This window comes from Staphylococcus sp. 11-B-312 (assembly GCF_016743055.1).
Lineage (GTDB): Bacteria > Bacillota > Bacilli > Staphylococcales > Staphylococcaceae > Staphylococcus > Staphylococcus ureilyticus.
The window spans coordinates 1-230,686 of record NZ_CP068241.1; the positions used below are offsets into that span (position 1 = coordinate 1).

The 230,686-nt window shown below is 32.6% G+C and carries 195 protein-coding genes, 2 tRNA genes, 14 pseudogenes, 2 riboswitches and 1 other annotated feature (1 of these 214 cut by a window edge); of the genes and pseudogenes, 133 read left to right on the forward strand and 78 right to left on the reverse strand.

Annotated features, from left to right (window positions below; translation table 11 throughout):
- The 7 genes and pseudogenes from dnaA to JG554_RS13145 form a co-directional block, all read left to right on the forward strand.
- Positions 1–1,368 carry a chromosomal replication initiator protein DnaA gene (gene dnaA, locus JG554_RS00005; protein ID WP_107360060.1) on the forward strand — a complete coding sequence of 456 codons (1,368 nt, stop codon included), beginning with the start codon at positions 1–3 and terminating at the stop codon, positions 1,366–1,368.
- Between the two features lie 241 nt (positions 1,369–1,609).
- The gene (gene dnaN / locus JG554_RS00010) at positions 1,610–2,740 is read left to right on the forward strand and encodes a DNA polymerase III subunit beta (RefSeq protein WP_046207173.1); all 1,131 of its coding nucleotides are present in this window, start codon (positions 1,610–1,612) and stop codon (positions 2,738–2,740) included.
- Positions 2,741–3,352: 612 nt separating this feature from the next.
- The gene (gene yaaA, locus JG554_RS00015) at positions 3,353–3,586 is read left to right on the forward strand and encodes a S4 domain-containing protein YaaA (RefSeq protein WP_174894798.1); all 234 of its coding nucleotides are present in this window, start codon (positions 3,353–3,355) and stop codon (positions 3,584–3,586) included.
- Positions 3,583–4,698, forward strand: a complete 1,116-nt coding sequence (gene recF, locus JG554_RS00020) for a DNA replication/repair protein RecF (protein ID WP_046207175.1) — start codon at positions 3,583–3,585, stop codon at positions 4,696–4,698. The genes yaaA and recF overlap by 4 nt, the downstream gene beginning before the upstream one ends.
- Before the next feature lie 12 nt (positions 4,699–4,710).
- The gene (gene gyrB / locus JG554_RS00025; protein ID WP_176745302.1) at positions 4,711–6,651 is read left to right on the forward strand and encodes a DNA topoisomerase (ATP-hydrolyzing) subunit B; all 1,941 of its coding nucleotides are present in this window, start codon (positions 4,711–4,713) and stop codon (positions 6,649–6,651) included.
- A gap of 35 nt (positions 6,652–6,686) precedes the next feature.
- Positions 6,687–9,374, forward strand: a complete 2,688-nt coding sequence (gyrA, locus tag JG554_RS00030; RefSeq protein WP_064209811.1) for a DNA gyrase subunit A — start codon at positions 6,687–6,689, stop codon at positions 9,372–9,374.
- Positions 9,375–9,687: 313 nt separating this feature from the next.
- Positions 9,688–9,851 (forward strand): annotated as a pseudogene (locus JG554_RS13145) (IS5/IS1182 family transposase); the annotation flags it as partial.
- 89 nt (positions 9,852–9,940) lie between these two features.
- Here the strand turns inward: JG554_RS13145 and JG554_RS00035 are convergent.
- Entirely contained in the window at positions 9,941–10,756 is an 816-nt protein-coding gene (locus JG554_RS00035; protein WP_371090911.1) for an NAD(P)H-hydrate dehydratase, read from the reverse strand.
- Positions 10,757–11,129: 373 nt separating this feature from the next.
- On the opposite strand from JG554_RS00035, the gene hutH reads away from it, so the two are divergent.
- The 10 genes from hutH to JG554_RS00085 all read left to right on the forward strand — a co-directional run bounded on the left by hutH (position 11,130) and on the right by JG554_RS00085 (position 23,643).
- Positions 11,130–12,632 (forward strand): histidine ammonia-lyase, encoded by a 1,503-nt coding sequence (hutH, locus tag JG554_RS00040; RefSeq protein WP_070038534.1) that lies wholly within the window; start codon positions 11,130–11,132, stop codon positions 12,630–12,632.
- 96 nt (positions 12,633–12,728) lie between these two features.
- Positions 12,729–12,919 (forward strand) — a binding site (T-box leader).
- Positions 12,920–12,984: 65 nt separating this feature from the next.
- A complete protein-coding gene (gene serS, locus JG554_RS00045) occupies positions 12,985–14,274 on the forward strand; it encodes a serine--tRNA ligase (RefSeq protein WP_070038537.1) in 1,290 nt (429 codons plus the stop codon).
- A gap of 450 nt (positions 14,275–14,724) precedes the next feature.
- Complete coding sequence (locus tag JG554_RS00050; protein WP_046207180.1) at positions 14,725–15,420, forward strand: AzlC family ABC transporter permease; 696 nt, start codon at positions 14,725–14,727, stop codon at positions 15,418–15,420.
- Positions 15,417–15,746 carry an AzlD domain-containing protein gene (locus JG554_RS00055; protein WP_046207181.1) on the forward strand — a complete coding sequence of 110 codons (330 nt, stop codon included), beginning with the start codon at positions 15,417–15,419 and terminating at the stop codon, positions 15,744–15,746. Before JG554_RS00050 ends, JG554_RS00055 begins: the two co-directional genes overlap by 4 nt.
- 127 nt (positions 15,747–15,873) lie before the next feature.
- A riboswitch (SAM riboswitch) is annotated at positions 15,874–15,974 on the forward strand.
- Between the two features lie 61 nt (positions 15,975–16,035).
- Positions 16,036–17,004, forward strand: coding sequence for a homoserine O-acetyltransferase MetX (gene metX / locus JG554_RS00060; protein WP_046207182.1), 969 nt, complete (start codon positions 16,036–16,038; stop codon positions 17,002–17,004).
- Positions 17,005–17,282: 278 nt separating this feature from the next.
- The gene (locus JG554_RS00065) at positions 17,283–18,209 is read left to right on the forward strand and encodes a DUF2232 domain-containing protein (protein ID WP_182478086.1); all 927 of its coding nucleotides are present in this window, start codon (positions 17,283–17,285) and stop codon (positions 18,207–18,209) included.
- Positions 18,210–18,223: 14 nt separating this feature from the next.
- Positions 18,224–20,191, forward strand: a complete 1,968-nt coding sequence (locus JG554_RS00070; RefSeq protein ID WP_046207184.1) for a DHH family phosphoesterase — start codon at positions 18,224–18,226, stop codon at positions 20,189–20,191.
- Entirely contained in the window at positions 20,188–20,634 is a 447-nt protein-coding gene (gene rplI / locus JG554_RS00075) for a 50S ribosomal protein L9 (protein WP_046207185.1), read from the forward strand. Before JG554_RS00070 ends, rplI begins: the two co-directional genes overlap by 4 nt.
- Positions 20,635–20,664: 30 nt before the next feature.
- Complete coding sequence (dnaB, locus tag JG554_RS00080; RefSeq protein ID WP_070038543.1) at positions 20,665–22,068, forward strand: replicative DNA helicase; 1,404 nt, start codon at positions 20,665–20,667, stop codon at positions 22,066–22,068.
- Between the two features lie 291 nt (positions 22,069–22,359).
- Positions 22,360–23,643: an adenylosuccinate synthase gene (locus JG554_RS00085; protein WP_070038546.1), complete on the forward strand. Its 1,284-nt coding sequence runs from the start codon at positions 22,360–22,362 to the stop codon at positions 23,641–23,643.
- A 111-nt stretch (positions 23,644–23,754) separates the two neighbouring features.
- Here JG554_RS00085 and JG554_RS00090 read toward each other — a convergent pair whose 3' ends face one another.
- Positions 23,755–24,975, reverse strand: coding sequence for a macrolide family glycosyltransferase (locus tag JG554_RS00090; protein ID WP_070038549.1), 1,221 nt, complete (start codon positions 24,973–24,975; stop codon positions 23,755–23,757).
- Between the two features lie 300 nt (positions 24,976–25,275).
- Between JG554_RS00090 and JG554_RS00095 the strand changes: the two genes are divergently transcribed.
- The 10 genes from JG554_RS00095 to JG554_RS00140 all read left to right on the forward strand — a co-directional run bounded on the left by JG554_RS00095 (position 25,276) and on the right by JG554_RS00140 (position 34,311).
- Positions 25,276–25,350, forward strand: a tRNA-Glu gene (locus JG554_RS00095).
- A gap of 6 nt (positions 25,351–25,356) precedes the next feature.
- Positions 25,357–25,429: transfer RNA gene (locus JG554_RS00100), tRNA-Asp, on the forward strand.
- Between the two features lie 561 nt (positions 25,430–25,990).
- On the forward strand, positions 25,991–26,692 hold the full coding sequence (gene yycF / locus JG554_RS00105; protein ID WP_019468531.1) for a response regulator YycF: 702 nt from the start codon (positions 25,991–25,993) through the stop codon (positions 26,690–26,692).
- Between the two features lie 13 nt (positions 26,693–26,705).
- Positions 26,706–28,538 carry a cell wall metabolism sensor histidine kinase WalK gene (gene walK / locus JG554_RS00110; protein ID WP_046207189.1) on the forward strand — a complete coding sequence of 611 codons (1,833 nt, stop codon included), beginning with the start codon at positions 26,706–26,708 and terminating at the stop codon, positions 28,536–28,538.
- Positions 28,528–29,868 (forward strand): YycH family regulatory protein, encoded by a 1,341-nt coding sequence (locus JG554_RS00115; protein WP_070038552.1) that lies wholly within the window; start codon positions 28,528–28,530, stop codon positions 29,866–29,868. The genes walK and JG554_RS00115 overlap by 11 nt, the downstream gene beginning before the upstream one ends.
- Entirely contained in the window at positions 29,869–30,651 is a 783-nt protein-coding gene (locus JG554_RS00120; protein ID WP_046207191.1) for a two-component system regulatory protein YycI, read from the forward strand.
- 425 nt (positions 30,652–31,076) lie between these two features.
- Positions 31,077–31,877, forward strand: coding sequence for an MBL fold metallo-hydrolase (locus JG554_RS00125; protein WP_107360062.1), 801 nt, complete (start codon positions 31,077–31,079; stop codon positions 31,875–31,877).
- A 741-nt stretch (positions 31,878–32,618) separates the two neighbouring features.
- Positions 32,619–33,098, forward strand: coding sequence for a 23S rRNA (pseudouridine(1915)-N(3))-methyltransferase RlmH (gene rlmH, locus JG554_RS00130; RefSeq protein WP_046207193.1), 480 nt, complete (start codon positions 32,619–32,621; stop codon positions 33,096–33,098).
- A 235-nt stretch (positions 33,099–33,333) separates the two neighbouring features.
- The gene (locus JG554_RS00135; RefSeq protein ID WP_037538729.1) at positions 33,334–33,951 is read left to right on the forward strand and encodes a CadD family cadmium resistance transporter; all 618 of its coding nucleotides are present in this window, start codon (positions 33,334–33,336) and stop codon (positions 33,949–33,951) included.
- Positions 33,952–33,969: 18 nt separating this feature from the next.
- Positions 33,970–34,311, forward strand: a complete 342-nt coding sequence (locus tag JG554_RS00140) for an ArsR/SmtB family transcription factor (protein ID WP_203265324.1) — start codon at positions 33,970–33,972, stop codon at positions 34,309–34,311.
- Positions 34,312–34,330: 19 nt separating this feature from the next.
- Here the strand turns inward: JG554_RS00140 and arsC (JG554_RS00145) are convergent, their stop codons facing one another.
- From arsC (JG554_RS00145) to arsR, 3 genes are read right to left on the reverse strand one after another with little or no spacing between them, the layout of a single operon-like run.
- A complete protein-coding gene (gene arsC, locus JG554_RS00145) occupies positions 34,331–34,732 on the reverse strand; it encodes an arsenate reductase (thioredoxin) (RefSeq protein WP_061854114.1) in 402 nt (133 codons plus the stop codon).
- Between the two features lie 17 nt (positions 34,733–34,749).
- Positions 34,750–36,042, reverse strand: coding sequence for an arsenite efflux transporter membrane subunit ArsB (gene arsB / locus JG554_RS00150; RefSeq protein ID WP_203265325.1), 1,293 nt, complete (start codon positions 36,040–36,042; stop codon positions 34,750–34,752).
- Positions 36,039–36,353 carry an As(III)-sensing metalloregulatory transcriptional repressor ArsR gene (arsR, locus tag JG554_RS00155; RefSeq protein ID WP_065865872.1) on the reverse strand — a complete coding sequence of 105 codons (315 nt, stop codon included), beginning with the start codon at positions 36,351–36,353 and terminating at the stop codon, positions 36,039–36,041. The genes arsB (JG554_RS00150) and arsR overlap by 4 nt, the downstream gene beginning before the upstream one ends.
- 204 nt (positions 36,354–36,557) lie before the next feature.
- Between arsR and JG554_RS00160 the strand changes: the two genes are divergently transcribed.
- The 4 genes from JG554_RS00160 (at position 36,558) to JG554_RS00175 (ending at position 38,236) form a co-directional block, all read left to right on the forward strand.
- The gene (locus tag JG554_RS00160) at positions 36,558–36,758 is read left to right on the forward strand and encodes a hypothetical protein (protein WP_002452584.1); all 201 of its coding nucleotides are present in this window, start codon (positions 36,558–36,560) and stop codon (positions 36,756–36,758) included.
- A 32-nt stretch (positions 36,759–36,790) separates the two neighbouring features.
- Complete coding sequence (locus JG554_RS00165; RefSeq protein ID WP_065865873.1) at positions 36,791–37,111, forward strand: ArsR/SmtB family transcription factor; 321 nt, start codon at positions 36,791–36,793, stop codon at positions 37,109–37,111.
- Positions 37,112–37,200: 89 nt separating this feature from the next.
- Positions 37,201–38,085: a permease gene (locus tag JG554_RS00170; RefSeq protein WP_065865874.1), complete on the forward strand. Its 885-nt coding sequence runs from the start codon at positions 37,201–37,203 to the stop codon at positions 38,083–38,085.
- 13 nt (positions 38,086–38,098) lie between these two features.
- Positions 38,099–38,236, forward strand: coding sequence for a hypothetical protein (locus tag JG554_RS00175; RefSeq protein ID WP_107529391.1), 138 nt, complete (start codon positions 38,099–38,101; stop codon positions 38,234–38,236).
- Positions 38,237–38,369: 133 nt separating this feature from the next.
- On the opposite strand, the gene JG554_RS00180 is transcribed toward JG554_RS00175, so the two are convergent.
- The 4 genes and pseudogenes from JG554_RS00180 to JG554_RS13155 form a co-directional block, all read right to left on the reverse strand.
- Positions 38,370–38,549 carry a hypothetical protein gene (locus JG554_RS00180; protein WP_203265405.1) on the reverse strand — a complete coding sequence of 60 codons (180 nt, stop codon included), beginning with the start codon at positions 38,547–38,549 and terminating at the stop codon, positions 38,370–38,372.
- Between the two features lie 56 nt (positions 38,550–38,605).
- A complete protein-coding gene (locus JG554_RS13150) occupies positions 38,606–38,818 on the reverse strand; it encodes a hypothetical protein (RefSeq protein WP_229347794.1) in 213 nt (70 codons plus the stop codon).
- Between the two features lie 24 nt (positions 38,819–38,842).
- On the reverse strand, positions 38,843–39,382 hold the full coding sequence (locus JG554_RS00185) for an HTH domain-containing protein (RefSeq protein ID WP_229347799.1): 540 nt from the start codon (positions 39,380–39,382) through the stop codon (positions 38,843–38,845).
- 169 nt (positions 39,383–39,551) lie between these two features.
- Positions 39,552–39,689 (reverse strand): annotated as a pseudogene (locus tag JG554_RS13155) (JAB domain-containing protein); the annotation flags it as partial.
- Positions 39,690–40,138: 449 nt separating this feature from the next.
- Here JG554_RS13155 and JG554_RS00195 point away from each other — a divergent pair.
- The 3 genes and pseudogenes from JG554_RS00195 (at position 40,139) to JG554_RS00205 (ending at position 42,556) form a co-directional block, all read left to right on the forward strand.
- Positions 40,139–40,282 (forward strand): hypothetical protein, encoded by a 144-nt coding sequence (locus tag JG554_RS00195; RefSeq protein WP_002360221.1) that lies wholly within the window; start codon positions 40,139–40,141, stop codon positions 40,280–40,282.
- Between the two features lie 253 nt (positions 40,283–40,535).
- Positions 40,536–41,962 (forward strand): annotated as a pseudogene (gene fexA / locus JG554_RS00200) (chloramphenicol/florfenicol efflux MFS transporter FexA).
- Between the two features lie 177 nt (positions 41,963–42,139).
- Positions 42,140–42,556, forward strand: a complete 417-nt coding sequence (locus JG554_RS00205) for an NAD(P)H-dependent oxidoreductase (protein ID WP_031883923.1) — start codon at positions 42,140–42,142, stop codon at positions 42,554–42,556.
- A 282-nt stretch (positions 42,557–42,838) separates the two neighbouring features.
- Here JG554_RS00205 and JG554_RS00210 read toward each other — a convergent pair whose 3' ends face one another.
- The 14 genes and pseudogenes from JG554_RS00210 to JG554_RS00275 form a co-directional block, all read right to left on the reverse strand.
- Positions 42,839–43,204, reverse strand: a complete 366-nt coding sequence (locus JG554_RS00210) for a DUF6262 family protein (protein WP_000619629.1) — start codon at positions 43,202–43,204, stop codon at positions 42,839–42,841.
- Position 43,205: 1 nt separating this feature from the next.
- Positions 43,206–45,118, reverse strand: a pseudogene (locus JG554_RS00215) (tyrosine-type recombinase/integrase).
- Positions 45,119–45,120: 2 nt separating this feature from the next.
- Positions 45,121–46,204: pseudogene (locus JG554_RS00220) on the reverse strand (tyrosine-type recombinase/integrase).
- A gap of 113 nt (positions 46,205–46,317) precedes the next feature.
- Positions 46,318–46,608: pseudogene (locus JG554_RS00225) on the reverse strand (JAB domain-containing protein).
- Positions 46,609–46,658: 50 nt separating this feature from the next.
- Entirely contained in the window at positions 46,659–47,165 is a 507-nt protein-coding gene (locus JG554_RS00230; protein WP_046207794.1) for a DUF1643 domain-containing protein, read from the reverse strand.
- A 15-nt stretch (positions 47,166–47,180) separates the two neighbouring features.
- Positions 47,181–47,492, reverse strand: coding sequence for a DUF960 family protein (locus tag JG554_RS00235; RefSeq protein ID WP_046207795.1), 312 nt, complete (start codon positions 47,490–47,492; stop codon positions 47,181–47,183).
- A gap of 95 nt (positions 47,493–47,587) precedes the next feature.
- Positions 47,588–47,926, reverse strand: a complete 339-nt coding sequence (locus tag JG554_RS00240) for an SAUGI family uracil-DNA glycosylase inhibitor (protein WP_046207796.1) — start codon at positions 47,924–47,926, stop codon at positions 47,588–47,590.
- A gap of 470 nt (positions 47,927–48,396) precedes the next feature.
- A complete protein-coding gene (gene ccrB, locus JG554_RS00245; RefSeq protein WP_046207797.1) occupies positions 48,397–50,022 on the reverse strand; it encodes a cassette chromosome recombinase CcrB in 1,626 nt (541 codons plus the stop codon).
- 33 nt (positions 50,023–50,055) lie between these two features.
- On the reverse strand, positions 50,056–51,393 hold the full coding sequence (gene ccrA / locus JG554_RS00250; protein ID WP_046207798.1) for a cassette chromosome recombinase CcrA: 1,338 nt from the start codon (positions 51,391–51,393) through the stop codon (positions 50,056–50,058).
- A 191-nt stretch (positions 51,394–51,584) separates the two neighbouring features.
- Entirely contained in the window at positions 51,585–51,860 is a 276-nt protein-coding gene (locus JG554_RS00255; protein ID WP_046207799.1) for a recombinase family protein, read from the reverse strand.
- 68 nt (positions 51,861–51,928) lie between these two features.
- On the reverse strand, positions 51,929–53,716 hold the full coding sequence (cch1, locus tag JG554_RS00260; protein WP_203265326.1) for a cassette chromosome replicative helicase: 1,788 nt from the start codon (positions 53,714–53,716) through the stop codon (positions 51,929–51,931).
- Positions 53,716–54,009: a cassette chromosome ssDNA-binding protein gene (gene ssb / locus JG554_RS00265; RefSeq protein WP_031863540.1), complete on the reverse strand. Its 294-nt coding sequence runs from the start codon at positions 54,007–54,009 to the stop codon at positions 53,716–53,718. The genes cch1 and ssb overlap by 1 nt, the downstream gene beginning before the upstream one ends.
- Positions 54,010–54,180: 171 nt before the next feature.
- Entirely contained in the window at positions 54,181–55,692 is a 1,512-nt protein-coding gene (locus JG554_RS00270) for a hypothetical protein (protein ID WP_046207801.1), read from the reverse strand.
- Positions 55,693–55,753: 61 nt separating this feature from the next.
- Positions 55,754–56,263 carry a Cthe_2314 family HEPN domain-containing protein gene (locus JG554_RS00275; protein WP_230623012.1) on the reverse strand — a complete coding sequence of 170 codons (510 nt, stop codon included), beginning with the start codon at positions 56,261–56,263 and terminating at the stop codon, positions 55,754–55,756.
- 269 nt (positions 56,264–56,532) lie between these two features.
- Here JG554_RS00275 and JG554_RS13160 point away from each other — a divergent pair.
- Positions 56,533–56,835, forward strand: a pseudogene (locus JG554_RS13160) (poly(glycerol-phosphate) alpha-glucosyltransferase); the annotation flags it as partial.
- Between the two features lie 128 nt (positions 56,836–56,963).
- Here JG554_RS13160 and JG554_RS00280 read toward each other — a convergent pair.
- The gene (locus tag JG554_RS00280) at positions 56,964–57,311 is read right to left on the reverse strand and encodes a MerR family transcriptional regulator (protein ID WP_046207802.1); all 348 of its coding nucleotides are present in this window, start codon (positions 57,309–57,311) and stop codon (positions 56,964–56,966) included.
- Between the two features lie 77 nt (positions 57,312–57,388).
- Between JG554_RS00280 and JG554_RS00285 the strand changes: the two genes are divergently transcribed.
- The 12 genes and pseudogenes from JG554_RS00285 (at position 57,389) to JG554_RS00340 (ending at position 68,857) form a co-directional block, all read left to right on the forward strand.
- On the forward strand, positions 57,389–58,072 hold the full coding sequence (locus JG554_RS00285) for a type 1 glutamine amidotransferase domain-containing protein (protein ID WP_046207803.1): 684 nt from the start codon (positions 57,389–57,391) through the stop codon (positions 58,070–58,072).
- Positions 58,073–58,093: 21 nt separating this feature from the next.
- Complete coding sequence (locus JG554_RS00290) at positions 58,094–58,759, forward strand: SDR family oxidoreductase (protein WP_046207804.1); 666 nt, start codon at positions 58,094–58,096, stop codon at positions 58,757–58,759.
- A 3-nt stretch (positions 58,760–58,762) separates the two neighbouring features.
- A complete protein-coding gene (locus tag JG554_RS00295) occupies positions 58,763–59,767 on the forward strand; it encodes an NADP-dependent oxidoreductase (RefSeq protein WP_002483586.1) in 1,005 nt (334 codons plus the stop codon).
- Between the two features lie 9 nt (positions 59,768–59,776).
- The gene (locus JG554_RS00300) at positions 59,777–60,142 is read left to right on the forward strand and encodes a DoxX family protein (protein ID WP_046207805.1); all 366 of its coding nucleotides are present in this window, start codon (positions 59,777–59,779) and stop codon (positions 60,140–60,142) included.
- A gap of 315 nt (positions 60,143–60,457) precedes the next feature.
- A pseudogene (gene isaB, locus JG554_RS00305) lies at positions 60,458–60,843 on the forward strand (immunodominant staphylococcal antigen IsaB family protein); the annotation flags it as partial.
- 445 nt (positions 60,844–61,288) lie between these two features.
- Positions 61,289–62,788: an NAD-dependent epimerase/dehydratase family protein gene (locus tag JG554_RS00310; RefSeq protein WP_002483583.1), complete on the forward strand. Its 1,500-nt coding sequence runs from the start codon at positions 61,289–61,291 to the stop codon at positions 62,786–62,788.
- 50 nt (positions 62,789–62,838) lie between these two features.
- A complete protein-coding gene (locus JG554_RS00315; RefSeq protein WP_203265327.1) occupies positions 62,839–63,339 on the forward strand; it encodes a TspO/MBR family protein in 501 nt (166 codons plus the stop codon).
- A gap of 4 nt (positions 63,340–63,343) precedes the next feature.
- Complete coding sequence (locus JG554_RS00320) at positions 63,344–63,817, forward strand: glycosyl-4,4'-diaponeurosporenoate acyltransferase CrtO family protein (RefSeq protein WP_046207820.1); 474 nt, start codon at positions 63,344–63,346, stop codon at positions 63,815–63,817.
- On the forward strand, positions 63,818–65,308 hold the full coding sequence (locus tag JG554_RS00325) for a phytoene desaturase family protein (protein WP_203265328.1): 1,491 nt from the start codon (positions 63,818–63,820) through the stop codon (positions 65,306–65,308).
- A gap of 66 nt (positions 65,309–65,374) precedes the next feature.
- A complete protein-coding gene (locus JG554_RS00330; RefSeq protein ID WP_231740046.1) occupies positions 65,375–66,418 on the forward strand; it encodes a glycosyltransferase family 2 protein in 1,044 nt (347 codons plus the stop codon).
- Between the two features lie 55 nt (positions 66,419–66,473).
- Positions 66,474–67,355, forward strand: coding sequence for a phytoene/squalene synthase family protein (locus JG554_RS00335; RefSeq protein WP_002510647.1), 882 nt, complete (start codon positions 66,474–66,476; stop codon positions 67,353–67,355).
- Entirely contained in the window at positions 67,352–68,857 is a 1,506-nt protein-coding gene (locus JG554_RS00340) for a phytoene desaturase family protein (RefSeq protein WP_046207809.1), read from the forward strand. The genes JG554_RS00335 and JG554_RS00340 overlap by 4 nt, the downstream gene beginning before the upstream one ends.
- A 175-nt stretch (positions 68,858–69,032) precedes the next feature.
- On the opposite strand, the gene JG554_RS00345 is transcribed toward JG554_RS00340, so the two are convergent.
- Complete coding sequence (locus JG554_RS00345) at positions 69,033–69,458, reverse strand: pyridoxamine 5'-phosphate oxidase family protein (protein WP_041080228.1); 426 nt, start codon at positions 69,456–69,458, stop codon at positions 69,033–69,035.
- Between the two features lie 183 nt (positions 69,459–69,641).
- Here JG554_RS00345 and JG554_RS00350 point away from each other — a divergent pair, with 183 nt between their 5' ends.
- The 4 genes from JG554_RS00350 (at position 69,642) to JG554_RS00365 (ending at position 74,748) form a co-directional block, all read left to right on the forward strand.
- Positions 69,642–71,015, forward strand: a complete 1,374-nt coding sequence (locus JG554_RS00350; protein ID WP_046207810.1) for a cryptochrome/photolyase family protein — start codon at positions 69,642–69,644, stop codon at positions 71,013–71,015.
- A gap of 21 nt (positions 71,016–71,036) precedes the next feature.
- Positions 71,037–71,477: an antibiotic biosynthesis monooxygenase family protein gene (locus JG554_RS00355; RefSeq protein WP_230623014.1), complete on the forward strand. Its 441-nt coding sequence runs from the start codon at positions 71,037–71,039 to the stop codon at positions 71,475–71,477.
- A 644-nt stretch (positions 71,478–72,121) separates the two neighbouring features.
- Positions 72,122–74,185 (forward strand): heavy metal translocating P-type ATPase, encoded by a 2,064-nt coding sequence (locus JG554_RS00360; protein WP_046207811.1) that lies wholly within the window; start codon positions 72,122–72,124, stop codon positions 74,183–74,185.
- A gap of 17 nt (positions 74,186–74,202) precedes the next feature.
- Positions 74,203–74,748 (forward strand): YdhK family protein, encoded by a 546-nt coding sequence (locus JG554_RS00365; protein ID WP_046207812.1) that lies wholly within the window; start codon positions 74,203–74,205, stop codon positions 74,746–74,748.
- Positions 74,749–75,302: 554 nt separating this feature from the next.
- Here the strand turns inward: JG554_RS00365 and JG554_RS00370 are convergent.
- Both JG554_RS00370 and cstR read right to left on the reverse strand, forming a co-directional pair.
- Positions 75,303–76,058, reverse strand: a complete 756-nt coding sequence (locus JG554_RS00370) for a sulfite exporter TauE/SafE family protein (protein ID WP_046207813.1) — start codon at positions 76,056–76,058, stop codon at positions 75,303–75,305.
- Positions 76,058–76,318 (reverse strand): persulfide-sensing transcriptional repressor CstR, encoded by a 261-nt coding sequence (cstR, locus tag JG554_RS00375; protein ID WP_031869238.1) that lies wholly within the window; start codon positions 76,316–76,318, stop codon positions 76,058–76,060. The genes JG554_RS00370 and cstR overlap by 1 nt, the downstream gene beginning before the upstream one ends.
- Positions 76,319–76,455: 137 nt before the next feature.
- Here cstR and cstA point away from each other — a divergent pair, with 137 nt between their 5' ends.
- Together cstA and cstB are read left to right on the forward strand one after the other, a co-directional pair.
- Positions 76,456–77,523 carry a persulfide response sulfurtransferase CstA gene (gene cstA, locus JG554_RS00380; protein WP_046207814.1) on the forward strand — a complete coding sequence of 356 codons (1,068 nt, stop codon included), beginning with the start codon at positions 76,456–76,458 and terminating at the stop codon, positions 77,521–77,523.
- Between the two features lie 28 nt (positions 77,524–77,551).
- Positions 77,552–78,886: a persulfide dioxygenase-sulfurtransferase CstB gene (gene cstB, locus JG554_RS00385; RefSeq protein WP_046207815.1), complete on the forward strand. Its 1,335-nt coding sequence runs from the start codon at positions 77,552–77,554 to the stop codon at positions 78,884–78,886.
- Positions 78,887–79,242: 356 nt separating this feature from the next.
- On the opposite strand, the gene chrA is transcribed toward cstB, so the two are convergent.
- The 4 genes and pseudogenes from chrA to JG554_RS00405 form a co-directional block, all read right to left on the reverse strand.
- Positions 79,243–80,406, reverse strand: a complete 1,164-nt coding sequence (gene chrA, locus JG554_RS00390) for a chromate efflux transporter (protein WP_046207816.1) — start codon at positions 80,404–80,406, stop codon at positions 79,243–79,245.
- Between the two features lie 36 nt (positions 80,407–80,442).
- Positions 80,443–80,835 (reverse strand): arsenate reductase (thioredoxin), encoded by a 393-nt coding sequence (arsC, locus tag JG554_RS00395; protein ID WP_046207817.1) that lies wholly within the window; start codon positions 80,833–80,835, stop codon positions 80,443–80,445.
- Positions 80,836–80,852: 17 nt separating this feature from the next.
- Positions 80,853–82,138: pseudogene (gene arsB, locus JG554_RS00400) on the reverse strand (arsenite efflux transporter membrane subunit ArsB).
- Positions 82,135–82,449 carry an ArsR/SmtB family transcription factor gene (locus JG554_RS00405; protein ID WP_046207818.1) on the reverse strand — a complete coding sequence of 105 codons (315 nt, stop codon included), beginning with the start codon at positions 82,447–82,449 and terminating at the stop codon, positions 82,135–82,137. Before JG554_RS00405 ends, arsB (JG554_RS00400) begins: the two are co-directional and overlap by 4 nt.
- A 378-nt stretch (positions 82,450–82,827) precedes the next feature.
- Between JG554_RS00405 and JG554_RS00410 the strand changes: the two genes are divergently transcribed.
- Positions 82,828–84,669, forward strand: a complete 1,842-nt coding sequence (locus JG554_RS00410; protein WP_238394777.1) for a DNA/RNA helicase domain-containing protein — start codon at positions 82,828–82,830, stop codon at positions 84,667–84,669.
- 563 nt (positions 84,670–85,232) lie between these two features.
- Here JG554_RS00410 and JG554_RS00415 read toward each other — a convergent pair.
- Complete coding sequence (locus JG554_RS00415) at positions 85,233–85,907, reverse strand: IS6 family transposase (protein ID WP_031920870.1); 675 nt, start codon at positions 85,905–85,907, stop codon at positions 85,233–85,235.
- 62 nt (positions 85,908–85,969) lie between these two features.
- On the opposite strand from JG554_RS00415, the gene JG554_RS00420 reads away from it, so the two are divergent.
- The 6 genes from JG554_RS00420 (at position 85,970) to JG554_RS00445 (ending at position 90,368) form a co-directional block, all read left to right on the forward strand.
- On the forward strand, positions 85,970–86,776 hold the full coding sequence (locus tag JG554_RS00420) for a nucleotidyltransferase domain-containing protein (RefSeq protein WP_225417023.1): 807 nt from the start codon (positions 85,970–85,972) through the stop codon (positions 86,774–86,776).
- Positions 86,757–87,491, forward strand: a complete 735-nt coding sequence (locus JG554_RS00425; protein WP_000662263.1) for a class I SAM-dependent methyltransferase — start codon at positions 86,757–86,759, stop codon at positions 87,489–87,491. Before JG554_RS00420 ends, JG554_RS00425 begins: the two co-directional genes overlap by 20 nt.
- Positions 87,492–87,523: 32 nt before the next feature.
- Complete coding sequence (locus JG554_RS00430) at positions 87,524–88,387, forward strand: aminoglycoside nucleotidyltransferase ANT(6)-Ia (RefSeq protein WP_002294505.1); 864 nt, start codon at positions 87,524–87,526, stop codon at positions 88,385–88,387.
- A 43-nt stretch (positions 88,388–88,430) separates the two neighbouring features.
- Positions 88,431–88,958, forward strand: coding sequence for a phosphoribosyltransferase family protein (locus tag JG554_RS00435; RefSeq protein ID WP_002294507.1), 528 nt, complete (start codon positions 88,431–88,433; stop codon positions 88,956–88,958).
- A 131-nt stretch (positions 88,959–89,089) separates the two neighbouring features.
- Positions 89,090–89,899, forward strand: coding sequence for an ANT(9) family aminoglycoside nucleotidyltransferase Spw (locus JG554_RS00440; protein WP_002294509.1), 810 nt, complete (start codon positions 89,090–89,092; stop codon positions 89,897–89,899).
- Positions 89,900–90,116: 217 nt separating this feature from the next.
- Positions 90,117–90,368, forward strand: coding sequence for a hypothetical protein (locus tag JG554_RS00445; protein ID WP_002294510.1), 252 nt, complete (start codon positions 90,117–90,119; stop codon positions 90,366–90,368).
- A gap of 50 nt (positions 90,369–90,418) precedes the next feature.
- Here the strand turns inward: JG554_RS00445 and JG554_RS00450 are convergent, their stop codons facing one another.
- Complete coding sequence (locus JG554_RS00450; protein WP_002325145.1) at positions 90,419–90,877, reverse strand: hypothetical protein; 459 nt, start codon at positions 90,875–90,877, stop codon at positions 90,419–90,421.
- 61 nt (positions 90,878–90,938) lie between these two features.
- Here JG554_RS00450 and JG554_RS00455 point away from each other — a divergent pair, with 61 nt between their 5' ends.
- The 3 genes from JG554_RS00455 to lnu(B) all read left to right on the forward strand — a co-directional run bounded on the left by JG554_RS00455 (position 90,939) and on the right by lnu(B) (position 94,307).
- Entirely contained in the window at positions 90,939–91,523 is a 585-nt protein-coding gene (locus JG554_RS00455; protein WP_002294511.1) for a recombinase zinc beta ribbon domain-containing protein, read from the forward strand.
- A gap of 442 nt (positions 91,524–91,965) precedes the next feature.
- A complete protein-coding gene (gene lsa(E) / locus JG554_RS00460; protein WP_002294513.1) occupies positions 91,966–93,450 on the forward strand; it encodes an ABC-F type ribosomal protection protein Lsa(E) in 1,485 nt (494 codons plus the stop codon).
- Between the two features lie 53 nt (positions 93,451–93,503).
- A complete protein-coding gene (lnu(B), locus tag JG554_RS00465; protein WP_002294514.1) occupies positions 93,504–94,307 on the forward strand; it encodes a lincosamide nucleotidyltransferase Lnu(B) in 804 nt (267 codons plus the stop codon).
- A gap of 308 nt (positions 94,308–94,615) precedes the next feature.
- On the opposite strand, the pseudogene JG554_RS00470 reads toward lnu(B), so the two are convergent.
- Positions 94,616–95,917: pseudogene (locus tag JG554_RS00470) on the reverse strand (ISL3 family transposase).
- A 417-nt stretch (positions 95,918–96,334) separates the two neighbouring features.
- Between JG554_RS00470 and JG554_RS00480 the strand changes: the two are divergent.
- Positions 96,335–96,559 (forward strand): helix-turn-helix domain-containing protein, encoded by a 225-nt coding sequence (locus tag JG554_RS00480; RefSeq protein WP_000205227.1) that lies wholly within the window; start codon positions 96,335–96,337, stop codon positions 96,557–96,559.
- 138 nt (positions 96,560–96,697) lie between these two features.
- On the opposite strand, the gene JG554_RS00485 is transcribed toward JG554_RS00480, so the two are convergent.
- From JG554_RS00485 to blaZ, 9 genes and pseudogenes are all read right to left on the reverse strand, one after another.
- Positions 96,698–97,372, reverse strand: coding sequence for an IS6 family transposase (locus JG554_RS00485; protein WP_031920870.1), 675 nt, complete (start codon positions 97,370–97,372; stop codon positions 96,698–96,700).
- A 32-nt stretch (positions 97,373–97,404) separates the two neighbouring features.
- Positions 97,405–97,623: pseudogene (locus JG554_RS00490) on the reverse strand (protein rep); the annotation flags it as partial.
- 244 nt (positions 97,624–97,867) lie between these two features.
- Entirely contained in the window at positions 97,868–99,130 is a 1,263-nt protein-coding gene (gene mobV, locus JG554_RS00495) for a MobV family relaxase (RefSeq protein WP_000119405.1), read from the reverse strand.
- Between the two features lie 563 nt (positions 99,131–99,693).
- On the reverse strand, positions 99,694–101,070 hold the full coding sequence (gene tet(L), locus JG554_RS00500) for a tetracycline efflux MFS transporter Tet(L) (RefSeq protein ID WP_203265330.1): 1,377 nt from the start codon (positions 101,068–101,070) through the stop codon (positions 99,694–99,696).
- Between the two features lie 33 nt (positions 101,071–101,103).
- Positions 101,104–101,166: a tetracycline resistance efflux system leader peptide gene (locus JG554_RS13320; RefSeq protein WP_012779615.1), complete on the reverse strand. Its 63-nt coding sequence runs from the start codon at positions 101,164–101,166 to the stop codon at positions 101,104–101,106.
- 210 nt (positions 101,167–101,376) lie between these two features.
- The gene (gene aadD1 / locus JG554_RS00510) at positions 101,377–102,138 is read right to left on the reverse strand and encodes an aminoglycoside O-nucleotidyltransferase ANT(4')-Ia (RefSeq protein WP_001014230.1); all 762 of its coding nucleotides are present in this window, start codon (positions 102,136–102,138) and stop codon (positions 101,377–101,379) included.
- A 168-nt stretch (positions 102,139–102,306) separates the two neighbouring features.
- Complete coding sequence (locus tag JG554_RS00515) at positions 102,307–103,116, reverse strand: protein rep (protein WP_203265331.1); 810 nt, start codon at positions 103,114–103,116, stop codon at positions 102,307–102,309.
- A gap of 46 nt (positions 103,117–103,162) precedes the next feature.
- Complete coding sequence (locus JG554_RS00520; RefSeq protein WP_031920870.1) at positions 103,163–103,837, reverse strand: IS6 family transposase; 675 nt, start codon at positions 103,835–103,837, stop codon at positions 103,163–103,165.
- 523 nt (positions 103,838–104,360) lie between these two features.
- Complete coding sequence (gene blaZ, locus JG554_RS00525) at positions 104,361–105,206, reverse strand: penicillin-hydrolyzing class A beta-lactamase BlaZ (protein WP_104681703.1); 846 nt, start codon at positions 105,204–105,206, stop codon at positions 104,361–104,363.
- A gap of 106 nt (positions 105,207–105,312) precedes the next feature.
- On the opposite strand from blaZ, the pseudogene blaR1 reads away from it, so the two are divergent.
- The 5 genes and pseudogenes from blaR1 (at position 105,313) to JG554_RS00550 (ending at position 110,515) form a co-directional block, all read left to right on the forward strand.
- Positions 105,313–107,068 (forward strand): annotated as a pseudogene (gene blaR1 / locus JG554_RS00530) (beta-lactam sensor/signal transducer BlaR1).
- A pseudogene (blaI, locus tag JG554_RS00535) lies at positions 107,058–107,436 on the forward strand (penicillinase repressor BlaI). Before blaR1 ends, blaI begins: the two co-directional pseudogenes overlap by 11 nt.
- A gap of 263 nt (positions 107,437–107,699) precedes the next feature.
- A complete protein-coding gene (locus JG554_RS00540) occupies positions 107,700–108,293 on the forward strand; it encodes a recombinase family protein (protein WP_044466683.1) in 594 nt (197 codons plus the stop codon).
- The gene (locus tag JG554_RS00545) at positions 108,265–109,707 is read left to right on the forward strand and encodes a Mu transposase C-terminal domain-containing protein (RefSeq protein WP_107508856.1); all 1,443 of its coding nucleotides are present in this window, start codon (positions 108,265–108,267) and stop codon (positions 109,705–109,707) included. Before JG554_RS00540 ends, JG554_RS00545 begins: the two co-directional genes overlap by 29 nt.
- On the forward strand, positions 109,700–110,515 hold the full coding sequence (locus JG554_RS00550) for an AAA family ATPase (RefSeq protein ID WP_000164962.1): 816 nt from the start codon (positions 109,700–109,702) through the stop codon (positions 110,513–110,515). The genes JG554_RS00545 and JG554_RS00550 overlap by 8 nt, the downstream gene beginning before the upstream one ends.
- A gap of 194 nt (positions 110,516–110,709) precedes the next feature.
- Here JG554_RS00550 and JG554_RS00555 read toward each other — a convergent pair whose 3' ends face one another.
- The 5 genes from JG554_RS00555 to JG554_RS00575 form a co-directional block, all read right to left on the reverse strand.
- Positions 110,710–111,732: a class I SAM-dependent methyltransferase gene (locus JG554_RS00555; protein ID WP_186821099.1), complete on the reverse strand. Its 1,023-nt coding sequence runs from the start codon at positions 111,730–111,732 to the stop codon at positions 110,710–110,712.
- Positions 111,725–113,020, reverse strand: a complete 1,296-nt coding sequence (locus JG554_RS00560) for a tetratricopeptide repeat protein (RefSeq protein WP_070038693.1) — start codon at positions 113,018–113,020, stop codon at positions 111,725–111,727. Before JG554_RS00560 ends, JG554_RS00555 begins: the two co-directional genes overlap by 8 nt.
- Complete coding sequence (locus tag JG554_RS00565; RefSeq protein WP_238394778.1) at positions 113,001–114,152, reverse strand: hypothetical protein; 1,152 nt, start codon at positions 114,150–114,152, stop codon at positions 113,001–113,003. Before JG554_RS00565 ends, JG554_RS00560 begins: the two co-directional genes overlap by 20 nt.
- Positions 114,115–115,368 (reverse strand): ATP-grasp domain-containing protein, encoded by a 1,254-nt coding sequence (locus JG554_RS00570; protein WP_070038699.1) that lies wholly within the window; start codon positions 115,366–115,368, stop codon positions 114,115–114,117. The genes JG554_RS00565 and JG554_RS00570 overlap by 38 nt, the downstream gene beginning before the upstream one ends.
- A gap of 482 nt (positions 115,369–115,850) precedes the next feature.
- Positions 115,851–116,216 (reverse strand): DUF4870 domain-containing protein, encoded by a 366-nt coding sequence (locus JG554_RS00575; protein WP_070038702.1) that lies wholly within the window; start codon positions 116,214–116,216, stop codon positions 115,851–115,853.
- Positions 116,217–116,472: 256 nt separating this feature from the next.
- Between JG554_RS00575 and JG554_RS00580 the strand changes: the two genes are divergently transcribed.
- Together JG554_RS00580 and JG554_RS00585 are read left to right on the forward strand one after the other, a co-directional pair.
- Positions 116,473–116,688, forward strand: a complete 216-nt coding sequence (locus JG554_RS00580; RefSeq protein WP_046207202.1) for a zinc ribbon domain-containing protein — start codon at positions 116,473–116,475, stop codon at positions 116,686–116,688.
- Positions 116,689–116,943: 255 nt separating this feature from the next.
- Positions 116,944–118,899, forward strand: a complete 1,956-nt coding sequence (locus JG554_RS00585; protein ID WP_070038705.1) for a metallophosphoesterase — start codon at positions 116,944–116,946, stop codon at positions 118,897–118,899.
- Between the two features lie 371 nt (positions 118,900–119,270).
- Here JG554_RS00585 and JG554_RS00590 read toward each other — a convergent pair whose 3' ends face one another.
- On the reverse strand, positions 119,271–120,203 hold the full coding sequence (locus tag JG554_RS00590; protein ID WP_070038707.1) for a ketopantoate reductase family protein: 933 nt from the start codon (positions 120,201–120,203) through the stop codon (positions 119,271–119,273).
- 555 nt (positions 120,204–120,758) lie between these two features.
- Between JG554_RS00590 and isaB (JG554_RS00595) the strand changes: the two genes are divergently transcribed.
- The 4 genes from isaB (JG554_RS00595) (at position 120,759) to JG554_RS00610 (ending at position 127,389) form a co-directional block, all read left to right on the forward strand.
- The gene (gene isaB, locus JG554_RS00595) at positions 120,759–121,355 is read left to right on the forward strand and encodes an immunodominant staphylococcal antigen IsaB family protein (RefSeq protein WP_070038710.1); all 597 of its coding nucleotides are present in this window, start codon (positions 120,759–120,761) and stop codon (positions 121,353–121,355) included.
- Positions 121,356–121,760: 405 nt separating this feature from the next.
- The gene (locus JG554_RS00600; RefSeq protein ID WP_203265332.1) at positions 121,761–122,189 is read left to right on the forward strand and encodes an Rrf2 family transcriptional regulator; all 429 of its coding nucleotides are present in this window, start codon (positions 121,761–121,763) and stop codon (positions 122,187–122,189) included.
- A 435-nt stretch (positions 122,190–122,624) separates the two neighbouring features.
- Positions 122,625–123,263 (forward strand): NAD(P)-dependent oxidoreductase, encoded by a 639-nt coding sequence (locus JG554_RS00605; protein WP_070038722.1) that lies wholly within the window; start codon positions 122,625–122,627, stop codon positions 123,261–123,263.
- Between the two features lie 610 nt (positions 123,264–123,873).
- On the forward strand, positions 123,874–127,389 hold the full coding sequence (locus JG554_RS00610) for a MucBP domain-containing protein (RefSeq protein WP_203265333.1): 3,516 nt from the start codon (positions 123,874–123,876) through the stop codon (positions 127,387–127,389).
- 373 nt (positions 127,390–127,762) lie between these two features.
- Here the strand turns inward: JG554_RS00610 and JG554_RS00615 are convergent, their stop codons facing one another.
- From JG554_RS00615 to JG554_RS00630, 4 genes are read right to left on the reverse strand one after another with little or no spacing between them, the layout of a single operon-like run.
- A complete protein-coding gene (locus JG554_RS00615) occupies positions 127,763–128,608 on the reverse strand; it encodes a ketose-bisphosphate aldolase (protein WP_203265334.1) in 846 nt (281 codons plus the stop codon).
- 14 nt (positions 128,609–128,622) lie between these two features.
- Complete coding sequence (locus tag JG554_RS00620; RefSeq protein WP_107360246.1) at positions 128,623–129,984, reverse strand: gluconate:H+ symporter; 1,362 nt, start codon at positions 129,982–129,984, stop codon at positions 128,623–128,625.
- A 19-nt stretch (positions 129,985–130,003) separates the two neighbouring features.
- The gene (locus JG554_RS00625; RefSeq protein ID WP_070038731.1) at positions 130,004–131,371 is read right to left on the reverse strand and encodes a four-carbon acid sugar kinase family protein; all 1,368 of its coding nucleotides are present in this window, start codon (positions 131,369–131,371) and stop codon (positions 130,004–130,006) included.
- Between the two features lie 11 nt (positions 131,372–131,382).
- A complete protein-coding gene (locus JG554_RS00630; RefSeq protein ID WP_070038735.1) occupies positions 131,383–132,258 on the reverse strand; it encodes an NAD(P)-binding domain-containing protein in 876 nt (291 codons plus the stop codon).
- A 113-nt stretch (positions 132,259–132,371) separates the two neighbouring features.
- Here JG554_RS00630 and JG554_RS00635 point away from each other — a divergent pair, with 113 nt between their 5' ends.
- Both JG554_RS00635 and JG554_RS00640 read left to right on the forward strand, forming a co-directional pair.
- The gene (locus JG554_RS00635) at positions 132,372–132,989 is read left to right on the forward strand and encodes a GntR family transcriptional regulator (RefSeq protein ID WP_070038738.1); all 618 of its coding nucleotides are present in this window, start codon (positions 132,372–132,374) and stop codon (positions 132,987–132,989) included.
- 79 nt (positions 132,990–133,068) lie between these two features.
- On the forward strand, positions 133,069–135,063 hold the full coding sequence (locus JG554_RS00640; protein ID WP_203265335.1) for a hypothetical protein: 1,995 nt from the start codon (positions 133,069–133,071) through the stop codon (positions 135,061–135,063).
- 162 nt (positions 135,064–135,225) lie between these two features.
- On the opposite strand, the gene JG554_RS00645 is transcribed toward JG554_RS00640, so the two are convergent.
- Positions 135,226–137,421 carry an amidase domain-containing protein gene (locus tag JG554_RS00645; RefSeq protein WP_070038744.1) on the reverse strand — a complete coding sequence of 732 codons (2,196 nt, stop codon included), beginning with the start codon at positions 137,419–137,421 and terminating at the stop codon, positions 135,226–135,228.
- Positions 137,422–137,638: 217 nt separating this feature from the next.
- Between JG554_RS00645 and JG554_RS00650 the strand changes: the two genes are divergently transcribed.
- A complete protein-coding gene (locus JG554_RS00650; protein ID WP_203265336.1) occupies positions 137,639–140,488 on the forward strand; it encodes a YhgE/Pip domain-containing protein in 2,850 nt (949 codons plus the stop codon).
- Positions 140,489–140,976: 488 nt separating this feature from the next.
- Here the strand turns inward: JG554_RS00650 and JG554_RS00655 are convergent, their stop codons facing one another.
- A complete protein-coding gene (locus JG554_RS00655; protein WP_203265337.1) occupies positions 140,977–142,578 on the reverse strand; it encodes a trypsin-like peptidase domain-containing protein in 1,602 nt (533 codons plus the stop codon).
- A gap of 295 nt (positions 142,579–142,873) precedes the next feature.
- On the opposite strand from JG554_RS00655, the gene JG554_RS00660 reads away from it, so the two are divergent.
- The 4 genes from JG554_RS00660 to tnpA all read left to right on the forward strand — a co-directional run bounded on the left by JG554_RS00660 (position 142,874) and on the right by tnpA (position 148,435).
- On the forward strand, positions 142,874–144,415 hold the full coding sequence (locus tag JG554_RS00660) for a poly-gamma-glutamate hydrolase family protein (RefSeq protein ID WP_238394779.1): 1,542 nt from the start codon (positions 142,874–142,876) through the stop codon (positions 144,413–144,415).
- Between the two features lie 381 nt (positions 144,416–144,796).
- Positions 144,797–145,864 (forward strand): acyltransferase family protein, encoded by a 1,068-nt coding sequence (locus tag JG554_RS00665; RefSeq protein WP_107360242.1) that lies wholly within the window; start codon positions 144,797–144,799, stop codon positions 145,862–145,864.
- A 15-nt stretch (positions 145,865–145,879) separates the two neighbouring features.
- Positions 145,880–147,754, forward strand: a complete 1,875-nt coding sequence (locus tag JG554_RS00670; protein ID WP_070038757.1) for a glycosyltransferase family 2 protein — start codon at positions 145,880–145,882, stop codon at positions 147,752–147,754.
- 195 nt (positions 147,755–147,949) lie between these two features.
- Positions 147,950–148,435, forward strand: a complete 486-nt coding sequence (tnpA, locus tag JG554_RS00675) for an IS200/IS605 family transposase (protein WP_182478095.1) — start codon at positions 147,950–147,952, stop codon at positions 148,433–148,435.
- Between the two features lie 431 nt (positions 148,436–148,866).
- On the opposite strand, the gene JG554_RS13270 is transcribed toward tnpA, so the two are convergent.
- Positions 148,867–151,059, reverse strand: coding sequence for an LPXTG cell wall anchor domain-containing protein (locus tag JG554_RS13270; protein WP_203265338.1), 2,193 nt, complete (start codon positions 151,057–151,059; stop codon positions 148,867–148,869).
- A gap of 439 nt (positions 151,060–151,498) precedes the next feature.
- Here JG554_RS13270 and JG554_RS00685 point away from each other — a divergent pair, with 439 nt between their 5' ends.
- The gene (locus tag JG554_RS00685; RefSeq protein WP_046206882.1) at positions 151,499–152,380 is read left to right on the forward strand and encodes a mechanosensitive ion channel family protein; all 882 of its coding nucleotides are present in this window, start codon (positions 151,499–151,501) and stop codon (positions 152,378–152,380) included.
- A 102-nt stretch (positions 152,381–152,482) separates the two neighbouring features.
- On the opposite strand, the gene JG554_RS00690 is transcribed toward JG554_RS00685, so the two are convergent.
- Positions 152,483–153,217, reverse strand: a complete 735-nt coding sequence (locus tag JG554_RS00690) for an NAD-dependent protein deacylase (RefSeq protein ID WP_070038761.1) — start codon at positions 153,215–153,217, stop codon at positions 152,483–152,485.
- A gap of 213 nt (positions 153,218–153,430) precedes the next feature.
- Between JG554_RS00690 and JG554_RS00695 the strand changes: the two genes are divergently transcribed.
- The 16 genes from JG554_RS00695 (at position 153,431) to JG554_RS00770 (ending at position 168,483) form a co-directional block, all read left to right on the forward strand.
- Positions 153,431–153,997 carry a PadR family transcriptional regulator gene (locus JG554_RS00695; RefSeq protein ID WP_052722081.1) on the forward strand — a complete coding sequence of 189 codons (567 nt, stop codon included), beginning with the start codon at positions 153,431–153,433 and terminating at the stop codon, positions 153,995–153,997.
- A 22-nt stretch (positions 153,998–154,019) separates the two neighbouring features.
- Positions 154,020–155,168, forward strand: coding sequence for an FAD-dependent oxidoreductase (locus JG554_RS00700; RefSeq protein ID WP_070038763.1), 1,149 nt, complete (start codon positions 154,020–154,022; stop codon positions 155,166–155,168).
- 218 nt (positions 155,169–155,386) lie between these two features.
- Positions 155,387–156,250 carry a MurR/RpiR family transcriptional regulator gene (locus JG554_RS00705; RefSeq protein WP_046206885.1) on the forward strand — a complete coding sequence of 288 codons (864 nt, stop codon included), beginning with the start codon at positions 155,387–155,389 and terminating at the stop codon, positions 156,248–156,250.
- Between the two features lie 14 nt (positions 156,251–156,264).
- Positions 156,265–156,564: a PTS sugar transporter subunit IIB gene (locus JG554_RS00710; protein ID WP_046206886.1), complete on the forward strand. Its 300-nt coding sequence runs from the start codon at positions 156,265–156,267 to the stop codon at positions 156,562–156,564.
- A 36-nt stretch (positions 156,565–156,600) separates the two neighbouring features.
- Complete coding sequence (locus JG554_RS00715; protein WP_070038765.1) at positions 156,601–157,896, forward strand: PTS sugar transporter subunit IIC; 1,296 nt, start codon at positions 156,601–156,603, stop codon at positions 157,894–157,896.
- Between the two features lie 18 nt (positions 157,897–157,914).
- Positions 157,915–158,235, forward strand: coding sequence for a PTS lactose/cellobiose transporter subunit IIA (locus JG554_RS00720; RefSeq protein WP_046206888.1), 321 nt, complete (start codon positions 157,915–157,917; stop codon positions 158,233–158,235).
- Between the two features lies 1 nt (position 158,236).
- Positions 158,237–158,524, forward strand: coding sequence for a hypothetical protein (locus tag JG554_RS00725; protein ID WP_080937846.1), 288 nt, complete (start codon positions 158,237–158,239; stop codon positions 158,522–158,524).
- Between the two features lie 6 nt (positions 158,525–158,530).
- Positions 158,531–159,619: a DUF871 domain-containing protein gene (locus tag JG554_RS00730; protein ID WP_070038767.1), complete on the forward strand. Its 1,089-nt coding sequence runs from the start codon at positions 158,531–158,533 to the stop codon at positions 159,617–159,619.
- A gap of 772 nt (positions 159,620–160,391) precedes the next feature.
- Positions 160,392–161,675 (forward strand): MFS transporter, encoded by a 1,284-nt coding sequence (locus JG554_RS00735; RefSeq protein ID WP_070038769.1) that lies wholly within the window; start codon positions 160,392–160,394, stop codon positions 161,673–161,675.
- Positions 161,676–161,716: 41 nt separating this feature from the next.
- A complete protein-coding gene (locus JG554_RS00740; protein ID WP_070038772.1) occupies positions 161,717–162,820 on the forward strand; it encodes a Gfo/Idh/MocA family protein in 1,104 nt (367 codons plus the stop codon).
- Between the two features lie 45 nt (positions 162,821–162,865).
- On the forward strand, positions 162,866–163,327 hold the full coding sequence (locus JG554_RS00745) for a NanQ anomerase/TabA/YiaL family protein (RefSeq protein ID WP_070038775.1): 462 nt from the start codon (positions 162,866–162,868) through the stop codon (positions 163,325–163,327).
- A 99-nt stretch (positions 163,328–163,426) separates the two neighbouring features.
- A complete protein-coding gene (locus JG554_RS00750) occupies positions 163,427–164,590 on the forward strand; it encodes a sialidase domain-containing protein (RefSeq protein ID WP_203265339.1) in 1,164 nt (387 codons plus the stop codon).
- Between the two features lie 71 nt (positions 164,591–164,661).
- A complete protein-coding gene (locus tag JG554_RS00755) occupies positions 164,662–165,444 on the forward strand; it encodes an exo-alpha-sialidase (protein ID WP_203265340.1) in 783 nt (260 codons plus the stop codon).
- A gap of 232 nt (positions 165,445–165,676) precedes the next feature.
- Positions 165,677–166,780 (forward strand): helix-turn-helix domain-containing protein, encoded by a 1,104-nt coding sequence (locus tag JG554_RS00760; protein ID WP_070038778.1) that lies wholly within the window; start codon positions 165,677–165,679, stop codon positions 166,778–166,780.
- Positions 166,780–167,586 (forward strand): membrane protein insertase YidC, encoded by an 807-nt coding sequence (gene yidC / locus JG554_RS00765; protein WP_238394794.1) that lies wholly within the window; start codon positions 166,780–166,782, stop codon positions 167,584–167,586. The genes JG554_RS00760 and yidC overlap by 1 nt, the downstream gene beginning before the upstream one ends.
- A 96-nt stretch (positions 167,587–167,682) precedes the next feature.
- Positions 167,683–168,483, forward strand: a complete 801-nt coding sequence (locus tag JG554_RS00770) for a hypothetical protein (protein WP_238394780.1) — start codon at positions 167,683–167,685, stop codon at positions 168,481–168,483.
- Between the two features lie 188 nt (positions 168,484–168,671).
- On the opposite strand, the gene JG554_RS00775 is transcribed toward JG554_RS00770, so the two are convergent.
- The 3 genes from JG554_RS00775 to JG554_RS00785 form a co-directional block, all read right to left on the reverse strand.
- Positions 168,672–168,770 carry a type I toxin-antitoxin system Fst family toxin gene (locus JG554_RS00775; RefSeq protein WP_338014907.1) on the reverse strand — a complete coding sequence of 33 codons (99 nt, stop codon included), beginning with the start codon at positions 168,768–168,770 and terminating at the stop codon, positions 168,672–168,674.
- Positions 168,771–169,071: 301 nt separating this feature from the next.
- Positions 169,072–169,437: a cupin domain-containing protein gene (locus JG554_RS00780; protein WP_070038787.1), complete on the reverse strand. Its 366-nt coding sequence runs from the start codon at positions 169,435–169,437 to the stop codon at positions 169,072–169,074.
- A gap of 14 nt (positions 169,438–169,451) precedes the next feature.
- Entirely contained in the window at positions 169,452–170,405 is a 954-nt protein-coding gene (locus JG554_RS00785) for an NAD(P)-dependent oxidoreductase (protein WP_070038790.1), read from the reverse strand.
- Between the two features lie 277 nt (positions 170,406–170,682).
- Here JG554_RS00785 and ahlS point away from each other — a divergent pair, with 277 nt between their 5' ends.
- Positions 170,683–171,531, forward strand: a complete 849-nt coding sequence (gene ahlS / locus JG554_RS00790) for an AhlS family quorum-quenching N-acyl homoserine lactonase (RefSeq protein WP_046206906.1) — start codon at positions 170,683–170,685, stop codon at positions 171,529–171,531.
- Between the two features lie 15 nt (positions 171,532–171,546).
- Positions 171,547–172,674: a zinc-dependent alcohol dehydrogenase family protein gene (locus tag JG554_RS00795; protein WP_070038793.1), complete on the forward strand. Its 1,128-nt coding sequence runs from the start codon at positions 171,547–171,549 to the stop codon at positions 172,672–172,674.
- Positions 172,675–172,770: 96 nt separating this feature from the next.
- Here the strand turns inward: JG554_RS00795 and JG554_RS00800 are convergent, their stop codons facing one another.
- Both JG554_RS00800 and JG554_RS00805 read right to left on the reverse strand, forming a co-directional pair.
- Positions 172,771–174,189: an anion permease gene (locus tag JG554_RS00800; RefSeq protein WP_046206908.1), complete on the reverse strand. Its 1,419-nt coding sequence runs from the start codon at positions 174,187–174,189 to the stop codon at positions 172,771–172,773.
- A 342-nt stretch (positions 174,190–174,531) separates the two neighbouring features.
- Positions 174,532–175,308: a 3-hydroxybutyrate dehydrogenase gene (locus JG554_RS00805; protein ID WP_070038796.1), complete on the reverse strand. Its 777-nt coding sequence runs from the start codon at positions 175,306–175,308 to the stop codon at positions 174,532–174,534.
- 201 nt (positions 175,309–175,509) lie between these two features.
- On the opposite strand from JG554_RS00805, the gene JG554_RS00810 reads away from it, so the two are divergent.
- From JG554_RS00810 to ptsG, 3 genes are all read left to right on the forward strand, one after another.
- The gene (locus tag JG554_RS00810) at positions 175,510–176,469 is read left to right on the forward strand and encodes a cation diffusion facilitator family transporter (RefSeq protein WP_070038800.1); all 960 of its coding nucleotides are present in this window, start codon (positions 175,510–175,512) and stop codon (positions 176,467–176,469) included.
- Between the two features lie 213 nt (positions 176,470–176,682).
- Complete coding sequence (gene glcT / locus JG554_RS00815; RefSeq protein WP_070038803.1) at positions 176,683–177,519, forward strand: glucose PTS transporter transcription antiterminator GlcT; 837 nt, start codon at positions 176,683–176,685, stop codon at positions 177,517–177,519.
- A 181-nt stretch (positions 177,520–177,700) separates the two neighbouring features.
- On the forward strand, positions 177,701–179,716 hold the full coding sequence (gene ptsG, locus JG554_RS00820; protein WP_070038806.1) for a glucose-specific PTS transporter subunit IIBC: 2,016 nt from the start codon (positions 177,701–177,703) through the stop codon (positions 179,714–179,716).
- An 85-nt stretch (positions 179,717–179,801) separates the two neighbouring features.
- Here the strand turns inward: ptsG and panC are convergent, their stop codons facing one another.
- Together panC and JG554_RS00830 are read right to left on the reverse strand one after the other, a co-directional pair.
- Positions 179,802–180,650 carry a pantoate--beta-alanine ligase gene (gene panC, locus JG554_RS00825; RefSeq protein WP_070038809.1) on the reverse strand — a complete coding sequence of 283 codons (849 nt, stop codon included), beginning with the start codon at positions 180,648–180,650 and terminating at the stop codon, positions 179,802–179,804.
- A pseudogene (locus JG554_RS00830) lies at positions 180,647–181,165 on the reverse strand (3-methyl-2-oxobutanoate hydroxymethyltransferase); the annotation flags it as partial. The gene panC and the pseudogene JG554_RS00830, both read right to left, overlap by 4 nt.
- A 155-nt stretch (positions 181,166–181,320) precedes the next feature.
- Here JG554_RS00830 and JG554_RS00835 point away from each other — a divergent pair.
- The 4 genes from JG554_RS00835 to JG554_RS00850 all read left to right on the forward strand — a co-directional run bounded on the left by JG554_RS00835 (position 181,321) and on the right by JG554_RS00850 (position 186,523).
- Positions 181,321–182,817, forward strand: coding sequence for a glycosyltransferase (locus JG554_RS00835; protein WP_107360146.1), 1,497 nt, complete (start codon positions 181,321–181,323; stop codon positions 182,815–182,817).
- Between the two features lie 301 nt (positions 182,818–183,118).
- Positions 183,119–183,799: a M15 family metallopeptidase gene (locus tag JG554_RS00840; RefSeq protein ID WP_070038815.1), complete on the forward strand. Its 681-nt coding sequence runs from the start codon at positions 183,119–183,121 to the stop codon at positions 183,797–183,799.
- A 60-nt stretch (positions 183,800–183,859) separates the two neighbouring features.
- Positions 183,860–185,059 (forward strand): penicillin-binding protein PBP4, encoded by a 1,200-nt coding sequence (gene pbp4, locus JG554_RS00845; protein WP_070038818.1) that lies wholly within the window; start codon positions 183,860–183,862, stop codon positions 185,057–185,059.
- A 192-nt stretch (positions 185,060–185,251) separates the two neighbouring features.
- Positions 185,252–186,523: an amidohydrolase family protein gene (locus JG554_RS00850; protein WP_046206918.1), complete on the forward strand. Its 1,272-nt coding sequence runs from the start codon at positions 185,252–185,254 to the stop codon at positions 186,521–186,523.
- 151 nt (positions 186,524–186,674) lie between these two features.
- On the opposite strand, the gene JG554_RS00855 is transcribed toward JG554_RS00850, so the two are convergent.
- The 3 genes from JG554_RS00855 to JG554_RS00865 form a co-directional block, all read right to left on the reverse strand.
- A complete protein-coding gene (locus JG554_RS00855; protein WP_203265341.1) occupies positions 186,675–189,131 on the reverse strand; it encodes a heavy metal translocating P-type ATPase in 2,457 nt (818 codons plus the stop codon).
- Positions 189,124–189,468: an ArsR/SmtB family transcription factor gene (locus tag JG554_RS00860; RefSeq protein ID WP_046206924.1), complete on the reverse strand. Its 345-nt coding sequence runs from the start codon at positions 189,466–189,468 to the stop codon at positions 189,124–189,126. The genes JG554_RS00855 and JG554_RS00860 overlap by 8 nt, the downstream gene beginning before the upstream one ends.
- A gap of 399 nt (positions 189,469–189,867) precedes the next feature.
- A complete protein-coding gene (locus JG554_RS00865; protein ID WP_064209913.1) occupies positions 189,868–190,485 on the reverse strand; it encodes a TetR/AcrR family transcriptional regulator in 618 nt (205 codons plus the stop codon).
- A gap of 160 nt (positions 190,486–190,645) precedes the next feature.
- Here JG554_RS00865 and JG554_RS00870 point away from each other — a divergent pair, with 160 nt between their 5' ends.
- Positions 190,646–191,935: a YhgE/Pip domain-containing protein gene (locus JG554_RS00870; protein ID WP_070038823.1), complete on the forward strand. Its 1,290-nt coding sequence runs from the start codon at positions 190,646–190,648 to the stop codon at positions 191,933–191,935.
- Positions 191,936–192,144: 209 nt separating this feature from the next.
- Here the strand turns inward: JG554_RS00870 and JG554_RS00875 are convergent, their stop codons facing one another.
- Entirely contained in the window at positions 192,145–192,975 is an 831-nt protein-coding gene (locus JG554_RS00875; RefSeq protein ID WP_046206927.1) for an AraC family transcriptional regulator, read from the reverse strand.
- A gap of 180 nt (positions 192,976–193,155) precedes the next feature.
- Here JG554_RS00875 and melB point away from each other — a divergent pair, with 180 nt between their 5' ends.
- The 3 genes from melB (at position 193,156) to JG554_RS00890 (ending at position 199,431) form a co-directional block, all read left to right on the forward strand.
- Positions 193,156–194,547: a melibiose:sodium transporter MelB gene (melB, locus tag JG554_RS00880; RefSeq protein WP_046206928.1), complete on the forward strand. Its 1,392-nt coding sequence runs from the start codon at positions 193,156–193,158 to the stop codon at positions 194,545–194,547.
- A 13-nt stretch (positions 194,548–194,560) separates the two neighbouring features.
- Positions 194,561–197,539, forward strand: coding sequence for a glycoside hydrolase family 2 TIM barrel-domain containing protein (locus JG554_RS00885; protein ID WP_070038825.1), 2,979 nt, complete (start codon positions 194,561–194,563; stop codon positions 197,537–197,539).
- A gap of 182 nt (positions 197,540–197,721) precedes the next feature.
- Positions 197,722–199,431 carry an ABC-ATPase domain-containing protein gene (locus JG554_RS00890; protein WP_046206930.1) on the forward strand — a complete coding sequence of 570 codons (1,710 nt, stop codon included), beginning with the start codon at positions 197,722–197,724 and terminating at the stop codon, positions 199,429–199,431.
- A 223-nt stretch (positions 199,432–199,654) separates the two neighbouring features.
- On the opposite strand, the gene JG554_RS00895 is transcribed toward JG554_RS00890, so the two are convergent.
- The 4 genes from JG554_RS00895 to lqo form a co-directional block, all read right to left on the reverse strand.
- Positions 199,655–199,864, reverse strand: a complete 210-nt coding sequence (locus tag JG554_RS00895; protein WP_046206931.1) for a helix-turn-helix domain-containing protein — start codon at positions 199,862–199,864, stop codon at positions 199,655–199,657.
- A 12-nt stretch (positions 199,865–199,876) separates the two neighbouring features.
- On the reverse strand, positions 199,877–200,521 hold the full coding sequence (locus tag JG554_RS00900) for a DUF2975 domain-containing protein (protein ID WP_064209908.1): 645 nt from the start codon (positions 200,519–200,521) through the stop codon (positions 199,877–199,879).
- A 325-nt stretch (positions 200,522–200,846) separates the two neighbouring features.
- Positions 200,847–200,948, reverse strand: coding sequence for an SE2200 family small protein (locus tag JG554_RS00905; protein ID WP_064499651.1), 102 nt, complete (start codon positions 200,946–200,948; stop codon positions 200,847–200,849).
- A gap of 227 nt (positions 200,949–201,175) precedes the next feature.
- Positions 201,176–202,666, reverse strand: coding sequence for an L-lactate dehydrogenase (quinone) (lqo, locus tag JG554_RS00910; protein ID WP_046206933.1), 1,491 nt, complete (start codon positions 202,664–202,666; stop codon positions 201,176–201,178).
- A 516-nt stretch (positions 202,667–203,182) separates the two neighbouring features.
- On the opposite strand from lqo, the gene fadH reads away from it, so the two are divergent.
- A complete protein-coding gene (fadH, locus tag JG554_RS00915) occupies positions 203,183–203,947 on the forward strand; it encodes a 2,4-dienoyl-CoA reductase (protein ID WP_046206934.1) in 765 nt (254 codons plus the stop codon).
- A gap of 131 nt (positions 203,948–204,078) precedes the next feature.
- Here fadH and JG554_RS00920 read toward each other — a convergent pair whose 3' ends face one another.
- On the reverse strand, positions 204,079–205,605 hold the full coding sequence (locus JG554_RS00920) for an SLC13 family permease (protein ID WP_070038827.1): 1,527 nt from the start codon (positions 205,603–205,605) through the stop codon (positions 204,079–204,081).
- 297 nt (positions 205,606–205,902) lie between these two features.
- On the opposite strand from JG554_RS00920, the gene JG554_RS00925 reads away from it, so the two are divergent.
- The gene (locus tag JG554_RS00925; RefSeq protein WP_070038830.1) at positions 205,903–206,409 is read left to right on the forward strand and encodes a YfiT family bacillithiol transferase; all 507 of its coding nucleotides are present in this window, start codon (positions 205,903–205,905) and stop codon (positions 206,407–206,409) included.
- Between the two features lie 385 nt (positions 206,410–206,794).
- Complete coding sequence (locus tag JG554_RS00930) at positions 206,795–207,457, forward strand: transglycosylase family protein (RefSeq protein WP_064209904.1); 663 nt, start codon at positions 206,795–206,797, stop codon at positions 207,455–207,457.
- 129 nt (positions 207,458–207,586) lie between these two features.
- Here the strand turns inward: JG554_RS00930 and JG554_RS00935 are convergent, their stop codons facing one another.
- A complete protein-coding gene (locus JG554_RS00935; RefSeq protein ID WP_064209903.1) occupies positions 207,587–208,255 on the reverse strand; it encodes an RluA family pseudouridine synthase in 669 nt (222 codons plus the stop codon).
- Between the two features lie 441 nt (positions 208,256–208,696).
- Between JG554_RS00935 and JG554_RS00940 the strand changes: the two genes are divergently transcribed.
- From JG554_RS00940 to JG554_RS00950, 3 genes are all read left to right on the forward strand, one after another.
- Positions 208,697–209,413 carry a transglycosylase family protein gene (locus tag JG554_RS00940; protein WP_064210030.1) on the forward strand — a complete coding sequence of 239 codons (717 nt, stop codon included), beginning with the start codon at positions 208,697–208,699 and terminating at the stop codon, positions 209,411–209,413.
- A 567-nt stretch (positions 209,414–209,980) separates the two neighbouring features.
- A complete protein-coding gene (locus JG554_RS00945; RefSeq protein ID WP_070038833.1) occupies positions 209,981–210,697 on the forward strand; it encodes a transglycosylase family protein in 717 nt (238 codons plus the stop codon).
- A 371-nt stretch (positions 210,698–211,068) separates the two neighbouring features.
- Positions 211,069–211,908 (forward strand): YitT family protein, encoded by an 840-nt coding sequence (locus JG554_RS00950; RefSeq protein WP_203265342.1) that lies wholly within the window; start codon positions 211,069–211,071, stop codon positions 211,906–211,908.
- A gap of 131 nt (positions 211,909–212,039) precedes the next feature.
- Here the strand turns inward: JG554_RS00950 and JG554_RS00955 are convergent, their stop codons facing one another.
- From JG554_RS00955 to JG554_RS00965, 3 genes are all read right to left on the reverse strand, one after another.
- Positions 212,040–212,957, reverse strand: coding sequence for an AEC family transporter (locus tag JG554_RS00955; protein ID WP_046206941.1), 918 nt, complete (start codon positions 212,955–212,957; stop codon positions 212,040–212,042).
- 661 nt (positions 212,958–213,618) lie between these two features.
- Positions 213,619–214,566 (reverse strand): oxygen-dependent tRNA uridine(34) hydroxylase TrhO, encoded by a 948-nt coding sequence (gene trhO / locus JG554_RS00960; protein ID WP_046206942.1) that lies wholly within the window; start codon positions 214,564–214,566, stop codon positions 213,619–213,621.
- A gap of 289 nt (positions 214,567–214,855) precedes the next feature.
- On the reverse strand, positions 214,856–215,074 hold the full coding sequence (locus JG554_RS00965) for a hypothetical protein (RefSeq protein WP_046206943.1): 219 nt from the start codon (positions 215,072–215,074) through the stop codon (positions 214,856–214,858).
- 135 nt (positions 215,075–215,209) lie between these two features.
- Between JG554_RS00965 and JG554_RS00970 the strand changes: the two genes are divergently transcribed.
- The 4 genes from JG554_RS00970 to JG554_RS00985 all read left to right on the forward strand — a co-directional run bounded on the left by JG554_RS00970 (position 215,210) and on the right by JG554_RS00985 (position 218,543).
- Positions 215,210–215,683, forward strand: a complete 474-nt coding sequence (locus tag JG554_RS00970; RefSeq protein ID WP_064209973.1) for a peptide-methionine (S)-S-oxide reductase — start codon at positions 215,210–215,212, stop codon at positions 215,681–215,683.
- A gap of 264 nt (positions 215,684–215,947) precedes the next feature.
- Complete coding sequence (locus JG554_RS00975; RefSeq protein ID WP_070038840.1) at positions 215,948–217,381, forward strand: YhgE/Pip domain-containing protein; 1,434 nt, start codon at positions 215,948–215,950, stop codon at positions 217,379–217,381.
- Positions 217,382–217,402: 21 nt separating this feature from the next.
- Positions 217,403–217,855 (forward strand): MarR family winged helix-turn-helix transcriptional regulator, encoded by a 453-nt coding sequence (locus JG554_RS00980; RefSeq protein ID WP_046206946.1) that lies wholly within the window; start codon positions 217,403–217,405, stop codon positions 217,853–217,855.
- A 121-nt stretch (positions 217,856–217,976) separates the two neighbouring features.
- The gene (locus JG554_RS00985) at positions 217,977–218,543 is read left to right on the forward strand and encodes a DUF4064 domain-containing protein (protein ID WP_046206947.1); all 567 of its coding nucleotides are present in this window, start codon (positions 217,977–217,979) and stop codon (positions 218,541–218,543) included.
- Positions 218,544–218,592: 49 nt separating this feature from the next.
- On the opposite strand, the gene JG554_RS00990 is transcribed toward JG554_RS00985, so the two are convergent.
- Entirely contained in the window at positions 218,593–219,414 is an 822-nt protein-coding gene (locus JG554_RS00990) for a helix-turn-helix domain-containing protein (RefSeq protein ID WP_203265343.1), read from the reverse strand.
- 633 nt (positions 219,415–220,047) lie between these two features.
- Here JG554_RS00990 and JG554_RS00995 point away from each other — a divergent pair.
- The 11 genes from JG554_RS00995 to JG554_RS01045 all read left to right on the forward strand — a co-directional run.
- Positions 220,048–220,218: a hypothetical protein gene (locus JG554_RS00995; protein ID WP_155390634.1), complete on the forward strand. Its 171-nt coding sequence runs from the start codon at positions 220,048–220,050 to the stop codon at positions 220,216–220,218.
- Positions 220,219–220,503: 285 nt separating this feature from the next.
- Positions 220,504–221,427, forward strand: a complete 924-nt coding sequence (locus tag JG554_RS01000) for an AEC family transporter (protein ID WP_046206948.1) — start codon at positions 220,504–220,506, stop codon at positions 221,425–221,427.
- 339 nt (positions 221,428–221,766) lie between these two features.
- On the forward strand, positions 221,767–223,254 hold the full coding sequence (gene xylB, locus JG554_RS01005) for a xylulokinase (protein ID WP_046206949.1): 1,488 nt from the start codon (positions 221,767–221,769) through the stop codon (positions 223,252–223,254).
- A gap of 155 nt (positions 223,255–223,409) precedes the next feature.
- Positions 223,410–223,522, forward strand: a riboswitch (TPP riboswitch).
- A 76-nt stretch (positions 223,523–223,598) separates the two neighbouring features.
- Entirely contained in the window at positions 223,599–224,192 is a 594-nt protein-coding gene (locus JG554_RS01010; RefSeq protein ID WP_081338782.1) for a thiamine phosphate synthase, read from the forward strand.
- Positions 224,193–224,231: 39 nt separating this feature from the next.
- On the forward strand, positions 224,232–224,432 hold the full coding sequence (gene thiS, locus JG554_RS01015) for a sulfur carrier protein ThiS (RefSeq protein WP_046206950.1): 201 nt from the start codon (positions 224,232–224,234) through the stop codon (positions 224,430–224,432).
- 1 nt (position 224,433) lies between these two features.
- Entirely contained in the window at positions 224,434–225,201 is a 768-nt protein-coding gene (locus JG554_RS01020; RefSeq protein ID WP_046206951.1) for a thiazole synthase, read from the forward strand.
- On the forward strand, positions 225,201–226,199 hold the full coding sequence (locus JG554_RS01025) for a HesA/MoeB/ThiF family protein (protein ID WP_070038894.1): 999 nt from the start codon (positions 225,201–225,203) through the stop codon (positions 226,197–226,199). The genes JG554_RS01020 and JG554_RS01025 overlap by 1 nt, the downstream gene beginning before the upstream one ends.
- Before the next feature lie 165 nt (positions 226,200–226,364).
- Complete coding sequence (gene nrdD, locus JG554_RS01030; RefSeq protein ID WP_070038842.1) at positions 226,365–228,215, forward strand: anaerobic ribonucleoside-triphosphate reductase; 1,851 nt, start codon at positions 226,365–226,367, stop codon at positions 228,213–228,215.
- Complete coding sequence (gene nrdG, locus JG554_RS01035; protein ID WP_046206953.1) at positions 228,212–228,745, forward strand: anaerobic ribonucleoside-triphosphate reductase activating protein; 534 nt, start codon at positions 228,212–228,214, stop codon at positions 228,743–228,745. Before nrdD ends, nrdG begins: the two co-directional genes overlap by 4 nt.
- 125 nt (positions 228,746–228,870) lie before the next feature.
- Positions 228,871–229,857, forward strand: a complete 987-nt coding sequence (locus JG554_RS01040) for a choloylglycine hydrolase family protein (protein WP_064209980.1) — start codon at positions 228,871–228,873, stop codon at positions 229,855–229,857.
- Positions 229,858–230,148: 291 nt separating this feature from the next.
- Positions 230,149–230,686 carry the 5' end (the start) of a GA-like domain-containing protein gene (locus JG554_RS01045; protein ID WP_203265344.1) on the forward strand. It continues 17,273 nt past the right edge of the window, so only the first 538 of its 17,811 coding nucleotides appear in the window; the start codon lies at positions 230,149–230,151; its stop codon lies off the right edge, out of view.

Sequence of the window (230,686 nt, forward strand, 5' to 3'; positions counted from 1 at the left end):
ATGTCAGAACAAGAAATTTGGGAAAACGTTTTAACTTTAGCTCAAGAAAAAGTCAGCTATCCTAGCTATCAAACTTTTTTGAAAGATACAAAACTTTATTCGTTGCAAAATGATGAAGCTATTGTAGTCATTGACGATCCCTTTGTAGCTAATTGGTTAAAGACACATTATGTTGAAATCGTACAATCTGCATTATATGAAGCTATTGGTCATAAAATTACGCCAGTATTTTACTCTGAAGATGAATTAGAAAGTTTAAAATCTGAAAAAAAGCAAGATGCTAATCAGAGTACTGATGAAAAAGAGATAGATCTTGATACAGTGGATGTAGCAAAAATGGGGGATGAACAATTCAATATCAATAATACATTTGAAACATTCGTCATCGGCCCCGGAAACAGATTCCCACATGCTGCAAGTTTAGCTGTAGCTGAAGCACCAGCCCAAGCATATAACCCATTATTTATATATGGTGGTGTGGGATTAGGTAAAACCCATCTAATGCATGCTATTGGCCATTATGTATTAGATAATAATCCAGATGCCAAAGTAATCTATACATCTAGTGAAAAATTTACTAATGAATTCATTAAATCTATCCGAGACAATAAAACTGAACGTTTTAGAGAAAAATATCGTAATATCGATGTGCTCTTAATAGATGATATACAATTTATTCAAAACAAAGAGCAAACTCAAGAAGAATTTTTCCACACATTTAATGATTTACATCAAGCGAATAAGCAAATTGTTATTTCTAGTGATAGACCACCTAAAGAAATTGCTAAATTAGAAGACAGATTACGTTCTCGCTTTGAATGGGGATTAATAGTAGACATTACTCCACCGGATTACGAAACAAGAATGGCAATTTTACAGAAAAAAATTGGTGAAGAAAATATAAATATTCCTACTGAAGCCCTGACGTATATCGCTAATCAAATACAATCTAATATACGTGAACTTGAAGGTGCACTTAATCGCGTATTAGCCTTTTCAAAATTACAAGGACAACCGATCACAACTGAATTAACAGCAGCTGCGCTAAAAGATATCATCCAAGCACCTAAATCTAAAAAAATTACTATACAAGATATCCAAAAAGTTGTTGGAGAATACTATAGTGTGAGAATAGAAGACTTTAGTGCCAAAAAGCGTACAAAATCAATTGCATATCCACGTCAGATTGCAATGTATTTATCACGTGAATTAACCGACTTCTCACTACCTAAAATCGGGGAAGAGTTTGGTGGACGTGATCATACTACTGTTATTCATGCACATGAAAAAATTGTGAAGGATATCAATAATGATCCGACATTTAAACAAGAAGTCGAAAATCTTGAAAAAGAAATTAGAAACCAATAAAACAATCTGTACTATAACAGATTAATGAATCAATTTAGAGGTATAACAAAATAACTTATTTTTTTAACTTTGTGGACAATGTGCAAAAGTAGTACACACTGTGCACAAGTTATCCACAGTCGTCAAACAATGACATGATTGTATTAATTTGAGTTATCCCCTAATCCACAAGCCCTACTACTATTACTACGGGTTTAAAACCTATATAATTATTATATAAACGACTGGAAGGAGTTTAAAAATGGAATTTACAATTAGAAGAGATTATTTTATAAATCAATTAAATGACACATTAAAAGCAATCTCCCCAAGAACTACATTACCGATACTAACGGGTATAAAAATTGAAGTTAAAAACAATGAAGTCATACTTACTGGTTCAGATTCAGAAATCTCAATAGAAATTACAATTCCTAAACAAGTAGATGGAGAAGATATTATTGAAGTTGCAGAAACTGGTTCAGTTGTACTCCCTGGTCGTTTCTTTGTAGATATTATTAAAAAACTACCAGGAAAAGAAGTTAAATTATCAACAAATGAACAATTCCAAACTTTAATAACTTCTGGACATTCAGAATTTAATTTAAGTGGTTTAGATCCAGATCAATATCCTTTATTACCACAAGTTTCACGTGATGATGCGATTCAATTATCTGTAAAAGTCCTTAAAAACGTGATAGCACAAACAAATTTCGCAGTGTCCACCTCAGAAACACGTCCAGTACTCACTGGTGTTAACTGGCTTATACAGGATAATGAATTAATATGCACAGCGACTGACTCACACCGCTTAGCTGTGCGAAAAGTAGCTTTAGAAGATGAATCTGAAAATAAAAATGTCATTATTCCAGGTAAAGCTTTAGCAGAATTAAATAAAATTATGTCAGATAGTGAAGAAGATATCGATATTTTCTTTGCTTCAAACCAAGTGCTATTTAAAGTCGGAAATATAAACTTTATATCACGTCTCTTAGAAGGTCACTATCCAGATACTTCACGTTTATTCCCAGAAAACTATGAAATTAAAATAGGCATCGATAACGGAGATTTCTATCATGCTATTGATCGTGCCTCTCTATTAGCACGTGAAGGTGGAAACAATGTTATTAAATTAAGTACAGGTAATGAATTAGTTGAATTATCCTCTACATCACCAGAAATCGGTACTGTAAAAGAAGAAGTAAAAGCGGATAACGTTGATGGTGGCAATTTAAAAATTTCATTCAACTCTAAGTATATGATGGATGCACTAAAAGCAATCGATAACGATGAAGTGGAAGTTGAGTTCTTTGGTACGATGAAACCATTTATTTTAAAACCAAAAGATGATGATTCAGTTACACAATTAATTTTACCAATCAGAACATATTAAACTTTTGTTTAAAGAGATAGAACCTGAGACAAATTGATGTCTCGGGTTTTTATAATATGGATATTTAAAGCATAGTGAGACAACTTAAGTAGAAAAGGTCAGAATTTTATCTTGTCTTAAACTCTGTCACATTTAAATCATTGTCTCACTCTTTTTTTTAGAAGTAATTTCATAAAATGAAACGTGTATATTGATAAAGATATATTAATAATAAATATTCAAAGATACGTACAAGCTACTTAGAGCTTAAATATAAGCAACTTAAACTTTTTAGACTTATGATACCTAAAATTAATAATTAAGCTGAGAAAGTCTTTAAAATTCAAAATCACAATATTAGCCATTCGCTTTATATAAAAATACTTTTATGAAGTATTGCGTAGTTAAAAACATTAATAAATAATTATTTAGTTAGAATATTTTTAAAAGAAATAGAATAATACGAATAAAAGTTTGTTATAATATATGAGTATTACATTGTTAAAAGTACCTTTATAAATAATTTTCAAAAATAGTAAAAATCATACATAAGAAAACGCTTTCCATCTGCATTTTGCATGAAATTTTTCTCGAAAAAAGGTATAATATATAGATGAGTTTAAAAGGAATGGAGTGATTGATTTGGTTGAAGAAGTAATTGTTGATGGAGACATTACTTTAGGGCAATTTCTAAAGACAGAAGGTATTATTGAATCTGGTGGTCAAGCGAAATGGTTCCTGCAAGATTTTGAAGTAATGATCAATGGTGAGCGCGAAATACGTCGTGGTAAAAAATTAAACCATCAAGATAACATCGTTATACCAGAAGTCGGTTCATTTTTGATTATACATCAAGGTGAAGAATGAAACTAAAGACACTCCAGCTAGACAATTATCGTAACTATGAGTCAATTACCCTAAATTGTCACCCTGAAGTCAATATATTGATTGGTGAAAATGCGCAAGGGAAGACTAATTTATTAGAATCTATTTATACATTAGCATTAGCTAAAAGTCACAGAACATCAAATGATAAAGAACTCATACGTTTTGATCGAGACTATGCTAAAATAGAGGGTGAACTCAGTTATAGATATGGAGAAATGCCTTTAACGATGTTTATAACTAAAAAGGGTAAACAGGTTAAAATCAATCACTTAGAACAAAGTAGGCTAACACAGTATATAGGCCACTTAAACGTTGTCTTGTTTGCACCTGAAGATTTAAACATTGTCAAAGGGGCACCTCAAATAAGACGTAGATTTATAGATATGGAACTTGGACAAATTTCAGCTGTTTACTTAAACGATTTGTCTCAATATCAAAGAATTTTAAAACAAAAGAATAATTATTTGAAGCAATTGCAATATGGTCAAAAGACTGATAGCACTATGCTTGACGTCTTAAACCAACAATTTGCAGCATATGCACTCAAAGTTACATTAAGACGTGAACATTTTATTAAAGAACTAGAATCATTAGCCAAACCTATTCATTCTGGTATTACGGATGAGAATGAAACACTGTCATTAAAGTACCTTCCTAGTATCAAATTAGATGCTGAAGAAAAAAGTGAGACGGAACGCTTAGAGGAAGTCTTAACTTTACTAGATGATAACAAAGAGCGTGAAAAAGATAGAGGTGTCTGTTTGTTTGGCCCTCACAGAGATGATTTAGGTTTCAACGTAAATGGTATGGATGCTCAAACTTACGGTTCGCAAGGACAGCAAAGAACGACGGCGTTATCAATCAAACTTGCAGAAATTGAACTGATGAATATTGAAGTAGGCGAGTACCCCATTTTATTGCTAGATGATGTGTTAAGTGAATTAGATGATTCACGTCAGTCTCATTTATTGAGCACAATTCAACATAAAGTACAAACATTTGTGACGACAACATCAGTTGATGGCATTGATCATGAAATTATGAAAAACGCTAAACTTTATCGCATTAATAATGGCGAAATTATAAAGTAACGGAAAGTGAAGGTGGAAGCATTGTCAGATGTGAACAACACGGAAGATTATGGTGCTGGTCAGATTCAGGTATTAGAAGGTCTAGAAGCGGTTCGTAAAAGACCAGGTATGTATATAGGCTCAACTTCAGAAAGAGGGCTGCATCACTTAGTTTGGGAAATTGTTGATAACAGTATTGACGAAGCACTTGCTGGTTATGCTGACCAAATCGAAGTTATTATTGAAGAAGATAATTGGATAAAAGTAACAGATAACGGCCGTGGTATCCCTGTTGGTATACAAGAGAAAATGGGACGTCCTGCCGTTGAGGTTATTCTAACTGTACTACATGCCGGTGGTAAATTCGGTGGAGGCGGTTATAAAGTCTCTGGTGGTCTCCATGGTGTGGGGTCTTCTGTTGTAAATGCTTTATCGGAAGATTTGGAAGTATATGTATATAAAGATGAAAATATATATCACCAAGCATACAAAAAAGGTATCCCTCAGTTTGATTTGAAAATCATTGGTAAAACCAATGAGAGTACTGGTTCTACTGGTACTGCGATTCGTTTTAAAGCTGATCCTGAGATATTCACTGAAACAACAACATACAATTATGAAGTATTGCAACAACGTATCAGAGAACTAGCATTTTTAAATAAAGGTATTTCAATTACTTTAAGAGATGAAAGAGAAGAAGAGGTTCGTGAAGATACGTATCACTATGAAGGTGGTATAAAATCTTACGTTGAAATGTTAAATGAAAATAAAGAACCTATTCATGAAGAACCGATTTATGTGCATCAATCCAAAGATGATATTGAAGTTGAAATAGCGCTTCAATACAATAAAGGTTATGCTACGAATCTTTTAACATACGCAAATAATATACACACTTATGAAGGTGGGACTCATGAAGAAGGCTTTAAACGAGCGCTCTCACGTGTGTTAAATAGCTATGGTCTTAACAGTAAAATTATGAAGGAAGATAAAGAAAGACTTTCAGGTGAAGATACACGTGAAGGTTTAACAGCTATTGTTTCAATCAAACATGGTGATCCACAATTCGAAGGACAAACTAAAACGAAATTAGGTAATTCCGAAGTACGTCAAGTTGTTGATCGTATATTCTCTGAGTTATTTGAACGCTTTTTATATGAAAATCCACAAGTAGGTCGAACAATCGTAGAAAAAGGAATTATGGCTTCACAAGCACGTCTTGCAGCTAAAAAAGCGCGTGAAGTGACACGTCGTAAATCCGCATTAGAAGTTTCTAGTTTACCAGGAAAACTGGCTGATTGTTCTAGTAAAGACCCTTCTCGTAGTGAAATTTTCATCGTCGAAGGTGACTCTGCCGGGGGGTCTACAAAATCTGGACGTGACTCAGAAACGCAAGCCATCTTACCTTTACGTGGTAAGATATTGAACGTTGAAAAAGCACGTTTAGATAGAATTTTAAATAATAATGAAATACGTTCTATGATTACTGCTTTTGGTACTGGTATTGGTGGAGAATTTGATTTAAGTAAGGCACGCTATCACAAGATTATCCTTATGACAGATGCCGATGTTGATGGTGCACATATTAGAACATTATTATTAACATTCTTCTATCGTTTTATGAGACCGTTAATTGAAGCGGGCTATGTTTATATTGCACAGCCACCATTATTCAAGTTGACACAAGGTAAACAGAAATACTATGTGTTTAACGAACGTGAACTAGAAAAACTTAAAGCTCAATTAGATCCAAGTCCAAAATGGTCTATTGCACGTTACAAAGGTCTTGGTGAAATGAATGCTGACCAATTATGGGAAACTACTATGAATCCTGAAAACAGAGCTATGTTACAAGTATCATTGGAGGATGCGATTGAAGCTGACCAAGTTTTTGAAATGTTAATGGGCGATGTTGTTGAGAACCGTAGACAGTTTATTGAAGATAATGCAGTCTATGCAAACTTAGATTTCTAAGACAATGAACTGAATTTTTGAAGGAGGATATCTTGATGGCTGAATTACCTGAATCAAGAATAAATGAACGAAATATAACGAATGAGATGCGTGAATCGTTCCTAGATTATGCGATGAGCGTTATCGTTTCACGTGCGCTACCAGATGTTAGAGATGGTTTAAAACCAGTACATCGACGTATATTATACGGCTTACACGAACAAGGCATGACACCTGATAAATCATATAAGAAATCTGCGCGTATTGTTGGGGACGTTATGGGTAAATATCACCCTCACGGTGACTCCTCGATTTACGAAGCTATGGTTAGAATGGCGCAGGACTTCAGCTATCGATATCCTTTAATTGATGGCCAAGGTAACTTTGGTTCTATGGATGGTGATGGAGCAGCGGCGATGCGTTATACAGAAGCGCGTATGTCTAAAATCACACTCGAAATGTTGAGAGATATTAACAAAGATACGATTGATTTTGTTGATAACTATGACGGCAATGAAAGAGAGCCGGCAGTCTTACCATCAAGATTTCCAAATTTACTCGTAAATGGTGCATCAGGTATCGCAGTAGGTATGGCTACTAATATACCGCCACATAACTTGACTGAAGTGATTAATGGTGTATTAAGTTTAAGTCATAATCCAGACATTACGATTTCAGAATTAATGGAAGATGTCCAAGGGCCAGACTTCCCTACAGCAGGGATTATTCTTGGTAGAAGTGGCATACGCCGTGCATTTGAAACTGGACGCGGTTCAGTTCAAATGAGAGCAAGAGCTGAAATTGAAGAACGTGGCGGCGGTCGTCAACGTATTGTTGTTACTGAGGTTCCGTACCAAGTAAATAAAGCACGCATGATTGAAAAAATTGCCGAATTGGCACGTGATAAAAAAATTGACGGCATTACAGATTTACGTGACGAAACAAGTTTACGTACTGGTGTACGTGTTGTGATTGATATACGTAAAGATGCCAACGCTAGTGTTGTATTAAATAACTTATATAAACAAACACCATTACAAACATCATTTGGTGTTAATATGATTGCTTTAGTTGATGGTAGACCGAGATTGATTAACCTCAAAGAAGCATTAGTTGAATATCTTGAACATCAAAAGATAGTCGTAAGAAGAAGAACGGAATACAACTTGAAAAAGGCACAAGACCGTGCACATATTTTAGAAGGATTAAGAATCGCATTAGACCACATTGATGAAATTATTCGTGTGATTCGTGAATCTGAAACAGATAAAGTTGCAATGGCAAGCTTGCAAGAACAATTTAAACTTACTGAACGACAAGCGCAAGCCATCCTTGATATGCGATTAAGACGTTTAACAGGATTAGAAAGAGATAAAATTGAATCTGAATATAATGAATTAATTGCATATATAGAAGAATTAAAAGCGATTCTTGCAGACGAAGAAAAACTATTACAACTTGTTCGTGATGAGTTAATTGATGTTCGTGAACGCTATGGAGACGAACGTAAAACAGAAATTCAAATGGGCGGTCTCGACCACATTGAAGACGAAGACCTAATACCAGAAGAACAAATCGTCATTACATTAAGTCACAATAACTATATTAAACGCCTACCCGTTTCAACATATAGAGCGCAACATCGTGGTGGTCGTGGTGTACAAGGTATGCAGACCTTAGAAGAAGATTTTGTAAGTCAACTTGTTACGTTGAGTACGCATGATCATGTCTTATTCTTCACGAATAAAGGTAGAGTGTATAAACTTAAAGGATATGAAGTGCCGGAACTCTCCCGTCAGTCTAAAGGTATACCAGTAGTCAATGCGATTGAACTAGATAATGATGAAACAATTAGTACAATGATCGCCGTCAAAGATTTAGAAAGCGAAGAAGATTACTTAGTATTTGCAACGTTAAATGGTATCGTTAAACGTTCAGCATTACGTAACTTCTCACATATTAACAAAAATGGTAAGATTGCGATTGGTTTCAAAGAAGATGACGAATTGATAGCTGTGCGTTTAACAGATGGTGAAGATGATATATTAATCGGTACAGCTCACGGTTCTTTAATCCGCTTTAATGAGTCGGCATTACGTCCTTTAGGTCGTACAGCTGCCGGTGTTAAAGGTATTACATTAAGAGAAGGCGACAAAGTCGTCGGATTAGATGTTACTAAAGCAGAAACAGATGATGAAATTCTAGTTGTGACTGAAAATGGTTACGGTAAGCGTACGCCAGTTAGCGAATATCGTTTATCTAACCGTGGTGGTAAAGGTATTAAGACTGCTACGATTACAGAACGTAACGGTCAAGTGGTATGTATCACATCCGTTGAAGGTAAAGAAGACTTGATGATTGTTACAAATGCCGGTGTAATTATCCGCATAGGCGTTGAAGATATTTCACAAAATGGACGTGCAGCTCAAGGTGTGAGATTGATTAAATTAAACGATGATCAATTTGTTTCTACTGTTGCTAAAGTAGATGAAGAAGAAAAAGAAGCTGAAGAAATTGAACTACAAGAAGCAGATAATGAACAAATTGAAGGCGCTACAAGTGACAATCAACAATCAGAATCTGTAGTATCAGATGAACTATCAGAAGGCATTGTGCATACCGAAGTTGAAGAAGATTCAGATGAAGATGGTCGTCAAGAAGTGAGAAAAGACTTTATGGACCGTATCAATGAAGATATTGATAATAGTGATAATGAAGAAACTGAAAACGAAGACGACGAATAATCTCAATTTTTAGCAGTAAACCAATAGCTGTATTCAAAATTAAAACATTTAAATACACAAGTGAGTTTGGGACATAAATCCCCATTCTCAAAATATAAGAGGGTCAATCCTTAATATGGATTGACCCTCTTTATATTTAAAGTCTGACGATTGACTGTACATGCTTGCCTAGGGCATGGTGCGAGCCTATAGTCTCTCACTCACAAGATTCCCTCGGGTGTCAGCACATTACAAAATCGGTACAATTTATATTTTGTTATTCCAAAAAGCCTTTACGTATAATTTAATCAGCACTATTAAATTAACGAGAGGCATATATAAAGATGATAACTTGACTCAACATATACTACCAATAGAAACTTAAGATCAGTATCCCACAAATGATATGTCACGATATGTGAATGAAATCGTTGAAACAATCCCTGAAAATGTATTCGATGCATTTAAACATCACGTAGTGCAACAACATATCACCCCAATAGAAATTGCCTTTTCATTTGTCTAAGCATTTTATGTCTCAGATACATTTTATTTTGGTTTTAAAAATTTTTATCACCGATGTTGATTTAACTTTCCAATGCTTTCATAGCATATGGAATTTCACTAATTAAATGGGAAGGTGGGACTACATACATTTTGTTTGATAGTTCTTCACCGATATAACTATGTGTATAAGTGGCACTCGTAACCGCTTCTTTCGTGTCGTCGAATTGACCTACAAAACTTGTAATCATACCAGCAAGTGTATCCCCCATGCCACCTGTTGCCATCGCAGGCGTGCCGATTGGCAGTTTGTAATCCTCATCTTTGAAATAGATTTCAGTGCCATGCATTTTTAATACAATTGTTGCCCCAATTCTATCAGCAGCTTCGCGATTACGTTCATATGTTTGTTCTTCTATTGCGATCCCACTTAAGCGTTCCCACTCTTTTTGATGTGGTGTGAAAATAACATTGCAAGTTGGAATATCTGGTTTTAATTTACTAAATATAGTAATAGCATCTCCATCCACTATAAGCGTTTGATGTGGTTGAATGTTTTGTAATAAGAACGTGATAGCATTATTTCCTTTGAAATCACATCCTAATCCAGGACCAATTAAGATACAATCTGTATTTTCAATCATTTTAGTGAGCATTTTAGTATCATTGATATCAATCACCATTGCTTCAGGACAACGTGAGTGTAGCGCTGCATGATTTGTTGGGTGTGTAGCTACTGTAATTAAGCCACTACCACTATAGACACAAGCGCGTGCAGCAAGCATGATTGCCCCACCTAGATTCGCATTTCCTCCAATTAAAAGAATTTTGCCATAATCACCTTTATGCGTTTCATCTTTACGTTTTGGAATGCTTACTGATGAAATTGTTTCCAACATTGAAACCCCCTTTAATTCTATTAGTTATTTCAACTTTTAATTTGTATATTTAATCATTATATTGTTGATTTGTAATTTTGTGCTTTCTGAGAAAAATTGTGTGTTTATAAGTATTATGAAAGCTTTTCTCTGTTGCTATTTTTAATTTATTTTTAAATACAATAGAAAATATTATACCTGGTTTGCATTTTAGTCAATAGGTAAAAGCATTAAGAATTTGTTTATTTTTAGAAATAATAAATTTGCCATCTTTATCTTAGTAAAATACTAATTTAATACCATGTTACGGATATGGATGAACCTATTGTTCTTAAAAATATGGAAGCGTATACTCTAATTAATTGAAAATCATTAGAAGTCAGGAGATGGGGAAATGACATTACAGCTTAATGGTGAAAATTTAACAATAAATGCAATTAAAGATTTTTTATATCAAAGTGATGATGTAAAAGTAACAGAGGATGCTTATGAACGTGTAAAACAGAGCCGTGTAACAGTAGAAAAGATTATAGATGATAAAGAAACAATTTATGGTATAACGACTGGATTTGGCTTATTCAGTGATGTACGTATTGATGAGGGAGAATACAATCAATTACAAGCCAATTTAATTCGTTCACATGCATGTGGTATCGGAAAACCTTTTTCACAAGATGTCGCGTTAGTGATGATGGTTTTACGTCTAAACACATTGTTAAAAGGTCATTCTGGTGTGACAATCGATTTAGTAGATCAAATCATATATTTTATTAACAACAGAATTATTCCAGTTATTCCACAACAAGGATCTCTTGGTGCATCGGGTGACTTAGCACCACTTTCACATTTAGCTTTGGCGTTGATTGGAGAAGGTAATGTCTATTATAAAGGTGAAGAAGAAGACAGTCGGTATGTCTTAAATTTATTAAATCGTGAACCTTTGAGCTTACAGGCTAAAGAAGGTCTAGCTTTAATTAATGGTACGCAAGCTATGACTGCACAAGGTGTAATTAATTATATAGAAGCGGAAGATATTGGTTACCAAGCAGAGTGGATTGCTGCATTAACACATCAAGCTTTAAATGGCATTACGGATGCATATCATGAAAAAGTGCATCACGCTCGAAATTTTCCAGAACAGATAGATGTTGCTTCACGCATGTTAGACTGGCTCGAAGGTTCTAAATTAACAACGACACAAGGAGAAATTCGCGTTCAAGATGCTTATACATTACGCTGTATTCCACAAATACACGGCGCAAGCTTCCAAGTGTTTAATTATGTAAAAGAAAAACTTGAATTTGAAATGAATGCGGCGAACGACAATCCATTAATATTTGATGAAGATGATGAAACATTGGTTATTTCTGGAGGGAATTTCCATGGCCAACCGATTGCATTTGCATTAGATTTCTTAAAGTTAGGGGTAAGTGAATTAGCTAATGTTTCGGAAAGACGTCTAGAGAGATTAGTAAATCCACAATTAAACAATGGTTTGCCAGCATTTTTAAGCCCTCAACCGGGTTTACAGAGTGGCGCGATGATTATGCAATATGCAGCTGCAAGTCTTGTTTCGGAAAATAAAACACTCGCACACCCTGCTAGTGTGGATTCTATTCCATCATCAGCTAATCAAGAAGACCATGTTTCTATGGGGACAATTGCTTCACGCCATGGCTACCAAATGATTGAAAATGCACGTCGTGTGTTAGCAATAGAAGCAATTATCGCACTTCAAGCGGTAGAATATAAAGATGTCGAAAAATTATCACCTAAAACTTATGAAAAATATCAAACTTTACGAAAAGTTGTACCATCTATCACTGAAGATCGCCAATTTCATAAAGATATAGAAGCTGTTTCACAGTATTTATTAGATCAAGCTTATACTAATTAAGTTGAGTGAATTTTTAATGAACATTCAGCGATTGCATATTCTTGGCCTTGAAAAGTAATAGGTTATTTGCTATATTGAAATCAAGTAAATAAAGCTATTGTTCGTAGGATAAGTAGTGTTGCACTTCTGGTTTCAGAGAGCTTGTGGTTAGTGAGAACAAGTAATCAGGGTCAATGTGAATCTACCTACTATATGAGAACAATCGGGTTTAACCGTTATTTTGGTGAAAGTGCAGTCTCTTTTGACTGTTAAATAGGGTGGCAACGCGTAAAGACCACGTCCCTTGTACAGGGATGTGGTCTTTTTTGTGTTCTATTCTTAAAAAATAGAAATTGAAAGGATGGAAAGTGACATGTTAGACATTAAACTATTTCGTAATGACCCAGAGTTTTTAAAAGACAAAGTTGCAAAACGTGGTATGGATACAAAAGTAGTAGATGATGTATTATCACTTGATGACAAACGCCGTGAATTAATTCGTAAAGCTGAGGAAATGAAAGCTGAACGTAACAAAGTAAGCGGTGAAATTGCTGAAAAAAAACGCAATAAAGAAAATGCAGATGATGTAATCGCAGAAATGAGAAAATTAGGTGATGACATCAAATTGTTAGACAATGATTTAAATGATGTGGATAAAGAATTAGAAGACTTATTATCTCGCATTCCAAATACAATTCATGATGATGTACCTGAAGGCGATTCTGATGAAGATAATGTCGAATTAAAGCGTTGGGGCACACCAAGGAAATTTGATTTTGATGAAAAAGCACATTGGGATCTAGTAGAGTCATTGCAAATGGCTAATTTTGAACGAGGCGCAAAAGTCGCAGGAGCAAGATTCGTGTTCTTAACTGGCGAAGGTGCACAGTTGGAAAGAGCATTAATGAATTATATGGTTACAAAACATACGACGCAACATGGTTACACAGAAATGATGGTACCACAATTAGTAAATGCTGATTCAATGTATGGTACTGGCCAATTACCAAAATTTGAAGAAGATTTATTCAAAATTGAAAAAGAAGGATTATATACAATTCCAACAGCAGAAGTACCATTAACAAATTATTATCGCAATGAAATTATTGGTCCGGATGTCTTACCTGCTAAATTTACTGCGCAATCAGCGTGTTATCGTAGTGAAGCGGGCTCAGCTGGTAGAGATACAAGAGGATTAATCCGATTACATCAATTCGATAAAGTAGAGATGGTACGTTTTGAAAAACCAGAAAATTCTTGGCAAGCGTTAGAGGAAATGACAGAACATGCAGAAGCAATTTTAGAAGAGTTAGGCTTACCGTATCGTAGAGTTATTTTATGTACAGGTGACATAGGCTTTGGCTCAAGCAAAACGTATGACTTAGAAGTATGGTTACCAAGCTATAATGAGTACAAAGAAATTAGCTCTTGTTCAAATATTACTGATTTCCAAGCACGTCGTTCTAATATTCGTTTTAAACGTGAGAAAGCAGCAAAACCAGAATTAGTGCACACATTGAATGGAAGTGGTTTAGCAGTAGGTCGTACATTTGCTGCAATCGTAGAAAACTATCAAAATGAAGATGGTTCAGTCACTATTCCAGATGCATTAGTACCATATATGGGTGGTAAAACAGTGATACACCCAGTTAAAGAAAAATAGAATTCGTTTAAATGAATTCATCAGCGATATTTGAGATAGTTTAAATATTAAACTTTCAAAATAGTGGTTACAAGTTAATACTGAAGTGCAAGTAGAGGTTGAGATAAATGAATGTCTCAACCTCTCATTTTATACGAATAATGAATTATAAGGCTTTTAATCTATTAAATGGCTTAATATTTTTAAAGTAAAGAAAGGGGAGGGAAGGTGTTAAATATCTCAGTTTTCAGTTTTTTAAATTTGTAAAATGACTTATTTTATTCAAATGATAAGGGGTGAGTCTAAAATAATAACACAATATTCTGAAATATAAAATGCCAATTTAATAATGTTTTTAGACGCCGGTAAGTCTTAGGCCATACATACCTCAGTCTAAAGATATTGAATATGTCTTTTGCTTTGTATTAAACTAGTTCTATTATTTTTATAAAATATTTGGGAGGTGGCATGATGACAACACATCTAACTTTTAAGCAAGGTGTAAAAGAATGTGTACCGACTTTGTTAGGTTATGCTGGTGTTGGTCTTTCCTTTGGTATTGTTGCAGTGGCTTCAGGTTTCAATTTAATTGAAATTATTTTATTATGTTTACTTATTTATGCAGGCGCAGCACAATTCATTATTTGTGCATTAGTCATTGCTGGAACTCCAATTTCTGCAATTGTCTTAACGACATTTATTGTGAATTCTAGGATGTTTTTATTAAGTATGACCTTAGCACCAAGTTATAAAGGATATGGGTTTTGGAATCGTATAGCCATGTCTTCTCTGATTACAGATGAAACATTTGGTGTCGCTATTACACCACATCTAAAAGGTGAAAAAATCAATGATCGTTGGCTACATGGATTAAATATCACTGCATATTTATTTTGGACATTTGCAAGTGTTGTTGGTGCTATTTTTGGTAAGTACATAACGAATCCCGATGCATTTGGGTTAGATTTTGCTATTACTGCAATGTTTATATTCCTAGCTGTTTCGCAATTCGATGCTATTAAGCAGTCACAAGTTAAAACATATTTAGTATTAATTGTTTGTGTAATTTTGTTAATGCTTATTTTAAGTTTCTTTATGCCTTCATACGTAGCAATCATCATAGCGTCGACAATTACTGCGGGATTAGGGGTGGTGATCGATAAATGACAACGACTTTACATATGTTATTAATTATTGTTTTATGCGGTGTGGTAACGTGGTTGACACGTATTATACCTTTTATATTAATTACAAAAATCAAACTATCTGAGACAGTCGTAAAGTGGCTTTCTTTCATTCCCATCACATTATTTACTGCATTGATTGTAGACGGCGTCCTAGAACAACATGAAGGCTCAATGGTTTATAGTGTTAATTTGCCGTTTTTAGTGACGATGCTTCCAACAATAATCATTGCCATTATTACACGGAGTTTAACGATTACGATTGTCAGTGGTATTTTAATAATGGCAATTTTAAGATGGATATTTTAAAGATATTATTGAAGTGACTCCCATTATCCGTTAAAATAGCAATAATTAGAAAATTTTGATAATTTTAATGAAATACTTGTTAAAATGGATATTTGATTTATGCACAGCTTTTTACAATTAAAATTAAATCTTATTTCGAGAAGCAGAGGGATTTGGCCCAATGAAGCTTCAGCAACCGACTTTAATAAGCACGGTGCTAATACCAACGATTCGCTCGAATAATAAGTATTGTAACTTCTTACTTATTATAAATAGGTGAGAAGTTTTTTTACTAAGTAGGAGGTAAATGATGACAAATTATACGGTTGATACATTAGAATTGGGACCATTTACAACTGAATCAGGTGAAACGATTTTAAATTTAAAATTACGTTATGAACATGTTGGATATGAAGGACAGCCACTTGTGCTTGTATGCCATGCACTGACTGGTAATCATTTGACCTATGGTACGGATGACAATCCTGGTTGGTGGAGAGAGATTATAGATGGGGGATACATGCCTATACATGATTATCAATTTTTAACATTTAACGTGATCGGTAGTCCGTATGGTTCCAGTTCGCCATTTACAGATGCTGATTTTCCTAAGCATTTAACATTGCGTGATATTGTCAATGCAATCGAATTAGGTATTCAAACATTAGGGTTTGATCGAATTAGTATTTTAATCGGTGGGTCTTTAGGAGGTATGCAAGCGCTGGAATTATTGTATAATCATAAATTTGAAGTAGATAAAGCAGTAATTTTAGCTGCGACTGATAAGACTTCCTCATATAGTCGTGCATTTAATGAAATTGCGAGACAGGCGATTCGATTAGATCATGGTGAAGGTATGAGCATAGCAAGGCAACTTGGTTTCTTAACGTATCGCTCCTCCAAAAGTTATGATAGACGATTTACACCTGATCAAGTTGTAAACTACCAGAAACATCAGGGGAACAAGTTTAAAAAGCATTTTGATCCATTGAGTTATTTAAGCCTGCTAGACGTCTTAGATAGCCACGATATAGATAGAGATCGTACTGATGTAGATGAAGTGTTTGGACGTCTGGATACTAAGGTTATGACTATGGGCTTTACGGATGATTTGTTATATCCAGACGATTTAGTATATGCCACAGGTGCGCGATTTAAATATCACAAGCATTGCTTTGTGCCAGATAATGTAGGACATGATGGTTTCTTATTGAACTTTAATGATTGGGCACCTAATTTATATCATTTTTTAAAAGTTTCTAAGTTCAAAAGAAAATAACGATATGATTTATTTTAGTTTATTTTGTATGATAAGACGTCTGGGATAGTTATTTTATCCTTTATGAAAGTTAAAATAACTGTTTTCCTATGATGTCTTCTTTTTTTATAGCGAGCAAAATATGAAATTTGAAGTTGGAATCAACGACGGAAATGCAATTTAAAAAGGCGTTCGTTTTCAGATATTGGCCCCGATATTGAACTTCTGACAAAAAGGATTGTCAATAATTGTATAAAAGTTTTAAAGAGGTTAAAATAATAAACATAGACAAAAATTGTATAGGAGTGGCGAATTTGTTTTCTAAAATACATACTAAAGCCACTATACTTAGTGTAATTACGTTAATTATAGTTGCTTTAGCTTTACATATATTACCGATACTTGGACTCGTGTTGAGTTTATTTGCAACAATTCCAGGTATTATTTTATGGCATAAATCTGTAGAATCTTTTGGCTTAACGGCAGTCATTACAGTTGTGCTAACTACGTTATTAGGTAATATATTCGTGTTAAGTATCATGATCCTCTTGTTCGTAGTAAGTTTTGTAGTGGGTCAATTATTAAAAGAACGAACATCAAAAGAACGTATACTATATATAACAACGACTTTTATTAGTATTATTGCATTAATTGCATTTATGGTGTTACAAGCATCAAAAAAAATATCGAGTGCTGCTTCATTAATCAAACCGATTAAAGAACAGATGTATCAAATAATTTCCAGCGCTTCAGTCAACGCAGATTATAAACAAATGTTTGAAGAGGCTTTCCGCCAATCAGCAGTACAACTACCAAGTTATATAATCATTGGCGTATTTCTACTTATATTAATCAATTTAATTATCACTTTTCCAATCTTGCGTAAATTCAAAATCGCTACACCCATATTCAAACCATTATATGCTTGGCAAATGAAGCGTTCTGTCTTATGGATGTATATTATTGTATTAATTTGTGTTATGTTTTCAACGCAACCAAGTGCGTTTCAAACGATCGTCTTAAACTTTGAAATTGTGTTATCATTATGTATGTACATTCAGGGGTTAAGTGTGATTCACTTTTTCGGAAAAGCGAAATCAATGCCGCCAGCACTTACAGTGATATTAATGGTAATAGGGACAATTTTAATGCCATTAACACATATTGTGAGTCTCCTGGGATTTGTAGATTTATGTATCAATTTAAAACGTATCATTAAAAAATGATTTGAGGTGGAAAAATGAACCGTCAATCCACTAAAAAAGCGTTGATTTTACCATTTATTATTATGGTGCTCACAGCAATAGCGCTTGTCGTCGTTTGGTTTATTTTTAATCAATTGATTGCAGGTATAGCTACTGTTGTATTACTCATCATAATCGTAGGGACAGTACTAATGGTAAGACAAGCTTTACAAAAATTGGATAACTATGTAGATAATCTGAGTGGAAAAATCTCAGCAAGCAGTAATACTGCTATTAAAAGATTACCTATTGGGATGATTATCTTAGATGAAAACGAAAACATAGAGTGGATGAACCAATTTATGTCGGATCGTCTAGATCGAAATGTAATTTCTGATCCAGTCAATGAGGTATATCCTAATATATTAAAACAGTTAGAAAAAACACAAGAAGTGGAAATTCAAGAAAATGAATATCACTATCGCGTGAGATATTCAGAAAAAGAACATGTATTGTATTTCTTCGATATAACAGAAGAAATACATACACAAGAATTATATGAAGCATCTAAACCAATTATTGCAACACTATTTTTAGATAACTATGATGAGATCACGCAAAATATGAATGATACGCAACGTTCAGAGATTAACTCTATGGTCACGCGTGTAATCAGTAGATGGGCAACTGAATATAACATTTATTTCAAGCGTTATAGTTCAGACCAATTTGTTGCCTATTTAAACCAACGTATTTTAAATGAAATTGAAGCATCTAATTTTAGTATACTGAGTCAATTACGTGAAAAAAGTGTGGGTTACCGTGCGCAATTGACATTAAGTATTGGTGTGGGTGAAGGCTCAGAGAATTTAATCGATTTAGGTGAATTATCTCAATCTGGACTTGATTTAGCATTAGGTCGTGGTGGCGACCAAGTTGCGATTAAGCATATGAACGGAAATGTGCGTTTTTATGGTGGTAAGACTGACCCTATGGAGAAACGTACACGTGTTAGAGCACGTGTGATTTCTCACGCACTAAAAGATATATTAATGGAAGGCGACAAAGTCATCATTATGGGACATACGCGTCCTGACTTAGATGCTATTGGTGCAGCGATTGGTGTCTCACGATTCGCTATGATGAACAATTTGGATGCTTACATTGTGTTGAATGATTCAGATATAGATCCGACGTTACGTCGTGTGATGAATGCAGTCGATGAAAAGCCTGAACTAAAAGAGCGTTTTATTACATCTGACGAAGCATGGGACGTCATGACGTCTAAGACAACTTTAGTAGTTGTAGATACACATAAACCAGAAATGGTTATTGACGAAAACATATTAAACAAAGCTAATCGTAAAGTTGTGATTGATCATCATAGACGTGGTGAAAGCTTTATCTCTAGTCCACTATTGGTTTATATGGAACCATATGCAAGTTCAACTGCAGAACTAGTGACTGAATTGCTAGAATATCAACCAACAGAACAACGATTAACACGTTTAGAGTCGACAATTATGTTTGCAGGTATTATTGTAGATACACGTAATTTCACATTGCGTACAGGTTCAAGAACATTTGATGCGGCAAGTTATTTACGTGCACATGGTGCAGATACAATATTAACGCAGCACTTCTTGAAAGATGACTTAGATACGTACATTAATCGTACTGAATTAATCCAAACAGTGAAACTACAAGACAACGGTGTCGCAATTGCACATGGTTCGAACGAAAAAATCTATCATCCTGTAACAGTTGCACAAGCAGCGGATGAACTGTTAAGTTTAGATGGTGTAGAAGCTTCGTATGTAGTTGCTAGAAGAGAAGATAATTTAGTCGGTATGTCTGCCCGCTCACTCGGTGCAGTTAATGTTCAGCTGACAATGGAAGCACTTGGTGGCGGTGGCCATTTAACAAATGCAGCTACACAATTAAAAGATGTCACTGTTGATGAAGCAATCGAACAATTACAACAAGCTATAACAGAACAAATGAGTAGGAGTGAAAATTCATGAAAGTAATATTCACACAAGACGTTAAAGGTAAAGGTAAAAAAGGCGAAGTTAAGGATGTACCAGTAGGCTATGCCAACAACTTCTTATTGAAGAAAAATTATGCAGTAGAAGCTACACCAGGTAATTTAAAACAACTTGAAAAGAAAAATGAAGCTGCAGAAGCGGAACGCCAACAAGAAATTGAAGATGCTAAAAAATTAAAAGAAACATTGAGTCAAATTGAAGTTGAAGTATCTGCTAAAACAGGCGATGCGGGAAAATTATTTGGTTCAGTAAGTACTAAACAAATCGCTCAAGCACTACAACAACAACACGATATTAAAATTGACAAGCGTAAAATGGATTTACCAAACGGTATACATGCCTTGGGTTACACAAATGTACCAGTTAAATTAGATAAAGAAGTAGAAGGTACAATTCGTGTACACACAGTTGAACAATAAAAACGGATTGAGATATGAGGTGTAATCATAATGGATGGAATGTATGAACAAAATCAAATGCCCCACAGTAATGAGGCTGAACAATCTGTCTTAGGTGCCATTATCATAGATCCGGAATTGATAAACAGAACTCAGGAAGTCTTACTTCCTGAGTCCTTTTATAGAGGCGCGCATCAACACATCTTTAGAGCCATGATGAACCTCAACGAAGATAATAAAGATATTGACGTGGTTACAATTATGGATCAACTGTCACATGAAGGACGACTAAATGAAGCGGGTGGCCCACAATATCTAGCAGAATTATCTAGTAATGTACCGACAACTCGAAATATTCAATATTATACAGATATCGTATTTAAGCATGCAACAAAACGTAAGTTGATACAAACTGCTGATAGCATTGCTAACGATGGTTATAATGATGAATTAGAATTAGATACAATATTGAACGATGCAGAACGTCGAATATTAGAATTGTCATCTACACGTGAAAGTGATGGATTCAAAGATATTAGAGATGTGCTTGGAGAAGTGTATGAGAATGCAGAATTACTTGATCAAAATAGTGGTCAAACGCCTGGTATTCCAACTGGTTATCGAGATTTAGACCAGATGACTGCGGGCTTTAACCGTAACGATTTAATTATTCTGGCTGCCAGACCGTCAGTAGGTAAGACTGCCTTCGCACTTAATATTGCGCAAAAAGTTGCTACACATGAAGACCATTTCTCAGTAGGTATATTTTCACTGGAAATGGGTGCTGACCAATTGGCAACACGTATGATTTGTAGCTCTGGCAACGTAGATTCTAACCGTTTGAGAACGGGTATGATGACGGAAGAAGACTGGAATCGCTTTACCATAGCAGTAGGTAAATTATCTAGAACAAAGATATTTATTGATGATACACCAGGTATTAGAATTACAGATATTCGTTCAAAATGCCGTCGTTTAAAACAAGAACACGGTTTAGACATGGTAGTCATTGACTATCTGCAATTAATCTCAGGTAGTGGTTCGAGATTCTCAGATAACCGACAACAAGAAGTATCCGAGATTTCTCGTACATTAAAGGCGATTGCCAGAGAAATGGAATGTCCGGTTATAGCATTAAGTCAGTTATCACGTGGCGTAGAGCAACGTCAAGATAAACGGCCAATGATGAGTGATATTCGTGAATCAGGATCAATCGAACAAGATGCTGACATCGTCGCATTCTTATATCGTGATGATTACTATAATCGTGGCGAAGATGAAGACGATGATGATGGAGATACGAGCTTTGAACCACAAACAAATGATGATAATGGTGAGATTGAAATTATAATAGCGAAGCAACGTAATGGCCCAACAGGGACTGTTAAATTACATTTTATGAAGCAGTATAACAAATTTACAGATATTGATTATGCACATGCAGACATGGGTTAAGAAAAAAGAATAAAATTTATTTTTCCGTACGATTTTTAAATACTTTTATTAATTGTACGGTTTTTGTTTGTTTTTAGTTCTTTCGTTTTTGATGAAGTATGTGTTGCGAAAAAGTGGATATCGGTTTGAAAACCTTGATGACACTATGTTTAAGGTGTGCAATAGCTTTTTTGGACACTCAACAAAATTTGAAAAAATGTAAAAAATCAATGTTCGATTTTTGTTTGCATTATTAGTGTGGTATTGGTAGAATACTTAATGGTTAATTGAGAAAAACTTGGAGGTGCTCATATGTCATCAATCGTAGTTGTTGGGACACAATGGGGAGACGAAGGTAAAGGTAAAATCACAGACTTTTTAGCAGAACAAGCAGATGTTATTGCACGTTTTTCAGGTGGTAACAATGCAGGTCATACAATTAAATTTGGTGGCGAAACATATAAATTGCACTTAGTACCATCTGGTATTTTCTATAAAGAAAAACTAGCAGTTATTGGAAATGGTGTAGTTATAGATCCAGTCGCATTATTGAAAGAGTTAGACGGTTTAAATGAAAGAGGTATTTCTACAGATAATTTACGTATTTCAAATCGTGCTCAAGTTATTTTACCTTATCACATAAAACAAGATGAATATGAAGAAGAACGCCGTGGAGATAATAAAATTGGTACTACGAAAAAAGGTATCGGTCCTGCTTATGTAGATAAAGCACAACGTATCGGTATCCGTGTAGCAGATTTATTAGACAAAGAAACGTTTGAAAAATTATTAAAAGAAAATATTGAATACAAATCAGCATATTTTAAAGGTATGTTTGATAAAGCATGTCCTTCATTTGAAGAAATCTTTGAAACTTATTACGCAGCAGGCCAACGTTTAGCAGAGTTCGTTACGGACACTGCAAAAGTATTGGATGATGCATTTGTAGCTGAAGAAAAAGTATTATTTGAAGGTGCACAAGGCGTTATGTTAGATATCGACCACGGAACATATCCATTTGTTACGTCAAGTAACCCAGTTGCAGGTAACGTAACTGTTGGTGGTGGCGTTGGTCCAACTTACGTATCTAAAGTTATTGGCGTATGTAAAGCTTATACATCACGTGTCGGTGATGGCCCGTTCCCAACAGAACTATTTGATGATGATGGACACCACATCCGTGAAGTTGGCCGTGAATACGGTACAACTACAGGCCGTCCACGTCGTGTAGGTTGGTTCGATTCAGTTGTATTACGTCACTCTCGTCGTGCGAGTGGTATTACCGATTTATCAATCAACTCTATCGATGTCTTAACAGGTCTAAAAGAAGTGAAGATTTGTACAGCTTATGAATTAGACGGTAAAGAAATTACTGAATATCCAGCGAACTTAAATGACTTACAGCGTTGTAAACCGATTTTTGAAACGTTACCAGGTTGGACTGAAGATGTTACAAGTTGTCGCTCATTAGATGAGTTACCAGACAATGCACGTAGATACTTAGAACGTATTTCTGAGTTGTGTGACGTTCAAATTTCAATCTTCTCTGTAGGACCAGACCGTAATCAAACAAACTTATTAAAATCATTATGGTAAGTCGTTAACCTATGTTAACGGATTTATAAATGTAAAATAATAAAATGTTAATATGAAAGAAACACCTTGTTGATGTAGCCTGAGATGGACATCGTTACAAGGTGTTTTTATTTATATCGTTGAATGTGTTACATATTGATTACGAAAGTTTAGAATGTGATCGACTGCTAGCTGATAACCTGTTTTATTACTAGATTGTATAGATTTAACTTTTCTGATATTACGTTGATAGCTTGGTATTTCATCTAGCATGTTTAAGACGATTTGTTTTAAATCATGAGACGTTATATTTTCTAGTTGTAACTGACGACCAACAAGTAGTTTTTCGATTTGGCGAGCCACAACAGGTTGATCCGCGCTTTGTGGAAAAGCTAACATAGGTACTTCCATCAACATTGCTTCATTCGTACTATTCATACCAGCATGTGTTAAAAATAGTGTCGTATGTTGCAATAATTCTGTTTGTGGCACAACATGTTCAACAGTAAAATTAGATGGTATCGCATTGAAATCTTCAAGTTGATTATCATGACCGATTGATACAACAAATGAAGCATCGATATCTGCAAATGCTTCAAAGCAAAGATTGAAAAATTCAATATTTTGATTGAATACCGTTCCAAGAGAAATATAAACGACTGGTCGTGTGGTATCAATGTGATCCATAAAGCCAGAATCTTTAGGTTCGAGTATGGAAGGACCAACAAATTTGTAATATTCAGGGTCAAAGGCGTCATAACCGACTTGGAATCCTTTCATTACATAAGCGATATTAATATTTCCCGGGTTATTCATGACTTCAAAACGGGAAGGAATGGTTACATCATATGTTGATTCAACATGGGCTTTCAAAGTGTTAAATGTTTCATCAGCATGTTGAATTTCTTGTTTGCTCACAGTCGAAGTTAAATGATTAATGAATGTTTCAAAAGATGTTTTTGTATGGGCAAATGAAGATACTGATGAAATCGATGGTAAATTTAATTTTTGCGCTAATATATAACCGCAACTAAACATAGAATCATGAATCATATAATCAAAATGCTCATTTTCAGTTTCTCTTAAAATTTGTGGCACAATGATATCTACAGTTTTTAATAAACCATTGATCACATTAAATAAATGATGATTTTCATGATCAGTGAAAGCTGTCATAATCGCTTCTGTAGGTAACGTTCTAATTTCAGCACCAGTATCTTTCAATTTATCTTTATATATATCGCTCGCGTAGTAAACAACTTCTTCGCCACGATTGACTAGTTCTTTAACAACTGCAATTGTTGGGTTTACATGTCCAGCAGAACCTGGATTTACAAATAATATTTTTGCCAATATTGTGCCTCCTTATTTATACTAATTATAATTTTAGCAAAATAAATTTAAAACAAAAAAGATTTTGTATTTATTATTTGAGTTTTGAAATAAAAATGAAAAAGTAGATAATTATAGAGCAAATCACAGAGTATTGATGCTCAAAAATAAGTTATAAAGCAGATAAAATACTGATTTGTCAGCGTTGAGCATTATTTTCTTACTTTATACATTAATGATAGAAAATTATACTAAATAAATTTAAAAAATAGCTTGTCAACCATAATGAGAGTTGATATAATTTATCTTGTGCTTAAGAGAGGCTCCTTGGTCAAGCGGTTAAGACACCGCCCTTTCACGGCGGTAACACGGGTTCGAGTCCCGTAGGAGTCACCATTTTTAGGTCTCGTAGTGTAGCGGTTAACACGCCTGCCTGTCACGCAGGAGATCGCGGGTTCGATTCCCGTCGAGACCGTATTGCCCATCCAATAGGATGGGCATTTTTTTGTGCAATTTTCTAAGCTACATATTTCAAACTCAATTCAATTGAAGGTAGTAGTTATGGATGCATGAATTTTAAAGTGAGCGCCTTCGTGTGCATAACGAACTGATGCTAGGTGAATGGTCAATTTAAAATGTAGACTTTAAAATAATTCATGTTAGTGCAAATTAGCTCAGTTCATAAAAGTATCGTTGTAAACGTGATACATTTCCAGTATAGATGACTCATGTTCAAAATATGACAAAGGTATCTCAAAATAATCTTAGTCAAAATAACATGAACCTTGCTGAGATATGTATCACTTTTTTATAGACTATGGGCAATATAGTCGCACAGTGATATCATGTTGTGTAGGCTTAATATATCTATTATTAACCTATTAATAGTAAAAAATGTTATAATTTTACAATATACCAATTTATTTTTTTGTTTAGAAAAATAGAATTAGCACGCTATAAATGGTAAATTATATTATAGAGAAATGCGTAGAAAAATATGTAAACGTACTACAATTTAGAAATGAGGTTTATAAATATGGCTAGAAAAGTTGTGGTAGTAGATGACGAAAAACCAATTGCTGATATTTTAGAGTTCAACTTAAAAAAAGAAGGTTATGAAGTATTCTGTGCATATGATGGCAATGACGCAGTAGATTTAATATATGATGAAGAACCAGACATTGTCTTATTAGACATTATGTTACCTGGTCGCGATGGCATGGAAGTGTGCCGTGAAGTACGCAAAAAATATGAAATGCCAATTATTATGCTAACCGCAAAAGACTCAGAAATCGATAAAGTGTTGGGTCTTGAACTTGGTGCCGATGACTATGTGACGAAGCCATTTAGCACGCGTGAATTAATTGCGCGTGTCAAAGCAAACTTACGTCGTCATTATTCACAACCAGCACAAGAAGTGAACGATGCATCTAATGAAATTACAATAAAAGATATTGTTATCTATCCAGATGCATATTCTATTAAAAAACGTGGTACAGATATTGAATTAACACACCGTGAATTCGAACTGTTCCATTATTTATCTAAACACATGGGTCAAGTTATGACACGTGAACATTTATTACAAACTGTTTGGGGCTATGACTATTTTGGTGATGTACGTACAGTAGACGTAACGATTCGTCGCTTACGTGAAAAAATTGAAGACGATCCATCACATCCAGAATATATAGTGACACGCCGTGGTGTTGGATACTTCCTCCAACAACATGATTAGGGGACAATATTAAATGAAGTGGCTTAAACATTTTCAATCTCTACACACGAAACTTGTTATTGTCTATGTATTGTTAATCGTAATCGGTATGCAGATTATCGGTTTATACTTTACCAATAGTCTAGAAAAAGAATTAACACAAACATTTAAAAATAATATCTCGCAATACGCGAAACAAATAGAAATTAATATAGAAAAAGTCTATGACGAAGACAACTCGGTCAATGCACAAAAAGAAGTACAAAATTTATTGAATGAGTATGCTAATAGACAAGAAATAGAAGAAATTCGTTTTATTGATAAAGATCAAATTATCATGGCTACCTCAAAGCAGTCTACGCGTAGTCTAATAAATCAAAAAGCTAATGACAGCTCGATACAAAAAGCGCTATCTCTAGGAGAAATTAATAGCCATACGGTATTGAAAGACTATGGTAATGGTAAACAACGTGTGTGGGTCTACAATTTACCTGTGAAGACATCAGATGATGGGACAATTGGTGATGTTTATATAGAAGCAGATATCAATGATGTCTACAACCAATTGAGCAACATCAACCAAATCTTTATTGTTGGGACAGGCATCTCGCTATTAATTACTGTGATATTAGGTTTCTTTATTGCGCGCACAATCACAAAGCCAATTACTGATATGCGTAACCAAACTGTTGAGATGTCTAAAGGTAACTATACGCAACGTGTTAAAATTTACGGTAATGATGAAATTGGTGAACTTGCACTAGCCTTTAATAATTTATCCAAGCGTGTACAAGAAGCACAAGCAAATACGGAAAGTGAAAAACGACGCTTAGACTCTGTTATTACACATATGAGTGATGGTATTATCGCAACTGATCGTCGTGGCCGTGTGCGTATTGTCAACGATATGGCATTAACGATGCTAGGCATGATGAAAGAAGAAATTATCGGTCATTACATGTTAAATATGCTTAAATTAGAAGAAGACTTTTCATTAGATGAAATTCAAGAAAATAATGATAGTTTCTTATTAGATATCAATGAAAGTGAAGGCATTATTGCTCGTGTAAACTTCAGTACAATCGTACAAGAGACTGGCTTCGTTACAGGCTATATTGCTGTACTTCACGACGTAACAGAACAACAACAAGTGGAACAAGAACGTCGCGAATTCGTCGCAAATGTTTCACATGAATTACGTACGCCGTTAACGTCCATGAATAGTTATATCGAAGCATTAGAAAGCGGTGCATGGAAAGATGATGCGTTAGCCCCACAATTCCTATCAGTAACACGTGAAGAGACGGAACGTATGATTCGACTCGTTAACGATTTATTACAATTATCAAAAATGGATAACGAATCAGATCAGATTACCAAAGAAATTGTCGACTTTAACATGTTTATCAATAAAATCATTAACCGTCATGAAATGTCGGCGAAAGATACGACATTTGTACGTGAAATTCCAAAACAAACCATCTTTACAGAAATTGATCCAGATAAGATGACACAAGTGTTTGATAATGTCATTACCAACGCTATGAAGTATTCACGCGGCGATAAACGCGTTGAGTTTCACGTGAAACAGAACTCACTGTATAATCGTATGACTATTCGCGTTAAAGATAACGGCATTGGTATCCCTATCAATAAAGTAGATAAAATCTTTGACCGTTTCTATCGTGTAGATAAAGCACGGACACGAAAAATGGGTGGTACAGGATTAGGTTTAGCCATTTCTAAAGAAATCGTCGAAGCGCATAATGGTCGCATTTGGGCAAATAGTGTAGAAGGACAAGGTACGTCAATCTTTATTACGCTTCCATGTGAAGTACTAGAAGATGGTGATTGGGATGCAGAGTAAAGAGCTAATTAAATCTATTATCCTATTTCTTTTAGTACTCATGAGTGCGATTTTAACTTATATGACATGGAACTTTTCACCCGATTTGGCTAATGTAGATAAACAAGATAATAGTAAAAAAGAAGCGAAATCAAACACAATCGGTAAACCTTTGAAACAAGGCATGCCACAAGTAATTACACCATATCAAGTCATTCACTCAAAAGGTGAAAGCACAGAAGGTATGGAAGCAACACGCAGCAATGTCGAAGAAACAATTAAACCCTTAAAAAATCATCGTGTATTACACGCGGAACAAATGCATAGCAATCATAATTTAATTATTCCAGACTTGAGCGATGAATTTTTAGTATTGGACTTCACCTATGATATGCCACTCGCTACATATTTAGGTCAAGTTTTAAATATTAATGCCAAAGTACCCAACAACTTTAAATTTGATCGCCTGTTAATAGATAACAATCAAGATGGCAAAATTAAACTTTATGCGATAAGTAAAGATAGACACAATGTTGTACGTATGACGACAACGGTTAAGGCAGATAAATTCACGGAAGCATTGGAAAAGCAGCATAAACATATGCAACCTTACACAGAAATTATTACCAATAAAGATACGATAGATAAAGCGACACATATCTTTGCACCGAAGTCACCAAAAGGACAAAAATCCTACCATACAATCTATAATCACATTAGTGTGGATACCATGAATTCAATACTATTTAACGATTCTGTTGTAGTGCGTAGCTCAAGAAGTGGCTCAGTCACTTACAACAATAATACAGGTGTAGCCAATTACAACGATGAAACCGAAAAATATCGCTACACAAATCTATTAGAAGATGAAAACCGTTCAACAAACATGCAAGAAAGCATTCCAAGTACCTATGCATACATCAATAATCACGGTGGTTTTACAGATGATTTCAGATTGTTCCATACGGACGACAAACGTGGCGATCTGACTTATCAAATGTTCTTGAATGGACGACCAACGTTTAACGACGACGATTTAAATACATTGAAAGTCTCTTGGGGCAATAAAGGTATTTACGGCTATGCGCGTACGTTATTAAAAGCGAATGTGACGATTGATAGTGGCGAAAAAGAAGTCAACCTGCCAGGTGCTGAAACTGTGCGTACGGAACTCGCCAATAATCCTGAAATAGATTTCGAAAAGGTTACCAACATGACGATTGGTTACCGAATGGAAGATAAACAGGACAACGGAGATATAGAAATCCAGCGCAACAGTGAATTTAAGCCATGTTGGTATGTAGAGTACGATGACAAGTGGCGTGCATACAAAGATGGGGGGCTAGAATAAATGAACTGGAAACACACGAAAACGTTATTTATTTTTGTATTTATTCTAGTAAATATTAGCCTTATCATCATTTATATTGATAAAGTCAATAAATCTCATATTAACGATAGCGCTGAAGAAAATGCAGTGAATTTTAAACAAGAAAAAATAGAAATTCCTGAAAATTTGCCAAGCGTTAAAAATATAGAAATGCAATTACTCACTGCAAGATCTAATGATTTTTCATCTTATGCAAAAGCACGTTCAAGTATTTCAAGCGAAGCAGACGGTCAAAAAATCAAAGGTGAAATCAATGACCCGATTGATGTGAGTAATGACCAATACACAGATTTAAAATCATATGTTAAAGATAAAATCTTTAAAGGCCAAAATTACGAAATGAGTAAAATTGACGATAAACACGTCACCTTTGAACAGACTTACAACGATTTTCCAATAATGAACAATAGTAAAGCACAACTTAAATTTAATATCAATGACGATGGTAAAGCGTCGAGTTACAGACAAACCGCTATGAAATCGATAGAGCCATCAGAAGGTGCAAACAACGATAAGAAACAAGTAAATACTGCGAGAAGTTCGATAGAAGCACTGTATTATAATCGTTATCTTAAAAGAAACGATGAAGTGACCAACGTCCGACTCGGCTATTATACCGTCGTTAAAGAGCCTAACGTGCAAGTACTAGAAGCCAATTGGGAAATCAAAGTAAAACATAAAGACGAATCCAAGACATATTACGTCGAAGCCATTTCAGACAGTCCAAAGATAGTTGAAGAATAGTGCAAACATAGCGTTTATGACTTCACGCAAGCACAACGTTTAGTGAGTATTGAAAGATTTATCATAAAAATAAGAGAGCGGATATACGAAATCAAAAGTATATCCGCTCTTTTATTTTGTACTTTGAGACACAGTATTTTAAAAAACAAGACACCACATTAAACATTAAATTCAATTTAAGCTACAAAGTATGTTAAAATAGATTATTGTTAAATCAAAGTTATAAACCAACTGCGTTGATTTAAGATGAACGCATGTAAACATAAATATGTACCACATAGGATAGTTCAAAAGTACATAATTTAAAAAACAGTTTCAGCAGATATAAAAAACTTTAATAATTAGACAGAGGGCATGTTGAGGTCACATAAACCGTAGACTGCCTATACAAATTATAAGCAACGAGTGTTTATCGATTAGAAAGGGTGAATCGCTTGATACGAATGAGTGTCTTAGCGAGTGGTAGTACAGGAAACGCCACTTATGTAGAAAGTGATAAAGGTAGTATTCTCGTCGATGCAGGCCTGACAGGTAAGAAAATGGAAGAACTGTTTGGCCAGATCGACAAACAAATTAAGCATTTAAACGGCATTTTAGTAACACATGAACATTCCGACCATATCAAAGGCCTCGGTGTCTTAGCGCGTAAATACGGATTGCCAATATACGCAAACGAAAAAACATGGACAGCGATTGAAAAGAAAGATAGTAAAATCCCAATGGATCAGAAATTCATTTTTAATCCATACGAGACTAAGTCTATTGCAGGCTTTGATATTGAATCATTCAACGTGTCTCACGATGCCATAGATCCACAGTTTTATATCTTCCATAATAATTATAAAAAATTCACGATACTTACAGACACAGGTTACGTTTCAGATCGCATGAAAGGCATGATTCAAGGCAGTGATGCTTTCGTATTCGAAAGTAATCACGACGTTGACATGCTTCGTATGTGCGGCTATCCATGGAAGACAAAACAACGTATCCTTAGTGATATGGGACACGTATCTAATGAAGATGCAGGGCTTGCCATGACAGACGTCATTACAGGCAACACGAAACGCATCTATCTATCCCACTTATCACAAGACAACAACATGAAAGATCTTGCCCGCATGAGCGTTGGCCAAGTCCTAAACGAACACGACATCGATACAGAGAAAGAAGTGCTCCTCTGCGACACAGACAAAGCTCAAGCCACACCAATATACACACTATAGTAAGAAGCCCTTGCCCTTCATTGAAGAAGCGGTTAGGGCTTTTTTGTGCATTAATCCAAGACTACTGTAAGCTATTGTTGAAATGGCATGTTTGAATAGATAGATGATTTTGATGGATTTGCTGAAGATGATGCAAGTCGTAGTTAGCATATGGAGTAAAATTGAGTATTTTTTAACACGATGGCTAAACGTAAATCTAGTTAAAGCACCAGTTTTCATATTATTGAGTTATCGGAGACTTATGCATGAGCCTTAGCTTAGTCTCACTTTAACGCTAGTCATCTTGCTGTGATGACACAATGAAATCATTTTAACTAAATTAGAGGTTTGTTTAACAAGCGATTTTTATAAAATGATTAGTCCATTAAAGTAGTTACATATATGCATTTACCTTATAATTTATAAACAGTGGATAACTTACCTAATAGCTTGAACGAACATGATATTTTGTAAAATAAGCGTAAATTTTGTGAATAAGTATGTAAGACAATCGGCAACTTATCCACGTATTTATCCAAAGTTATCCAGAGATGTGCACAATTAACATAGAAATACCCACATTATACACAGGGTTATCCACAAATAAACAGGTTATCCACCGCTACTTGTGAAAAAAACGTAAATTATTTTAAATTATCGTATACATTCCTGTTATAATAAGAGGGAATTGTGTGAATAAGTGTATAACTTGTGGATAAGTCTAATAACTATTGATTTTTAAGCTTTTACAGGAGGCAAATTATGAAAATTACTATACTTGCAGTTGGCAAATTAAAAGAAAAATACTGGAAACAAGCAATTGCTGAATACGAAAAACGTTTAGGTGCATATTCCAAAATTGAAATTATCGAAGTACCAGATGAAAAAGCACCCGAAAATATGAGTGACAAAGAAGTTGAACAAGTGAAAGAAAAAGAAGGCCAACGCTTACTAGCAAAAGTAAAACCACAATCCACAGTCATTACCTTAGAAATAAAAGGCAATATGCTGACTTCTGAAGGACTTGCTAAAGAATTAGAAAGCCGCATGACACGCGGTCAAAGCGACTTCACATTTATTATCGGTGGTTCCAATGGCTTGCATCAAGACGTCTTAAACAGAAGCGACTACGCCCTATCATTCAGTAAAATGACATTTCCACACCAGATGATGCGCGTCGTCTTAATCGAGCAAGTCTACCGTGCGTTTAAAATCATGCGTGGTGAAGCGTATCATAAATGATGCGGTTTTTATAAGGTTCTTCTTATTGGTGAAATTGTTAAAAAAACAAAATGCAATGAACTGACAAATTAAAATCGCTTTAAGTCGTATTCTCAAAGAATCTATAAATCACTCGTATGTACACAGCCCCTTACTATCAGTTAAAGTGTCACTTTTCGGTTCTAATATTTATTATTCATAAGATATGCAATATATGATACAATTCATTCAAATGTATATTTGAATGAGGTGCTCTATGGTTCAGACTATTATAACTGCGGCAATACTTTATATTGCAACTGCGGTAGATTTATTAGTGATTTTATTAATATTTTTTGCTAGAGCAAAGACTAGAAAAGAATATAGGGATATTTATATAGGTCAATATTTAGGATCGATTATCCTCATATTAGTCAGTTTATTTTTAGCTTTTGTGTTACATTATGTTCCAGAGAAATGGATATTAGGTTTATTAGGTTTGATCCCCATCTACTTAGGTATAAAAGTTGCTATTTATGATGATTGTGAAGGTGAAAAAAGAGCAAAAAAAGAATTAAACGAAAAAGGTTTGTCCAAATTAGTAGGGACTGTTTCTTTAGTGACAATTGCAAGTTGTGGTGCAGATAATATTGGTTTATTTGTCCCTTATTTTGTAGCATTGGATATTATTGAATTACTGACTACCTTAATTGTATTTTTAGTTTTAATTTTCTTTTTAGTATTCACAGCACAAAAACTAGCTAGAATTCCTGGTGTGGGTGAAATTGTTGAGAAATTCAGTCGTTGGATTATGGCTGTTATTTACATAGCATTGGGCTTATTTATTATTATTGAAAATGAAACCATACAAACGATATTAGGATTTATATTATAAATTAAGGTGTGACTTAATATGAGTAACAATAAAATTTGTGACGTCATTTGTGTTCATGAGGAAAAAGTGAATTATGCTTTAAGATTTTTAAAAGAAGAAAAAACTCAACGGCTTATCAATACATTATTAAAGATAAGTGATGAGAATAAGCTGAAAATTATATTAGCTCTAATTAAAGAGAAAGAATTATGTGTTTGTGACTTATCTATAACATTAGGTTTGAGTATAGCTTCAACATCACATCATTTGAGAGCTCTGTATAAAAGAGACGTGCTGGATTTTTACAAGGATGGGAAAATGACATACTATTATATCAAAGATATAGAAATGAAATCATTATTAATAAAATGTATGACTTAAATATAAAGAAACGCTCACATTAAACGAGCGTTTCTTTGAATTCTTGTATTCTTTTTCCAATTTCATCTCTAACACGTTGAAATTCTGGCCATTCTTTTCCTGCTGGATCATCAAAGCCCCAGTGTTCTTTTTTAACATTAGGTGGTAATATAGGGCAATTATCGTCTGCATCACTACATAATGTTACGACCAAAGCTGACTGTTCTAAGATATCACTATCAATCAAATCTGATGTATGGTTTGAGATATCAATATCCACTTCTTTCATAGCTTCTATTGCTTTAGGATTAACACCATGTGTTTCAATACCAGCAGAATAGACATTCCAATCTTCACCCAATATTTCTTTTCCCCAACCTTCAGCCATTTGGCTACGACAAGAGTTTCCTGTACATATAAAATAAATTGTTTTCTTATCCATAATTAAAGCCTCTTTTCTTAAAATATGATTAGTGAAAGGTATAAACCTAAGAGTGTTACAAATAGGACCGGAATAGTAATGATAATTCCAGTTTTAAAGTATGTTCCCCACGAAATTTTCACACCTTTTTGTGTTAAGACATGTAGCCACAATAATGTTGCTAAAGAACCAATCGGTGTTATTTTAGGTCCTAAATCAGAACCTATGACATTCGCATAAACCATACCTTCTTTAATTGTTCCAACTACATTCGATTGTCCGATAGCAATTGCATCTATTAAAACTGTAGGCATATTATTCATAATTGATGATAACAAAGCAGATATAAAGCCCATGCCCATAACACTACTGAATAGTCCATAACTTGAAATATTGGATAATGCATCAGCTAAAATTGTGGTGATGCCTACGTTTTTCAAGCCGAATACGACTAAATACATACCAATTGAAAATAGGACAATATTCCATGGTGCACCTTTAATTACTTGTTTCGTATGCACAGCTTCGGAATTGCGAGCTAACAGTACAAAGATAATAGCAATAATACCAGCAATGATTGATACAGGGATTTGAATAAACTCACTAACAAGATAACCCACAAGTAGTATTGCTAATACAATCCATGAAATCTTAAATAATTTAGAATCTTTAATTGCATTTTTAGGATGTGAAAGATTTTCTGTATCGAACGTTTTAGGTATAGATTTTCTGAAATATAACCATAAAACGAGAATACTAGCAATCAGAGAGAATATATTAGGAATAATCATTCGACTAAAATATTCAATAAATCCAATATCGAAGTAATCTGCAGAAACGATATTAACTAAGTTACTTACAATTAAGGGTAGTGATGTAGTATCAGCGATAAAGCCACTGGCAATAATAAAGGGGAAAATCACTTTTTTATTAAACCCTAGATTTCTTACCATCGCTAATACAATAGGCGTTAAGATTAAAGCCGCACCATCATTTGCGAAAAATGCTGCTACAATTGCCCCAAGTAACATAATAAAAACAAACATTTTTAAGCCATTACCGTTTGAAGCCTTGACCATATGTATTGCAGACCATTCAAAAAAACCAATTTCATCTAATATTAATGAAATTAGAATAACAGCTACAAAAGTTAAAGTTGCATTCCAAACAATACCGGTTACTTCTAATACATCGGAAAAACTTACGACTCCTGTAAAGATAGCAACAACAGCTCCAATTAAAGCTGTAATACCAATATCTAAACCTTTTGGTTGCCATATCACAAAGATTAAAGTTAACAAGAAGATTATAATTGCTAAAATGGTCATCAACAGTCACCTGATTTCACATTTTTACATACACATCTTTGATTAGATGTATTAATGATGTTTAAGTTTTGAATAATATCATCTAAAATAGCATGATTAAGTTGATACCAATGTTTGTTGCCGTCTTTTCGTGTTGTAACTAATTCGTTATCTACTAATGACTTCATATGATGACTTAGTGTAGGTTGTGAGAATTGAAAGTGTTCTAATAAGTCACAAGCGCATAGCTCACCACAAGAAAGTAAATCTAATATTTCTAACCTGCTTGGATCTGATAAAACTTTTAATATTGCTGATAATTCTTTATAAGACATAAATAATACCTCCTTTTCATTACATAGATTAACATCTATATAGTTTTATGTCTATGTAGTTTTTTGACTAATTTTAGTATTAGATTAGAATGCGTCCTAAATAACTAGTTTTATTATCTTGCAAAAGTTGAAATAATAATTTATATTTAATACATCAAAAAAATTGATGTATCATTTTAGTATTTTATAAAGGAGTTCGATTTTATGAGAATAAATCATGCAGGTACATTATCTGTTGATTATTTTGTTAGCTACTTAAATCTAATTATGATATCAAGAGAAGTTTCTTTAAAAGAAGCTATATCATATATGAAAAATGAATTCTTTAAAGGAGAACCTGACATGTATGGTAAAATAACAGAAACTCATTTTAATCAAGCAATACAAGAACTCAAACAAAAATAGAAATATCTATATATAAGAGAGGTGATTATTTAATGGAAATTATTAAGTCCAGTCCTAATAGAAGTGAGGAAGAAAAATTAGACTTTTATGAACAGATGTTTAATGCGCTAGCTGATAAAATCAGGCTTAAAATTCTACAATCAATACGTCAAAGCGATTCAAAATCTTTATGTGTTTGTGATCTAGAAGAATTATTAGCGTTAAAACAATCTAAACTTTCCTATCATTTAAAAAAATTAGTAGATGCAAATATTCTTATTGCTGAAAAGCATGGCACATGGAATTATTATAAAATTAATGAGCAACAAATACAGGTGGTTTTAAATGAAGATACTTGCTGTAAGATACTTTAAGTATCTTCTTTATAACATAGAATTAATCAAATTTTTTGATTAATACATCAAGAAAAAGTTGATTAAATGAATTCGGAGGCGTTATACTAATGATAGATTCAATTATGGAATTCATAAAAACATTTCTGATGTTATTTTTTGAATTATTATTACTATTTATAGTAGTGAGTTTTATAGTAAGTCTGATTCAACAAGTTGTTTCAGAAGAAAAAATTAAAAAGCTTTTGAGCAAACCTAATAAAGCTGTCAATTACATATTAGGTATGGTGTTTGGTGCTGTTACACCATTTTGTTCTTGTTCAACTATTCCAATACTTGCAGGTCTATTAAATTCCAAAGTTCCTTTTGGTCCGGCTATGAGTTTTTTGATTGCTTCACCATTAATGAACCCATTAATGATATTTATGTTATGGGCTTTATTAGGATGGAAAGTAGCCATTGTTTATTTTGTAGTACTAGCAATTTTCAGTATTTTAACAGGTTTAGTATTTTCAAAAATGAATTTAGCTGAAAGTTATAAAGGGGTCAATGTTAAAGGTGATGGATTTTTTGCTAATAAAACAGGATCTCGTTTTAAACAAGCATTAAACGATGCGTGGGCATTTTTATACCCAATGTTACCTTATCTATTTATTGGTGTATTTATTGGTGCCTTTATATATGGATTCATACCTGAAGAATTTATAACTAAGTATGCAAGTGGTGATGGTTTTATATCGGTGTTTATTGCTTCTGTTATCGGTATCCCTATGTATATCAGACCAGAAACAATGTTACCTATAGCCGAAGCATTAGTATCAAAAGGTATGTCGCTAGGAACAGTAGTTGCATTAATAATTGGTGGTGCTGGCGCAAGTATTCCAGAGGTCGTATTGCTATCTAAGCTATTCAAGAAAAAATTTGTAATATCATTCATTATTGCAATTTTAATTGTAGCCATTGCTACAGGTTTGATTGTGAATATCATTATTTAAAGGAGGTGAAATAATGGGTATTAAAGACGCATTAAAAAAAATAAAACCTCAAGAACAGTCATGTTGTTCGGTAGAAATTGAGGAAAAGAACGAAAAAAAAGAAAAAGATGAAAAAGAGCAAGAAGATAATAACAATTGCTGTAACAAGTAATATAAGGGCCTGGAATTTATATCCAGGCCCTTATATTAATCTATTTTGCTACGCTTTTCTATATTTATTCTACAATAATTAAAAAAGGACATATTTTGAAATCAATGTGTCTTTGAAAATGGTTACCTCTATATTATGCTTTGATTTCTACAGGTTCACTAAAGTGATTTTCTATAATTCTTGTTATTTCTTTACCTAGTGGTCCATTTATTGTGAAAGTTCTTTTGAAATAAGAACCTAAAATACCTAGACCTGCTGTTGCACCGACACCTTTTCCAATGCCTTTGCCTATCGTTTTTATGATGTTACTCATGATTATCATTCCTTTCATTATAATTAATATTATTTGTAAAACATTGTCTGCTTGGTTTACTTTTGAACTTGTTGTTTTAAATATGTTAATTGTAGTAAAAGTAATTCATCAATCACTTGTTCTCTTAAATCAGGGGGTGAAATGATACGTATATTGGATTGATATATAAAACGGAGTTGAATAGCTTCGACTCTTGTCATCTTGAAAGTGACAATAAGATAATGTGCATCATATTTTTCTATTACATGAATTTGATAAAATCGATGCATTTTTGACCACACATCTTTACCGATTTAAAACGTGATATAGGTTTGTAACTTTGATTTTTCTTGTATATCCACGGATTTTTCAGACAAACTCAGATTCATTTGATTAATATCATCTATATAAATTTCATTCATTGCGCGAACAACTAATGATGCTGGCAAAATACCTGTTTGATTTTTATCAATTTCAAAGCGGTCAAGATATTTTAGTAATGTAGTTCGATGACCTGAATGATGTTTGATGATTAATAATTTAAGATATTGATAAAAGTAATGACTTAATTTGGGTGTCGTCAGGTATAAAGCAGTCAAAATATCATACATAAAATGCATATTTTCATGCTTATCTTGTTCGAGCTTATAACTTTCTGATTTATAATCGTACGTGATTGCTTTAGGTGTACTGATCCACGATTTACTTTCATATAAGAAGTTTCTGGTATCGTCGATATCTCTTTGTATCGTCCTAGGACTCGTATTGAGTTCTAATGTAAGTGATTGTTTGTTGACGGATTTATTCTGTAGTAAACGATGGTATATTGTTAATATTCGAAATGCACGATCCAATATGTCACCTCCTTTAAGTTATACATTACAAAATAGGTTTGTCACAATAAGTCAATCCTCCGTATATTTAATAAAAGTTGTGAAAAAAATTTTTTAGATAAATACATTGATATAAAGAGATTTTATAAATATTGATAAGTGAAGAAATAGCGGTAATGACAAAATACGGCTATACCTCTACTTTTAAATTATGTTTTCTAATGGAATAGGCGTTACTATTTGAGAAAATAACATGGTCATAAAATAAAATGCCCATCATTTCACTGATGAGCATTAATCGTTCGGTCACATTGATATCTTCAGGAGAGGGTGTTGTATCTTATCAAGAGTAAATTACTAAAAATCCATTAACATCAATGTTTTTACTTTAAGAACATATATTTAACGTGTTAAATCAAATGAAAAAATACAATGTCATTATTAGATGACAATTGATTACGGTCAGAAGAATGTACCACAAATAAAAAAACTAATTCCTTTTTATTTTATCGAGGAATTAAGCTTTTGACCTGCAACAATCACGCCCAATTTCGGAATATCTATAATATGATTTCGATCTTAAATTATCTACTTTAACTGACGCTACCTGCTCGTTAAAGAAGACCTATTTAAAAAGTTTATACTGCACCTGCCTTTATTATGTAAGTAAAAGTAGTAAAGCTTTAAATTGGTTTTCAAAAAAGTAGGGTTGATTATTTCTTTTTCATCAATTATTATTGTGTTATTATCACAATATGAGAAAGGAGGCAAAAAGTAATGGGAATTGATTTCATTAATGTCGAGTTTAGAAAGCATGTAAAAGTTTCAGGGGATTTAGGTACAACGGGATCAGTATGTCCTTTTTCACAAAAACAAAAAATGGAAACACTACCGGAAAACTTTTTGCCTCCTTTTATATAATGGGCAAAAATTTATGAATCTATTGCATTTGTAAAAATGCATACGAATGATTAGGCACCGGTTGTTAAACTGGTGCCTTTTTTTTGTTTGATCAGTTCAGTTAGTTTGGAGAACCGAATCTTTAATCATGCTGTAGAAATATGGTGAGTTCGTTGATTTGGTTTTACAATATAAATAGATATGAGGTGAGGTTTATGGTGAAAGCAGTGGATTTAGCCTCCTAAAATCACAATATATTTTAGGAGGAAATAAAATGAAAAAGGATAGTAAATCTAAAGAAATGATTCAATCTGAAAAAAGGGGTTCTACTAGGCTTTTAATGATGGTACTCTCCCTATCTGTACTTGTAGGTGCAATTACGGCTGATTCAGTCAATCCCGTACTTCCACTAATAAGCAAAGATTTAGAAGCTTCGAAATCTCAAGTGAGTTGGATAGTTAGTGGTATTGCACTTGTTCTTGCGATTGGAGTTCCGATTTATGGTCGAATCTCAGACTTTTTTGAGTTACGAAAGCTATATATCTTTGCCATTATGATTCTGGCAAGTGGTAGTCTTTTATGTGCAATTGCCCCGAACCTCCCATTGTTGGTTTTGGGAAGAATGGTTCAGGGTGCTGGGATGTCCGCAATTCCAGTTCTATCAGTCATTGCAATTTCGAAGGTTTTCCCACAAGGAAAACGTGGGGGAGCTTTGGGAATTATCGCAGGAAGTATTGGTGTTGGAACTGCTGCTGGTCCAATATTTGGTGGAGTAGTTGGTCAATATTTAGGGTGGAATGCCTTGTTTTGGTTCACATTTTTGTTAGCCATTATGATTGTTATTGGTGCCTACTACGCGTTACCGACAATTAAACCGGCAGAATCCGTAGGAAGCAATAAGAACTTTGATTTCATTGGTGGTTTATTCCTCGGCCTCACAGTAGGATTACTCCTTTTTGGCATCACTCAAGGAGAAACTTCTGGTTTTTCTTCGTTCTCATCGTTAACTAGCCTAATTGGTTCTGTTGTAGCTTTGGTGGGATTTATTTGGAGAATTGTTACCGCAGAAAATCCATTTGTACCACCTGTCCTGTTCAATAACAAGGATTATGTCAATACGGTCATAATTGCATTTTTTCGATGTTTGCTTATTTCGCTGTTCTTATGTTCGTCCCATTACTAGTCGTTGAGGTGAATGGACTCTCTTCTGGACAGGCTGGAATGATATTGTTGCCAGGTGGTGTGGCTGTTGCAATCTTATCTCCCTTCGTTGGCCGTCTTTCTGATCGATTTGGGGATAAACGTCTGATAATTACTGGGATGACTCTGATGGGGCTGTCTACCTTATTCTTGTCCACCTATGCATCTGGTGCTTCACCTCTGTTAGTTTCCGTGGGGGTCCTCGGAGTAGGGATTGCTTTTGCATTCACGAATTCTCCCGCAAATAACGCCGCAGTAAGTGCACTCGATGCAGACAAGGTTGGTGTCGGAATGGGGATTTTCCAAGGTGCTTTGTACCTTGGAGCAGGAACTGGAGCAGGTATGATTGGAGCATTATTATCCGCTCGACGTGATGCTACTGAGCCGATAAATCCATTATATATATTGGACGCTATGTCCTACTCAGATGCGTTCCTTGCAGCTACAGGGGCAATACTCATTGCCTTAATAGCTGGATTAGGTTTAAAAAAGCGTGGGTAATAACTTAGTTATGTAAAGATTAGTTATTGTTTAGTTCATCTTCTATAGTTTAAGCTGTAAATAAATAGCTTAGGAATCACGCAAATTTGAATTTCTTAGAATAGAATACTTTTAAGTAACTCAACTTTCGTACACTGTTTTATTGGTGCGAAAGTTGAGTATGTTAAGGATGAAACAATGAAAACATTGGTGATCGTTTCTCACCCAGATATGCCAAATTCTCGAATCAATAAAGTTTGGGTAGAAAAAGCAGCGTCTTATTCAAACGAAATTACCATTCATGATCTTTATAGAGAGTATCCTGATTTTATTATGAATGTAAAAAGAGAGCAGGAATTAGTTGAAAATCATGATAATATTATTTTTCAATTTCCATTATATTGGTATAGTTCTCCTTCATTATTAAAAAAATGGATCGATGAAGTGATTATATATGGATGGGCTTACGGATCAAAGGGTAAAAGAATATTTTATAATCGAAAATTAGGATTAGCTATATCAGCTGGCGTAAAAAAAGGTGAATTTACAAGTATGGGTAAAAACAAGCATACATTAACCCAGATGTTAACACCATTCAAATCTTTATGTGCATAGATTCATGCTGAATATGTACCAGAGTTTGTACTTTACGGTGCTAATTCGGATATGAAGGGCGAAGAGATACAGAAAAGTGCTAATGAGTATTTGCAATATATTAAAAAGTATTATTTAAGAGCATAAAACACTTCTGCGATCATGCCAACAATACTAGAAGAAAGCCCATTTCCCCTTAACACATTTAGGGAAATGGGCTATTGAAGTTATTGAAGGTTTTAGCGATTTCATTTTAGGTAGCCAATTCAAAGTGCCCAATAAATTCCAAGAAACACAAATCTGCTAAAACAGCTTGCCATGTAATTTTTGAACTTGATCCTTTAACCGTTCATTCTCTTCTTCTAACGCCTTTATACGGCTTTTTAAGGTTTTTATTAATACGTCCTCTGAACGAGGGCTTTTACTAGGTTTACGGGGGGTTAACTCACTTATCTGCATCCCTCTTAATGTCTCCACTCTAGTTCTAATATCTTTTTGTTTGTAAAGCCATGACTTTGAAACATTTGCTTTTTGTGCAACGGAATTAAAATTAATCTTCTCTTCTTTCAATGCCATCTCTGAAATTGTCTTTTCAACCCTAATTCTTGTTTTCTCCGACTTGTCTTTAGCTAGCTGAACTATGGCAGTTGTGTTACCTTTTCTAATCATTTTAATTCGTCTCCTTTAACGAATGAATAATCTGTTCTAATCTATTTTTAACACGTTCATTGGTTTCAACCTGACGCTGCCATTGGTTTTGTTTAGCCCTATTTAGTATTTCTTTAGTTCGCTCTAAGTGCTCTTCATGTTCAGTAAGAAATTGTTTACTTGTACAGAAATTCGTACAATCTAAACATGCATTTGCGTGAGGACATGGTCCTGCAATTACTGGTAACCGACAATAGCCATTAGGAAGTGCCTGTGCATTGATATTCTTTTTAAACCATTGAAGATCTGTATTGTCAGCTTCAGTATTTTCCTCACTTAAATCCAGAATGCTACCGTTATTCGTTACTAAGGTTTCCTTAAATTTCGTAAATTCCTTCTTTAGGGTTTCATCAAAAATATGTGCATATCTTGCCGTCATTTCCGGTGATTCGTGACCCAAGAACTTCTGGACAATATGTTGTGGCACTCCGTTATTTATCATTCTAGTGCCAACTGTATGCCGAAAGGCATGAGCATGAAAACGAAAAATTTCTCCGTTGCTGTCCGTTATCTTTTCTTCATAAGCTAGTTCATTTAATTTAACCCTAAAGGTATCTTGTTTCAATGGTGAGCAATCTTTTCGGGAAACACATATACACATCCATCATCGAGTTCATCAGCCACCCTTTGCTCTTGAACTAATATCAATGCAGCAATTTCTTTAGAAATAGGAATGATATGCTCTTTCTTCATTTTCCACTGATAATACTTTAAAAAGCAATCCCCTTCTTTATCGGTTATGACGCTCCCTTTTTTCAATGTACAAAGTTCACTGATACGCATCCCGCATTCTTGAAGTACCATAACCATTGTAGCAATATAAGGTTCCAATTTATCTAATTTCCCATTTAATTGTTCAAGTATATGTTCATCAATATAACGTGGTAGTGCCTTCGGCACTTTAGGGTAATCTTCTTGAAAGATAAGGATCTTAGAAGGTGTATCCTTCCAGTCATATCTTTGAATTGTAGTAAAAAAAACGTCTAAAGTAGATATTCGTCCAGTTACAGTACTGGGTTTTAAACCTTTTAAATTAATATAATTAAAATATTGCTCAATTTCATTTCTAGTTAATTGATGAATCCTTTGTATACCTTCACAATTTTTGTTCATGAAATTAAAAAATTCTTTTAATTTTGAAGCTATATCTACTACGTGAGAAAAGCTAGCTGTGTTTAACATTAGTTTACAATATCGCTTAACTATTTCTTTAAAATAATTATTCTTAAAACCCTTAAAGTTGATCGTATATTCGTAGGATGTTGGGTTTACCTTATCTTCCGGTAATGATAATTTTCTTCGATTCCAAACATCTTTTTCCCATTCTTCCCCATCAAAATAGAAGTCCTCATAGAATTCCATAAACTGCTTAAGATGAGTAACGTAATAGGAATTCGCATGTACAGTAACTTTCTGCTGATTTACATCAAGTTTGTAATTAGTAGTCGTAGTTTTTACTTTTTGTTCTGTTAAGTAGGTCCGGTATTCTGTCAAAGCTTTTTTTATAGGCACTTCGGTTATCGATGTAATATTAGGATATTTTAAATTTAAAAATCCCATCATCCGGCTTATCACTGTTCCCTTTCTAATCCAAACGGATTTTGCATTCCAAGCTCCATTATTCAAGTGAAGGTAATAAAAATATTTTAATTCTGTTTTCAACCAGACATTTTCCACCTTATCGAAATTTACCCAACGATTTCTTAGTGACGGATTCTTACTTAACTCAATTGCACTAGGATGCGGACAAATTCTTATATCCCATCTATCTGCTGCCCAATAACCTTTTAAAACACTTGTCATATTAGCTATTTTTTTATTAATCTCTGTACTAGCGATAAGCTTTCGATTAGTTGCTACACTTGGAAATTTCATTGTCATGTTTCTCTCCCTTGAAGATACTTTTTATATTCATTCTTCATATCTTGATCAGAAAGATGAACATACGTATCAAGTGTTGTTTGTACATGGGCATGCCCTAATCTTTTTTGTACATATGCAGCATCCCATCCACTTCTAATAAGCTCTGTGGCATGCGTATGACGTAATATATGGGCAGTGAAAGTAATCCCTGTCCGTTTTCCTAGTCTTCTTATTAAGTCTAATACACTTTGATATTTTAGAGGGTGGCCAAAATAAGAATCTTTAAGATTAATAAATATATAATCATGATCTAAATCTTCCCCATATTCATGTACTAAGTAATCGGTATATAATGCCATTAATTCCTTACTTACATCAATAGTTCTTTTTTTTAAGTTTAATATAAGCTCCATTTTCATTATGATCTCTTGGCCTGATGTTAATCTGGTTATCCCATGTTGAAATATCTTCAATACGAAGGGATAATGCTTCTCCTATCCGAAGTCCCCCTTCATACATAAGCATAATAAGTAACTTATCTCTTTTGGTATGACATGCCTCAATTATTGCTTTGACTTGTCCATGTTCTAATACTTGTACAAGTTTCTTTTTGACCCTAAGCTTTAAAATATTTTTTTTATAGGATCTACCTTTAGAAATATGGTGAAGAAACCCCTTAAAGTTTCTTCCTCTTGCTTCTTTAGACATATCTATAGCTTTAAAATTTTCTGTGCGATTTAAATACTCTAAGAAACTAGTTACAGCGTTAAGTATGGAATTAACTGATGTTTCCTCTCTTTTAGCCTTCTTTGGTTGTATATCTATTACCTTTAAATGCCCTGCTGGATTTCTTAACCATCCTACAAAGTTTGCTAAATCCTCAAATTGTAAATCTCCTAATTCGATTCTACTTTGGCTCATAAATTCATAAAACAGCTTGAGATGATAACAATATGTTTTAATGGTATTTGGAGCTTTGCCCGTATTATCCAAGTACTTTATAAATCGCTTAACCGGTTCTATCACTTCAAATTCTTTATCTAGCAGTATGTATAACGGATATGATTTTTCCTCCACAATTACTTTCTGAACCTTCATCTTTCCACCACCTTTAAATACTTTAACTACTATTAATAATACCCTTATATATTTAATAGTTAAAGCACTGTAATTAAAAAATCCTAAACTTCGAGTACTTAGAGTACTCTAGTTTAGGATACTATGTTTAATACATCTCCACTTGGATGGTTATGTCCTAGCATAATACTGTTGGCGTTACTGAGCATCGCTGTTTTGAATGTTTCTCTGGGGTGAATCACTGTTTAGTTAATAGAACCTATCGATAGTGTTTGAATATGTGTAGTTTCGTTTTTACTATTCATACATATAAGTATGAGATGTTCTCGATCACTGTTTCCAATGAATGAACGCATAATTTCTGTCGCATCCCCAGGGTTTGAAATACGATTTTTTAGGTAATTTAATGTATCTGTTTTTATCATTTGTAGTGAAACAATATTGATTTCTTACATCGTTTACCTCCATATATGGGTTATGCTTTCAAAGTCCATTTCTGTCTTGCTTTTGGATTAAGGGGGTGCATAATTTCATTGGTTACTGGGTTCATGAGTTGTTTCACTTTCGTCTTATGTGGTTTCAACATCTCTAATACTTCATTGACACGTGCTTCAACAACGGGCTTTTTAGCGTAAGCACCCCAGGCTAATATTACTTCATCCGATTCTTTCACTGCCTTCATAATTTGAATATCGGTATGATTATCATAGGCGTTTTCTAGATGTTTGAGATTGAGGGGTGTTGTAATATTGGAATATAGATTCACAAAATTGATTGAGCCAAATGCATCCATTTCTGAAACTTTGTTCATAATGAGCTGAGTTGTTAAGTCTATACTAAGAAGGCCCATAAAATTTGGATACATTGTAATGATTGTAAGTGTTTGTTTTTCACTGTCCCATGTTTTCTTAAGTAGATAGCGATGTTGTTGGTCATCACTGAATATGGCTTCAGTTTCTAATGTATTTTTTATTGTTTTCATGTAATATTCACTCCTCTAGTATTCTTCTGGTAATAACATGACATAATAAGAAAGGCCTACATCATCTTCACGAATAATGTAGACCTTATTGATATTGATAGGTTGATTGATATTTGCCTTTTGAGTTTTCACATACGCTGGTCGTTCTTGTTTGTGTTTGATATATAATTGATTGCGATGTTTATTAAACTGGAATATATGAAAATAATCTACTGAAGTATTATCTTTGGTTTGTTCTTGTTCTCGCTCAGAAACGAGTTGCCATAATTGGTGTTGTAAGTTAATAGGTAAGTTGTTGGCGATACCACGTGTTATATATCTATTCATAAGCGTTTTCCTTTCGTTCTGATTCTTTCATCCAAATGATAATTTCACTAAGAATTGTAATGACGAGTTGTGTAATTTTGATGTATTTATGCATATTATTGTCCTCCTGTTAGTAAGTATCGTTGATCCAAAAGGGGCATGATAGTGTTGTGTAGATATAAGAAATCCATATCGTGATTTTCATCAATATAACCGATAGCTATGAGTTGTTTCTGATAATAGAGAATGAAGGGATAGATATTACTTTCGTGAAGTGTGTCAGAGTAGTAGGTATTAGTCTGTAGTATTTTATTACTAAGTGGACCAAGTCTTACGTATTGTTCAGGTAGAATATCATCAGCGATTTCTTCGATGGATTCACATTCCCATTTTTCATCCCTTGGCAGATTGAATAAGTTGGTTATATAGTGCTTGAGTTGTTGTTCTAGTGTCATTGTTATGACCTCCTAATGTATTTGATGGATGTATGCATGTGATACATCATTTTGATAATATAAGTTTGAAATACCATTTGTTTCGCCAGGAAATCCCACTGAAATACAGAAAAGATCCCAATCGAAAGTCGTCACAATTGTTGATATGACAAGGAAATCCCGTTATCCCGCTCATTTCTCGGGAAATATAGCTATATATTTATATATCATTTGGATTTGGTGGTGTTATTACGAGTTACTTTTTTTTATATTATTTATTTATAAATAATAACGGGATTTTGGGATTACGCTTGCGTAATCCTTCTCCTACATGAAGTTAGCCAATCCCGTTACTATCCCACTTACATTTTATTTTGGGATGTTCTTTCGTCATATCAATATAAGCTTCACATTGAGTTATGACTGCTTAGGTTGCTGAAGATGTTTATTAGATAGGTGTTATTGAATGACGAAAGGACAGTACATAGATATTAGATTTGAAGAAAGAGTGTTTGAGGCAAAAATAAAGACGAAGTGCTGAGGAGCACTTCGTCTAGATTATTATTATTGAAAAGTTGTTTAATAATTTCATTATTAAGTTTTAGTGTAACGTAGAATTGCTTTTTATGATTCTCATCTTTACGAATGTCAATACGGTCAATAACCGTTAGGTACAAAGCTTTGAGCTGTGATTTATCCATGGATTCTATATTTTGAAAGATTCGTTGTAATAGGACAGCGATTTGTTTCGTATCGTAAGATGGTTTCTCTTGATTTTGTTGGTGCTTGAGTTGATTCATTTGATTTGTAATGTCATTGAGTTGTGTTTCATATTGATGAATGGTTGGTTTGAGTGCAGATGTTAAGTCTGGATTATCTTCGATGGTTTGAATTAGATTTTTTAGTTTAGTGTTTATTTCATCAAATTGTTGTTGCTTATATGCGATATCATGGTTAAGTGCATCCATACCAATTTGACTATCTTGATTAACACGTTCGACAACTTGTGTGAGAACTTTATCACTTTTGACAATTTCGAGTATTTGATCCATGACGTATTTTTCAATCACATCAGCTCTAACGCTATTCGCAGAACATACTTTTGAGCCTTTGTTTCGAAAGTTACTACAAGAATAATAGCGTATTCGCTTCTTAGTACCATCTTTCAATGTGTTCGTTGTGTTACTAGCTGCCATTGGTGCACCACATTGTGGGCAGTGAATAATACCTGTTAATAGATTGGTTCCTTTTCCATGAACTTGAGGTTTTTGACTGACCTGTTTTTTGCGTGATTGGACTTTATCCCATAATTCTTGACTAATAATAGGAGGGTGTTTACCATCAGCTATAATAGGTTTATCATTCAGTCCTTTACGACGCTTTTCATTCCAATCTTTGTACTTCGCAAATTGAATTTTACCAATATAGAATGGGTTTGAGAGAATATAAGTAACAGCTGAAATACTAAATGGATTGCCTTTTTTAGTCACATAGCCTTTGTGATTGAGTGCATTGGCTATTTTACGATAACCATGACCTTTGGCATAAGATTCAAAGATATATTTAACGATGTTAGCTTCATGTTGATTAATCATTAATTCTTTTTTATTATCAGGTATGTTATTATATCCTAATGGAAGATTGCCTTGATAATAGCCCTCTAAAGCTCTTTGACGTTGTCCGGTGTAAATGTTCTCTAAAATTGTATTTCTTTCAAATTCGGAAAAACTTGCAAGTATCTGGAGCATTAACTTACCTGTTGAATTTTTGACTTCCATGCGTTCAGACAAGCTAAAAAATTCAACATTTTGACGATGAAGTTCTTCGACGATTGTAAGTAAATCGGAAGTATTACGTGCCAAACGATTTGTTTTATAAACCATAACACAGTCTAATTTTCCATTTTTAGCATCATTTAACATGCGCTGTAATTCAGGACGGTTCATAGATTTTCCTGATATACCCCGATCTGCATATATATCAACGAGTTCATAGCCGTTAAATTTGCAATATTGCTCTATTTGTGTAATTTGTCCCTCAATGCTATAACCCTCTACTTGTCTCTCTGTGGATACGCGAATGTAGCCTCCTACAAGCTTTTTCTTCATTTTATCCATTATAATCTATCCTTTCTTTAATTATACAATTGATCATTTCATAGTCTGCTTTACAATATTCAGTGGTTCGTTTTTGAAATAGATGCCAGCGAGGCTTTTATTTTTAGAAATATTAATTTCATCAATATAGGGGTACAACATGTTTAGTGTGAAACGTTGTTGAATGATGTTTTGGAAAGCTTTTCGAATTTGATACGCACTGATTGATGATATAGGTTTTGATTGTTGATGTAATGATTGCGTTTGTTCTCTGAACGTTTCTGCATCAATTTTGCCTTGGGCTAATTTTTCTATCAGCTGCTCGTGATTGAGTGTAGTTTTAGTTTCTACATCTCTTTGTCTTTTGAGTCGTTGTTGAATAGTATGGTTTATTTTTGAATAGAGCTGTTGATTTTGAAAGAAGTCCTGACAAGTCGCTAAAACACTGGTTTCTAATTCTTGTGCGTTGATTCCTTTAAATTCACAAACAAAGCGAGCGTTATTCATATTTTGCGGACAGACATAGTAACGCAATGAATGATCTGGTTTTCGGACAGTCATGTTTGTGAGTGTCGAATGACAATAAGGACATTTGATTTTTTGTTTGAGTTGATTTTCTGACGGCTTACGTTTTACTTGTTTCTGAGTTCGGGTAACTTGAGCTTCTTCGTATATCGTTGTACTGACAATAGCTGGGAACATGTTTTCATATTGTCCGTATTGATTGATAACACGGCCACAGTAATTAGGGTTAAGGATAATATTACGCACTTGATAGGGTTTGCGATTAATGAATTTATTATCAGCTTCTAAGTATTGCGCAATTTTTTTATAACCATAACCTTGAAGGTAATAATTGAACACAGCTTTTATTGTTGGTGCTTTTACTGTGTCTATTGTGAAAGTACCATTATGATAGTGATACCCAAAGGGTGCATGTGTTGTAATCATTTTACCTTGTTTCGCTTTTTCTTTGATTCCATTTTTGACTTGTTCGCCTATATTATCAGATTCTAGTTCGGCCAAGCTGATGAAAATATTGAGTTTGAGCCGATCGAATGCTTTATCCATGTCGAAGTAGCCATCATGAACGCTTAAGATATGAACATGATACGTTTGACACAATTTCATGAGTTTTAATGCATTTTTTAGATTACGATGAAGTCGATTCAGACGATAGCAACATAGTACGTCACATTGTCCTTGTTGAATCAGTTCAGTAATTTGCTGGTAACCGTTTCGCTTATCAGTGCGTCCTGATTGCTTATCGCTATAAAAGGTGATGTGTTGAATATTGTGTTTTTCAGCTAATGTCTTGATGGCTTGTTTCTGTGCCGGGAGTGATTGTTGTTTTGTTGTACTTTGACGTAAGTAACCCATTGCTTGTTTCATCCTGTTTCCTCCTTCCACAGTGATAATATATATTTATGAATGAATTTACACATAAGCCCAACACCAATCAGGTGTTGGGCGTTATTATTAGTCATCAGCGTGATTGATTTCTTCAATCACTAAATCAGCGAGTAATGTGATTAATTCGTCCATATTATTCCTCCCAATTAACTTTGATAGTAGTAAAAGTGTTATACCAATATTGGAAACGTTGGAATGAGTTCGATACCTCGTGTTGAGCAGAGTCTGACCAATTTAGGATAATCTTCATAAATGCCCCAAAAGACAATATGTTTAGGTTTGACGTGCTTCAGTTTAATATCATTTATCAATTGGTTATCGTCGTTATAATCTTTTATGATTTTATAACCATGTTCTTTACAATATGCTCTTACAGTATCAATAGGTTCGTCTAAGTAGGCTTCTCTTTCATCTGTAATATTATGTGCTAATACAATTACATTCATAGTTAATTCCTCCGGTTGATTTAATGAGCTACAACGCATAGAGCGTTGTAGCGGTATAACATTCAAATTTATAGTTCTAAATCGTCACTTGCTTCTTTTTCTCTGGCTTGATTAACAAAGTCATTAAGCAAATTTGGATTTGTATTCCCATCAAAGTGCGGTAGTGTGAATGGTTCTGAATTTGAGCTTAAGCCGAAAATAGGGGCAAGTTCTTTATCCAATTTAAGATGATAGAATACAATACTCCTAGGTTTTCCTTGAGTATCTTTGACACTACGTTTGATGGCTATCCGATCGGAATCCATCTGGATATATCCTTCTGATCTTAAACTATCTATTACATTTTTTACATCTTGATATTGGTTTTCTTCTAGCATATGTTTAAAAACATCTTTAAGCATCTTGACTTGGATGTGATCGTCTTTCAGCTCAATAAGGCCATAATTTTCAATCATTGTGGAGAGTTTTTCATTTTCCGCAAACTTACTACGATTGCGTGCCACGAACTGAACCACACTATCAATCGCCTTGGCTGCCAAACTGCGTTCACTTACGGAATCTACATGATAACTAACTAGATACTCTCTAACTGCATCCAAATCTATGGGTGTCGCAATTACACGTACTAATATTCTTGCTGATGCCATAATGGTGGCGTAGCGCTTGAACATACGTATGCCTACATTGTTTGTTTCATTGTTAAGTTGTGTTTTGAACCAATCGTGTTCTCTATGAAACCACTTGATTACTTCATATTCACGATTTAGAAGATATTCAGCTACTAACGGCATTACGTGTCCGTAGTTTTTTGATGTTCCTTTTTTAATGGCGTCCGCATTGTCAGCACTTGTTGTAAAGACATCAGAAATTTCGATGCATCTTGCTCTCAAACCATCATTTGCACTAGCATCTTTGAAAATAGTGTGTTCTGCTGTACTGATCACACTAGATCCAAAGTGGTGAGGATTTTTTACATTTCCCTCTCGATTAGCACGTAGACGACCTTGCCCCTCTGCTAGGGAATAAAGCAAACCATTGGTATCTTTAAAGGTCGCTGCTGATAATTCGTCTAAGACAATAGGAACACCAAAGTTGTTACTTAAGTATCCTTCAATTGCATTACGAGTGCCGTTCCACCCTCTGAATAATGTCTGGTCACCTTTAGATGGGTTGCCTGCAATTGAGACTCCTAATGCCGCGGCAGTTGATTTACCTGTGCTGGAATTTCCCATAAATGAGAAAATGGTACCTGCGAATTCAACTTCATGCTTTGTTTTTAAGAACGCAGTCACTAATGAAGAAACACCAAATATCACAGCAAGCTCCAGTAACAAGTTTCCTTTTACTTCATCAAGATACATTTGCCACCAGCCTTCAAATGTACCTTTAGGTTGTAAGTCATACTTTGTTTCACAAATGATTTCATCAGCCTGAGACTGCTCGATGTCTTTTGAAAGATATGGTTCATCTAGTGAAATGACAGTACCTTCATCAGTACTTAAGACACCTACACCTGTATACAATGTAGAAATAGGCAGTGATTGACGCATTAATTGTAGTGCATTACCTAGCGATTTAATGTACTTTTCATTGATGCTGAACCCAAACATAACCAGTCTAGGTAACTTTTGTGTCGTTAGAATATCTGACGTTTCAATACGTTCAATATTTTTGCCATCCGTGATAGTCAATTTCTCAACCCCTGTAGTAGGGTCGAGAAATTTGTTTTCTATGATGATTGGACTAGATAAACGAATTATCTTATCTTCGTCATTTTTGTTTTTTGCTCGAATAAGTTCATACCATGCAGTTGAATCTAACCAGTATGGATATTGCTCGAAGATGTTGTTAGTCATTAGTTGTTACCACCTTTCCAGTTATGTTTGTGAAGCATTGGATTAGGTCCTGTCTTACGATAAACTAAGTTCCCGTTGCTATTCTTACCAATAATGACAAATGGGACATTTGGCATGTTCTTTACAAAGTATGCAAACCAGCGACCAACATCTTGTTGTACGTCAGTTGAACATGTAACGTTGGACGCCAAATTTAAATCGTTAAACGTAAAATCTTTACCAATTGCTAAATTAAAAGCAACACCACAAGCGCGTCTTTTTAACAAAAGAAAGCAATAACTTTTTTTGCTCATATAAAATTCCTCCTAATAATTAAAATCATCAAATTTGATGTAATTACATACTAATCCCTCACAAGTAGGCTTAGTTTCAAATTTTCAAGGGGAATTTTAGGACATTGATATAAAGGGATTTAAAAGAAAAAATACCTATCGAATACATGTATTCGATAGGCAATTAATTTATTAAAAATAAATATTTCTATGCTTTTTACTGTTTTTAAAACGTGATTCATAAAATTTACTAATAAGTTGAGTCATTAATGTATCACGAAAATCGTTAGGATTAGAGGTCAAACCATATCTACTATAAAATGTGCTTATGTCATAGTCAGCAAGTGTTGAAAGTAGTTCACTTTCAATAGTTGAAGTTAGCTTGCGATTCATTTGAATGGTTTCAGCAATTACCGATTTTAGATTTGAATTTCTAGCATAGCCATTAATTAAATTTTCTATATGTTGTGATTTTTGATCGTATTTTTCAATCCAACTTTTTAAGTCCTGTTTAAGATTACTTATTATATGTAAAGATACTAGTATGTCTTGCTCTGTTGCTTTTTGCATTATGGTACTCACAGTTTGAACTAGTTCGTCTAATAAATCTGAAATAGCAGTAAATAGGGTAAAATGAAATGTATCTTCAATAGTTGTCTTATAATAGAGTTCATTATAACTGATTAGATTTTCCTCCTCCATGAATTCATCAATTTTTTCTTTTGACTGTATAATGTCATCAACAGTTATTGTTTTTCTGCGCAAGCTTTCATTTGCAATGCTGCGAATAAATTTAAAGTAAGGGTCATTTTTATCGTATAAATAAAGTGAAACACCAATAGCAGCTTGTCTGAATTGATCGATATTGTCAGATTGTTCTAAAGAACCATTTTTATGAGTTGACGGTTTAATACTATTTGCAATCTCAAAATATTGGGAGGCGCTTTTTCGTTGTTTAATTAAGTTTTTATTAATTAATTTTATAAAATAGTTTGACTTATTTTGACTTAATATGCCTTTTTCCAGATAGGAGTCCTGCTTTTCTTTATATACAAGATATTTAGTTAAGAAATCACTTATTAAAATGTCATTATATGATTCTGCAGTTAAGTCTTGATGGTTCTTTATAATTTCATTTTTAAGTTTGTTGAATTCTGAAGATGAATTTAATTTATCTTTGTTTTTATTCATTTTAATTTGAATATCCCATTTTTTAAGATTTATCTCACCCATTATTTGTCTTCTTACATTTTCAGCAGTTTGTTTAGCAAATTCTGTTTTGTCTGAAATGGCAAGTAAGAATTCATCAAAGTATGATTCTATTGTTTTTAAATCTAAGGATAGGAGAACGGAAGAGCCTTCTTCAACGATTTCTTGTGATATATCATCAATATCGATTTTACTTTGACTATCTATAAAAAATGATAATTTATCATTTTTAAAAATTTCTGATTGATATATATTTGGGACATTGTCAGTAAAGATACCGTTTGAATTTGATTTCACTGTATGTTGTTCAATAATTTGATCTGGTTGATTTACGAAGTAACTAATATAAACTGTTTCATTAGGTAATGATCTTCCTTTAATTAAGTTATTTTTATCAAATATGATGCTTTCTGGCTCAAACTCATTGCTGATTTTATGTATAAAATAGTTGAATTTCTGAAACCATAATTCTATTTTCCATTTGTTCTTTATCATACTAATCATCCATTTCTATAAAATTTTAATGTTTTTGGGTGAATTTAGAATGGTATAACTACTATAAGATGGTAAGTGCTGTTTTAATATGCTTAGCCTTTTTTTGCAGTTTTTCCAAATCTGACTCTATGTCTTTTATAGCTTCCTCAATATCATTAATCATTGGTTTATTAGCTTTAAAAAAAGCATTTCCATAATCATCTTTCTCGGGATGGCTATTTAATCGGTATGGAGTTATGTTATGAGTATATTCATCTCTATACTTTACGGTACGAATAGGACTGTTTTTATTAAGTATATTCCCTAATTTGTTAAAAGTTTCATTGTCAGAAGACTTTAATTTAGCTACTAGTTCTCTTTTAAAACCTAATTCTAATTTAACTTCATAAGAATGGGTTAATTCTCTTACTAATGTATACATTAAATCGTGTAAAGTATGTAAAAAATGAAGGGCTATGTTGTGATAATAAAATACCCAAGTCATTATATTTTTAATCTTATTAATGGTTTTCATGCTTATTAAGCCAGAATCAGCAAAGTATATGTCAGGATTTTCTTTGGTGATTTCCATACTTACATTTTTGACGAATATGTATTATAACGGTAAAGCTGAAGAGCATAAAAGAATTTCAAACACCCTACTATTTTTGTTTGATAGCACTAAATATTCATAGGAATTAAGTGAGGACTTTGTAAAGAATAGCATACAGATAGATATCTTTAACTTTAGTAATGAGTCATCTTTAGTAACAAATGATAAAGCTAAAGCACATTATATAGGGAAAAACAAAAATTTTATATATTTAAAAAATGTTTGTGGGATAGCTAAGAATGTAATTGTTGAATACTGTCAAAATGTTATTTGAAATGTTTATAGAGAAAAAATACTGGAAATATCATGATCACTGGTTAGGATATTGTACAAATGAATTGATACAAATTGACCCACAAGAGAAATATTATAAATTTGGCATTCAGACCGTATCCAGTTATTTAGATTATATGCAACAAAGGGAAACGTCATTCCCAATATTTTTAGAAATGTTAATGGCGACTTATTACTTAGTAGAAAAAGCAAAAAAGACAGGCTATGCTGAACTTATTGAAACTTATGTAAATGAAGAAAAACTCATTCCAGCTTTGCCTATTCACCTATCGCCTTTATCTACGCACTCAACCTTTAAAATCTACAATTTCTTTATGCTTATTCATTCACTATCCCTCCACACTCTTCTTATCGTTCTTTTAATTCACACACCCCTTTTCCCTCGTCACTCGGTCATGGCAGTTTGTAATTTTTGTTCAATTAAGTCGATATGTGTACTGATCAAATTCCGTTGTTCATTCAAGAATTTTAGGTGTGCGCGTAACACGCTTGGGACATCTATTTGGTTTTGATAAAGCATATCTGTGTTTTTTCGGATTTCTTTTAATGGCATATTCAAATTGCTTAGGCACTGGATAAATTTAATCATTTCGATATCGTCGTCTGTGTATAAACGCTTGTTATTGCTATCTCTGTCGATGTGTTTCAAGATATTCTTTTTCTCGTAATAACGCAGTTTGCTTTTAGGTATATTGCAATAATCTGAGACATATTCAATGTAATATTGTTTCATGTAAGCATATCCTTTCTCTTAAACCAAGGTTTAACTGATATTGTACTCTATATAAACATGAATGAGGAGGAAATACAATGAAAAAAGCTTTAATTGTTGTAACAAACATTGCGAAATACGATAATTTAGACAGACCTACGGGTGCGTGGTTCTCAGAGGTTACGCACTTTGCGAAAGATTTCTATGACGCAGGTTATGATGTTGATTTCGTAAGTCCGAACGGTGGATATGTGCCTCTTGATCCTATCAGTCTTAGCCCTGAAATGATGGGAGCTGAGGACTGGGAATACTACACGGATCATGATTATATGAATAAATTTGGACAAACATTATCTCCAAAAGAGGTTAATCCTAGCGACTATCAAGCCATTTACTTTGCAGGTGGACATGGTGCGATTTGGGATTTTAGAAATAACAAAGAACTTAACGACATTGCGTTAAGTATTTACAATAATCAAGGCGTTCTCTCTTCTGTATGTCATGGTGCGGCTGGTCTACTCGATATTAAAGAAAATGGCGATTACCTCGTTCGTCATAAAGACGTGACTGGTTTTACAAATAGTGAAGAACAAGCAAATGGTACAACTGAATACATGCCATATTTATTAGAAGACGAATTTATTAGTAACGGTGCACATTTTAAAAAAGAGGATGACTGGAGCAATTTCGCAGTCGTAGATGGTCGCATTGTGACTGGTCAAAATCCTCAATCAGGACATGCTGTTGCTGAACGTGCTTTAAAAATCTTAGCTAATCAATAATTTCATAAAGGAGCGATACACATGAAATCATTAATTATTGGCGCTAATGGTGGCGTCGGTCAACATCTTATACGTAAACTGAAAGCACGAGATGTTGATTTTACTGCCGGTGTTAGAAAAGAAGAACAAGTTGAAGTTTTAAAAGCAGATGGTATTGATGCAACTTACATTGATGTTGCAAAACAATCTATTGATGAATTAATAGAATTATTTAAACCGTATGATCAAATCCTTTTTTCCGTCGGTTCTGGTGGAAGCACAGGTGACGATCAAACAATCATAGTAGATTTAGACGGTGCAGTGAAAGCAATTAAAGCAAGTGAACACGTCGGTCGTCAACACTTTGTTATGGTATCAACGTACGACTCACGTCGAGAAGCGTTTGATGCGTCAGGCGACTTGAAACCATATACCATTGCAAAACATTATGCGGATGACTACTTAAGACATTCAAATTTAAAATATACCATCGTGCATCCAGGCGCATTAACTAACGATCATGAAACGCAACAATTCAATATGAGTGCGCAATTTGAAAATGTACAAAATCCGTCTATTACAAGAGAAGATGTAGCAGAAGTGCTTGTTTCTGTGTTAACTGATGAAGCATTAAAAGGTCACGAATTCCAAATCATCAATGGTGATTTGTCATTATCAGACGCTACGACTAAATATCTGGAGGAATAATAAATGAATAATCAACAAGTTGTACTTGCAAAACGACCACAAAGTATCCCTCAAGACGATGTATTTAGATTTGAAACAATAGAAACTCGAGAACCACATGCAGGTGAGGTTCAAGTAGAATCCATTTATGTATCTGTAGATCCTTACATGAGAGGCAGAATGAATGATACAAAAAGTTATGTTCAACCTTTCCAAGTGAATGAGCCATTACAAGGTCATATTGTTGGAAAAGTCACACAATCGAACGATGAACGTCTATCTGTCGGCGATTATGTCACAGGCATATTACCATGGAAAAAGATAAATACAGTGAATGGAGACGATGTGACCCCTGTGCCATCAAAAGATGTACCATTACATTTATATTTGAGTGTTTTAGGCATGCCGGGAATGACGGCCTATACAGGATTGCTTCAAATTGGTCAACCACAATCTGGCGAGACGGTTGTCGTGTCAGCTGCATCAGGTGCAGTAGGCTCTGTCGTAGGACAAATTGCTAAGATTAAAGGCGCAAAAGTTGTCGGTATTGCTGGTGGTAAGCAGAAAACAACATATTTAACAGATGAATTAGGATTTGATGCGGCCATTGACTATAAACAAGATGATTTCGCACAACAACTCGAAGCGGCTGTACCAGATGGTATTGATGTGTATTTTGAAAATGTAGGCGGCGCAATTTCTGATGAAGTGTTTAAACACTTAAATCGATTTGCACGCGTTCCGGTATGTGGTGCAATTTCAGCATATAATAATGAAAAAGACGATATTGGACCACGTATCCAAGGAACGTTGATTAAAAATCAAGCATTGATGCAAGGTTTTGTAGTAGCACAATTCGCTGATCATTTTAAAGAAGCAAGCGAACAACTCGCACAATGGGTGTCTGAAGGTAAAATTAAATTTGAAGTGACGATAGATGAAGGTTTTGATAATTTACCTTCTGCATTTAGAAAGTTATTCACAGGAGAGAATTTTGGTAAACAAGTTGTCAAAGTCGCTGAAGAATAGCAGAAGACTATGAAAAATATCATCGTAAGACTCATATTTAGTTTACTGTTTTATAAAAGTGGTGTTGCACACTTTAAAAATAAAGATATGTTTTTAAAAATCGTGCCGTCCTATTTACCTTTCAAACACGCAATAGTTAAGTATTCGGGCATATTAGAATTTATAATTGCTTTTTATGTACTCGGTGCTAAAAATAGATCACGCGTAAGAAAAGTAGTACAAGGATTCCTTTGGCTCGTATTTCCTGCAAATATTTACGCTGCACGTAAGAACATCTCTTATAAAGATGAAAGAGATGAAACAGATAGTGTTAAGCAGCATGTCATTCGTTTACCATTACAATTTGTCATGGTCGCACTTGCGAAACTATTATAAGACTTATCATAGCCACGCCTGGAACATTACTTTTGTTCCAGGCGATTTTTTAATATTTACACTTAAAATCGACGTATATCAAATGATTCTCTTGACAACGCTTATGTGCTCTTTGTTTAAATAAGCTCATATCAGACATTTACTTTTCAATTTTTCTATAGTGATAAGCTTCTAAATTAAGAAAAGCATAAGTTAATTTGCTTGTATGAGTGTAAGAAGAAATAAAAAATGTATTTTATCATGTGATGCTATCGCAACATTGTAACATTAATGTAATAACGTGACCTGTAAGACAAATATGAGGGGAGGGTTTTTATGAAAAAAGTTTCTAACTTTATTTTAGCTAGTAGTTTAGTTTTGGGCTTTTTCGTAACGCCCGAATTATTTAATATCACTCAAGCACATGCGCAAGAATCTGTGAAACCTTATTATAGTTACAGTGGTTATACAGCAAATCAAAGTAATTTTATTCTAGATAAGAATTTTAAAACATCTCAAAAAGCTGATAACTTCAAGATTAATAATCACAAGATTACTAAAAATGCATTAGCTAAAAATTATAAAGATTTACACGATCCAACATATTACGGGGTTTCTAATCATAAAACGAATGGTGTTTTCTTTTTATTAGACGGTAAGTCAGTGAGCAAAAATAATTATTGAATCATTACGGTGAAGCAAAGTATACATCTACATCAGCCTGAGCCAAAGAATATATGTATAAAATTGGAAATGATGACTTTTAAAATATAAAGTTGTAGTAGATACATTGTAAAAATAAACTTAAATTGCTCAAATACTTTTCAATAATATCAAGATATATATTAAATCGAAAGTGATTATATAGTACCAAAGCAAATATGGTACTAATTCCAGATTATACAGGAAAAGATAAAGAATTTTTTATACTAGTGACATCATTAAAGCAAGTAAGATTATTCCTTTTTAGTCAAATTCTTGTGGTTTGATAAATTTATTGATTAATTATTATAAATAAAGATTGAAAAGCTTTAAGAAGGGTATAATTTTAAATAAGAGACTTGGAGCTCTTGTCAATTAAGATAATGAGCAAGTGAGCTCGTTAAGTTAAAGATGAGCTGAGGTAAAGTTTACCTGCTCATCTTTTTCTATTTGGAGGCTAAATATATGAAAAAAATATTATTAACAGGCGCTTCGGGATATATCGGTAGTCACTTAATGAATAAATTAAAAGATAACTATGAAATTATAGCTATTTCTAGAAATATAGAAAATAAATCAAATGAACACAATGTTACTTGGAAGGCAGCTGACTTGTTTGATTTAAATGAAATCACTGAGGTAATGGAGGATATTGATATCGCTATATATCTTGTCCATTCTATGATGCCTTCAGCTAAGTTGACGCAGGCGAGCTTTGAAGATATGGATGCATTATTAGCTGATAATTTTGCTAAAGCCGCAAGTTATAACAAAGTTCAGCATATTGTATTTATGAGTGGTTTGATACCTAATACAAGTGAATTATCACCACATTTAAGAAGCCGTTTAGAGTGCGAACAGATTTTAGGATCATATGGTGTACCAGTAAGTACTTTAAGAGCGGGTTTGATTATAGGCTCTAAAGGAAGTTCTTACCCTATATTAAAAAAATTAGTGGATAGATTACCTGGCCTGTTACTGCCAAAATGGGCTTATAATACAACATTGCCAGTTGCAATAGACGACGTGATTGACGGTTTATATAAAATTGTAGAGCGTAATCCAAATGAGAACGAATCGATAGATATTGGTGGACCTAGTCATATGACTTATAAAGATCTATTCAAGCAAACTGCAGAGGTACTAGATAAACGATTACCTACGATAGATTTGCCTATTATTCCCATTTGGCTAAGTAAATATTGGGTGAAACTTATTTCAGGTGTTCCAAAAGAAATGGTCTATCCGTTAATGGATAGCTTAATTCATGATATGATTAGAAATGATGAAAATATTGTGAAGGACATTTCTATAGGCAAGATTGATTATAAGGAAAGTGTGCGTAATGCCTTGGAAGAAGAAACTAAGACACAGAAGAAAGGGAAGTCATCACGTAAGGGCGATATTAAAGATGTTAGAGCAATATCAAGGGTAGTCTTACCTAAAGATGTAAATATGATTCAATTGGCAGAATCATATGCAAATTTTTTAAATAGAATTACATTAAATGTCGTTAATAGTGATTTTAACGAAGATAACTTTACGATTAGTGTGCCGTGTTTAAATAAGGACTTATTATTATTAAGTAAAGATTTTAAAGCTTCTAATAACGAGAGAATTTTATATCGAATTGTTGGTGGAGATTTCGCTTTAGATTCAGATGGTGGTAATGCGAGATTAGAGTTTAGAAGATTACCTAATAGTGACGCATGTATCATAGCGTTACAAGAATATGAACCGACGTTACCTTGGTGGGTATATAAGTATACCCAAGCAAAAGTTCATAAAAGTGTAATGAATCTTTTTAAATTCAAGATTAATAGCCAAAAAACTAATAAAGGAGAATACTTTAATATGAAGAAGTTTATTTTGCCAATTGTTATTACAGGTGCAATTGTTTTGAAAGTATATGGATTGAAAAAGTATTTAGCTAGAAAAAATAACATGTCTAATGCCGAACTATAGCTATTAGATATAATAGCTAGTTACTTTTTCAAAAAAAGAGGGGATCAACTATGAAAGCAAACGGGATAATTAAAACAATTATAAAAGTTATAACACCAATTACAGGTGGTAAATTTATAGGGAAATTTGCAATGAAAAACGCGAGAAAAGATTATAAAAATAATGTTAAACCACCTTTTTCACCACCCGGCTATGTCTTTCCAATTGTGTGGCCAATACTTTATACAACGATGGGCGTAGCTTATGCATTAGTGACTAATAAATCTACTAGTAAGGCTTTGAAAGGTGCTTATTACTCACAATTAAGCCTGAATTATCTATGGTCGATATTATACTTCAAATATAAATTACGCTTTAGTGCGTTGATAGAGAGTGTTGTATTACTGGGCGCAGTAGTTACAACAACTGTAAAATTTTTCAATGTAAAAAAAGTTGCTGGCATTTTACTAGTTCCATATATGCTTTGGAGCGCTTTTGCTACTTATTTAACAGCTGGTAATTGGTATTTAAATAAAGATAACCCAAGCTATACAGCGAAATCTGAGCATTAAATTGATAAAAAAGATTATATATATTGCGCTATATTGGTTTATAGTTCAAATGATTATTGCTCAACTTGGTACTCGTATTAGTTATAAGTTCTTAGAAAAAGATAATAAGTATTTTCGAAGTTGGAATATTGAACAAGAGGGTCAATTATGGCAACAATTAGTTAAAGTGCAATATTGGAAAGATTATTTGCCAGACGGTCAAAATCTTAACCCTAATATCAGTAGTAAAGCGACTTTCGATTTATCTAAAAATATGAATGATATACAGCGATTTATATTAGAAACTAGACGTGCAGAGGTGGTTCATCTGCTATCCATATTTCCTGTTATTGCGTTTTTTAAAGCGTCAAAAAGCGTTAAAATAATTAATTTTATATATGTCATTATAGCTAATGTGCCTTGTATGATTGTTCAGCGCTATAATCGCCCTAAGTTAATACGTATTTATAATAAATTACAAAAAAGAAAAGGTGATTAAATGGGAAATAAGAAAGTGGTTGTCATAGGAGGTGGCTTGGGAGGGATTGCCAGTGCAATTTGTATGGCTCAAGCAGGCTATCAAGTGGATTTATATGAACAAAATAAGCATATCGGTGGAAAGGTAAATAGGTTAGACATAGATGACTATGGATTTGATCTCGGTCCATCAATTTTAACCATGCCTAAAGTATTTCAACGCCTATTTCAACGATGTGATGAAAGGCTAGAAGATTATGTTAGCATTCGTAAGTTAAGTTTACAGATTAGAAACGTTTATCCAGATGGTCAAATTTTAGATTTATATGAATCCATGGAAGATATGTTAACAAATAATGAATCGTTAACAAATAAGGATATAGAGCAACTTTCTTCGTTTTTTAGTTACGCACAAAAGATACATCAAGTTGCTGAAAAAAGCTACTTTGATAAGGGGTTAGATACGATGTATGCAATCATTCGTTATCATGGTCCATTTTCAGCTTTAAAACAATTCGACTATTTTCATACAATGCAACAAGCCATTAATAAAAGGGTAGATAACCCATATTTAAGAGAAATGCTAGGTTATTTCATAAAATATGTCGGCTCCTCATCTTATGATGCTCCGGCTGTATTGAGTTTATTACCTCAAATGCAACATGAGGAAGGTTTGTGGTACGTAGATGGTGGCATTCATAAGTTAGCGGAAGCGATGGAACAATTAGCGAGAAAATTAGGTGTGGGCATACATTTTAACACCCCTGTAAAACGTATCAATTATAATAGTCAAAATAAGGTGACAGGGGTAACAATAGAAAGTAATAAGGAAATATATGCAGATTACATTATATCTAATATGGAAGTAATCCCTGTTTATAAGTATTTATTGAATTTTGATGCAAACCAAATAAACAAATTGGAACGTAAATTTGAGCCAGCTAGTTCAGGTTATGTCATGCATCTTGGTGTGGACAAAAGTTATCCAGAGCTTCAACATCATAACTTTTTCTTTTCAAGTAATTCTAAAGTTAATTATGATCAAGTTTTTCACCAGTATGTTTTGCCTGAAGATCCGACTATTTATGTAGTGAATACAAATAAAACAGATAAGACACAGGCGCCAGAGGGACACGAGAATATAAAAATATTGCCACACATACCGTACATTCAGAGTAAGTCATTTAGTGAAGCAGAATATCTGCAATTCCAAGAACGTATATTGGATAAATTAGAGTCCATGGGCTTGAAAGATTTGAGAAAGCACATTGTATATGAAGACGTATGGACACCACATGATATAGAAAATACATACAATTCTAATAAAGGAGCTATATATGGTGTAGTATCCAATAAGAAGAAAAATAAAGGTTTTAAATTTCCTAAAAAAAGTCAGTACTTCAAAAATTTGTACTTTGTAGGTGGTTCTGTAAATCCTGGCGCTGGTATGCCTATGGTTACTTTGAGTGGTATGCAAGTAGCAGAAGCTATTATTAATGGAGAAAGTAGTTGAGGCTGAATGATACTTTATATAATAGCAATAGTATTGACGATACTATCACTAATAAGTGGAATGTGTATGTATGCGCGTCGAGCGATTATAAATAACTCCGGAAAAGGAAGAGGTCAGACAGCCGTCAGTATTATTGTACCTGCTAGAAATGAAGCGGAGAACTTACCTAAATTACTTAACAGTATAAGTAAAGAGCAAGAAATAGAAGTAATTGTTATGGATGATGGTTCAACTGATGAGACACAAGTTGTCGCTAGATATTATGGTGCGAGCGTATATACTGTTGAAAATGATACTACATGGCAAGGTAAGTCACATGCTTGTTGGCAAGGTAACAAATATGCAACGCATGATTTATTAATGTTTGTTGATGCTGATGTTCAGTTTGCTTGTGATGATAGTATTCAAAATATAGCCAATCAATATGATTTACAAGGTGGTAAAGGTTTGTTGTCAATACAACCTTATCACAAGATAAAAAAGCTCTATGAAAATATATCGGCGATTTTTAATTTAATGACAATCGTAGGTATGAATCAATTTTCAATCACGAAATCAGCAAATAATGAGCAAGGCGCGTTTGGACCAGTCCTTGTGACAAATAAGCAAGATTATAAATTGACACAAGGACATTTGAAAGCTAAAAATCAAATCATTGAAGGCTTTGCAATAAATAAAGCATATAATCAGCAAGGTTTGCCAGTTAGTTTGCATGAAGGCCAAGGCGTAGTGAATTTTAGAATGTATTCTCAAGGATATAAAGCGCTACTAGAGGGTTGGAGTAAACACTTTGCACTTGGCTCTCAAGTAACTAAAAAGTCTACGCTTACGTTTGTATTTTTATGGCTATTTGGTTCACTTACAACAGTTTTAGCGATAATTTTTTCAATTAATTTAGGCTCGTTATATATATTATTAGCTATTACTCTATATTTTATATATGCGATACAATTTCATATATTTATTCGAAGAACAGGAAATTTTAATATCGTTGCGAGTTTGTGTCATCCACTGCTCTTCATATGCTTTGTCGTGATATTTTTTAAATCATGGTTAGATATCAATGTATTCAAACGTATATATTGGAAAGGCCGTAGAATAGATTTATAGCTTAGTTTTTTATACAAATGTCAAGAAGTTCTAGGCTTACTGAGGAGGCCAATAAATGAATCAATTAGAGAGAGATTATAACCATTGTCACAATATAATGAAAGAACATTCAAAAACGTTCTCATATGCCTTTGATTTTTTGGATTTAAAAAGGAAAAAAGCAATTTGGGCTATTTATGCAGTTTGCAGAATTATAGATGACAGTATTGATAAATACAAAGACCTTGAGCAATTAAACGGCATAGCTAGAGATTTAGATGTGATTTATAGCGATTGTGATTATATTCAAGCGTATCAAAGTGATGCAGCTATTATGAATGCTTTAAGTAATACATTGAATACATATTCAATACCTAAAAAACCTTTTGAATCTTTAATTCAATATGTGAAGGAAGATTTAGTTTTAAAAGAAATGAAAACTGATTCAGATTTATATGAGTATTGCTATGGTGTGGCAGGTACTGTCGGTGAATTGTTAACTCCTATATTAACTTCATCAAATGAAAATAATTTCGAGCAAGCTGAAGAAGCTGCGATTGCTTTAGGCAAGGCAATGCAAATAACTAATATTTTAAGAGATGTCGGCGAAGATTTTCAAAATGGAAGAATTTATCTAAGTGTAGAAAAATTAGCTCAATATCGAGTTAATCTACATTCTATATATTATGAAGGAGTTACGCCAAATTATATAGAACTGTGGGAAAGTTACGCTACAGAGGCAGTTAGGTTATATGATATTGCATTAAACGGTATTAATTATTTTGACGAAGAGGTACGTTACATTATCGAATTAGCTGCGATAGCTTATCATGAAATACTTGTGGAAGTAAGGAAGGCAAACTATACGTTGCATAAGAAAGTATATGTAAGCAAATTGAAAAAAATGAAAATTTATCGTGAACTTAGTGCGAAATATAATAGGAGTGAAACATTATGAAGATTGCAGTTATAGGCGGCGGTGTTTCAGGTTTAGCTGCAGCTTCAAGATTAGCAGCAAACGGTCACCAAGTAGATTTATATGAAAAGAACCAACAAATAGGTGGCAGAATGAATCAGATCAAGCAAGATGGATTTACATTTGATATGGGACCAAGCATCGTAATGATGCCTGAGATTTATCGAGACGTTTTTAATTACGCTCAAAAAAATATGAATGATTACTTGGAAATTAAACAATTATCACATATATATGATGTTTATTTTAGTGAAACAGATCAAATTCGCGTTCCTACAGATCTTGCTCAATTAAGAAATATGCTTGAAGGTATTGAACCTAACTCTACATATGGTTTTATGTCCTTTTTAACAGATATATACGAAAGATACGAAATAGCACGAAAATATTTTCTAGAACGTACGTTTAGAAAACCTACGGATTTTTATAATCCTTTTACTATATATCAGGGTATGAAACTCAAAACATTTGATAAAGCAGATAATTTAATTGAAAAATATGTTGATAATGAAAAAATCCAAAAGATTTTAGCGTTTCAAACATTATATATAGGTATCGACCCTAAACGAAGCCCGTCATTGTATTCAATTATACCCATGATAGAGTTAATGTTTGGTGTTCACTTTATAAAAGGTGGTATGTATAGCTTTGTCAGAGCGCTTCAAACGCTAAATGAAGAATTAGGTACTCAAATTTATACCAACGCAAACGTTGAAGAAATTATCATTGATAGTAGGTATAAGCGTGCGGAGGGACTAAAAGTAAACGGACATATAGAAAAGTATGACAAAATAATTTGTACTGCTGATTTTCCATATGCTACTTCATCTTTAATTAAAAATGAACATCATCCTAAGAAGTATACGACACAGAAAATTGATAACATGGACTATTCTTGCTCAGCCTTTTTAATGTACATAGGGGTTGATAAAGATTTATCTGAAGATATCTTGTTACATAATGTTATATTTTCAAAGGATTTTGATAATAATATCAATGAAATATTTTCCGGGGAAATATCCCAAGATCCATCAATATATGTATACGCTCCTAGTGTGGAAGATCAGTCGTTAGCGCCAGAAGGTCAAACAGGTATTTATGTGCTGATGCCCGTTTCAGAATTGAAAACAGGTGATACGGATTGGTCTGATGAGTCAACAATCATACAAGTGAAAGATATTATTTACAATAAGCTTTCTACGATTAAAGCGTTAAAAGATTTGAAAAAGCAAGTTGTGACAGAAATTATTTATACGCCTAAGGATTTTGAAGGAGATTATAATGCTAAATTTGGAGCAGCCTTTGGTTTAATGCCTACTTTAGCGCAAAGTAACTATTACAGACCGCCGAATGTGAGCAGAGATTACAAAAATTTGTATTTTGCTGGAGCTAGTGTTCATCCAGGGGCAGGAGTGCCAATTGTACTGACGAGTGCTAAAATTACAGTTGATGCTATGTTAGAAGATATTAATAATGGTATATAAAAACGGGAGTGGGACAGAAATCAAATTTTCTAATATAGATTTCGTAGTCCCACCCCGGCAAGGGTGACTAGGATTGAAAAAAGCTTGATATAATCGCATTTTCAATTCAGTCACCTACTGCCAAATTGAAAACGAGCCTGAGACATCTATTTATGTCCTAGGCTCGCCTTTTTAACTAATCGAACGTAATGGTTTGTGGTGCGTCTAATTTTTTATCGTTCATAATTTTTATGGATTTTGGTATTACTTTAATTACACACAAGTTTGGATCATCCTTAGAGTCAAAAAAGGACTTATCTTGTTTGTTCCAAATCCAATCAATAGTCTCTTGATCTTTCAGTATTTCAACATTAGCATCAATTTCTAGAAAACTACGATTATTCGTTTCATCGTAACCTATAAGTACGTGAGCTTTGGGATTATCTTTAAATTCAGCAATTTTTTTAGACTCAATGCTTGTCTTAGTATAAAGTGTGTGTCCATCATTATAAAATACCATGTATCTACTATTAGGTGTATTGTTATGTGCAGTAGATAGGACACCTATTTTTGATGTATTTAATATATTTTCAATTTCATTTTGTAATTGTTTGTTATTCATAATTTAATCACCTCTGATAATAATATACCCTGAAGTTGCCTATAATATGTAAGGTATTAAAATTTATTTTATTTTTTAGTGAATTATACAAAAGTTAAAACGGGTATATGATTGAAAACACAATCTTAAGTTAAAGGACAATTATAAAGTGAATTTGTATGAAACAAGCTGGGAGGCAATAAAATGCATTTAGGAGTCATACTTAACAGAGTTTTTAGAACGAAAGATAATCCACTTTTTCAATATATAGTGAAGTATCAAAATGAGATAAATAAATTGTATTTTATCTTACCTTTAGAAGATTTAACTGACGCATCAGAAGTAAAACGTAACTATTACTATAAAGTTGTAAAAGGATTTGTAAATGCTTTAGATAAGCATGATATACAACCTTATATTGTCACATACGAAAAGCTAGGTGAATTAGCAGAAACATTGGCGTTATCTCACGTATTAGTAGCAAAAGATATTATGAGTTATCACAAAGAAATATATGACTATCCTCATGTAAAAAAGGCTTTTGAAAATCACCAAGTTACAGTAATTGGACAGCGCGTGAATCATTATTTTGTGCCAACAAAGACTTTTAATAAACAGCAACAGCCTTATAAAGTATTTACTAGTTTTTATAAAGCAAATCGTCAGGACTTAGTACACACCCCTAAAAAAAGTTATCAATTTAAGCAGTTGTCTCAAATTGCGGAAAAGGGTTCAAATCAAAGTGACTTAAAATTTGAAAATAATAAAGATATAGAAAAGTTAGTTCGTAAAGCTTGGGATGATTTTTTAAATGGTGACATAGCTCATTATGATAAATTGACTGACGATGTGTCGCAGGATTTTGTTAGTGGATTAGGTAAATATTTAGCATATGGACTACTCGATATTCGTGAAATTATAAATGATTTACTTGAAGATTATGAGAGCGATGAAAAAAATTTTGAAGCTTTTATAAGAGAGGTTCTATTCCGTGAATTTTATTATGTGTTAATGACACAGTATTCAGAAACGGCAACTAAATCCTTTTCTGAAAAATATCGAAACATGCAATGGTCGTATAATAAAACACATTTTGAAGTATGGAAAAAAGGTCAAACTGGTTACCCAATCGTTGATGCTGCAATGAAGAAGCTGAATCGTACAGGATATATGCATAATCGCTTACGAATGGTCGTATCACAATTTTTAACGAAAAATTTATTTATTGATTGGACTTGGGGGGAGGAGTACTTTAGACAGTATTTGATAGATTATGATAATGCATCTAATGTACATGGATGGCAGTGGTCAGCATCAACTGGAACAGATGCAGTGCCTTATTTCAGAATGTTTAATCCTATACGTCAAAGTGAGCGTTTTGATGCGCAAGGGTATTTTATTAAAACACAGCTAGAAATATTTAATGATGTGAGCAGTAAATACATTCATGATCCAACTAAATATAAAGACAAGTTACAAGAAATTTATCATATTGAAATTGGAAAAGATTATCCACAGACTATCGTGAATCATAAAAATAGTAGAGATTATGTTATGGATAAATTTAAGCAATTTTGACATATCATCCAATAAAAAGGAGTGATTCATTTGTTGAAAAATGAAATACATCGTATTTATTTAGACAAAAATAATAATGAGGTAACTATTAATAGATTTAATGTGACATATCACTATACTATATTAGAACAAATTAATGATTTGCCACAATATGGTTATGCAGTTTTAAACCATTTATATGCTAATCCTGGTTTAGAGGCAGACTTCGAGCGTGTGTTCTTAAATAGAGATAAACATCTAGAGAATACTGAAGGGTTTGAAAATCTATTATTTCTAAAGCCACATAGTACACATGAACATCATGTTATCATTACGTTTTGGCAAGACGAAGCAGCTTACAAACATTGGCAAGAGTCTCAGGAATATAAAGCATCCCATAAAAATAGAGGAACCAAGCAAGGTGCTGATAAATCTATTGTAAACAGAAACCTATCATTTAATATTAGTTTAGAATTTAAATAACATAATTTTTGAATTAAATGATATTTCTGCAAACATATAGGCGAGTTATTTAAATACTAACTTGCCTATTTTTTAAGCGATATAAAAATTTTAGCAAAATCACTGATAAGCAGAGACATATCACAAATAAAACTAAAAAATAGGTTGTATGTAACTCACTTTGAAATTGATTGAATATATAGTATCTTTAATAAAATGCAGCTATTGTGGCGTAGAATTTGAGAATCAAAAAAGGATTAATATAGTTTGAAGAGACTGAGCATAAATACTAGAAAAATGGGCAGTAAATGAGTTTATTATAAATTCATTTACTGGCTTCTTTAAATAATTATCTAGACAATTTGCTTTTCTAGACATACTCTGAAATGCGTTATTTTCTTTAAGAATATTAATATATGACTTGTTTTGGTAATGATAACCTTGGTCAGAGTGTATTGTCATGCGATAGTTAAGATTAGATCTTTTAATTAAAACATTGTTTTAAATATCGATGACAAGGTCTAATGTAGGACGTGTAGACATAAGTTTCGGAATTATATAAATCCATAAAAGTAGATAAATCGAAAACATTTATACCCCTAAGGGGTATGTGTTATAGTATAAGTATAGCTAATATAATATTTTCATAAATAGGAGGAGTTAATTTGAAGAATAATGGTGAAGAGCTTAAGCATCAAAATCACATGAATCATTCCAATCAAATGCATCATGATAACCATGAATCACATAATCAACATAGTGGCCATGCACATCATCATGGGAATTTTAAAGCTAAGTTTTTTGTTTCATTAATTTTTGCAATACCTATCATTTTTTTATCGCCAATGATGGGCGTTAAATTACCTTTTCAATTCACATTTCCAGGTTCTGAATGGGTAGTGTTAATATTAGGTACAATTTTATTCTTTTATGGTGGTAAACCGTTCTTGTCTGGTGGTAAAGATGAAATTGCTGCAAAAAAACCAGGCATGATGACCTTAGTTGCCCTAGGCATTTCGGTAGCTTATATTTATAGCTTGTATGCTTTTTATATGAATAACTTTAGTAGTGCAACTGGTCATACAATGGACTTTTTTTGGGAATTAGCTACCTTAATTTTAATTATGTTATTAGGACATTGGATAGAAATGAATGCTGTCGGAAATGCTGGAGATGCCTTAAAGAAAATGGCAGAACTTTTACCTAATAGTGCTATTAAAGTTATGGACAATGGTCAACGCGAAGAAGTTAAAATATCAGAGATCATGACTGATGATGTCGTCGAAGTAAAAGCCGGAGAAAGCATTCCAACAGATGGTATTATTGTTCAAGGACAAACATCCATAGATGAATCCCTAGTCACTGGAGAATCAAAAAAAGTACAAAAAAATCAAAATGACAACGTTATTGGGGGTTCTATTAATGGATCTGGAACAATACAAGTCAAGGTTACAGCTGTTGGAGAAGATGGATATCTTTCTCAAGTTATGAGACTTGTTAATCAAGCACAAAATGATAAATCTAGTGCTGAATTGTTATCTGATAAAGTGGCGGGTTATTTATTCTACTTTGCTGTAAGTGTCGGCGTGATTTCGTTTATCGTCTGGATGCTCATTCAAAAAGATGTTGATTTTGCACTCGAACGTCTCGTAACTGTATTAGTCATTGCTTGTCCACATGCTTTAGGCCTGGCAATACCTTTAGTTACTGCACGTTCTACTTCTATAGCTGCCCACAATGGTTTAATTATTAAAAATAGAGAGTCTGTAGAAATGGCTCAACATATCGATTATGTAATGATGGACAAAACCGGTACTTTAACTGAGGGTAACTTTTCTGTGAATCATTATGAAAGTTTTAAAGAAGGATTAAGCAACGATACTATAATAAGCCTTTTCGCCTCATTAGAAAGTCAGTCTAACCATCCATTAGCTATAAGTATTGTTGATTTTGCAAAAAGTAAAAATGTTTCATCTGCTAATCCACAAAATGTCAATAACATTCCAGGTGTCGGATTAGAAGGTATAATTGATAATAAAACATATAAAATAACAAATGTTTCTTATCTTGATAAACATGAGCTTAATTATGACAATGACTTATTTATAAAATTAGCACAACAAGGCAATTCAATCAGCTATTTAATTGATGAACAACAAGTCATTGGCATGATTGCTCAAGGAGATCAAATTAAAGAAAGCTCAAAACAAATGGTAGCTGATTTACTATCAAGAAATATTACACCAGTCATGCTTACAGGTGATAATAAAGAAGTAGCAAAAGCTGTCGCAAAAGAATTAGGTATTAGTGGTGTGCATGCACAACTCAAGCCAGAAGATAAAGAAAGTATCATAAAAGATTATCAACGTAGTGGTAAAAAAGTAATGATGGTCGGAGACGGTATCAATGACGCACCAAGTCTTATAAGAGCAGATATTGGTATTGCAATTGGTACCGGAACGGATGTAGCAGTTGAGTCAGCTGATATTATACTCGTTAAAAGTAATCCATCAGATATTATCCATTTCTTGACCCTCTCAAATAATACTATGAGAAAAATGGTGCAAAACTTATGGTGGGGTGCAGGTTATAATATTGTTGCTGTACCTTTAGCAGCCGGTGTTTTAGCATTTATTGGTTTGATTTTATCACCTGCAATAGGTGCTATTTTAATGTCATTAAGTACGATTATCGTTGCAATTAATGCTTTTACATTAAAATTAAAATAAAAGGTAGGCGTTTTATTATGATTAAAAAATTATTTTTTATGATATTAGGGTCATTACTAATATTATCAGCTTGCTCCAATAATGATGAAAAAGATAAAAATACTAAAGATCAAAAAAGTGAGACCCATATGAAGCATAATGATGAAATTAAAGTTCCTGAAGATATGAAATCGACTAATGAAGGTGAATTTAAAGCGGGAGATAAAGTAACGATTACAGCAGGGCATATGCCAGGTATGAAAGGTGCAGAAGCTACTGTAAAAGGTGCGTATAAAACATATGCCTATGTTGTAAGTTATAAACCCACAAATGGAAATAAAAAAGTAAACAATCATAAATGGGTTGTAAACGAAGAGATCAAAGATGCACCTAAAGATGGATTTAGTAAGGGCGATACTGTTAAATTAGAAGCAAGTCATATGTCTGGTATGAAAGGTGCTACAGCCAATATAGATAACGTGAAAAAGACTACTGTTTACGTGGTTGATTACAAATCCAAAGATAATGGTAAAATCATTAAAAATCATAAATGGATGACAGGAAATGAATTGGAAGCACGCTAAAAATCTAATTCTAAATTGAGAAATAAATAGATATAAAAAATATTCTCCTTAATCAATAATTTAAAAAACTTATTATTGTTAAGGAGAATATTTTTAGTGTGTAAATTAAAAGAATTTTAGAAGAATAACATTTATCAAAAAATTGTTCATTGCCTTATTAATTGAAATTATATAATTAAAAACCGCATCATTAGCCAATACGCAGAGCCATATAATAAATAATCCTGAAAATCCACCCAATTTAAAGATTAATTGGGTGGATTTTCAGTTTAGGTTAAATAATATAAAGATAATAAACATGACACTTGTAAAGCGATTTAATTCTTGTACTTTATCACTAAGATTTAAATAGATAATGATAGGCTTTTTGTTTTTTTGATACAATGTCACAAAGGTCTTTTGAATAATCGAATTCTTTATTATTGATTTTATGTTTCTCTTTTCTAATCCCTTTACGATATCCATAGTTATTGAATGCTATTTTTTGATACTAATACTTAATTTTTGGTGTGTATAATTATAAATATCAGGAGTTGCCTGACAAATTTCATTGATTAAAAGATAAGTTGAATAATTGCAACAATGATTAAAATACTTATAATCCATTTTTGTATGAAGTTAGGGATCTTTTTACTTAATTTTAAACCTAAGGGAGCAAAGATAATACTTCCTATTATTAAAAATAACGCGTCTTCTAAAGGAATGTAACCTTGTATAAGTTTAATGATAAAGGCGCCAATTGAAGATATAAAAGCAATTACTATACTATTAGCAACTACCATATTCATTGGTAATTTGAATAAAACTAGCAATATAGGAATAATAATAAAAGCGCCGCCTGCTCCAACTATACCCGAAATAATACCAACGAAAAGACCTATAATAACTAGTAAAGGTTTATTAAAAGCAGGTTCGCCTGAACGAGATTCGACTTTAATAAACATTAAAATTAATGCGAGTAAAACAATGATAATATATATCGTATTTACAAATGCAGCATTAAATAAATTTGCTAGGAATGCGCCTAACATGCTCCCTGTAATCATACCTCCACTCATATAAATAACTAATGGCGGGGAGAATTCTGTTTTTTTTCGCGCTTTTAATGACCCACTTAAAGTACTGAAAAAGACTTGACTGGAAGTAAGTCCTGAAGCGATGTATGCACTGTATGGAGGAACACCAAATAGTGGCGGTAATAATAAAATAGCTGGATAAATAATGATAGCACCACCGATACCTACTATACCCGAAATAAAGCCTCCGAACACTCCAATAAGTAACATCATAATAACAGTTGAAATATCCATTATTTACTTTTTACCAATAAGTTAACGGCTTCATTAATCAATTCTTCTGAATTTTCACCATTATCCTCTGCTGCTTTTACACATTCTATTAAATTTTCACTAACGATAATTCCCATCAAACGTTGGATTGAACTTTTTGATGCACTGATTTGAGTAATGACATCTTTACAATCTTTTTCTTCTTCCATCATTTTAATAACGCCATTGAGTTGCCCTTGTATTCTATTAATACGATTAATCATTTTTTTATCATAATGCATAGTTATTTCCTCCACTTTTAATTGATTAAAATCATAATAATAGATAGAATCGAAAATGTCAAATACCCCATACGGTATTTGAAACGGCGTAAACAAACTGTTAATATACCCCTACAGGTATTTATTAGGAGGATATTATGAAACAATATAACGAAAACCATATCAACAATTTCAGTAAACAAGAATTAGAAAAATTGGGTGCACAAGGTCAACTGATTGACGTTAGAACACAAGAAGAATATGAGCTTGCACACATAAATGGTGCGACATTACATCCTGTAGATAAGATTGAATCGTTCAATAAAGATAAAAACACAACCTATTTTGTACACTGTAAAAGTGGTACCAGAAGTGCTAAAGCGAGCGAATATTTAGCTGAACAAGGCTACGACATTGTTAATTTAGACGGTGGCTATAAAGCGTATGAAGCAAAAAACGACGATGATAATACATTTGAAGAAAATACTAATGTAGCAATTAAAGCAGAGCGTAAACAATTTAACTATAGTGGTCTTCAATGTCCAGGTCCAATTGTAAACATCAGTAAAGAAGTGAAAAATATCGAAGTAGGCGAGCAAATCGAGGTTACAGTTACAGATCCTGGGTTCTTTAGTGACATTAAAAGCTGGGTCAAACAAACAGGACATACGTTAGTTAAACTGGATGAAAGTAATAATGGAATTAATGCCATTATTCAAAAAGAAAAACCAAAAGACTTGGAAGTGAACCATACTGCCAAAGGTACGACAATTGTACTATTTAGTGGTGAGTTAGATAAAGCAGTGGCAGCAATGATTATTGCGAATGGCGCTAAGGCTGCAGGCAGAGACGTAACTATTTTCTTTACTTTTTGGGGACTCAACGCGTTGAAAAAGAACCAATCCGTTCATGTTAAAAAGCAAGGTATCGCAAAAATGTTTGACTTGATGTTGCCAAAAACACCTGTACGCATGCCGCTATCTAAAATGAATATGTTTGGTTTAGGTAATATCATGATGCGCTACGTAATGAAAAAGAAAAATGTTGATTCCTTACCGTCACTCATTGACCAAGCAATCGACCAAGATATCAAATTAATCGCTTGCACGATGAGCATGGATGTTATGGGAATTCAGAAAGAAGAGCTCAGAGACGAAGTTGAGTACGGTGGAGTAGGTACTTATATTGGTGATACAGAAAATGCGAATCATAATTTATTCATCTAATTAAATCTATTAAAAAAGGAGTTTTATAATGTTTTTCAAACAATTTTACGATAATCATTTATCTCAAGCATCTTATTTAGTTGGCTGTCAACGTACAGGAGAGGCAATAGTAATTGATCCTGTTCGTGATTTAACAAAATATATGGAAGTTGCAGATAGCGAAGGTTTTAAAATTACACAAGCTGCAGAAACACATATTCACGCTGATTTTGCTTCTGGAATTCGGGACGTAGCAGAACGTTTAAACGCCAATATATATGTATCTGGCGAAGGTGATGATCAATTAAGTTATCAAAATATGCCGGAACATACAAATTTTGTTAAAAATCAAGATATTATTCAAGTAGGTAATATTAAATTAGAAGTCTTGCATACACCTGGTCATACCCCAGAGAGTATTAGTTTCTTACTCACAGATGAAGGTGGCGGCTCAAGTGTTCCAATGGGTTTATTTAGTGGTGACTTTATTTTTGTTGGTGATATCGGTAGACCTGATTTACTAGAAAAATCAGTACAAATGGAAGGTACTACAGAGATTGGTGCAAAACAGATGTACCAATCTATAGAAGGTGTTAAAGATTTACCAGATTATATTCAAATATGGCCTGGACACGGTGCTGGCAGCCCATGTGGTAAAGCATTAGGTGCTATACCAATGTCTACGCTAGGTTACGAAAAAATAAATAACTGGGCATTTAATGTGACAGATGAATCTAAATTTGTTGAAACATTAACATCAAATCAACCAGCGCCACCCCATCACTTTGCACAGATGAAAAAAATTAATCAGTTTGGTATGAACATGTATCAACCATACAACGTTTTTCCTAGTTTAGATAATGTAAGAATAGCCTTTGATCTTCGTAGTAAAGAAGCCTTTCATGGCGGTCATACTGAAGGTACAATCAATATTCCTTACAACAAAAACTTCATTAACCAAATCGGTTGGTATTTAGACTATGAAAACAGTATAGATTTAATTGGTGATAAATCTACCGTTGAGCAAGCAACACATACTTTACAATTAATTGGCTTTGATAATGTAGCAGGTTATCGTTTACCAAAATCAGAAATTTTAACCCAATCCATCCATAGCGTTGATATGACTGGTAAAGAAGAATATATACTTGACGTACGTAATGATGAAGAGTGGAATAATGGGCACTTAGATCAAGCAGTCAATATTCCGCATGGTAAATTATTAAATGAAAATATTCCATTTAATAAAGAAGATAAAATATATGTACATTGTCAGTCAGGTGTTAGAAGTTCAATCGCAGTGGGTATATTAGAAAACAAAGGCTATGAAAATGTCGTGAATATTAGAGAAGGCTATCAAGATTTCCCAGAATCATTAAAATAATTTAAAGATGTGGAAAAGTGAGTAATCCTATGAAATTGTTATTGTAAGACAATCAGATATTATAATACCACCAAGATTATTTAGAATAAATAGAAGTTTAAAAGAAATATAGATATGATTCCTAATTAGTCATAATAGCAATAGATTTATAAAATTAATATAAACCCCTTTCTAGTGGAAATGTAGTGAGCCCAATAAGTTTTACTTTTTGGGCTCACTACATAATTAATGGTTTTTACTATCTTTTACATTGAGATAAGATACTATAATTACACGAAATCAATTATTTTAATTTATAATGGTTACTTTAATAACTATACTTATAAAATTTATTCTTTGATTATGAACGAGAAAGATTAGTAAAACATTATACCTATTATAATGCCTATTAGCACAATAGACCAGGAAGGTAATTTATAATAAACTAGGAATACGAATAATGAGCTAGCTAGAACAAAATCTAATTCTGATTTAATAGTTGAAGCCCAAATCGGATTATAAAATGCAGCGATAAGAATACCTACTACACCCGCGCTTATACCTTTTAAAAAACCTTCAGCATAAGTGTTAGATTTAATATCATCCCAAAATGGTAACACTCCAAATAATAATAGAAATGCTGGTAGGAATATAGCGATAGTAGCCAAAATTCCTCCTCCAATACCTTCTATAGACATGCCAATATATGAAGCGAACGTAAATAATGGTCCGGGTACAGCTTGAGCAGCAGCATAACCCGTTATGAAGCTATCAGGTGATATTAAACCTTGTGGTACAAACTCATTTTCTAATAAAGGTAATACGACATGACCACCTCCAAACACTAAAGAACCAGATCTATAAAAACTATCGAACATTCTAAGCCATAAATTATTCGTCATAGAACTAACTATAGGTAATACAGTTAATAGTAAAAAAAATAATGAAATTGAAATAAAACCTAACATTTTAGGTAATTTAAATGTCTTCACTCTTAAATAATTTTTATCTGTAGAGGTTTCTTTTAAAAAGATAAGACCATATATACCAGTAATAGATAATGCGATTACTTGAATATAAAGATTATCGATTGTTAGAGATAATATAAGAACAAATAATGCCAATGTAATGGTACTTTTAGTATTAGTTAATTTTTTACCCATACCTATTACGGCTTGGGCAACAATGGCAACAGCTACTAGTTTTAATCCTTGCATCCAAGTTAAACTAGAATCATTGTTAATAATTAATGCTGAAAAAACCATAAGTATAATCACAGAAGGAAGTGTAAAACCAATAAAAGAAATAATTCCGCCCAGAATTCCTCCTCTAATAGTTCCTATACCAATACCAACTTGGCTGCTTGCAGGTCCAGGTAAAAACTGGCATAGCGCTACTAAATCTGAGTATTCTTTTTCATCAAGCCATTTTCTTTTCTTAACATACTCATCATAAAAATAACCTAAGTGGGCAGTTGGTCCTCCAAATGATAGTAATCCAAGTTTTAATGCAACTAAAAATATATTTATATATTTATACATAAAAAGCTCCTTGTATTTCGTTGATTAATTTTTTACTTAACTATCAAATTCTTTAATTTTTTTGCCAATTTCATCTCTAACGCGTTGAAATTCTGACCACTCTTTACCTGCTGGATCATCAAAACCCCAATGCTCTTTTTTAACGTTTGGTGGTAAAATAGGACAATTATCGTCTGCATCGCTACATAACGTCACGACCAAATCTGATTGTTTTAAAATATCATTATCAATCAAGTCTGACGTATGGTTTGATATATCAATATCTACTTCTTTCATAGCTTCTATTGCTCTAGGATTAACACCATGCGTTTCAATACCAGCAGAATAGACATTCCAATCTTCACCCAATATTTCCTTTCCCCAACCTTCAGCCATTTGGCTACGACAAGAGTTTCCTGTACATATAAAATAAATTGTTTTCTTATCCATAATTAAAGCCTCTTTTCTTAAAATATGATTAGTGTAAGGTATAAACCTAAGAGTGTTACAAATAGGACTGGAATAGTAATGATAATTCCAGTTTTAAAGTATGTCCCCCACGAAATCTTCACACCTTTTTGTGTTAAGACATGTAGCCAGAGAAGTGTTGCTAACGAACCAATTGGTGTAATTTTAGGTCCTAAATCAGAACCTATGACATTCGCATATACCATTCCCTCTTTAATAGTACCCACTACATTAGATTGTCCAATAGCAATAGCGTCTATTAAAACAGTTGGCATATTATTCATAACAGAGGATAGAAATGCAGCTATAAAACCCATACCCATGATACTGCTTAATAACCCATAACCAGAAATATTTGTTAGGACATCCCCAAGAATCGTTGTAATACCTACATTTTTTAGCCCAAATACAACAAGGTACATACCAATAGAGAATACAACAATATTCCATGGTGCTCCTTTAATGACTTGTTTTGTATGAACTGCTTTAGATTTACGAGCTAATATTACAAAAATAAGAGCAATGATACCAACAATGATTGATACAGGTATTGGTATAAACTCACTAACAAGATATCCAAAGAGTAGTACGGCTAATACAATCCATGAAATCTTAAATAATTTAGGATCTTTGATTACATTTTTAGGATCTGAAAGATTTTCTGTATCGAACCTTTTAGGTATAGATTTTCTGAAATATAACCATAAGACGAGAATACTAGCAATCAGAGAGAATATATTAGGAATAAACATTCGACTAAAATACTCAATAAACCCAATATCAAAGTAATCTGCAGAAACAATATTCACTAAGTTACTAACAATTAAAGGTAGTGATGTCGTATCTGCAATAAAACCACTGGCAATAATAAAGGGGAAAATCACTTTTTTATTAAACCCTAAAGTCCTTACCATCGCCAATACAATGGGTGTTAAGATTAAAGCTGCACCATCATTTGCGAAAAATGCTGCTACAACTGATCCTAATAACATAATAAGAACAAACATTTTTAAGCCGTTACCGTTTGAAGCTTTGACCATATGTATCGCGGACCATTCAAAAAATCCAATTTCATCTAATATTAATGAAATAAGAATAACAGCTACAAATGTTAAGGTAGCATTCCAAACAATACCTGTTACTTCTAATACATTGGAAAAACTTACAACTCCCGTAATGATCGCAACGACAGCTCCAATTAAAGCTGTAATACCAATATCTAAACCTTTTGGTTGCCAAATTACAAAGGTTAAAGAAAAATCACAATTGCTAATATTGTCATCAACACTCACCTTGTTTCATATTTTCACATACACATCGTTCGTTAGATGTGTTAATAAGGTTTAAGTTGTGATTAACATGATCAAAAATTTCATGATTAAGTCGATACATATGTTTATTACCTTCTTTTCGTGAAAGAACTAATTTCTTATCAACTAATGACTTCATATGATGACTTAGGGTAGGTTGTGAAAATTGAAAATATTCTAGTAAATCACAAGCACATAGTTCACCACATGAAAGTAAATCTATTATTTCCAATCTACTTGGATCAGATAAAACTTTTAATATTGTTGCTACTTCTTGATAAGACATAACTATACCTCCTAGATACTACATAGACTATCATCTATATAGATGATAGTCTATGTTTTTGTTCTTGTGAATCTATAGGATTGGGGAATGAGAAAAAAAACCGCATCATCTACTGATAAGCAGAAAGTTATCATAAGTGATAATAATAGTTTTCATTTAGGTTATAAAACTATTATTAGCAACATATGAGATGTGATTCTATTTAAATGGGAACCGGATGGGTTTGCATTGAGAAAAGTGTTACTATAGCATAAAATTATTCAAAATACAACTAATGTAACTTTCATTGATACAATTCATAGAGTTAAATTCAAAGGTGCTGACAAACGAAAGGATATAAAATATTGATTAATAATTTTTTAAAGGAAGTGAATGTATATGATTACCCAATCTCTAAAAACAGTTATCAATTTTTCAAATAAAGAATTTTTTCAAGATTACTTAAATAAAAATGATATGTCTTTAAAAAAAACAGAAATTGAAGATATAAAAAAATTAGTAGCATTATTAAATGAAAAATTAGAAAAAAATAGTAACTTATTTAGAGGATATATCCTTGGATATTCTTTTCAAGATTTAACAGGAGAATTTGATTTATTAAGATTTACTGAAACACATATTATTAACATTGAACTTAAATCACGCGATACCACTGAAAAAGAAATAGAAGATCAATTAAAAAGAAATAAGTTTTATTTAGGAAGTACTAATTATACACTTTTACAGTATGGGTTTTTATCATCAGAAAACAAATTATATAAATTAAATGAAGAGGACTTATTGCGAGAAATAAATGTAGAAGAATTTATCAGTGAATGTTCGAACTTAAAAAATAAATTATTTATAAATGTAGAAGAGTTATTTAGACCAGAAAAATTTATTGTTTCTCCATTTAATAATACTCAAGAATTTTTAGAAGGAAAGTATTTTTTAAATGACGAACAAGTTAAAATAAAGAAATGTTTAACCCAATTTTTGAATAATGATGACCCAATTGTTAAATTAACAGGTGTGCCTGGCTGCGGAAAAAGTTTGATTCTTTATGATTTTTACAAAGAGTGCTTAAAAATTGATAAGAAAGTTGCCTTAATGCATTGCGGTGCTGAGTTGAATGACGGACAGCTAGATTTAATAAAAGATCATGATTGGAAGATATATCCCCCAAAGGCAAACGAAGAGTTTATATCTTTAGATGCTGACATCTATATGATTGATGAAGCTCAACGTAAGTATCCTGATCAGTTAGAGCAAATTTATTCTTATATTAAAGAAAATGATAAAAAGTTAATTATTTCTTATGATCCTGAACAAACATTGGTGAAAAGAGAAACTGAATGGAATATTTCTAAAACTATAGCAGAAGATTATGAAGGTAAAACATTAAATCTAGAATCCAGGATACGTAATAACAAAGAAATTAGTAGTTTTATTAAGTTACTATTAAATAAAAATCAATCTAACTATATTCAAAATTTTGAAAACATTGAAATAGTATATGCGAATAATATTAGTGAATCAAAAACTATTTTAAAATTTTTAGATAATACATATACCGTTATTGATTACACCGCTCCTAATTTTAATAGAAAAGGCTATAATGAAATATCTAACATGAGATACGGAAATACTATATTGAATTCTCATAACGTCATAGGTCAAGAATTTGATAATGTGTGTTTAATCTTAGGTAATGAATTTTTTTATGATAATGATGGGTTCTTAAGAGCGAATGATGTTAATGATCAACTTGATCTTATGAAATTACTTTATCAAAATGTGACTAGAACAAAACATAAACTTGTTTTAATAGTTAACAGGAATAAAGAGTTATATATTGACCTTTTAACTATACTAAAACCCAGAATTCAGAAGTCAATAAAATTAAAAGAAATCGAAAATGTAGGTTACAATACAATACCAAATTCAAAAGGCGTGTTTTATATATTTAAATATAATAATATTTTGAAAAACAAAAATACTGGTCAGAATATTGATAGCAAAGGGAACATATTATATGTAGAGAGTAGTAAAGATATGAGAAAGTCTATTAAAAGTTTAATAAACAATATTAAATCCAAAGAATTAAAAAATTTTGAAGAAATTGATATCTCTGATTTACTTAATTTAAAAGTGTCGTGGATTGATAGCAAAAATAAGGAGCAAATATTTTCTTATATTGTGGAGCAACATGTAGAAAAATACGGAGAATTTCCTTTTTAAATACACCTATAAAATTAAAAGGTTATTCAGATAATATTATAAGAAATTATGGCTATATTACTGAATATGATTAAATCTATTGAATATCATTTTTAGTAAATTTATTAGTAACTAATTCATACTATATAATTAAAGTTACAGTAAAATATTCATTGATAATTTCTCAGGCTTTTTAATACTAAACTAAGAGTAAACAATCATTTTTTATAATTATTGCAAGTCTATCTTCATGGACTAATAACTAAATAATAGTTAAAGTGTCTCCTAAATGTTGCTTAGAGGGGATATATGAGTAAATTTCATCTCGCCATATTTTTATAGAAATATTTTCATGATTACTAGTATTATAAAATATTATGAGAATATAAGCACTAAAAGCTAAATCGAATTTGTAAAAGTAGTTATATTATAAAAATGTTTCCTAAGCTGATAAGTAAGAGAGTAGTACAAAAATATGAGTTAAAAATAATAAATAATTAAAGAGGGATTCTAATGAAAATATTTGGTTCTGTTGCAAAGTAAAAAAATATAGCTAACCACTAATTTATCATGTCAGTGTTCGCTTAACTTGCTAGCATGATGCTAATTTCGTGGCATGGCGAAAATCCGTAGATCTGAAGAGACCTGCGGTTCTTTTTATATAGAGCGTAAATACATTCAATACCTTTTAAAGTATTCTTTGCTGTATTGATACTTTGATACCTTGTCTTTCTTACTTTAATATGACGGTGATCTTGCTCAATGAGGTTATTCAGATATTTCGATGTACAATGACAGTCAGGTTTAAGTTTAAAAGCTTTAATTATTTTAGCCATTGCTACCTTCGTTGAAGGTGCCTGATCTGTAATTACCTTTTGAGGTTTACCAAATTGTTTAATGAGACGTTTGATAAACGCATATGCTGAATGATTATCTCGTTGCTTACGCAACCAAATATCTAATGTATGTCCCTCTGCATCAATGGCACGATATAAATAACTCCATTTTCCTTTTATTTTGATGTACGTCTCATCAATACGCCATTTGTAATAAGCTTTTTTATGCTTTTTCTTCCAAATTTGATATAAAATTGGGGCATATTCTTGAACCCAACGGTAGACCGTTGAATAATGAACGTTTACACCACGTTCCCTTAATATTTCAGATATATCACGATAACTCAATGCATATCTTAGATAGTAGCTAACGGCTACAGTGATAACATCCTTGTTAAATTGTTTATATCTGAAATAGTCCATACAGAAGACTCCTTTTTGTTAAAATTATACTATAAATTCAACTTTGCAACAGAACCGAAGGCATCGTATTAGGGGGCTCACGTGCAAGAGGCACCCATACAGAAAATTCTGATATAGATATCGGAATCTATTACAATTCAGACTCATTTGACCTGACAGCGATTAATCAAATTGCTACAGAATTGGATGATAAAAATAGAAACAACCTTGTTGTGCCTCCCGGAGCGTGGGGTGATTGGATTAATGGCGGCGGATGGTTATTTATAAATGGGTATCATGTTGACTTGATTTTACGTGATATAAAACGGGTAGAACAAATAATCAAAGATACGGAGCAAGGAATTGTTACTGCCAATTATCAGACCGGGCATCCCCATGGTTATATAAGTGCAATGTATCGTGGAGAATTAGCGATTAGTAAAATACTATATGCTAAGAACGAAAGCTTATGCGAATTAAAAAAGCAGGCAGAAATTTACCCTACTGCTCTAAAGAAAAGCTTGATGAACTTTTTTATATTTGAAGCTGAATTCTCTTTAATGTTTGTAAAAGCAAATGCGGGGGTAGAGGATAAATATTATATTGCAGGCCATGTTTTTCGTATTATTTCATGCTTAAATCAAGTACTATTTGCATGTAATAATGCTTATTGTATCAACGAAAAGAAAGCTATAAAACTGCTTGAAACTTTTGAACATAAACCTGAAAAATATACCGAGAAGGTAAATCATATTTTTGAAGTACTCGGTATCTCACTTTTTGAATGCTACGATATGACCGAGAAACTTTATAAAGAAGTGAATGAAATTGTATCGGAGATAAATAACTTTTTAAACGAGGAGAGTTCAGATGAAAGAAAACAAATATGATGATAATATATTTTTTCAAAAATACAGTCAAATGAGTCGCTCGCAGAAAGGACTGGCTGGTGCGGGAGAATGGGAGACTTTGAAAAAGATGCTACCTGATTTTAAGGGTAAGCGTGTGCTTGATTTAGGATGCGGCTATGGATGGCACTGTATATATGCGATGGAAAACGGTGCTTCCTCTGTAGTAGGTGTTGATATTTCTCATAAAATGCTCGAAGTAGCAAAAGGAAAAACCCATTTTCCACAGATTGAATATGAATGCTGTGCCATAGAAGATGTGGATTTCCCAGAGGAGAGCTTTGATGTAATACTAAGTTCGCTTGCGTTTCATTATGTAGCAGACTATGAGAATTTAATAAAAAAGATATATAGGATGCTGAAGGCTGGTGGCAATTTAGTTTTTACAGTTGAACATCCTGTTTTTACTGCTCATGGAACACAAGACTGGTATTATAACGAAAAAGGAGAAATACTGCATTTCCCGGTGGACAATTATTATTATGAGGGCAAACGGACAGCTATGTTTTTGGAAGAAAAGGTTACAAAATATCATAGAACACTGACCACATATCTAAATACACTGCTTTCAAATAGTTTTATAATAAATCAGATTGTGGAGCCACAGCCGCCAGAGAACATGATGGATATTCCGGGGATGGCGGATGAAATGCGACGCCCAATGATGCTGATTGTATCGGCAAAAAAGAAGATGTAATAATATAGAAAAAATAAACGAGGAGTATGTAAATGAGATCAGAAAAAGAAATGATGGATTTAGTACTTTCTTTAGCAGAACAGGATGAACGTATTCGAATTGTGACCCTTGAGGGGTCACGCGCAAATATTAATATACCTAAAGATGAATTTCAGGATTATGATATTACATATTTTGTAAGTGATATAGAACCGTTTATATCTAATGATGACTGGCTTAATCAATTTGGGAATATAATAATGATGCAAAAGCCGGAGGATATGGAATTATTCCCACCTGAAGAAAAGGGATTTTCCTATCTTATGCTATTTGATGATTACAATAAAATTGATCTTACCTTATTGCCCTTGGAAGAGTTAGATAATTACCTAAAGGGCGATAAATTAATAAAGGTTCTAATTGATAAAGATTGTAGAATTAAAAGGGACATAGTTCCGACTGATATAGATTATCATGTAAGAAAGCCAAGCGCAAGGGAGTATGATGATTGCTGCAATGAATTTTGGAATGTAACACCTTATGTTATTAAAGGATTGTGCCGCAAAGAGATACTGTTTGCAATCGATCATCTGAACCAGATTCTACGGTTTGAACTACTTAGGATGATGTCGTGGAAGGTTGGGATAAAGACAGAATTTTCATTAAGTGTTGGGAAAAATTATAAGTATATTAACAAATACATTGATGAAGATCTATGGAATAGATTATTATCTACATATCGCATGGATTCCTATGAAAATATTTGGAAGTCATTATTTATATGCCACCAATTGTTCAGGGAAGTGTCCAAAGAGGTAGCAGAACTACTGGGGTTTGATTATCCAGAGTATGGTAAGAACATAACAAGATATACCGAGGACATGTATAAAAAATATGTTGAAAATGACTATTTTTAAAGATTAGCAAAGATTATTAACCATAAGCAAGGGGTGTAAATGTATGGAAAGTACTGATGTTATAAATGAAATTAGAGGTATATTACCTCGTAACTCAATTGGAAAATATGATTTACTAACTATTTTTACACATAAAACCGTTTTTGATAAAATTGTAAAAGTACTATCATTGGATTTTCAAAATAAAGTAGATTATGTGGCTGCCCCAGAAGCAATTGGATGGATACTAGGCACTGCCATAGCCAAAGAACTTGGAGTGGGGTTTATTGGAGTAAGAAAAGGTGATAAGCTGCCATACGCAAAAGAAGAGATTATTTCGACACATTTTACCGACTATTCAGGTCAAGATAAAAGCTTTGAAATATCTAAGAGTTCTATTGTGAGGAACAAAAGAGTTTTGATTGTAGATGATTGGATAGAGACAGGTTCTCAAATGAAGGCTTTAATAGCTTTGTTAGAGAAATTGGATTGCAGCATTATTGGGTTGGCTACTATTGGGATTGATATAAATGAGGTTACTCAAAAATGGATAGACAGCAGTTTTGTAGCTTATATTGGCTCAAACATATAATAAACCGAAAGAAAATCTTGAATCAAAATTTTGGATGGCGTTAATTTACAATACAACGAAAGATGTTTACTCTTTTTTTATAAATTTTAAGAGGCGTTAAAAAACAGTTTTCAGACGAAAGGAGATCGAAGTTGAGTATAGATTTAAGTAACAAAAAAATTCCGAAAGAAGCAATTCAAGCATTAAAAACTATAGCGGAACTACTTGATAATATGTTAATTGGGGTGTATTTGTATGGTTCGGCAGTAATGGGTGGTTTACGTATGAATAGCGATGTAGATATTTTGGTAATAACAAATCAAAGTTTATCTGAAAAAACTCGAAGGAATCTTACAAATAGGTTAATGCTTATATCTGGGAAAATAGGAAACATAAAAGATATGAGGCCTCTTGAAGTTACGGTCATAAATCAAAAGGATATTGTCCCTTGGCATTTCCCCCCCAAATATGAATTTATGTATGGCGAGTGGCTAAGAGAGCAGTTTGAAAAGGGAGAAATTCCTGAGTCGACTTATGATCCGGATTTAGCAATACTTTTAGCACAACTAAGAAAAAATAGTATTAACCTTTTGGGACCAAAGGCAACAGAAGTAATTGAGCCTGTGCCAATGACAGATATTCGAAAAGCAATTAAAGAATCGTTGCCCGGGTTGATAGCTAGCATTAACGGTGACGAACGCAATGTGATTTTAACTTTAGCCAGAATGTGGCTGACAGCATCTACTGGTGAAATTCGCTCAAAAGATCTGGCAGCTGAATGGGCGATACCTCAATTACCCGATGAGCATGCTACTTTACTCAACAAAGCGAGAGAGGCTTATTTAGGAGAGTGTGTTGACAAGTGGGAAGGAATGGAATCTGAGGTGGCTGAACTCGTTAATCATATGAAAAAGTCTATAGAGTCTTCCCTTAATATCCAATTACCTTTTCGAATAGTTTAAATATAACAAAGACTAGTTGTTAATGTGCATTATTGATTGCTTCGATATGTTCCCCCATATATCAGTTTCTTAAAAAATAATCAAAATACCGTTGATACGTTCCCGCGAACGAAAGGGTTAAAAATCAGCTTAAGACATCAATGCCATCAACTAGAGCCACGTTGAGACGTGTGTTTTATTGTCCCACAAAAGTGCAGACGATTTTATCAGTGTAAAAATGGAGTACGCAGACGACCGAAAAATCCAGCCAGATCGTATCACCTACAGGCTTATTCAGGAGTATATCGAAGAAAAGTACGGCTTCAAAGTTCACACTGCAAACATTGCAGAGGTCAAAAGAAACTTAGGCCTGCCGATGTACGACGCACCAAACGCAGTTGAAGAACTAAAACGCCCATATAAACCAGCACCAGAATATAAAGTAGAAGCTATTAAAGACGCATTAAGGCACTTCAAGGTCATAGATTAAAGTAAAGTACCCTTTCAGCAGATCATTACTGTTGAGAGGGTCTTACTTTTTCAGAAGCCGGCCAATGTAAGGATAGCCCTACAAGATTGCGGGTCTTTCTCTTCGAGCCATGTTTCCAGATTGCTTATAGCGATATCCTTTTGAATATGGATGCTCTCTTCAAATCGATATTCGATTGCACATGTAAGGATATCAACAGGTTCATCAAGAACCTTACCGCCAAGAACTGGGTATTCGTCAATTACAATCCAGTCAGGTGGGAGACCATCAAAGAGAGCCTGCGGATACAATTCCCTAAAGTGAATCTCAATTTCCATAGCTTCGATCTCACCTTGTTCTTTATCTGGGTAACAAGTGGCATAAGATACATCGAAGCCTCTAGTGAGCAGCATCTGAACGACATTGATGAGTTCAATATCAACAGGAATGGTCTTATCGGCGCATTTACAACAAGGCTTCGACCAAATTTCACTGTATAGCTCTAAACATCGTGGACACATCGTCATCATACAATCACTTCCTTCACCAGTTTATAGAAAGTAGTTCTTTTAAGATTAAGTGCCTGCATAGTTGCAGTTGCAGTTTGCTCGCCAGTGCGGTGATATTTACCGCCGGGTACACTGGAATAACCGAGGTTACAAGTCTATTGTTTGGAGATGCGTCAGCCGTTTGGAGGAAAAAGGATCTGAATGTACTGCCCCTACCATAAACGAGGAAACATTGCAGACAGCAGTGGTCAAGGCTATTAACGAACTTTTGGCTAACAAAGAACCCTTCCTCCAGGCGTTGCAGAAAAACATAGCTACTATACTTAATGAAGAAAATGATAATGCCACCAATGATATTGATAGCAAATTGGAAGAATTACAACAACAGCTTCTTATCCAAGCAAAATCCAAGAATGACTATGAAGATGTGGCTGATGAAATCTACCACCTTCGAGAATTGAAGCAAAATGCACTTGTTGAAAATGCAGAGCGTGAAGGAAAAAGGCAACGAATCGCTGAAATGACTGATTTCTTTAATGAACAATCCTGTGAGTTAGAGGAATATGATGAGCAGTTAGTAAGGAGGCTTATAGAAAAAGTTACGGTATTTCATGATAAGTTCGCCGTTGAATTCAAATCAGGAGTCGAGATTGATGTAGAAGGGTAATCTTTAGAAAGAGAACAGAAGAATTATATTGGATTTTTAAAGATAATATGATATAATAAAACGACTTGGAGGTGGAAGAATGTATAACTTTTCTTGCTAATTATATGATGCATAATAAGATATTTAAAGAAACGGCTATAGAACCGTTTGTTTTGTTATGCAAATTGCAAGAAAGTTAAGTATTCTACACTCAATAATACATTACAGTAACCTTATGTTATGTATAACAAAAGGTAATAATAGTATTTGTTTTTGAGCCGTAAGAATTTACTTTCTTGCGGCTTTTAATATTTGTAAAAGAAAGGAAGATAAACGTGATAGACAATGATACTATGTCATTCATGACAAAATCCTTGCAGAGTTGGATAACATTATAGAGTAATTAATGCCGAAAACCGACTTTGCTTATAAAATTTTTATAATGTAAAGGAGGAAGAAATATATGTCCTTAATAAATGTTTCAAATCTAACTTTTTCATATGAAGGAAGTTATGACAATATTTTTGAAAATGTAAGTTTTCAGATAGATACAGATTGGAAACTCGGTTTTATTGGAAGAAACGGACGCGGTAAAACTACTTTCTTAAATTTACTGCTTGGCAAATATGCGTATTCCGGCAATATAAGTTCTACAGTTAAGTTTGAGTATTTTCCTTATGATGTGGAAGATAAGAGTCTATATACAATTGAAGTAATGAAGAGTATTTGTACGGAATGTATGGATTGGGAGATTTTTCGTGAAATATCATTGCTTGATGTTCAAGAAGATGCTTTATATCGTCCGTTTAATACATTGTCAAATGGTGAGCAAACGAAGGTCCTTCTTGCAGCTTTATTCCTTACAGCGAGTTGTTTCCTGCTTATTGATGAACCTACAAACCATCTTGACATCGATGCACGTAATGTAGTGCAAAACTATTTGAAACGCAAGAAGGGGTTTATTTTGGTATCTCATGATAGAAGCTTACTTGATCAATGTGTTGACCATATACTATCTATCAATAAAACGAATATCGAAATCCAAAAGGGAAATTTTACTTCTTGGTGGGAGAACAAAACGTTACAAGATAATTTTGAACTGGCAGAAAACAAGAAACTCCTTAAAGAAATAGGAAGGTTGTCTTATGCAGCAAAACGTAGTTCAAACTGGTCAAATAAAGTAGAAAAAAGTAAATATGGAACAACAAATTCTGGTTCAAAACTGGATAAGGGTTATGTTGGACATAAGGCTGCAAAAGCGATGAAACGTGCCAAAAATATTGAGTCAAGACATCAGGAAGCCGTTTTACAAAAATCAGAACTGCTCCACAACATTGAACAATATGATGACTTAAAAATTTCACCACTTGAATTTCACAAAGAGTGCTTAATAGAAGCGAATGATTTATCATTGTCTTATGGAGATAAAGAAGTATGCAGTAATCTTAATTTCAGAGTCAATATTGGTGATAGAGTTGCCATTATCGGAAAAAATGGGAGTGGTAAGTCTAGTATCCTAAAATTGATTAATGGAGATGATATTAAATTTACCGGAAATTTTATGCTAGCAAGTGGACTAAAAATTTCTTATATTTCGCAAGATACTTCATATTTAAAAGGTAATCTATCTGAATTTGCCTATAATAATAAGATCGATGAAACTCTATTTAAAACGATTCTTCGTAAACTGGATTTTAATAGAGAGCAGTTTGATAAGAACATGGTGGATTTTAGTGCTGGTCAGAAAAAGAAAGTACTAATTGCTAAAAGCCTTTGTGAAAGTGCACATTTGTATATATGGGATGAGCCATTGAACTATATTGATATTTTTTCACGTATCCAAATTGAAAAAATGATTTTGGAATATTGTCCTACACTATTGTTTGTGGAGCATGATGATGCTTTTTGCAATAACATTTGTACGAAAAATATTAATTTAGGTTTGTAGAGATTTTGAGTTGCCACAATAACTAAAAGATATTTACATGAAAGGGTGAAGAAATGTTAAAACAAAAAGAATTAATTGCAAACGTTAAGAATCTTACTGAGTCAGATGAACGAATTACAGCTTGTATGATGTATGGATCGTTTACCAAAGGAGAAGGTGACCAATACTCTGATATAGAGTTCTATATATTTTTGAAAGATAGTATAACCTCGAACTTTGATTCATCCAACTGGTTGTTTGACGTAGCTCCGTACTTGATGCTTTATAAAAATGAGTACGGAACAGAGGTAGTTATTTTTGATAATCTTATACGTGGGGAATTTCATTTCCTTTCTGAAAAAGATATGAACATAATCCCCTCGTTTAAAGATTCAGGTTATATTCCTGATACGAAGGCTATGCTTATTTACGATGAAACAGGGCAATTAGAAAATTATTTATCAGAGATAAGTGGTGCAAGACCAAATAGACTTACTGAAGAAAATGCTAATTTTTTGTTGTGTAATTTCTCTAATCTATGGTTGATGGGAATCAACGTTCTAAAAAGAGGAGAATATGCTCGTTCATTAGAACTCTTATCACAACTTCAAAAAAATACACTACAACTTATACGTATGGCAGAAAAAAATGCTGATAATTGGCTAAACATGAGTAAAAACCTTGAAAAAGAAATTAGCCTTGAAAATTATAAAAAATTTGCAAAGACCACTGCTCGATTAGATAAGGTAGAATTATTTGAAGCCTATAAAAATTCTTTGCTATTAGTTATGGATTTGCAAAGTCACCTTATTGAACAATACAACTTAAAAGTTACACATGACATTTTAGAAAGATTGTTGAATTACATTAGTGAATAGGAGAGTAACGTTATTCACAGTATTGGGTACTGAAAATTAACAGCATACCTCAGTTTTTCAAAAAACAGCGAAGCCTATGGATATGTTCCCGTCTACCGATAGTGCAAAAAGTGTCGTGGATATGTTTCCGAGAACGGACATACACAAATGACATTCATTCTGTCCTCTCAATCCATATTGAATGTGTGACTGTTTTAAGTAAGTAAGGAAAACATAAAAAAACGGGCTCTTTGTCAAATCGGACTGATGAGACAAATATTGAAGATGATGAATTTGAGAATTTTCTCAAATTCATCATCTTTTTTTAGTTATTCAATTGTGACAAGGTCGTTTATCATAAAAATTCTTATCTTCATATTACTAAAAGATTTGAAGCCATAAGATACTCTTTTTAATATCTTAATATGAGTATTTTTAGCTTCTATTTTTCCGTTAGAATACTTATACGTTAAGCATTACGAATCCCTTCTTCATAATTAATCAGATTTTCAATCTTCTGTTTAAATAGTGGATCTAAGGTAGTCGGTAAGTTCTTTAATAAATCAAAAAATGAGTCTGGATCTTTATTTCTAAAGTGATAGGTTAATAATTGAAACACGCCATAGGCTTCTTTTAAGTCTGTAGAAAATGATAAAAGACGATCAATCATCATTGATTCTGTTAGAGGGGGAAACTTAGGTGAAGGAAAGCTTCTCCAATTTTTATATTCTGAACTAGAAACAGTCATTTGATTCTTTAATAGGTATTTCCAATTTACTTTTAGCTTATTGGCTTCAGAACGCTGGTGATTCTTTATTAATGCTTTCATTTCCCTGACTCTAAAGTCATTAAAAGCTTGGTTTAAGTGTTTAACGATATGAAACCTATCAATGACTAAAGCTGCACAAGGAAAGATTTTTTTAGTTAACTGAAAATAAGCCGCATTCATATCTGTCACTAGAAATTTTACCTGTTCTCGTTTCTCCTTGGGAGAACGATTGAAGTAATTCATTAGTTTATCAAGTCTACGACTAGGAAGAACATCAACCAGTTCACCGGTTTCACCATTGGCACAAATAAAACTCATTTTATCTTCATAGGTGGCATGAGATCTGAATTCATCAACCATTAGAACTTTTGGAAAAGAGCGTGGTTTAAGCGTTTCAGGTAAATGTTTTTCAACAGATTTAAGGACCCTTATAACGGTTGTGAGTGATACATGACATATCTTAGCGATAACGGTCATTGATATTTTTTGAGTTAATAATTCTAGTATTCTAAATGTCATGAATCGACTAATAAAACAATTTTCTTCAACGATAGAACATTGAGTTGTCCAATGTTGATGGCAGTTTTTACAAAAATATCGTTGTTTTTTTAGCTTTAAAATAGTTGGAATATTTTGATATGATTCCAAACGAATTGTCACTTCTTTTTTCCCATTTTTTACAATGGTTTTCTTTTCATCTGCATCGTTCGCATGAGACTGACAATACTTACAGGCCGTAAGCTTAGGTGAGTAGGTACCAGTGATAATTAATGTGTTCACACCTTTGTATTTTCCTTCTTCAACACAAGTTAAATTTAAATCTTTCTTTAATTCGCAACATTTTTTTGATATGATTAGTCATGACATGTCGTCCTTTCTATTTAAGATTTTGGTTGGTACTTTAATTTTACTAGATAGACGACATGCTTTTCTACTTAAATAAACTAAAATAGAACTGATGAATCAAAAAATGATTCATCAGTTCTATAAATTATAGAGCCTGAATTTATCCGCAAAAACAAATTCCGCACCTTAGAATATGATGATAAGCTTGTAAGGAAGATAATCCAGAGCGTTACAGTGTATGAAGACCACTTCGTCATAGTCTTCAAATCTGGCATCGAAATGGAAATATAAAAACCCAAAGTAAATAGCCCATGACTCTACAGTAGAGTTGTGGGTTTTCTTTTGCTTGCTGATTATAATAATATTTTAATAACTATTGTGTTTATCAATCAAATGGTTTACAATATTCTTAGCGTAAACTTGGAGGTGCTGTATGACTACGGCAGAAATGATTAAAGAACTGTGTGAGCAAATGAATATAAGTGTTTCCGAACTTGCTAGACGTATTGGCCAGACTCCACAGAATTTCAATAAAAAATTACAACGAGAAACAGTAACCTTGGATGAGTTGAAGGCCATTGCTGATGTGCTAGGTGTCAAGTTTGTGCAGGCATTTATTTTACCAGATGGAGAAGAAATAAAAATATCTAACGAATAAAGGAGGATGTTTATATGGTAGGTAATGTTATTCAAATAGTAACAGAGAAATTATCATCTTTGCCTTTTATAGAAGGCATGGTTCTGTTGCAAAGTAAAAAAATATAGCTAACCACTAATTTATCATGTCAGTGTTCGCTTAACTTGCTAGCATGATGCTAATTTCGTGGCATGGCGAAAATCCGTAGATCTGAAGAGACCTGCGGTTCTTTTTATATAGAGCGTAAATACATTCAATACCTTTTAAAGTATTCTTTGCTGTATTGATACTTTGATACCTTGTCTTTCTTACTTTAATATGACGGTGATCTTGCTCAATGAGGTTATTCAGATATTTCGATGTACAATGACAGTCAGGTTTAAGTTTAAAAGCTTTAATTATTTTAGCCATTGCTACCTTCGTTGAAGGTGCCTGATCTGTAATTACCTTTTGAGGTTTACCAAATTGTTTAATGAGACGTTTGATAAACGCATATGCTGAATGATTATCTCGTTGCTTACGCAACCAAATATCTAATGTATGTCCCTCTGCATCAATGGCACGATATAAATAACTCCATTTTCCTTTTATTTTGATGTACGTCTCATCAATACGCCATTTGTAATAAGCTTTTTTATGCTTTTTCTTCCAAATTTGATATAAAATTGGGGCATATTCTTGAACCCAACGGTAGACCGTTGAATAATGAACGTTTACACCACGTTCCCTTAATATTTCAGATATATCACGATAACTCAATGCATATCTTAGATAGTAGCTAACGGCTACAGTGATAACATCCTTGTTAAATTGTTTATATCTGAAATAGTCCATACAGAAGACTCCTTTTTGTTAAAATTATACTATAAATTCAACTTTGCAACAGAACCATTTTGTTTATACTCTAATATTTCAGCACAATCTTTTACTCTTTCAGCCTTTTTAAATTCAAGAATATGCAGAAGTTCAAAGTAATCAACATTAGCGATTTTCTTTTCTCTCCATGGTCTCACTTTTCCACTTTTTGTCTTGTCCACTAAAACCCTTGATTTTTCATCTGAATAAATGCTACTATTAGGACACATAATATTAAAAGAAACCCCCATCTATTTAGTTATTTGTTTAGTCACTTATAACTTTAACAGATGGGGTTTTTCTGTGCAACCAATTTTAAGGGTTTTCAATACTTTAAAACACATACATACCAACACTTCAACGCACCTTTCAGCAACTAAAATAAAAATGACGTTATTTCTATATGTATCAAGATAAGAAAGAACAAGTTCAAAACCATCAAAAAAAGACACCTTTTCAGGTGCTTTTTTTATTTTATAAACTCATTCCCTGATCTCGACTTCGTTCTTTTTTTACCTCTCGGTTATGAGTTAGTTCAAATTCGTTCTTTTTAGGTTCTAAATCGTGTTTTTCTTGGAATTGTGCTGTTTTATCCTTTACCTTGTCTACAAACCCCTTAAAAACGTTTTTAAAGGCTTTTAAGCCGTCTGTACGTTCCTTAAGGAATTCCTTAGTGCTTTCATAGATTAAACTCACATCACGCTTTAAATCGCTTATTTTAGACTTTAAAGACTTGTTTTCTTCAAGCAACTCATTATAATCATTTACATTTTCATTAAATCGCTCTACAAGACCACTATATTTTTCTTTAACTTGCCCATGTTCTTTACTTAATTTTTTATATTCTCTCGCCATATCAGTACTCATGAGATTTCTAACATGCTGTTTTAACCTATCGTTATCTCTCGCAGCAGTCACTAAGTTTTTATAATCACGCTCCGATATAACAACATTTTTGGTTGGTTTCTTTTCTGTTTTCATTATTTCTTTTCCCAAACCAAACATGGACTTTTCACCCGTTGGCACTTCAACACTTTTCATGTGTCGTTTCGCTGGTACTTCTAAATCTGATTTAACTTTATCGCTATAAGCAGTCCATTCATCTTTTTTAACTGCTAAATTTTTTTCTAGAAAATCAATCTCTTTTTCCAAAGTTTGTTTTTTAAATTTAGCTGTCTCAATATGTTTACGGTCAGAGCCACGTTCACCACGCTTCAACTCAAAACCCTGTTTTTTCATATGCTCGGGGAATTTATCTTGTAGCCATAACAGTTCTTGACGATTAAACACATTTTTTCCTTGCAGTTTTCCATCACGCATAGGCACAACACCTAAATGCATGTGAGGGGTTTGCTCATCATTATGAACTGTTGCATAAGCAATATTTTGCTTGCCATATCGTTCGGAAAATAATTTATAACTTTCCTCAAAAAATCGTTTTTGTTCTCCTGGATCCAGTTGCTCAAAAAAATCTCGGTCAGATGTTACTAGCAACTCATTTACAAGAACAGCATCTTTCCTCGTTTTTCTTGTACCTGTTTTTTGTGATTCAATAATTTCTTTGACACGTTCGTTGTAATCAATATTTTTATCATTTTTCAAATCATAATTTTCACGTGTTCGCTCATGGTCAATATCATCATTCGTTCTACTTTTTCGCTCTCTTTGATTATGAAATTGCATGCCTTTTAGTCCAGCTGATTTCACTTTTTGCATTCTACAAACTGCATAACTCATATGTAAATCGCTCCTTTTTAGGTGGCACAAATGTGAGGCATTTTCGCTCTTTCCGGCAACCACTTCCAAGTAAAGTATAACACACTATACTTTATATTCATAAAGTGTGTGCTCTGCGAGGCTGTCGGCAGTGCCGACCAAAACCATAAAACCTTTAAGACCTTTCTTTTTTTTACGAGAAAAAAGAAACAAAAAAACCTGCCCTCTGCCACCTCAGCAAAGGGGGGTTTTGCTCTCGTGCTCGTTTAAAAATCAGCAAGGGACAGGTAGTATTTTTTGAGAAGATCACTCAAAAAATCTCCACCTTTAAACCCTTGCCAATTTTTATTTTGTCCGTTTTGTCTAGCTTACCGAAAGCCAGACTCAGCAAGAATAAAATTTTTATTGTCTTTCGGTTTTCTAGTGTAACGGACAAAACCACTCAAAATAAAAAAGATACAAGAGAGGTCTCTCGTATCTTTTATTCAGCAATCGCGCCCTTTAATGGAACAAAAAGATTTGAATTCCTGTTATAAAAAAAGGATCAATTTTGAACTCTCTCCCAAAGTTGATCCCTTAACGATTTAGAAATCCCTTTGAGAATGTTTATATACATTCAAGGTAACCAGCCAACTAATGACAATGATTCCTGAAAAAAGTAATAACAAATTACTATACAGATAAGTTGACTGATCAACTTCCATAGGTAACAACCTTTGATCAAGTAAGGGTATGGATAATAAACCACCTACAATTGCAATACCTGTTCCCTCTGATAAAAAGCTGGTAAAGTTAAGCAAACTCATTCCAGCACCAGCTTCCTGCTGTTTCAAGCTACTTGAAACAATTGTTGATATAACTGTTTTGGTGAACGAAAGCCCACCTAAAACAAATACGATTATAATTGTCATGAACCATGATGTTGTTTCTAAAAGAAAGGAAGCAGTTAAAAAGCTAACAGAAAGAAATGTAACTCCGATGTTTAACACGTATAAAGGACCTCTTCTATCAACAAGTATCCCACCAATGTAGCCGAAAATAATGACACTCATTGTTCCAGGGAAAATAATTACACTTCCGATTTCGGCAGTACTTAGCTGGTGAACATCTTTCATCATATAAGGAACCATAGAGACAAACCCTGCTACTGTTCCAAATATAATTCCCCCACAAAGAACTCCAATCATAAAAGGTATATTTTTCCCTAATCCGGGATCAACAAAAGGATCTGTTACTTTCCTGATATGTTTTACAAATATCAGGAATGACAGCACGCTAACGATAAGAAAAGAAATGCTATATGATGTTGTAAACAACATAAAAAATACAATGCCTACAGACATTAGTATAATTCCTTTGATATCAAAATGACCTTTTATCCTTACTTCTTTCTTTAATAATTTCATAAGAAACGGAACAGTGATAATTGTTATCATAGGAATGAGTAGAAGATAGGACCAATGAATATAATGGGCTATCATTCCACCAATCGCTGGACCGACTCCTTCTCCCATGGCTACTATCGATCCAATAAGACCAAATGCTTTACCCCTATTTTCCTTTGGAATATAGCGCGCAACTACAACCATTACGAGTGCTGGAAATGCAGCTGCACCAGCCCCTTGAATAAAACGAGCCATAATAAGTAAGGAAAAGAAAGAATGGCCAACAAACCCAATTACCGACCCGAAACAATTTATTATAATTCCAAATAGGAGTAACCTTTTGATGCCTAATTGATCAGATAGCTTTCCATATACAGCTGTTCCAATGGAAAAGGTTAACATAAGGGCTGTGTTCACCCAGTTTGTACTCGCAGGTGGTTTATTAAAATCATTTGCAATATCAGGTAATGAGACGTTCAAAACCATTTCATTTAATACGCTAAAAAAAGATAAAATGCAAAGCCAAATTAAAATTTGGTTGTGTCGTAAATTCGATTGTGAATAGGATGTATTCACATTTCACCCTCCAATAATGAGGGCAGACGTAGTTTATAGGGTTAATGATACGCTTCCCTCTTTTAATTGAACCCTGTTACATTCATTACACTTCATAATTAATTCCTCCTAAACTTGATTAAAACATTTTACCACATATAAACTAAGTTTTAAATTCAGTATTTCATCACTTATACAACAATATGGCCCGATTTAAGCACACCCTTTATTCCGTTAATGCGCCATGACAGCCATGATAATTACTAATACTAGGAGAAGTTAATAAATACGTAACCAACATGATTAACAATTATTAGAGGTCATCGTTCAAAATGGTATGCGTTTTGACACATCCACTATATATCCGTGTCGTTCTGTCCACTCCTGAATCCCATTCCAGAAATTCTCTAGCGATTCCAGAAGTTTCTCAGAGTCGGAAAGTTGACCAGACATTACGAACTGGCACAGATGGTCATAACCTGAAGGAAGATCTGATTGCTTAACTGCTTCAGTTAAGACCGAAGCGCTCGTCGTATAACAGATGCGATGATGCAGACCAATCAACATGGCACCTGCCATTGCTACCTGTACAGTCAAGGATGGTAGAAATGTTGTCGGTCCTTGCACACGAATATTACGCCATTTGCCTGCATATTCAAACAGCTCTTCTACGATAAGGGCACAAATCGCATCGTGGAACGTTTGGGCTTCTACCGATTTAGCAGTTTGATACACTTTCTCTAAGTATCCACCTGAATCATAAATCGGCAAAATAGAGAAAAATTGACCATGTGTAAGCGGCCAATCTGATTCCACCTGAGATGCATAATCTAGTAGAATCTCTTCGCTATCAAAATTCACTTCCACCTTCCACTCACCGGTTGTCCATTCATGGCTGAACTCTGCTTCCTCTGTTGACATGACACACATCATCTCAATATCCGAATAGGGCCCATCAGTCTGACGACCAAGAGAGCCATAAACACCAATAGCCTTAACATCATCCCCATATTTATCCAATATTCGTTCCTTAATTTCATGAACAATCTTCATTCTTTCTTCTCTAGTCATTATTATTGGTCCATTCACTATTCTCATTCCCTTTTCAGATAATTTTAGATTTGCTTTTCTAAATAAGAATATTTGGAGAGCACCGTTCTTATTCAGCTATTAATAACTCGTCTTCCTAAGCATCCTTCAATCCTTTTAATAACAATTATAGCATATAATCTTCAACAAACTGGCCCGTTTGTTGAACTACTCTTTAATAAAATAATTTTTCCGTTCCCAATTCCACATTGCAATAATAGAAAATCCATCTTCATCGGCTTTTTCGTCATCATCTGTATGAATCAAATCGCCTTCTTCTGTGTCATCAAGGTTTAATTTTTTATGTATTTCTTTTAACAAACCACCATAGGAGATTAACCTTTTACGGTGTAAACCTTCCTCCAAATCAGACAAACGTTTCAAATTCTTTTCTTCATCATCGGTCATAAAATCCGTATCCTTTACAGGATATTTTGCAGTTTCGTCAATTGCCGATTGTATATCCGATTTATATTTATTTTTCGGTCGAATCATTTGAACTTTTACATTTGGATCATAGTCTAATTTCATTGCCTTTTTCCAAAATTGAATCCATTGTTTTTGATTCACGTAGTTTTCTGTATTCTTAAAATAAGTTGGTTCCACACATACCAATACATGCATGTGCTGATTATAAGAATTATCTTTATTATTTATTGTCACTTCCGTTGCACGCATAAAACCAACAAGATTTTTATTAATTTTTTTATATTGCATCATTCGGCGAAATCCTTGAGCCATATCTGACAAACTCTTATTTAATTCTTCGCCATCATAAACATTTTTAACTGTTAATGTGAGAAACAACCAACGAACTGTTGGCTTTTGTTTAATAACTTCAGCAACAACCTTTTGTGACTGAATGCCATGTTTCATTGCTCTCCTCCAGTTGCACATTGGACAAAGCCTGGATTTACAAAACCACACTCGATACAACTTTCTTTCGCCTGTTTCACGATTTTGTTGGTTCTGTTGCAAAGTAAAAAAATATAGCTAACCACTAATTTATCATGTCAGTGTTCGCTTAACTTGCTAGCATGATGCTAATTTCGTGGCATGGCGAAAATCCGTAGATCTGAAGAGACCTGCGGTTCTTTTTATATAGAGCGTAAATACATTCAATACCTTTTAAAGTATTCTTTGCTGTATTGATACTTTGATACCTTGTCTTTCTTACTTTAATATGACGGTGATCTTGCTCAATGAGGTTATTCAGATATTTCGATGTACAATGACAGTCAGGTTTAAGTTTAAAAGCTTTAATTATTTTAGCCATTGCTACCTTCGTTGAAGGTGCCTGATCTGTAATTACCTTTTGAGGTTTACCAAATTGTTTAATGAGACGTTTGATAAACGCATATGCTGAATGATTATCTCGTTGCTTACGCAACCAAATATCTAATGTATGTCCCTCTGCATCAATGGCACGATATAAATAACTCCATTTTCCTTTTATTTTGATGTACGTCTCATCAATACGCCATTTGTAATAAGCTTTTTTATGCTTTTTCTTCCAAATTTGATATAAAATTGGGGCATATTCTTGAACCCAACGGTAGACCGTTGAATAATGAACGTTTACACCACGTTCCCTTAATATTTCAGATATATCACGATAACTCAATGCATATCTTAGATAGTAGCTAACGGCTACAGTGATAACATCCTTGTTAAATTGTTTATATCTGAAATAGTCCATACAGAAGACTCCTTTTTGTTAAAATTATACTATAAATTCAACTTTGCAACAGAACCAAAATGGCCGTATTAAAAGTAATTTACTATTTATTAGCTTCAATAAAATTGAAAAAAATCAAAAACAAAAAAGTAACAATATCATAGCAATAATAATGTATTTTTAAATTGAATATGACTGATTAGGGTAAACCCTAATCAGTCAGTGAAAATGTTGTTTTTTAAGGTGTCACTTTGCTTGATATATGAGAATTATTTAACCTTATAAATGAGAAAAAAGCAACGCACTTTAAATAAGATACGTTGCTTTTTCGATTGATGAACACCTATAATTAAACTATTCATCTATTATTTATGATTTTTTGTATATACAATATTTCTAGTTTGTTAAAGAGAATTAAAAAATAAATCTCGAAAATAATAGAGGGAAAATCAGTTTTTGATATCAAAATTATACATGTCAACGATAATACAAAATATAATACAAACTATAAGATGTTATCAGTATTTATTATGCATTTAGAATATTAAAATTCCTTCATTACACTCTTGGCGGTTTCACTTATCAACTTATCATTTGGCTTATCACTTTTATTGTCTTTATTCGTAAAAATGACTAAAACAATAGGTTCAGATTGGCCCTTAGGATAAACAAAAGCAACATCATTTCTAGAAGCATATGTTATTGCTTGACCACTTTTATCAGCAACTTTATAGTCTTTTGGAATACCATCTTTAATTAAAGTGTCTCCGTTTTTATTATTTAACATTAAATCAAGTAAGAAATTTTTATTTTTTTTGCTTAATTTTCCATTTGCGATAAGTTTATTTAAAGTCTTACCGAAAGCAGCAGGCGTTGAAGTATCTTTTTTGCTCTTTGGTGAATAGTAATTTAATTCTATTTCATATCTAACTGGATTTGTTACTTTATCTCCCAATTTTTTTAAACGTTTTTTAATTTTTTTGATTCCACCGATTTCGTTTATAATTTTATTGTTTGCTGTATTATCACTGTACTTCATTGAAGCCTCAATAAGTTCTTTTAAAGTGATATCTTTTCCTACATATTTTTCTAAAATAGGAGAATAAGCAACTATATCATCTTTGTTAATATGTACTTTTTTATTTAACTTATTATAAGGTACTTGTTCTAACAAAATAGCACTATTTATCGCTTTTGAAGTCGAAGCATAGGCAAATCTCTTATCTGAATTAAATTTTACTTCCTTACCACTTTTAGTATCTAAAGCATAAACACCAATATGAGCATTATATTTTTTTTCTAAATCATTTAACTCTTTGGCATGTGAACTGTTTGAATTACATGCACTTAAAACTAAAGCAATTACAATTAAAAATATTAACTTTTTCAAAATATACCCTCCAATATTACATTTGTAATTTCTATGAATCAATAATATTACAATTGTAATATTGGCGTCAATAGTTTATTATAAATATTTGAAAGAAGGTGTTGAAATGGCTAAGTTATTAATAATGAGCATAGTAAGCTTTTGTTTTATATTTCTATTGTTATTATTTTTTAGGTACATATTAAAACGCTATTTTAATTATATGTTAAATTATAAAGTTTGGTATCTAACTCTTCTTGCAGGATTAATTCCTTTCATTCCTATTAAATTCTCTCTTTTAAATTTAATAATGTGAATAATCAAGCGCCCACAGTTGAAAGTAAGTCACACGAATTGAACCATAACATAAATACCACCAAACCTATTCAAGAGTTCACAACAGATATCCATAAGTTTAATTGGGATTCAATTGATAATATCTGCACAGTTATTTGGATAGTTTTAGTTATTATTTTAAGTTTTAAATTTTTGAAAGCCTTATTATATCTTAAATATTTAAAGAAACAGTCACTCTATCTAAACGAAAATGAAAAAAATAAAATAGATACGATACTTTTCAACCATCAATATAAAAAAATATTGTGATTCGAAAAGCAGAGGCTATTCAATCTCCAATAACTTTTTGGTATGGGAAATATATTATTTTGATTCCTAGTTCATATTTTAAAAGTGTAATTGACAAAAGACTAAAATATATAATATTGCATGAATATGCTCATGCTAAAAATAGAGATACTTTACATTTAATTATCTTTAATATCTTCTCTATTATTATGAGTTACAATCCATTAGTACATATTGTAAAAAGAAAGATAATTCATGACAATGAAGTAGAAGCCGATAGATTTGTCCTTAATAATATTAACAAAAATGAATTTAAAACTTATGCGGAAGCTATTATGGATTCCGTATTAAAAATCTCAGTTTTTAATAAAAATATACTAAGCCACTCATTTAATGGTAAAAAATCATTACTCAAAAGAAGATTAATGAATATAAAGGACGCCAATCTGAAAAAACAATCAAAATTAATTCTAATTTTCATTTGTATTTTTACTTTTTTTCTCATGGTAATTCAAAGCCAATTTTTGATGGGGCAATCCTTAACTGATGATAATTTTAAAAAACCCTTACAGAACGATTACCAAATTTTAGATAAAAGTAAAATTTTTGGTTCAAATAGTGGATCTTTCGTCATGTACAGCATGAAGAAAGACAAATACTATATTTATAACGAAAAAGAAAGTAGAAAAAGGTATTCTCCTAATTCAACTTATAAAATTTATTTAGCTATGTTTGGACTTGACCGACATATTATAAGTGATGAAAATTCACGTATGTCATGGAATCATAAGCATTACCCTTTTGATGCTTGGAATAAGGAACAAGATTTAAATACAGCAATGCAAAATTCAGTTAATTGGTACTTCGAACGTATTAGTAATCAAATACCAAAGAACTATACAGCGGCTCAACTCAAGCAATTAAATTATGGTAATGAAAATTTGGGAAGTTATAAAAGCTATTGGATGGAAGATAGTTTGAAAATATCTAATCTTGAACAAGTAATAGTTTTTAAAAATATGATGGAACAAAATAACCATTTTAGTAAAAATGAAAAGAAACAATTATCTTCTTCGTTATTGATTAGAAAAAATGAAAATTATGAATTGTATGGGAAAACAGGTACAGGTATAGTAAACGGGAAGTACAATAATGGGTGGTTTGTAGGTTACGTAATTACAAATCATGATAAGTATTATTTTTCTACACATTTATCAGATGAAAAAGCCTCTGGTGAAAATGCTAAATTAATAAATGAAAAAATATTAAAAGAAATGGGTGTTTTAAATGGGCAATAAGCAAGTTGAAATATCTATGGCTGAATGGGATGTTATGAATATAATATGGAATAAAAAATCAGTATCAGCTAATGAAATTGTAGTTGAGATTCAAAAAATAAAGAAGTTAGCGATAAGACGATTAGAACATTAATTACAAGACTATATAAAAAGAGATTATAAAACGATATAAATATAATAATATTTATTTTTACTCATCAAATATTAAAGAAGATGATATTAAAATGAAAACTGCTAAAACCTTTCTTAATAAATTGTATGGAGGGGATATGAAAAGTTTAGTGCTTAATTTTGCGAAAAATGAAGAATTAAATAACAAAGAAATTGAAGAATTGCGAGACATTTTAAATGATATTAGTAAAAAGTAATTAGAGGTATGTTTCAAACATAATACATATGTAAACTATGCTTGACTCTTATTAAATTAGTTTTGTTAATGACATTTAAAATATATTATTAAAGATGAGAGTGTACAGAAAATAACCATTTTCTGTACACTCGTTTTTTATGTCTAAATAAGTATGTATTACATAGAATTATGTGTTCAAAAACCCAACAAAAAATCTATGTTCAAAAAAGATCTTGTGATTAAGTTATGGTACACTGAAGGTGTATATAGGAGGTTTGTATTTTGAAAATAGGTTATGCAAGAGTTTCAACTGGATTACAAAATTTAAATTTACAGGAAGATCGATTAAATACACATGGTTGTGAAAAGATATTTAATGACCATATGAGTGGTTCAAAAAGTAAAAGACCTGGTTTAGATAAAGCAATTGAATTTGCGAGGTCAGGAGATACCATTGTTGTTTGGAGACTAGATAGACTAGGACGTAACATGGAGGATTTAATCACATTAGTTAATGAACTTAACGAACGAGGTGTAAGTTTCCATAGTTTAGAAGAAAATATAACAATGGATAAATCAAGTTCAACTGGACAATTATTATTTCATTTATTCGCAGCATTTGCAGAATTTGAACGTAATTTAATTTTAGAGCGTTCTTCAGCTGGCCGAATTGCAGCACGTGCTAGAGGCCGATATGGAGGCAGACCAGAAAAATTAAATCAAAAAGATTTAAACTTACTTAAGACACTTTATGATAATGGCACGCCAATTAAGACAATTGCAGAACAGTGGCATGTTTCACGTACAACAATTTATCGTTACCTCAATAAATTGGAGGACAAGGAAGATGAAAAACAAGGAGAAGTATCTAACTAATTTTTCTGAAGCCAAACGTAAAAAAGCTACTCAAAAGTACAATATTATAAAACCTTTTATCCTAGGCGAACAATCTTTATCAAGTATTTCTAAAAGTAAAGGGATTGCGTTAAGCACCCTTTATAGATGGAATAAGTCATATAAAGAACAAGGACTTAAAGGACTAATCTATGCGACAAGAGCTGATAAAGGAACACGTAAAATAGAACCAAAGATAATTGATGAAATTGAACGCCTTGCGCTTATGAATAAAAGAAATAGTATAGCCACAATTCATAGGAAAATCACTAATTACTGTAAAGAAAATAATTTTGATATACCAAGTTATAAACAAATTTATAGTGTTATTAAAGCGATGCCTAAGTCTGTTATTGATTTCTCTCATCAGGGTGAAAAATACTATCAAAATAAGTACGATTTAATACAAATTAGAGAATCCTCAAGACCCAATGAAATATGGCAAGCCGACCATACTTTGCTAGATATCTTTATATTAGACCAAAAAGGTAATATCAATAGACCATGGCTAACTATTATTATGGATGACTATAGTCGTGCAATTGCAGGCTATTTCTTAAGTTTTGATGCCCCCAATGCTCAAAACACAGCATTAACACTACACCAAGCAATATGGAATAAGAATAATACCAATTGGCCAGTATGTGGTATACCCGAAAAATTCTACACAGATCACGGGAGTGACTTTACCTCGCATCACATGGAACAGGTCGCTATTGATTTGAAAATTAACTTGATGTTTTCAAAAGTTGGTGTCCCTCGTGGTCGTGGAAAAATAGAACGATTCTTTCAGACAGTTAATCAAACTTTCTTAGAACAACTGCCTGGATATATAAACAATAATGATACTCCTAGTAATCTAATAAATTTTCACAATTTTGAAGAAAAATTACGTTACTTTTTAATTGAAGATTATAATCAAAAAGAACATAGTACTATTCATACCACGCCTATCAGTCGTTGGAATAGTAATCACTTTTTCCCTAATATGCCAAGTAGCTTAGAACAACTTGATTTATTATTGTTGGAAATACCTAAATCTAGAAAAGTTCATTCAGATGGCATTCATTTTCAAGGTTTTCGATACAGTAATACTAATCTAGCAGCTTATGTAGGTGAATATGTACTGATTCGTTATAACCCAAATGATATGGCTGAAATACGTGTGTTTTATAGAGATGAATTTCTTTGTACTGCTATATGTCCAGAAATAGCTGATTACTCCATAGATATAAAAGACATACAGCACGCTCGTAGTCAGAGAAGAAAACACTTAAAACAAAATATTGCTAGTCCAAGTACCACGGAATTAATTAAGGAAGAAAAAAATTGTGGTTATTCACCTCAAGAAACGACTAAAAACGTCAAAAAATTAAAGAGGTATCGTAATGACTAAAAATCAAAATTTCATTGAAACGAAAGAGTATAAACGCTTTGCTGAATTTTGTGATGCTTGTATTAAATATCAATATATTGGGATCTGCTATGGTCAACCTGGTGTCGGAAAAACTTTATCGTCTAGGTATTACACAAATTGGGATACTATTGAAAAACAAGTTAACCATAGAGGTTGGGAAGATTTAGCTAGTAAAACGACCGATGACATACTATCGGTGGATAAAATATTTTATACTGCACCAGCAGAAAAACAAACTAAATTAAGGAATGATTTATATAGTATTACTGCAAGCATTGATTTGGGTCAAAAATTACATGTTGTAAATAAGTATGGACATGAACATAGTAAACATTATAGTGATATGTTTAAATATATTGATTTAATTATAGTAGATGAGATTGATCGCCTTAAAGTGCAACATTTAGAGCAATTAAGAGCTATTTATGATGAACATAATTTAGCAATGATATTTATTGGTATGCCGGGTATAGAGAAAAAACTATCTCGTTATCCTCAACTATATTCGCGTATAGGTTTTGCACATGAATTTGATAATCTAAGTAAAGATGAGACGCATCATATATTAGAATATAAGTGGCAAGATTTAGGATTTGATTTAAAACTCGAAGACTTTACTGATTATGAGGCAATAACGACGATTATTAAAATTACAAAAGGGAATTTTAGGCTGATTCATCGTTTATTTGCGCAGATAGACAGAATTATGGATATAAATGGTTTAGATAAAATAAGTACAGAAGTTGTAGAAACAGCTAGAGATAGTTTAGTTATAGGTATTCGATAATAGAAAAAGCAACGCATTTTAATATAGTGCGTTGCTTTTCTCATTTATTAGGTAAAGTCATTCTCATATATCGAGTAAAGTGACATAAGAGGGTTTTCATACATATTTTAGTTTCTATACTTGTGTTATAAACAAAGTATGATAAATATCAAAAATCATATTTTTATACAGTCTTTTTCTAATGCTAAGCACTACTATAATGTTTTTCTAAACAGGGCTAATGTAGAGTTGCCAAAGGATTCTGTGTCTGTGTCAAAAGTTTCTACTACTTCGAATCCAAAGTATGTGATCTCTTTTATTAGATCTATCTTTGACTTTTCTAAATAAGGAATAACTTTTAATGGTATTTTTATTTTTTCTCCATTTACGCGTACCATTCTATCTATATAATTTTCTTTTTGAAAGTTCTTTAATTGTTCTTTAACTTGATCGTAATCTTCTATTGTATGAAATCCTTTGCCCCATTCTGATTTACAATGATCAACTAAGAAGTAACCACCATTTTTTAAGACTCTTGCAACATTTTGTAGATGACATAATCTGTCTGAATTTTTATTAATCATGTGTAAGCAGCCCATATTCATAGCTAAGTCGAAAGTTTCATCTTCATATTTATTTAAATAAAGTACATTTCCAGTGCTAAATATAGATTGTTCGTCATTAAAGTTTCCAAGTTTTTCTTTTGCTTTTTTAATTGCACTGTGAGAAATGTCGATACCATGTATATCAATATTTTGTTTGTGTAAAAATATGGTATCTCTTCCTTCTCCACACCCTAAATCTATAACTTTCCCTTTAAATAAATTTGGATATTTTCGAAAAACCATTAATAATGATTCATTTGGTTTTCCTGTTTCCCATAAATCAGCACCAATGCTATAAATTTTTTTATATCTTTCTTCGTAACCAAAATAGTAGTCATCGATATCAGCAAATAGTTTTTGAGTATCTTCACCATTTTCTATGGCTAGATTATAGTGGTTTGAAAGTGAAATACGTGTGTTAGACACTAATAAATTTATAAAGTACTTTTTATTTTTGTGTATTTCAAACTTTTCTCCGACACCAATAAGAAATGGTTTTGCTACTTTACTTTTATTAGAACATTCTATTATGGCTAAACGACCACTTTCAACAGTTAGATTATTCTCTTTATCACTAGTTATTTTGAAAGTGCGCAAATCATTATTTTCTATAAATTGTAGAGTGTTAATCATCATCACCTTCTAACTCAAACAATAGCTTTTCTTTTAATTTAGAAGGATGTTTAAATGCTCTGCAGGTGTTTAATAATTTCCGAGCTTCATTTAAATTGTTAGATTTTAATAATGAAAAATAGAGTGTTATTGGAATAATATCTTTTTGAGCGTTGCTACCTCCAAAATTTGTATTATTTACTAAAGGAAACAATTTTTTAGAAGCTTCAGAATAATTTTGTCTAGCAAAATCGTAAAAGCCACTTAATAAGTTATATTGTTCGTAATTAATTGTATTATATTGTCTTTCTCTTACCTGTTGAATAAGCGATTCAATTTTTTCTTTTTCGTCTTTTAAAATATAGGCTATTAAAGCATGTAAATCATTGAAAATAAAGTGGCTATTATTTAAGTAATCGTCCCAATTGTTTAATGACTTATATGGAATGGTATTATTTTCATCCAATAAATGTAATCTCCAAAGTAGGGCAGTGACGTCTAAATCTTCAAACCCATTCTCAATGTTTTTGCGTATGATTTCATTCGTCATAATCTGTTTAACTTCTTTGAAATCCAAGTTGAATAAATGAAATACTGCTAAATGCCACCAAACATGAATTCTCATACCTTTATTACATTCCCAATATGGCTTCATTTTTTTCATCCACAATATGCCTTCTTGATATTTACCTGTTTCATAAAAATAATGACACATAGCATGTATTGAATATACATCTTTAGGATTTATACTAAGTGCAATATCGGCTGCATTTTTTGCTTCTTCAAACATTCCATTTTCAATTAAAGAAAATGATTCAATCCCTTTGCTATATCCATAAAAAGAATGACTTGTATTTTTAAAAGCATTGACTACAATTTGTGATGATTCAAGCATACTTTTTTGCCATCCAAGATTAAATTCCATCATATGAAGGGCAAAGAAAGCAAGTCGGTTTTTTGGGTTATTGTTAAGTAGCTCTCTATATTTTTGGTGAGCATCAGTGTATTTACAAGTTGCTTGTTTTTCTAAAGCATTATTTAAAAGTACGGTATCAATATTGTCTATTGAATTGGTGTTTAGAATTTTTAAATTCTCTAATGCTTTATTATGCTTTCTTTTTTCCATGCTACTTAAATATTCAATTGTTTGTAATTGTAATAGAAATATATCTTGAGTATTAATATTTACATATTGAATGGGTTCAATCATTCCATAAAGATGATCATATAATGTTTCGATATTAATTTCTTGTTGCGAGTAATATACATTGTTATAAATATCTTCCCTTTTAATTAAATGATTTTTCAATTGTAATGTTCCTTTCGTGATGTTCAATTTTCAATAAAAGCATTAATATAATTAACAAAATAAATGATGGTAACCAAACAAAGTTTAAATTGAATATACCAAGATAAATACAGAATGCAAGAACTGGTAGCCCCAAAGCATTTCCCAGGGAATAAATATGTTTTACAGTATGACTAGCGTATGCTGTAACAACGATTTTTCTGAAAATAATTCTTGCGCTGCCAAAAGTGAAACCGAACAATAGCATTAATAGTAATTTCATTACAAGCGTTCCTTCAGTCAAATACCACATAACAGTGATAGCCATACTTATTATAAAAAATAGAGACAACCAATTATTAGATCGTAATTTGCTGAGTATTATTCCAATTAAAGCCATTCCTAGCCCTAAAGCACAGTCCAATAGTGCGACTTCATGCACTTCTCCACTCTTAAAAGCTGTAAAAGTAGGTAACATAAAATTGATAGTTCCTAATATTGGCCACATAAGCATACTTATAAAGTAATGTGTAAATTTTACAGATTCTTTAGTATAAATTTCATCATCTTTAGAAGGTAGTTGATTATCCTTATTTTGCTTTCTAATGACAATATAAAGAAGTAGATAGGTTAAGGCATACAATATAAATATCCAACGAAGTGTAATAAAATTAACAATCACTGAAACAAACAAAGGGCCTACCATTAAAGCAACTTGATTGATAGTCATTGAAAGGGAACTATATTTATTAATAAATATTTCACTTTTCTTTTCAACTAATTGTGAAAACCAAAATTCTAAACTTGTTTCTAAAAGGAAAAATACAATCCATAAAGCAAAATTTAGAATAATTAATAGCAAAGCGTTTCGGTAACATACTGTTATGATAATGACTATATAAAAAAGTACTAAAAAAGATAATTTTGTCAGGCCAGCACCTGAATAATTTTTAAAGAATAGCCTTATTAGAAATGGAGTGAATATTGCTGGCACAAATGAAAGGATTGTAGCCAGCGCTAAATCACTCGTAGATTCAGGATTTGCGAGTTCCCAATTTATAATGAGGATTAAACCTCCACAGATAAATCGATATAGTGCAGTAATGGTTAAATATTTAATCATTATGAACATCACTACAGTCAAAAATTTCATTTGTTAATTCATTGGCTTTGTGAATATGTTTGTATGTTTTTGAAGTTGGTAACTCAGGCCAGTTCAATTGAATGAGTCCTTCACGATTGCTCCAATTTTCGGGATCAGTTACGATATCTCCAACTTTTTTAAGTATATTTATTTTTTTGATTTCAGGATCTTTTGATACATCTGGGTAATGAATATGCATGATCTTACCTTTTTGAGCTTTCATAAATGCTATGGCAGAAGTTTTTTTGGGAGTAAATGTATATTTAGGTTTTACGTCATTGTTAATATACATAGATATATGAAGGCTGTAGGGGTTAATGTCATAAGAAGATTCGACTAAATCCATAATAGCATCGCCACCAGGTCTAGCTGCAGCTTCTATGACATAGAGGTTGTTGTCTTTAATTTTTATTTCAACATGAGCAACTCCACGTGAAATTCCTAAAGTTTTACAAGCTTGTATTGCAAGGTCTTTAATATTTTTATCTTTATATCTGAAACTGGGAACTAAATGACCCATTTCAGTAAACCACGGTCTAGGTGATAAATATTTTTCTGTAACAGTAATGACTTCATAGAAATTATGACCACAAAGTACTTCAACTGAAACTTCATCATCACTATCAATAAATGCTTCGATCAGAAATCCACTTTTAGAAACTTGGAAATCATCTGCATAGACATCCATCGTTTGTTTCGATTTAGTATAGGCATCCATACATGCTTGTTTATTATTGGCTAAATAAACACCGCCACTACCTCCGAAATCAACCGGCTTTATAATTACTGGAAAATTAAATTCATTCATTAGCTGTTTTAATTGTAATCCACTATTAAAATACATAGACTTTGGTGTAGGGATATTAAACTTTTCAAATATTGACTTCATTATACTTTTATTTCTACAAGCGTTTATGACCTGTTCTTCAAGGTAAGGCAAACCGTAGTCTTGATTTAGTTTGTTAGCGACTTTTAGAGTCCAATCATTTAAAGGAATAATAGATTTAGGTTTGTAACCTTGCGTTTTATAGTAAGCTATTTCATTTTTTATTTCTTTATAGTTTAAAGGATTAGCATTAATACAAAAATCCCAATAAGCATTATATTGATATTTTGCATTCTTAATAGCTGTCCAAACTTGAAAATCTCCGATTGCTTTGCCACCTGCATAAGATCTTTCTCTAAGGAACTGATCTGCACCTAATAACAATAGATATTCTTTCATATGAGCCTCCTCATTCATAAAACATTTATTATATAAAAATAATACCATATAATTTTTTGGTTTAAAATGATATAAAATGGATTGTGCGTTTTGTTTTTGTCGAAGATCTTTATAGATATTTCTTAGAAGATGTTAGTTTTAATCATATAAATGACTTAAGAATATATACTTAATCTTTACAGGTTTATTTTGAAATTATTTTTTAAAGTTACAATGTGCAACATGATTTATCTATCTTAAGTAGTAATCAAGGAATAAAAAGACGAGGTAGAATGATGGGAGTTATTGAAGCGCATAATGTAATAATTGGGATTCTTGCACTTAAGAAGAAAATGAAATTGTAAATGATCTGAAAGTTTATTTAGAAAAATCTATATAAAAAGCGTAGACAATATTTTACTATCATCTACACTTTTAACATATTCAAAATTCAAAAAAATATTACTAATTTTTAATAAATGACCCTCATTAGAACACTTTTATTACTTAATGATTTCAATTGTAAGAGGGACAACAAAATCTTCACCTTTATTTACTGTAACAATACCTATAATTGCATAAACAAATCCTGCAATTGATAAAACAAATAGCGGAATATAACCTATTAGTACGATAGTCAATATCCAAGATATAATAATATAACAAGTATAACTTATTGCAAAATTCAAGTAATTTTTACCTTGTTTGTTCAAGTATTCAGATTCGTCCTTTTTCATAAGCCATATAATTAATGGACCGATAAAACCTGTGAATATGTTTAATATCCAAATTAACATAGCCATTGTTTTATCATTTTGACTTACATTTGGAAAAGCATGTGGATTTTTCGATTGATTTAGTAAATTCATTTTTTAACCCCTTTGTTTTTATATATAGCATCAAAATACTATATAACTATATTAATTGATTTTGCAAAACTTGTATACTTAAATTTATCTTGCATATAAATATTATTAACATACAGAGAGTATTTGAATTTTAATATGCATATTCGTAATCACATAACCTCCAAAGGCCACAACGCCTATAACATCCCATCAAGTTTAAAGGGACCATATCAGTGATATGTACATAATAACGCTTATGATAAAGGGGTGGAAAATAATGGCAGCAGAAACACATAAAGGTTGTGTTAAGTGTGGACATACAGAAATTGAAGAAGGAACACTTTCAGCGACAGGTTCAGGTTTTTCTAAAATATTTGACTTGCAACATAATAATTTTACAACAATAACATGTAAAAATTGTGGGTATACAGAATTTTATAAAGTGGATAAAAATAGGACAACAGATATTGTCGATTTATTTTTTGGAGGATAGAAATTATAAATAAATATGACGGTACATAAAATACTGTTTTACGATAACTGTATAAATACAGATGGAATTTTATCTTATTTTATAACTAGTTAGCTTTATGAGGTGGACTATGAAATCTTTTCAATTAGATTTCTGGTTCACTTTTTTAATTTAACATTTACTTCTATTTAATTTGAACTTAATACTATTTTGTTACGTTCGTGGTAATCAATATGAATTGGTAACTTAAAAAATAGATAGGAGTGGCGTTATTTTATGAAAAAAAGCACCTCGAGTATCATATTTACGATGTCTGCGGCAGGAATTTTTGTAGGGACACAAGATGCTAGTGCATCGGAAGTAGAGGATCAACAGAAAAAAACAGAAGCAATCAATGAAACGAATCAAAACGATGATACAATCACACAAACTTCAGATAAAGCGTTAGAAACAGAATCACTTGCTAATAAAGTAGCTAACATTGAGGGTAATGATCAGGAAGATGCAGCAAATGATACAAAGGCACAGTCAAAAGCAAATAATAATCAAAGTTTAAGTGAAGATAATTTAACTTTATCTAAAAATGCCGATGAGGAAGTAGACCAAAATACACAAATTACATATAAGCAACAAGATGAAAGTAATAAACAAATACAACCATCTGATAATCAACAACAAAAAGAATCATATACAGCAGCGAAAGAACAACCAAAGTTACCAAATCAATCAACGTCCAATCAGTATAACCCAGGAAATAATCAACAATGGGATAATGAAGTGGATAAAAATGATGATGCTACTTCAGAGCAACAGTACAAAGAGGAACAATTAGATAAAGGAACAACAGAAGATAATAATCATAAGTCGAACAAATCGTTAACATCAGATGAAACAGCTACAACAAAAAATACAAATCAGCAAAATCATCCACTACAACAAAATAACACTGAGCGTACCACTAATCAGGAATCAAATAATAAAAAAGCAACTACACAGCAAACACAATCCAATGACCAACGTTATGCGATCATGACGATTGGTAAAGATAACACAGAAAAGAATTTAACTTGGTACCATGAATCAGACGAGCAAGGTTATGTGGAAATTGCAAAAGCAAACGAGCAGGGTGATTTTTCTAATGCAAGACGTCTTGAAGGAGAAACACATAAGGGTAGCAACACAAAACGCTTGCTAAATAAAGATATACCAAAAATGAATTATACTCATGCAACGCTACCTCACTTAGAAGAAAATACAACATACATGTATCGCTTTTTTAACGGTGTAAATGGAGAAAAATCCCCGATACGTCGTTTTGATACGAATAATAATGGAGAAACGAATTTTATCGCTGTCGCTGATCCACAACTAGGTGCTTCGGGAGATTTAGAGGCGGATAATGCAGGATGGCAAAATACTGTGAATCAAATGGCACAGTTAAATAAAAAACCAGATTTTTTAATGAGCTTGGGAGATCAAGTCAATTTGCCTTGGGATGAAAAGGCATATAGTGGTTTTATAGAAGCCAAAGGTATGGAAAATTTCACAGTTGTACCTACTTTAGGTAATCATGATCGTGCCAATAAAGCTTATTCTGAACATTTTAATCTTCCTAATTTGCAAAATGGTGGTAAAAACCTGGCGAGTTCTGATTTTTATTTTACACATAATGATACACTTTTTGTCAGTTTAAACTCTGAGAGTTTGGATTATAAAGGGCACGAAGAAACGATGAAACGTGCGATTGCAGATACTAAAGATCAAAATCCCAAGTGGATTGTCGCACTCACTCACAGAAATCCATATTCAGCAGGCAAACATTCTGATAAGTTAGCAACAAAAATCAGACGTGATAAATTTGCGCCGTTGATGAAAAAGTACAATGTTGATTTAGTATTAGGTGGACATGACCATTCTTATAGTCGTTCACATGTTATGAATGGTAAAGATGCTCAAGTAAAATGGGATGAAAATGGAGCGGCACCACAAACATACTCGAACCCAAACGGTACAATTTATGTAACATTAAACTCTGCTAGTGGTAGCAAATTCTATGAATTAGATGGAAAAAAAGATTATGCAGTTAAATCAATACAGGATAACCAACCTGCTTATACGAAAGTGAATATCACGAAGGATTATATTGAAGTATTAACATACCATGTACCACAAGGTAATGAAAAACTTGGTGACCCGATTGATCGTGTCCGCATTAATAAAGATGATAATTAAACATGTTTTCAGTTATGATATGACAAGTGATTATTTTATCAAAATATAGAGCGGTAAGTCATCGGGTTGTGTGACGTCACTATACGCTACCGTGTATATTAAGTGTGTATTGAAATTTTTATGTTGAGCTTTACCGTGTGATATATCGCAAGTATTCATTTTTACTTACACTGCAATTTTAGAGAAATACAATATTTAACAACCACATGAATGGAAAATAGTCAGAGTTGCAGAACCTAATAATATAATAGGCCTGCAACTCTACTTTTATTTAAATACTTACCTGATTCAGTATCAAACACAAAATAAAGACGAAGTGCTGATAAACACTTCGTCGATAGCATAATAATAATTAAATTTGTCTTTTGTAGTTATTGTAATTTTGACTCTAATTGATGTACAAGATGGGTGAGCATAGCATTAATAGGCGTAGGTATGTTGAATGTTTTTCCATAAGTAGCTATTTGCCCATTAAGGTAATCTATTTCTGTTAAACGTCCGTTTGTATAATCTTGATGCATTGATGGATAATGAAGGCCTTGAGCTTCTTTTGGATAAGCTGCTTCAACTTTTTTTAATAGTGCATGACTATCTAAATGAATACCTTTTGCTTTGGCAACTGCGACAATTTCTTCAATGATAGGCATAACCATTTCAGCTGAATCCGGATGATTACCAAATTCATAAATCGTTTTGTTTAATATCGTACATAAAGGATTTAAAACACTATTTAATGTAGCTTTAGACCATATTGCTTCGAATACATTATTACTAATTTGAGCATTCAAATTTGCATCATTAAGAATTTGAAGTATAGCATGCGTATGGTCATCGGTCTCACCATCTGCGCTTTGTAAATATATAGATCCTTCACCCTCTAATAATAGTTGTCCTGGTCCACGTAGACCTGCAGTCCACATCGTTACTGCTAGATAAATTTGAGATAAAGGGACGATTTGTGATAATCGTTCTTCATGACCTAAACCATTCATCATACTCATTATAGCTGTATTTTGATGGATGCAACCAGCTTCTTGTAATTGCTGTAACATTGCTTCCGAGTGCATAGCCTTAGTCAAGATAATGATAAGGTCAAACTCAGTTGAAACATCTTTGGTTAAAACTGCTGGGATGTTGACTGAATAGTTATCCGTTTCTGTTTTAATGTTCATACCATCTGTATTAATACATTTGACGTGTGCTTCCCAATTATCTATAAGTGTAACATTATAGCCAGCTTCTTTTATGGATATACCTATTCGTCCGCCCATCGCACCAGCTCCCGCTATGCCTATCTTATACATCGAATCACGCTCCTTCGTTATTTTCAGTTTGAAAAATATTAAAATACAATTTAACTATATCATTTACATATATCGACAACAATATTGTGCAATTTATAACTATTTGAATGTTTATGTGAGGGTTGTAAAGAGGTAATTGAATCGTTAATAACTTTTAAAATTTAAATATATGAATGATTACGTGAAAATTAAGAGAAGATAAAAACCCCCAAACAGTGGCTATTCATTGTTAAGCATCTTCAATCAAAATCCTATATATACTTGCATTTAAAAAAATATGATGTATGATGAAAGTGAATAATTACACTATGCATTTAACGTATGCCAAATCGTAGGAGTGATAACTTCAAACGACTGTTAAATGATTGTCATGATATAGCGACTTTTCATTATTATTTGGTTCAAACATCGTAAATAGAAGTATGAGCGTGGTTGTCAATCACAATCATTTGATGGGAATTTGAGAAATCGTTACTAATTTAAGGATTGTTCCACTTGAATGAGGTTTAAATAACTAAAGCCAAGCGGTATTCAATACTAAAGGAGTGATTGATTATGCGTAAAGTAGGTAAATTATTATCAACGACGGCCGTTGTATCAACACTTGTAGTAGGATCCTCAGCAACGTATTTTTCGACGATAACGAATGACGTACAAGCAGCGGAACAAGTTCAAAAATGGGGTAGTGGTGAAGGTGGTTCAAGTGGTGGAGAAAGTATGAATAGTCAAAACGTTTCAAAATTACAATCACAAACACCATGGTATAAGTATGAAGGCTATACGACATACGACCCAACATTTACGTTAGATTATAATTTCGTTAGAGCTATGAAATATGACAATGCAACTATCAATGGATATAAAGTAGATCCTAAAGCGTATAAAGATCATGCTTATAGTAAAACAATTTATGATACAACGATAGATTTTAACGATAAAGACGAAGTTATCCAAATGAGCTTTAAAACGAAACCCAAATCTGTAACTAAATCAGAATTTATAAAAGCACATGAATCTAACATGGATAAAGACGATGATGCTTCAGAATTAAAAGATGAGACAATGATTCCGTTTTATACAAATAATGGCGGTTCATATAAGGGATTCTTTGATGAAGATGGTTATTTAACTAAAATAATTATTGGGCAATAATTCAACGTCGTATTTTACAAAATCATTGTTGTCAGTTATAGAACGCATTGATTATTGATAAAAATTCAGAAAATATGAAGTTGGCTATATATCATGCGCGTGTAGTTAACACAAAGCGTATGGAAGCCTGATATTTCAACCCCTCAAGAGCAGGAGACAATCAGATTTAAACCTGATTCTCTTCTGCTTTTACATTTTTTTAGAAAATGTGTGTTAAGCATTGCTAATATAATATTTAAGTTTTTTGGCTATTTCAATAAACGTAGCACTGTTTATCCAGTTTCTTCATAAATATAATTTAATATATAAAGATGCCACCTTTCTAACACTTACCAAGATTGAATAATACGATTACATTGACATTAACAATAGGTGTAACTATAATGGTTACATGAGGTGGTTGTTATGAAAATAAGCAGTCGTTTTACGGTAGCTGTTCATATATTAGCTTTAATTAAGGTTGAAAGAGAATACACTTTAACATCGACTCAAATCGCAGATAGTGTGAATACGAACCCTGTGGTTATTCGAAGATTGATGGGAAGACTTAAAGAAGCTGATTTTATTGATGTATCTCGAGGCAATTCAGGTGCTAAGCTTTTGAAACCTTTGGATGAAATTACATTATTTGACGTCTATAAAGCTGTGGAAGTGGTTGAAAAAGGACATTTATTCCAAATACATGAAGATACGAATATCAATTGTACAGTTGGTGCCAATATTCAAAGTGTGTTGGAAGTTATTTTAGAAAGTGCGCAAGATGCAATGGAAGCGGTATTAAAAGGTGTCACATTAGACAGTATCGTCAATAAAATACTCGTAAATAACGGATAAATCTATCCGTATGACCGACTTGTAACTGTAACTATTACAATTACAACTGTAATTGAAAAGCATTTCATAAATTATTTTAAAGCAACCTAAACGATTATCACAAACCTTATTAAATTGAAAGGAGGGCTGGTTGTTCACTGAAAATAAGTATTTATTCTGTGTGTGTCTATTTTGTTTTATAGGTAAAGATCAACATAAAAAAGTAATCTAAGAAACTGGCGCAGATGTATCTATAGAAGGGCAAACGTTTGAGTTAAGACCAAAACCGTAACCGTTAGCACAATTAGATCTGTTAGTGACTTGTCAAAAATAGCATTTTGTCAGAAATTGTCATTGTAACAATGAAAGCAGTTTACCCTTTTATTATTAGCATTTTATCGCTATTAGTAGTCATTTTAAACATATTTTATTGATTAAAAATTGGAGGAATTTATTATGAGAATTGGAATTATTGGAGCAACTGGAAAAGTTGGAAATTTGGTATTAGAAGAGGCAATAGATAGAGGACATGACGTCACAGCCATCGTTAGAAATGCTTCAAAATTATCTAATAGTAATATAAATGTACTAGAAAAAGAAATATACGACATTACAGCGGAAGACTTAAAAGATTTAGATGTAGTTGTGAATGCTTTTGGTGCACCACTTGGTGAGGAAGAAGCACATGTAACTGCTGGGCGCGCATTAATTGAAGCATTAAAAGGAACAGATACAAGAGCGATTATTGTAGGCGGTGCTGGTAGTTTATATGTTGATAAAGCACAAACGACTAAGTTAATAGATACGCCAGAATTCCCAGAAATATTTGTACCTACTGCAAAAGGTCAAGGTAGAAATTTACAAGATTTAGAAGCTACACAAGGTATAACTTGGACCTTCCTTAGCCCATCCGCAGATTTTAATGCAGAAGGTGTCAGAACAGGAAGTTATCAATCAGGAAAAGATAATTTATTAGTGAATTCAAATGGTAATAGCTATATTAGTTATGCTGACTTTGCCATTGCCATTTTAGACGAAATTGAAAATCCACAGCATAAAAACGATCGCTTCACAGTTGTTGGAGAAGAAGCATAAATATTAGTAGATAATTTAATTTTTATTGTGGCAGAGGTAGAAACTCAGTATCTTAGAAAATTTACAAAATAGAGATGAGCAGTGATTAGATTTATTGAAAATATCTTGCACCTACTCTAGTATAATAATGAAAAAATTCAGATGAATTGATACCTATGTATAAGTAGTGTACATTTTCATTTCAGTAAACTACTGCACTTATTAGAATTTAAAGCGAAAAATAAATATGTATTTTAAAAAGAACGAATCCGTAAGGATATGCTCCCTTCAAAGTAGACACTTAAAAATGTAAACTTTGAAGGGAGATTTTTATATACAATTACCAGTATAAATGGATTGATAACCATCATCAAAGTCATTCCTAATTTTGACGAATTCATGAAATTTTAAATCCGCGATTTTATACATTTAATTACTATTCGAAAGTAGAGCAGTCATTAAAATTAATTCATTTAGGTATATCACGCCATGAAAATCTGTTTTATAAATTTTATTTTAAATAAATAATAAGTTTTATAATTTTTTAAAAATAAAACAAACTCATTGTGGACAATTGAGTTAGGTGATATTAAGATATAAGTAAGTTTTATATAAGGAAGGAGAAAAGAAAATGAAGATTTTCAAACAACACGAACAAAAACAGCGTTTTTCAATCAAAAAATACCATTTTGGTGCGGCTAGTGTTTTAATAGGCGCTATATTATTTGTTGGTACAACAAATGATGCGTCTGCTGCTGAATTGGATGAAAAACCTTCTTTGACTGTAGATAGTGGAACCATAGATTCAAAAGTAGCACCAGAAATATCAAAAAACTCAACAGACGCTTCAAAAGCTGAAAACGTACTCTCGAAAGAAGTGGCGATGACATCAGAGAATCAATCAGATGCATCGAAATATGAGAGTACAGTTGTAAAAGAAACATCAGAAGCTACAGAAAATCAAACAGACGCTTCTAAAACAGAAAATGTATGCTCGAAAGAAGTAGCGGCAACACCAGAAAATCAAACAGATACATCGAAATTTGAGAACACAGCTGTAAAAGAAACATCAGAAGCTACAGAAAACCAAGCAGATGCTGCAAAAGAAGTATCAGCAACACTAGAAAACAAAATAAATACTTCAAAATCAGAGAACGTAACAGCAAGTGAAACACCTAAATCTATAAAAAAACGTGACATTCCAGATGCATATGATTCAAACAGCATGCTTAGAAGAGCGAATGCAAGTTTAACTCAACCCCCTGCGGATGGTTATAGTGTTAACTCTGAACTCCCAACTAATAATAAGGTGACATATAAAATTCATAAAGCGGCTGATCCGAAACAATATACATTCGAAGTAGCTAGAAGAGGTGAAAGTGGAGACAGACAATATGTCTTTTCTGTTAGAAAAGAGGATGTTGATCATGTAGGGGCACCCACAAAATTTTTCGTTACGGTATTTAATAAAGATAAAAATACATTAGTAAAAGAGATTGATATCAAGACCATTACACCTAGTGATATTCAGCTCGATGAAATGACTTTTTTAAATATAGTTGCAAAAAAGAATGGGTTTTCATTCAGGTTAAATAAAATCGATGTAAATGAACCATCAAATTTCCTTCCCATCTATGGAAATTCTGCACAATTGGTAACGGGTGAAGTTGTGAGTTATTCAATTGTGTTACCACATTGGAAAGGTCAGACAACATATTATTATGATGAACAAGGTAGAGAAATTGTACCACCATTCACTCAATATGGATGGACTAAGAGTACTTATACAACAGAACCTCCAGAAATTGCTGGATACGCATTTGATAGTACAAGAGCGCCACTTAATCAAAATGGAAAAATTAACAAACAATCTTCTAAAATCATTGGTAATGTTCGATATAGTAAAGCGACAACGAGTCGTGGCACAATGTATCGTAAAGATAAAATTCTTGACGATAAAAGCACTGTAGAAAGTGAAGTATGGTTTACTTATGCTAAAGCACCGGATACATTTGATCCAGTGAATGGCAGTAGTGCAGATAGAGGAAGAATAGCATCGAATAATCTGCCAGATATAAATTATGATTTTGAAAAAAATACTAATGGTTATGAATTTAGAGAAAAAATTGTAGATGGCGCATCTGAAGGGAAATATCAACAACTCGGTTTGGAGGGGAAAGTGATATTTCAAAAATTCCGTTTCCATAAAAATGGATTACCTTCAAATGTAGCAATATCTGTTTCAGATTATGATGGGGGCGATGCAACGTCTAGCTCAGTTGTGAGACTAAAAAAAGGTGAAGTGACTAATTCCCGATATGATAATGGAAGAACATTTGATATTTCGAATAACTTTGAGTATCCAGATACTGTTGAGTACTATTATATTAGCCAAAAAGGGGATGTAGTTGTTAGTTATGTTGATACGGAAGGCAATGAATTAAAAGGCCTTGTTGAAGATGTGAAAGGTGGGTTTGCAGGCATAGATTATGATACTGTAGTAGACCATCGTCCAGTGACAATTGAAAAAGATGGAAAAACTTATAAACTCGTTTCAGCAGGTAATTATACGATAGGTAAAGTTGATGACCAGGGTCATTTAACTACATCGGATGCACCGATAGGTAAAATAGCGGTAGGGAAGAAGACGGTTACTTATGTTTACGAAGAACTGAAACAAGGTAATGTCGTGGTGAATTATGTTGATGAAGCAGGAAATCCGATTAAAAAATCTGTAGAGGATACACCGGAATCAAACGTAGATACGGCGTATGATACGACGGATCACAAACCGAAAATCATTGGAAAAGATGGAAAATTATATTTATTCTCAAAAGTAAAAGAAGGAGATCATGAAAAAGGAAAAGTTGTAGAAGGAACAACGTCAGTGACATACATCTATAAAGTATTAGGCAGATATATTCCGTTTATTCCAGAAAATCCAGGAGATGCGTATGACCCAAGTAAACCAGGTACAAATAGGCCACCAGTATTGTATGATGAGACGCCAGAAGAACCGTCAGATAATCCACCATTACCATACATTCCAGGTTATACACCGAAGGATCCGAGTGGTAATCCATTGGTTCCAGTAGATCCAGACCATCCAGAAAAAGGATACATCCCACCATCGATAACAGATCCAAAGGATTCATCGAAGGATACACCGGTGCCGTATGAGAAAGATCCGACACCAGAAGTGAAACAAGGTAATGTCGTGGTAAATTATGTCGATGAAACAGGAAATCCGATTAAAAAATCTATAGAGGATACACCAGATTCAAACATAGATACACTATATGATACGACGGATCACAAACCGAAAATCATTGGAAAAGATGGAAAATTATATTTATTCTCAAAAGTAAAAGAAGGAGATCATGAAAAAGGAAAAGTTGTAGAAGGAACAACGTCAGTGACATACATCTATAAAGTATTAGGCAGATATATTCCGTTTATTCCAGAAAATCCAGGAGATGCGTATGACCCAAGTAAACCAGGTACAAATAGGCCACCAGTATTGTATGATGAGACGCCAGAAGAACCGTCAGATAATCCACCATTACCATACATTCCAGGTTATACACCGAAGGATCCGAGTGGTAATCCATTGGTTCCAGTAGATCCAGACCATCCAGAAAAAGGATACATCCCACCATCGATAACAGATCCAAAGGATTCATCAAAGGATACGCCAGTGCCGTACGAGAAAGACTCAACACCACCAAGTACACCGGGTACACCAAGCACACCGGATACACCAAGCACACCAAATGAACCAAATGCACCAAGTACACCGAATACGCCAAGTACGCCAAGTACGCCGAACACACCAAGCACGCCGAATACGCCAAGCACGCCGGATACACCAAGCACACCAAATGAACCAAATGCACCAAGTACACCGAATACGCCAAGTATGCCGAATACACCGGATACACCAAATACACCAAGTATGCCAGATACACCGAATACGCCAGACACACCAGATACACTAAATACATCAAATGTTTCAGCAACATCTAATACAATTAAAAAGAAACAATTGCCAAAAACAGGAGAAACGAATAATACTGGATTTTTTGCGAGTGTACTAGCGTTAATTGGCGGTATACTACTTACTGTGTTTAGAAGAAAGAAAAACTAAAGTCTTTGGATTAAAGTGTTACAAATACTTTGTTAAATCGCACTAATATAATCTTTGAGGATTAAGCAATTATGGGTTGCTTAATCCTTTTTTTGCTTTGTATAGTTAAATTAGGTATATCAATTTTTATCAATTTCTAATGTCATATTATAGTGATAGTATTTGGAGGAAAATATAGCAAGATATATTTTTATTAAAATAAGTTTTTTTGAAAAATGAGAATGAGAAATCTCAAATACAAACCTTTTACTTAAAAATCTTTTGGACAATTAAATTAATAGTACGTAGTGCTATTATAAAGAAATAAGGGATAAGTTAAATATCTTAACTTACCCCCTTGTTGATTTAAGAACTATATTATTCGGTTTTTGACTTAAATTTTATTTTCACTGTTACATTTTTTAATTAAATTACTTACAGTGTCTTCGATGGCTTGTTTACAAGGTTGAATTATATTTTGCCGTTCATACAATGAAGGATTATTATTTAAAACAGTTCTTAATGCTTCTGTCCATGCTTTTTTAACTTCAGTGTTAAAATTTATTTTTGCGTGACCTAGTCGGATAGCATGTTTTAAATCAGTATCTGAAATACCTGTTGCACCGTGTAGTGCCAGTGCTTGGTGAAGTGTATTATTGATTTGTTCCATTAATTTAAAGTTTAAATTGGGTTGTCCTTTGTATTCACCGTGTGCGGAGCCTAAAGCAGGTGCAAGTATATCTATATTAGCTTTTTTGGAAAGTGTAATACAATCGTCTATACTTGCATATTTAATAGTATCTTCGATTCCGTCTTCTTTACCACCAACTCCACCAACTTCTCCTTCAACTGCAACGCCCTTTTTATGGGCATATGTGGCAACTTCAAATGTTTTTTTAACATTATCAACGATATCTAACTTAGAGCCATCAAACATCACTGAATCATACCCAGCATCAACTGCTTTTTTACAATTTTCAATAGATGTACTATGATCTAGATGAATTTTTATGGGAATGTTTACTTGCATTGAGTGAATTTTGTTTCTAATCGTCTGGCAAATGAATTTATAACCGCCTAATAAATCAACGATATTATCTGATGTAGCAATGATGATAGGTGATTCCATATTACTAGCTGCTTTAATTATAGGATCAATCCAATCAATTTCATTAAGATTAACCTGAGGTATAGCGAATTCTTTGTTTTTAGCATTGTTCAGTAATTCATCATATTTCACAATGACACCTCCTTTTAAATTACTATATTTACAATTAAAATCAATCCCAGTCCAATCACAGATAGTACAGATTCTAATAAAGTCCATGTTAAAAAAGTCTCTTTAATTGTTAATCCAAAGTATTCTTTGAACATCCAAAAGCCTGCATCGTTTACGTGAGAACAAAAGATACTACCTGCACCAATTGCTAAAACAACAAGTGAAATGTTTATATCAACAGATTGTAACAATGGTAGGACAATACCAACTGAAGAGATTGCTGCAACAGTTGTTGAACCTAATGCTACACGTAAAATAGCAGCTGCTAACCAAGCTAAGAAAATAGGGGACGTTTCAGTTCCGTGTAGCATATGAGAAATAGTATCTCCAACGCCACCATCTATTAAGATTTGTTTGAATGTACCTCCGCCACCAATAATGAGTAGTAGCATTGCAATAGGGGTAATGGCTTTTGTAACGGTGTCCATAATATCATTCATTTTTTGTTTTCTTCTGATTCCCATGGTATAAATAGCAAATACTACGGCGATTAACATCGCAGTAGTAGATGAACCAATAAAGTATATGAAACCTTCAAATCCAGAAGCTTTACCATCTTCGTGACCAGTTACCAACTGAACAATTGTAGAAAGTAGCATCAAAATAACTGGACTTAAAGCAGTTAGTAAACTAATGCCAAAGCTTGGTTGTTGTTCTAGTGGTAATGATTTTGTTCCTTCGATATCGTCTCGTTTACCTGTTTTAGAAAATGCGGTAGGTGCTAATTTATACGCAATTTTTGGAAACAAACCACCGACAATAATTGCTAATGGAATACCAATAATAATACCGTACATCAAAACATGACCAATATTTGCATGTACAGCTTGCGTAATGGCAACAGGACCTGGATGCGGTGGTAAGAAACCGTGTGTGATAGCAATAGAAGTCGCCATTGGTAGACCTACTTTTAAATTTGAAACATTTAATTTTTTGGCTAACGTAAATACAAGAGGTACGAGTAATACAAATGCTACTTCTAAAAACAAAGAAATACCGATGATAAATGAAGCAATCAACATTGCCCATGTCACGTATTTTTCACCAAATTTTTCAATTAGTTTTTCAGCAATTTTTGTAGCACCTCCACCATCTGAAAGTAACTTTCCTAATATGGAACCTAGTCCAAAGATAATTGCGATATGACCTAACGTATCTCCCATACCTTTTTCAATAGTTTCTACAATTTTATGTAATGGCATGCCTAACATAATGCCAGTTAACATTGAAGTAATAATGAGTGCAATAAATGTATTTAATTTAAATAACATAATTAAAATAAGTAAAATAATAACCCCGATGACAACAGCAATTAATGGCCAAATTTCTCCCATGATTTTAACCCCCTTCAAAAAACTAGCTATTTAATTTATAGACTTTGGTTAATGTATCAACTTCTCCCACATTACCTGGAAAAATAACGTAAGGTATTTGGTCATATTTTGCTTCTTTATTCGTTAACCATACTGGTACACCTTTAGTTATTTGTCCGATGACCTTTGCTTTTTTAATGTTTAGGCCTTTGGTTGCTACATCACTAGACGTAATTCCACCCTTAGCAATAATAAAGCTTGGTCGTATAGATAATTGTTTAATGATACTAACTAAACTGTTTGATATATTTGTTGATATACTTAAATTATTTGTTAAATCCTCCGTTTTTATCACATCACGTGAAGTATATATAACGATATCTTTGCCTTTAGCAATAATATTTTCAACTTCTGTTGTTAATTTATCGATATAATCTTGTAAATTAGATTGAGTCACTGTTTTTACGTCAAATTCAATTGCATTTATTTTGGTATTTTCCAATAAATGATTGAGTTGAGATGACGATTTTTTAACATGAGATCCAACAATAATGACACCACCGTTATTACTTTTCTTGTAATTTTGTAAATTGATGATTTCACCAGGTGTTTCGCATATGGATTTCACAAATGATGCTGCGGTTCTGAAAATGAATTTTTTATTGTGATATTTAAGATATTCAACCAGGCATGCTGTAAAATAATCCATATCTTCATCGTTCAATGCATCAACTACAACAGCATCAAAGTTACTTAAAGTATCAAAAGTAACAAATATTTGTTCTTTTTCTCTATTTCTAATTTGATTTAAAGTAATATGAAAAACGTTCTCAGATTTAATTTCACCTCGGCTCTTTTCTTCTATAAAATCTGCCATTGATGTTGACTCAAAACCAAAAGTAGTATCATTTGAAAACTCACTTTCTGATACAGGGATATATTGGTCCTCACCTTTTAAGTAATGAATTCCTTTATATGTGTAGCGATCGCCTTCAAAAAATTCAGGTAAATAGAAGACAGCATTAAAAGGTTTTGATGTTGTTTCATTTAAAATTTTTGGTTCTAAGTAAAAGTGACCACGTAATGTGGAGTCTCCTCGACTAATAATCAAATAAGGTTTTTTTAATTTCAGTGATACATTTTCAATGTTTTGACTTAATTCTTGATGTAATTGTGTAGTTTCTTGTGTGTTCAATGCACGTGAATTCGTTAAAATATAAAACATATTGTTAGATTGTTCAAAGGCATCGGTTAAGAGAGATTCAGTCCAATCCGTATACACGGGTAGGTCTTTTACAGTTTGTGTTCCAGTTGGATCATCGTCTAAAACTACGATTTTATAATCTAGACTTTCTAAATTTTTATTAAATGTGTCGTTTATGCGTTTGTTTATTATTTCTGCATTTAACATATATTCATCACCTACATATTATTAATTTTTTCAAAGTATTTTATAATACCAGCTTGGTCGTTTAATCCATTGCCTTGGTTCACTTCAGATTTAAAAATTTCTTTGACTTGGTTTACGATAGGTAGTGTTAATCCAATTGTATCTATCGTAGATGTAACATTTTTTAAATCTTTCAAATTAATATTGAGTGTTCCGCCAGCTTTATAATCTTTTTCAATCATTTTAGGGAATTTTGCTTCCATAGCAGCTGATCCTGCTAATCCGTGTCTTATTGCCTCGAACATTTCATTCAAATCAATATCAAATTTTTTTGCTAATAGTACGCCTTCTGACAGGGCTGCAATATTTGTATTAACGATTATTTGATTTGCTAATTTAACAACGCTACCAGATCCAACATCGCCAACTCTTATTACTGATGAAGATACTGGTTTTAGTATTTTTTTAATCTCTGGAAAGATAGTAGCATCACAACCAATCATTACTGATAGTTCACCAGTAATTGCTAATGGTTCTCCACCACTCACTGGTGCATCGATGTACTTAATAGATTTTTCTTCTAGTACTTTACTAATTTCAAGTGATTCATTTGGTGTAAGGGAACTCGTATCAATTATATATTTAATATTAATTTCATCTTTATCGAGAATTGAGTCTTCTCCACTATATAAAACAGATTTTACAATCGCGCCATTTGGTAATGATAAAAATAAATAGTCTGCATTTTTCGCTAGTTCATCTATAGAAACTACTTTAGCCCCTTCATTTACTAGTTCAGTTTCTGCTTCTTTATTCACATCATTAACTAGTACTGTATTATTCTCTTTAAGTAAGTTTTTGACCATAGGTTTTCCCATAATACCTAATCCAATAAATCCTATTTTCATATTAATTCCTCCAATGTAAGCGGTTACTAGTAATTGTATACCAATAATTTGAAAATGTATACATTTTAAACTTTGAAAATTTATAGTAGTATGTAATCAAGGAGTTGAGTTAATTGATACACAATGGTTTGACGGTATATCAAAAAATTAGAAATGACATTATTTTAGGGGAATTAAAGCAAAATGAAAAATTAACAGAAGCTAAATTAGCGAAAAAATATAATGTAAGTAGAACTCCAATTAGAGAAGCAATTAAGCAATTAGAAATTGAATATTTTATTAAAGATGGTTATATATTTGTTCCAACAAGTGAAGAATATAGAGATATATTTGAAATGAGAATTTTGTTAGAAACACATGCACTAAGTAAAGCATGTGTTGTTTTTACACAAGAAGATTTAACAGAATTGAAAGGATATACTGACATCGATATTGATCAAGAAAATGAAGAAACGATAATAGAAACGAATGACTTATTTCATCAAAAAATTATGAAAGCAACAAACAATCAGTTCATTATAGATACTTATCAAAAATTGAAAAGTTACATTTATTTATTTAGTAAAACAGTCATTGATAAGAGAAGACCTGGTCTGATTGAAGAGCATAAAGCGATTGTAGAAGCTATGGTTAATCATAATGATAAACAAGCGATTCAATTACTAGAAGAACATTTGAAGAAAGATTTAGAATTCAGTTTGTATTATTTAATTAATAATACAAATAAATAATATGTTGAAATCTTTGCTATTTGAATAAAGTGATATAACCGATATAATGGGTGTGAATAACTAGGAAAAGGTGAATTTAATGAAACAGATAAAAACTCATCATTTAAATCATAAAAAAAGTTTGAATCATCAATTTAAATTGTCTGGTATCGCACTGATTATGACTACGACTTTAATAGGATATGGTATAAATCCAACATCATCTGTAATGGCGAAAGAAAGTGCTGATGTGAAAGCTGATACACATTTGACTAGCGAACAAGCGTTAGAAAAGCAAATTCAACAAGCTAAAGAAAAAATAAAGAAATTGAAAAATATAAAGCGTAGTGAAAAGCGTGATGCGATTCAAAAAATGGAGAAGGTTAAAAGCATTGAAGAGGCCAAAGTAATGTTGGAAAAAGCTGAGAATGATGACAATCGCCTCAGTGAACAACAAAGTGTATCTGCTAACACCCAAATAGAAGATAGCAATATTACTGAAGATAATCATGAATCGTATGAAGACAAAAAAGATATTTCAGATAATCAAAAACATGTAACTGATCATCAAGAAAAAACTGTTCCTAGTGAGAAAACAGACTCAAGTAACTTACCTGAGCAAGAAAATAATCAAACGCAAAACGCTCATGATCGCATAACTAGTGAAAATTCACAACAGAACTTAGATCAATTGCTTGATAAAATTGATGTATTATCAAATGAAGTTGATGGGGGTAAACTAAAAAACGATAATGAAGCGTTAAGAGATACTGGAGACAAACAAGAACAACAAAATAAGGTTGCGAAAAGCACTAACAGTAAAGGTGAAAAAAATCAGGCAGAAAAAAACACACCTGAAAAAACGTCTCGTTCAGATCATGATGTTCCCGAACCATTAGAAAAATTTGAAAAAGATATTGATAAAGTAACGACAAAACAAGCTAAAAACAATGACAACTTAGATGACTATGTAGCAACTAAAGAAGCAAAGTTACAAACATTAACATCAATGCTTTCAGAGCGTGATTCAATATCTAAAGAGAATAAAAGTAAAATGGCAAAAGAAATTAAGCAAGTTGAACAAAATTTAAATGAACAACATGAAATTGTGCTGGATCAATTGAAATCTGTAGACAATAAAGACCGAGCAGTTAAAGATATCATTAATCGTACTTTTGATGACAGACATGCTCAATCTATCTTAGAACGTATAGACACAGATGGTAAAACAGATCAACAAATTGCCAATCAGGTAATCAGTCAATTAGACGGTTTGTCTACAACTTCAAGTGACGATATTTTACAAGCGATGTTTGATAAGACAGGCGATAAGCAAGCGTTGGTTAAAACGATATTGTCAACGCATTTGAACGATGTGGATGCATCTCGTATTGCTGAAAAAATTATGCGAGAAAATCCTGATAACGAACAAATTGTAGCGTTACTAAAACAAAATTTTGGGGACAATGTAACAAGTGATGATATTTTAGAAACGCTATTGGATCAATCTGAAGATAAACGCCAAGCCTTGGAAACGATGTTGGCTAGCAAATTAAATGATGCGAAAGCACAAGCACTTGCTGATGTTATTGCTAAAAAAGAAGATGCTAAGCATAATATTGTTGATTTAATGAAATCAGGTCTTGATCAACAGTTGAATGACTTATTAAAAGTTGATAAAGATATAAGTAACTTTAGAGATGATATTCATGGTATCTTTGAACCTTTGAAAAATACACCAAGCATTGCTGATACATTGGATAAAAGATCATTAAATAAAGGTGACAAAATATCGACATTATTGGATGCAGAGACACAACGACTTCAAAAACCAAGTCTGTTGAGTGGCTTATTCAGTGGTGATGGTTTATTAGATGGTGTGCGAGATATACCGAACCCATCACCTGGATGTGCTTTATCTATAGGTGAATCAGACGGCTTCTTGAGTGGTTTGTTCGATGATGAAGGTAATTTCTCGTTACCTGATGCTGGTACTGTAATGAAAAAATCAACGATTCCAGTAGGTATCGTGTTGTTAATCGTTGGTGGCGGACTGATATGGTTTGCTAAACGTAAACAGTCGAAAAAATTATAGTTTATCAATTTAAACAGGTGCTAAGGCTACTTGTTATCATATAAAAAATGCACCATTCAAAGTTAGTCACATAAGTGAGACTTTTGAAATGGTGCACTTTTATTTTGCAGAAAATGAGAATTTTAAAATATTGATTGAATTCTATCATGTGTCTATATAAAGTTAGTTTTGTTTACCTGTAATATAACTTAAATCAGTAGCGACATCTGCATCAATGGTTCTGTGAGAAACGATGCCAAGTCCCTTAACATTTGATTCTGAAATAACGATAGAACCGTCATCGTTCACTTTTTCTACAAAAGCTACATGACCGTATATTGAATCTGCACCATGCTGACCTGCCTCAAATACAACGGCAGTATGTGTCTTAGGTGTTGAAGAAACCGTATAACCTTTTCTTTCTGCGCGATTGTTCCAATTTCTGGCGTCACCTAGATCTCCACCGACATATTGATCGAATTGCGACATACGGTGATAGACATACCACGTACACTGGCCATGTGGGTAAGGCGAGTGATTTGTGGTTTCTGAAAATGGCTTGAAATCGCTATTATCGTCATCGTTCTTCAATTTATAATCGTCTAAATCTGGCATTTGTTTACGGTCAAATTGTGTTAAGTCGTAGTGCTCAATAATGCTGTTAAGTTTGTCAGCGTATTGAGAATCAGTTGCATATGTGGTAGCCAGATGTGCAGTTGCTGACCGATAGTTATGTGCTTCGCGCTTCCACGTTGGTTTATAAATATTTGGATTGCCATCAATACCTTGTTTGATTAATTTAGCATAATCCTCTAATGATTCTTTTTCACTCGGATAACTACGGAAATCGGCTGAGATTTGGAACATGTTGTTTCCATTGTCTTCAAGAGTATTGAAAGTAGTGGATTTTCCTTGGTAAGTTCCCTTGATACCGAATAAGTTATAATGAGGTGCTTGTGCAAGTGCACTCATGCCAGAATCTGATTCTAATATGGCTTGTGCAATCATCACGGATGCGTAAATGTCTTCATCTTGGCCTATGTCATGTGCATCTTGTGCGATTGTTTTAATGAAGTCACGTGTATTTTTATTTTCAGTTATTGTCAGTTGATTTGTAGTGTTATTATCGTCCGACAAGTTTGGTAATTGTTGAAAAATAGCAGTAGTGCGTATGTTAGACTGCTTGGTATCATTTTCAAAGGATTGGGCCGGTTTTTCTTTTTTGGCTAATTGTGATTGAGAAGGTAACTGCGGATTAGCATGGTTACTTGATGGTTGTTCATCTGAGTCACTTTTCTTATTTTCAGAATCCTTATTTGATGAATGTGCTTTTTGAGATTCATATTGCTTTTGGTTATTTTTAGCGTCTTCACTATACTCGTCTAAAATTGATTCTAATACTCTATCTTCCGACGATGAACCGGATTGATTGTCTGTTGTGCTGTCATTGTCACGAGTGTCTGCGTCATCATCCTGCTCACCTGTATCATTATTACTTGTCGTTGTTTCATCATCTTGTTTATTCTGACTATGCCCACCCTGCGTTGTGTTTTCACGAGATTGATTTTGGTGTGAATCTGAATTGGATTCGGTATCATCTTGTTGCGCATCATGCTCATCTGTATATTGATTTGACTCATTTTGACTGTTTTTTGATTCACGCGCTGTGTCATTAGCATCGTTGTCATAATCTGTACGACTTTGTTCTTGTACAAATTCCTCACTATCTTCATTTGAATCATCATTTATCTCATTATCATCAATGAAAGCTGTCGCATTTGAATCTTCTGAATCAGTGTGGTCTGTTAATGAATTATTTTGTTTGTTATTGTCTTCGTTTGAATCATCGTTTTGTTTTAATGTGGAAGGGGTTTGTGTTGCTTCATTATTAGAAAGTAATTGATCCAGTAATTTAGATAAACTGTTATTGTCTTGGTTTTGTTTCAAAGGTGTTGGTTTAAACATATCAAATATGTTTGAACGATCATCGTCTGTTGATGTATCCCATGTATTTTTAGTTACATTTGTCGACGTTTTGTCAGAAGTCTTAGAATTATCGTTTTCTTGGCTGTTGTTCTGCTCACTTGTTTTAGCATGGCCATCATTTTTGCGATTTTGTTGATCTTCCCTTTCACTACTATACTTATTATCGCTAGATTTCTCTTTTGCATCATTAGATTTCTCGTTATTAGTTTTATGATTTTGGGATGATGATAGCGATGAATCAGATTTTTCTTTGTCTTTGTCTTTCTGTGTCTCAGTTGACTGAGTAGTCATTGTATCTTCTTTTGAGGTTTCGGCTTTGGCATCATTGATAGGAAATGATGGCATAAGTAAAGAAGTTGAAAGTAAGCAAACTAATAATTTTTGTTGCCTCATGAAAATACCTCTTTCCTAAAATATATTATTTACTATATACAAAGTATTGTTTATCTTGGTAAACTGTTAATAGTCTTGCTTTTAGTTGATGTCTATCAACTATGAAAAGGTTAAACGTTATTAATGAATTCAGTATATCAATTTATATGCAATAAACAAATAGTAATTTGAATTTTATATAAGAAGAAATCACAGATCTAGTTTTTGAGGTGTATAAATGAAAAACGTAATAAAATTATTTTTTATGGATTTAAAAAAGATTGCTAAAGCGCCTAGTGTATTAGTGATTTTAGGTGGTTTAGCCTTGCTTCCTTCGTTTTATGCTTGGTTTAACTTGGATGCGACATGGGATCCATATGGTAATACTAAAAATATTAAAATTGCAGTTGTGAATGAAGATAATGGGGATAAAGTCAAAGGTGAAAAAATTAATGTTGGTGATCAAATTACCGATAATCTTAAAAAAGATGATAACTTTGATTGGCAGTTTGTAAGTAGAAAAAAAGCAGATCATGATTTGAAAATGGGAGAATATTATGCAGCCATTTATATACCAGATAAATTTACACACCAAATTACTGGTACGTTGCGAAAAGACCCACAACAAGCAAACGTTGAATATAAAGTGAACCAAAAACTTAATGCGATTGCGCCTAAAATGACTGATGCTGGAACAAGTGCTATCGTTCAAAAAGCGAATGAACAGTTTAATGAAACAGTGACACAAGCACTTTTAGATGAAGCGAATCGTCTAGGTGTAAAACTTGAAGAAGAGATTCCAACCATCAATAAAATTGAAGATGCTGTATCCGAAGCGAATAAAGCTATGCCAAAAATTAACGATTTTGCAGATACACTTATTTATTTAGATGAAAACCAAGATCTAATTGACAATTATGCGGATCGATTTAGAGGATTAGGTGACTATAAAGGTGAAGTTATCGATGCAGCAGATAAGTTAAATCAAGTTAATGCTGCAATACCTGCATTGAACGAGCGTGCTAAACTAATACTGGCATTAAATGACTACATGCCAAATATTGAAAATGCGCTTAATGTTGCTTCTAACGATGTGCCAGAAGCCTTTCCTAAAATCAATCGAGGTGTTGATATTGCAAGCACTGGGGTAGACGCTGGCTTACAAGGATTGAACGATGCACAAGGTTACTTGCCTGCGATTCAACAACGCGTAGAAAGTTACCAAGAAGTCGTTGATCGCGCACAAGATGCAAATCAAAATGTTAATCAACGCCTAGAAGATAATATACAAACTGAGCAGCAAAGTGCTAAGCATTCAGGTCGATATTCAAATATTCAAACATCGCAAATAAGTAATAATCAAAGCGATGATGATGACAATGAACAACATGATTCTACAGTAAGTAGTAAAGATGTTAATGCTATGCAATCTTCATTATCAGAGTCATTGTTATCACTTTCTAATTATGCTGACAAACAAGCCGAAAGTAGTCAGGAAGATATCAAAGCGTTGGAAAATGTCACATATGGTATTTTATCTACAGACAAACCTAAAGATTTTCAAAAAACACTGGATCATATTAAATCCAGACTGGAAATGACTAGTAAATTTAATCAGCAATTTATCGATATATTAACAGAACTAGAAGAGAGAGAAAATGTCGATTTATCGAATGAAATCAAAGAATTAGAATCGACAAATAATAAAATAAATGACTTAATTAAGCAGCAGAATCAACTTAGTGATGCACTGTCAAACGGAAGTTCTGGTAAGGCAGAAGCAGTAGCATTACTTAAAGACCTACCTCGCGTAAATCGTAGCTTGGATGATTTAAGAAATTATATTAAAACAGAACTAAATCAGAATTTGTTCGACATATCAAACGAAGTAATGTCTGTATTAAATGAAGGTGATGCTAGACTTTCAACGCTTCAATCGAAATTAAATACGATAGAACAGGTTATAAACTCTGGACAAAGTATTTTGACAACAGGCAAAGATAGAATCGAAACGATTCAAAGTGCATTGCCAACCATTGAGCAAAGATATATGGATGCAATGGCTACTGCACAAAATTATTATCCACAATTTAAACAAGACGTTGCGAACGCAGCATCCTTTATTGAAAATGATTTACCAGGGTTAGAGCAACAATTGTCTGATACGACAGCAACAGTAAATAGCACGATACCGACCTTATTCAATCGTTACGATCGTTTAGTTGATATTTTGGATACCAATCAACCACGTGCCAAAGAAGGATTGCATAATTTAGCGAATTTCGCACGTAACCAATTACCAAATGTTGAAAAAGATCTTGCTAAAGCGAACAAACTATTTGATGAGATTGAAAAAGATGATGCGGTAGACAAAATGGTAGATTTATTGAAGAATGATTTGAAAAAACAAGCGAATGTGATTGCGAACCCAATAGATATTGATCAAAAGGATGTATTTCCTGTGAAAGACTATGGTTCAGCAAGCACGCCATTCTATACAGCCTTAGCCATTTGGGTAGGTGCGTTATTGATGGTGAGCTTATTAACGACAGATAATAAACACAAATCATTAGCACCATACCTATCAACAAGAGAAATATATTTAGGTAAAAGTGGATTATTCTACTTATTAGGTATCGTTCAAGCGCTTATTGTATCTATTGGTGATATCGTAATACTGAAAGCACAAGTAGAATCAATTGGTTGGTTTATTGGTATCGCAGTATTCGCATCAATCGTATTTGTTACCATTGTTTATACTTTGGTATCACTGTTAGGAAATCCAGGGAAAGCCATTGCCATCATCTTTCTTGTGCTACAAATTGCAGGTGGTGGGGGAACATTTCCTATCCAAGTTACACCAGAGTTTTTCCAAACGATTCATCCTTACTTACCATTCTCTTATGCAATCGATGCATTAAGAGAAGCGGTTGGCGGACCTGTTCCTGAAATTCTAACTCAAAAATTAGTAGTACTTTCATTATTTGGTATAGGATTCTTATTAATTGGTGTAATATTCAAACCAATTACAGATCCACTGATGAGAAAAGTAACTGAAAAAGCTGAAGAAAGCGATGTAATGGAGTAAAGTTGCTAACAAGTTAAACGTCAAAATGATGTTTATCAGTTTGAATGATGATAGTGAAAAACAGTTTTGGTCTAAAACAGAAACTTAAAAATATAATGAGCGATGAATTTCACTTCAAATAAGGGAGTAAGACAGAAATCTAATTTTATTTAAAAGATTTTGTTATCTCCTCTTGCTTGGGTAATTAGAATTGAAAAAAGTATAAAATGACTACCTAGAGCTGTAATTCATGCATAAGTCCCACTAACTCAATCAATTGAGAAGTGGGACTTTTATTTTTTGAATCAGTTTAGATTTTGAATGTATATGCATACTTGTTTAGAAAATAGATCTAATTCGTAGTTGCTTTTCTATATTATAATCCTGTTGTGAGCCGTTAAAAGTGATTGAAGGTATGCATTTTAATATAAAAAGACACTTTAAGGATTTCGAATTATTGCAACAATAAAAACATCCTCGATAACAATCGAAGATGCTTATTAAATAGCTTAGATAATATTTTGAATAACTTCTTTGCGTAATTTAGTTCTTAATTCTGCCATCGTATTTAAGTGGTATTTTTTATAATCACCTGAATCAATTCTAAAAGCGTGTATACCTAAAACTTCATTTTTACTATTTAAAATGGCACCTCCTGAAGAACCAGGTTCAGCCATCATTTGATAATAGCCCATTGGATTGATGTTGCGAGCCATAAGGGAATATTTTCCCTTAGAATGATACATCGTACCCATAGGATCATTCTTGAATTTACCAGTTGGTAATCCATAATGGTACATATGAATAGGCGTATTAGCCTTGATATTAGTAATCGATTTTTCTGGAGCAATTTTACGTATTTTCATATACTTTGAAATATCTTCTTTTGTATATAATAATGCGACATCACCAAATTGCATCATTTTTACACCAATCACATTGAGAGAACGTGTGTAGGTTGAACCTTCTTGTAGCAGGTTCACTCTAAGATTTTGTAATGAAGATGGTGACATTGGTTTATGTGCTTCTGGATTATTGACGACGTGATTAGCTGTTAATATTGTATGTTTACCAATTGCAGTTCCAGTGCCATATGTCAGGGCTTTTTTAATAGGATTCCAATTAAATACGGTTGCAATATTGGCTGATTTTGCAGTCGTATGTTCTAAAGTAACTCCTTTATTGCCGGATTTTTTCATGATTTTTAATGCATCATTGATGCCGGATGCTTCAGTCGTTTGACCAAAATCCCGCACATTATCGCTGCCTGGTATCTTTGATGACCAAGTTTTAGGTGCTTGATTATAGTAGTTGCTGTTTTTTGAAGTTTGCTTACTTGTTTTTGGAATAACCTTTACACTTTTAGATGCTTTTGCTTGCTTAGCTAATGGTTTTGTTTGTTGTTTTTTTGTTGTTGAAGATAAGGTTTGTGGTTTTATATTTTTATTTATTTTAGTCGTATTCGTTTGATTTTTTGTTGTTTTAGTTGAACTTGATAGTAACTGTGGTTTTATAGATTTTGATGTACGCTTAGAAGAAGTATGTTGAGCTACTCGAACTTTGGTTTTTGATGACCCACTTTGTTTTTGTTTAATAGATGCATTTGTTTTTTGATTTTTGTTAGTGGGCATAATAGCTTTATTTTTATTTTGAATTATTGGTTGTTTTGCTAGTTTTTTCTTTTGGGTTATTGGTGAGTGCGATTGTACTTTTATAGTTTTTGATGGTGGTTGCACATTTTTACCCAAAATTACTTTCGGAGTATCTTTTAGAGCCCCTTTTATAACTGGATTTTTAAATTCTATGTCTTTATTATTGTATTTCAATTTAGTGTTTTGCTTGGGAAATTGAACTCCATTTTGTTGTGATTTTAAATTGCTATTACTAACTATTTTAGTATTTTTCCCGTCATTTGTAGTATTGATCTTTTTTGTTGCTTTTGTTGTTATCGGATATTTTTTAGTTACTTTATGGTTAGTTGGATAGTTGATATCAGTAGTGTTTTCAGCAGCCTCCATTGTATCAACATGAAATATTATCACCAAACAAATTATCATAGATATGGCGATGATTGCAGAAATATATTTTATTGCCCACGACGGTTTATTCACTTAATCTGTCCCCTCTGTTTTTTGTGTAAAAAGTAAATAAGATTATTTCTTTAATATTATATACTTTTTCTTTTGTGTATGGCAATATATTTTTGAGAATAGGAATAATATAATGAAATAGACATTTGTTTGGCAAAATATACTTGTGATAACTAACTTTTTTCTTTATTGCAGTATTTTTTTACTAATGTCATAAGCTATTAATCTTAAGTTAAACAACAATTTAATTATTGCATTTAAAAAAACATTGTGTATTATTAAAATTATAGAAAACATTAAGGGGAAAAGAATGAAAATGAATACGAATATACGTACTTTTTCTAGCAAGAAGTTAGTGCTAGGGCTTGTAACGACTGCTATTGGGATTAGCACGATTGCTTTAGTAAGTGAAAATGCACATGCGAGTACTTCAACAGTAAAATCACAAACAGTAACAAAAAAAACTAAAACTACGACTTTGACAACTAAACCAACTACAACGGTGAAAACAGTAAAGCCTGCAGTGGTAAAAGCAACGACAACAAAAGCTGCTACAAATGTAACGACTAAAAAACCACGAGCAACAGTAAAACCTATAGCGCAAAAAGCACCAGTGACGAAGCAGTCAGTACCTGTAAAAAAACCTGTTAGTAAAGCTATTTCAACAACGACGATTAAAGCACCTGTTACGTCCAAAGTACCGACGACAACAGCGAAGAAAGCAAGTACAACAACAAAAGTACCGACGACAACAGCGAAGAAACCAAGCATAACAACAAAAGTACCGACGACAACAGCGAAGAAAGCAAGTACAACAACAAAAGTACCGGCGACAACGGCGAAGAAACCAAGCACAACAACAAAAGTACCGAAGACAACAGCAAAGAAACCTAGTACACCGATAAAAAGCACGACAATATCATCGACAAAAACACAAACAACTCCAGTAAAGACACAGGGCACACCGACAAAGACTCAGGCTTCAAGTAAAACAACGCCGCAGACTACAAAATCAAACACACCATCGACAGTACCTACACCATCTGCGCCAGTACAACCCAGTACAATAGCAAACGCACCAGTCAAGACAAATGAAGAATCTCAAAACACAGTAACTCCTAAACTCGAAAATACGAACATTCAAGATAAGACATTACAGTCACAAGAAACAATAAAAGCAACTCCAGAAACGGAAACAAAGACAGCTAGTGCAACGCGTAAACAAGATTATTATAAGTCTATGACAGAATTATACAAAGATACGACAGAAGGTATCGACTGGAAGAAAGATACACGAAATGTCGGGAAATCAGTGTTGATAGTGGCACCACATGGTGGGAACATTGAACAAGGGACTTCAGAATTAACAAAACTAGTGGCGAATAATGGTGATTTTGATTATTTTTCATTTGAAGCGATACGTCCATCCAACAACACACAATTACATGTAACATCTACAAATTATGATGATGCAACTTTGCATGAGATGATTCAAGATCGAACAGCTACCATTTCAATACATGGTGCTCAAGGTGAAGAACAACTCGTATACTTAGGTGGTTATCAATCACCGCTTAGAGACGCCATTCAAAGTCAACTTGAACTTAAAGGATTTGTAGTGAAGATACCGCCAGAATACCTTGGTGGGCTGAGTAATGCTAATTTTATTAATAAAGTAGAGGAAAGCACAGGTGTTCAATTAGAACTAACGACCGCTTTAAGAAAAGCGTTTTTCAAAGATGAAGACACTAGCACAGCATCACGTAAAAAAATAGAAAATTGGACTACCACGATGTATGATTTTGCTGAAGCACTTAATGGTGCAATCAAGCAAGTCTATCCAGAAAATCAAGGATAATATATTGAATTTATTGCTAAAGTAGCACGTTTCAAGTTTTTAATTTTAATAAGCTAATGACCTCAATGCGTATGTATATACGTGTTGGGGTTTTTTATATATTTTAGTGAGATTTATATTCGGGTAGTCTAAGGGAAGTCTAAATATTCCGATTTTCTGTAGAAAAACAAAAATTGTAATTGCGCATATATTTATAAAATTGTATAAGGACATAGCATGTAGCGTTAATAAATAAATCTCTAAGTATAGATTTCAAAAACAAAGAAATGTTTGAATTCAAAAAAACATTGTAATATAATTCACGTTATTTCATGCAAAATGATAAATTCACATTTGCGAAAATTTGAACATACATAGATTAATCTAAAGAGGAGCACAATGATGAAGGTATATACATCTATTATTTTTTGGATGAGAGCAATTGCTTGTCTAAGTATTGTGATGATTCATACAATTACTACAACATTTTATAAATTTGAAATGCCGAATGATGGCTATTTATTAAGGGTTTTTCAATTACTGTTATTATACGCGACACCAATGTTTGTTTTTATTTCTGAGTTTTTATTAGCGAAACAATATAAGACACAGGTTAAAGAAGGATTTGTAAAACAGAAGTTGCTGACATTAGGGATTCCATATATCATCATTAACTTAGGTTTAGCGTATGTCTACGGGCAGCCTAATAATTTAATGGAATATTTAGATTCTGTACAATTTATGATGTTTCATGGAGGCACGCTGACATATTTTATTGTTATTATTTTTCAATTTTATGCTTTACATATATTATTTGCGAAGCACTTAGTAAAACTTAATCCATTAAAATTAATCGTATATTCATTAGTTATCACGATGCTATTTTGGGCTATGAGAACTTTTGTTGATGCACCAGAGGTTGGGTATTTAAATTGGTTATGGCAACGAGAGGGTTGGATGATATTCATAGGTTGGCTTAGTTATTTCTTACTAGGTTTTTATATGGGTTATTATTATGAAACGTTGATGGCCAACATACAAAAGTATACGAAATACATTGTGTTAGGAACTGTTATAGTGACGGCCATAACGCTGATCAATTACTTGTCGGGCTGGTTAACGCTAGTGGACTCTAAGCGTATTGATACACCAATCTATGTTACTATGATAATCTTAATATTCTTTCTAATATCGTCTTATGTTAAATATGTACCAAAATTTTTCATCTTAATCAGTAATTATTCTTTTTCAATATACTTAATTCATTACTTTATTGTACATAGGTTAGGGACATTACATGAACATCCTATATTCAATATCGTATTTACATTTACATTAACGATTACGTTCTCAATATGCATTGCTTATGTGTTTAACCAGTTTAAACTAGGCAAATATATAGTAGGAGGCATTGGGAACGTTAAGTATGATACGTTTTATCAAAGTTATAAAAATAACCTAGTAGATTAAAAAGGGGAGAATTGAATGGATAAATTAGTCTCGGTTATTATATCTGTCTATAATAAAGAACCATTCTTAAAAAAATGTATTGAATCTTTAATCAATTTAAATATGGAACAATCAAAATTAGAGGCAATCTTTGTTGATGATTGTTCTACAGATAACTCTGTAGCAATGATTGATAGTTATGCTAACCAGTATGATTTTATCCGATTAATTCAGTTATCAACGAATACAGGTAGTCCGTCAGAACCAAGAAATATAGGTATTAAAGCTGCAAAAGGGAAATATATTGCCTTATTGGATGCCGATGATTGGTTAGATACTGAAGGGTTTCCAAGATTTATGGAAAAAGTTAATAGTGATGATGCAGAGTTAGGCTTAGGACAAAGCTACAAACATACGAATAAAAGTATTACGTATCATGCTAAATTCACATCCTATAAAGATGCATCAAATTTGGTGCCACAAGATATTGAAAAGATTTTTAGAGCAGTAGGGCCACCGGGTAAAGTATTTAAACGTGATATTGTAATTAATAATCAGATTCAATTTGAACATATGAAATTTGGTGAAGATAAATTATTTTTCATCGATCTTATTTCTAAGATTCAAAACATTACGATGTCTACGATACCTGTTTATCATGTGAACAGATACGATGAAAATCAATCACTTGTGAAAGAGACCTCAGTGGTAGATAAAGCTTATTTGAATGTGGATATAACCAAACGTATTTGTAAGATGGATATATCCGAGTCTCTGAAAAAAATGATGTTATCAAGAATGGTGGAAGTAGACTTCTTTAGAAGGTTGTTGCATACAAAGACGTTTTTAAAGTCTGATAATAAGCAAACGTTCTATGCTATTTTTGATGATGTAGAACAGATGCTAAATGAATATGGTTATGATATGAAGGAATTTATTAGTAACAAAAAATTTATAGCTATGTATACACTTTATCATCAAGAAGATAAGGAAGCTTTTTTAAATTTTACAGAAGCACTTGTTTATGGTTATTGGCGTTATTATATGAAAAAAGATGCAATTTACATGGAAGTTGACAGTAATTGTGCTATTTTAGAACCAACACCAGTGCGTTGTTATCCAGTGTATGAAGGTACACAAATGCTAAATGGTGAATTATATGAAGTGATTAAAGTATTGAAACCAGAAAACGTTCAAATCAATGGTGTGAAATTAATTGAAATTAATAACGCAATGAACGTGTATCATGTTGATTATGTGTATAAAGATAAAAGCATTTATATACCCCAGGAACAATTTAAGCAATCGAAAGAGATAGATGTTAACCTCGGTGTGGAATTTGGTGAAACGAATGATATCGCCTTAGTTTACGCTTCTTACCCGAGTAATAATGACATTTATAAAATGAAACGACAAAGCTTCAAGTTAGAGTTCGTCAATAAGTTGAGGGAAAAATACAAAGGAAAATATTTCCTAACGGCATCAGAACCATTGATGACGCTTAAAAAAACAAATGTATATCGTGATATTGAATTTGAAACGAAGCTCATGAGTTTAAAACCAGGTATGAAAGTAGTGCCTAAAGATGTTCAGTTCACATCAAATGGTACACCTAGATTAATTCTTGAAGATGATAGTGTGATCACAGCAAATAAAGATTTTGTGGCACAGATTCACATGGACAACCATCATAAATATATTACAGATGTTCCTAATGAGATTAAAATTAAAAAAGTTTGTAAGTTATATCATTCTAGAATATTCAAAAGTGAGCCATTGGAAACACTTAAAGTTGGAGACACGATTAGTATCGCTAATATTGCTTATACGAATAAATCAACACCACGATTAGTTACACAAGAAGGAAATTACTTAACAGCAAATAAAGATTTTGTTGAAGTTATAAAATAATATTTAAATCATGAATATATTTAAAAGGCTACTAAATAACCGGAAGTACTGGTTTTAGTAGCCTTTTTTGTTTTGGATAAAAAAACCATACGCTATGCGTATGGTGCAGTATGGTTATACCGTTGTATTAAAAATTGCATCTCTACGTGCTAAAATAATATTTGGTCAGCCAACCAAAATAAACAACACGAGGAGATGCAACTTATATCATCAGACACAAATAGTTTAGCACATACAAAATGGAATTGTAAGTATCACATTGTCTTTGCTCCTAAATATAGAAGACAAATTATATATGGAAAAATAAAGAAAGATATTGGAATAATATTGCGACAGCTGTGTGAAAGAAAAGGCGTAGAAATTATTGAAGCTGAAGCATGTAAAGATCACATTCATATGTTAGTTAGTATTCCACCCAAATTAAGCGTTTCGCAATTTGTAGGATATTTAAAAGGAAAGAGTAGTTTGTTGATTTTTGATAGACATGCACATTTAAAATATAGATATGGTAACAGAAAATTTTGGTGTAAAGTTTTTTACGTTGATACAGTTGGAAGAAATAAAAAAGTTATAGAAAATTATATTCGTAATCAATTACAAGAGGATATCGTTGCGGAGCAATTAACACTTGTTGAATATATAGATCCTTTTACTGGCGAAGAAACTAAGAAGAAAAAATAAAACAACCCTTTTAAGGGTTGCTGGGAAAGTAGTACATATGGCTGATCTTCTCAGAGCCCTTATCAGGGCTGGTCAGTAACAAAGGCTTATAGCCGAAGAACAAACCACCCGATATACGGGTGGTTTTGATTTCTTAGGATTAATCGTGCCATTTTTAAATTATGCAGGTTTATATATTGCATTGGGCATATTGATGTTATTATTAATCATTCCATACTATTTATTTTATGGACGCTATTATTATAAATACTTTTAGTCAAACATTTTTAAAGTATAACTTTTTTGTTAATTGAATTACTATTTATAAAAAGCAACGTGCAATAAGACATTGTACGTTGCTTTTTAATTCGTTTTTACTATAATAGAAATTTTTCACTTATAATTTTCTGAAGGTTAGCATGTTAGATTAGGTTTTGTTTTATGGATTAAAGTTAGCGTTCTTTTCGTATGCTTTTACGTCTGAATAGGATGAATATAACACCAAAAATTGCTGCGACTGCGCCTAATAATGGATTTGCTTTATCTTGTAATTGTCCAGTATTTGGTAGTTGATTTTTATCAGAATAATCGGTACTTTTTTTAGTCACATCTGTTTCTAAAGTGGGATACATAAATTTAGATGTTACGTGATTATTTGAGTTATAAACCATATTTGAAATAGAATTGTAGTTCGAATTATGGAATTTTTCCGGATTACCTATTAAATCACTGTTGTTGAAAGTGGCTAAGCCTTTTGTATTATTGGAAATGTTTGAGTTATTCATTAATTCAGATCTATCTGTATTATTTAAATAATCTAGGTTACCTGGGTTATCCGAATTATTTAGGTTATCCAGATTGCTAGGATTGTCCGGATTATCTGAGTTGTCTGGGTTGTGAGTATTGTCCGGATTATCTGAGTTGTCTGGGTTGTGAGTATTGTCCGGATTATCTGAGTTGTCTGGGTTGTGAGTATTTTCCGGATTATCCGGGTTGCTAGGATTATCCGGGTTGCTAGGATTATCTGGGTTACTAGGATTATCTGGGTTACTAGGGTTATCCGGGTTGCTAGGATTATCCGGGTTGCTAGGATTATCCGGGTTGCTAGGATTATCCGGGTTGTTAGGATTATCCGGGTTGCTAGGATTATCTGGGTTGCTAGGATTATCCGGGTTACTAGGATTATCCGGGTTACTAGGATTATCCGGGTTGCTAGGGTTATCCGGGTTGCTAGGGTTATCCGGGTTGCTAGGGTTATCCGGGTTACTAGGATTATCCGGGTTGCTAGGGTTATCCGGGTTGCTAGGGTTATTCGGGTTGTTAGGATTATCCGGGTTGCTAGGGTTATCCGGGTTGCTAGGGTTATCCGGGTTACTAGGATTGTCCGGGTTGTTAGGGTTATCTGGGATTTCGCAGACTTCGTTTATATACTCAATTTGCTTCGGACTTAGGTTACTTTTTAGATAATCTAATTGCGCATTATTAATTTCATCTTCGGTAAAACCTTGCGTTCGCATGTTTTCTTTTTTTAATTCTAACTGTCTTTGGAGGTCATCTTCGTTCCACGTTCCACCTACATTTGCACTTGTAGAAAGTAATCCATTACTCAAATTTTGCGGTGTATCAAATTGTTTAGTAAACATTATGCCATAAGCACTATTGGCTTCGATGTTACCAAAATTGACAATTGCTACATTACCATTAAATGTTACGCTTACCGGAGTTAGTATATGTTGATACTTACTCATACCGTTAGTTGAAACTGCAGGGTAATATCGATTTACTACCCAGTTTGATACGTCTGTTGTGGTTACATTTTCATATGGTAGTGTAACTCTCATCTCGGCGTTGTCTATTGCATAATCAGTAGCGAAAACGGCTCTCCAATACTGTGTTTTAGTAGCTTCATTTGGACCATCTTGCCAATGTTGAATTTCTAAATTACCAGGACCATAATTTTCTGTATCTACCGCATTTGGATGATTATTTGGATTTTTAACTTTTTCTTGGTATCCATTATTCGAATAGTCATCTAAATTTGTATCCATGATACTTTTTGCATTTAAATCAACATTATTTGTATATGACGTAGTTACTTCGTCCGCAGTACAATTTTCACCTGTTTTGACACCATTTTGAACAGTTTGAGTACGTTGTGGTATATAGCCGTTTTGTTCTTGGAAATATGTTAAATTGCCATCTTTATCAGCATCTTTATTTATATCTGACGTAGTTTCAACTGTCTTTGAAGTCGTTTCTTGGGTAGGATATTGATTTTCAGCATAAGAAGTTGGCGTATTGTTTGTTACTTCGGGTTGATTTACATCGGATGTATTTTCATTAGTGTTTAGTGTTGTGACTTCTTCTGTCGTATTTGTAGATTCAGTCATATCATTCGTACTTGCTGAGGACTCTGATTCTGTTATTTCTGTTTTATTATCATTTTGATTAGTTGATTCATTAGGTTTAGTGGTTATCTTATTGTTATCCTCGACGAATGTTTGATGAGCTGTTTGTGTTGAATCTAGTTCGCTAGCATTTGCTTCATTGTGCATACCTACCATTAAAAATGTACCCAGTAATATGGATCCAGTACCAATTTTAAACTTTCTTAAAGAAAATCGTTGAAAACTACCATTTTTCATAAAATCATTCCCATCCCAATTTATAAAATTACATCATTCTTTACTATTTATACAGTACAATCTATTATAAAGCAATATAATTTTACAAAGTTTATTAAAAAAATACAAAAGTTGTTAAACATCTAAATATTAAAGACTGTTATAATGTTATTTTTTAGTAAGAATGACAGATAAAGTAATCAATCATTAAAGATTTTTTATAATTTATATTCACACAAAATAAAGCAGGATAGTGAATATCTATCCTGCTTTTAGACTTCATATTGAAATAAAAGTGTCACTTTATGTTAAAGCAAGTTGTCCAAAACCTTAAAGGGTTTAGATAACTATTAAAGTATGATAACTTTTGTAATGGGAAAAGCAATTTCTTAATAAATCACTACTATTTGATGTATTGTAACACAACCGTATAACGAGCTGAGAATGGAGGAAATACAATATGAATCAATTGAAGCAATTTTTTATGAAGTTGATTGAACCACTTACACAGGTAGAATTTTATCAATCACTCTTAGTCAATATATTAATTATCGCGGCATATATTTTGATGGGTATTATAGTGATTGCCATTGCGAAGAAATTAGTGACGAAATTCTTCAAAGCGAATGCAAAGAAAAAAACACATTATAAAATTAAGCGAAGTGAGACATTATCTACACTAGTTCAAAATTTAGTTAGCTATGTTGTATGGTTTATCGTGCTCACCTCAATATTATCACGCTTTGGGATAAGTGTATCGGCGATTTTAGCCGGTGCCGGTGTAGTCGGTCTAGCGGTCGGCTTCGGTGCACAAACAATTGTCAAAGATATTATCACTGGTTTCTTTATTATATTTGAAGGACAATTTGATGTGAGTGATTATGTGCAAATTAATGCTTCTGGTGTAACGATTGCGGAAGGTACAGTTAAAACGATTGGTTTAAGATCCACACGTATACAATCAGATACAGGTGAAATATATACTTTACCCAATGGAACAATAAGTGAAATCGTCAATTATTCTGCAACAGATGTATCACCACTTGTGATGATACCCGTTTCGCCATCAGAGGATTATGAAATGATTGAGAAAAAATTATTAGACTTTTTACCAACATTAAAAGATAAATATGATATGTTTGTCGCAGCACCTGATTTATTAGGATTAGACAGCATCGATGGCAATCAAATGATTATTAAATTATTAGCTCATGTGAAGCCAGGCATGCATTTTCCGGGTCAAAGATTGTTGCGTAAAGAAGTTTTACATTACTTTAATGAAGAAGGTATTTCTACACCAAAACCAACGCTGGCAAAATTTGAAGAACCCGAAGTTGAATAATAATGTAATTATAAATAAAGAAGCGTATCTACATGTTAATTGTGCATGTAGGTACGCTTTTTATTTTTTAAACTATGCGAGCACACTAATTTATTTGGAATTTTACGATATCGCAAACAGTTCATTAATGACTGAGACCATATCATCGTGAATTACTAAATTTGCATCACTATCATAAGGTGTAGGGTCTCTGTTAATAATAACTAAGTTTTGACCCTCAAAGTTTGAAATAAGACCGGCGGCAGGCTGAACGACCAGTGAAGAACCTAAAACAACGAGCGTGTCAGCAGATTTGATTTTATGCAAGGCGTCAAAGATCGTGTCTTGGTTTAGCATTTCTCCATAAAGTACGATATCTGGTCTGATGGGACTGCCACAAGTTTCACAATAACGTAAGTTGTGGTGAATCACGTATTGTTTAGAATATTTTTGGTTGCAGTTAATACAATAAAATCGGTTTAGTGTACCATGTAGTTCATCTGTGTGTGAACTCCCAGCATCTGAATGTAGACCGTCAATGTTTTGAGTAATGACACCAAGGGATTGTTGATGCTTTTCAAGTTGTGCAATCCACTGATGAACGATATTTGGTTTTTTATCAGCAAACAGTAAATAATCATGACAAAAATTAATAAAGCCCTCAGGGTCATTTTGGAAATAGGTTTCACTTAGTAAATACTCAGGTGAGTAACCATTTTTTGAAATTTCTTCATATAAACCGCCAATAGAACGAAAGTCAGGAATACCACTTGCGACAGATATACCTGCTCCTGTAAAAAATGTAATGCTATTAGAAGTATCGATGATATTTTTTAATGATTCAATATTATGATTCATAAGATCACTCCATTAAAATATTTAGCACTTATTGTAATTTTGAAATTTCAATATTACATTCAAACCAATTTTAAAATGAAGTATTGATTTTAGCAAATTTAGGATTATGAATATATCTAACTAGCAACGGTTATTATTTTTCGATATATCGCTTGACGAGTAACGATATATCGTTTAATATTTCGATATATCGAAATGGAAGGATGATAATAAATGTTTAATAGATCATTTCACAATAGAAGACATATCATGATGCAACACGGAGAAGGTGGATTTGGACAAGGGTTTGAAAAGATGTTTGCAGCCGCACGCGGCAGGGACCGCTTTTTTAAAAAAGGAAATTTGCAATATAGCATTTTACGATTATTGTTAACCGAACCCAAACACGGTTATCAAATTATTAAAGATCTTGAGGCACAATTTAAAGGATTTTATTCGCCAAGTCCAGGCAGTGTTTATCCTATTCTTCAAATGTTAGAAGATCGTGGATTTGTTTCTGTATCAAAAGAAGGAAAGAAAAAAATCTATACAGTAACAAAAGAAGGTAAGGCATTTTTAGAGGACAATATTGATAATGATGAATTTACAAAACGTATGGAACAATTCAAAAATATGGATATTGACAAGATGAAAAAATCACGTGATGAGTTACAAGCACTTTTCCAATCATTTATGTTAGCAGGACAAAGTGCAATGAAAAATGAAGAGAAATATGAGCAGTTTCAACAATTAATCAAAGAAACTGAAACAAAGCTAATGAATTTTATTGAAGAAAAATAAAAATAATGAAAAAGGTGTAAAAATGAAAAAAGAAAATTTAAATCATATTGCGATTATTGGTGGGGGACCAGGAGGCTTAATGTTAGGATTACTTCTACAACAACAAGGCTTACCATTTACAATCTATGAACGTGGTTACCCTAATATGCATGCTGACCGAGGTGGTTCATTAGATATTCATGAAGACAGTGGTCAGTTACCATTGAAAGAAGCTAATATTTTTGAAGATTTTCTGATGCATGCGCGCTTTGAAGGAGAGGATACACGAATTGTGCGTAAAGATGGCACGATTTTGTTCGACGAAGACGCAGGAAGTGAAGGTAGTAGACCCGAAATTGATAGAGGTAAGTTATGCGATATCATCATTGCACAAATTAACCCTACAAATATTAAATATGGTTATAAATACGAAAAGTTAATACAACATGATAATAGGGAAATTGAACTCGTTTTTGAAAATGGGATGACAGTGATGACAGGATTAGTAATAGGTGCAGATGGAGCCTTTTCTAAAATTCGCCCGTATTTAACAGATGCTAAACCAACGTACACTGGTATATCTATGATAGAAATGAACTCGAATGAAAAAGAACATCCAGACCTTTTGGCATTTAATAAAAATGGAAAGGTTATGGGACTAGGAGGAGATCAAGCGATACTAGGACAACTTAATGGCGATGGTCGTATTATGGCCTATGTAAGTCTTAAGACAACATATGAAATGCTAGATGAATATCGTGCGTTATCACTAGAAAAATTAAAAGAAAGACTATTAGTTGAATTTAGTGATTGGGGTACAGAATTAAAAAAATATATTGCATATAGTTATGATGATATTAAATTTCGTCGTATCTATCAGTTGCCAATTGGTTTGAAATGGATAACACAGCCTAATATCACACTTATTGGTGACGCTGCACACTTAATGAGTCCGTTTGCAGGAGAAGGTGTCAATATGGCATTATATGATGCATATTTGTTAGCACAATCATTCAAAAATAAAGAAAATGTTATTGATATATTGAAGGCTTATGAAAAGAAAATGTTTGAAGTTTCAGAAGTTCATGCTCAAGCGTCTCAAGATAATTTAGAGCTAATGTTTTCAAACGATGGCGCAGAAAAGATGGCAAACTTCTTTATAGATATGGAAGCACAACTCAGTGAATCATAAATTATTCATATCATATATTTAACTTAATATCAGTTGCGTAATATCAAAGGTTTATCTCTAAATCAAAATGGAGGTAAACCTTTAAACATACATAGATCTAAATTCAGCTTGTGAAAAGCAATATTTTCAAAAGTATCATTTTACAAATAAAAAATAATTTGACACACGAAATAATGTTTTGTAAATTGTATCTAAGGTGAAACAATATTTAAAAAGGGGTGATAGTCATTCGTAATATTTTAATATTATTGGAATCATCATTAGCGACATTGAATCCCTCGGAATATAGAGTGGCACAGTATATCATCGATTATCCGCATAGAACGATCAACAGTTCAATACAACATTTAGCAGACCTAACAAATGTCAGTGAAGCGACGATTGTTAGGTTATCTAAAAAAATAAAATGTAAGGGCTTTCAAGATTTAAAGATGGAAATTGCTATGGCGTTAAATAGACATAATGAAATTGAAGATGATTATGAAGAACTCAATATTACTGATTCCAATGAAAGCGTGATTAACAGTATTTCTCAAAGTAATGCTAAAGCGATAAGGAATACAGCTCAAATTTTATCACCAGTAGCGTTAGAAAAAGCGGCTTTAATGATACATCAGGCTAGGAAAATTTGTGTGTTTGGTATTGGTGCTTCAGCAATTATTGCAGAAGATTTAAAGCAAAAGCTCACACGCATTGATAAGTGGTGTGAGGTTGGCAAGAGCTATGATGAGCAAGCGACATTGAGTGCCAATGTGACAAAAAATGATGTTATTATTGCTATTTCGAATACTGGCCAAACAGAAGATATTTTGCAGTCATTAGCATTAGCACATAAAGCGGGGGCTCAAATTATTTCCATAACTAAATATAGCAATAATGATGTAGCAGACTTAGCACATATTAACTTGTTTTATAGCTCTTCAGAAAAGCCAGTGAGAAGTGCAGCAATGAGTTCACGTATAGCTATGCTCAATGTCATAGATATTTTATTTGTATCATTAGCCAGTAGAGATTATGAACGACATACGAAATTATTAGAGCGTACACGGCAAGCAGTTAAAGTTAAAAAAAGAAAATATTGAAAGGGTGTTGTTTTATGAAAGTAATAATGGTTTGTTCAGGTGGCATGTCTAGTTCTATGATTGTTGATGCTGTGAAGAAAGAGGCGGCAAAAGAAAATTTTGATTTGGAAATCGTAGCAGTTGGTACCGAAGCATTTGAAAATGAAATTGCTGATTACGACTTAGGTTTAGTAGCACCTCAAGTGAGACATCGATTAGATAAATTTAAAAAAGTCGGTGAAGCAGTTAATAAACCTGTAGATGTCATAGATCCAATGGGCTATACACCGATTGGCGCACCTAAAATTTTAAAGCAAATAAAAACGTATGTATAAGTACTAAATTAAATAAGTAAACAGAGGGTGTATGTTATGCAGAAATTTTTGAAATGGATTGAAAAGGTATTAATGCCACCCATGGCCAAAGCTTCTGAGCAACGACATTTAACTTCTATTCGTGATGGTATTATCGCAACACTACCACTTATCATAGTTGGATCGTTCTTTACTTTATTTGCGTCTCCTCCCATACCAGCTTTAGAAAAATTAGTAGAACCGCATGCTGAGAAGATAATGATCGCTAATAGAATGACGTTGGGACTGATGGCAGTTTACGCTGCATTTTCAATGGGCTATAGTTTAGCAAAATCATATAAAATGGATGGCCAAGCAGGTGGATTACTTTCACTAGCAACATTTTTAATGATGACGTTACCGCTCAACTTAGATGATAAATTACCTAAAAGCGATGCTGTGGGTTATGTGTTGCCTATGGCAGATTTAGGTGGTTCCGGCTTGTTTGTAGCAATCATTTCAATGATATTTGCTGTTGAGATGATGCGACTCGTAGTGAAGTCAGGGTTTACGATTAAAATGCCGGATCAAGTTCCGGGATCTGTTGCACGTTCGTTTGAATCTTTGGTACCTGCAATCGTCATTATCGTTATTTCTTGGTTTGTAAGAGTGATATTAAATATAGATTTAAATGCTATTATTAATAAAATCTTTGAACCTTTAGGTAATTTTGCCGGTGACAGTTTATTAGGTGCTTTGATTCCTGTGTTTTTCATTGTACTTTTATGGTCAGCAGGTATACATGGTGTGGCAGTAATGGGGGCAGTCTTCCAACCTATTTGGTTTTCATTATTAGATCAAAACATAGATGCTAAGGCTGCTGGGGAACCATTACCACATATTATTGTCGAACCATTTTTCCAGTGGTTTGTATGGATAGGCGGTGCAGGAGCGACACTGAGTTTGTGTATATTGATGATATTCTCAAAATCTGAATATTTGAAGAAAGTAGGACGTTTTTCCATTATACCGAGCATATTTAATATCAATGAACCACTTATATTTGGTGCGCCATTAGTTATGAATCCGATTCTTGCGTTACCGTTTATAGGAATTCCACTTATTTTAACGACGATTACTTATTTTGTATTTAAGTTAGGTTTGATAGCTAAAATCACGATACTTGCGCCATGGACATTACCGGGGCCTTTAGGGGCATTATTTGCAACGAATGGTGACTGGAGAGCACTGGTGTTAGTCGTATTTAATCTTTTAGTTGCAGTAATCATATATTATCCATTCTTTAAAATGTACGAACGTAAAATGATAGAACAAGAACAAGGTGCTATAAATGATGATTTTAACGACGATTAATTGAGATGGGGAGATTTGATGAGTGAACAAAACGAACAAATTATTTTTGAAATTATTTCACATGGTGGTAATGCAAAAAGTTTAGCATATGAAGCTTTGGATGCGGCTACCGCATTTAATTTTGAACAAGCGAATGAACTGATGGCAGAGTCGAAGCAAGAAATGAGTAAAGCACATAATATACAAACAGAATTAATACAGTCTGAAATAAATGGTGACAAAGTACAAACATCTTTATTGATGATACATGCACAAGACCATTTAATGACAGCGATTAGTGAGAAAAATTTAATTGAAAAAATGATTGAGTTATATCAAAAATTAGAAGAGAAGTGTTAATATGATGCGATTGATTTATTTAATAGTATTATTTTTACTCATATTTTGCTTTTATAAAATAGCCCATTTTATAGTCAATAAATTTCATTTTAATAGATGGTTATTACTGATAGGTATACCATTTATCGTCGTTGTCCCTGTAGTTATATTTGAAAATATTAATTTGTTTGGATGGGGAATAATATTACTTTTATTAATATTTACGAGTATCCTCTTTTTTGAAAAATCTCGTGTATTGATTGAGCAACGTCAAATGCGTGGCATTATATATAAATCAAATAAGGAGTAAATATATATGCATAATTTAGGAATATCAGTTTATCCGACCCAATCAGATTTAGGAGAAATGTGTGACTATATTAAAATGAGTGCAAAATTCGGATTTAAGCGCATCTTCACAAATTTACTTTCAGTTAAAAGTGACGAAGAAGCGGTTTTTAATAAATTTAAGTCAGTGGTAAAAGTTGCTAAAGAGAATGATATGACAGTGATTGCGGATATTAACCATAAAGTTTTTGAAGCATTGAATTTAAAGCGTGATGATTTGTCCTTTTTTAAAACACTAGGTGTATCAGGAATACGTGTAGATGCGGGATTTTCAGCTCAAGAAATAGCACAACTGAGTTATAACAAACAGCATATGTATGTAGAGTTAAACATCAGTGTGAGTGATACATTTATTGAAGATGTGTTAAGTTATCAACCTAATTTAGACAAACTTATAGGTTGTCACAATTTTTATCCTCAAACCTATACTGGTTTATCATATCAACATTTTGTAAATACGAGTGAAGTTTATAAAAAAAATAATGTTCACACTGCAGCTTTTGTTACTTCACAAGAAGCAACAGTAGGGCCTTGGATAATTATGGAAGGCTTACCGACATTAGAAAGTCATAGGAAATTGCCTATAGCAGTACAAGTTAAGCATTTATTAATGACGAATTTAGTGGATGATTTTATTATTGGTAATGCATTTGCTTCTGAATCTGAGTTACAATCACTTTCAGAAATTAATTTAGCAATGCCTAGTTTTGATGTTTATTTAAATAACGATATTACTGGATTAGATGAAACTATTGTGACAGAGGAATTTCATTTCAATCGGGGGGATATTTCAGATTATGTTATACGGTCAACGATGAGTCGCGTTCATTATAAGGATGAGCCATTCCCGCCAAATAACACAAAACAAATTAAAAAAGGTGATATTGTGATTTGTAATGAACAATATGGTCACTACAAAGGGGAGCTGCAAATCGCATTACAAGATATGGAAAATCATGGTTATAAAAATGTTATCGGACATGTAAAAAAAGAAGAACATTTCTTATTAAATTTATTAAAACCTTGGCAGTCTTTTGAATTAAAAGTGATATCATAATCTTTGTTTTATAGTGCGTGACTGCTTGGTTATTTAAGTATAAGTGGAAAGATTATAAAAAATAAATTGATTATGCAGTAATCGATAAGTGTGAAAAGTAGTTGTTTCTCACAAAAAGCATGATATGTATTTACCATAAGAGACTAAGCAATAGAAAAATTTTGAATTGAAACCCAATCAGTAGGACTAAAATAAAGGCACTTTCGTTAAATTCATTATAAATGAATCGTACGGAGGTGTTTTTCTATGTACAGCGTTTTTTATCCAATGAAAATGAAGGATATTGTGCCAAATAAATTAGTGTTAAAGCATATAAGAAACTTTTATGGGATATTAAAATTATTCAATTTCCACTTTAGAGTCTAGCCGATAAATCGGTCTTATATCTCAAAAGAAAACCACTCATTTTAAGAGTGATCTTGATTCATAACATTAAAACTTCTGATAATCATTGGTTATGTTAAGAGGAAAATGTAAAAATACATTAGTTTTTTACATATAATATCTAAATAGTCAATGATACATGCATTTTTAGTTACTATTAAATCCTTAAGTGTATATTGAAAAAATTTTCACTTTTTTCAAGAAAAATGTTTTATTTTTAAAAAAAGCATTGTTACAAGTATATGGTAACGCTTACAATATTAGGTGAATATCTATTTAATAGCAATAAAGAAAATGGAGTGGTTATAAAAAGGGTCATTTATGCAAAAAAGAAATCTTTATACAGTCGTTTGATTCTGTATATTAAAAAATAAAGGGGGTTATGTTTATGAATAGTAGTAAATTGTCCAAAGGTTTTCCTGAGTCTCAGAAATCTATTAATCGTTTCCGTTGGTTTATGGTTCTACTTTTACTGTTTGGAGCAATTATAAACTATTTTGACCGTACAAATATAAGTATTGCGAATATCGTAATTGCTGATGAATTCGGACTTGGAGAGGCTAAAATGGGTGTTCTATTATCTGCTTTCGCATGGCCATATGCAATAGTAAGTTTATTATCAGGATGGGCAGTGGATAAAAAGGGCCCCAAAAAAATATTAACTTGGGCAATCGTTTTTTGGTCACTTGTTACTGTAATTAGTGGATTTGCAAATGGATTTATATTTATGTTACTTGCAAGAATATTACTTGGTGCTTCCGAGTCTCCTTATTTTGTAGCAGGTGTTAAAGTTACAAATCGCTGGTTTCCCAAAGAAAAAAGAGGGTTTCCAACCTCAGTTTTTAACATGGGGCCAACTATTGCACAAGCAATTGCTCCTCCAATACTAACTGCAGTTATGCTATTTGCAGGATGGCGAATAATGTTTATATCTATTGGAGCACTTGGTTTTATTTTCGTAATTCTCTGGATAATATTTTATAAAGATCCAAAGCCCGAAAATGATTATGAAATAAACGCAATAGAAGAAGAGAGCAAGGATGAGAATAGTAGTAATTTAACTTGGTCTTCATTATTTAAATTCAGATCGACTTGGGGAATGATAATAGGTGCATTTGGTACTAACTTTACGCTTTGGGTCTTCCTTACCTGGCTTCCAGGATATTTATCTAAAGGAAGAGGACTAGACCTAATGACTACTGGTTGGGTGTCTTCCATTCCATTTATTGCGGGTATTTTTGGTGTCCCAATTGGTGGATTATTAGCAGATTATTTAATTAAAAAAGGCGTAGCTCCAATCAAAGCTAGAAAATTTCCAATTGTAGGGGCTGCTATATTATCAGCTATTTCTGTTATACCAGTTCCGTACGTTTCAAGCACAGTTTTAGCCATAGTCTTTTTATCTATCGGATTTTTTGCAAGCTCTATCCCTCCCAGTGTTATGTGGACTTTAAGTACTGATGTTGCTCCAAAAGATAAAGTAGGCTCTTTAGCAGGTATTCAAAATTTTGGTGGATTTTTAGGAGGGGCTACAGCTCCGATGGTAACTGGCGTAGTGGTACAAACAACTAGTTCATTTCAAATGGTTTTCTTAATAGGAGCTATACTATTAATAATATCAGCTTTTAGTTATGGCTATATTTTAAAGAACCCTATTAGAGTTCAGAGATAAACAAAATAACTTTATAATAAAATTGTTGAAGGTGATTATATATGAATACTATTAAATATGGAATTGTGGGTACAGGATACTTTGGAACAGGACTCGCAAGAGAATTAAGTAAATTAGAGGATGCGAAAGTTTCTGCTGTTTATGATCCAGAAAATTCTGATGAGATAGCAAAAGAATTACAATGTGATATGGAAACTGATATCCAATCCCTTTGTGAACGTGAGGATATTGATGCTGTTATTGTTGCTTCGCCTAATTGTTATCATAAAGAACCTGTCTTATTAGCTACTAAAAATAAAAAACATGTTTTTTGTGAAAAGCCGATTGCTTTATCATATAAAGATTGTGAAGAAATGGTTAATAGTGCCAAAGAAAATGAAGTTATTTTTATGGCAGGACATGTAATGAATTTCATGAATGGAGTTAGAACAGCAAAACGACTAATTAATGAAGGATATATAGGAGATATTTTATTTTCTCATGCTGAACGAAATGGTTGGGAGGAAGAGCAAACTCAATTAAGCTGGAAAAAACAAAAGGAATTTTCAGGTGGTCATTTGTATCATCATATCCATGAGTTAGATTGTATACAGTTTTTGATGGGAGAACCGCAAAGAGTCACAATGATTGGAGGTAATGTAGCGCACCAAGGGGAACAATTTGGTAACGAAGAAGATATGTTATTTATTAATTTAGAGTTTCCAGAAAATAAATTTGCTACTTTACAATATGGCTCAGCATTTAGATGGAGTGATCATTTTGTGAAAATACAAGGTACTAAAGGAGCAATTTTAATTGATTTACAAAACGCGCAAGTTATATTGAAAACGCCTAGTCAAGAAGAGTACTTTTTATTACACGAGACAAAAGAAATCGATGAAGATCGTGCAAAAATTAATAAAGCGACAGAAACAGATGGAGCGATTGCGTATGGGAGACCTAGCCAAAAACCCCCAATGTGGCTACATTCTATTATGAGAGAAGAAATGGAATTTTTACATTATATTTTACAAGGTGGAAAAGTTTCAGAAGAATTTTATCCACTATTAGATGGTACAGCTGCAAAATCTTCAATTGCTACAGCTGATGCTTTAACTTTATCTTTAGAAAAAGATGAAAAAATAAACGTAGAAGATATTAAATAAAGTAAGGCTTTTATTTAATATCTTGCTAAAACAAGAGGTGATAACATGATATTAGGCAGTATTAATGATTTTGACCAAGACTGGTTTTCTCCTTTGATTAATAAAGCATTAAGTTATATAAAAAGAACAGAATGGTCAAATGTAAAACCAGGGAATTATGAAATTGATGGAGATAACATGTTTGTTTCTGTACAAGAAGTAACAACAATTAATAAAACTGAAAAAATGGCAGAACGTCATTCTCAATATATTGATTTACAATATCTTGTTTATGGCGAAGAAACTATATATGTGGCGCCGCCTTCGGAAAAAAATGTTATAAATGACAATAAAATAGAAAGTGACGATGTTCTATTATATAGTAAGGTACAAAATGAATCTGAATTGAATTTAATTCCAGGGATGTTCACGATACTTTTCCCTAACGATATACACACACCAGGTTGTTGTAATAAAGAAAAAATGAGTATTAAAAAAGTTGTTATTAAAGTGAGAATACCTAATTAATGCATTTTAAAATCAAATAGTTAAAGACGAAATAAGGAAGCATTTTTTGTAAGAACTGTAGTTGAAAAATTTTCGGAAATCGGGATGGAGTGAATTTTTATGGAAAATAATTCTAATATAGAGTATAAGCCAATTTTTGAAAAAAATAACGTAGTGTTAAAAAATGAAAGTTTAGATATAACGGATGAGTTAAATCAAATATTTGTGTCAGAAGATTCCGCAATTATCATTAAATTTAAGTCGAATAATAAAAATGCTTTACAAGCTTTATTTGGAATTTCAAATAAAGATGAAGGTTTTGAAAATAATTATTTTGACATTTTCATTAGAAATGACGGGGAGCTAGGTGCTGAAATTAGAGATAATAATGAAGATATTAACCATTTAATTTCAAGACCTGCTTCTCTATGGGGAAAAAATCAAGAAGGGCAAGTTTCCAATATTATAGCATTTGTCTCAGATTCGCAAAAGAAGACTTATACATTGTACGCTAATGGAGAAAAAATAGCGTCGGAGAGCGTTTCAAGATTTAAACCTATTAATAAAATTTTAGGAGCGAATTCCTATGTATTGGGTGGAGTTATACGATCAGGAAAACTTGATTTTAACTTTGAAGGAGAAATACAATCATTTAAGATATATAATGAACTTTTAACTGAAAATGAATTAATAAATGCAACTACTAATGCCCTCACAAATAAAATGATTTTTAAAGCAGGAGACGCTACAAAAGCAAATTATTTTAGAATCCCTGCTTTATACACTTTAAGTAATAAAAGAGTACTTGCAAGTGCAGATGCTAGGTATGGAGGAACACATGATTCTCCAAGTAAAATAAATATTACTACTTCTTATAGCGATGATAATGGCATGACGTGGTCACATCCCAAATTAGCATTAGAGTTTGAAGACTATGCTAAACAAACTATTGATTGGCCTAGAGATAAAGTGGGAAAAGAAGAACAAATAAGTGGTAGCGCTTCCTTTATTGATTCCGCACTAGTAGAAGATAAAAAAACTAATAAAGTAATTTTAATGAGTGATTTCATGCCAGCTGGAATTGGAAATAGTAATGCATTAAAAGATGATTCAGGGTTTAAAAAGATAGATGAGCAGTTGTACTTAAAATTAAAATATGAATATGAATCATCATATAACTATTCTATTAGAGAAAACGGTGTAATTTATAATGATAATTCAAACACTCCAACTGAATATAGTGTGGATAATTATTATAATTTAAAAAAGAAGGTAAATACCTAACTATTGAGCAGTATTCGATCAAGTTTGACAACAAAGAACTTGTTGAATATAAAAATGGTAATACAGTTAAAATGAATATATTTTATAAGGATGCCTTATTTAAAATAACGCCTACTAATTTCATAGGATATACAACAAGGAGCGATTCAGGCGAGACTTGGGAGGCTCCACTTTTATTACCACCCTTTCTCGGAATTGGTCATAATGCATCTTATCTTAGTCCGGGACAAGGCTTAATTGCTACTAAAAATAATCGGATTATTTTTTCATCTTATTCAGATAAACAAATGGTATTTATTATTAGCGATGACAATGGAGATACATGGGAGTCAAGAAAAGCTCCTCTTCCTTTTTCTAATGCGACTGCAGAAGCCCAAATGGTAGAAATTAAACCTGGCGTAATACAAACATATATGAGAACTACCACTGGTAAAATAGGGTATATGACGAGTCTAGATAATGGAGATACATGGGATGAAGTGAAATATTTAGATATCGTCGAAAACACTTCTTATGGAACTCAATTATCAGTTATTAAGTACTCACAATTAATAAATGGTAAATCAGCAGTGATATTGAGCACACCAAATTCTACTAAAGGTAGAAGACACGGTCAAATATGGTTAGGATATATTAATGAAAATGATAATATAATAGACTGGAATAACGAGTATGATATTGATTATCCCCGTTATGGATATTCTTATTCAGCATTAACTGAATTATCTAATCATAAAATAGGTTTATTATATGAAAAATATGACTCTTGGTCTAGAGAGGAGTTGCATCTAAAAAATATATTAAAATTTACGACTTTAACCATTACTAATATTACAAATAATTCAACTATTTAAACTTATCTATTGTCATGAGTAACGTCTGATTTAAATAAAATATTTTTCTATAAAACCTTGATTCTTTAGCGTTTGTCATTGTGACAAAATTTTTAAGCCATCTCTTTTTATAAGTGATGGTTTTTAGCATTCTATAGTTTCTCATATGGAAACTTTGTTTCTATATGTTGATATATAAGAAATATAACTTATTTAAATTTTTTAGTAACATTAATTATAAGAGGTGTTATTAATGATTCAAATATCTAAAACAATCAAACAAGAACGTTTAAGACGTGGAATGACTCAAGAAGCATTAGCTGAGTATCTCAATACAACAAAAACAACTATTTCTAAGTGGGAAAACGCCACACTGTATCCTGATATTACAATGTTACCAAAACTAGCAAAAGTGTTTAATATTTCAGTGGATGACCTGCTCAACTATAGTATTACTATGACAGATGAAGAAATTAAGGAAGTATCTATATCATTATCTAAGATGATCAATAAAACTAGTTATGAAGAATATGTATCAACTGTACGTGATTACTATATTAGTCATTGTAATGAATTTAAGTTTCTCAACTCATTGTTAGGGATTTTAGCAAATAACATTTTATATTGTGAGAATGAAATGCAAGTAAAAGAAACAACAAAATTGGCACATGAAATAATTAAAACGACAGAGGACAACTCGGAATCTATATATTTGAAAAGACATGCACAAGGATATCAAACATTAATGTATATGTTTGAAGGTGACTATTCATCAGTTATAGATAATACACCCGATTTTGATTTAAAAATTGGTGAAAATGCTACCTTAACTTTAGCTTATTTACAAAAAGGTAATATTTCAAAAGCAAAAAATGTAATTCAGACAGATATGTACCAATCTCTAATGATTTATATGCATGACTTTGCTTTAATGCTTACTTTTGACTTATATTCTGTTCCTATAGAGTGTTTAGAGTCTAAACTTCATTATGTAAATAAAGCTTTTAATGTGGATTATTTGTATCCACACCTAAGTATGAACTGTTATTATAAACTTGCATTATATTACGTTAAAAATGATGATAATAAAACCATTCAATATTTGAAGCGGTATTGCCAATGCTTTGATTATTTAACTCAAAATTTTGTTTATCAAAAAGATGAATTCTTTAATAAAATTGACGAATGGCTAAACACTTTACCATTAGAGAATCGCTTACCAGCAAATTATGAAAATACTTTGAATATAGCAAGCTCTAGGATTTTAGAAAATGAGGATTTTATGGCTTTGGATAACTTTAAATCTATACAAGAAGATGTGTACAGAATATATAACAAAGGGATGAAAAATAATTGATACATAGAAAAAAACTAATAGCATTACTATTATTAAGTTTTACTTTGCTTTCAGCCTGTGACTATTCAAAGCCAGAAAATAGAAATGGCTTTTTCTATCATACTTTTGCAGTACCAATGGATCATCTTTTACACTGGTTAGGTTCTATATTTGATAACAATTATGGATTAGCAATCATTGCAATCGTGTTAATCGTTAGAATTATCATGTTACCGTTCATGTTAGCTCAATCTAAAAATGGGCATTTGATGCGTAAGAAAATGGAATTTGTGAAACCTGAACTAACTAAGATACAAGAGAAAATAAAAAAAGCGAATACGCAAGAAGAAAAAATGGCAGCGAATCAAGAAATGATGGACAAATATAAAGAGTACAATATGAATCCTATGAAGACAATGCTAGGATGCTTGCCATTACTTATACAAATGCCTATTTTATTTGGACTCTACGTTTCGTTAAAATGGCCTTCGAGTGGTGGTTTAAATGAACATACTGATTTTCTTTGGTTTAATTTAACACAGCCTGATATTTGGATTACTATAATTGCTGGTATTTTATACATTATACAACCCTTAATAAATATGGAAAATATGCCTAAAGAACAACGTTCTATGGGTTATATCATGGCAATTATTTCTCCTATATTCATCATATATATTTCAATCACCTCAGCTTCGGCTTTAGGGCTATATTGGACGATTAATGCTGCATTTTTGATTATTCAAATGTTCTTTTCAAATAAGTATTATTCGAATTTAGCTACAAAAGAGGCTAATCAATTGAAAAGAAAAATTGAAAATAATTAGCATGTTAACTAAATATAGTTAGCTTTCAAGCGATACTTATTGAACTAACAAAACTATACTATGTTATATTGCATTAAGGAAAAAAATTCAATATTTTTGAAAGGAGTTATAAAGTTGCCTGTCTTAGTATTATTCGTTGAAACAATTTTAGTAACAATATTTATGATTGGTAGCATGGTGGGATTTTTTAATAACTCCATTTCCCCATGGATATTAGTTATTTTTTGGGTGGCGAGCATTATTGTTTTATTGGGAACTATTATGATAAGACGTTACTCTAAACGAAAATATAAAAGAGAACTTACGTTATATGAAAAAAGTCCTAACTTAAGAAAGAATGAATATTTTTATCAAGCCCCATTGTACATATTCGATGGTATACATATCAAAGTTCATGGTATGAGCGATACGATATGGACTCCATATTTTAATAATAATCTTCAAAAATGGCTAAGTGTATTTGATATTTTCCCTGTTTATGGTGTTAAACTTACATCACTAGATCATAATATTATGTTAAAAAGAATTAAATTATGGTCTTTAAGGCCACATTATAGTGTCTTTGTTGATGGAAAAGAAGTGGGGATGTTACAGATGATAAAATTGTTAAAAGGAGGAATAAAACAACAAACTCCTTATGTTTTTTCAGACAGTAACGACACATATAATTTTAATAATCCTTATTTTTCAACTAAAACAATGATAACAGGAAAAGAAAACAATGAAATATTAGCAGCGCAACGTTCATTTTTTGATTTAGGTAAAAATATAGTAACTCGACGGAGAGGAGAAAGTCACAATATAGCAATTGGTTCAACTGAATCAGTTATACCTTACCCTAACGAACTTTGGATTGCTCTATACATTCAAGTCATGATAAATAAACAAAAGGATTAATAGTGAAACATTTATTTTATTAAAAGAGTGTATATTTGCACATCGATAGTGTATCGCATTTAAAGCATTTTGCATTCCTACTCACTATGATGTTATAATATAAATAACGAATAGAAAGTCCGTAGATATACACCGAGCCCCAACCTATTGCCGTAGGTTGGGGCTCTTTATGTGATATGGATAGTCGCCTATTTATTGCGTTGGTTTAACCGATAGGTAAACCAAGCTACAATACATCCGGTTATCACAGGTGCAATTACCGTTACGAATAAAAAGTCCACAGACACTCACCTCCTTCCGTCGAAAACATCGCCGGAAGTTAAGGCGACTTCATTATTATATCATTGGTAAATATTTAAGCACATCTACTTTCCACAAGTTGAATGATGTTAGTCAAATAGGTGATAAATGAAACAACAACAGAAAAATATACAAGATCAAGAAAAACATGTTAAAGAATATAAAGGTTATTAAAATTAATCCAATACCACTTAAGAGCCCTAGCCACTAAAGCAGACTTATAGCCCAAAAGAAAACCACCCGTGAAACAGGTGGTTTTAATTTTATAATAATTAAAATACATCGCGCTTATTGTGCACATTCATATGGGTTGAAGTCCAATGGCATTGGTGTAGCAAAACCTAACATGACAAAGTCTTCATCACCGGTGTTAGTCATGCCGTGCGCATCTCCTGGGAATGAAACGAATATATCTCCGGCTTTAATGGGTTTTTGTTCATTATCATTTGTGAAAAATGTTCCTTCGCCTTGTAGTACAATCCAAACATCATCTGCATCTTTATGTGTGTGACAAGGTAATGATTGTCCTGGTTTAAGACACCAAACCGCACCAGCTGAATGTCGTGTTTCATAAAATATAGTTTTTTTCGCTGCGTCGTCAGAAAAATGTTGTAACTCATTTATTTTAAAAAAGCGATTGGATGTTTGTGGCATATTTTTCACTCCTGTTAGTTTACAATATAGTTTGGTTGTTCACCGCTAAGTTGTTTCACTACGTTAGATGCTGCAATTTCAGCCATCATATCTCTTGCCTCGAATGTCGCATTGCCAATATGTGGTGTGATAACTACGTTTTTCATTGATTTTAGTGCTTCAGTAATTTTCGGTTCAAACTCAAACACATCAAGTGCTGCACCTTCAATAATACCTTCTTCTAGGGCTTTTACTAATTCTTCTTCATAAACAATTGGACCTCTTGATGCGTTGATTAAATATGAAGTTGGTTTCATTTTTTTGATCGCATTATAGTCAATCATGTGCTTTAACTTTTCATTATATGCACAGTTTAAAGTTACAAAGTCTGAACGTTTTAAAAGTTCGTCTTGTGAAACATATTCAGCATTTAATTCAGCTTCTTTATCTTCATAACGTTTAGGACCTGAATAAAGCACATTCATATCAAAACCTTTAGCACGTCTTGCAACGGCAGTACCAATTTCACCTAATCCTATAATACCAATTGTTTTACCAGATACTTCACGTCCTCTAAAGAATAATGGTGACCAACCGTTAAATCCTTCATTACGGCAAAGTTGATCTCCTTCAGGAATTCGTCTTGCAACAGCAAGTAAAATACCCATTGTTAACTCTGCAGTTGAATTGGTTGAAGCAATGGGTGTGTTTGTCACATTGATATCGTGTTCACGCGCAGCTTCAATATCAATATTATTAAAACCAGCACCATAGTTAGCTATGATTTTTAATTTTGGTGCAGTTTCAATAACTTTTCGGCTCACGTTAGTAGATAATAAAGTGATTAATGCATCTACATCCTTAATTTTTTCTATTAATAATGCTTCGGAAATTAGCGTTTCACCAGTATACATATCTACGTCAAAATGTTGTTCAAGTTGATTAAGCCCGGCTTCTGGGATAGCACCTGCGATAAAAATCTTCTTCATAAAAGTCGTCTCCTCCTATTTTGTGAAAATATTCACATTTTTCAATTTAAGTTTAACACTATTTGGTGTTTTGGGTATGTAAAAAGTGCCAAAGTGTATTGTGTGTTTTGTGTGATATGGACAAACTGCATTTGTACGTAGAAAAGTGTCGAAAGTTGATTGAATTTCAAGTGAAAATATAATAATTCATTTTTATATAAGTGTTGAGTGCAAGTATTAGTATATTTATGGAAAACCCTTACATTTTAGTGTAATATTATACTAAGAGGTGATTGGTATGGTGAATATAAAAAAAGACCGTATGAAAATATATGTGTTGGATAATGGGCGAATGAAAATGGATAAAAATTTAATGATTGCAAATTCAAACCAAGCGACATTAGATAATCCAAATAAAGAAAATGAACTACATGAATTTCCGATTTATACCGTTTTTATAGATCATCCGGATGCTAAGATATTATTTGATACTGCTTGTAATCCGAATTCAATGGGCGAAGAAGGACGATGGATTAATGCAACACAAAAAGCGTTCCCTTATTTTTCTGATGAATCATGCCACTTACCAAATAGACTAGAACAATTAGGTGTCGATCCTAAAGATGTGGATATAGTAGTAGCTTCCCATTTACATCTTGATCATGCTGGTTGTTTAGAATATTTTACAAACGCAACTGTAATTGTTCACGATGATGAATTCAGTGGTGCAATGAAGTGTTATGCGCGTAATCAACAAGAAGGTGCGTACATTTGGAGTGATATCGATGCTTGGATTAAAAGTGATTTGACTTGGCAAACTATAGCGCGAGATCAAGCACATCTAAACCTTGTAGATGGTGTGAAAGTACTTAACTTTGGTAGTGGACATGCCTGGGGAATGATTGGTTTGGAAATTGAAACTGAAGAGTTAGGAACACTCATCTTAGCCTCTGATGCTATTTACACACAAGAAAGTATGGAACCTAAATTACAACCACCTGGTATTCTTTATGATTCGGTTGGTTGGGCAAATTCAGTGGAATATATTAAGCGCCTTGCTCAAGAAAAGAATGCAGAGATTTGGTTTGGCCATGATGGTAACCAATTTGAATCTTTTAGAAAGTCTACGGATGGTTATTATGAGTAAAGGATGTGTGAAGCAATGAAAACAAAAGCTGCAGTATTATATGAAATGGGTGTTGAAGGGCCATATGAAAAAATGAAGCCTTTAAAAATAGAAACTTTAAATCTTGACGCCCCTAAACAAAATGAAGTGCTAATTAAAATTCATGCCGCGGGTTTATGTCACTCTGATTTGTCAGTGATTAATGGTAGTCGTCCAAGACCAATGCCTATGGCGCTTGGCCATGAAGCTGCAGGTGAAATTATAGAACTAGGTGAAGGTGTTAGTGATTTTGAAGTTGGAGATCACGTTGTCTGTACTTTTATCCCTAGTTGCGGTAAATGTATACCATGTCGTGAAGGAAGACCTGCATTATGTGAAAATGGTGCAGCTTCCAATGAGAAAGGTGAGATGATAGAAGGTGGGTTCCGACTATCTAAAGAAAAAGATGTCATACATCATCATTTAGGTGTTTCTGGATTTTCAGAATATGCTGTTGTCTCAGAAAATTCAATAGTTAAAATAGATCCAGAAATTCCTTATGAAAGAGCAGCAGTGTTTGGTTGTGCTGTCATTACAGGCATAGGTGCTGTTATAAATACAGCTCAGATTAGACCGGGGAGTAACGTAGCGGTAGTGGGTCTTGGTGGCATTGGACTCAATGCTATAATAGGTGCGAGACTGGCTGGTGCTAATGAGATTATTGCTTTAGATATTAACGAAGATAAATTTGAAATTGCTAAAACTTTAGGTGCAACAGCAGTGTTTAACTCAAGTGATGAAAATGTGATTGATGATGTTAAAACATATGTAACAGGTGGCGCTGAATACGTGTTTGAAACAGCAGGTGTAGTACCTGCAATGCAAGTAGCATACGCGATAACAAAACGGGGTGGTTCAACAGTGACCACAGGTTTACCTGATCCAAAAGCAGAATTTTCATTTCCACAAGTAACGTTAGCTGCTGAAGAGAGGACGATTAAAGGTTCATATGTTGGAAGTTGTGTTCCTGATCGTGATATACCAAGATTCGTGAGTTTATATCGTCAAAACAGACTCAATGTTGATCCATTAATCAGTGACGTCATTTCATTAGATCAGATTAATAAAGGTTTTGATCAGTTAGCAAATGGCGATGCCGGTAGAATTATTATCAAAATGTCTTAATTAATAATTCAAAATATATAAAACAAAGGTTAAGTTGCGCGTAAAATCAACAAACAACTTAACCTTTTTATAATAGAAAAACGTTGTGAGTTCATATTACATGATACCAATCATTTTCATCCAAATTGATCCTATGCCAATCCAAACGATAAAGTAAACAATACCGAGAATAAAATTCATTGTCCACCAACGTTTTTGGCTTATATAATCAGCAGAAAATAGTATCGGTGCAGGACCGCTACTATAATGTGTTGTTGAAGCTAATAGGTTACCGAAGAAACCTAATATTAAAGCGCTGAATAATGGCGGTGCACCAGCGGCGACAGCGACTCCTAATAGTGCAGCATACATCGCACTAACATGTGCCGTTGCGCTTGCAAAAAGATAGTGTGAATAAAAATAGAAAACAATTAATAATATGAGCACGATTGGCCAACTAAAATTACCTAAGCTGGATGCAATTAACTTACTTAACCAAGGGATAAAGCCCAGTTTATTAAGTTGATCAGCCATTAATACAAGCACTGAAAACCAAATTAATGTGTTCCAGGCGCCAGTTTCATTTAAAATATCTTTCCAATTTAAAACGCCTGTAATGAGTAAGAGTGAAAGTGCAATAAATGCTGTTAATGTAGCATCTATTTGAATGACACTTCCAGTAATCCATAAAGCGAGTGCTATGATAAAAATAGCAATCATAAATTTTTCTGGAATGGATATTTTACCCATTTTCATTAATTCTTTATGTGCCCAGTTTTTAGCATTTGGCGTTTTTTTAATACTGGGTGGATATATTTTATAAATAATGAACGGTACTATGATCAAAGAAATCAAGCCTGGCACAAGTGCAGCTAAGAACCAGTTCATCCATGTTATATGTACATTCGCAGTGCTTTCTGCAAGGTTTTGTGCGAGCGGATTACCAGCCATCGCAGTTAAAAACATTGCAGCAGTAATTAAATTACCTTGAAATTCAGTGAAAATTAGAAAAGCACCCATTTTTCTTTCTGTACCTTTTTTTGGGTCTGAGCCAAATGATTCAGATAAAGATTTAATAATTGGGAACATAATACCACCTGCACGTGCAGTATTACTAGGTGTTGCCGGTGCTAATATAAGATCTACGCCTACGAGTGAGTACGCGAGTCCCAAGGTCTTTTTACCAAAAAGATTAACGAATTGTAATGCGATACGTCGTCCTAAGCCTGTCTTCACAAAGCCTCTTGAAATAAAAAAAGCTATGACAATGAGCCAAATACTATTATTGCCAAAACCTTGTACGGCATTTTTTATATCAGAGACGCCTGTAATTACCATGACAGTAAAACCTAGTATAGATACAGCTCCAATAGGCATTGGTTGTGTGATACAAGCAATGATCGTTGCCACAAAAATAGCAAACATATACCAAGCTTGTATACTAAGTGAATCTGGTTTGAAAGGGGTGAGCAGCCAAATAAGTATACCGATCACTAAAGGTAAAATGAATTTACGGTACTTTATTGAGTTTTGCATACTACAATTTCCTTCTTTCCATACAGGTTACTTACTACAGTTATCAATTTATACTTATAAAAAAGAGATGTAAAGAAAAAAGGTTATAGACAATTAAATACTGAATGATTCATTTTGTGAATCAAATTATTCGAAATTTTGAGGTATATTAGAAAAACTAGAAATCAGTTTATGTACTTATACGAAAATTGATCATGGGAACAGAGCTAATATGGCAATTTACACACTCGGGAAGTCTTCGGTTTGTCTGCGCGTACTGTGCGCTCATGATCATATATATTATAAAAAGACGACTGCTTTACAAATTTTAAATAAAGCAATCGTCTTTGTAATTGTTAAAAATTATTGTGCTGTATAGCCGCCGTCAATTACGATTGCTTGTCCAGTGACACTTTGAGCTTTATCGCTAGCAATGAATACAGCATAATCAGCAACTTCTTGAATATTTACAAGTTGTTTTTGTGGAATTAATGGGAATAGTACGTCTTCTAATACTTGTTCAACACTCACATTTCTTATTTTGGCAAGGTCATTCATTTGGCCTCGAACGAGTGGTGTATCAATGTATCCAGGACAGATCGCATTGACTGTCACACCATCTTCGGCTGCCTCTAAAGCTGTAACTTTTGTTAGACCAATGATGCCGTGTTTGGCACTGTTATAAGCAGATTTGCCAGAAAATCCTACAAGTCCGTTGATAGAAGACATGTTTAAAATTCGTCCGTATTGTTGTTGCTTCATTAGCGGAAGTACATGCTTTGTCATAATAAAAGTACCAACTAGCATAATATCTATCATTTGTTTGAATTTATCAGTTGGAAAATCTTCAATATTTGCCACGTTTTGAAGACCTGCGTTGTTAATTAAAATATCAATTTGTCCATACTGTTTTACGGTTTTATCCACTAATGCTTCTACATCTTTTTCATTAGAAACATCCGCAGTAACACCAATACAATCAAAGCCGTTTGATTTAAATGATTCAACTGTACGATTTAATGCATCTTGATTAATATCGGTAAATACAACTTTTGCACCTTCATTTAAAAACACCTGAGCAATTTCCAACCCAATGCCACTCGCTGCACCTGAAATAATTGCGATTTTGTCTTTTAACATATGTTTGCCTCCCTTTTTATATCATATTTAGCTTACATTTATTCAATGGATTAGTAAAATAAAGGATTTAATTGTGCTATATATGCTCTTTTTGTGGGAGTTCGATTATAGAAAGACAAACAATTCAATAATATTTATATTTTAATATAAAATAATAGTATAATTCATTTTAGAAAGAAGGTATAATTTAGTGTAGTTAAAATGAATAGGAGGCTAAAGTTATTGAGTAGGAGAGAATATTTTCATCACGTTGATCATCGGAAAAAGCAACAAAACTCTAAATTAACACTGTGGCTAACATTTATTATTACACTGATATTTACCATAGTAGAGTTTGTCGGTGCCATACTTTCAAATTCTTTAGCATTGTTATCTGATTCGTTTCATATGTTAAGTGATGTTATCGCATTAAGTTTGTCTATGGTTGCGATATATTTTGCAACGAAAAAGCCTACGTCACGTTTTACATTTGGTTATCTGAGATTAGAAATATTAGCTGCTTTTTTAAATGGTTTAGCATTAATGATTATTTCATTATGGATACTGTATGAAGCAGTTAAGCGTATGATTTATCAACAACCAATTGAAAGTGGTGTTATGGTTATCATAGCCACGATTGGTTTATTCGTTAATATCGTTTTGACAATCGTGCTTGTACGTTCTTTAAAACAGGAAGACAATATCAATGTTCAAAGCGCATTATGGCACTTCATGGGGGATTTATTAAACTCAATCGGTGTTATTGTTGCTGTCGTGTTAATCCACATAACAGGATGGCAGATGATAGATCCAATCATCAGTATCATCATTTCCTTAATTATATTACGTGGTGGATGGAAGATTGCTAAAAATGCTTGGTTTGTATTGATGGAAGCTGTGCCTGAAAAGTTCGATATTGATAAATTAATTGCTGATATGAAAAGTATAAAAGGGATTGATGATGTTCATGAATTTCATTTGTGGAGTATAACCACGGAACACTTTTCTTTAAGTGCCCATGTTGTACTAAGTGCTCGGTCTGAGGATGAATCATTTAATGTCATAAATAATGTTTCTAAATTATTGGAAAATAAATACAATATCAAGCACACAACGTTACAAATTGAAAACCTTAGCATCAATAGTCATTCTAAGACATATTATGAAAATTTGAAATCATAACTATTCAGTGTTTGTAGAAATTTAATTTGTTGAATGTATGATTATATAGACAGAGAGAAATATAAAATTTAAATAAGCTTTCATTATCACGATAGAGAAAAACACCATCTTTTTTATAAAATATGATTAATTTGAAAGAGCTACATCTTCTTAGTTTTAATTTATTAAAATACGCTATATAATTTTAAGCAATAACTTAGAAAGGTGTATATGATGGGTCAATATCAAATTACAAAACCATTAAACAATAATGTTATTATTTGTATGCATCAAAAGCGTGAAGTGGTACTTATTGGCAAAGGAATCGGGTTCAATAAGAGACCAGGGATGGTTGTAGATGATGAGACAATGATAGAAAAAGTTTATGCGCTAGAACAGAAAAAGCAACAAGAACATTATAAAGCACTTATTGAACATGCCGATGATTCTGTCATTCAAGCGATTATTGAAGCGATTAATATGATTACTAATACAGATTTAGAAATTGATGATAATCGCTTAATTGTAGCGTTAACGGATCACATTATATTTGCATATAAACGACTCATGCAAAATCAATATATTAATAACCCTTTTGCAATCGAAACGAGACATCTATACCCTGAAGCTTATAAAATAGCTGCTTCAGTTATCTATAAACTCAATTCAGTATTGTCACTTCAATTTCCAGAAGATGAGGTTGGGTTTATAGCATTACATATTGCTTCTAATATGGAAAAGCTAACAATGAGCGAAATGAATAAAATTAATGATTTAATCAGTAAATGTATTCAAATTGTGGAGCATGATTTACACCAATCTATTGATACGACGTCTGTACAATATCAAAGATTTATTAGACATATTCAATTTTTAATTAGAAGACTGAGTATAGGGGAAACGATCAAGTCGCAAACTGAATTTGAAAAGATGTTGAAAGCGCATTATCCGCTGTGCTATAATGTTGCTGTCAAAATAATGAAAATGATGCAAAAACAGTTAGGTGTCACGGTATACGAAGCAGAAGTTATTTATTTAACGTTACATATCAACCACTTAACACAACAATAAATAAGCACGTGTTACTGATTCGATCAGGCATGAGTACTTAGACAGAGCAAAAGCTCAGTTTATTTACTCATGCCTTTTTTTGTGCCTTTGACCTTGTTTTGACGCAAAAATATAGAGACTTATAATATATTATGTTTTGTACATGAACGTTACATAGTTTCTTGAAAATGGAGGATATATTATGTGGAAGAAATTTTTTGGTCAGCTTCAACGTATAGGTAAGGCTTTGATGTTACCTGTGGCCATTCTACCAGCAGCTGGTTTGTTATTAGCTTTTGGGACAGTTTTACAAGGAGACGTTTTACAATCTTATCTCCCATTTATTAAAGCAGATGGATTTCAACATGTTGCTCAAATGATGGAAGGCGCAGGGGTTGTCATTTTCGATAATTTACCTATGATTTTTGCATTAGGTGTGGCTATCGGTTTAGCTGGCGGAGATGGTGTTGCTGCGATTGCTGCATTTGTAGGGTTTATGATTATGAACAAAACCATGGGTGCATTTTTAGGTATTACATCAGATAATGTCAGTGATGCTGCTAGTGGTTATGCAAATGTACTAGGCATACCTACCTTACAGACAGGTGTGTTTGGAGGGATTATCATTGGGGCGTTGGCTGCATGGTGTTATAACAAATTCTATAATATTTCATTGCCAAGTTATTTAGGATTTTTCGCTGGTAAACGATTTGTACCGATTATGATGGCAACGTGTTCTTTCATTCTTGCATTTCCGATGGCGTGGATTTGGCCAACCATTCAATATGGTTTAAATGCATTCAGTGAAGGTCTCTTAGAATCTAATACAGGTATAGCCGTATTCTTATTTGGCTTTATTAAACGTTTGTTAATACCATTTGGTTTACATCATATTTTCCATGCACCGTTCTGGTTTGAATTTGGAAGTTTTAAAAATGCGGCTGGACAAATTATTCATGGAGACCAGCGAATTTTTATTGCTCAAATCACTGAAAACGTACCACTGACAGCTGGTAAATTTATGGGTGGGGAATTTCCGGTAATGATGTTTGGACTACCTGCTGCTGCTCTAGCAATTTATCATTCGGCAAAGAAAGAAAATCGTAAAGTGGTTGGTGGTCTGATGTTATCAGGTGCCTTAACATCATTTCTTACAGGTATAACAGAACCGTTAGAATTTTCGTTCTTATTTGTAGCACCGCTCTTGTTCTTTATTCATGCAGTGCTAGACGGTTTTGGCTTCTTAATTATGTACTTATTGAATGTACATTTAGGCTATACTTTCTCAGGTGGATTTATTGATTTCTTACTGTTGAACATCTTACCTAATAAGACAGCTTGGTGGCTTGTTATTCCAGTAGGCATAGTCTATGCAATACTTTATTACTTTATATTTAGATTTATTATCAAAAAATTAAATTATAAAACGCCTGGTAGAGAAGATAAAGAAATGCAAAATAATTCTGTATCAGTAAGTGAGTTACCATTTAAAGTTTTAGATGCAATGGGTGGAAAAGAAAATATTAAACATCTTGACGCATGTATTACACGTTTAAGAGTAGAAGTTAATGAAAAATCTCAAGTAGATGTTGAAAGTTTGAAACAACTAGGTGCTTCAGGCGTACTAGAAGTAGGCAATAATATGCAGGCGATTTTTGGGCCGAAATCAGATCAAATTAAGCATGATATGGCACAAATTATCGCTGGTAATATCACAAAACCAGAAGAGACAACGATTGAAGGTGAAGCGATGAATGAATCAGTTACAGTTGAAGGTGAAACGATTTATGCACCACTTAAAGGTCGTACAGTACCGTTGGATGAAGTACCAGACCAAGTATTTAGTGATAAATTAATGGGTGATGGTCTTGCGATTTATCCAGATAATGGAGAGGTTGTGGCACCGTTTGATGGCACAGTAGAGTTAGTCTTCCCTACCAAACATGCGATAGGTTTAAAATCTGAATCAGGTGTAGAAGTGTTAATACACTTTGGTTTAGAAACTGTTGGATTGCAAGGAGAAGGTTTTACAGTCCATGTAGATTCTGGAGACACGATTGTAAAAGGTCAATCACTTATGACTGTAGATTTAGACTATATTAAAACACATGCAAAAAGTGACATTACGCCGATTATCGTAACTAATTCTGGAGAACACGAGATTAAAACAACACATGACGGTGCAGTCGACACAGGAGAAGTTTTAATTAAATTATAATATATATAAAACCTCTTAATTCACAATATCGTGTAATTAAGAGGTTTTTTGTAGAAAAACAGTATTAATCTTATCATTCAATCAATTAATCTCCGATAATCATATTATCTATTAAACGTGCTTTGCTGAATTTTACAGCTAGTGAAATGAAAATTTTCCCTTTAATGTGTGTGATTGCTTCTAATTCTGGATAACTATATATAGCTACCGTTTCTATGTTACCGGATGTATGCTGTTCAATATATGTTTTAGCTGTGTCTATTAATTTGGCACTATCACGCTCTCCTTGAAGATATTGTTCGTTTGCTAACTGTAAGCTTTTATATAGTGCAGGCGCTTCTTGTCGTTCTGTATGCGTCAAATAAACGTTGCGTGAACTTTTAGCGAGACCATCAGATTCACGTACTGTATTAACACCAATGATGTCTATTGGATGATTAAAATCCATGACCATTTTTTCGACGATAGCTAGTTGCTGTGCATCTTTTTTGCCGAAATACGCACGTTGTGGGCGAATAATGTTAAATAACTTGTTAACAACTGTGATGACACCATTGAAATGGCCAGGACGTTGTGCACCTTCTAAAACAGTGGCGAGCCTACCAGCATTTAACTTTATCGTAGGTTCTTCAGGGTACATCTCTTCTGCTTCAGGATAAAAGATATAGTCTACACCAACCGATGCTGCTTTAATTTTATCTTGGTCTATATTCCTAGGATATGCATCAAAATCTTCATTTGGTCCAAACTGTAGTGGATTTACAAAAATGCTGATGATTGTAACATCATTTTCCATTACGGATTGTGACATCATTTCCAAATGGCCTTCGTGTAAAGCACCCATGGTTGGAACAAAGCCGATGGACTGATTATTTTCTATTAAATTTGCACTTAGTTTATTCATTTCTTGAATAGATGTAATTAATGTTGTCATTCTGATACCTCATCCATAATTTGTTTTTTATACGTATGTGATTCATCAGGAAATATTTCGTTTTTGACTTCTTTATGATACTGCATTAAAGCTGTTATGCCGCTGGAAAAGTCTCCATATTGCTTGACGAATTTAGCTTGGTGTGGCACTTCATAGTTCAGCACATCATGATAAACCAATACTTGTCCATCAGTATCCTTACCTGCTCCTATACCAATCACTGGGATGTCTAAATTTTTGGTGATTTGTTCAGCTAAATCACTCGGAACAGCTTCTAAAACGAGCATAATGGCGCCAGCTTGTTGTACAGCGTAAGCATCATTTATGAGTTGCTGTGCTGTTTCTTTTGTATTGGCTTGCATCTTGTACCCAGTAATACCAACGCTTTGTGGTGTAAGTCCTAAATGTGAAACGACTGGTAGACCAATGTTATTACAATTTTTTATAAAATCAATTAAATGTGCACCTTCAACTTTGATTGCATTTGCATTAGTTTGTTTGTATAAATCTATAGCATTTTACACAGGAGTCTGGACTTGACTTAATACATATTAGTTTATAATAAATAGTAAATAATAAGTAAGATACACAATATAAATTATTAGTTTTAAAATTTATTAAAGCAAATGATATCAATAATAGACTTCAGGGATGAGAATGAGGGGAAATCATGATTTATACAATAACGAGCACATTACCACCAGTACATGGAGGCAGAACTAAAGCATTGCTAAGCCGAATAAAATTAATAGATAGTGAATTGGGGATCAAAAGTAAAATTTTAACAACGAATTATAATGCCAATTATCCATCTGTTTATGAAAAGTTTATAAATGAAGGAAAGGTGACAGAACACACAGAATTTGAAAATTTATATGATTGGCTGAGTGGTTTCAAACTATTAGAAACGCCAAAGACTAAATTTAAAAAGCAACCAAAGTATCAAACGATGGACCGGGAACTCGAAGGGTTGGAAAGTAAAAGTTTTAAAGATGGAAATGTTATGAGATATTACAAAAATAATAATTATGTATTGTACAGAAAATATTATGACAATAGCAATATAGTTCAACTTGAAGATTTTATGTCATCTATTAGTAAAAAACGGTTAGAACGTTGGGAATATAATGAATTTGGTCAATTGCATAGAAAGATTTATTACACGCATAAACCTTTTTCAAAATTATGTGAAGTTTATTTTGATACATACGGAGCTATATACTGTAAAAAATTTTTTAATACAGAGCGAGAAAGTTTAGATTATATCCAACTTTATAAAGATGATAGACCTTACTTATCCTTTAATAGTGAAAAAGCATTATTTAAATATTATTTCGACCATCGGTTCAATGAGGATGATGTAGTATTTAATGATGCTAGACTTTTAGATGAACCATTATTAAATCAAACCCATGCGACTAAAAATATTTTAGTTTTTCATAATAGTCATTTGAATGGACAACAAATGAAAGGTTCATATAAATTTGCGCTCAATCATTCTGAAAAAGTAGAAAAATATTTAATATTAACTGAAAAGCAAAAAGAAGATATTTTTAGCCAAGTACCACTAGATGAAAGACAATTAACAGTAATACCACATTCGATTAAAACTTATAAATCACTTGCAAACGAAAATAAGTTAGATCGCTTTGTTTTTATTGGTAGATTAGGTTTTCAAAAACAAGTAGACCATTTAATTAAAGCGTATAAGCAATTTTTAGATTATGGCTATGATACGAAATTATCCATATTTGGTATGGATGAAGATGGACAGAAAAAAGTGTTGTTGGATTTAATTGAGCAGTTTGGCATTCAGGATCAAGTAGAAATCAACGCTTTTACGAATAATCCTTTGAGAGAATTTCAACAATCAAAAGCCTCACTTTTAACAAGTAAATTTGAAGGATTTGGTTTAACTGTCATGGAGAGTATCGAAGTTGGTTGTCCAGTAATTGCTTATGATGTGAGATATGGACCGTCAGAGATTATAAATCATGGTGTGAATGGTTATCTCGTTGAGCCAGATAATATTAAAGCGTTTGCTAACTGTATGGCTAAAATCATCGATGAGCCATTTAATAACGTACAGACTAGACCCGAACTTAGTCATGATAAAGCTGTAGAAAATTATAAAAAACTATTTCAAGACATCGGGTATACTAAATAATAAAATTTTTTCCGTCTCTCTTTATCATATATTAATCAGTATGTTTCTGCTGCATATTTTACAAAATAAAACATATACGAAAAAACAGTTGTCATTGCTTAATCAAAGCAGTGACACTGTTTTTATTTTGTTATTATTCATTTGAAGGTTGGTCGTTGTGATTTAAAATATTAATAAATTGAATAAAATACTTGTCTCTTATATACAGCGTGTTATATTAATGTTAATTGCAATTGTTTTTTAAACTATTTTATTGTTCGTCAATATTTGTTTTGATTATACTTTTTAAAAAGGAGTAACAATGAATAAATTTAAATTATTGATTATCATGTTGTGTTTAGTCTTAGTTGGATGTTCTGCTCAAGAAAATGAAGCTGAGCATAAAGACAGTAAAAATCATGAAAAACAGCAAAGTAGCAATAGTGAAAATAAGCATCACAAAGAAGTGAAGCATGGTGTAACGTATATTGATGATATTTTAATTGTGAACAAAGATATTTCGTTACCAGAACATTTTAATCCTGGAGAAAATAAAAAATCACGTCATGCATTACAGAAACTTTTAAATGATGGTAATAAACAAGGATTTCAATTATCAAACGCTAGTGGTTTCAGAAGTTATCAAAGTCAAGAACAGTTATTTGACCAATATGTTCAAAGAGATGGAGAAAAGGCAGCCAATAAATATAGTGCGAAACCAGGACATTCTGAACATCAAACTGGACTGACATACGACATTGTTTCTGAGAATACAGACAACAACTTTAAAACTTCTTTTGGTAAGACCGAGGAAGGTCAGTGGCTCAAAGACAATGCTTACAAGTACGGTTTTATCATCAGATATCCCAAGAATAAAACACATATTACGGGATACCAATATGAACCGTGGCATATCAGGTATGTTGGAAAAGATACAGCTAAAAAATTATATAAAAGTAATGAAACATTAGAAGAGTACTTAGATCTATATCCAAAAAAATAAGATCAAATTCGAAATGTGCTTGATTAGTTAATATAAATTTTTAGAGAGGAATGGTCATCATTGTTTAAGAAATTAAGTGTGGTGATGCTAAGTTGGTTGCTCACTTTAACTGTTATTGCACCAACAACGACAATAACTGCTGAAACAGAAAAATCACCGAGTTCTAAGCAAAGTACACAATATAAACCAGAAAGTGTTAGTGTGACAGCACAAACAGGTCAAATTTTATATCAAGATAAAGATGAAAAAGTAACGGATCCGGCTTCGTTGACTAAAATGATGACGATGTATTTGACATTGGATGCAATCGAAAACGGAGATATAAAACCTACAGACAAAATAAAAATCACTTCTGATTATGAAAAAATGTCTGTATTACCTGATTTGGCTAGTGTTCCTTTAGAGAGAGGAAAGTCATACTCTATTAATCAATTTCTTAGACAAATTACTTTAGAGTCGAGCAATGCAGCGACACTAATTCTAGGGGAAAAGGTGAGTGGTTCAACATCAAAATTTACAGATGAAATGAACCACAAGGCAAAAAAACTCGGTATGAATCATACGCGTTTTGTGAATCCTACAGGTGCTGACAACCATCTTTTGCAACAATATGCACCCAAGCAATATCAAAAAGAACGTAAAACACAAACTACTGCAGATGATATGACCATTCTAATGCAACATTTATTAAAAGATCATCCTAAAATATTAAAATATAGTTCTAAAACGACAGATAAACAATTTGGAACAAATTTAAAAACAAAAAATCTTTCTTTAAAGGGACAACGATTTGAATTAAAAGGTGCAGATGGATTGAAAACTGGAACAAGCGATGAAGGTTATAGTTTAGCGTTAACAGGTAAACGCAATGGTTTACGTCTCAATGAAGCGATTCTCAACGTGAAGCCATATCCAAGTATGAAAGCTAAAAATGAACGCCATAAAATTGCCAATGCGCTTATTAATAAACAATTTAAAAAATATGAATACCGAAAAGTATTAAGTGAAGGCGAACACGAAATTAACGGAAAAACGTACCAAGTTAAGCAGGATTTATATGATGTAGTTCCTAAAAAAATGGATCATTTAAAGTTTAATGTGAATAAAGAAGGCAAGGTATATGTGGCATATAAGCGTCAATTTATGAAAGGTTCGCATGCCCCCCAAGTAGATGCTACAGTTAAAAAAGAAGACAATAAATTTACTGCATTTTTCAAAAATTTGTTTAGCAAAGATGCGCATAAAATATCACAAATATAATCTGTATATTTCTAATTAAATCATTCAATTTATCTGCTGATACCACGATTGTGTGACGTGTGTCAGCAGATTTTTTGTTGTTAATTAAGTTCAATCTATTAAGTTGGTATTCATTGCAAACATATTCACTGGGTAATCATTGCTTATACATGTATTAAGGCTTATGGTAGAAGTGTATAGGAGGTTTTATGAATGCGTAAAAAATTCATTAATGCATCAATTTATAAGTATGATGAAGCTTCAGAAATTTTAGTGGAAAACGGTAAGTTTAAAACATTTGGAAAGAACCTTGGTGAAGCGGATGAAGTAATTGATTTAGGAGGCGCTTTGGTCTTGCCACCATATGTAGATGCGCATCTTCATCTAGATTATTATTTTACAGGACAAGACACTCAAATCAAAAACACATCTGGGACGTTATTTGAAGCAATTGATTTATGGAATGATTATAAAAAAGGCACTACAAAAGAAGAGATGAAATCACGTATGCGTCAAGCAGTCAAAGACGTTGCAAGCTATGGTACACAATATATACGTGCTCAGACGGATTGTACTGACCCCAATTTAACGGGCATTAAAGCAGCACTTGAAGTAAGGGATGAATTGAAAGATAATATTACAATTCAGGTTGTGGCGTTTCCTCAAAATGGTATGTACGCTTTTGAAGCGCAAGGTAAAACGGGTCGTGATTTAACTGAAGAAGCCTTAAAATTAGGTGCAGATTGTGTCGGTGGTATTCCACATAACGAATGGAGCCCAGAAGAAGGAACGAAATCAATTAAAGAAATCGTTAGACTTGCGATCCAATATAATAAATTAATTGATGTACACTGTGATGAAACAGATGATGTACAAGCACGTTTCTTAGAAATATTAAATGCTGAAGTGATGAAACAAGGTTATGGAAATGCTACGACAGCTTCACATACTTGCTCATTTGGTTCAGCAGATGATGCTTATGCATTTCGAATGATGGGTCTATTTCGTCAATCAGGTTTAAACTTTGTCTCTTGTCCAACCGAAAATTTATATTTACAAGGTAGGCAAGATAGTTATCCAAAAAGAAGAGGTTTAACACGTGTTAAAGAGTTTGTAGATAATGATATTAATGTGGCTTTTGGTCAAGACTCAATCGTCGATTTATGGTACCCAGCAGGGTCGGGCAATTTAATGAATATCTTAGATAATGGCTTGCATGCGACACAATTAATGCGAGAAGAAGATTTCCCACGCAATTTCGACTTAATTACTTATAACGGTGCAAAATTAATGCATTTAGATGAGGATTATGGATTATCGGAAGGTAAGCCAGCGAACTTTATCGTGTTGGACGCACCAAATGTATTTGAAGCACAACGTCGACGTGTTGACTGTCTTGCTTCGATACGTAATGGTGAATATCTATTTAGAAAAGAAAAGCCGAAATATACAACTGCATTAGATATTGATCGCCAAACAAAATAATACCGTGTAGTTGCATCGTATAAGATAAAATGCTGAGACGATAGAAAGTCCCAGCATTTTTTGTGTATTCATGGCGTGTATTGAAGTGTGTATTTTATGAAACTATAATGACGCTCCATTCGTTGAGATAATATTTTAGTAGTAAAAAAGTTTATATAAATATAAAAATTATAAAAAGCGAGCACTTGAACTGTGCTCGCTTATTGTTTATCTTTTTTAAATTTAATAATCTCAATGAATTTAAAATAACTAGGATAGCAGCGCCAGTATCGCTGAGGACAGCTAACCATAAAGTTAATAACCCAGGAAATACTAATATGAAAGCAATCAGTTTAATAATCACTGAGAAGTAAATATTTTGCTTGATAATTGTTTTGGCTTTTTTACTAATAGAGATAGATTTTGGAAGTTGCTGTAAGTTATCTGACATCAAAACAATATTTGCTGTTTGCATTGCAGTATCAGATCCGACGCCTCCCATTGCAATTCCTACATCACTTTGGGCAAGTGCAGGTGCATCATTGATACCATCACCAATCATACCAACACGATAACCACGTTTTTGTAAATCTTCAATTGCTGATAATTTATCTTTAGGCATTAATTTTGCATAAGTTTCACGAATACCTGCAAGATTTGCAATTTTGTTGGCGGTCTCTTGATTATCGCCAGTTAACATAACTGTATTTTTAATGTTGTATTTCTGCAACTGATGAATAGTTGATTTTATATTTTCTCTTAGTGGATCTTCAATCGTGATCAAACCATATAATGTTGTCGTTGAGGATATGATAATGATTGTGTAACCTTGTTTTTCATAATGGCTAAACAGTGATGCATGTGATTTTATTTTGGGATTAATGGACTCAATCAAACTTTGATTTCCTGCATAAACGATTTGATTATCTATTTTACCTTTGATGCCTTTACCAGTTATATTTTCAAAATCTTTAACATGTTTGGGTGAAATATTTAATTTAGCGGTGTGGTCCACAATAGCTTTACTTATAGGATGTGTTGAATAAGCTTCCAAGCTAAGTGCAAGCTGTAATAGTGTTTGTTCATCACTTTCCATATGTTTAACAGCTGTTACCTTAGGTTTTCCTTCAGTGAGTGTACCTGTTTTATCAAATGCTAATGCATTTAAAGAACCTAATGCTTCTAAGTAATTACCACCTTTAATAAGTACACCATTTTTTGCCGCATTGCCAATCGCTGTCACTATAGCAACAGGCGTTGAAATGACCAACGCACATGGACAAGCGATAACAAGTAATTCTAGTCCTTTATAGAACCATTCACCCCAGGAACCTAATGTAAACATAGGTGGTATGGCCATTACTAATAGTGCTAATACAAAAGCAACAGGTGTATAAATTTCTGAAAACTTGTCTATAAATGCTTGTGCAGGTGCTTTGTTTGCTTGTGCTGCTTCTACCATATTAATGATTTTTGAAAGTGTAGTATCTGCTACTAATGTAGTAACTTTGATTTTCAATGTACCATTTTCATTAATAGAACCAGCATAAACGTCATCATTCGTTGTTTTATCAACAGGTATAGATTCTCCGGTAATAGGTGATTGATTTAAGCTAGATGTTCCCTCAGTAATAGTGCCGTCTAATGGTATGCGTTCTCCAGGCTTTACAAGAATAATATCGCCAACGTGAATCTCATGTAAATCTTTAGATATAATACCTTCTTTAGTATATAAGTTGGCTGTTTTGGGCGTTAATTCCATAAGTGATTGAATGGAATTTCTTGTTTTGTCTATCGAAATTGTTTGTAACAAAGTACCAATTGTGAATAGGAAAATAACAATAGCACCTTCGAAAAACTCGCCGATCAGCATAGCGCCAATAACTGCAACTGTCATTAAGACGTTCATATCCAAACTTTTGGATTTTAATGAATAAAACGCACTTTTAAATGGTTTCATGCCGCTAACCAATATGGCAATTGTATATAAAATGTAAGAAAATCCAATTGGTAGAGATGTTATTGACATTAATAGCCCGAGTATTATAAATATGGCAGAAATGATTGGTTTGGTAAATAATCTTAATTTCTGTTCCTCATCTTTTTTATTGTTTTGTAAAGTGGCAGTATAGCCAATCTTAGCGACTTCTTTTATAATATTTTTTTCATTTTGGCCATCGATATTGGCTTGAAGTTTACCTGTAGAAAAGTTAACTTGTGCATCTTTTACATAGGGAAGGTTCAAAACATGTTTTTCAACGGTTTTAGCACAATTTCCACAGTCCATGCCTTTGATTATAAATATTGTGTTTTGTGTTGATTGTGGTTGAGTGTTTTGAATATCATAACCTAGTTTTTCCACAGTTTTTATAATTTGGTTTGTCGTATTTGCAGTACTCACTTCGGCTGTTAATTTACCAGTAGCGAAGTTAACTTTTGGATTGTAAACAGCATCTAAGGGTACGAGTGCTTTTTCTATCGTTGTGGCACAAGAACTACAATCGATACCATTAACTTGAAAAGTAACTTTCTGTAATGTGTCAGTAGCGTTTTTTATATCTTTTGACACTTTTTCATTGTTCGCATTTTGACAAGTGTTAGTGCAACAAACATCAGATGATTTATTCATCAGCATCATCCATTCTTAAGTTATTATGGTATTTACAAGTGATAATATCATCTTTTGTTTCTTCTACAATATGATCTACCAAACTCAATAATTCTAAAATATATGGATTTTTAATTTGGTAATAAATATATTTACCGTCTTGTCTAGCAGTCACTAAGCCACATTCTTTTAGACAAGATAAGTGTTGAGAAATACTAGATTGGCTCATTTTTGAGCTTGAAACAATTTCGTTAACAGTCATTTCGGAGACCTTTAATAATTCTAAAATAGTTAATCTAACTTTATTAGAAAGCCCACGTAAAAAACGTGCCTGTAATGTAAAATCATTACTATTCATTTTGAACACCTCATATTAGTAAAACTTAATATATAACATATTAGCATTATCTAATATGTTATAGAAGAGAATATCGTTAAAAATAAGAAAATGATATAAATTTGTTGGATTTTAGAAGGGAATAAGTGAAAGTAGTAAATATTTGTTGAGTTTAAGAAAAGCATGGGTTTGGATACAATAATGCTATTATTACATATAGAAGAGCGTTCAATAATCATGTGTTAACATGCAACGACAAAAAGAAACAAGAAAAAAGAGTTGGATTGAATATATTTCTTACTTTTAAGCTGATGTTTTTGCTTGATATTGTGAAATATAGACATTCAACTCATTTTGCAGTAGTGGACATTACACTGATAGAAAAATGTTATTCTTGTCCACACTGCAAGATTAAAGATATTATTGTTCGCTTATATTATATTGTTCTTTTGCCATTAAACGCAGTGGCCCATAAAATACAATTTTAAATAAACTTTCTACTAAAGTTTGTGGATCAATTTTCCGATTATCTTTCACCCAATATTTAATGAAAGAAATAGATGCACCTGCTACATAACTGTGAAAATAGTCTAGTGGAATGCCATCAACCGTATCTTTTGTAACTAAATGTTTTTTCATATTTTCATACATGACTTGATTTATTTTTGTTTCTAATTGGCTTCTTCTTTCTAACATAAATATGGTTTTATAGAATTCAAAGTTTGTATCGATATGGAGGATGATTTTTTTTAATTTTTCTTCAGTAAAAATACGAGCAAATGCTTCTGCATCCATGCCTACATAAAATTTATCTTTTGTGCTTAATGTATTAGACAAGTCTTCAATATAATCATTTTCCATTTTATTTAATAGCATATATTTATCTTCATAATGGAGATAAAAAGTACCGCGATTAATATCAGCTTTGTGTGTAATATCACTAATCGTTATTTTATCTAGGTCTTTTTCATTTAATAATTGTATAAATGCATGTTTAATAGCATTTTGTGTTTTTCTAACACGTCTGTCTTCAGCCATATATTGAATCTCCTTTTTATTTAATAGACATTTATCTTAAAAGTGTTCATTAAAGAACGTCTTGAACATAATTGCATATTGTATATTACTTACTAATTATTATAATAGACAATGTGATAAATATTCAACACTGTGTTCGTTAAATAGGAGGGAATTAAAAATGAATATTTTTAAAAATAAATTATTATGGCTTGCACCGATTGCAGCTATTCTAATATTTGTAATATTTTCAGTCGCTTTTTATCCAGCATTTAACCCTAAACCCAAAGATATTCCAATTGCAATTGTTAACAACGATAAAGGTGTTGATATGCAAGGTAAAAATATTAATATAGGTAAAAATTTAGAAGATAAATTGCTAGATAGTAATTCAAATAAAATAAAATGGATTCAAGTTGATAATGAAAAAGATTTAAAACAAGGGATGCAAGAACAAAAATATTTTGGAGCAGCTGTTATAGAAAAAGATTTTTCAAAAAATGCTTTAAGCAAAACACAAAAAGTTGTGATGGATTCTAAAAAAGAAGAAATGCAAGATAAAGTTCAATCTGGAGAAATACCAGCAGCACAAGCTAAAATGATGCAAGAAAAAATGTCACAATCTGGCGAGAATCAACAAATAAAACCTCAAAAAGCAAGCTTTAAAACATTTATTAATGATGGTGCAGGCGCGCAAGTTTCACAAATGTCTTCCCAAGTTTTAAAAGGCATGGGTGATAACATGAACCAACAAATTACTAAACAAAGCTTAGATATTTTAGAGAAACAAAACATTGATTTAAAAGCATCAGATATTCAAAGTTTAACGCACCCAGTTAAAGTGGATAGTGAAAAAGTAAATAAAATCGGTAGTCATCAAGCAGGTGGCAATGGTCCATTCTTAATGTTTATGCCTGTTTGGATGGGTTCTATTATTATTTCTGTATTACTATTCTTTGCATTTAGAACAAGTAATAACATAGCGATACAACATCGTATTATTGCATCATTAGGACAAATTGCCATGACAATTGTTACAGCATTTGTAGGAGCTTTCACGTATGTGTATTTTATGAAACTAGTATTAGACTTTAATTTCAATGCGCCTAATACAACTGCTATATTTATCGCATTAGCAATCATGGGATTTGTCGGACTTATTCTCGGTACGATGACTTGGTTAGGCTTGAAGTCTGTTCCAATCTTTTTCTTATTAATGTTTTTCAGCATGCAATTAGTAACATTGCCAAAACAAATGTTGCCTGATTTTTATCAAAAATATATTGTCGATTGGAATCCATTTGCACATTATGCAAACTCATTAAGAGAAATTTTATATTTACATGGCAGCATTCAATTAGATACAACGATGTGGATGTTTATCGGATTCATGATTTTTGGTGCTATTTCTGCACTGATTGCAGCTATAATTAGAAAACACAGTACAAAACGTACAGAAGTTCCGTCTTAAATTTTTAAAACAGAAGTTTATAAAATATAATACACCATCGCTCTAAAACGATTTTTAATGAATCGTTTTAGAGCTTTTTTAATAGGTAATGGTTGAATTTATAAAACGTGGAATAAAAATATGTGATCAGTTATTTCATCGATATGTGGCTGTGCTTTTCTGTTGAAATGAATGTGTTAAAGTGATCATTTTTGTGGTTGAGCTAAGATTTATCTGTTAGAAAATTGGTTACGATATTCAGTAGCGCTAACTTTAAAATGTTTTGTAAAAGTTTTAGAAAATAGAAGCGGGTCTTTATAACCAACTTGAAGTGCTATTTCATTTATTAAAGTATTACTATGGATTAATAATTGAGAAGCATGATACATTCGGATATAAGTTAAATATGCTTTTGGAGAACAATTTAAGTTTTTCTTGAATAGTCTAAATAGATGACTTCGTGTCACATTGACGTGATTTGCTACATCTACAATCATAATGTCTTTTTGATAGTTTGAGTTGATGTAAGCAACAGCTCTTTGAATATCTACATTAATGATATCAACATTAACAGAAAATGCTTTAGGAAATTGTTCTTGTAATTGATAAACTAAACTATATAAGTGCTGCATAATTAAAATATCTTTGGAATTATTTGTTTCAATAGATTTAGAAAAGTCGCATATTTGTTGAATAATGTGTCTTATGCTAGATGTTTCTTTATTTGTAATAACATGTTGATCTACAATGTAGCAACGTTGTAAGTAATCTAAAATCTGTTTTCCGCTTATGCCAATCCAGTAATACGTCCATGGGTTAGAAAAAGAAGGTTTATATTCTACATCCATACCTTTCTCTAATAAAAACATGTCACCTTCTTTTAAAGTATGTGTTTTACCATTATATATAAATACGCCCTCTCCATTCGTCACAATATGCAAAACAGCGTCCCTTATTACTGTATATTTATAGCCAACATTTGGTACACCAATTTCAATACCACATTCTATTAAATTAGCATCAATATGCTTTTTTTGAAATTTTTTCCATAATATTTGCATCCAACATACCTCTTAAAATAAATAATCTTTAATTTATATAAACACAATTTAATTATGAAATGCAACATTTTGCCATATATCGTCATCATTATGCTATTCATAGTTGGCATACGCTGTTGATAAAATAGTAGTAACAATTATGAAAGCGTTTTAAATTGTATAAATTCAGAGGTGAAGAAAATGGACAGACATTTGACCGGTATACAAAAATTTTCATTTGGATTTGGTGCTATTGGAAAGGATGCCATATTTAATATTGTTGGCGTATTTTTGATGTTTTACATTACTGATATTGTTGGTTTGAGTCCAGCGTTTGTCGGTGTAATGTTATTTGTTGCACGAATTTGGGATGCGATAAATGATCCTATCATGGGAGTCATCGTTGATAATACAAGAAATAACTTTGGTAAATTTAAAACTTGGTTAGTGATTGGGACAATCATAAATGCAATTGTAACGATTTTATTATTCACAAATTTAGATTTACCACAAACGGCAATGTATATCTATGTATCGATTATCTATATTGCTTGGGGTATGACTTATACGATGATGGATATTCCATATTGGTCTTGGCTTCCAAATTTAACACATAATCCAAGAGAACGTGAAGAAGTATCAGTAATACCGAGATTTTTTGCAAGTTTAGCTGCCTTTACAGTAGGTACATTTGGTTTATTTTTTATACATAAACTAGGGGATATTTTTGGTAAAGGTAGTGATTCAGTAGGTATTTTTGTTTTTGCGGTTATTTGCAGTATGGTTTTTATTTTTACAATAGGTGTCACTGTATGGAAAGTACCTGAAGATAAAGAAATGGAACAACAAACAGGCATTAAAGTACAATTTAAAGATATTGGTAGAATTTTATTTAAAAATAAAGAGCTCTTAGCAATTATGGGAGTATTGCTTACCTTTAACCTTTGCTTACAAACGCTGAATGGCTCAATCATTTATTACTTTAAATATGTAGTTAATGCAGAACATTTATTTGCTATTTTTAATGCAATGATTCTTTGCGAGATGATTGGTTTACTTACTTTGCCACGTTTTATCAAGTGGGTAGGTAGAACAAAGGCTTTTAATACAGCAATATCACTTATAATCATAGGCTTGCTATTTATTTTGATTTCAGGTTTTATCGTACCACAAAGTGTTATTACCGTTATTGTGGGAGCAGGGTTATTACGCATTGGTTCTGGATTTATGATTGGTATTACAACAGTATCTTTGGCAGATGTTATTGATTACGGAGAAGTGAAATTTGGCCAACGTAACGAAAGCGTCATTACTTCTACAAACACATTTTTAACGAAAACTTCACAAGCAGTAGCTGCATTAATTGTAGGTGTAGGTTTATCAATATTTGGCTACACACCCAATGAAGAACAAACAGCACTAACCATCAATGGATTACGCATACTTATTATTGTGTTGCCAATTATTTTCGTCATCTTAGCTGCATTTTTATATCATAAAGCCTTCCATTTAAAAGGTGATTTTTTAACAGATATTGAAAAAACTCTACAATACAAACGTCAAAAAGAGCATAGAGAACGTATGAGTAAATAAGGGGGAACTTTTTATGTTAGAGCAACAATTTCACGAAAATATAGATATTCAACATGTAAACACTTTGCCACGACGTGCATTTTATATTCCTTATCAACTAAAGGAGTCTGCTTACCGCCTAGAAACGCGATATCAGACTAATAATGTCACATTATTAAATGGAAACTGGTATTTTAAATATTTTAATTCAATAGAAGATTACTCAAGTAGTCTTGAAATAGATAAGTCACAGATTATTCCAGTACCATCAGTTTGGAATATACATGGATATGACCAAATACAATATTTAAACACACAATATCCAATTCCATTTGATCCACCGTATGTACCCAAATCTAATCCCTGTGGATGTTATATCCGTTCATTTGAAGTGACTGAATACGACGAAAAAAGTGATTATCATTTGAATTTTGAAGGTGTCGATAGTGCATTTTATCTATGGATTAATGATCAATTTGTTGGTTATAGTCAGATATCACATTCAATTTCTGAATTTGATATCACCAGCTATGTACATTCAGGAACTAATACGATTCAAGTACTTGTTTTAAAATATTCGGATGGTACTTATTTTGAAGATCAAGACATGTTTCGCCATTCAGGTATTTTCAGAGATGTTTATATTTTAAAACGTGCGAAATCACGAATTAATGATTTTAGAATTGAAACACGTGTTAATGAATTGCAAAACCAAGGGATAGTCGACGTAAAATTAGAAGATAAACAGGGCTTGGATAGTGTACAGGCACAATTATATGGTCCTGATGGTGCGTTGTTGCAGGAAGCGGAAATTTCAAACCGCCATCGTTTTATAATTGAAACACCACAATTGTGGTCAACAGAAAAACCAACACTTTATACTATTACGCTTACTACGAAATCAGAGGTAATTACTCAAAAAGTAGGAATTAGAGAAATACGTATACAAGATAATCAGTTTTATATCAATGGTCAATCAATTAAATTTCGTGGAACCAATTATCATGATAGCGATCCTCAAACAGGATATGTAATGAGTGAAGCACAATTTATGAAAGATTTAACACTAATGAAGCAAGGTAACTTTAACGCTATTCGTACAGCACATTATCCTAAGTCGCCTTTGTTTTATGAACTTGCTGATCAATATGGATTTTATGTAATGAGTGAAGCAGATTTAGAAACGCATGGTGTAGTGAGGCTTTATGGCGAAGAAAATACAGATTATTTTAATCTTATTACAGATAATCCGCAATATGAAAAACCAATTGTAGAACGTATTGAAGCGTCCATCATTCCATTTAAAAATTACAGCTCTATTGTTTCCTGGTCTATGGGAAACGAGTCAGGATTTGGTGTGAATATGGTAACAGCTATGTCACGAGTAAAAACATTAGATGACACACGTCCTATTCATTATGAGGGAACATTCCATAGAGATAAATCAAAATCATATGATTTATCCAATGTGGAAATGATAAGTAGAATGTATGCATCACCAGAAGAAGTTGAACAAAAGTATCTTACAGACCCTGATTTAGATAAACCATTTATACTTTGTGAATATGCACATGCTATGGGAAATTCACCAGGTGATTTACATGCATATCAAATGCTAGTGGAACAATATGATAGTTTTATTGGTGGTTTTGTATGGGAATGGTGTGACCATGGTATTCAAGTTGGTCAACAAAATGGTAAGCCTATTTTTAGATATGGCGGGGACTTTGGAGAAGAACTTCATGATGGGAATTTCTGTGTGGATGGCATCGTTTTCCCTGATCGTACACCACATGAAGGTTACTATGAATTTAAACATGAACACAGACCTGTTAGAGTAATAGAAGAAGCGAACGGTATATTAAAATTACGTAATCAACTAGATTTCAGTCATGTAGAAAATTATTTAACTATCGAAGCTACAGCAACATTTTTAAACGGTGATAAAACATCGTTTGATATTACGGTTGATAATTTTGAACCACATAGTACACAAGATATAGATTTAAGCAATCATATTAAAATAGCTGAATTAAGCGATATACTATTACGCTATAAATTGAAAAATGAAGAGCCTTTACGTCACATTAATTTTGAATTAGGACAAGATCAAATCGTCTATCAACGTCAATCTACTAACCAACACGAATTAGACGTACAGGAAGGGCCAGTCAGTTATAAAGAAAATAGTCATTCTCTAATAGTGTTAGCAAACGGTTATGCTTATACCTTTAATAAAGAAAATGGTAGTTTGATTTCTGTTGTTTACGAAGGCCATACCATAGTCAATCATCCTACAAAAAATAAGATTTGGCGTGCACCTATAGATAATGATATTAATGTTAGAAAAGATTGGGAATATATGGGTTATGCGGAAGCTTATACACGTGTACAAAATTATAAAGTTGAAGAAAATAACAATGCAGTCAGTATTAATTTCGAAATAGTGATTGTTCATGATGTGGTTCCTCCTATTTTACAAGGAGAAATGACGTGGACTGTTCAAAGCGATGGTTCAATAGATGTAACATATGATTTGGAGAAAGATATTGCAGGGCCGTTTCTGCCTAGATTTGGCTTAGAGATAACATTACCGCATACATTTGAAGCGGTGAAATACTATGGCAATGGCCCATTCAGTAGTTATTCTGATAAAGGTGTAGCAACGTATTTAGACTACTTCGATACAACAGTCACACAAAATGGTGGTAATCATATTAAGCCACAAGAATCAGGTAGTCATAATGGGACCACATATGCGAAGGTTTCTAATGATGAACATCAAATTAAAGTAACCAGTGATCAACCATTCAGTTTTAATACGACACATTACTCATTGGAACAACTTACACACACGATACATGAAGACCAATTAGTAGAAGAAGAGACTTATATATATATCGATTATGGTCAAAGTGGTATAGGATCCAATAGTTGTGGACCAGAATTAAGTGAAATATACCAATTAAACGACAAGCATATCCAATTTCAATTTAAGTTAAATTTTGAATAATTAAATTTTTAAAAATGCCCACAAAAAGTAGTGATTAAAAACTAACTTTGTGTGGGCTCTTTTCGTTTGAATTTGGTCTTTTTATCAGGAAACTAACATTTATTATTAGAGTGAGTTTCACAGGTTCAGGAGTTTGGGTATGAAATAAAAGAGTATTAACCTATTTTGAAGGAGTGTTCCGTTTGAAAAATACATTGGAATTCGGGAAGTTATTAAAATCATTAGACGGACAAAAATATGGTGCATATAAACGACTTAAAGGTGAATATGCTTTTGATAAATTTCACTTAATTATAGATCATATACAAGCAGATCCTTATGCACCACCATCTAAAGTGCGTGCTAAAATGCAGCGTCATATTGCCAATATACCAGATGAATTATTAGATTCAGAAGATAAAAAGATTGCTGTATCTGATTTTTTAGCAAGGTCATTTAGTAAGCGTATTAGTGATGTACTTAAAGCTGATAAAACCTCTAAAAAGAGACCTGATATTTTTATAGATCGCTGTGGCCAAGAAATATTACAACGTACTTCTGTAGTGATTAATCAAAGTGAAATTGAGGTTCGCTTTGAGGTAGGTTTACCAGCAGCAGGAAGAAAAATTTTAGGAAAAGTTGCTCATCATATTTTTATAGATTTATTACCTGAAATAGTAGAAAAATCATTAATGTATAAACATATCAATAGAACTGCATTAAATGATCAAGTGACTACGATGATAGATCAGGTATTTATACGCGAGGCACTGTCACGACAAAATTTAGTTGCATTTGTTGCGAATGGTTCTATATTGCCTAGAAAAAGTGGTGTGTCTGATATGCCTTTAGCTGGTGCTGTAACATTCCAAAGTCCACAGGAATTTGAAATTCAATTGAATTTACCTAGTGGAAAGACAGTTAGTGGTATGGGTATTCCGAAGGGGATTACGCTCATTGTTGGTGGTGGATTCCACGGTAAATCAACACTACTAGAAGCTTTAGAGCGTGGTGTATATCACCATATTCCAGGTGATGGACGTGAACTTATTATTACCTGTGAAGATGCGATGAAAATCCGTGCGGAAGATGGAAGAAGTATCGAAAAAGTAAATATTGAACCATTTATAAATAATTTACCAGGTAAAAAAGATACTACTCAATTTTCTACTGAAAATGCGAGCGGTAGTACATCACAAGCAGCAAATGTTATGGAAGCCTTAGAATCTCAAACGTCGTTATTATTAATAGATGAAGATACATCTGCAACAAATTTTATGATTAGAGACGGGAGAATGCAAAAATTAATCGCACCCGAAAAAGAACCAATCACACCTTTTGCTATGAAAGTAAAGTCTTTATACCAAGATTATCATGTTTCAACAATTCTCATCGTAGGAGGTTCTGGCGATTACTTTGAAGTGGCAGATCAAGTATTAATGATGGATGAATATGTATTAAAAGACGTCACTCATAAAGCGAAAGCAATTGCTAGTGAAGATAGTCACTTGAAAGATGAAGCATCACAATGCCACTTTGGAAAAATTTCGCAAAGAATACCATTGAAATCTAGTTTTTCACATAAAGGCAAAGATCAACGTTTTAAAGTAAAAGGCATGCAGACAATTTTATACGGTAAAGAACGAATAAATATTTCGGGATTAGAACAACTTGTTGATGCTAGCCAAACGAACTGTATAGCTACGATGATAGATTATTATCAAAGTCATTTGTTAAATGAACAAGATACGATATCACAAGCAGCTGATAAAATTTTTAATTTAATTAGTGATAAAGGGTTAGATATTATTTCACCACATCAAGGACACCCTGGTAATCTTGCATTGCCGAGAAAACAAGAATTCTGTGGCGCACTCAATCGCTATAGAGGTTTGAATATTAAAACATATTAAAACATACAAAAAACGGGAGTGGAACTTACGTATTACTTTGTTCCACTCCTGTTTTCTATTTAAATAAAGTTTTAGACATCCGGTTAGTCTAAGCTAACACAAGCGTGAGCCTAACCACTAAGCAGGAGTTAAGGCAAAAGTATAGCTATGATAAATATAAGCTAGTCTATGAATTTTAATGTAGCGTTGTTGAACTAGAAAAGTTATTAGTAAAGATGAAGATTTAATCTTCAGATTCTGTGTATTCTATAATATCTGCAGGCTGACAATCAAGTGCTTTACATATGGCATCTAATGTTGAAAAACGTATCGCCTTTGCTTTGCCTGTTTTCAAATTTGATAAATTTGCTACAGTAATATCAATTTCATTAGCTAATTCACTGAGTTTCATTTTTCTGTCTGCTAATATTCGATCTAATCTAACTACAATCATTTATATAATCTCCTAAACGGTATAATCAAACTCATCTTGTAAGAATGCACCATATTTAAAAACATTTCCTATAATCCAAATAACGATACCCGCTAAAATAAGTGTGAAATTAAAATTAAAAAAGAAATCTGCAAAGGTTTCGATATCTTTGTCCATTAGTGCATACAATTTAGCGTTTTGTCCTAAAAAATTATAAATCATAAAATTATTTGCCAATTCAAAAAATGCTTCAAATACACCCAATCCAATAAAGCAGTAAGAAATTAAAATTATGATGCTTGCGTTTTTATTTGTAAAAACTTGCCCTTTGCTAACATTTTTAAGCCATTTTCTGACATAGGCAATAACCAGAATATAAATTGCAATTAATACAATTATTAATAATAGTATTAATATAACAGATGGTTTAGGAAAAGTAATACTATTTAGGTCATGCTTTGTAATATCATGTGATTTTAGTCCTAATGAATCAACCCAAAAAGGTTTATTGGCTTTGTCTAATTGGGTGTTAATAAAAGAAGAAGGAATGATTAACAATGCTATAATTGCGATAATAATTGGTAATATACTAAGAGAAGTTAAAACTAAAGCGATGGTTGCTAAAATAGTTAGTGTTTTGATTAAAATATTAAAACGTTTGCTTTTAATTGTAGACATATTGACGCTCCTTTTAATTGATTAATTTCATTATAACTTAAATATATCGATAATCAATACTTTTTTATCGAATAACGATAAAATAATCGGAGGACGAATTGAATCATTAGATAATACAAAAAGGAAATATAATAATGCTATTATACAATGAACATGAGTGGGTTGAGTAAATGGAGATATAGTGCAGCCATTAATACAACAGTTTATACAAAGAGATATAAGTATAAATATCTCAGGATGATCAATGCTTTATACTTGCGTTTTATATAACAAAAACAAAAATCGACCATTGGTAAATCTTACCAATGGTCGATTTTGTCATTTATTAATATTCAATGTTTGGTGCTTTGTTTACATGTTGTTGGTAACGTTTAAGGCCTACAAATGCTAATGCGCCTATAGCCACAACTACTAATAATTTTTTCATACATTTCGCTCCTTTAAGTGAATCATTGATAACAAAGTATTTTTAAAAATACCAATGAACAACAAAGATTAAGGAACCAACAGGCATTCAGTAACGATAAAATCTATCGAGACACATCTCTTAAGATGCGAGCAGAAAATAATATACGGTTGTAGGTTCATAAATAGGTGTTTCACACAATCTTAATCTCAGTTCATTTTAGTTTTTACACTTAAGCAATCAAAAATTTATTCGTAATAATTTAATTCAAGATCTTTTGAAGTTTGTTGACGTGTTTTTCTCATTAAATCAACATCTTCAATTAATGATTTGCCATAAGAAGGAATCATTTTTTGGATTTTAGGCTCCCAATCATTTTTGTATTCAGAGAAGTTTTTCTCTAATACTTCTAATGCTACAGATACAGAAGTTGATGCTCCTGGTGATTCACCAAGTAATGCAATGACAGAATGGTCTTCTGAGTTTACAACTTCTGTTCCGAATTGGATGAAGCCTTTACCATATTCTTCAGTATCTTTAATCACTTGAACACGTTTGCCGGCAGTATATAATTGCCAATCTTCATCGCGTGCTTCTGGATAGAAAGTACGTAAGTGGTTCATGCAACCTTCTTTTGTCATTAAAATTTGGTCAAATGAATATTTAAGTAGCGGTAAGTTTTTCGCTGCCGCTGATAATAATGTTGTGATGTTACTTGGTTTAACAGATTTAAATAAATCTAAGTTTGAACCATATTTTAAGAATTTAGGACCAATACTTGCAAACGGTCCAAATAATAATGTTTTTTGACCATTAATGAAACGTGTGTCTAAATGGGGCACAGTCATTGGTGGTGTGCCTGGTGGTTCTTTACCATACACTTTGGCATCATGTTCTTCAATCACATTTGGATTTGTACATGTTAAAAATTGGCCTGTAATAGGGAATCCACCTAAATGTTTACTTTCAGGGATGCCTGTTTTTTGTAGTAATGGAATAGCAGCACCGCCAGCACCGATAAATACATAATCAGCTAATTGTGTTTGTGTTTCACCAGTATTTACATTGCGGATTTGAACTTCCCATTTACCATCGTTACGTTGATTGAAATCAAGTACTTCATGATGGTATTGAACTTCTACTTGTGGGCTTTTTTCAAGGTTTCTCGCCATTTTACGAGTTAATTCACCAAAGTTTACGTCAGTACCTTCATTAATTTTGCTGGCAGCCATAATGTCGTTTGCGCTATGACCTTGCATCATTAATGGAATCCATTTTCTCATCTCTTCGATATCTTCAGTATATTCGATATTATCGAACATAGGGAAGTTTTTCATTGCTTCATAACGGTCTTTTAAAAACTTAACGTTATTTTTACCTCTTACGAAACTAATGTGTGGTAAAGGATGAATGAATTCTCTAGGGTTTTCGATATAGTTATTTTTAACTAAATAGCCCCAGAATTGTTTAGAGATTTCAAACTGCTCATTAATCTCTTTTGCTTTTTCAATATCAATTGAACCATCAGGTTGTTGCACTGTATAGTTCAATTCACAAAGTGCAGCATGTCCTGTACCTGCGTTATGACGTTCGTTTGAGCTTTCGTCACCAGGACGATCTAAACGTTCGTATAATTTAATGTTCCAATTTGGTTCAAGTTCATTAAGCATAGAACCAAAAGTAGTACTTAATACACCGGCGCCAATAAGAATGACGTCTTTTGACTCAGTTTTAGCCATAGTTCCTCACCTTTCATTCTTAATAACATCAGTAACAAATTGTCATACATTGTCACTCATCTTATGTCTTTATTTACTATTATATTACGCGATTCACACATGTGAAAATACATATTAATCATATAACACATTCCTATTTGGAATATGTGACCATACTTATAATAATTTACCCTATATTTCAAGTATAAATCATTAAAATAAGTGACAATAACTGCTACATAGTAATATTACATTATAGTATCTATAAATTTCAATTATATATGTCTTAATTAATTATAAAGGGTATAGAAGTAAAAATTTAGACGTGTGAATTTGTATTTAAGCAATTGGTTTTATCAACCACTTATTAAATACATAACGATTAAATAAGCAAAATGTTTCATATGAAACATGGATATAAATGATGTCTCTCAATAATTGAGAGTTATCTTTTAATAAGAAAAATTGGCAAAACTTTGTTATACTGATTTATAAAATGTAAGCGCTTACTAATTTAATTGATAAAGGAGACTCTATATGAAAGATAAAGTGATAATGGTTACTGGTGGAAGTAGTGGTATGGGAAAAGCAATGGCGAAACGTTTTGCTGAAGAAGGTGCGAATGTCGTTATAACAGGTAGATCGTTAGAACGGTTAGAAGCAACGAAAAAGGAAATTGAACACCGAGAAGGACAAATTTTATGTGTTGATATGGATGTTCGTGATACGGAACGCGTACAATATACAGTGGATGAAGCCATTAATACTTTTGGTAAAATAGATGGTTTGGTTAATAACGCAGCTGGTAACTTTATATGTGCTGCTGAAGAACTAACAACTAATGGTTGGAATTCTGTCGTAGATATTGTCTTAAATGGAACTTGGCATTGTACACAAGCTGTTGGAAAAAAATGGATTGAACAAGGACATCGTGGACGTATCATCAATATGGTGGCAACTTATGCATGGCGTTCAGGGCCAGGTGTTGTACACTCTGCTAGTGCAAAAGCGGGTGTGTTAGCAATGACCAGAACGCTCGCTGTAGAGTGGGGTTCAAAGTATGGCATTACCGTAAATGCAATTGCGCCAGGCCCTATAGATCATACAGGAGGCTCTGGAAAACTTAGTTTATCGGAAGACGCACGTCAACAAACATTGGACAGTGTGCCTTTAGGACGCATGGGCCAACCAGAAGAAATTGCAGGATTAGCTAAGTTTTTATTTTCTGAAGAGGCAAATTACATTAATGGTGCTTGTATGACAATGGATGGTGGTCAATGGCTTAACCAAAACGCATTTTAACATCATAGCGTAACTTTATGAAGATAACAGAAATAATAACAGGCTGTGACACACTAATTGTTACAGCCTGTTATTTATGATAATGGTTTTTTAGCAAGTCGATTTTGTTATGGATAAGGATAATTTTCACATTAAATTAAACCGAGCCAATGCCAATAAGTGGCGCTAAATAAAATCATAAGTAAATAACCAATAACCGTTATAGGAATCCCTGTTTTTAAAAAATCTTTAACAGTAAATGTTTCTGTGCCATAGGCCAACATTGATTGTGGTGAGCTTACAGGTAGTAAGAAACCAAAGCTGATAACGAATTGTTGTATAAGCACAAATCCCACAGACTGATTGCCTAAATCCAAGGTAGTGGTTAGTGAAATAAATACAGGAATTAACGCTGATGCTAAACTTGTTGCACTTGCAAAACCTAAATGTATTAAAATATTGAAAAGTGCAATTAATGCAATGGTTACTACAAGAGGATAATGATTTAAACCCATGATGCCAAACGTTTGATCACTCAACCATTGCGCAGCTGTTGTTTTTAAAAGTACATTTCCTAAAGATATACCAACGCCAAAAACAATAATAGTTCCCCAAGGTATACGACTTTCAGCTTCTTTCCAAGACATGACGCCAATTTTAGGAGTTAGCATGACAGACAGTGCTAATAAAATGATTGAAGATGAATCAATAGGATGTAATATTTTTTCGGTAGACCAAAGTATTAATAAAATGATAGATATTCCAATAAGACGCCACTCTTTAGAAGTTACGGGCCCCATCGCTTTTAACTGTTGTTGAATTAAAGATTTACCGCCTGAAAGTTCTTTTTCTTCAGGAGGCATCACTTTAAGCATGATAAAATAAAGCGCAATTGACATCAATACAGACCAAGGTCCTGCATATAATAACCACTGCCCCCATGATATATCAGTATTCAATTGATCATTTATAAAGTTAATTGCGACAATGTTTTGTGCAGCTGCAGTTTTTATACCAATATTCCAAATAGAAACTGCTTGTACAGCTGTGATAACTAAAAGTCCAGCTAATTTACTTTGTTTAGCAACACCGAATGCTGTAATCATTCCTAATAATATAGGAATCACAGCACCTGCTCGTGCAGTTGCTGATGGAACGAAGAATGCTAAAAATATTGCTACTAATATTGTACCTATGACGATGCGACTTGTCTTATTGCCTGCTACAGATAGTACAATGAGTGCAAGTCTTTTATGAAGTTGTGTGATTTGCATTGCGGTTGCTAAAAAAAGAGCAGCCGCAACTAAAGCTAATGCACTCGTAGAAAACCCACTAAAAGCAAGTTTTAAAGCATTACCTGTTCCGAAAAGTGAATTTCCCTTCAATATTTCACCATTTGACTGAGGATGCCCTAGTGATTCAGATAAATTTTGTACTGGACTGAACCCTATCAATAAAATAATGAGTCCAACAATCATGACTGCAGAAACTGGATAAGTCACTGCTTCAGTAACCCATAATATGACTGCAAATAATAATATTGCTAATGCGCTTTTAGCCATAAGCGGTAAACTTTCTGGTGTAGGCAATAACAACAAAGCGATTAAGACAGTGATGCTTGTGAGTAACCAAAACGGTTTAAAATGAGATGTAGATTTAGTAGATGAATCTTTGCGCATATATTTCCACTCCCTTGTTATATCTTTCACAATAATATTACAAATTTTATTAAGTTGTATCATTATAATTTAAGAAAGTTCATAAAAAGTTACTAATTATGTATATGATAAATCGTTAATTTTAAAAATTTTATAGTAATTATGAGAAGATACTTTTGATATGAATATGGGAGAGGCGTTCAACACTGCGACATTAAATCGTTTGCAAGTTTAATTAATAATAAATAGGTAATAGCAATACTAATGGAAAATATAAGAATGCCATTAAACATTTAATAAATAAAAAAGGTGATTAATATGGATGTTAGATTTCCAATTGGTGAATTAGAAGTACCAGATTATGTGACACTAAAAGATATCCAACGGTGGCTTAGTGAAATTGAGACGTATGCATATAGATTAAGACAAACTGTAGATCATTTAAATAAAGAAGCGTTAAACAAACAATATCGGGAGAAAAGTTGGAATGTACGACAACTTGTTCATCATATAGCAGATTCTCAATTAAATATGTTTCAACGCTTAAAATTGGCATTAACAGATACGAATCCAGTTGTTGATCCTTTTATTCAAGATGAGTGGGCTAAACTTGCTGATAGTCAACTTCCTATAGAATGTTCCCTTAAAATGTTAGAAGGTATAAATGAACGTATTATAGCAATTGGTAATCATTTAACAGAAAATGATTTGAATCGTACATTTACATTAAGAGGAAGCGGAGAAATATCTGTTGCTACTAAAGTTGCTAAATTAGCTTGGCATGAAGAACATCATTTAGCGCATATTAAAATTGCATTATCATAATAAATATATGTTGAGACCGTTCAATTTTAATCATTGAACGGTTTTTTTCATGTATAAATAACAAACTAACTACGATAGTTGTCACACTAATTACAATTGTGTTACAGAAAAATTAGTTTGAAAATTAGTTTATATACTTTAGGAATAGGTTTTTTTACAAATTATCTTCGAATTTATATTCGATTTAATGTAATTATTATGTAAAATGCACAGGATTTTTTTAATTTCGCTGTAACCTACAAGGTTTTTATGGATGTTATAGTATTTACTGGAAATTGGTTGAAACAGCATTGGATTTTTCAAAAATAACAATTGGTTTCAATATCACAGATAAAATTAATTCTTAAAAATATAAAAACAAACTTGTAGGAGGATTTACTCAAAAATGAAAAAAACAGTATTAGCTTCAACATTAGCAGTAGGATTAGGTGTAACAGGATTTGCAGCAGGAAATTCAGCTGACGCGGCTGAACAAGGTATTGACAAAGCAGAATTAGCAAACTTAGCACAATCTAACCCAGAACAATTAAATGCATCACCAGTACAAGAAGGCTCATATAGCTATAACTTTAATTATAATGGTTTAAACTATAACTTTGAATCAAATGGACAAACTTGGTCATGGAGTTATGGTGAAGGTTCAAGCGCTAACGCTTCAACTGTAGAACAACCACAACAAGCACAAACTGAGCAACCAGCTCAACAAACTGCACCACAAACTGAACAAACACAACAACCTCAACAAGAAGCAACTACGAAAGCTTCAACTCAATCATCAAGCTCAAATGAAGCTTCAAGTGGTTCTTCAGTAAACGTTAATTCACATTTACAAGCAATCGCGCAACGTGAATCAGGCGGCGACTTAAAAGCTGTTAACCCATCTTCAGGTGCAGCAGGTAAATACCAATTCTTACAAAGCACTTGGGATTCAGTAGCACCAGCACAATATAAAGGTGTATCTCCAACAGAAGCACCAGAATCAGTACAAGATGCTGCAGCTGTAAAACTTTACAATGAAGTTGGCGCTTCACAATGGGTTACTGCATAATCTGAATTATAATTCTTAATTAAAATCAAAAAATACTAATAAAAGCTATGAAAGCATCTTTCAGTAGAGAAGCTTTCATAGCTTTTTTATTTAACAATTGGATAAAGTTACGTGTATTTAAGCATAAAGTTATAAAAAGTCATTCCAAACACCCTCATTTGGAGTAGAAGTTACAGAAATAATTTCATCTTTAGTTGGATGTTTGACACTGAGTTTATATGCCCAAAGTGCAATTTGTTGACCGGGTTTATTAAATTTTTGGCCGTATTTTTGATCTCCGTATAAGGGTAAGTTTTGATTTGCGAATTGAACTCTAATCTGATGTGAACGACCTGTTTTTAATTGGATTTGAACCAAAGTTTTACGATTAATGGTTTTGATAACTTTATAATTCAAAATTGCCTCTTTAGCTTCTTTTTTCTTGGAATTAACCACATATACAATGTTTTTATTTCTATCTTTCCATAAATAATCACGAAGTTCACCTTCTTTTTTTGAAGGTACACCGTGAATAATCGCTAGATATGTTCTATATAATTTTTGTTTTCTAAGTTCATTAGATAACCTAGAAGCCGCTTTGGATGTTTTAGCGAATACGATTGCGCCTCCAACAGGCCGATCAAGGCGATGTACGAGACCAAGATATACATTTCCTGGTTTATTGTATTGGACTTTTATGTAATTTTTTAAAATAGACAACAAATCTTGATCTCTTGAGTTATCTTCTTGTACAGGAACATTGATAGGTTTCTCTACCATTAATAAATGGTTATCTTCATAAAGAATATTGTCGAACATTTAATTCCTCCAACATAATATACATTATTAGTTTTCGTAAATTTTAAAATAAAATTATTAAAATTAAACCAAATTAAGATATTATCAGTAGTTAGATATAAATTCAATCTTCCTTATATTTAAAAATCATAAAAAGTAATTATTTATTAAGGTGAAAGTGAATATTATTTTCACACTAATTACATTGTCATTACATATTTGTAAAAGTAGAATAATAGTTCCTGATTGATGTGTTGGTTTTTTGAATGGAATTGAGGTACGTGATCAATGTAATTGAGGCGTAAAAATTCTAGATATTTTTTAACTTCACTGTAACCCACAAGCTTTTTCTAGATGTTACAGTGGGAACTAGCAAATTTGATAAAAGTAATTTTGCAAAATCGAAAACACAAATTTAAACACAAATTTAAAAGTATTATCTCTTAGGAGGATTTATTAATAATGAAAAAAACAGTATTAGCTTCAACGTTAGCAGTAGGACTTGGCGTAACAGGGATCGCAGCAGGAAATTCAGCAGATGCGTCTGAACAAGGTATCGATCAAGCACAACTAGCTCAACAAGCACAAAACAACCCTGAACAATTAAATGCTAAGCCAGTACATGAAGGTGCTTATAACTATAACTTTAATCAAGATAATTTAAATTATAACTTTGAATCTGATGGCACATATTGGTCATGGAGCTATGGTGAAGGTTCAAACGGATCAAGCGATGCATCAACACAATCAACAACTAATGTAGGACAACAAGAACAAGCACCGCAAACTCAAGACCAAACACAACCACAACAAGCTTCATCAGAACAACCAGCACAAGAGCAAGCACCTCAAACTGAGCAAACGCAACAACCACAACAAGAAGCAGCTTCATCACAACAATCAACAGATAATTCAAGTGAAGCATCAAGTGGTTCATCAGTAGAAGTAAACGATCACTTGAAACAAATCGCGCAACGTGAATCAGGTGGCGACTTAAAAGCAGTTAATCCATCTTCAGGTGCAGCAGGTAAATATCAATTCTTACAAAGTACATGGGATTCAGTAGCGCCAGATGAATATAAAGGTCAATCACCAACGGAAGCACCAGAATCAGTACAAGACCAAGCAGCAATGGATTTATATGAATCTGAAGGTGCTTCACAATGGGTTACTGCATAATAAGATAATATGCAATTTTAAAATATGAATATAAATGTATAGAGTGAGTGACATATAAAGCTCATGCTAAAAATAAAGGACTAATCCGTTAGCAACAACATGGATTAGTCCTTTTTACATTGAGGGAAAGACATATATTTTCGAAAGTTATAGAATTAATTGTAGAAAATTAATAGAAAAGTTAATTTTAAAAAGATATTTAAATAATATACTAAAAATAATACTTAATTTAAAACTGCTGACTTATTAATTAATGAACTAAATCTTGCAATAATAGAATAAAAAGTGCTTTTATTACAACATCATTACAATAAAATTGAAAATATAACTAACCCTAAAACGATGATGATGGCGTTCTAAGGTTTTTTGATGAGTGTAATATTTAACTTTTATGTCATTAGGACGTAAAAAATCTAGATGTTTTTTTAACTTCACTGTAACCCACAAGCTTTTTCTAGATGTTACAGTGGGAACTAGCAAATTTGATAAAAGTAATTTTGCAAAAAACGAAACACAAATTTAAAAAGCAAATTTAAAAGTATTATCTCTTGGGAGGATTTATTAATAATGAAAAAAACAGTATTAGCTTCAACGTTAGCAGTAGGACTTGGCGTAACAGGAATTGCAGCAGGAAATTCAGCAGATGCGTCTGAACAAGGTATCGATCAAGCACAACTAGCTCAACAAGCACAAAACAACCCTGAACAATTAAATGCTAAGCCAGTACATGAAGGTGCTTATAACTATAACTTTAATCAAGATAATTTAAATTATAACTTTGAATCTGATGGCACAAATTGGTCATGGAGCTATGGTGAAGGTTCAAACGGATCAAGCGATGCATCAACACAATCAACAACTAATGCAGGACAACAAGAACAAGCACCGCAAACTCAAGACCAAACACAACCACAACAAGATTCATCAGAACAACCAGCACAAGAGCAAGCACCTCAAACTGAGCAAACGCAACAACCACAACAAGAAGCAGCTTCATCACAACAATCAACAGGTAGTTCAAGTGAAGCATCAAGTGGTTCATCTGTAGACGTGAACGATCACTTGAAACAAATCGCGCAACGTGAATCAGGTGGCGACTTAAAAGCAGTTAATCCATCTTCAGGTGCAGCAGGTAAATATCAATTCCTACAAAGTACATGGGATTCAGTAGCACCAGATGAATATAAAGGTGTATCACCAACGGAAGCACCAGAATCAGTACAAGACCAAGCAGCAATGGATTTATATGAATCTGAAGGTGCTTCACAGTGGGTTACTGCATAATAAAATAATATTTAATTTTGAAATATTGTATCATCAGTCCCTAGGTTCTTTTATAGAATCTAGGGATTTTTCATTTTTTAGTGGAACATGAAAATGATTAAATTAGAGCATAATATTAAACAGCTTATAATAAATTGAAGTAAACATTATATACTTATAATTCAACATAACCCGCATACATTGAAAAACATACGTATTTTTATTATTATGTTTTCTGTATTAAAAAAATTATAATTTGAAATTGTAATTCTGAAACTTTTTAGCTATTGCTGAAAAGTTTCTTTTTGTGTTGAAAGCAAAATGGACGAAGTATAGTTAAGAAAATGGTTGTTCAAAAAATAGATTAATTTATAGAAAGAGGTGTTGGTTCAATGGTATATAAAATTCATCTGAAAAATATTTGTTTTTGTCTTTTAGGTACTTTTTTAATTGCAATAGGCGTCAATTCTTTTGTTTTAGCTTCAAATTTAGGAGAAGGTGGCACAGTCGGTATTTCTTTGAATCTAAAATATACTTTAGGTCTTTCTCCAGCGTTGACGACACTTATCATTAACATCATATTAATTGGTGTTGGTTGGAAATATCTAAGTAAAACAACTGCACTTTATACTTTGATTACTGTGGTTGCAAGTTCATTCTTCTTGGGTATTACTGAATCTTTTAATTTAAATTTAGAGTCTGATTTTATCAATACTATTTTTTCAGGCGTGCTCATTGGTATCGGTACAGGCTTTGTGATATCTGCCCGTAGTACATTGGGCGGTACTTCAGTTATTGCAAAAATTATAAACAAATACAGCGAAATTAAAACGTCACAAGCATTATTTATACTTGATTCATTGATAGTTTTATCATTCTTACTTGTCTTACCTATACAAAATGTACTTTATACTATTGTCATGTTGTTTATCGTTGAAAAAAGCATGTCTTTTGTAATAGAAGGATTTAATCCTAAAAAAGCGATTACTATTATTTCAGATTTTAATGCAGACATTAGTAAACAAATTAATGAAGAAACAGGTCGTGGCTCAACACTGCTAAATGGTGTAGGAGGATATCAACAAAAAGTGACGAATGTACTTTACGTAGTCGTTCCTCAAAATCAGTTAGCTAGAATTAAAAAAATTGTAAATCGTCATGATGAAAATGCCTTTTTAGTAATTCATGATGTACGAGATGTCCTAGGAAATGGGTTTATGAAATTACAATAAGCATAGAAAAGCAAATATCTTCAAATTAACTACAAAAATTTGAAAATACCAGTCTTTCATTTATATATTGGATGGCTGGTATTTTTATATGCGCATTTGTTATGGGATAAATATGTTATCATTACCAATTTTTAAAATAAGATACGAGATAAAAAGATAACAGTGGTAACTGTAAAAATACTAAATAATGTAGAAAACAATACAATTTGTGCATGTAATTCCGGTTCAATTTGATATTCCATGGCAATCGTAGAAGTATTTCTTGAAGTAGGAAAAGAACTAGCAATAAAAAGTGATTGTGCCACAACACCGTCTAAACCTAATAAATAGATAACTGCTAAAGAAAGTATTGGACTTATTATTAAACGACCAATAAGTGACCATGAAATAACGCGATGGAAAAAGTTGATTTTAATTCTGGCAAGTTGTGCTCCTAACAAAATCAGTGCTATAGCTACAAATCCATCAGAGAGTTGATCGAGGGGAATTAAAATCGTTTTGGGAAGCTTAACAGTAAAAACTTGGCAGATAATTCCTAGTAGAAGTGCATGAAAAACTGGTAGACGTAAAAATCCGCGTGTGATATCTGCCATTGATTTACTAGCTGATAGTAGATTATACATACCATAAGAATATGTGAGTAAATTTTGAAATACTAAAATGAAAATTTGGACTGAGACACCGATTGGATTATGACTAAATACGAGTTGACTGACTGGTAACCCGTAATTTCCTGAATTCATTAACGAAATACTATTTTTTAGAGCAGCACTTTCTCCTTTTTCTAAATGTAGACATTTAGAAATTAAATTGCCAAGTAAAATTAAAATAACGCTGAAAATGATAATATAATATATTATGTTTAGTAATAAAGGTATATCAATGTTAATTTGGTAAATGTTTACAAATACTGATGCCGGCATTAAGCAGTATGTTATTAAAGTGGAAAAGTGTTTAAGATTAAAAGAAAATTTTATTTGAAGTATTAAACCCAACAATATCAGAAGTAAAATAGGCAAAATAACTTCTGAAAGAATAAAAATAAACATAAGCAACCTTCTATCTCTAAAAATTTTATGTGATGAAAAATAATGCAATATTCATTTACTTTTACGTTAGCACATATTTATTATAAGTAAAATAAATCTTAATAATTAGAATTGATAAGTAAAGGTTATCATTATGTTGCTCAAATAGTAAGTGAAATGTAAAAATCTCAATAAATATAAAGCGTGCGGTAGCTAATTATGTAAAAAAAAGTAATTTTAAAAAGACAAGGTACTGAAACATAAACCCTAGAAAAATAACACTCATATGATTTAATTCAATCCATCTGAGTGTTTCTTTGATTATTCAATACTGCAGCATATTGTTGGCTCGATTTCTCAGGGACAGATTCAGTCTGTCTCGTCTTCAGATTGTCTTGTTCCAGCAAACGTCTCGCCAAAATACAATGTATTCATATGTACTTTTACGTTAAATACTTTAAAAAATAAAACACTATATCAATCCAAGTAGTAACTCAATGAGCTAACTATAATTAAAACAGTATTGAAAAAAGGCAATTTCTATTGAAATAATATAGAAATTGCCTTTTCACTTGTCCAAGAACTTTATGTCCCAGACTATTTTTTTGTTAACTTGATAGATATGTCTAATATTTTGTATGACATTATCGTATGTTCATACAGTGTTTCAAAGCATCATTTACTAGACAAGTTGTTTAAAGTTTTCTAGGCGTTTTGCTTTTTCTTCATCACTAATACCATGTTTTTTAACATAGCGATTATTTTCGTGTTCAGCACATTCATGGCAACAAGCGCCTAAATAACGTGCTTCATTTTCTTCAGATACTAAAATTTGACGGTTACATTCAGGATTAGAACAATTGATGTAACGTTCACAAGGTGTCCCATCAAACCATTCTTTACCTACAACAGTTTTTTCAACTTGATTGACATCTACACTGATACGTTCGTCAAATACGTACATTTTGCCGTCCCAATACTCACCTTTTGTTTCTGGATCTTTTCCATAAGTGGCGATACCACCTTCAAGTTGGCTGACGTCTTCAAAACCTTCTCTTAATAGATAACCGGAGAATTTCTCACAGCGAATACCGCCAGTACAATAAGTGACGATTTTTTTATCCATAAATTGATCTTTATTTTCTTTAATCCAGTCTGGTAAATCTCTAAAACGAGTAATATTAGGTCGAATCGCACCACGGAAATGTCCTAAATCATATTCATAATCATTACGCGCATCGATAACAATTGTGTCATCATCAAATAATGCTTCTTTAAATTCTTTAGGTGATAAATAATTACCAGTAAGTTCTTTAGGGTTAATATCTTGCTCTAAATCTAATGCTACAATTTCTTTTCTAGGACGCACGTGCATTTTTTTAAACGCGTGACCATCTGCTTCATCAATTTTGAAAGTAATTCCTTTGAATCTTTCATCTGATTGTAATGCGTTCATATATTTTTCTGTTGCTTCAACTGTTCCTGATACAGTACCATTAATACCTTCAGTTGATACTAAGATACGTCCTTTAAGCTCCAAATCTTTACAAAAATCTAAATGCTCTGTAGCAAATGTTTCTGGGTCTTCAATCGTTGTATATTTATAATACAATAATACTCTGTAATCCATAATTCTATTCTCCTCTTATTTATTTCTGTTTATAATAGTTTTATATAAAATTAATAGTTTAGTGATGTCGTGCGGCTATCATTCATAATGGTATTATGAATGTTTGCTATATGCTTTTATAAAAGGACGAAATTCTCCTCACTATATTGTAACAAAAAAGGAACAATATTCAATTTAAAAATTTTGTAAAACTAAATATTGTCAAAAATTTTTTGAAGAGCATTTGAATTATGATAAAAAACATGTTCTTTTCAAATTTATTATCAATGAAAAGAACATGTATATAAATTTACTTATTTTTATTTGTAAAGATAAGTGCAACTACTAAACTAATTGTACTGATAGCAAAGATAATATTCATAATAGAAAGTGTTTCTATAATCACTACATCTTTGCCTAATCGTTCAAAAGCATTTTGTTGCATTTCTTTCTCTGAATTAAAATCACTGTCAGCTCTTGAAGGCTTTTCTTCAATATCTTCTAATAATCTTTCTTTAACTTTAGGCATGTTATACCTCCTTATTCTCTATTATAATTTTTCCCTATTAACAAAAAATAAACCATCAATATATAGGCGTTTGCATCATATGCTTGAGGTGGCTATACTTTTATTAATCAATGAAATAAAGCAGGAGAGGATAGAATGGAAACTGTATATTTAGCAGGTGGATGCCTTTGGGGTGTTCAGGCATTCGTTAAGACATTACCAGGTGTCATTCAAACAGAAGCTGGTAGGGCAAATGGTATTACGCATACACTTGATGGAGAATATGATGGTTATGTAGAAGTAATTAAAACGAGTTTTGAACCGGAAAAAGTATCTGTTTCTGATTTAATGGGGTATCTTTTTGAAATTATTGACCCTTATAGTGTAAATCAACAAGGTCAAGATATAGGATTAAAATATAGAACTGGCTTATATAGTGAAGACGCAAAACATTTAAAAGAAGCACAGGCATACATAGATGCAATTGAAGATCATCATCTTATAGCTACAGAGGTATTGCCACTGACGAATTATGTTAAAAGTGCAGAAGCACATCAAGACAGATTATCAAAATTTCCAAATGACTACTGTCATATACCTAAAGGACTTATTAATAAGTATAAAAAGTGATGAAACAATATAGATTTTAAAGTAAAACTTCTTTGTATATTTTGAAAACATTTTCATAAAAAGTAACCATAAAATTTTTGAAAAAAGGGTTTGACATTTAAATTTAAGGCGCGTAATATACTAAAAGTACATGGGGTGTACTAATGTATTTTCACCCCTTTAAATACTTAGTCATACGCATTATACTAAGACAAATATTTTTGTTTTAGTCTTTTTTTATCTTATAGTACACGGGATGTACGATTAAAGGAAGGTAGTTGGAAAATGTTGAATGAATTTAAATTTATTTTTAAAAATAAAATGTTAGTGGTCTCTTTAATTGCTATATCGCTTATTTCATTGCTATATGTAGCTTTGTTTGTTGGTTCAATGTGGGATCCATACGACAAGACAGAAAATCTAAAAATATCTGTTGTCAACCATGATGAAAAAGCAACGCTTAATAATAAAGATATTACTATCGGTGATGATTTAGTAGACAAATTAAAAGATAATGATAAGTTTGATTTTCAAGTTGTTTCTGAAAAAGAAGCAGATAAGCAATTGAATAGAGGTGAAAGTGTAGGAACAATTATCGTTCCCAAGAATGCTTCATCCAATGCAACGACAATTTTAGATGAAAATCCTAAAAAAATAAATCTGGAAACTAAGGTGAACCCAGGCTCTAGCTATACGGGCAGTCAATCTGCAAATTCAGCTATCAATACAGTGACTGAATCTATAAAAGATAATATTAGATCAAATTATTTGAATGAATTATTCGCTAGTGCTAAAAAATCACAATCAGGTTATCAAGATACATCTGATGCATTAGGGCAAATGTCTGATGCAGAAACACAACTTATTGATGGTAATCAAGAAGTGACAAATGGTATTCAACAAATGGCGCCGATGGTAGGTCAACCAGCTCAAAAGTTATTATCAGGAAATCAGCAAGTAACAGATGGGTTGAAAGAGCTTCAGGCTAATAATGACGAATTAAAATCAAAAATAGACGACGCAGTGAGTCAGCAAAACAATGTTTCATTTGAATCCGAAAATGAAAAAGCGCTTAATGATGTTACTAAAGTAAAAGAAAATAATCCGACGAATGCTGATGAATATGGTGCAACAATTGTTCCTTATATGGCAAGTGTAAGTTTATTTGTTGGTGCGCTATCGTTTAGTGCGATTTATCCATTGAGAAAAACGATTGATAAATCTACAACTTCAATAAGACAAACTTTAGGAAAATTTGCATTATATATTGTTCAAGGTGCGTTATCTGCATTGTTCATGAGTAGTTGGGTATTATTTGTATTTAATATGTCAGTTGGTAATGTCTGGAAATTTATATTAGTAGGGTTATTATGGGCTATTGCAGCAATTACAATCACATCATTCCTAACATTATTCTTAGATAGAATAGGACTCTTTATATCAATGATTCTTTTAATCTTACAATTGAGTGCAAGTGAAGGTATGTTCCCAATAGAGCTTTCTGCAACGTTCTATAGATGGATACATCCATTTTCACCAATGTCCTATGCTATTCAAGGATATAGAGAAGCAATATTCACTAATGCAGGTCACTTCGACTTTGGATTTGTTGTAGCTCTACTTATCGGAATCATTATCGTAATGATGATTTTACAATATTTAGTTTTATTATGGTTTAATAAACGTGAAAAATTACCACTTTCTATCGAATTCAAGTAACTTATAAAGGGGGATAAAGTGATGAATGATGTAGATGCATCGATTGAGAAAGCGATAACCAAATTTCAAATCGTGATGCTGTATTTAAACAAAGAAATTATTGAAATGGTGAATGAATCATCTCTCACAAACCTACTTTCAAGAGAACAAATTGAAGCGATGAGAATTATTCAAACAAAAGGTCAAGTTACGATTAATGAGTTAGCTGGGCTACAAAATATATTTAAAACAGCTGCTTCAAAAAGAATCGGTAAACTTGAAGAAATGGGTTATGTGCAAAGGGCACACTCAAACAATAAAAGAATTAAATTAGTCCAATTAAGTTTAGAAGGTGAAAGTTTCTTAAAACAAGCGACTTCAGCAATGAGTGAATCAGTGAAAAATCGCTTAGGTAACCAATTTTCACTTGAAGAAATAGAAGATTTTGTAAATCAATTGGAACGAATCGATGAAGCGTTTAGAAAAAGTAAATAATTACTAAGCAATTAAATGAGTTATACATGGACTTGTAGCTACAGGATTAGTATACTAAATGATATAATTTCAAGCGTATACTAACTGAAAAACATAAATTTTTAATTAGGGGTGAAACATAATGAAAAGAACAGCTGAACGTATACTTGCCTGGATTGGTATTGGTTTACAGCTATTAGGTGTAATTGTTCTGGCAATATTCTTACCATTAATTGGAAATGGTGACAATAAAAATGCAATGATACAAGCAATGATGGAAGATGATAGTTCAATCACATATGAAAATGGAGAAGCGGTTATTAATATGTTAAGTGCCTTGGTAACTGCAGGACTAGTATTATCTATTGTGCTACTTATAGTGGCGATTATTGGTGCAGTGTTAATTGGTAAAAAAGCCAAAGCTGCCGGCATTTTATTAATCATTGTGGGTGTTATTTCATTAATCGGTAACTGGATTACTGCTATTTTATGGTTAGTAGCCGGTATCATGTTGCTAGTAAGAAAACCTCAAAAACCTATTTATAGCAGAGATGAAGAAGATGATGCTAATCCCTTTATCAAAGATGGGTCACAAGTAAATGAACATAATAACTCATATGTATTATCTGAAAATCAAAAAGAGAACGAACAAGAAAAAATCAAAGAAAATTATTCCGATACTGACGAGGATAATAAATATAAATATTAATTTTTAATCCAAGTTTGCCTTTGATAGGTAAACTTGGATTTTTTATATATTATTCAGATTTGATTGTATCTAAAATTAATTGGAGTTGGTTATATAATTGATGTGGTTCTATCTTCGTATTTGTATTTTTAGAATTATGTTTTTTTATAAAATCTTTTGGTGTCATATGCATCACATTTTTGAAATCTCTCAAATAAGTATTGTATGAACGGAACCCATAATCTACCCAAATTGATTCGCTATTGCCATTTGTTAATAAATCCCTAGATAAACTATAGATTTTAACTTTTTTAATGTATTTGATTAATGAAATATTCATTTTTTTTGAAAATTCTCTAGATAAATAACTACTATTTACGTAAAATGTTTTAGCTAGTAAATTAAGCGTTAATGGTTGCTTGTAATGTTGGTTAATATATTCTACAACGTTTTTAATTAATTTATTCGAGTAAGTCAACTGACCATATATATTTGCTTGAGATGAATTGAGGTAATTAATTAATTTAATAACTCCGATGTCTCCATTAAATAAATTATTTTCTAAAATATTTTTTAAAGTTGTAATATAAGTTTCGGTAATCAACTTACTTAATTTATATTTTTCTAGAAGATTTTCTCGATTGATTAAGGTGAAACGATGATAACTTAAATTATTTATTGAAATACAAGCAAGCATACCTTCTCGATGTACAATGAGATTTTCTTCGAAATCGTATACCACAAATACATCGCCTCGATGAAATATAAAATTTGATTTTACTTTTTGGAAATGAATCATACCTGAAATAACCAAATATATATTGGAAAAGTTAGGTGTATTTAAATGTTCTAATTGATCACCTTCATCATAAATGATGTGATTATAATCCATTGAAACCCTCCATTCCTTAAATGTTGCTAGAAAAGTTAGCATCAATTTATGTAAAATGAGAATCAGATTAAGTATTAAGGTATTGGGAGTGAGAGCAATAAATTTGTTTTGGAAATGTAGATATACTTAAATTTAATTTCATTTATTTAAATAGTACTCTTTTTAAAATTAATACGTCAATTAATGTTGCGTAATTATAATAAAATAAAATTCTAAAACTAAAAAAATGGATAATTTTTACATCTGTTTATAATATATTCTATTATTGAGCGTAAAAATAGTGATAAATTCGAACAATTCGTGAATAATTTTGAAGTACTGAATAATTGAAAATATTTTCAGCGTTGTATTAAGTCAGTATTCCAGCTAATTAGCAAGATGTCATAGGGTATTGATTTCCATAAAATGAGAATCATAAAAGTAGCATTTTAGTGAGTTTAGCGTCCAAAAAATAGAATGCTGTATACAAATTGGGGTAATATCAAATCAAGTAGCATAAATTGTATTGTTATTAAACTAAATTAAAATGCAATAAAATAAGTTGTTCTATTGAGGAAGATAATAAAAACATGTAAATTGATAGTAAAGGTTAATATAGACATTAAATTGAAATTAACGAATGAGGTGAGCTAAATGATGATGATGATTGGTATACTTACACCGCTATTGGTTATTGGCTTTATAGTTATGTCAATTTTGGAAGAAAAAAAACGAAACAAAAGAGAGCAAGAAAATAATAACGATGATCAAAAGCACATAAATAATACGACTAATAGCAATGAGGATAACCGTAAAGATGAATAATTCATTATTTTATTGTTATAAACCTCTTTAAATAGTAAAGTGCTCCATTAAATCATGCACATATTAAAATAGTATGAACAAAGCAAAGTTTAGCATTCTATTGATACGATATAGGAGTTGAAATATAAAATTGATTTCTAATTTATCAATTTTTATTTCACTCCTAATTTTTATATTTTCAAAGTATATCAACGACATAATTTTAATGGTCAGATATCTAAATTTAACTTAAACACAAATGAAATATGTCTAGTGTTAAATTTTCTTACAAGGAAGTGTTATATAATGAGTGAAATGATATATATATTACAAAGTGTATTATTACCTATTTTCATAATGATTGTATTGGGATTTATCTTACAGAAAAAGTTCACACTAGATTTAAAAACTTTAGCGAAATTAAATATATATGTGTTTGTACCAGGATTTATTTTTGTAAAGTTTTATAAGACAAATTTTGAATTACATTTATTATTATATATTGTAGTTTTCTTTATAATATACATAATTTGTTTATATATCGTGGGCAAAGCTTTAACTTTAATAAACAAGAGGGATAAAGGGGAAGCTACGACGTTAACCAATAGTGTATTATTTTTTAATTCTGGAAATTATGGTGTACCAGTTAATGATTTAGTGTTTAAGGGAGATCCACTCGCGATGTCTGTTCAAGTCATCGTTTTATCATTACAAAATATTTTCACTTTTTCGTATGGCATTTTTGCAATACAGTCTGCACAAATTGGAAAGTTAAAAGCGATGTTAGGGTATTTTAAAATGCCAGTGCTATACGCTTTGTTACTTGCAATTATTTTAAATTATGCGGATATCCCCATACCGGAATTTATTTGGACGCCAGCTAATTATGTGGCAGATGCGATGATTGCAATTGCTTTAATCATGCTAGGAGCACAAATTGCGAATATAAACTTTACTTTCAAGTGGTCACTATCATATATTTTTATATTTGTACGTTTAGTCATTGGACCAGCTATCGCATTAATCATTATAAAAATCATGGGTATTGAAGGAGTGATTGCACAAACACTTTTTATCGCTTCAGCAATGCCAACATCAGTAAATAGTTCTGTGATAGCGCAAGAGTATGACAATCATCCTGAACTTGCAGCAGAACTTGTCTTTTTATCAACTTTATTAAGTTCAATTACTGTGGTAATTGTTATTTATGCTTCTAAATTATTATTTTAGATAAATAAAAAGTTGTATGAATTATCATTACCAATACGTTTAAGCGCTGAGATATAAAAATTAAATCTTGGCGTTTTTTATTTCAGTTTTTAGCAAATTTTTATGAATTAAAAAATCACTGATGTATTTAAAGTGCTGAAAATTTTAATGCCACTTTTCTTGCTATATCAAACTTAAACCATGTAATATCCTTGTTTGTCTATTGTATAAAAATTGAATCGAAAATATTTTATTTGTAAAAATAATTTTTATTTTCAAATTTATTGTGCTATAAATATAGCGTGAACGACATTTAAAATAAATAGTTTGAAAATAACTATAAATTGAAGGATGGTATATGTGAAAGAGATTGTATTAGGCATAGATATCGGTACAAGTTCTGTTAAAGCCATTGCTATTAATAAAAGAGGTGACGTTTTAGATAGCGTCAGCGAACCCATCGATGTTATTAATCAACAAACAGGTTTTAGTGAACAAAATCCAGATGATTGGTTTAAAGCATCTAAAGATTGCATTAAGTACTTATTAAATTCTGTAAAGTTAGCAAATATGAAGATCAAAGGTATTTCATTTTCTGGCCAAATGCACAGTTTAGTACTGCTTGATCATCAATTTCAACCACTTAGAAATGCCATTTTATGGAATGATACAAGATCCACTTTTCAATGCGAACAAATAAAACAGCAATTTGGTGAATATGTAATGGATAATCCTGTGTTAGAAGGATTTACATTAACTAAGTTGTTATGGGTAAAAGAAAACGAACCATTGATTTGGTCCAAAGCAAATGTGTTCTTATTGCCTAAAGATTATGTGAGATTTAAATTCACAGATACGATAAATATGGAATATTCTGATGGCTCAAGCACGTTGTTAATGGATATAGCATATAAGTGTTGGAATAAAAAAATTTGTGAGTATTATGGTGTATATCAACTATGTCCCAATTTAATTGAATCACAAAAATTTGTAGGATACATCAATACTTCAATCGCAGATGAATTAGGTATGGGTGATGATGTGGCAGTATTTGCTGGGGGTGGAGATAATGCCTGTGGTGCATTAGGTGCAGGTGTTATTAACGATGGCGATACATTATGCAGTATCGGCACTTCTGGTGTGATACTAGCGTGTGATTCTGAGCATACGGGTACTTATTATCACAATATACATCATTTTAATCATGTACTCCCTGAAAAATCTTATGCGATGGGAGTAATATTAGCTGCAGGAGATAGTTTGAAATGGTTTCAAAAAAACATCGCTCCAAATTTAACTTATAGTCAAATTTTGGATGAAGCAAAACAGTCTTCTATAGGGAGTAATGGTTTAATATATGCACCATATCTATCAGGAGAACGTACACCTCATGGGGATAGTCAAATTAGAGGAAGTTTTATTGGCTTAAGCCGTATGCATTCGATTAAAGATATGGCTCGCGCGGTTATTGAAGGTATTACTTTTGCATTATATGAATCTATCTATTATTTACGTGAAAATGATAAAAAAATTAAAGAAATGACTTCTATTGGTGGTGGAGCTAAAAGTGATTTTTGGCTTCAATTACAAGCTGATATCTTCAACGCTAAAGTATATAAATTAAAGCATGAAGAGGGACCAAGTATGGGTGCAGCGATGATAGCAGCAAAAGGTGTAGGGTGGTTTCATGATACCGCTGAGATGGTAAGACAATTTATACAATATGATAAAGTATTTGAACCATGTATAGAAAACCATATGCAATATAAGCAGTATTTTGCAATATATAAAAAAATCTATGGTGATACCAAAAAAATAACAAAAGAATTATTAAAGTTATCGCAATAAAATTATAATATCGGTGCAATTATGTCACTATTTCTTATGATATTTCCTGGAAAATAAAAAGCTTAAAAAATATAGACGGTTGAAAAAATACAGTTTTTACGTTAAATTAAACATGAAATAAACATAAAATGCATATCAATTAAATAGAGATAAGTTTAGACCACTGGAAGTGCCTTTATGACAAAAGGCTGAGACGAGCGTGATACGCTAGAATTCCTTGAACCTGATCCAGTTTGTACTGGCGTAGGAAAAGTGGCGTTATAAACCGTATTAGTCCGTTCATATTAACGTTATTTTTCCTATTTGGAAAAGTAACGTTTTTTTTATTTTTAGGAGTGATTATAGTGATTATTGCGATTACCAATTATCATAAATTAACCAAGAAAGATAGCGCGAATTATTGTGAAATTGAACCTTATATTGATTATCTCATCGTCAGGTCACCGATGTGTACTTCTGAGAAGATTGAATGGATTAACCAACTAAAGCAACAACATTTTCCAAAAGATAAAATTATTATTCACAGTGATTATCGTGTACTCCAATCTTGCGGCTTATCACGCATACATTTTAGAGAAAATGATGAGGAAATCCGTGCTTTAAAACAACATTGTTCAGACATAAAAATAAGTATGTCTACACACAGTAGCCATGCAATTCAATATGCAGAAGATTTAAATTTAGATTTTGTACTTTATGGGCACGTATTTGAAACAAAGTCTAAAAAGGGGTTAACCCCTAGATCATTTAGTGAGGTCAATGAAGCATTGAAAAGTGATATTCCCGTAATCGCATTAGGTGGCATTAATTTAACAACTATGCCTCATTTGCCTAAGGGATTTCAAGGTATCGCAGGTATTTCTATTTTTAATCACTCAATAAAAACAGTACAAGCGTTACACAGAGCATGGTTACATTATGAAACAACACAAAATTAATGATTTACTAATCAATAAGCGAGAAAGGAATGAATCATGATGCATTGCATTATTAATGGTGATAATTTCACATTTGAAAATCCTTTAAATATACAAGAGGTATTGCAAACACTTGGTTTAGACGAAAAAAGAGTGATTGTCGAACATAATAAAAAATTAATTAAGCAAAACCAATTTCAGAATCATATCGTTAATGATAAAGATTGTTTAGAATTATTAGAATTTGTAGGAGGCGGATAAGATGTTTAAAATAGGAAAATTTGAATTTAATTCAAGATTGTTATTAGGTACTGGTAAATTTGAAACAGAAGCCATTCAAAAAGAGGCAATAAATGCATCTGAAACAGAGGTTTTAACTTTTGCAGTACGTCGAATGAACTTATATGATGAGAAATTTCCTAATCCTTTAGCAAAAGTTGACTTATCAAATTTTGTTACTTTTCCTAATACTGCTGGAGCAACTTCAGCTGAGGAAGCGATAAGAATTGCAGAAATTGCTAATCATGCCAATCTTTGTGACATGATTAAAGTAGAAGTGATAGGTGATCAGGAAACCTTACTACCTGATCCGCTAGAAACATATGAGGCGTGCAAGGTTTTACTAGAAAAAGGTTATACAGTGTGTCCTTACATTTCAAATGATGTTGTACTTGCTAAGCGTTTAGAAGAATTAGGAGTACACGCGATTATGCCACTAGCTTCACCTATTGGTACAGGAAGAGGAATAAACAACCCTTTAAATCTACGTTATATTATTGAACGCGCCAATGTACCCGTAATTGTGGATGCAGGGGTTGGATCACCAAAAGATGCATGTCATGCTATGGAATTAGGGGCCGACGCCATTTTATTAAACACAGCAATTTCTAGTGCGAAAGATCCAGGGAAAATGGCAGAAGCCATGAAATTGGGTATTCAAGCAGGAAGAATGAGTTATCAAGCAGGGAGAATACCAGTTAAGTACACAGCTCAAGCTTCAAGTCCAACAGAAGGCATCGGATTTTTATGATGGAAAGATATTCTCGTCAAATACGCTATAAAAATTTTGGTGAACAAGGCCAGCGTAAACTAGCGCAAACACATGTGATGATTGTAGGAGCAGGAGCGTTAGGAAGTCATTGTGCAGAAATATTAACACGTATGGGGATTGGCGAGCTTACGATTATTGATATGGATATTGTAGAATTATCAAATTTGCATAGACAAGCCACTTATACTGAAAACGATGCACAAACGATGATGCCTAAAGTGGAAGCACTAAAAAAGCATTTGTTAGATATAAATTCTAATATTAAAATCAACACATTATACAAAGAAATAACTTGCACCAACATTGAACACATTTTAAGAAAATCAAATCCTGATATCGTCATGGATGGCATGGATCATTTTAAAATTAGATACTTGATTAACGAAGTATGCCATAAATTTTCGATACCTTGGATTTATGGGGCAGCAATCGGAAGTCAAGGTACCGTTTATGGTATTGATTATAAAGGCCCATGTTTAAAATGTGTGCTCGATAAGATGCCAGAATCTGCAGAAAGTTGTTCTATTAATGGTGTGTTACCTACAGTTATATACCAAGTAGCTAGCATGGAAGTTTCAGAATTATTACGTTGGATAACAGCATCTGGATTCTCTCAAAAATTAATAACGCTAGATACTTTTTCAATCCAGTACCATACAGTGAATATCAACCAACTTAAAAATGACGATTGTAGCATTTGTGTACATCAGAGATATGATTTACTGAACCAACCTCAACATACAAACGTAGAATCTCAATGTGGCAATACATTTTTGCTTCGTTTCGATGAAAATATTTTTGAATATGCACATTACCTACCTGCCAAAATTAAAAAGGGCAATAGCTTTGCTAAATTACTTTCTTATAACGAAATCGATATTACTTTATTTAAAGATGGTCGTATGAATGTTTATGGCTTGGAAGATGAAGGACAGGCGCAAGCATTATATACACATTTTGCTAAAAGCATAAAATAGGACATTTACATTTCTCAAAAGCAAAAATTTTAGAATAAAAATTAAAGTTTCTTAAATCGTAACAAATTTGTGACATATTTGTTAACAGCTCTTCTCAACATTGAAACACTATATATTGTGGTATAAATTATGTTTATATACAATATATAGAAAAGAAGGGGTAAAATGAATAAATTAGAACAAAATTTAACGAAACTTATTACAAAAGATCCAACAGTTATTAACGAAAATGCTAATAAAGATAGTGCCACTTTTTCTACAATGAGAGATTTAACAGCAGGTGTTGTATCTAAATCATATGCTTTGGATTACTTATTACCTAAACATATAGCTGAAGCACATAAAAGTGGAGATATACATTTCCATGACTTAGATTATCACCCATTTCAACCACTCACTAACTGTTGTTTAATTGATGCTAAAAATATGTTGAAACATGGATTTCGAATTGGCAATGCATCTGTGACATCGCCAAAATCAATTCAAACAGCTTCTGCTCAGCTTGTACAAATTATTGCCAACGTCTCTAGTAGTCAATACGGGGGTTGTACCATTGATCGAGTAGACGAATTATTAAGTGATTACGTAAAATATAACGAAGCAAAACATAGAAAATTGGCACAACAATTTGTTGATGATACACATATTGATGCATATGTTGATTATCAAATCACCCAAGATATTAATGACGCAATTGAAAGTCTAGAATACGAAATAAATACACTTTATACTTCAAATGGACAAACGCCATTTGTCACTCTTGGTTTTGGTCTAGGTATAGATGAATATAGTAGAAAAATTCAACAAGCGATATTGAAAACACGAATAAAAGGACTTGGAAAAGACCGTATAACAGCTATATTTCCTAAATTAGTTTTTTCTATTAAAAAAGGTGTGAATTTTAGTGAAGATGACCCTAATTATGATATTAAAAAATTAGCATTAGAGTGTTCTACAAAAAGAATGTATCCAGATATATTAAATTATGATAAAACTGTAGAAATTTTAGGTGATTTTAAAGCGCCAATGGGTTGTCGTTCTTTTTTACCAGTATGGAAAAATGAGCAAGGTGAAGCAGAAAATAATGGAAGATGTAATTTAGGTGTAGTAACGCTTAATGTGCCGAGAATAGCTATAGAATCAGATGGTGATATGGAAAAGTTTTGGGAAATCTTTCATGAACGAATGCAAATTATGCACGACGCATTAGTTTATCGCATTAAACGTATGGAACAAGCTACACCTGATAACGCTCCAATTTTATATAAAAATGGTGCGTTTAAACATCGTTTAAGTGATGAAGAGAGTGTTATGTCATTATTTAAAAACAAACGTGCTACGTTATCGATAGGTTATATTGGTCTGTATGAGGCAGCTACTGTTTTTTATGGCCCTGAGTGGGAAAAAACTGCAAGAGGTAAAGCCTTCACCTTACAAATTTTAAAAGCTATGAAAGTTTATCAATTGGAATGGACTGAACGCTACGACATTTGGTTTAGTATATATAGTACACCAAGTGAATCATTAACAGATCGTTTTTGCAGATTAGATAGAGAAAAATTCGGCGATATATTAGATATTACAAGCAAGGGGTATTATCAAAATTCGTTCCACTACGATGTGCGAAAAGATATTACACCATTTGAAAAAATAGATTTTGAGAAAGATTATCCATTTTATGCTAGTGGTGGTTACATACATTATTGTGAATATCCAAAATTAGACCATAACATTAAAGCATTAGAAGCGGTTTGGGATTATTCATATGACAAAGTTAGTTATCTAGGAACAAATATTCCTATAGATCATTGTCGTTTATGTGATTTTAAAGGTGATTTTAAAACAACTTCATCAGGATATCAATGTCCAGAATGTGGAAATAGCGACCCTAAAACCGTAGATGTAGTAAAACGAACATGTGGCTATTTAGGTAATCCAGTGCAACGTCCTACAATCGAAGGTAGACATAAAGAAATTTGTGCAAGAGTAAAACACATGAAAGACCAGTCGATATGACAATACTAAATATCATTAATGGACAAGGTTACATTGCCAAAATAGAGTCACAAAGTTTCGTAGATGGCGAAGGCGTGAGATGTAGTTTATATGTTTCAGGATGTCCATTTGCATGTTTAAATTGTTATAACAAAGCAGCTCAAAATTTTAAGTATGGTGAGAAATTTAATATTGAAACTTTAAATGAAATATTAGAAAATTGCGAACCTGATTATATAGAAGGTTTAAGTATTTTAGGTGGGGAACCATTTTGTAACTTAGATATAACACTCAATTGTGCTCATGCATTTAGACAACGTTTTGGTCATAGCAAAACCTTATGGGTATGGACTGGATTTTTATTTGAATACTTAAGGAATGATCAATCTCAGAGAAATGAATTATTGAAAATTATAGATGTACTCGTCGACGGTCCTTTCATGCATCACTTATATAAACCCAATTTACCTTATAAAGGTTCATTAAATCAACGTGTGATCGATGTGCAAAAATCATTAGTCGATGGTAGAATCCATGAGTATATAATTTAACATTGTGGTTATATCTGTGTCCTGAAATTGAGGCGAATTGCTATTAATATGATATAAAGTTAATTACAATCATAATTAAGACAAAAATAGATTTAGGAAATTGCTAATAAAGGAGCGTATGAGCAATGTGTACAGGTTTTTCATTTATGTCTGAAAATCATCAAGCTATATTAGGTCGAACAATGGATTTTGTTTATCAATTAAAAGGTAATCCAGCGGTTCAACCACGCCACTATTACTGGGAATCGCGTGTAGAGTATAAAGGTGAAACATTGTATGGCTTCGTAGGTTCTGGCAGCGATATGGAAGGATTTTTATTTGGAGATGGTGTTAACGAGCATGGCGTTGGTGTTTCAGTACAATATTTCAGAGGCTATGCTTCTTATGCAAATGAAACTAAAGCAGGCTATATGAATATTGCTCAAAATGAAGTGATAAATTGGATATTAGGTTATAACAAAAACATAGCTGATTTAATTAAAAACGCACAAAATGTTAATGTCGTGGCACATACTTTGAACGATCTCTCTGAAGTTCCACCGTTACATTATCATATTTCTGATGATACGGGTAGAACGGTAGAACTCACTTTTGATAAAGGTCAAATAGTCGTTAATGACAATCCAGTTGCCGTTTTGACTAACAATCCTGATTTGAATTGGCATTATGAAAATTTAAGAAATTATATAAACATTTCACCACATAAACCAAATGAAAGAAATTTTGCTAATATTAATTTAAAATCATTAGGCAATGAAGGTGGCACCTATGGCTTACCAGGTGGATACACATCATCAGAAAGATTTGTTCGTATTGCTTACTTGAAAAATTATTTAGAAGAAGCAGCAAACAGTCCTGAACAAGACATACTTAACGCTTTTAAATTATTGGAAATTATGAGTATACCTAAAGGCGCAGTTAGAGATGAACAAAATGATTTACATTATACGTTATATCAGACGGTCTTAAATTTAACGACACGTACATTTTATATTAAATGGTATAACTCTAATAAAATTACTGAACTACATTTATCAGAAGATCTACTGAATAAAAAAGAAATGACTATTTTTGAGCCAACTGATGGATTAGCGATAAATCGCTTGAATTAAGATTTAAAGCGAGCACTTAATTAGAATGAATTTTAAACAATCAATAACTAATATGAGACACATAAAAAACGATCGTTTTTTATGTGTCTTTTTATGTTTAATAACAATCATTTTTGATTGAAAAAAGTTTTTATCTCACTATTTTACTTAAAAATTCAACTTTTTTACTGACGCATTATAAGTGCTGTTGGTCATTAAATTTAAAATTATAATGATTAAAGAAAGATAAATTGTATTAAATTTAATAACATCTAAAATGATTTTACTATCGAAAAGGAGAGTTAGATAACAATGAGGATATTTAGAGAGTATATGGCTAGGAGAAATAATAGATATTCCATACGCAAATTTACGATTGGAACAGCTTCAGTACTTTTAGGAAGTTTATTAATTTTTCAACATAGTGAAGAAGCCCAAGCTGATACTTTACAAAAAGAACAACAAGAAGTGAAAGAAATACCTCCTAAAGTAGATAAAGAGAACACTAACAATGATTCAAATTTTAATAATATATTAGAAAAAGAGAGTAACAATGACACAGTACAACAACCCATCCAAGCTGAAATTGATAATAAAACAGAAAACAAAAGTGCTTCAAAAGATACAAAATCAGTTGAGGAAGGTACTGAGATAACATCGCAACAATTCGAGTCAAATGCCGATACTATTATTGAAAATAAAGAACAACCAGACCATTCAGATGTAAACGAACAAGATATACAAAATGATAAACAAGAAAAAACACCTGAAACAATAAAAAACGATGAGGAAATAAAGGAGTTAGATACTAAAAAGCCAGATATAGATAAAAAACAATCATCAACTGCCG

What these genes read in the sequence shown, in the direction of transcription:
- JG554_RS00180 (WP_203265405.1), bottom strand. Translation starts at nt 38,549, where the DNA reads ATGAGTAACATCATAAAAACGATAGGCAAAGGCATTGGAAAAGGTGTC.
- JG554_RS00140 (WP_203265324.1), top strand. Translation starts at nt 33,970, where the DNA reads ATGAGTAACAATAAAATTTGTGACGTCATTTGTGTTCATGAGGAAAAA.
- JG554_RS00255 (WP_046207799.1), bottom strand. Translation starts at nt 51,860, where the DNA reads ATGAATGTAATTGTATTAGCACATAATATTACAGATGAAAGAGAAGCC.
- JG554_RS00715 (WP_070038765.1), top strand. Translation starts at nt 156,601, where the DNA reads ATGCAGAAATTTTTGAAATGGATTGAAAAGGTATTAATGCCACCCATG.
- JG554_RS00480 (WP_000205227.1), top strand. Translation starts at nt 96,335, where the DNA reads ATGACTACGGCAGAAATGATTAAAGAACTGTGTGAGCAAATGAATATA.
- JG554_RS00660 (WP_238394779.1), top strand. Translation starts at nt 142,874, where the DNA reads ATGAATACGAATATACGTACTTTTTCTAGCAAGAAGTTAGTGCTAGGG.
- JG554_RS00590 (WP_070038707.1), bottom strand. Translation starts at nt 120,203, where the DNA reads ATGTATAAGATAGGCATAGCGGGAGCTGGTGCGATGGGCGGACGAATA.
- JG554_RS00730 (WP_070038767.1), top strand. Translation starts at nt 158,531, where the DNA reads ATGCATAATTTAGGAATATCAGTTTATCCGACCCAATCAGATTTAGGA.
- JG554_RS00210 (WP_000619629.1), bottom strand. Translation starts at nt 43,204, where the DNA reads ATGATTAGAAAAGGTAACACAACTGCCATAGTTCAGCTAGCTAAAGAC.
- JG554_RS00990 (WP_203265343.1), bottom strand. Translation starts at nt 219,414, where the DNA reads ATGGATTATAATCACATCATTTATGATGAAGGTGATCAATTAGAACAT.
- JG554_RS00085 (WP_070038546.1), top strand. Translation starts at nt 22,360, where the DNA reads ATGTCATCAATCGTAGTTGTTGGGACACAATGGGGAGACGAAGGTAAA.
- JG554_RS00605 (WP_070038722.1), top strand. Translation starts at nt 122,625, where the DNA reads ATGAGAATTGGAATTATTGGAGCAACTGGAAAAGTTGGAAATTTGGTA.
- JG554_RS00545 (WP_107508856.1), top strand. Translation starts at nt 108,265, where the DNA reads ATGAAAAACAAGGAGAAGTATCTAACTAATTTTTCTGAAGCCAAACGT.
- JG554_RS00330 (WP_231740046.1), top strand. Translation starts at nt 65,375, where the DNA reads ATGTATGCGCGTCGAGCGATTATAAATAACTCCGGAAAAGGAAGAGGT.
- JG554_RS00645 (WP_070038744.1), bottom strand. Translation starts at nt 137,421, where the DNA reads ATGAGGCAACAAAAATTATTAGTTTGCTTACTTTCAACTTCTTTACTT.
- rlmH (WP_046207193.1), top strand. Translation starts at nt 32,619, where the DNA reads ATGAAAATTACTATACTTGCAGTTGGCAAATTAAAAGAAAAATACTGG.
- JG554_RS00850 (WP_046206918.1), top strand. Translation starts at nt 185,252, where the DNA reads ATGCGTAAAAAATTCATTAATGCATCAATTTATAAGTATGATGAAGCT.
- thiS (WP_046206950.1), top strand. Translation starts at nt 224,232, where the DNA reads ATGCATTGCATTATTAATGGTGATAATTTCACATTTGAAAATCCTTTA.
- JG554_RS00280 (WP_046207802.1), bottom strand. Translation starts at nt 57,311, where the DNA reads ATGAAACAATATTACATTGAATATGTCTCAGATTATTGCAATATACCT.
- JG554_RS00865 (WP_064209913.1), bottom strand. Translation starts at nt 190,485, where the DNA reads ATGGCTGAAGACAGACGTGTTAGAAAAACACAAAATGCTATTAAACAT.
- JG554_RS00710 (WP_046206886.1), top strand. Translation starts at nt 156,265, where the DNA reads ATGAAAGTAATAATGGTTTGTTCAGGTGGCATGTCTAGTTCTATGATT.
- glcT (WP_070038803.1), top strand. Translation starts at nt 176,683, where the DNA reads ATGGGTCAATATCAAATTACAAAACCATTAAACAATAATGTTATTATT.
- JG554_RS00240 (WP_046207796.1), bottom strand. Translation starts at nt 47,926, where the DNA reads ATGACACTAGAACAACAACTCAAGCACTATATAACCAACTTATTCAAT.
- JG554_RS00670 (WP_070038757.1), top strand. Translation starts at nt 145,880, where the DNA reads ATGGATAAATTAGTCTCGGTTATTATATCTGTCTATAATAAAGAACCA.
- walK (WP_046207189.1), top strand. Translation starts at nt 26,706, where the DNA reads ATGAAGTGGCTTAAACATTTTCAATCTCTACACACGAAACTTGTTATT.
- JG554_RS00630 (WP_070038735.1), bottom strand. Translation starts at nt 132,258, where the DNA reads ATGAAAATAGGATTTATTGGATTAGGTATTATGGGAAAACCTATGGTC.
- JG554_RS00230 (WP_046207794.1), bottom strand. Translation starts at nt 47,165, where the DNA reads ATGAAAACAATAAAAAATACATTAGAAACTGAAGCCATATTCAGTGAT.
- JG554_RS00650 (WP_203265336.1), top strand. Translation starts at nt 137,639, where the DNA reads ATGAAAAACGTAATAAAATTATTTTTTATGGATTTAAAAAAGATTGCT.
- yycF (WP_019468531.1), top strand. Translation starts at nt 25,991, where the DNA reads ATGGCTAGAAAAGTTGTGGTAGTAGATGACGAAAAACCAATTGCTGAT.
- JG554_RS00405 (WP_046207818.1), bottom strand. Translation starts at nt 82,449, where the DNA reads ATGTCTTATCAAGAAGTAGCAACAATATTAAAAGTTTTATCTGATCCA.
- JG554_RS00735 (WP_070038769.1), top strand. Translation starts at nt 160,392, where the DNA reads ATGAATAGTAGTAAATTGTCCAAAGGTTTTCCTGAGTCTCAGAAATCT.
- JG554_RS00685 (WP_046206882.1), top strand. Translation starts at nt 151,499, where the DNA reads ATGAATCAATTGAAGCAATTTTTTATGAAGTTGATTGAACCACTTACA.
- cstR (WP_031869238.1), bottom strand. Translation starts at nt 76,318, where the DNA reads ATGCATTATGATAAAAAAATGATTAATCGTATTAATAGAATACAAGGG.
- JG554_RS00760 (WP_070038778.1), top strand. Translation starts at nt 165,677, where the DNA reads ATGATTCAAATATCTAAAACAATCAAACAAGAACGTTTAAGACGTGGA.
- JG554_RS01000 (WP_046206948.1), top strand. Translation starts at nt 220,504, where the DNA reads ATGAGTGAAATGATATATATATTACAAAGTGTATTATTACCTATTTTC.
- JG554_RS00930 (WP_064209904.1), top strand. Translation starts at nt 206,795, where the DNA reads ATGAAAAAAACAGTATTAGCTTCAACATTAGCAGTAGGATTAGGTGTA.
- JG554_RS00900 (WP_064209908.1), bottom strand. Translation starts at nt 200,521, where the DNA reads ATGTCTACAATTAAAAGCAAACGTTTTAATATTTTAATCAAAACACTA.
- JG554_RS00555 (WP_186821099.1), bottom strand. Translation starts at nt 111,732, where the DNA reads ATGATTAACACTCTACAATTTATAGAAAATAATGATTTGCGCACTTTC.
- JG554_RS00970 (WP_064209973.1), top strand. Translation starts at nt 215,210, where the DNA reads ATGGAAACTGTATATTTAGCAGGTGGATGCCTTTGGGGTGTTCAGGCA.
- JG554_RS00995 (WP_155390634.1), top strand. Translation starts at nt 220,048, where the DNA reads ATGATGATGATGATTGGTATACTTACACCGCTATTGGTTATTGGCTTT.
- JG554_RS00205 (WP_031883923.1), top strand. Translation starts at nt 42,140, where the DNA reads ATGAAAACATTGGTGATCGTTTCTCACCCAGATATGCCAAATTCTCGA.
- metX (WP_046207182.1), top strand. Translation starts at nt 16,036, where the DNA reads ATGACAAATTATACGGTTGATACATTAGAATTGGGACCATTTACAACT.
- isaB (WP_070038710.1), top strand. Translation starts at nt 120,759, where the DNA reads ATGCGTAAAGTAGGTAAATTATTATCAACGACGGCCGTTGTATCAACA.
- JG554_RS00290 (WP_046207804.1), top strand. Translation starts at nt 58,094, where the DNA reads ATGAAATCATTAATTATTGGCGCTAATGGTGGCGTCGGTCAACATCTT.
- JG554_RS00325 (WP_203265328.1), top strand. Translation starts at nt 63,818, where the DNA reads ATGGGAAATAAGAAAGTGGTTGTCATAGGAGGTGGCTTGGGAGGGATT.
- JG554_RS00780 (WP_070038787.1), bottom strand. Translation starts at nt 169,437, where the DNA reads ATGCCACAAACATCCAATCGCTTTTTTAAAATAAATGAGTTACAACAT.
- JG554_RS00745 (WP_070038775.1), top strand. Translation starts at nt 162,866, where the DNA reads ATGATATTAGGCAGTATTAATGATTTTGACCAAGACTGGTTTTCTCCT.
- JG554_RS00750 (WP_203265339.1), top strand. Translation starts at nt 163,427, where the DNA reads ATGGAAAATAATTCTAATATAGAGTATAAGCCAATTTTTGAAAAAAAT.
- JG554_RS00415 (WP_031920870.1), bottom strand. Translation starts at nt 85,907, where the DNA reads ATGGACTATTTCAGATATAAACAATTTAACAAGGATGTTATCACTGTA.
- panC (WP_070038809.1), bottom strand. Translation starts at nt 180,650, where the DNA reads ATGACAACATTAATTACATCTATTCAAGAAATGAATAAACTAAGTGCA.
- JG554_RS00120 (WP_046207191.1), top strand. Translation starts at nt 29,869, where the DNA reads ATGAACTGGAAACACACGAAAACGTTATTTATTTTTGTATTTATTCTA.
- JG554_RS00570 (WP_070038699.1), bottom strand. Translation starts at nt 115,368, where the DNA reads ATGAAAGAATATCTATTGTTATTAGGTGCAGATCAGTTCCTTAGAGAA.
- mobV (WP_000119405.1), bottom strand. Translation starts at nt 99,130, where the DNA reads ATGAGTTATGCAGTTTGTAGAATGCAAAAAGTGAAATCAGCTGGACTA.
- JG554_RS00975 (WP_070038840.1), top strand. Translation starts at nt 215,948, where the DNA reads ATGTTGAATGAATTTAAATTTATTTTTAAAAATAAAATGTTAGTGGTC.
- JG554_RS00050 (WP_046207180.1), top strand. Translation starts at nt 14,725, where the DNA reads ATGACAACACATCTAACTTTTAAGCAAGGTGTAAAAGAATGTGTACCG.
- JG554_RS00985 (WP_046206947.1), top strand. Translation starts at nt 217,977, where the DNA reads ATGAAAAGAACAGCTGAACGTATACTTGCCTGGATTGGTATTGGTTTA.
- JG554_RS00195 (WP_002360221.1), top strand. Translation starts at nt 40,139, where the DNA reads ATGGGAATTGATTTCATTAATGTCGAGTTTAGAAAGCATGTAAAAGTT.
- JG554_RS00350 (WP_046207810.1), top strand. Translation starts at nt 69,642, where the DNA reads ATGCATTTAGGAGTCATACTTAACAGAGTTTTTAGAACGAAAGATAAT.
- JG554_RS00165 (WP_065865873.1), top strand. Translation starts at nt 36,791, where the DNA reads ATGGAAATTATTAAGTCCAGTCCTAATAGAAGTGAGGAAGAAAAATTA.
- JG554_RS00425 (WP_000662263.1), top strand. Translation starts at nt 86,757, where the DNA reads ATGAAAGAAAACAAATATGATGATAATATATTTTTTCAAAAATACAGT.
- JG554_RS00690 (WP_070038761.1), bottom strand. Translation starts at nt 153,217, where the DNA reads ATGAATCATAATATTGAATCATTAAAAAATATCATCGATACTTCTAAT.
- JG554_RS00170 (WP_065865874.1), top strand. Translation starts at nt 37,201, where the DNA reads ATGATAGATTCAATTATGGAATTCATAAAAACATTTCTGATGTTATTT.
- hutH (WP_070038534.1), top strand. Translation starts at nt 11,130, where the DNA reads ATGACATTACAGCTTAATGGTGAAAATTTAACAATAAATGCAATTAAA.
- JG554_RS00805 (WP_070038796.1), bottom strand. Translation starts at nt 175,308, where the DNA reads ATGTTAAAAGACAAAATCGCAATTATTTCAGGTGCAGCGAGTGGCATT.
- trhO (WP_046206942.1), bottom strand. Translation starts at nt 214,566, where the DNA reads ATGGATTACAGAGTATTATTGTATTATAAATATACAACGATTGAAGAC.
- lqo (WP_046206933.1), bottom strand. Translation starts at nt 202,666, where the DNA reads ATGGCTAAAACTGAGTCAAAAGACGTCATTCTTATTGGCGCCGGTGTA.
- arsC (WP_046207817.1), bottom strand. Translation starts at nt 80,835, where the DNA reads ATGGATAAGAAAACAATTTATTTTATATGTACAGGAAACTCTTGTCGT.
- JG554_RS00585 (WP_070038705.1), top strand. Translation starts at nt 116,944, where the DNA reads ATGAAAAAAAGCACCTCGAGTATCATATTTACGATGTCTGCGGCAGGA.
- JG554_RS00600 (WP_203265332.1), top strand. Translation starts at nt 121,761, where the DNA reads ATGAAAATAAGCAGTCGTTTTACGGTAGCTGTTCATATATTAGCTTTA.
- JG554_RS00945 (WP_070038833.1), top strand. Translation starts at nt 209,981, where the DNA reads ATGAAAAAAACAGTATTAGCTTCAACGTTAGCAGTAGGACTTGGCGTA.
- JG554_RS01040 (WP_064209980.1), top strand. Translation starts at nt 228,871, where the DNA reads ATGTGTACAGGTTTTTCATTTATGTCTGAAAATCATCAAGCTATATTA.
- chrA (WP_046207816.1), bottom strand. Translation starts at nt 80,406, where the DNA reads ATGTATAAATATATAAATATATTTTTAGTTGCATTAAAACTTGGATTA.
- JG554_RS00550 (WP_000164962.1), top strand. Translation starts at nt 109,700, where the DNA reads ATGACTAAAAATCAAAATTTCATTGAAACGAAAGAGTATAAACGCTTT.
- JG554_RS00935 (WP_064209903.1), bottom strand. Translation starts at nt 208,255, where the DNA reads ATGTTCGACAATATTCTTTATGAAGATAACCATTTATTAATGGTAGAG.
- recF (WP_046207175.1), top strand. Translation starts at nt 3,583, where the DNA reads ATGAAACTAAAGACACTCCAGCTAGACAATTATCGTAACTATGAGTCA.
- JG554_RS00345 (WP_041080228.1), bottom strand. Translation starts at nt 69,458, where the DNA reads ATGAATAACAAACAATTACAAAATGAAATTGAAAATATATTAAATACA.
- JG554_RS00310 (WP_002483583.1), top strand. Translation starts at nt 61,289, where the DNA reads ATGAAAAAAATATTATTAACAGGCGCTTCGGGATATATCGGTAGTCAC.
- ahlS (WP_046206906.1), top strand. Translation starts at nt 170,683, where the DNA reads ATGGTGAATATAAAAAAAGACCGTATGAAAATATATGTGTTGGATAAT.
- JG554_RS00055 (WP_046207181.1), top strand. Translation starts at nt 15,417, where the DNA reads ATGACAACGACTTTACATATGTTATTAATTATTGTTTTATGCGGTGTG.
- JG554_RS00270 (WP_046207801.1), bottom strand. Translation starts at nt 55,692, where the DNA reads ATGATAAAGAACAAATGGAAAATAGAATTATGGTTTCAGAAATTCAAC.
- gyrA (WP_064209811.1), top strand. Translation starts at nt 6,687, where the DNA reads ATGGCTGAATTACCTGAATCAAGAATAAATGAACGAAATATAACGAAT.
- cstA (WP_046207814.1), top strand. Translation starts at nt 76,456, where the DNA reads ATGAAACAATATAACGAAAACCATATCAACAATTTCAGTAAACAAGAA.
- JG554_RS00640 (WP_203265335.1), top strand. Translation starts at nt 133,069, where the DNA reads ATGAAACAGATAAAAACTCATCATTTAAATCATAAAAAAAGTTTGAAT.
- cstB (WP_046207815.1), top strand. Translation starts at nt 77,552, where the DNA reads ATGTTTTTCAAACAATTTTACGATAATCATTTATCTCAAGCATCTTAT.
- JG554_RS00160 (WP_002452584.1), top strand. Translation starts at nt 36,558, where the DNA reads ATGAGAATAAATCATGCAGGTACATTATCTGTTGATTATTTTGTTAGC.
- JG554_RS00275 (WP_230623012.1), bottom strand. Translation starts at nt 56,263, where the DNA reads ATGGAAATCACCAAAGAAAATCCTGACATATACTTTGCTGATTCTGGC.
- JG554_RS00855 (WP_203265341.1), bottom strand. Translation starts at nt 189,131, where the DNA reads ATGAATAAATCATCTGATGTTTGTTGCACTAACACTTGTCAAAATGCG.
- JG554_RS00795 (WP_070038793.1), top strand. Translation starts at nt 171,547, where the DNA reads ATGAAAACAAAAGCTGCAGTATTATATGAAATGGGTGTTGAAGGGCCA.
- JG554_RS00810 (WP_070038800.1), top strand. Translation starts at nt 175,510, where the DNA reads ATGAATAGGAGGCTAAAGTTATTGAGTAGGAGAGAATATTTTCATCAC.
- JG554_RS00035 (WP_371090911.1), bottom strand. Translation starts at nt 10,756, where the DNA reads ATGTTGGAAACAATTTCATCAGTAAGCATTCCAAAACGTAAAGATGAA.
- JG554_RS00885 (WP_070038825.1), top strand. Translation starts at nt 194,561, where the DNA reads ATGTTAGAGCAACAATTTCACGAAAATATAGATATTCAACATGTAAAC.
- JG554_RS00840 (WP_070038815.1), top strand. Translation starts at nt 183,119, where the DNA reads ATGAATAAATTTAAATTATTGATTATCATGTTGTGTTTAGTCTTAGTT.
- JG554_RS00485 (WP_031920870.1), bottom strand. Translation starts at nt 97,372, where the DNA reads ATGGACTATTTCAGATATAAACAATTTAACAAGGATGTTATCACTGTA.
- JG554_RS00875 (WP_046206927.1), bottom strand. Translation starts at nt 192,975, where the DNA reads ATGCAAATATTATGGAAAAAATTTCAAAAAAAGCATATTGATGCTAAT.
- JG554_RS00625 (WP_070038731.1), bottom strand. Translation starts at nt 131,371, where the DNA reads ATGTTAAATGCAGAAATAATAAACAAACGCATAAACGACACATTTAAT.
- JG554_RS00435 (WP_002294507.1), top strand. Translation starts at nt 88,431, where the DNA reads ATGGAAAGTACTGATGTTATAAATGAAATTAGAGGTATATTACCTCGT.
- JG554_RS00370 (WP_046207813.1), bottom strand. Translation starts at nt 76,058, where the DNA reads ATGGATATTTCAACTGTTATTATGATGTTACTTATTGGAGTGTTCGGA.
- rplI (WP_046207185.1), top strand. Translation starts at nt 20,188, where the DNA reads ATGAAAGTAATATTCACACAAGACGTTAAAGGTAAAGGTAAAAAAGGC.
- JG554_RS00115 (WP_070038552.1), top strand. Translation starts at nt 28,528, where the DNA reads ATGCAGAGTAAAGAGCTAATTAAATCTATTATCCTATTTCTTTTAGTA.
- JG554_RS00610 (WP_203265333.1), top strand. Translation starts at nt 123,874, where the DNA reads ATGAAGATTTTCAAACAACACGAACAAAAACAGCGTTTTTCAATCAAA.
- JG554_RS00955 (WP_046206941.1), bottom strand. Translation starts at nt 212,957, where the DNA reads ATGTTTATTTTTATTCTTTCAGAAGTTATTTTGCCTATTTTACTTCTG.
- dnaN (WP_046207173.1), top strand. Translation starts at nt 1,610, where the DNA reads ATGGAATTTACAATTAGAAGAGATTATTTTATAAATCAATTAAATGAC.
- JG554_RS00980 (WP_046206946.1), top strand. Translation starts at nt 217,403, where the DNA reads ATGAATGATGTAGATGCATCGATTGAGAAAGCGATAACCAAATTTCAA.
- JG554_RS00335 (WP_002510647.1), top strand. Translation starts at nt 66,474, where the DNA reads ATGAATCAATTAGAGAGAGATTATAACCATTGTCACAATATAATGAAA.
- JG554_RS00430 (WP_002294505.1), top strand. Translation starts at nt 87,524, where the DNA reads ATGAGATCAGAAAAAGAAATGATGGATTTAGTACTTTCTTTAGCAGAA.
- arsC (WP_061854114.1), bottom strand. Translation starts at nt 34,732, where the DNA reads ATGGATAAGAAAACAATTTATTTTATATGTACAGGAAACTCTTGTCGT.
- JG554_RS00295 (WP_002483586.1), top strand. Translation starts at nt 58,763, where the DNA reads ATGAATAATCAACAAGTTGTACTTGCAAAACGACCACAAAGTATCCCT.
- JG554_RS00580 (WP_046207202.1), top strand. Translation starts at nt 116,473, where the DNA reads ATGGCAGCAGAAACACATAAAGGTTGTGTTAAGTGTGGACATACAGAA.
- JG554_RS00695 (WP_052722081.1), top strand. Translation starts at nt 153,431, where the DNA reads ATGTTTAATAGATCATTTCACAATAGAAGACATATCATGATGCAACAC.
- melB (WP_046206928.1), top strand. Translation starts at nt 193,156, where the DNA reads ATGGACAGACATTTGACCGGTATACAAAAATTTTCATTTGGATTTGGT.
- JG554_RS00340 (WP_046207809.1), top strand. Translation starts at nt 67,352, where the DNA reads ATGAAGATTGCAGTTATAGGCGGCGGTGTTTCAGGTTTAGCTGCAGCT.
- JG554_RS00895 (WP_046206931.1), bottom strand. Translation starts at nt 199,864, where the DNA reads ATGATTGTAGTTAGATTAGATCGAATATTAGCAGACAGAAAAATGAAA.
- JG554_RS00450 (WP_002325145.1), bottom strand. Translation starts at nt 90,877, where the DNA reads ATGATGACGATGTGTCCACGATGTTTAGAGCTATACAGTGAAATTTGG.
- fadH (WP_046206934.1), top strand. Translation starts at nt 203,183, where the DNA reads ATGAAAGATAAAGTGATAATGGTTACTGGTGGAAGTAGTGGTATGGGA.
- JG554_RS00665 (WP_107360242.1), top strand. Translation starts at nt 144,797, where the DNA reads ATGAAGGTATATACATCTATTATTTTTTGGATGAGAGCAATTGCTTGT.
- JG554_RS00800 (WP_046206908.1), bottom strand. Translation starts at nt 174,189, where the DNA reads ATGCAAAACTCAATAAAGTACCGTAAATTCATTTTACCTTTAGTGATC.
- JG554_RS00365 (WP_046207812.1), top strand. Translation starts at nt 74,203, where the DNA reads ATGATTAAAAAATTATTTTTTATGATATTAGGGTCATTACTAATATTA.
- JG554_RS00070 (WP_046207184.1), top strand. Translation starts at nt 18,224, where the DNA reads ATGAACCGTCAATCCACTAAAAAAGCGTTGATTTTACCATTTATTATT.
- JG554_RS00950 (WP_203265342.1), top strand. Translation starts at nt 211,069, where the DNA reads ATGGTATATAAAATTCATCTGAAAAATATTTGTTTTTGTCTTTTAGGT.
- JG554_RS00445 (WP_002294510.1), top strand. Translation starts at nt 90,117, where the DNA reads ATGGAGTACGCAGACGACCGAAAAATCCAGCCAGATCGTATCACCTAC.
- tnpA (WP_182478095.1), top strand. Translation starts at nt 147,950, where the DNA reads ATGCAACTTATATCATCAGACACAAATAGTTTAGCACATACAAAATGG.
- JG554_RS00300 (WP_046207805.1), top strand. Translation starts at nt 59,777, where the DNA reads ATGAAAAATATCATCGTAAGACTCATATTTAGTTTACTGTTTTATAAA.
- JG554_RS00520 (WP_031920870.1), bottom strand. Translation starts at nt 103,837, where the DNA reads ATGGACTATTTCAGATATAAACAATTTAACAAGGATGTTATCACTGTA.
- JG554_RS00700 (WP_070038763.1), top strand. Translation starts at nt 154,020, where the DNA reads ATGAAAAAAGAAAATTTAAATCATATTGCGATTATTGGTGGGGGACCA.
- serS (WP_070038537.1), top strand. Translation starts at nt 12,985, where the DNA reads ATGTTAGACATTAAACTATTTCGTAATGACCCAGAGTTTTTAAAAGAC.
- ssb (WP_031863540.1), bottom strand. Translation starts at nt 54,009, where the DNA reads ATGAGCAAAAAAAGTTATTGCTTTCTTTTGTTAAAAAGACGCGCTTGT.
- JG554_RS00740 (WP_070038772.1), top strand. Translation starts at nt 161,717, where the DNA reads ATGAATACTATTAAATATGGAATTGTGGGTACAGGATACTTTGGAACA.
- ccrB (WP_046207797.1), bottom strand. Translation starts at nt 50,022, where the DNA reads ATGGATAAAATGAAGAAAAAGCTTGTAGGAGGCTACATTCGCGTATCC.
- JG554_RS00870 (WP_070038823.1), top strand. Translation starts at nt 190,646, where the DNA reads ATGAATATTTTTAAAAATAAATTATTATGGCTTGCACCGATTGCAGCT.
- JG554_RS01025 (WP_070038894.1), top strand. Translation starts at nt 225,201, where the DNA reads ATGGAAAGATATTCTCGTCAAATACGCTATAAAAATTTTGGTGAACAA.
- ccrA (WP_046207798.1), bottom strand. Translation starts at nt 51,393, where the DNA reads ATGAAACAAGCAATGGGTTACTTACGTCAAAGTACAACAAAACAACAA.
- JG554_RS00285 (WP_046207803.1), top strand. Translation starts at nt 57,389, where the DNA reads ATGAAAAAAGCTTTAATTGTTGTAACAAACATTGCGAAATACGATAAT.
- JG554_RS00235 (WP_046207795.1), bottom strand. Translation starts at nt 47,492, where the DNA reads ATGAATAGATATATAACACGTGGTATCGCCAACAACTTACCTATTAAC.
- JG554_RS00860 (WP_046206924.1), bottom strand. Translation starts at nt 189,468, where the DNA reads ATGAATAGTAATGATTTTACATTACAGGCACGTTTTTTACGTGGGCTT.
- JG554_RS00905 (WP_064499651.1), bottom strand. Translation starts at nt 200,948, where the DNA reads ATGAAAAAATTATTAGTAGTTGTGGCTATAGGCGCATTAGCATTTGTA.
- JG554_RS00785 (WP_070038790.1), bottom strand. Translation starts at nt 170,405, where the DNA reads ATGAAGAAGATTTTTATCGCAGGTGCTATCCCAGAAGCCGGGCTTAAT.
- JG554_RS00835 (WP_107360146.1), top strand. Translation starts at nt 181,321, where the DNA reads ATGATTTATACAATAACGAGCACATTACCACCAGTACATGGAGGCAGA.
- nrdG (WP_046206953.1), top strand. Translation starts at nt 228,212, where the DNA reads ATGACAATACTAAATATCATTAATGGACAAGGTTACATTGCCAAAATA.
- JG554_RS00920 (WP_070038827.1), bottom strand. Translation starts at nt 205,605, where the DNA reads ATGCGCAAAGATTCATCTACTAAATCTACATCTCATTTTAAACCGTTT.
- cch1 (WP_203265326.1), bottom strand. Translation starts at nt 53,716, where the DNA reads ATGACTAACAACATCTTCGAGCAATATCCATACTGGTTAGATTCAACT.
- JG554_RS00965 (WP_046206943.1), bottom strand. Translation starts at nt 215,074, where the DNA reads ATGCCTAAAGTTAAAGAAAGATTATTAGAAGATATTGAAGAAAAGCCT.
- JG554_RS01020 (WP_046206951.1), top strand. Translation starts at nt 224,434, where the DNA reads ATGTTTAAAATAGGAAAATTTGAATTTAATTCAAGATTGTTATTAGGT.
- JG554_RS13150 (WP_229347794.1), bottom strand. Translation starts at nt 38,818, where the DNA reads ATGCATCGATTTTATCAAATTCATGTAATAGAAAAATATGATGCACAT.
- JG554_RS00410 (WP_238394777.1), top strand. Translation starts at nt 82,828, where the DNA reads ATGATTACCCAATCTCTAAAAACAGTTATCAATTTTTCAAATAAAGAA.
- JG554_RS00575 (WP_070038702.1), bottom strand. Translation starts at nt 116,216, where the DNA reads ATGAATTTACTAAATCAATCGAAAAATCCACATGCTTTTCCAAATGTA.
- arsR (WP_065865872.1), bottom strand. Translation starts at nt 36,353, where the DNA reads ATGTCTTATAAAGAATTATCAGCAATATTAAAAGTTTTATCAGATCCA.
- JG554_RS00925 (WP_070038830.1), top strand. Translation starts at nt 205,903, where the DNA reads ATGGATGTTAGATTTCCAATTGGTGAATTAGAAGTACCAGATTATGTG.
- JG554_RS00940 (WP_064210030.1), top strand. Translation starts at nt 208,697, where the DNA reads ATGAAAAAAACAGTATTAGCTTCAACGTTAGCAGTAGGACTTGGCGTA.
- nrdD (WP_070038842.1), top strand. Translation starts at nt 226,365, where the DNA reads ATGAATAAATTAGAACAAAATTTAACGAAACTTATTACAAAAGATCCA.
- JG554_RS00720 (WP_046206888.1), top strand. Translation starts at nt 157,915, where the DNA reads ATGAGTGAACAAAACGAACAAATTATTTTTGAAATTATTTCACATGGT.
- JG554_RS00315 (WP_203265327.1), top strand. Translation starts at nt 62,839, where the DNA reads ATGAAAGCAAACGGGATAATTAAAACAATTATAAAAGTTATAACACCA.
- JG554_RS00755 (WP_203265340.1), top strand. Translation starts at nt 164,662, where the DNA reads ATGAATATATTTTATAAGGATGCCTTATTTAAAATAACGCCTACTAAT.
- JG554_RS00135 (WP_037538729.1), top strand. Translation starts at nt 33,334, where the DNA reads ATGGTTCAGACTATTATAACTGCGGCAATACTTTATATTGCAACTGCG.
- ptsG (WP_070038806.1), top strand. Translation starts at nt 177,701, where the DNA reads ATGTGGAAGAAATTTTTTGGTCAGCTTCAACGTATAGGTAAGGCTTTG.
- JG554_RS00725 (WP_080937846.1), top strand. Translation starts at nt 158,237, where the DNA reads ATGATGCGATTGATTTATTTAATAGTATTATTTTTACTCATATTTTGC.
- JG554_RS00175 (WP_107529391.1), top strand. Translation starts at nt 38,099, where the DNA reads ATGGGTATTAAAGACGCATTAAAAAAAATAAAACCTCAAGAACAGTCA.
- dnaB (WP_070038543.1), top strand. Translation starts at nt 20,665, where the DNA reads ATGGATGGAATGTATGAACAAAATCAAATGCCCCACAGTAATGAGGCT.
- dnaA (WP_107360060.1), top strand. Translation starts at nt 1, where the DNA reads ATGTCAGAACAAGAAATTTGGGAAAACGTTTTAACTTTAGCTCAAGAA.
- JG554_RS00565 (WP_238394778.1), bottom strand. Translation starts at nt 114,152, where the DNA reads ATGAAATTTTTGACTGTAGTGATGTTCATAATGATTAAATATTTAACC.
- JG554_RS13270 (WP_203265338.1), bottom strand. Translation starts at nt 151,059, where the DNA reads ATGAAAAATGGTAGTTTTCAACGATTTTCTTTAAGAAAGTTTAAAATT.